We start from the raw sequence: 230,686 nt of genomic DNA, 5'->3' as shown, positions 1-230,686 counted from the left end.
TAAATCATAAGGTTAAAAAATATTAACAGCTACCGCTTTGGTGGTATTTGATCTAATACCCCCCCTCAGAGTCCCCCTTCGTCTTGATCGTTATCAATTCTCACCATCTTTCATAGCGTTACCTTCGCTGCAAATCAGCAATGTCGATTTAGAGAGCCACAGGCTCCACACAGGAGATACCCGATGAGCAAATTTTTGGACCGGTTTCGCTACTTCAAACAGAAGGGTGAAACTTTTGCCGATGGGCACGGCCAGGTTCTGGATACCAACCGGGACTGGGAAGACGGTTACCGTCAACGCTGGCAGCATGACAAAGTTGTCCGTTCTACCCACGGCGTAAACTGCACTGGCTCATGTAGCTGGAAGATTTTCGTTAAAAACGGTCTGGTGACCTGGGAAATGCAGCAGACCGATTATCCGCGTACCCGTCCGGATATGCCGAACCACGAGCCGCGTGGCTGCCCGCGTGGGGCCAGCTACTCCTGGTATCTCTACAGCGCCAACCGACTGAAATACCCGCTGATGCGTAAACGCCTGATGAAAATGTGGCGTGAAGCGAAAGTGCAGCACAGCGATCCGGTTGATGCCTGGGCCTCCATCATTGAAGATGCCGACAAAGCGAAAAGCTTCAAGCAGGCGCGTGGTCGCGGTGGTTTCGTTCGTTCTTCCTGGAAAGAGGTGAACGAGCTGATTGCGGCTTCCAACGTCTACACCGTGAAAACTTTCGGTCCTGACCGTGTGGCAGGCTTCTCGCCAATCCCGGCGATGTCGATGGTCTCTTACGCCTCCGGCGCGCGCTACCTGTCACTCATCGGCGGAACCTGCCTGAGCTTCTACGACTGGTACTGCGACCTGCCGCCAGCGTCGCCACAGACCTGGGGCGAGCAGACCGACGTGCCGGAGTCCGCTGACTGGTACAACTCCAGCTACATCATCGCCTGGGGCTCTAACGTTCCGCAGACCCGTACCCCGGATGCGCACTTCTTTACCGAAGTACGTTACAAAGGGACCAAAACCGTTGCCGTGACCCCGGACTACGCCGAAATCGCCAAGCTGTGCGACCTGTGGCTGGCGCCGAAACAGGGTACCGATGCCGCCATGGCGCTGGCGATGGGCCACGTAATGTTGCGTGAATTCCACCTCGACAAGCCAAGCCAGTATTTCACCGATTACGTGCGTCGCTACACCGACATGCCAATGCTGGTGATGCTCGAAGAGCGTGACGGCTATTACGCCGCAGGCCGTATGCTGCGTGCCGCGGATCTGGTGGACGCGCTGGGTCAGGAAAACAACCCGGAGTGGAAAACGGTCGCCTGCAACAGCAACGGCGAGCTGGTGGCGCCAAACGGCTCTATCGGCTTCCGCTGGGGCGAAAAAGGCAAATGGAACCTGGAGCAGCGTAACGGCACCACGGGTGAAGAGACGGAACTTCGTCTCAGCATGCTGGGCAGCCAGGATGAGATCGCCGATGTCGGCTTCCCGTACTTTGGTGGTGAAGGTTCCGAGCACTTCAACAAGGTTGAGCTGCAAAACGTTCTGATGCACAAACTGCCGGTTAAGCGCCTGCAACTGGCGGACGGTTCTACTGCTCTGGTCACTACCGTCTACGATCTGACCATGGCGAACTACGGCCTGGAGCGCGGCCTGAACGATGAAAACTGCGCGACCAGCTATGATGACGTGAAGGCTTATACCCCGGCCTGGGCGGAGCAGATCACCGGCGTGCCACGCGCGCAGATCACCCGTATCGCGCGTGAATTTGCGGAAAACGCCAACAAAACCCACGGTCGCTCCATGATCATCGTCGGTGCCGGTCTGAACCACTGGTATCACCTCGATATGAACTATCGCGGCCTGATCAACATGCTGATCTTCTGCGGCTGCGTCGGGCAGAGCGGCGGCGGCTGGGCGCACTACGTGGGCCAGGAAAAACTGCGTCCGCAGACCGGCTGGCAGCCGCTGGCGTTTGCCCTTGACTGGCAGCGTCCGGCCCGTCACATGAACAGCACCTCCTACTTCTATAACCACTCCAGCCAGTGGCGCTACGAGACGGTTACCGCCCAGGAACTGCTGTCGCCGATGGCGGATAAATCCCGCTACAGCGGCCACCTGATTGACTTCAACGTGCGCGCTGAGCGTATGGGCTGGCTGCCGTCTGCGCCGCAGCTGGGCACGAACCCGCTGCGCATTGCGGAAGCGGCGAAGAAAGCGGGCATGTCACCGGTTGACTACACCGTTAAATCCCTCAAAGACGGCTCAATCCGCTTCGCGGCAGAACAGCCGGAGAACGGTAAAAACCATCCGCGTAACCTGTTCATCTGGCGCTCTAACCTGCTGGGTTCGTCCGGTAAAGGCCATGAATACATGCTGAAATACCTGCTCGGTACCGAAAACGGTATTCAGGGTAAAGATCTCGGCAAGCAGGGCGGCGTGAAGCCAGAAGAAGTTGAATGGAAAGACAACGGTCTGGACGGCAAGCTGGATCTGGTGGTAACGCTGGACTTCCGTCTGTCCAGTACCTGCCTGTACTCCGATATCGTGCTGCCTACCGCCACCTGGTACGAAAAAGACGACATGAATACGTCGGATATGCATCCGTTTATTCATCCGCTGTCTGCGGCCGTTGACCCGGCATGGGAATCAAAAAGCGACTGGGAAATCTACAAAGACATCGCGAAGAAATTCTCCGAAGTCTGTGTAGGGCACCTGGGCAAAGAGACCGACGTGGTGACGCTGCCAATCCAGCACGACTCCGCTGCCGAACTGGCGCAACCGCTGGACGTGAAGGACTGGAAAAAAGGCGAGTGCGACCTGATCCCAGGCGTAACCGCGCCGCACATTATTCCGGTTGAACGTGATTACCCGGCAACGTACGAGCGCTTTACCTCTATCGGCCCGCTGATGGAAAAAATCGGTAACGGCGGGAAAGGGATCGCCTGGAACACCCAGAGTGAAATGGACCTGCTGCGCAAGCTCAATTACACCAAAGCGGACGGCCCGGCGAAAGGCCAGCCGATGCTGAACACGGCGATTGATGCGGCGGAAATGATCCTGACCCTGGCCCCGGAAACCAACGGCCACGTGGCGGTGAAAGCCTGGGCGGCCCTGAGCGAGTTTACCGGTCGTGACCATACGCACCTGGCGAAGAATAAAGAGGAAGAGAAAATCCGCTTCCGCGATATTCAGGCCCAGCCGCGCAAGATTATCTCCAGCCCGACCTGGTCTGGCCTCGAAGATGAACATGTGTCCTATAACGCCGGATACACCAACGTTCACGAGCTGATCCCATGGCGCACGCTTTCTGGCCGTCAGTCTCTGTATCAGGACCACCAGTGGATGCGTGACTTCGGTGAAAGCCTGCTTGTGTACCGTCCGCCAATCGACACCCGCTCCGTGAAAGCGGTGATGGGTGCGAAATCAAACGGTAACCCTGAGAAGGCGCTGAACTTCCTGACGCCGCACCAGAAGTGGGGTATCCACTCCACCTATAGCGACAACCTGCTGATGCTGACCCTGTCGCGCGGGGGGCCAATCGTCTGGATGAGCGAAGCGGACGCCAAAGATCTGGGTATCGAAGATAACGACTGGATTGAAGTGTTCAACAGCAACGGTGCCCTGACGGCACGTGCGGTGGTGAGCCAGCGTGTACCGGCCGGGATGACCATGATGTACCACGCGCAGGAACGTATCGTTAACCTGCCGGGGTCTGAGATCACCGAACAGCGCGGCGGTATTCACAACTCCGTGACCCGTATTACGCCGAAGCCGACCCACATGATCGGTGGTTATGCCCAGCTGGCCTACGGCTTTAACTACTACGGCACCGTAGGATCGAACCGCGATGAGTTCGTGGTGGTACGTAAGATGAAGAATATTAACTGGTTAGATGGCGAAGGTAATGACCAGGTACAGGAGAGCGTAAAATGAAAATTCGTTCACAAGTCGGCATGGTGCTGAATCTGGATAAATGCATCGGCTGTCATACCTGCTCAGTCACCTGTAAAAACGTCTGGACCAGCCGTGAAGGTATGGAGTACGCCTGGTTCAACAACGTGGAAAGTAAGCCGGGCACCGGCTTCCCGACCGACTGGGAAAACCAGGAGAAATGGAAGGGGGGCTGGATCCGTAAAATCAACGGCAAACTGCAACCGCGCATGGGTAACCGTGCCATGCTGCTGGGTAAAATCTTCGCTAACCCGCATCTGCCGGGCATCGATGATTACTACGAGCCATTTGATTACGACTACCAGAACCTGCACAACGCGCCGGAAAGCAAACACCAGCCGATCGCCCGTCCTCGCTCGCTGATCACCGGCCAGCGCATGGACAAAATTACCAGCGGTCCAAACTGGGAAGAGATTCTGGGCGGCGAGTTCGAAAAACGCGCCAAAGACCAGAACTTCGAGAACATGCAGAAGGCGATGTACGGCCAGTTCGAAAACACCTTCATGATGTACCTGCCGCGCCTGTGCGAACACTGCCTTAACCCGGCGTGCGTGGCGACCTGCCCAAGCGGCGCCATCTACAAGCGTGAAGAAGATGGCATTGTGCTGATCGACCAGGACAAGTGCCGCGGCTGGCGTATGTGCATCACCGGCTGCCCGTACAAAAAAATCTACTTCAACTGGAAGAGCGGTAAGTCTGAGAAGTGCATCTTCTGCTACCCGCGTATCGAAGCCGGTATGCCGACCGTCTGCTCAGAGAGCTGCGTAGGTCGTATCCGCTACCTCGGCGTGCTGCTGTACGACGCGGACGCGATTGAAAATGCCGCAAGCACCGAGAACGAGAAAGATCTGTATCAGCGTCAACTGGATGTCTTCCTCGATCCAAACGATCCGAAGGTTATTGAGCAGGCGCTGAAAGACGGTATTCCGCAGAGCGTGATTGACGCCGCACAGCAGTCTCCGGTGTACAAAATGGCGATGGACTGGAAGCTGGCCCTGCCGCTGCACCCGGAATACCGCACGCTGCCGATGGTCTGGTACGTGCCGCCGCTGTCTCCGATTCAGTCTGCGGCGGATGCGGGTGAACTGGGCAGCAACGGCATTCTGCCGGACGTGGAAAGCCTGCGTATCCCGGTTCAGTATCTGGCCAACCTGCTCACCGCCGGGGATACCCAGCCGGTACTGCTGGCGCTGAAACGTATGCTGGCGATGCGTCACTTCAAACGTGCGGAAACTGTTGACGGCGTGAACGATACCCGCGCGCTGGAAGAGGTTGGTCTGACCGAAGCGCAGGCGCAGGAGATGTACCGCTATCTGGCAATCGCTAACTACGAAGATCGTTTCGTGGTGCCGAGCAGCCACCGTGAACTGGCTCGCGAGGCCTTCCCGGAGAAAAGTGGGTGTGGCTTTACCTTTGGCGACGGTTGCCACGGGTCAGACAGCAAATTCAACCTGTTCAACAGCCGCCGCATCGACGCGATGGATGTGACCAGCAAAACGGAGCCGCACCAATGATTGAACTCGTCATTGTTTCGCGTCTGCTCGAGTACCCTGATGCTGCGCTTGTGCAGCATCAACAGGAACTCTTTGATGCACTCGCGTCATCTGAAAACCTGGATAAAGAGGATGCCCAGAAGCTGGGCGTTTTCCTCCGCGATCTGCTGGCGCGCGATCTTCTTGATGCGCAGGCGGACTACAGCCAGCTGTTTGACCGGGGTCGTGCCACGTCTCTGCTGCTGTTCGAACACGTTCACGGTGAATCCCGCGACCGTGGTCAGGCGATGGTGGATCTGATGGCCCAGTACGAGCAGCACGGTTTGCAACTCGACAGCCGCGAGCTGCCGGATCACCTGCCGCTGTATCTGGAATATCTGGCGCAGTTGCCGAAAGAGGAAGCGCTGGGCGGGTTGCAGGACATTGCTCCCATTCTGGCGTTGCTCGGCGCGCGTCTCCAGCAACGTGAGAGCAGCTATGCAGTCCTGTTTGATCTGCTGGTGAAACTGGCTAACGCCTCGGTTGACAGTCAAAAAGTGGCGGAAAAAATCGCGGATGAAGCCCGGGACGATACCCCACAAGCACTGGATGCCGTCTGGGAAGAAGAGCAGGTGAAATTCTTTGCTGACCAGAGCTGTGGCGAATCTGAAATCTCCGCGCATCAGCGTCGTTTTGCCGGAGCGGTGGCTCCGCAATATTTATATATCTCTAACGGAGGACAGCACTAATGCACTTCCTGAATATGTTCTTCTTTGACATTTACCCGTATATCGCGGGCACCGTGTTCCTGGTGGGAAGCTGGCTGCGTTATGACTATGGCCAGTACACCTGGCGTGCTGCCTCCAGCCAGATGCTGGATCGTAAAGGGATGAACCTGGCGTCAAACCTGTTCCACATCGGGATTTTGGGGATTTTCGCCGGTCACTTCCTGGGGATGCTGACCCCGCACTGGATGTACGAAGCGTGGCTGCCGATTGACGTGAAGCAGAAGATGGCGATGCTCGCCGGTGGCGCCTGCGGCGTGATGACCTTGGTGGGTGGTCTGTTGCTGCTGAAACGCCGTCTGTTCAGCCCACGCGTGCGGGCTACCACGACCGGAGCGGACATCCTGATCCTCTCCCTGCTGATGGTGCAGTGTGCGCTTGGTCTGCTGACCATTCCATTCTCTGCGCAGCATATGGACGGCAGCGAGATGATGAAGCTGGTGGGATGGGCGCAGTCTGTCGTGACCTTCCGCGGGGGCGCCTCTGAGCATCTGGACGGCGTGGCGTTCATCTTCCGCGTTCACCTGGTGTTGGGTATGACCCTGTTTGTGCTGTTCCCGTTCTCTCGCCTGGTGCACATCTGGAGTGCGCCGGTGGAGTACCTGACGCGCAAATATCAGGTTGTGCGTGCTCGTCGCTGATTCGCTGTATTAATACAACCCCGCATATGCGGGGTTTTTTTTGTCCCCGATCCAGGGTTTCGTGCGGATGCCGGGTGGCGGTTGCGCCTTACCCGGCCTACAGAATTCACTATGCTCGAATCGAACCTTGGTCGAAGCTTCTTATCCTTCCCCGCATGGGAGAACCATGGGGCATTGTGCTTTTGGATAGTGCTAAAGAATCTGGAAGTGATGGTGGTGGGGGAAGGATTCGAACCTTCGAAGTCGATGACGGCAGATTTACAGTCTGCTCCCTTTGGCCGCTCGGGAACCCCACCAGGGGTAATTCATATTTTGAGGTAAAGCTGGAGATGGTGGTGGGGGAAGGATTCGAACCTTCGAAGTCGATGACGGCAGATTTACAGTCTGCTCCCTTTGGCCGCTCGGGAACCCCACCACGGGGTAATGCTTTTAACTGGCCTGCTTCCTGTTGGAAGCGGGGCGCATCATATCAAATGAGACGCCCCTGTAAAGCATTCCTTTAGGAAAATGAAGCTGTTTGCCTGCTTTTTATCCGCAAAGGCGTAAAGCTAATCAATTCATTTTCCGAGGGATTAAAGAATAATCGTTCTGTTGCCGTACACAAAGACGCGCTGGGCAAGTACCTGATACAGCGCACGGCTTAGTACGTTCTTCTCAACGTCACGGCCAGCACGCATCATATCTTCTGCCGTGTAGGTGTGATCCACGTGAATCACGTCCTGCATGATGATTGGGCCTTCATCCAGATTATCATTCACGTAGTGCGCGGTTGCGCCAATAATCTTCACCCCACGCTCGTATGCCTGGTGATACGGACGCGCGCCAATAAAGGCTGGCAGGAAGGAGTGGTGGATGTTGATAATCTTGTTCGGGAAGCGCGCCACGAAGGATGGCGTCAGCACGCGCATATATTTCGCCAGCACCACGTAGTCCGGGTTATGCGCTTCAATCGCAGCAGCCATAAGGTTGTCGTGCTCTTCACGGGTATGGCCTTCGTGACTGACCAGCTCAAACGGAATGTCGAAACGTTCTACCAGTGTACGCAGCGTCTCGTGGTTGCCAATGACGGCGGCAATTTCGACGTCCAGGCCACCGTAGTTGGCTTTCATCAGCAGATCGCCCAGGCAGTGCGCCTCTTTGGTGACCAGAATGACAATACGGCGACGGCCCGCTGGGTTCAGCTCGCGCACCGAGCCTTCCGGCAGGGCGCTGTCCAGATCGGCAAGCAGGGTTGTGTCGTTGAAAATGCCTTCCAGTTCGGTACGCATAAAGAAGCGACCGGTACGGTGGTCAACGAACTCGTTGTTCTGCACGATATTCAGTTCATGCTTGTAGCAAATGTTGGTAATTCGTGCGATCAGCCCTTTTTGATCGGGACAGATAGTGCGCAGAACTTTACGTTGTAATGATTGCATCGCCGGGAAATCCTGTTTATGTATTTGCGAAGTCTGAGTTGTCAGGCATTACTGCCGCAACACTTTTTAAATTTTTTTCCTGAACCACAGGGGCAGGGATCGTTACGACCGAATTGCGGACGTGTGCCGTCAATATAATACCATTGCCCGCTGTCCTTTAAGAACCGTGACCGTTCTATGATGGCGCCGGGTTTGTTTTGTTCGCTAAAGCGGGCGACAAAACTGACATAGCCCTCGTTCGCATCGCGGCCGGGAGCGGCTTCAAAGACGGTGAGGCCCAGCCAGACGGTGTTAGCAAATCCGGCTTCAATCTCTTGGCGAAAATCGGCAGCATGGCAGGACGGATGCCAGGTTTTAATCAGGTAGTCTGCGTTTTTGATCACAAAAGCAGTATACCGCGAGCGCATAAGGTGTGACGGGTCTGGTGCAACCTGCTTGCCAGAAAGATATCGCTGGCAACATAGGCTATACTCCAGAGCGCTACCACAGGGGCAGAGTTGAGACACGATTCTCTTCCTGGAACAAAAAATAAGGCGTTAAACGCTTAAGGTAGCAATATGTTAACTGAGCAGGTGCGTTGACGCTATGTCGGGAATCCAGGGGAAGTAAAACAGGGCTAATGAGAAAGGTAAAAATTGGACTGGCGTTGGGCTCAGGTGCTGCCCGGGGTTGGTCACATATTGGCGTTATCAATACCTTAAACCAGATGGGGATTGACGTTGATATTGTTGCAGGATGTTCTATCGGGTCGCTGGTCGGATCTGCGTACGCCTGCGGTAAGCTCCAGGAGCTTGAAAGCTGGGTGCGCTCCTTCAGTTACTGGGATGTGCTGCGCCTGATGGATCTCTCCTGGCAGCGTGGCGGCCTGCTGCGCGGCGAACGCGTGTTCAATCAGTTTCGCAAGATAATGCCCCTCGCTGACTTCAGCCACTGCCAAATGCCTTTCGGGGCCGTTGCAACCAACCTCAGTACGGGCAGGGAGTTATGGCTCACCGAAGGGGATATTCATCTCGCCGTTCGTGCATCCTGTAGTATGCCTGGGTTAATGGCGCCTGTGCCTCACAACGGCTACTGGCTCGTTGACGGTGGTGTAGTGAATCCTGTCCCTGTCTCTCTGACGCGCGCCATGGGGGCGGATATCGTTATTGCCGTGGATTTACAGCACGATGCTCACCTCATGCAGCAAGATTTGATGCCGGTTAATCTTCAGAGCGATGATGCGGAAGAAGAGAAACTTGCCTGGCATGCTCGATTACGCGGCAGAATAGGGCGCCTGGCTGCCCGTCGCGCGGTGACCGCACCGAACGCCATTGAAATCATGACGACCTCTATTCAAATTCTTGAGAATCGCCTGAAGCGAAACCGTATGGCTGGCGATCCTCCGGATATTCTTATTCAACCCTATTGTCCACAAATCTCTACCCTTGATTTCCACCGGGCTGAGGCCGCCATAGCAGCGGGCTCGTTAGCCGTCGAAAAGAAAATAGATGAACTGTTGCCTTTTGTGCGTACAGCACGTTGAGCACTTTTTTGATTACTTCAGCAAAATCTGACAGGCGATAGTACCAATAGCATGCCACTATTGAGTAACTGTCAGCCAGGGGAGGAACCATGACACAGCCATTGGCCGGAAAACATATTTTGATAGTAGAAGACGAGCCCGTTTTCCGATCGCTACTGGATTCGTGGTTATCCTCACTGGGTGCAACCACGTCCCTTGCCGAAGATGGCGTCGAGGCACTGGAAAAAATGGCCAGCATGGCGCCGGATCTGATGATCTGCGATCTTGAGATGCCGCGCATGGACGGATTAATGCTGGTAGAAAACCTGCGTAATGAAGGTTATCAGACACCGATACTGGTGATCTCGGCCACCGAAAATATGGCGGATATTGCTAAGGCGTTGCGTTTAGGAGTGCAGGATATCCTGCTCAAACCGGTTAAAGATTTAAACCGTCTGCGCGAAACGGTGTTGGCCTGCCTGTATCCCAATATGTTCAATTCCCGGGTGGAAGAAGAAGAACGTCTTTTCCAGGACTGGGATGCTTTAGTCAGTAATCCGCTCGCGGCCGCGAAGCTGCTTCAGGAACTTCAGCCGCCGGTGCAGCAAAATATCTCTCATTGCAGAGTAAATTATCGCCAGCTGGTAGCGGCTGACCAGCCTGGACTGGTGCTGGATATTGCGCCGCTCTCGGATTCCGACCTCGCTTTTTATTGCCTGGATGTTACCCGAGCGGGAGATAACGGCGTTCTGGCGGCCTTATTACTCCGGGCGCTGTTTAATGGATTGCTACAGGAACAATTATCCCATCAGGGGCAACGACTTCCTGAGTTAGGCAGTTTACTAAAACAGGTCAACCAACTTTTTCGCCAGGCCAATTTACCGGGGCAGTTCCCGCTTCTGGTTGGTTATTATCACAGCGGGTTGAATAACCTTATTCTGGTGTCTGCGGGATTAAATGCCACACTGAATACTGGCGAACACCATATTCAGGTGAGTAACGGCGTGCCGTTGGGTACGCTGGGAAATACTTACCTTAATCAAATTAGCCATCGCTGCACCTCCTGGCAGTGCCAAATTTGGGGTGCCGGAGGGCGGTTACGCTTAATGTTGTCCACGGAGTAAGCAGTCAGATTTTATTTTTCAGATTGCTTTACCTGTGTTTTTGCTGGCAGTGCTACTATCGCTGCAAGTTTCATGCGTATTTGTCTTAATTGATCGGCAACGCGTTCTTTTCAGACCCGTATTAGTGGCTGAGACTGTATACTCAAAGCGTTATTCAATGCATAAAAGTTCAAAACTTGAACAGTTCAGGAGAATTTCAATGGCTGCCCTAAATTCGAAAGTCAGAAAGGCCGTTATCCCGGTGGCGGGATTGGGTACCAGGATGTTGCCAGCGACGAAGGCAATCCCAAAAGAGATGCTGCCTCTGGTTGATAAGCCATTAATCCAGTATGTCGTGAATGAATGTATTGCAGCAGGTATCACCGAAATTGTGCTGGTGACGCATTCATCTAAAAACTCTATCGAAAACCATTTCGATACCAGTTTCGAACTCGAAGCAATGCTGGAAAAACGTGTTAAGCGCCAGCTGCTGGAGGAAGTGCAGTCTATTTGTCCTCCACACGTTACCATTATGCAGGTTCGTCAGGGCCTGGCGAAAGGCCTGGGACACGCAGTATTATGTGCACACCCGGTAGTGGGTGATGAGCCGGTCGCGGTTATTCTGCCTGATGTGATCCTTGATGAGTACGAGTCCGATCTTTCCCAGGAAAACCTGGCGGAAATGATTAAACGCTTCGACGAAACCGGCAGCAGCCAGATTATGGTTGAGCCAGTCGACGACGTGACCGCTTACGGCGTGGTTGACTGCAAAGGCGTTGACCTGCAACCTGGCGAAAGCGTACCGATGGTTGGCGTTGTTGAAAAACCTAAAGCGGACGTCGCGCCGTCTAACCTTGCTGTCGTTGGTCGTTACGTACTGAGCGCTGAAATTTGGGCGCTGCTGGCGAAAACGCCTCCGGGTGCGGGCGATGAAATCCAGCTGACGGATGCTATCGATATGCTGATCGAGAAAGAGACCGTGGAAGCCTACCATATGAAAGGTAAGAGCCATGACTGCGGGAATAAGCTCGGTTATATGCAGGCATTCGTCGAATATGGTATTCGCCATAACAGCCTGGGTGAAGAATTTAAAGCCTGGCTCAAAGGTAGCGTGGGTATTAAGTAATAAACTCACCAGCCTGTGAGCAAGACCGGTGTGGCGTCGCCCACCGGTTTTTTTATGCCTGTCACTCTGTAATTGACGGGGGATTGTCAAGGACGTTAAATACGGAGCCTCACAATATGACAGAATGTAAGGAGATGTTCGGACGGATATTACAGGCATAAAAAATCCCGCATTAAGCGGGATTTTTCAGAATCTTTCCAGATTAATCCTTGATCAGGAAGTCATCCAGTTGTTTACCTTGTTCGTCCATTGCTTTCTTGATTACAGCAGGAGTACGGCCCTGGCCGGTCCAGGTTTTCTCTTCGCCGTTCTCATCGATGTAGCTATATTTAGCAGGACGTGCCGCGCGTTTTGCTTTGGTACCGGTTTTAGCCGCAGCCATGCTGTTCAGCAATTCGTTTGGATCGATACCATCGGCAATCAGCATTTCGCGATACTGTTGCAGTTTACGTGTACGTTCTTCGATTTCAGCCGCAGCTGCGCTTTCTTCTTCACGACGTTCGTTAACTACAACTTCTAATTTTTCGAGCATTTCTTCAAGCGTCTCAAGGGTACATTCTCTTGCCTGCGCACGAAGAGTACGGATGTTGTTCAGAATTTTAAGTGCTTCGCTCATTGTAGTAATCTCAAACTTATAATGGGGGTGGGTTTGTTGTCCTAATAATAGAGCCTTAATTTCACTTGTGCAATAGGTGGGAATGTAAGGAATTCAAAAAATACAAAATAAACGACGCTATTATTAATTACGCTAACTTAAATTTCATTGTTTGTTGGGGCTGCGAGATATCGTTTCAAACGGCAAAAGCGCGTCATTTGCATGTTTGTTTTGTGACTTTTACCTCAGGAATTATAGTTGCGGTTGATAAATATCAGCCTTTTGTATTACCCCGTGTAAACGCAGCGAAGCCAGGAATAGTTAATAAATAGTGAATTTTAATGAACGAAGAAGACACTATAAAAAGAAGTGTTATCTCTGGTTGCGGTCTCACCTTATTGTCAGTGTTTAATGCCTTTACTGCCTGTTTTAACGCATTATTTTGCGCTACTCGCGAAGGATTTACGGGTGCATGGCAGGCTGGAGTGTGCTGCTCGCCGCTGATGACGGTACAAAATATGGTACAATGATCCATCGGGAATATTTCACATTGATTAGGGTTCTTCGGCCAATGGCACAACTTTATTTCTACTATTCGGCAATGAATGCAGGGAAATCGACGGCGTTACTGCAATCCTCATACAATTATCAGGAGCGGGGGATGCGTACCGTTGTTTATACCGCCGAAATCGACGATCGCTTTGGGGCAGGGAAGGTAAGCTCAAGAATAGGGCTTTCATCGCCTGCAAGGCTGTTTAACCCTGAAACGGACCTGCTGGAGGACATTCGTGCCGAGCATGCCTCTAAGCCTGTCCATTGCGTGCTGGTAGATGAAAGCCAGTTCCTGACCCGTGAGCAGGTCCATGCGCTTTCAGAGGTCGTTGATGAGCTGGATATTCCCGTTCTTTGCTATGGATTACGTACCGATTTTCGTGGGGAGTTATTTGCCGGCAGCCAGTATTTGCTCGCCTGGTCGGATAAGCTGGTTGAGCTGAAAACAATCTGCTTTTGTGGCCGCAAGGCAAGTATGGTTCTTCGCCTGGACCAGTCGGGTAAACCCTATGCTGATGGCGAGCAGGTGGTGATAGGAGGCAATGAACGTTATGTCTCGGTCTGCCGCAAGCATTATAAAGAGGCGCTGGCTGTAGGCTCGCTGACGGCGTTACAGGGCGACAATCGAAAATAACAAGAATGTTTTACCGATCCTCAGATATAAAAAAACCCGCCGCTGGCGGGTTTTTTATCACACTGTCAACTAAGCGTTTTTCTTCGCTTTCTTGTCAGCCTTTACAACTGCGGGGATTTCAACTTTTACGGCTGCGACATCGCTTTCAGTGAAGTTACGACCGTAATAAGTATCCAGCAGGATCTGTTTCAGTTCGGAAATCAGTGGGTAGCGCGGGTTAGCACCAGTACACTGGTCATCGAATGCATCTTCAGACAGCTTATCTACGTGAGCGAGGAAGTCAGCTTCCTGAACGCCTGCTTCGCGGATAGATTTAGGAATACCCAGTTCCGCCTTCAGACTTTCCAGCCATGCCAGCAGTTTTTCGATCTTCGCGGCAGTACGGTCGCCCGGTGCGCTCAGACCCAGGTGATCGGCGATTTCAGCATAACGACGGCGCGCCTGTGGACGGTCGTACTGGCTGAATGCAGTTTGCTTGGTTGGGTTGTCGTTGGCGTTATAGCGGATAACGTTGCTGATCAACAGGGCGTTCGCCAGACCGTGAGGAATGTGGAACTGTGAACCCAGCTTGTGCGCCATAGAGTGACAGACACCCAGGAAGGCGTTAGCAAACGCGATGCCCGCGATTGTTGCCGCACTGTGTACACGTTCACGCGCAACAGGGTTTTTCGAACCTTCGTTGTAAGAAGCTGGCAGGTTTTCTTTCAGAAGTTTCAGCGCCTGCAAAGCCTGACCGTCAGAGAACTCAGAAGCCAGTACGGAAACGTAAGCTTCCAGAGCGTGAGTTACCGCATCCAGACCACCGAACGCACACAGTGATTTCGGCATTTCCATGACCAGGTTGGCGTCAACGATAGCCATATCTGGCGTCAGTGCGTAGTCAGCCAGCGGGTATTTCTGACCGGTTGCGTCATCAGTCACAACGGCAAATGGCGTCACTTCTGAACCAGTACCGGATGTGGTGGTGACGGCGATCATTTTCGCTTTCACGCCCATTTTCGGGAACTTGTAGATACGTTTACGGATATCCATAAAGCGCAGCGCCAGTTCTTCGAAGTGAGTTTCCGGATGCTCGTACATCACCCACATAATTTTCGCGGCGTCCATTGGGGAACCGCCACCCAGTGCGATGATCACATCAGGTTTGAAGGAGTTCGCCAGCTCAGCACCTTTACGGACAACGCTCAGGGTTGGGTCAGCTTCAACTTCAAAGAAGACTTCAGTTTCGACGCCAGCCGCTTTCAGAACAGAGGTGATCTGGTCTGCATAGCCATTGTTGAACAGGAAACGGTCAGTCACGATGAGCGCACGTTTGTGGCCATCAGTAATCACTTCATCCAGCGCGATTGGCAGAGAGCCGCGGCGGAAGTAGATAGATTTCGGAAGTTTGTGCCACAACATGTTTTCAGCTCGCTTAGCAACGGTTTTCTTGTTGATCAGGTGTTTTGGACCAACGTTTTCAGAGATGGAGTTACCACCCCAGGAACCACAACCCAGAGTCAGGGAAGGTGCGAGTTTGAAGTTGTACAGATCACCGATACCACCCTGAGAAGCAGGGGTGTTGATCAGGATACGTGCCGTCTTCATCTTCTGACCGAAGTAAGCAACACGCTCAGGCTGGTTATCCTGATCGGTGTACAGGCAAGAGGTGTGGCCGATACCGCCCATTGCCACCAGTTTCTCTGCTTTTTCTACCGCGTCATCAAAATCTTTCGCACGGTACATTGCCAGCGTTGGGGAGAGTTTCTCGTGAGCAAACGGCTCACTTTCATCAACGACTTTCACTTCACCAATCAGAATCTTGGTGGTAGCAGGGACGCTAAAGCCAGCGAGTTCAGCAATTTTATACGCTGGCTGACCTACGATAGCTGCGTTCAGCGCGCCATTTTTCAGGATCACGTCCTGAACGGCTTTCAGTTCTTTACCTTGCAACAGGTAGCCGCCGTGGCTGGCGAAACGTTCACGAACGGCGTCGTATACCGAATCAACCACGACAACAGACTGTTCAGATGCACAGATAACGCCGTTATCGAAGGTTTTAGACATCAGCACAGAAGCAACAGCACGCTTGATATCTGCCGTTTCGTCGATCACAACAGGGGTATTACCTGCGCCTACGCCGATGGCTGGTTTACCGGAGCTGTATGCTGCTTTAACCATACCAGGACCACCGGTCGCCAGAATCAGGTTAATGTCCGGGTGATGCATCAGAGCGTTGGACAGTTCAACAGAAGGTTGGTCGATCCAGCCGATGAGATCTTTTGGCGCACCCGCAGCAATGGCTGCCTGAAGCACGATATCTGCTGCTTTGTTGGTGGCGTCCTTCGCACGTGGATGCGGAGAGAAAATGATTGCGTTACGAGTCTTCAGACTGATGAGAGATTTGAAGATGGCGGTAGAGGTTGGGTTAGTGGTTGGAACGATACCGCAAATGATGCCGATCGGTTCTGCGATGGTGATGGTGCCGAAAGTATCGTCTTCTGACAGCACACCGCAGGTTTTCTCATCTTTATAGGCGTTGTAGATATACTCTGAAGCAAAGTGGTTTTTGATCACTTTATCTTCAACGATACCCATGCCGGATTCGGCAACGGCCATTTTAGCGAGAGGGATTCGAGCATCAGCAGCAGCCAGAGCGGCCGCGCGGAAGATTTTATCAACCTGTTCTTGGGTGAAATTGGCATATTCACGCTGGGCTTTTTTTACGCGCTCGACGAGGGCGTTCAGTTCAGCGATATTGGTAACAGCCATAATGCTCTCCTGATAATGTTTAAACTCTTTTAGTAAACCAGCGCTCGATACGTCTGACAGTATAGTCAGAGCCGATCCCACTTGCGTAACACACAGTAAAACAAAGGATTACTCACTGCTCCAGCTCACTAATTTACTAAAAGAGCCTTACCTTAGCATCATACCTTTTTGATAGGTGATCTCCCTGGCGGCGTAACCAAGATTACTCACTTCTGAGTACGAAAATTATGATCAAGATCAATTTTGTCCTAAGCTGATACCTTTCAGCAGGGTTATTTTGTGCTAATTATTCTACTGTTAAATAATTAAGTAACTATTGGAAGCGGCAATATCATTGATTACACAAATGTTTAACATCATGAATTGATAACGTTTAAGAACAGATTTCTGGTGAAGTGTGCGGCTAAAAAGCGTATCTTCAGCGCGGATTTATCATGACACGCAGTTTCTCCCTGGACATGCTCAATTGCGGAGCTTAATGTGATTCAAACGCTCTTTGATTTCCCTACATATTTCAAGTTTTTTATCGGCTTGTTTGCTCTGGTTAACCCGGTAGGGATCATCCCTGTCTTCATCAGTATGACCAGCTATCAGACGGCTGCGGCACGAAATAAAACCAACCTGACGGCAAACCTGTCGGTGGCGATCATCCTACTTACGTCTCTTTATCTCGGGGACGCCATTCTTCAGGTCTTCGGCATCTCGATTGATTCGTTCCGTATAGCAGGCGGGATCCTGGTGGTGACGATTGCCATGTCGATGATCAGCGGCAAGCTGGGGGAGGATAAACAGAACAAACAGGAAAAATCAGAGACAGCTATCCGCGAGAGCATTGGGGTTGTGCCACTGGCACTGCCGCTGATGGCGGGCCCGGGGGCGATCAGTTCCACCATTGTCTGGGGTACGCGCTACCACAGCCTGATGCACCTGATTGGCTTTTCCGTCGCCATTGCGCTGTTCGCGCTGTGCTGCTGGGGCGTATTTCGTATGGCGCCATGGCTGGTTCGCTTGCTGGGACAAACGGGCATCAACGTGATTACCCGTATCATGGGTCTGTTGTTAATGGCGTTGGGCATCGAATTTATCGTTACCGGTATAAAAAGTATTTTCCCCGGGTTAGTACACTGACTTTCATTTGAAAGAGCGGAGCCAGCGGCTCCGTTTTTTTACGTGATTATCTGCAAATCATATAAATAAAGTTGAAATAGGCGCCAGCCATAATAAGTTCTACTAATAACTCTCTTTTGTTGTTTTTCAAGAGGTTGTTTATTTTCATTTCCCCTTGCCGCGCATAAATCCCTCAAACCCTCTGTTATTTTACTCACATGATACTCTGGGGCTTGCTGACAGATAACCGAAATGATATTAGTAATTTCGATGCTGACTCAGACGAATGTGCTAAATAATAATCAATTGTTAAATTATCGTGAAAAGTCGTTCAACTAATCCATGTCGTCGCGTTTGTAGCAACAAAATTTCTTATCTGTATGAATTATATCTCTTTTTGTTGATTTCGGCGTAAGTCAGGGTTAGCGCCTTAGTTATGCCAGCCATCGTAAAAGAGAAATGCTTAACAAATTTGCAAAATGTATTGGCGAGAGTTGGCACCATTTGGTACTTTCCGGCCTTATATTTTGCAGCATTAAACAAGTTAATGAGAACTATTTTCATATAGCCCTCACGTAAGATATCCAACGCATCTCTCTGACAGGGGAAAGGTGTAAAGAATCGACGCAAGACCGCCGTTCGAGCGGTCAGTAATAATGAAGTCGGTGATAGCAAGAAGTAAAAAAGAACCTGACAGTAGCAAAAAAAACTCCTGCGCTGTACAGGCCCCAACAGGGGATTACACAACTGGCGAAGGCCAGTCATTATAATGAGTGGAGTATCAACACAATGTCCATCATCACAAAAAAAAGTCTGGTAGCGGCGGGGATTTTAACTGCGCTAATCGCGGGCAACGCTGCAATGGCTGCGGACGTTCCTGCTGGTGTTCAGCTGGCTGAGAAGCAAACGCTGGTACGTAATAACGGTGCGGAAGTGCAGTCTCTTGATCCGCACAAAATTGAAGGTGTTCCAGAGTCTAACGTTAACCGCGATCTGTTTGAAGGTCTGCTGGTGACTGACGTAGACGGCCACCCGGCTCCGGGCGTGGCGGAAAAATGGGACAACAAAGATTTTAAAGTCTGGACCTTCCATCTGCGTAAAGATGCCAAATGGTCCGACGGTACGCCGGTTACCGCCGAAGATTTCGTCTATAGCTGGCAGCGTCTGGCGGATCCAAATACCGCCTCCCCGTATGCGAGTTACCTCCAGTATGGCCATATTGCCAATATCGATGACATCATCACGGGTAAAAAGCCAGTAACCGACCTGGGCGTAAAAGCCATCGATGCCAATACCTTTGAAGTGACGTTGAGCGAACCTGTTCCGTACTTCTATAAGCTGCTGGTTCACCCGTCCGTCTCCCCGGTACCAAAATCCGCGGTAGAAAAATTTGGTGAAAAATGGACGCAGCCTGCGAATATCGTGACCAACGGTGCATATAAGCTGAAGGACTGGGTCGTTAACGAACGTATGGTGCTGGAGCGCAACCCGCAGTATTGGGATAATGCGAAGACCGTTATCAATCAGGTCACCTACCTGCCAATCTCTTCTGAAGTGACGGACGTAAACCGCTACCGCAGTGGTGAAATCGACATGACCTATAACAACATGCCGATTGAACTGTTCCAGAAGCTGAAAAAAGAGATCCCGAAAGAAGTTCACGTCGATCCGTATCTGTGCACCTACTATTACGAAATTAACAACCAGAAAGCACCGTTCACCGACGTACGTGTTCGTACCGCACTGAAGCTGGCTCTGGATCGCGACATTATCGTGAATAAAGTGAAGAATCAGGGCGACCTGCCGGCTTACAGCTACACCCCGCCTTACACCGACGGTATGAAGCTGGTTGAACCTGAATGGTTCAAATGGTCCCAGGAAAAACGTAACGAAGAAGCGAAAAAACTGCTGGCTGAAGCTGGCTATACCGCCGACAAGCCGCTGACCTTTAGCCTGCTGTACAACACCTCTGATCTGCATAAAAAACTGGCTATTGCCGTCGCGTCTATCTGGAAGAAAAACCTCGGCGTGAACGTGAAGCTGGAAAACCAGGAATGGAAGACCTTCCTCGATACGCGCCACCAGGGAACCTTTGACGTGGCACGTGCAGGATGGTGTGCGGACTATAACGAACCGACCTCATTCCTGAACACCATGCTGAGCGACAGTTCGAACAACACCGCACACTATAAGAGCCCGGCGTTTGATAAGCTTATTGGCGAAACCCTGAAGGTGGCAGATGACGCCCAGCGCGCCGATCTGTACGCCAAATCAGAACAACAGCTCGATAAAGACTCTGCGATCGTTCCGGTTTACTACTACGTTAACGCCCGCCTGGTGAAACCATGGGTAGGGGGTTATACCGGTAAAGACCCGTTGGATAATATTTCCGTTAAGAATCTTTATATTATCAAGCATTAATGGCAATACGTGGGGCGAGCGAGCTTGCCCCACTGTGTCTATTTTGTAACATTCATCAGGCACACGCCAGAAGGTACGGGCAATGTTGAAATTTATCCTGCGTCGCTGTCTTGAAGCGATTCCAACGTTATTTATTCTAATTACAATTTCCTTCTTCATGATGCGTCTTGCACCGGGCAGTCCTTTTACCGGTGAACGCACGCTTCCGCCAGAAGTTATGGCCAACATCGAAGCGAAATACCATTTAAACGATCCTATCACCACGCAGTACTTCAACTATCTGAAGCAGCTTGCACACGGTGATTTTGGTCCGTCATTTAAATATAAAGACTATTCCGTTAACGACCTGGTGGCGTCCAGCTTCCCGGTATCGGCTAAATTAGGAGCTGCTGCATTTATCCTGGCCGTTGTTCTCGGTGTCACTGCGGGCGTTATCGCCGCGCTTAAACAAAATACCCGATGGGATTACGCCGTAATGGGGGTCGCAATGACCGGGGTGGTTATCCCCAGCTTCGTTGTTGCGCCGTTGCTGGTCATGATATTCGCCATAACCCTGAAATGGCTTCCCGGAGGCGGCTGGAACGGCGGGGCGCTGAAGTTCATGATATTGCCGATGGTGGCATTATCTCTGGCCTACATCGCCAGTATCGCCCGTATTACCCGCGGTTCAATGATTGAAGTCCTGCATTCGAACTTCATCCGTACCGCCCGTGCGAAAGGGCTGCCGATGCGCCGGATTATTTTCCGTCATGCCCTCAAGCCTGCACTGTTACCGGTACTCTCCTATATGGGGCCTGCTTTCGTCGGCATTATCACCGGTTCAATGGTGATTGAAACCATTTATGGCCTGCCGGGTATCGGGCAGCTGTTTGTTAACGGGGCGCTTAACCGTGACTATTCGCTGGTGCTGAGCCTGACGATCCTCGTGGGCGCGCTGACCATTCTGTTTAATGCCGTTGTCGATGTGCTGTATGCCGTTATCGACCCTAAAATCCGTTACTAACTGGAGCACGCCATGATGTTGAGTAAGAAAAACAGCGAGGCGCTGGAAAACTTCAGTGAAAAGCTGGAGGTTGAAGGTCGTAGCCTTTGGCAGGACGCCCGCCGTCGTTTTATGCATAACCGTGCCGCCGTTGCCAGCCTGGTCGTGCTGGTGCTTATTGCGCTGTTTGTCACCCTGGCGCCAATGCTCTCTCAGTTCACCTATTTCGATACGGACTGGGGCATGATGTCCAGCGCGCCGGATATGGAATCCGGGCACTATTTCGGCACTGACTCCTCCGGGCGTGATTTGCTGGTGCGTGTGGCGATTGGCGGCCGTATCTCCCTGATGGTTGGCATCGCGGCGGCGCTGGTGGCGGTGATCGTCGGCACGCTTTACGGTTCGCTTTCCGGATACCTCGGCGGGAAAGTGGACTCCGTGATGATGCGTATGCTTGAAATCCTGAACTCCTTCCCGTTCATGTTCTTCGTCATTCTGCTGGTGACCTTCTTTGGTCAAAATATCCTGCTGATCTTCGTGGCGATCGGGATGGTGTCCTGGCTGGATATGGCGCGTATTGTGCGCGGCCAGACGCTGAGCCTCAAACGTAAGGAGTTTATCGAAGCCGCACAGGTTGGTGGCGTTTCTACCGCCAATATTGTGGTGCGTCATATCGTTCCTAACGTGCTGGGCGTGGTGGTGGTATACGCCTCCCTGTTGGTGCCAAGTATGATCCTGTTTGAATCTTTCCTGAGCTTCCTGGGATTAGGTACGCAAGAGCCGCTGAGTAGCTGGGGCGCTCTGTTAAGTGATGGCGCAAACTCCATGGAAGTGTCACCGTGGTTACTGCTGTATCCGGCGGGCTTCCTGGTCGTCACCCTGTTCTGTTTCAACTTTATCGGCGATGGCCTGCGTGATGCCCTCGACCCGAAAGACCGTTAAGGAGCGCCGTCATGACTATTATTGAAACGGCAACCGCGCCACAGGCGCAACAGCGGACCAGCGCACTGCTGGACGTTAAAGACCTCCGCGTGACGTTTAAAACCCCCGACGGTGATGTTACTGCCGTTAACGATCTCAACTTCGACCTGCGTGCCGGTGAAACGCTGGGCATTGTGGGCGAATCCGGTTCCGGTAAATCCCAGACCGCATTCGCGCTGATGGGCCTGCTGGCATCAAACGGCGTGATCGGTGGTTCGGCGACGTTTAACGGAAAAGAGATCCTGAATTTGCCGGAACATGAGCTGAATAAGCTGCGCGCCGAGCAGATTTCAATGATTTTCCAGGACCCGATGACGTCCCTGAACCCCTATATGCGTGTGGGCGAACAGCTGATGGAAGTGCTGATGCTCCACAAGGGGCTGGGTAAAGCCGAAGCGTTTGAAGAGTCCGTCAAAATGCTGGATGCGGTGAAAATGCCTGAGGCACGTAAGCGCATGCGCATGTATCCGCACGAATTCTCCGGCGGTATGCGCCAGCGCGTCATGATCGCGATGGCATTGCTTTGTCGGCCAAAACTGCTGATCGCTGATGAACCGACCACCGCTCTGGACGTGACCGTCCAGGCGCAGATCATGACGTTGCTGAACGAGCTGAAGCGCGAGTTCAACACCGCCATCATCATGATCACCCACGATTTAGGCGTCGTTGCCGGGATCTGCGACAAAGTGTTAGTCATGTATGCAGGTCGCACGATGGAATACGGTAATGCCCGCGATGTGTTCTACCAGCCAGCCCATCCGTACTCTATCGGGTTGCTGAATGCCGTACCGCGCCTTGATGCGGAAGGGGAGTCGCTGCTGACTATCCCGGGTAACCCGCCAAACCTGCTGCGTCTGCCAAAAGGCTGTCCGTTCCAGCCGCGTTGTCCGCATGCGATGGAAATCTGTAACAGCGCACCGCCGCTGGAAGCGTTTGTCCCTGGCCGTCTGCGCGCCTGCTTTAAGCCGCTGGAGGAGCTGGTATGAACGCAATCGACGAAAAAAGAAATGTGCTGCTCGAAATCGCTGACCTGAAGGTCCATTTCGATATCAAAGACGGTAAACAGTGGTTCTGGCAGCCTGCCAAAACCCTGAAAGCGGTGGATGGCGTCACGCTACGCCTGTACGAAGGGGAGACCCTGGGCGTGGTGGGTGAATCTGGCTGCGGCAAATCGACATTTGCGCGTGCGATCATCGGCCTGGTGAAAGCCACCGACGGGAAAGTGGCCTGGCTTGGCAAAGATCTGCTGGGGATGAAGCCGGATGAATGGCGCGACGTGCGCAGCGACATCCAGATGATTTTCCAGGATCCGCTGGCGTCCCTGAACCCGCGTATGACCATTGGCGAAATCATTGCCGAGCCGCTGCGCACCTATCATCCGAAGATGCCGCGCCAGGAAGTTCGCGATCGGGTGAAAGCGATGATGCTCAAGGTGGGTCTGTTACCTAACCTCATAAACCGCTACCCACATGAGTTTTCCGGCGGTCAGTGCCAGCGTATCGGTATCGCACGCGCGTTGATCCTTGAACCAAAACTGATTATCTGTGATGAACCGGTTTCGGCGCTGGACGTCTCCATCCAGGCCCAGGTGGTTAACCTGCTACAGAAACTGCAACGGGAAATGGGGCTGTCGCTGATCTTCATCGCCCACGATCTGGCGGTGGTAAAACACATTTCGGACCGTGTGCTGGTCATGTATCTGGGCCACGCCGTTGAGCTGGGTACGTATGATGAGGTGTACCACAATCCGCTGCACCCTTATACCAAAGCGCTGATGTCTGCGGTTCCCGTTCCGGATCCCGATCTGGAAAAAAATAAAACCATTCAGCTTCTGGAAGGTGAACTGCCTTCGCCAATCAACCCGCCTTCAGGCTGCGTATTCCGTACGCGATGCCCAATAGCCGGGCCGGAATGTGCAAAAACACGGCCGGTTCTGGAGGGCAGTTTCCGACATGCGGTTTCCTGCCTGAAAGTAGACCCGTTATAATCGCAAGGGCTGACATGATGTCAGCCCTTATTTTTCGAGGTTAATGTGTCGCGATTATTCACGTCGGCCCGTCAGCGGCTGTATCACCTTTTATTTGATCCTGAGACGGTTTCCGGTCGCCGTTTCGAAGGCCTGTGTGGTTTATTTGCCCTGATTAGCGTCATTATTATCTTTATCGAATCCGGCGCCGGAACGCAGTACCATATGACGTATGAGGAGTGGCACGTTTTCGTCTGGCTGGAATTGATTGTCACGCTGGTGTTTACCGCGGAATATGTGCTGAGGGTCATTAGCTGGCCAAATCCGGCGAAATACGTTTTCAGCTTCTGGGGATTTATTGATTTAGCCACCATCCTGCCGCTGTATGTCATGTGGCTGTGGCCTGAGATCAGCCTGAATTATGTGTTTGCCTGGCGCGCAATGCGCGCGATTCGCGTGTTACGAATTCTCAAACTGCTGCGCTTTATGCCGTCGCTGCGGGTTTTTTGGGTCGCCATTGTCAGCGCTCGCCACCAGCTGATTCTCTTCTATTCGTTTATTGCTATCGTGATGATCGTTTTTGGCTCCCTGATGTATTTAATCGAAGGGCCAAAATACGGGTTTACCACGCTTAATGCGTCTGTTTACTGGGCTATCGTCACGGTGACCACCGTGGGCTATGGCGATATTACCCCGCATACGCCGCTCGGACGTATTGTGGCATCGGTTCTTATCCTGATCGGCTATTCAGTTATAGCGATACCAACGGGGCTAATTACCACCCATATGAGCAGCGCCTTCCAGAACAGCAAGCAGCAACGCAAATGTCCGAATTGTCAGCAGGGGAATCATAAACCCGGCGCGCGGTTTTGTCACCGCTGTGGAAATGCCTTACCGGATTAAATAAAAAAGGCTGCGCGGGCAGCCTTTTTTATTATTCGCGCCAGAGAATATGGCACAGTTTGTGATCTTTCTCGCGGCACAGCAGGACGCGGGCAAAGATGTCGTTAATTTCTCCGCCGTCTTCATCTGCCAGGCCAATCACCACCTCTGCGAAGAAGTCCGGGTTGAGGTCAAAATCGACGTGTTCGGCCCAGTCTTCAGACGGATCGAACAGCTCAGCACCGCCACGCTCTTCAAATTGCAGGTTGAAAAGAATGACGTCAGCAGGGTCGAGATTATCGACCGCCAGCTCGAGAAAAATATCGTAGGCCTGTTCGAGCGTTTCGTCTTCGGTCAGGCGATTGTTCAGATCCATTTCCATGATGACTACCTGTTAAACATCGTTGGGCACGTTTTACAGCAACGGGCTAAAGAAGTAAAACAGTCGTTCGGCAATTCGCTGCCACAGCGGACGTTTCGCCCACAGTCTGGCGTCCAGCAGGCGTGAGCGGGAGATATAATCGTCCTGAACCGCTGCCAGATCGCCACCGAACCCGGCGTCATCAATGACCAGCGTAATTTCAAAATTCAGCCATAGACTGCGCATATCGAGGTTAACGGTGCCCACCAGGCTCAGCTCTCCGTCCACCAGCACGCTCTTGGTATGTAACAGCCCGCCTTCGAACTGATAAATTTTAACGCCTGCGGCCAGCAGCTCACTAAAGAACGCGCGGCTTGCCCATCCCACCAGCAGCGAATCGTTCTTGCGCGGCATAATAATGCTCACATCCACTCCGCGCTGTGCCGCTGTACAGATGGCATGCAGAAGGTCGTCGCTGGGAACGAAATAGGGCGTGGTCATGATCAGATATTCCCGCGCGGAGTAGGCGGCGGTCAGCAGTGCCTGATGGATCAGATCTTCCGGGAAGCCAGGACCGGATGCGATAGTGTGGATAGTGTGCCCGCTGGCTTCCTCAAACGGCATGATATTGCCATCCGGCGGCGGGGGAAGAATGCGTTTCCCGGTTTCAATTTCCCAGTCGCAGGAGTAGACGATGCCCATTGAGGTCGCGATCGGTCCCTCCATCCGCGCCATCAGATCGATCCATTGCCCCACGCCGGAATCCTGCTTGAAGAAGCGGGGGTCAACCATGTTCATGCTGCCGGTGTAGGCGATATAGTTATCGATCAGAACCATTTTCCGGTGCTGGCGGAGATCCATGCGGCGCAGAAAGACGCGGAAAAGATTCACTTTCAGCGCCTCGACCACCTCGATACCGGCGTTGCGCATCATGCCTGCCCACGGGCTACGGAAAAAGGCCACGCTGCCGGCGGAGTCCAGCATCAGGCGGCAGTGGATACCGCGACGTGCAGCGGCCATTAGCGATTCGGCGACCTGGTCCGCCATGCCGCCCGGCTGCCAGATATAAAACACCATTTCGATATTATGCCGGGCGAGCTGGATATCACGGATCAGCGCCTGCATCACATCATCAGAAGAGGTCATCAGTTGCAGCTGATTGCCTTTTACCCCAGCAATCCCCTGGCGGCGTTCGCACAGCTTGAACAGAGATGCGGCCACGCTGCTGTTCTCTTCAGCGAAGATATGCTTGCAGGCTTTAAGGTCGGCAAGCCATTTCGCAGTGGAGGGCCACATGGCGCGGGCGCGTTCGGCGCGGCGTTTACCCAGATGAAGTTCACCGAAAGAGAGATAGGCGATGATGCCCACCAGCGGCAGAATATAGATAATCAGAAGCCAGGCCATGGCGGAAGGTACCGCTCTGCGTTTCATCAGAATGCGCAACGTCACCCCGGCAATTAACAGCCAGTATCCTAAAATGACCAGCCAACTCACCACGGTGTAGAAGGTTGTCATAAATAAAAAATCCTTTTGAAAGCGTATTGTTATGAGTTTACGCATCAAGATTCATCTGGCAAATAAAAACGGCAGATAAAAGCGCTGGTTTGCCGTCTGCTTAGGCATATAATGGCATCTCTGTTAGAGAAAGAGTTGTAGACATGAAGCGCAGTAGAACTGAAGTTGGGCGCTGGCGCATGTTGCGACAGGTGAGTCGTCGTAAGGCTCGTTGGCTGGAAGCACAATCCCGCCGCAATATGCGTATCCACGCCATCAGAAAATGTGGCCTGAACAGACACCGTAACGCGCTGTTGTTCGCGGTCCAGGACATCTGAAAAGCATGAAGGGCACCGTAAAGGTGCCCATTAAACATCCAGACTATCAATTTTTGCAGTCTCTTCCCATCTGCTTTCCGCGATATACTGAGTCCCCTTAACGTCATGATATTAAAAGATGAATCCTTATCTCTGGATTTTTATTGTACTTTTGGCGCTGGATGCGCTCAGGGAAGATTTAGGACTTTCGTCATTTTCCTCATTGGCAGATTATGTTTTCGCATGCGGAATACATTGGCTTTATTAAAGGAACAAAGGATGAACGGAAAAGTAATGGCAGCACTCTTTGGGATTGCGATATTAAGCGGTTGTGCCAGCAGCAAAACCTCACCCGAACGGCACGCGTTTTATTTCGTGTCGCATCAGTCCAGCTTTACTGGCGGCAATTACACCTCCAGCGTGCAGAAAAATTATCAGCTGAACGTGGCGCAGTTCCGCGAGCTTTATGCCCGCGGCAAAGCTGACCGCGCGGAAGGGCGGACTCAGGTTGAAGCCAGTGAATACGCACAAAGCATTCGCGATCAGCTAAAAGAAAATGCGAAGTCGCAGGAATTGTTCGCAGGCAACACGAAGGATAAATGGTCATCGGACATGGACAGTAAAGACGCCATATTATTTGGCAACGAACTGGCCGCGACTTATCTTGATGGCTATAACGGCGTACAATAGCGCAACTGATTCAGGGGATACCGTAATTACCGGTATCCCCGCTGTTTTTGAGCGAAAGGAGTGAGACGTGTTTGCGGAGTTTGGTGTACTGAATTTCTGGACCTATGTTGTCGGCGCATTTTTTATCGTGCTGGTTCCAGGACCGAACACCTTGTTTGTGCTGAAAACAGGGATTGGCCACGGCGTTAAGAAAGGCTATCTGGCAGCCACCGGTGTGTTTATTGGTGATGCCGTGCTGATGTTTCTGGCCTGGGCGGGCGTCGCCGCGTTGATTCAGACCACTCCGGTATTATTTAATATTGTCCGCTATCTGGGCGCGTTTTATCTGCTGTGGCTGGGCGGGAAAATGCTCTGGTCCGTTATGACGCGTCAAAAAAATGCGCACGAAAGTAGCGCCGAACCGGCAAGCGCAATCCTTAAGCGTTCGCTGGTGCTGAGCCTGACGAACCCGAAAGCGATTCTCTTTTACGTGTCGTTCTTCGTGCAGTTCATTGATGTCAATGCGAAGAATACCGGCACGTCGTTCCTGATCCTCGCCACAACGCTTGAGCTGATCAGCTTCATGTACATGAGCTTCCTGATTTTCTCAGGCGCGTTTGTCACGCGTTACCTGAAAACCAAAAAGAAACTGGCGAAGCTGGGGAACGGGCTGATAGGCCTGCTGTTTGTCGGATTTGCGGCGAGGCTGGCGTCGCTGCACTGAATAAAGAAAAGGCTCCTGAGGGAGCCTTTTTAATGTCTGGCGTAGCTGGAAAGCCGCGCCAGATAAGGCTTCACGTTTTACTACTAGCAGTCAAAAGCCATAAAAAGCGGCTAGGGTGTGGACACATTGTGGACACTCTGACCACCATTAGCACCCTTCAGCGGGTTAAGCGAAATCGCGTCCTGCAGGTACTGAGGAGCGAAGTGCGCATAGACCATTGTCTGCGCAATTTTCGTATGACCTAAGATCCTCTGCAGTGTGATGATATTGCCCCCGTTAATCATAAAGTGCGTGGCGAAAGAGTGTCGTAGCGCATGTGTTGCTTGCCCCGCCGGTAAGTCGGGCTTAACTTCTTTGAGGATTCGCCTGAATTCAGCATAACTGGCCTCAGGAAACAGAAAGCCTCGTGCTTTGCCGACTACGTAAGCCGCAACGTCATCAGAGATCGGGACCGTGCGCGGTGTGTTGGTTTTCGTCTTAACGAAAGACACCCGGTTATGAATCACGTTCTCCGCTTTCAGCCTTGCAGCCTCACCCCATCTTGCCCCGGTACTCAGACACAAGATGGCAATTTTACGATTATCTCCTGATAGCGCTGCCAGTAAGGCGTCAATTTCCTCAAGAGTGAGATAGCCCGTTTCGGCAGTCTGCTCTTTCAGTTTTTTGAACCCCCTAAACGGATGCTCGCCGTTATACATTTCTGACTCAATCAGGGTAGTAAACATCCCACCTAATGTAATCAGGTCGCGGTTGATGGTAGTTGGCTTAATACCTTCAGCCCGGCGTTGAGCACAATATTGCGTTATCAGGCTCTTGGTGATCTGGAAAGCGCATGGGTTACCGGTCATCGTTTCGAAACGCTCAATTTTCCTGAGATACGATTGACCGTGCTCCTCATGTTTACCTTTCAGCTTCCACCACAACTCTTTCAGTTCTGACAATTGGCGTTTGTCCGTTGGTTTTGAGAGCCATTCCTTTGAGTGATGGTTATATTGAGTGTGCTTTTCAAAAGCCATCGCCTCGCTTTTCTTGTCGAACTTCCGACGGATGCGTTTTCCGTTACGCCCGCTCGGTCTAATGTCCACTTCATATCGACCATCATCGAGCTTTTTAACAGACATAAAGCCTCCCGATGATGTTACAGCGTACTTCAATTTCCTGATTTAAATAGCAAAAACTCACTGTGCATTTGCTGCACAAAAAATCGCCGTAAATGGTTAGCCAGTTTTCTGGTCTGAGTGGGGTGACGTTGTTGTCTGCTGCCCAAAGTGCGCGAGAGCCGGTGCAATCTGCCCAGCTTCGGGTGTTATTTGATCAGTCATAAACCACATGGTGTATTTCGTGAAGCGCGGATGCTGGAGGATTTTCATGATTTGTTCGACTCCCGGCTTTTTGTCACCGGCTTCATAACTACAAAAAGAACCGTAAACGATTCCAGTTAACTCACTGAATTGTCGCCTATTTAACCTTTCTGACTCTCTTATCAGCTTGATTTTTTCATGGATCTGTATTGACATAAAATCACCTATAGTTGAACATTATCACCTATCGTAGATTTAACTGGTCGATAGATGAATCACCTTTTAGAGCAACTAAACCCTATTTAGAGCAATTAATCACACTAAAGGAGAATCGTAGCAGATGACTAACCAGCTTGTAAGCAGAACAGATGCGGTTCCATATCAGGAATTTGCCCGGCTTATTGGTAAAACACCCGCAGCAGTTAAAGGCATGATTGAGAAGGGCAAGCTGCCTGTAGTCGAGATGACTGATCCGCAGTCAACGAGTGGGCGCGCAGGGGAATATTGGGTTTACCTGCCAGCATGGAACAAGGGCATGAAGATGGCCTATGACAGCCGCCCGAAGGAAATTAGAGACGGTTGGCTGATGTGGCTCGGATTAGGGGAGCCAGTATGAAGAATGAACCTCGCTGTATTGCACAGTTGCTTCGAAGAGAAAGTCCTAAACCTACCAACTTCACTATCACTCACGGTCGTGGACGCAAGGGCATAATCATCCGTACCCGTAAGCCGGGCGTTATCGAGAAGATTCGCCGTCTGGTCAAAAAGAGAGGACTGTGGTTATGACGGTAATGACACTGGACGTGATCCAGAAACAACCAACAGCGCTTCGCGGTCTGGTCTGCAAGTATCTGGCTCAGCCTCGCTGGCAGGACACTTGCGATTTTTACAATCAGATGATGGAGCGGGAGCGTCTTACGGTTTGTTTCCACGCTCAATTAAAACAGCGTCACTCTGTCATGCGCTTAGAGGAAATGACCGAAGCCGATCGTGAGCGTCTTGTTTGCGCGCTTGATGAATTGAGAAATGCATTCGCCCGGCACCGCCAACTTGGCGTGTCGAAAGCAACTTTCATCAGCCGCCTGACCGTTAGCCAAAGGCGATCACTGTTTCTTCATGCGGGACTGACAGAGCAGGAATTTATGATGCCGCACTGGCGTTTGAATGAAGAGGGCTGTTATTGGCGCGACAAACTTTTCCGCGCGCTGCGAGAGCTGTTTAGCCTTTTTGAGTACGCACCTACCATTTTAACCTCGGTAAAACCTGAGCAGTATTTACATTAATTAATCTGGATTCGTTTTATTACGCGCCTTACAGCGTGGGGACTCCTTTTGTCTGGAGATAGGCAAATGCAAACACAAAACACAGTACCAGATGGCATATTTTCCGCTCTCCTGGAGCAGGCAGTAAACGAAGCACAGCGCGACCTCGCGACACGTTTCTCTTCTCGATTTGACGGGCTTATCGCGCATATCAGCAAGTCTGAGCTCAATCGTACCCAGATTATCGAGTTATTAGGTCAGGAGTCGGCAAATTTGCACAACTCAATTTTCGATTGAGCAGGCTAACCACTTTTAAAAGGAAGCCAGAATGAGCATACGCATCGAGATTAATAACCAGTACATCATCACCAGTGACCGCTATCAATTCATTTTGCAGGAGAAGAAGACCGCAACATCCGGGAAGAACAAAGGCAAGGATTGGCTGGACGTTGTCGGTTACTACCCGACTATCCCTAAGCTTATCTCAGGCCTGGTATTGCATGACCTGTTGACCAGCGATCTTATTGGCTTCTCAGCTTTGGAAGCTCGAATTGAACGTCTGGGGAAGCAATGTCTGGACGCCTTTAAATAGTATGTCCATCGAATCTCGGGGGCGTATTGCCCCCTCGCCACCACCACCATTTTTGAAGGGCACCAGTGATTCATTCGTTGGTGCTTATCCCTGGAATAACGTCACTAAAGAGGCCATTGGCCGCGACAGACCCCTTACACGTGCCGAACTCCGTCAGGTGCAAGGTGTTTTAAACCGGATTGACCGTCTGCCGTTTTTCCTGCAAACGCTGTTTACATCGCGTTATAACTTCATCCGCCGTAAAAAGAGCCCGTTAGGTGGGCTGTATTTCCTTAAAAACACGTTTGAGCGCAAGCTGCTGCCACGTCTTGAGCGTGTTAATGAGCTGTGCGGGATGAATGAATCCGCCTCGATTGGTTTTCTGTCAGCTCGGGATGAATATGCTCGCCTGCCAGATATGAACGACAAAGAGCTCAGGAAATTTGCCTCCAGAATAGCCTCTCAGCTCTGGAGCAGGTATGAAGAGTTAAGTGACGCATGGGCGCACGCTCACGGCGGCAAAGAAACCCTTTTCACTGATGAGGCGCAGGCGCATTTATACGGGAAGGTTGCCGGTGTAGCGCGCGCTTTCAACCTCACCCCGATGTACTGGAAAAAATACCGTAAGGGTCAGATAACGATCCGACAGGCATTTTCCGCTATTTCACGACTGATTAAAGATGAATGGTGGGTTAATCAGCTTAAGGCACAGCGGATGCGCTGGCGCGAGGCGCTGCTCATCGCTGCTGGTGAGGTAAACAAAGACCGTTCACCTTACGCAAGCAAAATGGCGATCCGCGATGTTCACGCGCGCCGCCTTGCTAATCTCGAATACCTTAAATCCTGCGAACTGGAAAACAAAGTCACTGGCGAACGTATCGACCTCATCAGTAAGGTCATGGGGAGTATTTCTAACCCTGAAATACGCCGCATGGAGCTGATGAACACTATCGCCGGGATTGAACGTTACGCGACCAGCGTTGGTGACGTGGGGATGTTTATCACGCTGACCACGCCATCGAAGTATCACCCGACCCGTCAGGTTGGCAAAGGTGAAAGCAAAACGGTGCAGCTCAATCATGGCTGGAACGAAACAGCATTCACACCAAAAGACGGCCAGCGCTATCTATGCCGAATCTGGAGCCTGATGCGTACAGCTTTCAAAGATAACGATTTAGAGGTTTACGGGATGCGCGTTGTCGAACCGCACCACGACGGCACGCCACACTGGCACATGATGCTTTTTTGCAAACCCGGTCAACGTAAAGCCATTAACGAAATTATGCGTCGTTATGCCCTCAAAGAGGACGGGCACGAAAAGGGCGCGGCAAAACAGCGCTTTGAGTCCCGTCATCTTAATCAGGGCGGTGCGGCGGGTTACATCGCTAAATACATTGCCAAAAACATCGACGGCTACGCGCTCGACGGCCAGCTCGACCACGACACCGGCAAGCCACTGAAAGACACGGCTGCAGCCGTAACCGCATGGGCGTCTACATGGCGCATCCCTCAGTTTAAACCGATTGGCCTCCCGACAATGGGCGCTTACCGCGAACTGCGCAAGCTGCCGCGTGGGGTGAGTATTGCCTGCGAGTTTGACGATAGGGTCGAGGCCGCGCGAGCTGCTGCAGATGAGGGGGACTTTGAACGGTACATCATCGCGCAGGGTGGGGCAAACATGCCGCGTGATGCTCAGGCCGTCAGGGTCGCCCGTAAGGTGACTGATGAGGTCAACGAATACGAGGAAGATATCGAGAGGGTTGTCGGGATTTATGCCCCTCATCTCGGGGCTCATCGTGTCCATGTAACCCGTACAGCCGAATGGCGCATCGTTCCAAAGGTTTTGGCCGTTGAGCCTTTGACCTTAAAAAGCGGCTCTGCCGCGCCTCGGAGTCCTGTCAATAACTGTGGAAAGCTCACCGACGGTGGTGATCCAGTTATGACACCCTCACCGTCTGAGCAAGCCGCAGCGGTGTTAAATCTGATTGAATGCGGTGTTATCAGCTGGAATGAGCCGGACGCTATGAAGGTACTTAATGCCGCGTTAAAAGCTGGTGCATCTCGCAAAAATCGTCAGCAAAGAAACGCAACGCCCCTTAAAGCTGCAGAACAAGCGCCATCAGCCCGGATGACCAAAGCAGAACGCGAGCGCATACCAAAAATTCGTTTAGATTTGGCTCAGGAGGGTATTACCCCGGAACGTTGGGAGCTGGATGTGCTGGCGCGCGAGGGGACGGTGTTTTATGGCAACAAAAAAATTAGATATGTGGCCACTGAAGAGTGGCCGGGTTTCACATCCTTAGATGTGTGACGCAGCGTAATGTCAGATAGCCATACAAATTGCCCCTGAATTGATAAACTAAATCACTTTTCGAAACTGTCTTTGGCGAACTGCAGGGGTGTTATGAGAATTTACCTTGATCACAATATACTGGATGCTCTCAGCAAGAATCGTATGACATTGCAGGTTCCAAACGATACGGTTTGGGTTTATTCGAATGAAAATTTTAATGAAATCAAACGTTCGAAAAACATGCGATTTTTAGATGTGTTGGCAAATCTTAAGGCAAGAATGTTAGAGCTCGAATTTGATAAGAATTTTATGCTTACCGAGAGAGCATTCCTCTATGAATTTCGTGATCCTCATGAGCTTTACAGCCAATGGCTTGATCATATCAATGAAGTGCCCATCGACGATGTTGTCCAGTTACAAATGCAGTTCTTAGCTCGATTAGCGGGGGCTAATAATCAGGATGAAATGCTATTGCATCCTGTGAGATTAAGGGAATTCCTTTATTCTCTGTTATCACCACATGACCTAATGACGAGTGATATCGAATCTCGTATAGATCAAGTGGTTAAAGATATTGAGGTGCTCACTACAGGGCAATTGCTTGAAATACAGCATTTAGATCACTCAAGAACCAGCATTGGTATTGGTAGGGGCAGGGTTGGTAACCTATCAGTTGATGATAATCCTTTAAAGTTAATATGGGGGGTTGTGCGAAATAAATATCCCGGAATGACAATTGAACAGTTTTATGGCTTTGAACCTATCGATAAACAAGGCTATGAAAAATGGCCTCGATATTTAGGGGTTGTCGGGTGTCATACCGTACTTAATTTCTTAGGGTTTCATCCTGATAAGGGTCTTAACAGTATTAAAAAATTACCGGGGATAATGAGCGATGCCAATCATACGGCAATGGCTACCTATTGCGATGCAGTTATGAGTCAAGATCAACGGTTTTGTGCAAAAGCTCGAGCAATTTATCAGTATTTAGAACTCGATATAGAAGTCATAGAGGCAATACCGAATGTTAATCGATATCGTATCAGCAATAAGTAATTAGTAAAAATCACTGATGCATGCAACATATGCATGAGTTTGCATTCGTTTTTAAATTAAGATTTTGCCAGCGAGCGCCAGTGCTGGCGCGGCTCGGGGCTCCTGATGCACCTGCATTAAAAGCGACTCGTTAAGCGGGCAGGCGAGGCGGGGATAGCACTGCGCGCCAGACGTGTTGACAGGATTTATTTTGCGCGTCTGTGCGCGTCGTGGTGTGGCGCTGTGATGTGAAGTCGATCAAGGTGATGTCGGGGCGCTTGCGTCGTATGTGCAGCGTCTGGCTTGCTCTGAAGATGTGCCGCCCGGAGGCGGCATTTGGGGCGGGTTTAGTCGGTCTCGATGCTGTAATCCTTAAAGCGGATCACTTCCATTCCTAACCAATCGTTAATCTCTTTAAACCGCTCCTGCAGCGGCGTCAGCTCGTTGCGCACAAACACACGCGCAACCTTCTCGATATCCCCCATTGAGCCGATGTTCTCAGGTTTACCGCCCATCAACTGAAACGGTACGCGGTGCGCATCGAGCAGGTCGGCGGCGCTCACCTTTTTGATGTTGAAGAAATCATCCTTCGTGGCGACTTCACTCAGCGGCACAATCTTGATGCCATCAGGTTTCCCGTTCGGGGCATAGAAAAACAGGTTTTTGAAATTCCCGAGCCCTTTAGAGTCACGCATCGCGGAGCGCAGCGCCTCGACATCGGTGCTGCTCTGCGCCGCGTCGGTGACGTACATGATGTAACCTGCGTGCGCGCCGTTCTGGTAATACTTGCGACGAAACAGCGTGGCGGATTCATTCAGCCAGGCGGAATTAAGCGCGCTCAGGTATTCCGGCATCCCGTAAAGCTCCTGATTGATGTCGGGCTCCAGCAAATGGCACACCGAGCCGGGGGCGAACTGGTGCGGGTGGGTAAAGCTCGACACGTACCAGTAAACGCCATCTTCCACGCCACGGCGGGTGTATTTGGCTGGTGAGGTTTCCAGCTTCATGAGCTGGCCGGTTACGCTCATGCGTTTTTCAAGGTAGCCGTTTGCAAACACAAGATAATCAAGCACAAGGCGGCTGAAATCCTGACGTGACAGCAACGGGTGAGGGATGTAGGTGCTCGTCAGAATGTTGCGCTTTACGTAAATCGGGGAGCTGTGGTGTACGGCGGCGCGCAGGCTTTGCCAGTCCCGAGAAGTTGACCGGCGGCTCGTACCATTTGCCGTTATTGATGCACTCGACATAGTCGAGGATGTCGCGGCGATCCAGAACGGGTGACGGCTCACCAAAGGTGAACGCCTCCATTTTCTGCTGTGCGCTGGCGGTCATGTTGGTCTGTTTTGGCTGTTTCTTTTGGCGTTTTTTCATCTTAGTTAATATCCAGAATCGAGGTTGAATGCATACCGCTACCGGCGGAAAGTGGCTCGTTTAACAGCGCGTGCATGGTCGCCCACGCGATATCCGCGTGGCTGGCCTCTTCACTACGGCTGGCTTCATAGGTGGCGCTGCGGCCACTGCTGGTCATGGTTTTGCGGATAGCCATAAATGACTGTGTAATGTCGTTTGCCCCAGCGTCATATTCCAGACACCCGCGGCGAATGGTGTCTTTGGCTTTCAGCACCATCGCGGTTTTCATTTCCGGTGTGTAGCGGATGGCGCGTGCTGCCGGGAAGAATGAGCGTACGAGCTGGTAAACACCCTGCCCGATGCCGGTCGCATCGATGCCAATATAGTCGACGGTGTATTTCTCGGTCAGTGCCCGGATAGCCTCGGCCTGTGCGGCAAAGTCCATGCCTTTCCATTGGTGACGCTCAAGGATGCGGAACTTCCCACCGGCAACCAGCGGCGGAGCCAGCACTGCACAGCCTGCGCTGTCGCCGGTGTGTGACGGGTCATAGCCAATCCAGACAGGACGCCAGTTAAACGGACGGTCGGCAAACGGTTCGAAGTCCTCCCATTCCTCCATCGCATCGACCATGCAGCGTTGCAGCTCCTCGAACGGGAATACCGACGCTTTATCGTCGACGAACTCGCACATAAACAGGTTACGGAAGTCATCCGCGCTGTTTTCCTGTCTGAGTTGGTCGAGGTTAAACAGGGTGCAGCCACCGGCGAGCGCGTCCTCAATGGTGACAATCTGCCGCCACTGGCCGTCCCCGCATAACATGCCCCCGGCAAGCGCCTGATGACTGATATCGATGTCGACACGTTCGTCGCGGTTACTGCGTCCCCGGTTAAACAGCTCGCCTGACCAGAACGGGTAAGCGCCGTGCGCCAGCGTCGACGGCGTCGAAAAATAGGTGGTGCGCAGGTGTGACTGCGAGGCCATGCCCGAGGCGACTTTGCGCAGCTTCTGGAAATTGGGTATCCAGAAAATTTCATCGACGTACAGGTCGCCGTTGTGGCTCTGCGCAGTGTTGGAATTTGTCCCGAGAAAAATCAGTTCAGCACCGTTGTTGCCGATGACAATCGGGTCACCTGACAGGTCAACGTCGACCAGACGTGCAAAGGCGATAATGTATTTACGGAAAACGTAAGCCTGCGTTTTACTGGCTGATAAAAATATCTGGTTTTGTCCGGTCTTAAGGGCGCGCAGTAGTGACTCGCGAGCAAAGTAGAACGTTGCGCCAATCTGGCGCGATTTCAGGATGTGGCGGATTCGGTGCTCTAAACCGGCTTTGTGCCACCTGAGCTGATAATCAAACGACTGGTCGAAGAAAATCTCTTCCAGCTTTTCGATGGCCTCCTCGCTGAAATAATTACGTTTCGGCTTTTTGCGATCCCCTTTGTTGCGGCTGGCGATATTGGGGTTTAAATCCACCTCGTTTCCAGTCTGGCCGTAGCGGTTAACGCGCGCGAGCCGCTCCATCTGGCGCGACAGAAAATCAGCGACTTTAAAGTCGTGCGGCGTCAGATCGGGCTTGGCGTAAAGCTGGATGAGGCGCGCCTCTAACGTCGACTCAACGCGGTTAATCGGCGCGGTTTCCTCCCATCCATCACGCTGTTTCCAGCTCTGCACCGTGGGGCGCTTGAGTTGCAGCATGTCGCAGATTTGCGGCACGGCGAACCCCTGCCAGTACAACAGCCGCGCCTGTCGTCGCGGGTCATTGTGTAATGAAAGGTCAGTTGAAATGGTCATGCTTACCTCGTTTTGATGTTACGAGGCAAGGCTAAGGAAATGACCGCGCTTAATCGCTAAGCCCTTGTTGTGTAGGATCTAATCGGATCGTAAGCGGTGGCTGATACGGGTCAGAGTCGGGAAACTAACCCCGACCCGAAAACCCAACATCAGGACACCTGAAGAATGGCAAAGAAAGTTTCTAAATGGTTTCGCATCGGCGTCGAGGGTGACACCTGCGATGGCCGCGTCATCAGCGGCGATGATATTCAGGAAATGGCCGACACGTTCGACCCGCGCGTCTACGGTTGCCGCATTAACCTCGAACATATCCGGGGTCTGATGCCTGACAGCCCGTTTAAGCGCTACGGCGATGTGACCGAGTTGAAAGCGGAGATTATCAGCGATGACTCTGTGCTCAACGGCAAAAAGGCGTTGTTTGCCAAAATTGCCCCGCTCGATGAGCTGGTCAGCATGGTGCGTGCCGGGCAGAAAGTTTACACCTCCATGGAAATCCGCCCGAATTTCTCGAACAGCGGTAAATGCTATCTCATCGGGCTGGCCGTCACCGATGACCCGGCAAGCCTCGGCACCGAATACCTCGAATTCTGCAGCCGCGCTACGCAGAACCCGCTCGCCGGTAAAAAAGACCAGCCGGACGACGTTTTTTCTGTCGCCTCACTGGCTGAGCTGGAATTTGAGGACGTTCCCGACACCATGCTCAACAGCCTGACCGACAAGGTTAAGGCCATCTTCAGCCGCAAACAGGCCAGCGATGATGCACGTCTCGCTGATGTGCATGAGGCTGTCACCACCATCACCGAGCTGGTGCAAACCAACCTCACCGCCACCGACCAGCGCGTCACCGAGCTGGAAACCGAACTGGCGAAGCTTAAGCAGGACGTGACCAGCAAGTCCGAAGAAAACGCGCAGGCGTTTAACGACCTTAAAAACTCCCTCGATAACACCGAAAGCCAGCGCCAGCCGCGCCGCGAGCTTTCAAAAGGTGGTACGGGCGACGAGCTGCTGACCAACTGCTGATAACCCGCCGGGTGTGCTGCCCGGCCTGATACCTATTACCTGAACAGGAATAACCATGCGTAAAGATACCCGCTTCAAATTCAATGCCTACCTGTCCCGCGTTGCGGAGCTGAACGGCGTTTCCACCGATGATGTGGCGAAGAAATTCACCGTCGAGCCGTCGGTCACGCAAACCCTGATGACCACGCTGCAGATGTCATCCGCGTTTCTGACCAAAGTCAACATCGTGCCGGTCGACGAGCTGAAAGGCGAAAAAGTCGGGGTCGGCGTTAACGGTACGATTGCCAGCACTGCCGACACCGCCGGTGACGATGAGCGTAAAACCGCTGATTTCACCGCGCTGGAGTCCAACAAATACGAGTGTGCGCAGATTAACTTTGACTTCCATATCCGCTACAAACAGCTCGACCTGTGGGCGCGATTCCAGGACTTCCAGACCCGCATTCGTGACGCGATTATCAAGCGCCAGTCGCTCGATTTCATCATGGCCGGATTCAACGGCATCGAGCGCGCGGCGACGTCCGACCGCAAAAAGAATCCGATGCTGCAGGACGTGGCGACCGGCTGGCTGCAGAAGTACCGCAATGAAGCGCCAGCGCGCGTGATGTCAAAAATTACCGACGAGGAAGGGACGGTGATTTCTGAATTGATCCGCGTGGGTAAAAACGGCGACTATGCGAACCTCGACGCGCTGGTCATGGATGCCACCGGCAACCTGATTGACGAGATTTATCAGGACGACCCGGAGCTGGTTGTCATCACCGGGCGTAAGCTGATGGCGGATAAATATTTCCCTATCGTTAATCAGGAGCAGGCAAACACCGAGTCGCTGGCCGCTGACATCATCATCAGTCAGAAGCGAATCGGCAACCTGCCAGCCGTGCGCGTGCCGTACTTCCCGGCTAATGCCCTGATGGTGACGCGCCTCGACAACCTGTCGATTTACTTCATGGATGACGCACACCGCCGCGCCATCATCGAAGAACCTAAGAAAGACCGCGTCGAAAACTACGAGTCAATGAATGTTGACTACGTGGTCGAGGCTTACGCCGCCGGGTGCCTGATTGAAAACATCAAGCTCGGTGACTTCACCGCACCTGCAGCACCGGAAAGCGGGGAGTAAGCCATGACGAGTCCCGCAGCGCGTCACATGATGCGGGTCTCGGCCTCTGAAACAGCGCAGCGGGCTGCCGTCCCGCTGCGCAATGCAACTGCCTATGAGCAGATGCTCGTTAAGCTGGCCGCAGACAACCGCACGCTAAAACAAATCAGCTCTAAAGAGCGCAAAGCCGCGAAAAAGCGCGAGCTGCTGCCGTTCTACCTGCCGTGGGTCGCTGGCGTCCTCGAAAACGGCAAAGGCGCACAGGATGACATTGTCATGACGGTGATGCTCTGGCGTCTCGATGCTGATGATATCGCCGGGGCGCTGGAAATCGGCCGTTACGCCATGACCTACGGCCTCACCATGCCGGTCGGTCGCCGTCCGACGCCGTGCCTGCTGGCCGAAGAAGTGGCACTGGCCGCGCAACGCCTGCTGACGGCAAAACAGCCGGTCAATCTGGCGAACCTGCTCGACACTATCGCGCTGACTGAACGCGCGGATATGCCCGATATCGTGCGTGCGAAGCTGCACAAAATCACCGGCTACGTGCTGCGTTATGCGGAGCAACTGCCGGAGGCGCTGGCGCACCTGCAGCGTGCGATCCAGTTAGAAAGCACTATCGGGGTGAAAAAGGATATCGAGCAGTTAGAGCGACAGCTCAGGCCAAAAACCGAACCGGCACCGAAAACGAAAACGACTCAACCGCGCACGCGCAAGCCTGCCGCCAAACCGGCGGCACGGCGCGGGCGTCCACCAAAGGCGGCAAAAGCCGCAGGTTAAACGAGCGCTCCCCCGAGCCGGGCGGCACGCCGGTAAATGCGGGTATCTATTGCCCTGACTGCGACCGGCGTCCACCGCCCACCCATTACCCGAGGTTGTCATGACGACGCTGATTATTGAGCCAAAAAAAGAGCCGCAGGATGTGCCGGGCGTGGTGATACCGCCACCGGGCGTGAGCGAGCCGGTAATCAAAAACACCCCGTTTTTTCCTGACGTTGATCCGAAGCGCGTGCGCGAGGAAATGCGTTTAGAGCAGACCGTTTCCCCCGTTCGCCTGCGCCGGGCGATTAAGACCGCGATCGCGGAGACTAACGCGGAGCTGAGCGACTGGCGCGAAAGCCAGCTCGATGCCGGTTACGCCACGCTGGCGGATGTCCCGACGGACAAGCTCGACGGCGAGAGCGTGCGCGTTTTCCACTACTTCAACGCCGTATGTTCGATGACGACGGCCACGCTTTATGAACGTTTTCGCGGCGTGGATGCGTCCGCCAAAGGGGATAAAAAAGCCGACAGCATCGACAGCACTATCGATGAAATGTGGCGGGATATGCGCTGGTCTGTGGCGCGTATCCAGGACAAAGCGCGGTGCATTGTGGGGCAAATCTGATGAAAGCGTATGCGCTGCAGGGCGACACCCTCGACGCGATTTGCGCCCGGTACTACGGGCGCACTGAGGGCGTGGTCGAAACCGTCTTAGAGGCTAATCCCGGCCTGTCTGAGCTCGGTGTGATCCTGCCGCACGGCACGGCAATAGAGCTGCCCGAGACCGAGAGCGCGGCCAGAACCGAAACGGTGAATCTATGGGACTGAGTATGGAAAAAATCACCACGTTTATCGCCTACTGGCTGGCCGTGGGGCTGGCGTATGTCGGGGCAATGTCCCCCGAAAAGATGGCGCTTTACGTGGGCGGCGGATGCGCCATTTTTACCGCGCTGACGAACTACTGGTTTAAGCGCAAGACGTACCTCTATCTGACATCGCTCGGACTCGATAAAGGGGCTATTCGTGAAATCAATCGTTAAAAAATGCAGTGTGGCCGCCGTGCTGGCGCTGGCAGCACTGATGCCTGACTTTCGTCTGCTTAACACCTCGCCCGGGGGGCTGGCGCTGATTGCCGACCTCGAAGGTTGTCGCCTGACGCCTTACCAGTGCAGCGCGGGAGTGTGGACGTCGGGCATCGGCCACACTGCAGGCGTCGTGCCAAAGGGGGAAATCACCGAGCGGCAGGTGGCGGCGAATCTCGTCGCGGATGTGCTGAACGTCGAGAAACGTCTGGCCGTATGCGCGCCGGTGAAAATGCCGCCGCAGGTTTACGACGCGCTTGTCAGTTTCTCATTCAACGTGGGAACCGGCGCGGCTTGCCGGTCGACTCTGGTCTCGTTTATCAAACGCCAGCAATGGCCGCAGGCGTGTGACCAGCTCACCCGCTGGGTTTACGTGAACGGCGAAATTAACAAAGGGCTGGAAAATCGCCGCGCGCGTGAGCGTGCTTACTGCCTCAAGGGGATTCAATGAAAGTAATGTTGTTTTTACTGGCCGCGCTGATGGCGGTTGTGCTCTGGTAGCGTCATGAAAACGGCAACCTGACGCGCTCATTTGAACGGGCGAACAGGGTCGCCACGGAACAAAAAACTGCGATCGGAATGCTGAAAAATCAGCTTTCCGTTTCGCAGGGAATTGCCAGGCGAAATGAAACCGCGCAGGTCAGTCTACGCGGCGAACTGCTGGCCGCCGGTGCAATGGCCGTGCGACGTGAAGAAACCATTACAAGGCTGATAAATGAGAATGAAACCCTACGCCGCTGGTACAGCGCTGAGCTGCCTGATGTTGTGCGTCGGCTGCACACCCGCGCCGCCTGCGCCTCCGCCGGTCATTGTTTACAGCACCTGCCCGAAGGTGAGCTATTGCCCGATGCCGGGAAGCGACCCAGCCACTAATGGCGACCTGAGCGCCGATATTCGCAGGCTTGAGCACGCGCTCGCCGCCTGCGCGCTGCAGGTTGAAACCGTCAAAGACTGTCAGGATAAACTCGATGAAGAAAGCACGCAGCCTGCGCGAAGCGCTGATTAAAGCCGTCCCGCAGCTTGAAACAAACCCCGAAATGATGCGCATCTTTGCCGATGAGGGAAATATCGATGCGCGGCTCGCGGCCTCGCTCTCACATGAGAAAATTTACACCCTGAATGTGATCGTGTGTGATTTTGTGGGCGACCCTGATTTGATTTTCGTGCCGGTGGCCGCATGGCTCAGGGAAAACCAGCCGGATATCTGCACGCTCGATGACGGCCGCAAAAAGGGCTACCGTTTCCAAATGGATTTGAACGACGGGGACAGCGTCGATATTAGCATCAGCCTGCAGCTCACCGAGCGCACCATCATCAGGGAGGAAAACGGCGCGCTGCACGTAAGCTATGTCCCTGAGCCGCCGCTGCCGGAGCCCGTCACGCGTCCAAAAGAGCTCTACATCAACGGCGAACTGGTGAGCAAATGGGATGAGTGAATTTAAGCCCTTTGACGAAAAGCTCAACGGTCTGATTGCTGCCCTGTCACCGGCTGCACGCCGACGGCTTGCCGGAGAGATAGCAAAGGAGCTGCGCAAGTCGCAACAGCAACGCATCAAACAGCAAAAAGCCCCGGACGGCTCGCCCTATGAGGCGCGAAAGCGTCAGCCTCTCAGGGCTAAGACCGGGCGGATTAAGCGGGCTATGTTCCAGAAACTCCGCACGAGCCGGTACATGAAAGCCACTGGCCGTGAAAACAGCGCGGTGGTGGAGTTTACCGGCAAAGTGCAGCGCATCGCCCAGATTCATCATTACGGCCTTAAAGACCGGCCAAATCGATATGTTTCAGATTTAAAGTACCCAGAGCGAAAATTGTTGGGTGTTAATCCTAGCGATAAAGAGCTTATAGAAGAGATAATATACAAAGTATGTTTTTTGAGGTGACATACAGGGGGCTTTAATTTCTTATGATTGTTGGAGGTTTAATCAAGTTTGATCAATATGATTACCTAGCATAACGCTCACTAATCACTTAAGATTATGTGTCTGGGTCTTTTAATGGTCAAATAGAGGTCTTTTGGGTATGTTTGAGTTGTCTGCGGAAAAATTTAATCAGATGCGTCGAGCGATTGATTATCCTCCTTTATTCGAATTATTCAAAAAGGAGTTGCCTCGTTTTGAAAAATGGATGAAGCAACAAGGGATTACCAAAGAGATCATGTTTGAACATGGTTTATCAAGATTTTTAATAAGTGATGTTATTCTTTATCTATGCAAGCAACACGGTAAGGTATATTTATGGGATGACGGGGTTATGGATTTCGAGGAAAAGAAAAAAAGTGCATGGATAGAAGATTTTATTGTGTTAACCCCTTACTTCCTCTGGTTAAGAAGTGAAGTCGGTGATGACGAGTGCAATGTGGCGAGAAGTAAATTTTCTATTAATGCATTTATGAAGGGGCACCATTATTTTATGGGTAAAGTTCCTTTGAGAAATTTAGGTGGTGGAATTTTAAAAGGTACAAATCTTTCAAACAAGTTATTAGATTTTGTATCGCTAGATAACCTAAACCTTATACAGCCAATGAATAATAGTCACCTCTACATATATTGTTCCTCTGCTGTTAATCTCGTGATAGATGGTAGTGTCGCATTTCTTAAGTTTAAAGAATGTAAGTTATCGGAAATTCAAATAAAGCATAATGGGATAATTTTACAAAATGGAAGTTTTCAAGAATTTTCTTTTAATAGATGTCATATTGATTTGAAACTCTGTTCGGCAAATATCATGCACATGAAAGTTAATGGTTGTAATTTTAATGCGGTTTGTGATTTTGCTCGTTTTGATAGCCAATGTGAGTTCACCTATGATCGAAAAAGGAAATTTTCATATCAATCAGAAAGTGATTTCTTCGATGTTGTCACAAAGTTGTTTAGTAATGCAAATGATTATTCAAAAGCAGGTGAGTATTACTATAAGAAAAGAAAGGCATTAATGTTAGAGTCGCTTTGTTCATGGCGAAATTTTAGAGATCATACATTTAGAATGACCAAGAGGCAAAGGTTCAGGTTTAAGGTGAAAATGTTTTTGAAAAGTTTTCCTGATGCATTTAACTATTTTGTTTGGGGTTTTGGGGAGAGGCCATTAAGAGCTCTTGGTACATCTTTATTGATCGTTTGTCTCTCTACTATTGTTTATTACTTTAGTGCGAAGTCCAACACTCAAACATTTGTTGAGGCACTTTATTTTAGTATTGTTACATTTACCACGCTAGGCTTTGGTGATATTACTCAAGAAAGCGATTTTTTGCGCTTGTTTTCAGCGGTTGAATCATTTTCCGGGTTGGTTCTTATGGGGTTATTTCTTGCGGGTTATGCCTCTAAGGCCAAACGATATTAGCTTTTATATAATAATTTGTTGAGCAGAAACAGTCTCTGTCATCATTGAACACCCTGCAGCATTAGTTGTTCTATTCATCATACAGCTCCATTGAATTGCCGTCGTCATCCACTGGCGGCATCCTTTCCCCATGAATAATCTAAATTCTCTGCAGGAAATCGCACGCGCGATCCGCAACCTTATCCGCACCGGCATTGTGACCGACGTAGACCTCGACGAGGGGGTGTGTCGTGTCCAGACCGGCGGTATGCAAACCACCTGGCTTAACTGGCTCACCTGTCGCGCCGGTCGCTCTCGCGTGTGGTGGGCTCCCTCGGTAGGTGAGCAGGTGTTATTGCTGGCCATCGGCGGAGAGCTCGATACTGCCTTTGTGTTGCCGGGCATTTTCTCTGATGACCATCCCGCGCCGTCTGCCTCGCCCGATGCGATTCATGTCGCCTTTCCTGATGGTGCTGTCATCGAGTACGAACCCCAAAACAGCGCGCTCACCGTATCAGGCATCAAAACCGCCGACGTCACCGCGTCAGATTCCATTACGGCGACCGTGCCGGTGGTACTTGTGAAAGCCTCGACCCGCATCACGCTCGATACACCCGAGGTGGTGTGCACCAACAAGCTGACCACCGGCACGCTGGAAGTGCAGAAAGGCGGGAAGATGACCGGGAACATCGAGCACACCGGCGGGAAATTTATCAGCAACGGCGTGCAGGTGGATGACCACGCGCACGGCAACGTACAGAGCGGCGGGAGCTGGACTAAGGGGACACAATGACGGTGCGTTATCTCGGTATGAACAGCCAGACCGGGCTCAGTGTTTCTGAGGCCGAACATATCAGGCAGAGTGTGCGCGACATTCTGGTCACGCCGGTTGGCTCGCGTGTCATGCGTCGTGAATACGGATCCCTTCTGTCAGCGCTGATTGACCAGCCTCAGAGCCCGGCGCTACGGCTGCAGATTATGGCCGCGTGTTATTCCGCGATCCAGAAGTGGGAACCGCGCATCAGCCTGACGACCATCACCTTTGAGCGGTCGGAGACCGACGGCGGGCTGTATGTCGATATCACCGGCACGCGCTTGACCGGCGGACAGTCCTTTTCCCTCACCATCCCACTGAGTTAAACGCTATGGCAATTGTTGACCTGAACCAGCTCGCCGCGCCTGATGTCGTGGAAGTGCTGGACTATGAAACCATCCTGAGCGAACGAAAGGCGACGCTCGTCTCGTTATACCCCGAGGAACAGCAGGAGGCCGTCGCGCGCACGCTGATGCTTGAATCAGAGCCGCTTGTTAAGCTGCTGGAAGAAAACGCATACCGGGAAGTTATCTGGCGACAGCGCGTAAACGAGGCCGCGCGTGCGGTCATGCTGGCTTACGCTGCCGACAGCGACCTCGACCAGATAGGCGGAAATTACAACGTTGAGCGCCTCGTCATCACGCCTGCAGACGACACCACGTTTCCGCCGACACCAGCCGTAATGGAGTCGGACACCGACTACCGTCTGCGCATTCAACAGGCTTTTGAGGGGCTGAGTACCGCAGGCTCGACCGGCTCATATCAGTTTCATGGTCGCAGCGCTGACGGGCGTGTCGCAGATATTTCCGTCATCAGTCCTGAGCCAGCGTGTGTGACGGTCTCGGTGCTGTCCCGCGAAAATAATGGTGTTGCCTCTGACGAGCTTCTCGCCATCGTGCGCACTGCGCTGAATGACGAGGACGTCCGACCGGTCGCTGACCGCGTGACCGTGCAGTCAGCGAAAATCGTCGATTATAAAATCATCGCATCGCTTTACCTGTACCCCGGCCCTGAAAGTGAGCCGGTGCTCAGTGCGGCAAAAGCAAAGCTGCAGGCATATATCAGCGCGCAGCACCGGCTCGGGCGTGATATCCGCAAATCAGCCATTTATGCTGCCCTCCACGTCGAGGGCGTGCAGCGCGTCGAGCTGGCCGCGCCGGTGGCCGACATCGTGCTCGATGAGACGCAGGCGTCATGGTGCAGCGAGTACAGCGTGACTATCGGAGGCAACGATGAATGATACCCGCCTGTTGCCGGTGGGCTCGTCACCGCTTGAGGTGACGGCGGCGCGCGCCTGCGCTGAGATTGAAAATACCCCCGTCGCGCTACGCCGTCTCTGGAGCCCTGACGACTGCCCGGCAAACCTGCTGCCGTGGCTGGCGTGGGCGTTTTCCGTTGACCGCTGGGATGAGAACTGGCCAGAGGCCACAAAGCGGGATGTGATACGCGCGGCGTGGTTTATCCATGCGCACAAGGGAACGATTGGCGCAGTGCGTCGCGTGGTGGAGCCGCTCGGCTACCTGATTAACGTTACTGAGTGGTGGGAAACCAGCGACCCACCCGGCACGTTTCGCCTCGATATCGGCGTGTTAGAGACCGGCATCACCGAGGAAATGTATTACGAAATGGAGCGTCTTATCGCAGATGCAAAGCCAGCCAGCCGCCATCTAATCGGCCTCAATATTATTCAGGACATCCCCGGCCATATGTACACCGGCGCCCTGACCTATGACGGCGACATCATAACGGTTTACCCCGGATAAGTGAGAGCACAATGACAGTGAAATATAAAACGGTCATCACCAAAGCCGGTGCAATCAAGCTGGCCGCAGCGACCGTCCCGAACGGCAAGAAAGTGAATTTTACGGTGATGGCCGTCGGAGACGGCGGCGGCACGCTGCCGGTGCCAGATCCAAACCAGACAAAACTCGTCAAAGAGGTCTGGCGTCACGCGCTGAACAAAATCAGCCAGGACAAAAGGAATAAAAATTATATCGTAGCGGAGCTGCTTATCCCGCCTGAGACCGGCGGTTTCTGGATGCGTGAGCTCGGACTCTATGATGACACCGGCACGCTGATAGCGGTCGGTAATATGGCCGAAAGCTACAAGCCAGCGCTGGCAGAGGGGTCAGGGCGCGCGCAGACCGTGCGTATGGTTATCATGGTGAGCGACATCGAGTCAGTCGAGCTGACCATCGACACCTCAACGGTGATGGCAACGCAGGACTACGTCGACGACAAGCTCGCGGAGCATGAGCAATCCCGCCGCCATCCTGACGCCACGCTCACCGCAAAGGGTTTCACTCAGCTAAGCAGTGCGACCGACAGCGCGTCTGAGAGCGTCTCAGCGACGCCGAAAGCCGTTAAGGCGGCATATGACCTTGCCAGCGGGAAATACACCGCTCAGGACGCCACCACGGCGCGAAAGGGTATTGTCCAGCTAAGCAGTGCGACCGACAGCGCGTCTGAGAGCGTCTCAGCGACGCCGAAAGCCGTTAAGGCGGTATATGACCTTGCCAGCGGGAAATACACCGCTCAGGACGCCACCACGGCGCGAAAGGGTATTGTCCAGCTAAGCAGTGCGACCGACAGCACGTCTGAGACGCTCGCAGCGACGCCAAAAGCGGTTAAGTCGGCGTATGACCTTGCCAGTGGGAAATACACGGCGCAGGACGCCACCACGGCGCGAAAGGGTATCGTTCAGCTCAGCAGCGCGATCGACAGCGCGTCGGAGACGCTGGCGGCGACGGCAAAGGCAGTGAGCACAGCGTCTAAAGCGATTAAAGACACTCTCGGAACGTCTGCATCTAAAGATATTGTCACCTCAAAGACCGATACGACAACAGGCCGTGTGCTGACTACTGGCTGGATGAGTCTTGGGGGGTATGGTACGGATAATCTGATTCCGGGAGTGGATGCATTAAAACCGCTGCGCAACGGATTTTACGCCGTACAGAGTGAAGCATCATATGGCAATGCCTCTTTGATTAGCTTTGGTTACGACTCTGGTTCGCAGGTGCATATTATTGCCAAACAGGGTGGGCAGGCTCCAATGTTGGGTGTGTGCGGATCTACGCCGCAAGGGGTGTTTGGTGGCTGGGGGAAAATTTACACCGAATTTTACAAACCCACTGCAGGAGAAGTTGGAGCAGTTGCCAAAACTGGCGACACGATGTCGGGAAAACTCATCGTGAACTTTGATGGTGAGGCTATCAGGTTACAGCCAAAAACAGCGGGTTATGCCAGTTACTTAATTTCTGTTGATTCGGCTAATGTCAATCACTGGTATGTAGGAGCTGGTTCAACAAATAATGCTGATGTCGTTTTCAATAATTACAAGGGCGGAAATAACAGTATTAATCTGAAGAGCGACGGCTCAATAAATATCACCGCAACAAATGGAAAAAACGTCAATATATATGGTCAGGCTGTTCCAAGCAATTATGCCAATTTTGATAACCGTTATTTGCTGCGCGATAGTGCATCGAATGCCGGTTTTGCAAGTGGTGATGCAACACGACCCTATATGCGCCACTCGGCGACGGCCGCGGTCGTTTATCTGGCGAAGACGGGTGATTCATACACCAAAGCAGAATCAGACAATGGGTATATGGCAAAAACTAGCGCATATACCAAAGCTGAGAGCGATGCCCGGTACTACACCAAAGCGCAAGCCGATGCGGGGTACAATGCCAAAAACACCGCTTCACTTTCTGCTGCCGGAGGGTGGCAGCAGGACAGTACGACCGGTCTGATTATACAGATGGGAACAGTAACCCGAACGGGCTACAACACAGTCGTCAATTTTCCTAAGGCGTTCCCTAATTTCTGCATGGGCGTACTGCTTACGCTCAGCGATGCGGGCACAGGTAACCTTTCCGAGTCATCAAGCAACATCAGATCGTTAAGCCACAGTAAAACTGGTTTCAATTATGGTGCAAACGGCAATCCTGAAAAAACGGCGTTCTGGGTGGCCTTTGGTAAATAGGATGCAAACATGAAAGACAGATATTTCTGGAGTAAGAAAGAAAACGGCTTTTATCCTGAATCAATGAAAGAGCTTTATGAGAACAGCCCTGATGGCTGGCCGGGGGATGCTGTAGAAATCAGCGAAGAACTTTATAATTCACTTCTGGAGGGGCAAGGCAGGGGAAAAGTGATTACTTCTGACAGCGATGGCAAGCCACTACTTTCTGATCCGGTTATTGATTACGCTGCAATAGCAGAAGATGAAAAAAGCCGTCTTGCAAGCAAAGCTGAAGAAATGATTTTGCCCCTTCAGAGGGCGGTCAAGTATGGCATTGCATCAGAAGAAGAACTGCAGTGGCTTAAAGAATGGGAAATTTTCAGTGTGGAACTCAGCCGTGTTGATACTTCTCTGGCACCAGAAATAGAATGGCCTGAGCCACCATCGAACGATTAACAAAAAACCCGCATTATGCGGGTTAATTTTTAGGGTCTTATTCTTGATTAAGCGCTAAAAACGCTCAATCACCTTTCCGGCACGCTTCACCCGCTCACTGCGCGTTGTACTATCCCCCCTCCAACGGTATTACGTTTCTTGCATCTCACACACAACAGAAAATAGTCGCACCCCTTAAACACGGAGTTAAACAGATGGGCGACTATCACCACGGCGTCGAGGTCATCGAGATTAACGATGGCACGCGCACCATTTCCACCGTCTCGACGGCCATCATCGGCATGGTCTGCACGGCCAGCGATGCTGATGACGTAACATTCCCGCTTAATGAGCCGGTGCTGATTACCAGCGTGCAAAACGCTATCGGTAAAGCCGGTACAAAAGGCACATTATCAAAATCCCTGCAGGCCATTGCCGACCAGTGCAAGCCGGTCGTTGTGGTTGTCCGCGTGGCCGAAGGTATCGACGACCCGGAAGACCCCGAAGCGGCACAGAAAGAGACCATTTCCAACATCATCGGCACGACCGACGAGAACGGTAAATACACCGGCCTGAAAGCGCTGCTGACTGCAAAGACCGTCACCGGCGTCAAGCCGCGCATTCTCGGCGTACCGGGTCTGGATTCTCTGGAAGTGGCGACCGCACTTGCCTCGACCTGCCAGAGCCTGCGCGCCTTTGGTTACATCAGCGCGTGGGGCTGCAAGACCATTTCCGAAGCCATCAAATATCGTGAGAACTTCAGCCAGCGCGAGCTGATGGTCATTCACCCTGATTTTCTGGCATGGGACACCACGGCTAACGAAACCGATATTGCATGGGCGACCGCCCGCGCGCTCGGCCTGCGTGCCAAAATCGACCAGGAGACCGGCTGGCACAAAACGCTCTCTAACGTCGGCGTGAATGGCGTCACCGGCGTCAACGCTTCGGTCTCGTGGGATTTGCAGGAGAAAGCCACCGACGCAAACCTGCTTAATCAGGCCGGTGTCACCACGCTGATTCGTAACGACGGCTTTAAGTTCTGGGGCAACCGCACCTGCTCTGACGACCCGTTATTCCTGTTTGAAAACTACACCCGCACGGCGCAGGTACTTGCTGACACGATGGCGGAGGCGCACGCCTGGGCGATTGATAAACCCGTCACCGCAACGCTTATCCGCGACATCGTCGCCGGTATCAATGCCAAATTCCGCGAGCTGAAAAACAACGGCTATATCGTTGACGGCTCCTGCTGGTACGACCCGGAGTCTAACAGCGTCGAAACGCTGAAGGTGGGGAAACTGTATATCGATTACGACTACACCCCCGTCCCACCGCTGGAAAACCTGACCCTGCGCCAGCGCATCACCGATACCTATCTGGCGAACCTGTCAGAGTCGGTCAACAGCTAAGGAGTTGAGAGCATGGCGTTACCACGCAAACTGAAATACCTGAATATGTTTAACGACGGCCTCAGCTATATGGGCGTTGTTGAATCCGTCACCCTGCCAAAGCTGACCCGTAAGCTTGAGAAATACCGTGGCGGCGGGATGCCGGGCTCGGTCTCGATTGACCTCGGTCTCGATGACGACGCGCTGTCGCTTGAGTGGACGCTTGGCGGCCTGCCTGACGTCGAGCTGTGGGCGCAGTACGCGTCACCGGGTGCGGACAGCGTGCCGCTGCGCTTCACCGGCTCATTCCAGCGCGACGACACCGGCGCAATTTCCGCCGTTGAGGTGGTCATGCGTGGCCGTCACAAGGAGTACGACGGCGGCGAAAACAAACAGGGCGAAAGCGGCACGACCAAAATCTCGACCGAGTGCTCGTACTACCAGCTCACGATTGACGGCAAGGAGGTCATCGAGATTGACGTCGTCAACATGGTGATGAAAGTCGACGGCGTCGACCGTCTGGCAGAACACCGTAAGGCGATTGGCCTGTAACCCCTTAACCGGTCGGCAATGCTGACCGGTCATTTAACTTTGACGAGAGAAACATCATGGAAAACATCAACGAAATCGCCACTGCCGAAACTGAAAACCCGAACATTGTGATCCTCGACAACCCTGTCATGCGCGGTGAGCAGAAAATCGAACAGGTGATCGTCACAAAACCCAACGCGGGAACCCTGCGCGGTGTGAGTCTGGCCTCGCTGGCAAACTCTGACGTCGATGCGCTGATTAAGGTGCTGCCGCGTATGACGTACCCGGCGCTCACCGAGCATGAGGTCATGCGTCTGGAAGCGTCAGACCTGATTTTGTTCGCCGGTAAGGTGGTTGGTTTTTTGTCGCCATCTTCGGTTCGCTGACGTTCCCCGATAACCTGTCGGTCGATGACCTGATGGCGGATATCGCGGTGATTTTTCACTGGCCGCCATCAGAGCTGAATTCCCTGAGCGTGACCGATCTCATCACATGGCGCGATAAGGCGCTGCAGCGAAGCGGAAACCACCATGAGCAATAACGTCAGACTTGAGGTGCTGCTTAACGCAGTAGACCGGGCAAGCCGACCGCTTAAAGCTATCCAGAACGCCAGCAAATCCCTTGCTGGCGATATCCGCACTTCTCAAAACACCCTGCGAGATCTGAATGCGCAGGCGTCCCGAATTGACGGATTCAGGAAAGCGAGCGCACAGCTTGCCGTGACCGGTCAGTCGCTTAACAAAGCGAAACAGGAGGCCGCAGCGCTGGCCGTCCAGTTTAAAAACACCGAAAACCCCACTAGCGCGCAGGCGCGCGCGATGGAGGCTGCAAAGAAATCCGCCGTTGACCTGCAGCTCAAATATAACGGGCTCAGGCAGTCGGTACAGCGCCAGCGCACCGAGCTCGCGCAGGCTGGCATAAACACCCGCACGCTGTCGGCGGATGAGCGCCGTCTGAAATCCAGCATCAGCGAAACAACCGCGCAGCTTAACCGGCAACGTGATGCACTGGCGCGCGTCAGTCAGCAACAGGCCAGACTCAGCGCGGTAAAAAGCCGATATGAATCCGGGCAACAGCTCGCCGCCGGTGCGCGTAATGCCGGGATGGTGGGCGTCGGGGTGGCGACCGCCGGGCTTTATGGTGCGTCACGCTTTATTGCGCCGGGTATCGGTTTTGATAAGCAGATGTCAGGCACGCAGGCGATCCTCGGGCTCGATAAGGGCGACGATAAGCTCGCGGCCATTCGTCAACAGGCGCGTGATATCGGTGCGACAACCGCCTTTTCGCCGGGTGATGTAGCGCGCACGCAGACCACGCTCGCACGCTCGGGCTATAACGCCGATGACGTACTGGCTGCGACCGGTTCGACCGTAAACCTGAGCCTCGCGGCCGACGTGGATATCGCAGAAGCCGCCGACATTATCACTAACATGCAGTCGGCATTTAACCTGCCGACCACCGAGATTGAGCGTGTCGCGGATGTGATGACGAAAGGCTTTACGTCATCAAACACCGGCCTCGTCGAGCTGGGCGAGGCGATGAAATATGTCGCGCCAATTGCTGAGGCTGCAGGGGCGAGCATCGAAGACACGACCGCCATGCTCGGCATTCTTGCGGATAACGGGATTAAAGGCTCGATGGCCGGTACGGGCGCGAGTGCCATTTTCAACCGTCTGCAGGCTCCTATGGGTAAGGCCGTTGAGGCCATTTCAGAATTAGGCGTGAAAACCCGAGACTCAAAAGGGAACATGCTGCCGGTCGAGAAAATCCTCAAAGCGATTCACAAATCCTTTGAGAAAAACAAGCTCGGCACCGCAGAGCAGGGCGAATATCTGAAAGTAATTTTCGGTGAGGAAGCCATGAAGGGGGCGATCAAGCTGGTCGCCGCCGCCGGTGATGGCTCACTCGATAAGAAACGCCAGACAATCCGTGATTCTAAAGGCACGACCGAGCGCATTGCGAAAATACAGACGGACAACCTCGACGGCGATCTGAAAAACCTGCAGTCAGCATGGGAAGACCTGCAGATTGAGGTATTCGACAAAGAAAACTCAGCACTGCGCCGCCTGACGGTTTCCGCGACTGAGTGGCTTGGTAAGGTTTCAGCCTGGGCGAAAGCTAACCCTGAACTGACGCAAACCCTGTTTAATCTTGTCGCCGGTGGGCTGGCGCTGGTCGGCGTGCTGGGAGGGATTGGCCTGATTGCATGGCCTGTTATTACAGGCATAAACGCGATTATCGCAGCTGCTGGTTTTCTCGGTACAACGATGGCCGCAATGGGGAGTGCCATTGTCTCTGTGCTCGTTGCAGTTACCTGGCCGGTTGTGGCTGTGGTTGCTGCATTTCTGGCCGGGGCGCTGCTTATCCGTAGATACTGGGAGCCAATAAGCGCATTCTTTTCGGGTGTGGTGGAGGGGCTTAAAGCGGCCTTTGCACCGGTGGCTGAAATCTTCTCGCCGCTCGCGCCGGTGTTTGATTCCATCATCGAAAAACTGCGCGGGGTCTGGCAGTGGTTCACTGACCTGATAGCGCCGGTGAAGGCAACGCAGGAGACACTCGACAGATGCAAAAATGCGGGGGTGATGTTCGGTAAATTGCTGGCCGACGCGCTGATGTTACCGCTCAATAGTTTTAACAAACTGCGCGGCGGCGTTAACTGGTTACTGGAGAAGCTCGGGGTAATCAATAATGAGTCGAGCGATCTTGACCAGAAAGCCGCAAAAGCCAATGCTGCAACGGGATTGGGTAAAGAGTCCACTATCAGACCAACGCCGTTATTTGGCGATTCTCAGTGGTATCACCCGGTGCCGGTTCCTGCCGGGAAGACCTACGTAGACCAGAGCAAGCCAGAATATAACATCACCCTACATGGTGGCATCGCACCGGGTACAGACCTTGACCGGCAGCTCCGCGAAGCCGTCGAAAGACTTGACCAGCAAAACCGTGCGCGTCAGCGCTCAAGTATGCGTCACGATGGATGAGGGCTAAAGCATGTTAATGGTTTTAGGTTTATTTGTATTTGAGCGCCGAACGCTGCCGCATCAGTCGATGCAGTATTCGAAGGACTACCGCTGGGCGTCTAACGACCGCATCGGCAAACCCCCGGCTTACCAGTTTCTTGGGGAGGGGGAAACCTCGCGCACGCTTTCGGGCGTGCTGTACCCCGAAATCACCGGCGGCCGCCTCTCACTGACCGCCATCGAGCTGATGGCCGACGAAGGCAGGGCGTGGCCGCTGATTGACGGAACGGGCATGATCCACGGCATGTATGTCATCGATAAAGTGACCCACACGCACAGCGAATTATTCAGCGACGGCGCGGCCAGAAAAATCGAGTTTAGCCTCTCGCTGAAACGGGTCGATGAGTCGCTCGCGGCGATTTACGGCGACCTGAAAACGCAGGCCGACAATCTGGTGACATCTGCCGGTAACTGGCTGGGAGGGCTGGCTGGATGATTACGGGTATGAATATTCAGGCCGGTGCAAAGATTGCCCCGGCGTTTATGCTCAAGCAGGATAACGAAGATATTACGCAGGATTTCAGCGACAGGCTAATCAGCCTGACCATGACGGACAATCGCGGATTCGAGGCCGACCAGCTCGATATCGAGCTCGATGATACCGACGGGCAAATAGCTATGCCTCCGCGCGGCGCAACGTTAGCGCTGTGGCTGGGCTGGCAGAATAGCGCCCTGATAAAAAAAGGCACCTTTACGGTAGATGAAATCGAGCACCGTGGCGCGCCAGATACGTTGACCATCCGGGGGCGCAGCGCTGATTTTCGCGGGTCGCTGAACTCACGCCGGGAACAGTCATGGCACGACACCACACTCGGGGTAATTGTTGAGACTATCGCAGCGCGCAATAAGCTTGAGGCCAGCGTGGCCGATACGCTGAAAGCGATCCCCGTCCATCATATTGACCAGACCCAGGAATCCGACGCGGTGTTTCTGTCCCGTCTGGCTGACCTTAACGGTGCGGCGGTTTCGGTAAAAGAGGGAAAACTTCTGCTACTGAAAGCCGGGAGCGGCAGGACGGCCAGCGGCAAGCCCATCCCGCAGTTGACGATCGAACGCGGCGACGGCGACCGTCATCAATTTGCGATAGCTGACCGGGAAGCCTACACCGGCGTGACGGCAAAATGGCTGCATACCAAAGACCCGAAACCGCAAAAGCAAAAGGTGAAGCTCAAACGCAAGCCAAAGGTACAGCACCTGCGCGCGCTGCAGCATCCGAAAGCGACCAAAACCACTGCAAAGGTAAAAGCCAAAAAAGAGCATGAAGCCCGCGAGGGTGAGTATATGGCTGGTGAGTCTGACAACGTGCTGGAGCTGTCTACCATCTACGCGACAAAGGTGCAGGCCATGCGCGCTGCTCAGGCAAAGTGGGACAAGCTGCAGCGTGGCGTCGCGGAGTTTTCAATCTCGCTGGCTATTGGCCGCGCTGATTTATTTCCTGAAACGCCGGTGGCGGTGAAAGGCTTTAAGCGCGTTATAGACGAGCAGGCGTGGATAATCAGCCGGGTGGTGCATAACCTTAACGGGAACGGCTACACGACGGGCTTAGAGCTTGAGGTTAAGGTTTCGGATGTGGAGTATGAAAGCGAAGAGATAACACAATAAAATTTGTTTATGTGTTTGATATATAAGGTTTTAATGGTTAAAATTGATGCGTCAATAACGCTCTGAGGTGCTCACTATGTTCCACTGTCCAAAATGTCATTACGCCGCCCACGCTCGCACAAGTCGCTATTTTACTGACACGACCAAAGAGCGTTATCACCAGTGCACTAACATCAACTGCAGCGCAACGTTTGTCACCACTGAAACGATAGAGCGCTTTATCGTTTCGCCGGGTGAAGTAGTGCCAGCGCCGCCGCATCCTACCACGTCAGGTCAACATCAGATCCAATGGATGTGATCAACTAGAGGGCTCCGCAAATGCGGGGCTCTCTATTATTTAATACTATTGTAGTCTAATACGCTTGGCTCTAATGAATTTTTAGGTCTGCTTGTATATTTTATTAGCTAATGTCATCTTTTTCTCGTGTAATTGTAACAGTAATTTTACTGTCATCACGTTTCTCAAAGTCCTTAATGATGCCTGCATCACGGGAATATTCAAGGATGAGATATACGAGATCATCATTATTGGCTGTGATAGTTGCTTGAGTACGTTTGATGAATACATTAGATAAATCAGCCTCATTAATCTTATGGCATATATCGGCAATGATAGGTTTATTACGGTAGCCGCGGGAAATCATTCTGGCGAGAAGTATTGCATTAAGATTTAAATTATTACTTAATTTGATTGACAGTAATGATACAGAATTAGGTAAGTTAATTTTATAAATATCCAAGTCAAGGTAATATTCAGAATATTGAAGGACTAATTGCGACTTAATATCATCATTAAATAAGTCACTAAGCATTAAAGAATCAAGGATTTTATCGAAGGAAGATTTGTTTTTCCCTAGGTAAAAATCGCTATTGGATAGAAAAATATCTTTATGTTGGCTGAACAATAGGACTAAATACTCAGTCAGTTTTTCGTCAGGCTCGATGTATGTTGACTCTATAATTCGATATGATTCATTAGAAAGTATAATCTTGCCAAGTTTAACAAGCCTACCGAAGTTACGAACACTCAGTTGATCGTCAATCTGTTCAATATTGATTTCAATGGAGGATAGGAGAGTTTCATAAGTATTATCATCGAATAAATCACTGCAGATTATTTTTTTATATAATGGAACATAGTCTTCGACATCAATTGATGGTTTGCTAAGTTTTGCTAAATCCAAAGCATGATTTGTCAACCAATCATGCAAAATAGCCGCGTTACAGTCAATAGATATGTAATCCATTAGTGCTGACCAGCTTGGAATGACGCGGTCATACTGATAGAAAAGGTCCTCAATAGAAATTAACTCATTACCATCATTAAATGTTGATTCGGATGTCAGTCCAGTGAGTTCGGAAAGAGTGAAATCCATGATTTTAACAATTTTTTCTTTTGATTCATCACTTAATTCATTTCTCGCGAGCATTTCTTTAATGTAATGACTGGGTTCATCGGCATAGACGAATACATTTTGGACAAAAGCATTGATGTTAGCTGTATAATATTTAAATGGGGCGCTTAATTTATACTGCGTTATAATACTCCATGGTCTTTTCTGAGCGTATTCAGGATTAATGGTTTCGTCAGAATGTACATAAGAGTATAGAACTATACCTACGTTTTCTTTAGTTATTTGATAGAGGTTATTTTCAGCAATGAAACTTATAGCTGAAAATTCATTAGGTGTTTTTGGAGTGAATAATTCATTGTAACATACGTTAACTTTTAGGATGTTGGTAAGAAATGCAGGTAAATTATCATCTTTGATGTGGTGAATGATTTTACTACCTATGAAATGAAGATAGTTTCTGAATTCTTCCTTTTCTTCATATTTCTCTGGTGACGTGCAGGAAAGCACGGTGATTGATATGTTAGTATTATAAGGTGATTCTCTATTCGTTTTTAATGCTATTAGCATACGTTCCAGATAACCACTGATCTTTAATGCTCTGATAACAAAAGCTTCGAAAGTTGAGTAGCTAACAAACTTAATGCTAAGTATTTCAAAAGCATTGTAAATGTACTGATCTGATTTTCTAAAAAGCGATGCTACCATTCCCGTAAGATATCTGCTGTTTATATCAATGATGTGGGTTAATAATTGGTAGTGCAGCGCGCCATCGGAGTAAATTCTTTTTTGTTCTGCCAGTTCTAAAATAACCTTTTCAGCATCATCTATGTAAAAATCTTGATTGGATTTTTCAAATTCTAAACCCTGACCTATGGCTTTGATGAAGTCATTGTCGTTCACTGTCATCGATCCTTCATGAAAAATGGAGCGATATGACATAAAATCTTGCATTAATAATCCACCAGAGAGCAGAACATACAAGGCATCTAATCCACCATATTGCATATCAGTCCGCAATATATGAAGTTGCTGCTTTGACACATAATCATGCATTTCCATCTCATCAAGATATTGCTTTGCAGTAACTTCAAACTTATCACGACCACTGGACTTAATTAATTCATCAAGAGGTATGGCATTTCTGGATCTTATTGTGTTTTCTAAATCACGTATTTCGCGATTTACAAGCTGGAATGTTTTTGTTTTATCTTGACCAACTAATTTGACCCTATCATAGTAACTCGATAACAGAATGTTTGTGGCCTCTGCTGTTAGAGAGGAAAACTGATCATTACCATAATGATTTGTATATCCAACATAAAGTGTTTTATTTCCAGAGAATGTTTCTAGGAAGTATTCTTCATTTTTAACCAGTTCAGCACTGTCGCAAAGCGTAAATCGATTATTGTTGTTTTTATATGCAATGAAAACTTTTCCCCAGAGTAATTCTGGGATGAATTTTATAAGAATATCTTTTCGAATATCATAAGGCGTATTGGCAATATCCTCTTCAAGCTTGTTGGATGTTTCAAAAAGTTCTTCAAGTCTCTCATCAAGAGATTCAAAATATTCAGCATGCAGCCTTTGAGTGCGATAATTATGGATGAACAGATAAAGCAATCCAGTTTTTTTATCAGCAAGATGATAATCTAAGGTGTAAATGTTTTTATAAAAGACAAGTGCAAAAAGTTTTATGGTGTTTTTAGAGTTGTCAACTATTTTACTGAATGTGTTGAATTCATTTATTATATTAAGTAAGCTTCGCATATCGTTGATGTAGGGGGCAATGCTTTTCAGATGCTTATCGCTTGATTTATCAAGAGACGGAGTTTTGTTTTTGAGTAGCGTAAAAGCATTTCTGCTATCCATAAATGGCACGATAGGTAGGATAAAATCAAAGAATTTTGTTCTACCATCGGCATTCATGAACATATCGTCTCTAACAGCATAGATGAACCTAACTGGTTTTTTATTTGAAAGATTATTGTTGATAATCTTATTTATTTCACGGAGTTTAACGAAGATCTCTGGTGTTCCAAGTCGGTCAAGATCTTCAAATACAACGATTTTATATGGGCGGCGTGAAAAAAAATAAACAATTTCATCTAGGCAGTTGTTTAACAAAGATGAAGATTCTTTATCGTTAAATTCCATACCTCCGCTAAGAAAGGCAATTTTACCTAGTCTGATTTTCTTATCAAATATACCAACTCGTGATGCAGTTTGTGTGAGGAAAAAAAGTGAAATGAATGCGAGTATAGTCAACGCTAGAACTCTTGCGATTGCATTTTCATGCAATATAGTGGTCCATTCTTGAGGGAGTTTAAACCATTCTGAAACCCTCTCAAAAAATAGAACCCCCAGAAAAGCGGTTGTGGGTATAGCAATTTTTATCAATGAAAAATATGTTTTCAGGGTATGAAATAAACTCCTATTTAATATTCTATCTATCTTTGAGTCAGGGAGTTTATCTCTATTTTCTTTGTATAGAATTTGCTGCAAGATACTGAGTTCGACTTCCTGATTAGTAAGGGAAGTGTTTTTGTCATTTTCCATCATATCGAACCCTGCCAAAGATACATTCATGTACTTTTCACTGCAGTGATATTTCATAAATGAGGATATAACCGTACTTTTTCCTGCGCCATAGTTACCCGTGATGGCAATATTTCTAACTTCTTTTTTGGACAATGCAAACTTTAATGCTCTGAAATACTCCTGCATATTCTCATTATTGATGCATTTAGGTGCCAAGGTATCGTAGGTGCTAGATGCATCTAATGATGGATTTCGGGATTGTGCCTTTATCAGCAGTGTTTCAATACTTTTACAAAGTTCTATTGCTTTACCTAACACGTCCATTCAATTACTCCGTAATACTGTAAGAGGAGGTGAGCTGTACCAATGTGGCCAGCCAATAGGGGTTATCCGTTTGGTACATCGTACCGCTTCTTTTGGGATTGTGCATGATTTCTGTCAGAGTATGGCTGTGAGTACCTACCGATTTTATCTGTAGATGAAAGACAGAGATTTGAGTGCAGATCGCTTATTGGTTTGACTTCATCGCGATGGGTTAAGGAACAAAGCAGAACTGACACAATGTTCAAACAATTCACCAAAGTGTAAACCGGCGTTGGCCGTTGTTTAAAGCTCTCCAGCCCTTTAAAAGTACAATAAACTAAAGCCCCAGAGTATGGGGCTTTTGTGATGATGTGGCCAATCTGTGGACATGAACTGAAATAAATCCTTTTTTTTCAGTGTGTTGATGTGGTTATAAAAGCTCCTGAGGGAGCCTTTCGTTTCAGAATACTTTTTTATACGGACGAACCGTGACTTTCTCGTACACGCCGGCTGCGACGTACGGGTCTGCTTCTGCCCAGGCCTGCGCGGCTTCAAGAGATTCAAACTCGGCAATCACCGTGGAGCCGGTAAAACCCGCCGCGCCCGGATCGTTGCTGTCAACGGCAGGCATCGGGCCTGCGGTCAGCAACCGACCTTCATCCTGTAGCAACTGTAAACGCGCCAGATGGGCAGGGCGAACGGAAAGACGTTTTTCCAGAGAATCAGGTACATCTTCAGCGTAAATCACGTAAAGCACGGCAAAGCTCCTTAACCGGTAAAAGTGACAATTACGTTATGTGAAAGCACAAATGACTGCAATGTAAAGATAATAACAATGTTAAAACCCTGATCTGGATGCCCCTTTTTTGCCCTCATGTACGCTTAAATTGCGCCAGGACAAAGTGTCTTATTGAATATGATTGCTATTTGCATTTAAAATCGAGGTTCGGTTTTTTAACGTTGATGATTATGACTTCGATGACCCTTGATTTACCTCGCCGCTTTCCATGGCCGACGCTGCTTTCCGTCGTTATTCACGGTGCTGTCGTGGCGGGTCTGCTCTATACCTCGGTTCATCAGGTTATTGAAATGCCGGCGCCAGCGCAGCCAATTTCTGTGACCATGGTATCGCCTGCGGATCTTGAGCCGCCGCAGGTTGCGCCGCCGCCGCCACAGCCCGTTGTTGAACCCGAGCCGGAGCCAGAGCCCGAGCCGGTTCCTGAACCGCCGAAAGAAGCGCCGGTGGTGATCCATAAGCCGGAGCCGAAACCTAAGCCGAAGCCAAAACCCAAGCCGGTCAAAAAGGTTGAAGAACGTCCGAAACGCGAAGTGCGTCCGGTTGAGCCACGCGCCACGCAGCCGGTTGAAAATGCCGCCCCGTCACGTCCGCTGATGAATAACACCACGACCGCGACAAAACCGACGGTAACGGCGCCAGCAGGCCCGCGCGCGCTGAGCCGTAACCAGCCGCAGTACCCGGCACGTGCTCAGGCGTTACGTATTGAAGGGCGTGTACGGGTGAAATTCGACGTTACGGCCGATGGACGTGTGGATAACGTGGAAATCCTGTCCGCACAGCCGGCGAATATGTTTGAACGTGAAGTTAAATCGGCCATGCGCAGGTGGCGCTATGAAGCCGGTAAACCCGGCAATGGGTTGATTGTGAACATTGTCTTCCGCCTGAACGGCGGGGCACAGATGGAATAAAAGAAGCCTCCGCAAGGAGGCTTTTTTTTACCTGAGGATCAGCTCCGTGGAAGCTGGCGGGGCTTACCGTCGCTATCCACCGCCACATAGATGAACAATGCCTCCGTCGCCTTATAGCGCTGACCAATCGGTTCAGAAGAGACTTTTTTCACCCATACTTCAATGTTGATGGAGACAGACGTATTGCCGCGTTTTACGCAGCGTGCATAACAGCACACCACGTCCCCCACCGCGACAGGGCGCAGGAAGGTCATGCCATCGACCCGGACTGTCACCACGCGTCCGTGTGCAATCTCTTTTGCCAGGATTGCACCGCCCATATCCATCTGCGACATCAACCAGCCGCCAAAAATATCGCCATTGGCATTCGTATCCGCAGGCATTGCCAGTGTGCGTAAAACCAGTTCGCCCTGTGGGGCGTCATTTGTTGTCATTGTTTTTAAACTCGTAACTGAAGACTTCAGGCGGGATGCTACTATGATTTCTGGCTGGAGAGAATAGGGTTAGCGCCCGCAGAGCAGGCGCCTTAGGGTCAGAAGGACAGGGTCACGCCTGCGTAATACGCACGGCCTGGTTCGTTATAGGTCGATGCACCATCATTTTCTCGGTAAATCTGCTTATCAAAGAGGTTGCTGATCCCGGCATTCAGGCGGAGATCTTTTGTCAGCTGATAATTGCTGCCGATCCCAACGATGGAATAGGCGCCAATCTCTTTATCAGACATCGCATTCTGCTCTTTGCGGATTTCAGCATTTTCTCTTGGCTTCTGGCGGCCATACATCGTCCAGCTAAGGTTCGCTGAAAGTGTGCTGCTAACCTGCCAGTCGAGCATCGTGTTGACGGTATATTTTGGAATAATCGACAGAGGGTTGCCGGTGTCTTTACTTTCAGACTGAATCATATACGTCGCATTGGTACGCCAGGTTAGCGTGTCGCGGATAACCGGGACGGTGAGGTTGCCTTCCAGTCCCTCAACAACAGCCTTTCCTCCGTTCTGCCACTGAAGGATATTTGCGCCGCTGCTTGTCTGGCCCAGCACATCCGTTCCTGAAACGATCTTGTTTTTGTAATCGTTGCGGAACCAGGTTATGCCAGCCTCGTAGCCTTCCAGCGCAAAGGCCAGGCCAATCTCTTTGTTCACGCTGATTTCAGGGTCCAGATCCGGGTTACCTAACAGGTAACAGCTTCCTTCGGAAACGTTGTTCGGGCAACCATTACCCCGGGTGGAAAGCAGATAGCCTTCGCTGGATTGATACAGGTTTGGCGCTTTAAATACCCGAGCGATACCCGCTTTAACCTTGAACATGTCACCCAAATCCTGAGAGACGTTCAGGCTCGGGCTCCAGTTGCTGCCAAACTGATTGTGATAATCAAAGCGGAGCCCCGGGATCAGGTTGGTGCCCTGACGCGCTTCAATATTGTCCTCAAGATAGATGCCGGTGAGGTCAGCGCTGTTTTTGCTGTTGCGCTCAGAAGCCGTGCCGGGAACGCCGTTAATCACTTCTCCCGACACATTTGTCGCCTGCATTGAGGCCGGATCGTTCAGTTCATCACGATTCCATTCTGCACCCACGGTTAGCGTCTGTTCGACCAGCCAGAAGAAAGGAATGTTCAGTTCACCCGTTGAACGGTATGACTCCAGCCGGCTGGTATCGTATTTATCGCTATTGATCATCCCCTCAACTTTGCCCGTAGAGCCTTCTTCCAGGCGGGTGTTGTTGGTCTTTTCATAATAGACACCGAACTTTGACTGACCCCAGTCCCAGATGCCGTTGTGCGTAATGCCATAAGACTGGCGGTACATTCGGTTGGTTTCGTGTCCATACAGGGACGACACCAGACCGTCAGGGCTGACGTTGCTGTTGCTGTATTGAGTATCACCCGCGTAGATATTGCCCTGGCGGCTGTAGCTGTAGTCGAAATCGATAATCTGCTGTGGCGTGAGTTTCCAGGAGAGCAGGGCATTGATGTCCTTGTTGCGCACGCCTTCACGTCCGGCGGCGTAAGAGCCGTTTTGCGCGGTGTTGATGTCCTGAGCATCTGCGTCGGTTTTGTTGATATTCCCGTACAGGCGCATCGTTAACGCATCGCCCGCAAGAGGGCCGCTCAGATCAAAATTAGCGCGTTTTGTCGCCCCCTCTTTATCATTTTCAGGCTGGTTAGTGTACAGGGAGAGTGAGCCGTGCCAGTCGTTGGTCGGGCGTTTGGTAATGATGTTGACGACGCCGCCGGCCGCCCCCGAACCATAGCGGGCGGCAGCAGGTCCCCGGAGCACTTCAATGCGCTCAACCATCTCTGGCGGAACCCAGTTAGTATCCCCGCGGGTGTCGCGCTCCCCGCGCCAGCTGTAGCGCACCGAGTTACGTGACGTCACCGGCACACCGTCAATCAGAATCAGCGTGTTCTCCGGCCCCATACCGCGGATGTCGATCTGGCGGTTGTTACCGCGGCTGCCTGTCGCGCTGTTTCCGGTGAGGTTAACCCCGGGCATTTTGCGAATAATTTCTGAAAGATCGTTAACCGGTGGATCCTTTTCTATGTCCTTTGCCGTGATGATGGAAACCCCCGGCTGTTGCTTCAGCGCCTCTTCAGCGGTGGCCTGAACAACCATTGTTTCACCATCGGTGAGAGTCTCTTCCGCTGCGTGTGCGCTCTGGTATAGCGTTGAAAAAATGGCGAGCGTAAGTGTAGCCGGGGCAAATCTTATTATGTTATTCATCAACTCATTTCCATTTGTTAAAAATGCGATGACGAATATTAATGATAGTCATTCTCATTACAATAAAGTGACAGCGATCTCCATAAAATCTTCATAATTCAGACATTTTCGCAGGAAGGATGTAGAGAAAAGAGAAGGCGGGAAAAGAGGCCAGACCGCGTGACGATCTGGCCAGAAGGATCAGTGCTTGTCATCCTGCGGCATGTGGCGATAAATATAAACGCCGCTGAGCAGGGTGAAGATAAGAGTCAGCGCCGTCAGGCCAAACACCTTGAAGTTGACCCAGATATTCTGCGGCAGCCAGAATGCGATATAGATATTCGCCAGACCACACAGAATAAAAAATAGCGCCCAGGCGATGTTCAGACGTCCCCACACAGCCTGCGGCAGGGTCAGTTCTTTCCCCAGCATGCGCTGGATCAGTGGCTTCTTCATCACCCACTGGCTGATGAGGAGTGCGCCCGCAAACAGGCCGTAAATCACCGTGACCTTCCATTTGATAAATTCATCATTGTGGAAGAACAATGTCAGACCACCAAACACCGCCACCATCAGGAAGGTGATGAGCGCCATCTTTTCAACTTTGCGATAGCGAACCCAGCTGTAAATCAGTACCACAGCCGTTGCCACAATCAGCGCCAGCGTGCCGGCATAAATGTCGTACAGCTTATAAAAAGCGAAAAATACGATCAGCGGTAAAAAATCAAGAAACTGCTTCATTCTGCGATCCCAGTTACTGACGAATTAACATGTACAGGCGGAACAAATAGACCAGCAGCACGGCTGAAATCAGATTGCTCAGCGTATTGGCGACAACCGCTCCGACATTTGGCGTTAACACCGCAAAATTCGGCGCAAACAGCAACAGCAGAGTCTTGGCCAGCAGCCAGCTGATAACGGCCGGGGCGACCAGTCGCATATTGGCCCATGCGAGCCTGATGCTGCTGCGCATGGCGGTGAAAATGCCCAGTTTGTCCTGCACAACCATTACTGGCGCGAATGAAAGCACGATAGCCAGCAGCACGCCCGGCACGACCACCAACATGATCCCCATCTGGACCAGCAGCGTGGTCAGGAAGATGAGGATAAACAGCTTTGGCAGCACCGGAGCACTGGCCCCGATTGCACGTAACGCGCTGACGCGTTGGCCGGCAGATACCAGTTGGATCATCAGCAACACGCCACCCGCCAGAATGGCGTTGCCAATCAGACCCGAGAAGGTAGATGCCGCAGATGCGCGCAGCAAGATTTGCTGTTGCTCTGGCGTCATATTCTGCACAAGGTCAAACAACCCTGCGCTGCCTGTAAGATGATCCCCCTGGCTCAGCGTGGCAATCTGTTCATCACTGGGTGAGAACGCATGACCCAGCACCACCGTAATAAAGGCGCACAACAACGCGATCAGTAAAAAGGTAATGAACTGATTGCGGAAAAAATTTCCCGTGTCACGGTAGACAGACTTCGCCGTGATAGACATGCACTCTCCTTGAGTATTGCAGGTGTTAATTAGCCGGCAATTGTACACCGGATAACACGCTGGTGGCAGCATCAAGGCTTGTATGGAAAAGCATATCTTTGTAAAGCGGCGGTAATCCATAGCGGGCGCGGGCGCGATTGCATGCCTCATTGACCTGCCCATCCTCTCCCGACATCGCGAAAGTGCGACACGGGCTGGGGCGATCCGCGTAAATGGAGCAGCGGGTGGATACCCCAGGTTCACCTTCCAGTGCCACACAGCGGCTCTGTTTTTGATTGGTGCCGCGCATACAGCGCAGAAAAGGGGTTAAGGGTTCAGTGAGATCGACCGGAACGGTGCCGCCGCCATCGCTGGCTTCAGCCCAATAGAAAGAGACTCGAAAATACGCACAACAGGCTCCGCACGTCATGCACGGGTTATGATCACTCATGGCACACCTGCAAAAGTAGAACGCATCAAATCACATTGTGAGAGCGATAAATTATCCAGCCGCTACAGGAAGCGCAAGAGAGGGAAAACAGAAAATTTTGTAACCATGAAATGCCAAAAATTGACGCGGTAACAACTTATTGCTTTATGAGACGTCACCAAAAATTAACCTAGATCAATGAATGTTAACTTACTGGTTTTATTGTGATCTGTGTTAGATCACTTATTACTCATTTGTGAGTATATTCTCCTCCGCAATTAAAACCACAACGATGGAGCGGATATGAAAAAATTAGCGGTGGCAGCCCTTATCTTAAGCAGTCTCTCTGGCGGCGCTTACGCGCATGAAGCAGGTGAATTCTTTATTCGTGCCGGTTCGGCAACGGTACGTCCAACGGAAGGGTCCGACAATGTGCTGGGTATGGGCGGGTTTAACGTCAGCAATAACACCCAGTTAGGCCTGACGTTTACGTATATGGCAACGGATAACATTGGCGTCGAGCTTTTAGCCGCCACGCCATTCCGTCACCGCGTCGGTTTAGGACCGACCGGGGACATTGCCACGGTGCACCATTTGCCACCAACGCTGATGGCGCAGTGGTACTTCGGCGATTCCAGCAGCAAGGTGCGCCCTTATATTGGTGCAGGCGTTAACTACACCACCTTCTTTGATGAGAAATTTAACGATACCGGTAAAGAGGCCGGGCTCTCCGATCTCAGCCTGAAAGACTCGTGGGGCATGGCGGGACAGGTTGGTCTGGATTATCTGATTAATCGTGACTGGCTGATCAACGCCTCTGTCTGGTATATGGACATTGATACGGACGTGCGCTTTAAAGCTGGCGGGCAGCAGCAAAGTATCAATACCCGTCTGGATCCGTGGGTATTTATGTTCTCAGCAGGCTATCGTTTCTGACAGAAGATATATCCCCTGTCAGCCGGTGATTGCTGTATGGTGGTTGTTCCACACACCTGTCTGGAGGGGATATCCCCAACATCAAATTTGAGTGTCCGGTTTGTGCAGGTAAACAGTTTCAGTTCACGACGTTCAGCCCAGCACATAGCCTACCTCACGGTGCTATCTGTTCCGTTTGCGGAACACGTCTCACCATTCATTCATGCCTGCCGAAGCTCAGACGACGACGGTGGCCAAAGCCAGTAAACTAGAAAAGGCCTCTGAGAGGCCTTTTTCGATCGTGAAATCACTTCTGAATTAAATAACGAATGGTTGGTCCGTCCTGCTGGATATCCAGCACGGTATAGCCGTGATTTTTGGCATCAAGCGGAATGTTATTGATCGACTGGGGGCAATCGCTCACCACTTCCAGAATTTCACCTTTCTTTAGCTGCGGTAGCGCTTCAAGCGTGGCGACGGCCGGGTAAGGGCAAGGTTCACCCACCATATCGAGACGATAATCAGGCACGATCTCTTTCATGCGGCATTCTCCTGAGTTTCAGTTTTGGCGGTGGCGCGTCGGAAGAAGCGCTTCTCTTGTGCAACAACCAGTAAGAAGGCGATGAGCAGCAGGGCATAGGTCACCAGGAGCCCCCCGAGTGGACCAAAGGTTTTCAGCAGGTTGACCTTGTCCCAGTTTGTTACCAGCACCGGAGAGACGTCATCCCAGTAGCAGGCCAGAAGGGTAGAGCCAATCACGTTACCCAGACCCACCCACCAGTAATGCACCTGGCCTTCCACAGCGCGATACATCCAGCCGGTTTCACACCCGCCCGCCAGCACGATGCCAAAGCCAAACAGCAGCCCGCCAATCACGGCATTTGGGCCCGCCCACATAATTTTTGGCTCCACGCCGAGCTGAACATAGCTGAAGATGCCAATTGCGCTCACGGCCATGCCGGCAATGATCGCCTTCGCCATCATGGTGCGTCCGGTGATCCACATATCGCGAAACGCGGAGGTAAAGCAGATCTGCGCGCGTTCAATCAGCAGACCAAAGCCGACGCCGAACAGCATGGCCAGACCGAGTTTGGGCTGATTCATTGCCGTGCAAATCGCCCAGGCAACCATAGCAAAAAAGACCAGCATACCGAGGCGGAAACGACGACGCGCCTGATCGGGTTTTTGCGTTAACGGAGAGGCAGCGCTAACTTTCGTCATTTTCACCGGAATGCGGAACAGCGGCAGCAGGGTGAATTTAGCACCGAAGTAGGAGCCGATGGCGGTGGCGACGGCAAAGAACCAGGCATGCAGCGAGAACTGCGGAATGCCGGTAAAGAACGCGGCCAGATTACAGCCCATCGCCAGACGAGCGCCAAATCCGGCAATGATGCCGCCGACCACGGCCTGCATAATGCGGATGCGGCTTTTCGGCATGCGCAACTTAACGTTGTTGGCCCACAGCGCGGCCGCAAAACAGCCGCCGAACATGCCAATGATCATCATTCCGTCGATGCGGGTCAGCGGTGTGCCCTCAAGATGGATCAGTTTGAAGTAGCCCCACTCTTCGGCATGGACGCCTGCCAGCTGTAATAGCTGCCCACCCCAGCGGGTAAACTCGCCCGTAACAGCCCAGAAGGTGCCGGTAATACCGAAATAATAGGTAGAGAGAATGCCTGCCGCGATAACGGCCGGAACAGGTGACCAGAACTTAACCAGGTAAGTCTGTTTGAAGGAATACCATGACATGAATAACCTCTGAACTCAGAAGGGTAACGCTAAAAAGAGCCCAGATCATACGCTTACGCGAAAGTTTGGAAAGTCATTCACACCGAAAATATCGACAGGATCAATTTTGACCTGCTTCTTTCAGGAAGAGAGGAGGGAAAACCGCCTGACGCCGGGGCCAGACGGTGTTAACGGTTACGCCTTGCGCGTGGCCGCTTTCATGGATGTGACGAATGCGTGTAATTCAGCCAGCATCTGCTGTGGCTTATCCACGTTCTTCTCGATAATTTTCACGATAGCCGAACCCGAAATGGCCCCGGCGGCTTTCGCGTCAATCGCCGCAGTAACCTGATCCGGTGAGGAAATGCCAAAGCCCTGAAGCGGCGGTGCAGCATGGTATTCTGCAAGCTTCTCCACCAGATGATGCAGCGGCAGCGCGGCTTTGTTTTCCGCACCGGTGACGCCCGCACGGGAGAGCAGGTAGGTGTAACCTCGTCCGTAAGAGGCAATCTGGCGCAACAGATCGTCATCGGCATTCGGTGGACAGATGAAAATCGGCGCGACGTTGTGGCGCATTGCCGCCTGACGGAATGGCGCAGACTCTTCAACGGGCACGTCAGCCACCAGCACGGAGTCAACGCCCACGCGGGCGCACTCTGCGTAAAACGCATCAATGCCGCGGCTGAACACCAGGTTGGCGTACATCAGCAGGCCGATCGGAATGGTCGGGTGCTTCTGACGGATCGCCGCCAGCATTTCAAAGCACTGGCTCGGCGTCACGCCCGCGGCAAACGCGCGTAGCGTTGCGTTCTGAATGGTCGGGCCATCCGCCAGCGGATCGGAGAACGGAATACCGAGCTCCAGCGCGTCGGCACCGGCATCAATCAGGGTGTCGATAATCTTCAGCGACTGCTCCGGGCCGGGGTCGCCCAGCGTCACGAAGGGAACGAACGCGCCTTCCTGGCGGGCTTTCAGTTGTGCAAATGCGTTGTCGTAGCGTTCCATCAGATTTCCCCTCGTGCTTTCAGAATATCGTGAACGGTGAAGATATCTTTGTCACCGCGACCGGAAAGGTTTACCACCAGCAGCTGCTCTTTTTCCGGGTTTTCCTTCATCATTTTCAGCGCGTGCGCCAGCGCGTGGGAAGACTCCAGCGCCGGGATGATCCCTTCATTGCGGCACAGCGTTTTGAAGGCCTCCAGCGCTTCGTCATCGGTGATGGAGACATAATCCGCGCGGCCGGTGCTGTTCAGGAACGCGTGCTGCGGCCCTACGGACGGGAAATCCAGCCCGGCAGAGATCGAGTAAGACTCCTCAATCTGCCCTTCATCGGTCTGCATCATCGGGGCCTTCATGCCGAAGTAGATCCCCACGCGGCCATGCTTCAGCGGCGCACCATGCTCGCCCGTTTCAATGCCGTGGCCGGCAGGCTCAACGCCAATCAGCCCAACGCTGGTTTCGTCGATAAAATCGGCAAACATGCCGATGGCGTTAGATCCGCCGCCAACGCAGGCGATCACCGCATCCGGCAGGCGACCCTCTTTTTCGAGGATCTGCGCTTTAGTCTCTTCGCCGATCATGCGCTGGAATTCACGCACGATGGTCGGGAACGGGTGCGGGCCCGCGGCGGTACCGAGCATGTAGTGGGCGGTTTCGTAGCTGCCAGACCAGTCGCGCAGCGCTTCATTACAGGCATCTTTCAGCGTGGCAGAACCGCTGTGCACCGGGATCACTTCCGCCCCCATCAGACGCATACGGAACACGTTTGGCGACTGGCGCTCAACGTCCTTCGCCCCCATGTAAATGCGGCATTTCAGGCCGAGCAGGGCGCTGGCGAGCGCTGAGGCCACACCGTGCTGCCCCGCGCCGGTTTCGGCGATGATTTCGGTTTTACCCATCCGCTTCGCGAGCAGCGCCTGGCCCAGCACCTGGTTAGTTTTATGCGCGCCACCGTGCAGCAAATCTTCACGCTTAAGATACAGCGTAGTTTTAGTGCCTTCGGTCAGGTTGCGGCACTTTGTCAGCGCCGTCGGACGACCGGCGTAGTTTTTCAGCAGGTCAGTAAACTCCGCCTGAAACGCCGGATCTTTCTGTGCGCTCACGAACGCTTCTTCCAGCTGGCGCAGCGCGGGCATCAGGATTTGTGGGACATACATCCCACCGAACTCACCAAAATACGGGTTAAGTAATGTCGTCATCTTCTCTTCCTTAATATGCACGCAGAGTTTTAAATACCGATGCCAGCTTGCTGGCGTCTTTAATGCCCGGTTGGGACTCTACGCCTGAATTGAAATCGAGGCCGGCGCAGCCGGTTTTGGCCGCTTCCACACAGTTATCGGGGCTTAATCCCCCCGCCAGCAGGACATTGTCCAGCACTTCGCCACGCAGTAGTGACCAGTCGAAACGCTGCCCCGTGCCGCCCTGGCCGTTGTCGAGCACGTATTTATCAACATGCTTCAGGTTACGCGCGGGCAGGGTGGCGCCAACGCTTTGCGCTTTCCAGATCTGAACCTGAGGCGCCAGAGCATGTCGCAGAGCATCAATGTACGCCTGATCTTCATCGCCATGCAGCTGAACCGCGCTCAGGGATAACGCGTCCGCTTTAGCCGCAACGTCGTTAATATCCGCATCGCGGAACACGCCCACGTAGTTCAGTGGCGCAGCCGCCATCACCTTGCGCGCCTGTTCCTCATTAACGGCGCGAGGAGAGGACTCAACAAAGATCAGACCACCATAGATTGCGCCCGCTTCATATGCGGCCTGCGCATCCTGTTCACGGGTCAGGCCGCAGACTTTGTTCTCACCCAACAGCACGCGGCGCACGGCCGCATTAAGATCGTCGTGTTCCATCATCGCGGAGCCGATCAGGAAACCGTTGGCAAAGTGGCTGAGTTCGCGCACCTGAGCGTAGCTGTTTATCCCGGATTCGCTGATCACCGTGACGCCCGCGCCCAGACGCGGCGCAAGCTGGCGCGTACGGTTGAGGTCAATCGACAGGTCGCGCAGGTCGCGGTTGTTAATGCCGACCACTTTGGCTTCCAGCGCGATGGCGCGCTCCAGCTCCTCTTCGTTGCTCACTTCGGTCAGTACGCCCATATTCAGGCTGTGCGCGACGGCGGAGAGCTGGCGATACTGCTCGTCATCCAGCACGGAGAGCATCAGCAGGCAGGCATCGGCCTGGTAAAAGCGCGCCAGCCAGATCTGATACGGGTCGATAATAAAGTCTTTGCACAGAATCGGCTGCGGCGCGATGCCGCTGACTACGGGCAGAAAATCGAAGCTGCCCTGGAAATATTTCTCATCCGTCAGCACAGAAATGGCAGACGCATGATGCTTGTAAATACCGGCAATACGCGCCGGGTCGAAATCGTCGCGGATCACGCCTTTGGACGGAGACGCTTTTTTACACTCCAGAATAAACGCGGTACGCGCGCCCTGGAGCGCATCATAAAAACGACGGCTGCTCGGAACGACGTCATTCTGAAAACTGGCGAGCGGCTGCTGTTGCTTGCGGGCTTCCACCCAGATGGCCTTATCGGCGACGATTTTCGCTAAAACGGTCTGCATTATTTACCCTCTTGCCGCAAGTGCGGTAACGCGATCGTAAGCTGCACCGGAGCGCAGTACGTCCAGAACTTTTTGGGCGCTGGCTTTCAGATCTTCCTCGCCATGTAAACGCATCAGCATGGCTACGTTGGCCGCCACGGCGGCCTCATGGGCGGCCTCACCTTTACCTTGTAATAAGCGCGTGAGAATGTCACGGTTTTCTTCCGGCGTGCCGCCCGCCAGGGCGTCCTGATGGTACGGGGTCAACCCGAAGTCAGCGGCCTCAAGCTGATAGTTCAGCACTTCGCCGTTATTCAGTTCCGCCACCAGCGTGGGCGCATGCAGGGAAACTTCATCCATCCCGCCGCTGTGTACCACGGCGGCGCGTTGGTAACCGAGGACGCGCAGCGTCTCCGCAATCGGCAGGACCAGTTCCGGGCTGTAAACGCCAATCAGCGCCAGCGGCGGGTGCGCCGGGTTAATGAGTGGACCGAGCACGTTAAACAGCGTGCGGGTTTTAAGCTGCTGGCGAACCGGCATCGCGTGGCGGAAACCGGTGTGATACTTCGGCGCAAACAGGAAACAGACGCCCAGGTCATCCAGCGCTTCACGGGAACGCTCGGCGTTCATGTCCAGGTTGATACCGAAAGCCGCCAGCAGGTCGGACGATCCTGAACGGCTGGACACGCTGCGGTTGCCGTGTTTCGCCACTTTCAGACCGCATGCCGCGGCCACAAAGGCGCTGGCGGTGGAAATATTGATACTGTTACTGCCGTCGCCACCGGTCCCGACAATATCGGCAAACGGGTAGTCCGGGCGCGGGAACGGGGCGGCATTTTCCAGCAGCGCGGTTGCGGCACCGGCGATCTCCTGCGGGCTTTCGCCGCGTACCTTCATGCTCACCAGCGCAGCGGCGAGCTGCTCAGGCTTCAGCTCGCCGCGCACGACGGCGGAGAACAGCTGGTGGCTCTCCTGCTGGCTCAGGGTCTGAGCCTGATACAGTTTTTCCAGAATCGGTTGCAGGGTGTTGGTCTGCTCCAGCTTTTGCAGCGCCCAGTCGAGCGTTTGCTCCAGCAGGCGCGCGCCGTTGGACGTCAGGATAGATTCCGGGTGGAACTGCATCCCGCAGACGCGATCCGCATCATGACGCACCGCCATCACCATCCCTTCAAACGAGGCGTTAATGGTCAGCCCGGCCGGAATGTTGCTGCCAACCAGCGAGTGGTAACGCGCTACCGGAAGCGGGTTCGGCAGCCCGGCAAACATCGCCTGACCGTCATGTTCAATACTTGACGCTTTGCCATGCAGGATCTCCCCCGCCTGACCCACGTAACCGCCGTAGGCTTCGACAATCGCCTGATGGCCAAGGCAGATGCCGATAATCGGCAGCTTGCCGCGCATACGGGTCAACAGCTCAGGCATACAGCCTGCTTCGCTCGGTGCGCCTGGGCCCGGGGAGAGCATCAGCACTGGGTTTTGCATGGTCGCCAGACGGTCAATCAGCGTCTGGGCCGGAACGTGGTTGCGATAGATAACGACATTGTGACCATTCGCACGCAGCTGATCTGCCAGGTTGTAGGTAAAGGAGTCGATATTATCGAGCAGCAGAATGTCAGCCATCAGAAAATCTCCTGTGCATGGTGTGCGGTAGCAATGGCGCGCAGTACCGCGCGCGCTTTACTGCGGGTTTCGTCGGCTTCCGACTGCGGAACAGAATCCAGCACAATTCCGGCCCCGGCCTGGACGGTGGCAATGCCGTCCTCAACGTAGGCGGAGCGGATCACGATGCAGGTATCGAGGTCACCGTGAGCGGTGAAATAGCCCACGGCACCACCGTAGCTGCCGCGACGGCGTCCTTCCGCTTCGGCGATCAGCTGCATAGCGCGGACTTTCGGCGCGCCGCTCAACGTGCCCATGTTCATGCAGGCGCGGTAGGCGTGCAGGACGTCGAGGTCGTGGCGCAGCTCACCCACCACGCGGGAGACCAGGTGCATGACGAAGGAGTAGCGGTCGACTTTGGTCAGGTCCGCCACGTAGCGGCTGCCAGGCGTGCAAATGCGTGCCAGATCGTTACGCGCCAGGTCAACCAGCATCAGGTGTTCGGAGAGCTCCTTATGGTCGGTACGCATTTCCAGTTCAATGCGGCTGTCGAGATCGCGGTCCAGGGAGCCATCGGCACGACGGCCGCGTGGGCGGGTTCCCGCTATCGGGTAGATCTCAATCTGGCGGCTGGTGGCGTCGTACTTGAGGGAGCTTTCCGGCGACGCGCCAAACAGGGTGAAATCATTGTCCTGCATAAAGAACATGTAAGGGCTTGGGTTGCTCTTTTTAAGCACATCGTAAGCCGCCAGCGGCGACGGGCAGGGCAGTGAGAAGCGACGGGACGGCACCACCTGGAATATCTCCCCGGCACGAATCGCTTTTTGCATCTGACGCACCACCGCGCCGTACTGATCGTCGGTCTGACTCACCTCGCAGGTCATCTTTTCAACACGCTGCACCGGGAGTGCGGGCGGTGCTTCCGACATCTGCTGTTGCAGTTGGGCGATGCGCTGCGCGAGGCGATTTTTCTCAGACGCAGACGGCGTGTACAGGCTGGCCTGGATGCGGGTGTATTTTCTCTGATGGTCGATCACCAGCAGGGTTTCGGCCAGGTAGAAGCAGTAGTCCGGGCAGCGGTTACCCTGCTCGGTTTGGGGTAAATCTTCAAAGCCAGCAACCAGGTCGTAAGCAAACAGCCCGCCAAAGAACATTGCTTCGCGCTCATCTTCCGGTACGGCCACCAAATTTTGCAGCAGACGGAAGGCGTCAAAAACGGAGAGCGAGCAGAGGCGGGCATCCTCATCCAGCAGCTGGCTTACCGGTGGGAAATGCAGAATTCTCAGGTCCGGATGACGCTCATTTTCAATACCTGAAGGCAGAGCCGCATCCAGCAGCGGCAGCAGCGACGCGCCATTCTCAGATAACGCCTTAATAGTGACAGTATCACCCGCTGCGGTAATGCGCAGCGCGCTGTCAACCAGCAGCAGGCTTTTGAGATCGTCCTTGCTGTCGATATCAGCAGATTCCAGCAGCAGCGTCGCAGGACGTGCACCGCACACCTGATGAAACAGCGCGGTAGGGTTATGGCGATAGGCCGCCTCGCAGGTCAGCAGTTCGAGGTGGGGTTTGGCTGTTTGCATGTTGTTGTTCTCATATTCTGTTCAAAAAAAAGCCCGCTGGGTAGCGGGCTGGGTATCTGTTTGCTTATCGCAGACGCGTGACACTGCCCGAAGATCAGGAAGTACGCCACCAACCGTGCAGAGCGAAATGTGCTGTCATTTTCAGATACCTTTCTCGTGTGAACTTGCGTACTAGTTAACTAGTTCGATGGCGTGTTGTCAACCCCTGATTTCAGTATTTCACGGTTAGTCGGTATCATAGGGGCTTCGGATGTCTCCAACCTGTTATGGGAAGTGCTTTGAGCGATACCACCTACGCCGTAATTTATGATTTACACAGCCATACGCAGGCTTCAGATGGCCTGCTGACACCCGAAGCCCTGGTCCATCGCGCCGTTGAAATGCGTGTCGGCACGCTGGCAATAACCGATCACGATACCACTGACGGCATTCCCGCCGCGCGCGCCGAGATTGTCCGCAGCGGACTGGCGCTGGATCTGGTGGCCGGGGTTGAGATCTCGACGGTCTGGGAAAACCACGAAATTCATATCGTTGGCCTGAACATCGATACAGAACATCCGGCCATGCGTGCTTTTTTGCAAGAACAAAAAACACGCCGCAATCAACGCGCGGAGATGATTGGCGAACGTCTGGAAAAAGCGCATATTCCCGGTGCGCTGGAAGGCGCGCGAAAGCTGGCGAACGGTGGGGCGGTGACGCGCGGCCATTTCGCCCGTTTTCTGGTGGACGCTGGTAAGGCGACGACCATGGCGAATGTCTTTAAAAAGTATCTGGCGCGCGGGAAAACCGGATACGTTCCCCCACAGTGGTGTACAATAAAACAAGCTATTGATGTGATTCATCATTCTGGCGGTAAGGCCGTGCTGGCCCATCCGGGGCGGTATAATCTTTCTGCTAAATGGCTGAAAAGACTGCTGGCACACTTTGCCGAATGCGGCGGTGAGGCGATGGAAGTTGCCCAGTGTCAGCAGGCACCCAATGAACGTTCGCAGCTCGCGACCTACGCCCGTCAGTTTGGCCTGCTTGGCTCACAGGGTTCAGATTTCCATCAGCCCTGCGCGTGGATTGAACTGGGGCGCAAGCTCTGGTTACCCGCGGGCGTTGAGCCTGTCTGGCAGCTCTGGGAACAGCCACAGCAAATTGAAGAGAGGGAAGTATGAGTCAGTTTTTCTATATCCATCCGGATAACCCCCAGCCACGTCTGATTAATCAGGCCGTGGAGATCGTCCGCAAAGGCGGCGTTATTGTCTACCCAACCGATTCTGGCTATGCGCTGGGCTGTAAAATCGAGGACAAAGGGGCGATGGAGCGCATCTGTCGCATCCGCCAGCTGCCGGACGGCCACAACTTCACCCTGATGTGTCGCGATCTCTCTGAGCTGTCGACCTATGCTTATGTTGATAACGTGGCGTTTCGCCTGATTAAGAACAACACGCCCGGTAACTACACCTTCATTCTGAAAGGGACAAAAGAGGTACCGCGTCGTCTGTTGCAGGAAAAACGTAAAACCATCGGCATGCGCGTGCCGTCGAACCCGATTGCCCAGGCGCTGCTGGAAACCCTCGGCGAGCCGATGCTCTCCACATCGCTGATGCTGCCGGGCAGTGAGTTTACCGAGTCCGACCCGGAAGAGATCAAAGATCGTCTGGAGAAGGTGGTGGAGCTGATTATTCATGGCGGCTATCTTGGCCAGCAGCCGACCACCGTGGTGGATCTCACCGAAGATGCGCCAGAAGTGATTCGTGAAGGCGTGGGCGATGTTAAGCCTTTCTTGTAAGGGTGTAAGCAGATATACTACGCGGCCATCAAAGCAGGGCGCCGCCCTGTTTTTGACCTGATTCGACGCCTGTGAAGGCGACACCTGAGGAAGCTCAATGAGCGAGAAGTTACAGAAAGTGCTGGCGCGTGCCGGCCACGGTTCGCGCCGTGAAATCGAAGCCATTATTGAAGCAGGCCGCGTGAGTGTGGACGGTAAAATCGCCACGCTCGGTGACCGCGTTGAAATCGTACCGGGGCTGAAGATCCGCATTGACGGCCATCTTATCTCCGTGAAAGAGTCTGCTGAACAGATCTGCCGCGTACTGGCTTACTACAAGCCGGAAGGCGAACTGTGTACCCGCAACGATCCGGAAGGCCGCCCGACGGTGTTTGACCGTCTGCCAAAACTGCGTGGCGCCCGCTGGATTGCCGTAGGGCGTCTGGACGTGAATACCTGCGGCCTGCTGCTGTTCACCACCGATGGTGAACTGGCAAACCGTCTGATGCACCCGAGTCGTGAAGTGGAACGTGAATACGCCGTTCGTGTTTTCGGCCAGGTTGATGAGAATAAACTGCGCGACCTGTCGCGTGGCGTTCAGCTGGAGGACGGCCCTGCGGCGTTCAAAACCATCAAGTTTACCGGTGGTGAAGGCATTAACCAGTGGTACAACGTTACCCTGACAGAGGGACGTAACCGCGAGGTGCGTCGTCTGTGGGAAGCGGTCGGTGTCCAGGTGAGCCGTTTGATTCGCGTCCGCTATGGCGACATTCTGCTGCCGAAAGGCCTGCCACGTGGCGGCTATACCGAACTGGATCTGACGCAAACCAACTACCTGCGCGATCTGGTTGGCCTGACGCCAGAAACCACGTCGAAAGTAGCGGTAGAGAAAGATCGTCGTCGCATGAAGGCGAATCAGATCCGCCGTGCGGTGAAGCGTCACAGCCAGGTTAGCAGCAATCGCCGCTCTGGCAGCCGTAATAACAACGGTTAATCGAAAAGCCCGGTGAATATACCGGGCTTTTTTTCTTCAGTAATCTATCCCCATTTGCGCTTTGATACCCGCATCGAACGCATGCTTAACCGGACGCAGCTCGCTGACGGTATCGGCCAGCTCCAGAATATCCCGATGACACCCGCGCCCCGTGACGATAACCGTCTGATGCGCTGGGCGGTTTTTCAGGGCAGCCAGCACGGCCTCCAGAGGCAGATAGTCGTAGGCGACCATATAGGTGATCTCATCCAGCAACACCATGTTAAACGACGGGTCAGAGAGCATCCTTTTGGCATGCTCCCAGACGGCGAGGCAGGCTGCGGTATCGGTTTCCCGGTTCTGGGTATCCCAGGTAAAACCGGTCGCCATCACCTGAAACTCAACGCCATGCGGCTCGAGCAGATTACGCTCGCCGTTGGGCCATTCACCCTTGATAAACTGGATCACGCCCACTTTCTGCCCGTGCCCGACTGCGCGGGTGGCGGTACCAAATGCGGCGGTGGTTTTGCCTTTACCGTTGCCGGTAAACACAATGAGGATCCCGCGCTCGTCCTGAGCGGCCGCCACGCGTGCATCAACCTGTTCTTTCAGACGCTGCTGGCGCTGCTGATGACGATCTTCACTCATTGCGATATCCCCGGTTTGCGGCCTGGCTGGGCATCGAAGGTCATTCCGGTTTTACGACGGCTGTCGTCACCCATCAGCCACAGGTAAAGAGGCATAATATCGGCCGGGGTTTTAAGCTTTTGCGGATCTTCTGTCGGGAAGGCGCTGGCACGCATTTTGGTGCGTGTACCGCCCGGGTTAATACAGTTAACCCGCAGGTGGCGGCTTTGGTACTCTTCGGCCAGCACCTGCATCATTCCTTCGGTGGCAAATTTTGAGACGGCGTAAGCCCCCCAGTTCGCACGCCCCTGACGCCCCACGCTGGAGGAGGTAAAGACCAGCGAGCCGGAATCGGAGTTGAGTAATAAAGGAAGCAAGGCCTGGGTCAGGAAGAACGTCCCGTTGACGTTAACCTGCATCACCTGCTGCCAAATCTCCGGATCCTGTTCATCCATCGGGCGCACTTCGCCCAGTAACCCCGCGTTGTGCAGTACGCCATCCAGACGCGGATAATGCGTGCTGATACGCTGGGCAAGGGCCTGACATGACGCTGGCGTACAGGTCAGCAGATCGAGCGTATACCAGGGCGTGGGGGTACCGCCGGCGTTTTCGATTTCACGGGCGACGGCCTTGAGCTTTTCTTCATTACGTCCCAGCAGAATAAGGCTCGCACCGTATTCAGAATAGGTCAGCGCCGCTTCGCGACCAATCCCGTTGCTGGCACCGGTAACCAGAATGATGCGGTTCTGTAGAAGGTTTTTTTGTGGCTGATAATGCACGGTGGCTCCTCAGGCGCATTGGGCGTGACTTGCACCTTTATTTATGACTTTTCGGCTTTATGCCCGAAACAGCGTCAGAATTCAATCAGTCTACAGGACAGATCGCTGGGAAATTAACAATTTGCAAAGATTTAAACCAGAAACGGGGGATTCCTGAAGCCGCCTCGCAGAGGTAATGTCCAGAGCGAGACGCCTGCGCAGGGCTGTTGTACACTGGCGTGAAAGATTCGTGGTTAAATCAAGGTGGAACGCGTGGAATTACTTTCTCAGTATGGGTTGTTTTTGGCCAAAATCGCGACGGTGGTTATAGCTGTCGCGGTGATTGCCGTCCTGATTGTTAACCTGACGCAGCGTAAGCGTCAGCGTGGTGAGTTACGCATTACCCGCCTGAGCGAACAGTATAAAGAGATGCAGGAGGAGATGTCTCTGGCGCTGCTTGACGATCATCAACAGAAGCTGTGGCTAAAAGCCCAGAAGAAAAAACATAAGCAGGACGCCAAAGCTGCGAAGGCGAAAGCTAAACTCGCCACGCCACAGGCTGACGCAAAACCGCGCGTCTATGTGCTCGATTTTAAAGGTAGCATGGATGCGCATGAAGTCTCCTCACTGCGTGAAGAAGTGACGGCGGTGCTGGCCGTGGCGACAGCCCAGGATCAGGTGGTGGTACGCCTTGAAAGCCCGGGTGGCGTAGTGCATGGGTATGGACTGGCGGCTTCGCAGTTACAACGTCTGCGGGATAAACAGATCCCGCTCACCGTGGCGGTAGATAAGGTCGCGGCGAGTGGCGGCTATATGATGGCGTGCGTGGCGGATAAAATCGTCGCGGCACCGTTCTCCATTATCGGCTCGATTGGGGTAGTCGCGCAGATCCCTAACTTCAATCGTTTCCTGAAAAACAAAGAGATCGACATTGAACTGCATACGGCGGGCCAGTACAAACGTACGCTGACGCTGCTCGGCGAAAATACCGAAGAGGGACGGCAGAAATTCCGGGAAGATCTGAACGAAACCCACCATCTGTTCAAAGATTTCGTGCACCGCATGCGCCCAACGCTGGACATTGAGCAGGTGGCTACGGGCGAGCACTGGTACGGCACGCAGGCGCAGGAGAAAGGGCTGGTGGATGAAGTGGGTACCAGCGACGACCTCCTGCTCAACCTGATGGACGGCCGTGAGCTGGTGGGGGTGCGCTTCACCCGACGTAAGCGCCTGCTCGACCGTTTTACCAATAGCGCGGCAGAAAGCGCGGATCGCCTGCTGCTACGCTGGTTGCAGCGCGGACAAAAGCCGCTGCTGTAAAGAAAAACGCGAGGCAGATGCCTCGCGTTTTCGTTTTAATCGACCAGGTGGTACTTCTCTGAGAGGGTATGCGCCAGGTATTTAAACATGTTAAATACGGCGGTGCTTTTTGGGGTGGGTAATCCTTGTTCATCAAGGAAGTATTCACCGCTGAACACCAGCACGCCATTACGTTGTTCCACGCCAGTCGCTTCAATCCCCGCCAGGGTGTCTTCATGGTCGCGAATGAGTTTGTTTGCTTCGATAAGCAGTGAAGCTCGGTCAATGGGTTGGGTCGTATTCTGCATATTCCACTCCTTAAACAGTGACAATAGTCTACGCCTGGGTCGCTTCGGGGGCAAATTTTCCCTGTTATCAGAGGGGATAAGGAACAGGGGCTGGCTGGCGGGATTTGCTTTTGCATGCTAATAAAGTTGCGTAACGAATTTTATCAGGTACAGTGTGCGCTTTCGTCATTCTGGCAACAGAATTGCTTGACATTCGACCGGGAATTCGTCACGAATGAACTTTGATGTGAGAAAAATACCCGAAAACTCAATGACCTGGATGTCGCCATTCTGACGTTCGGTAACACATAGGGGTTGATATCCCCTGACGACGTCGCAATATCAATGGCTCGTCGTCAGCGGAAGGGAAATCAACGTGCGGCGTATTCCTGGAAGAATTAAATTAGGTAAAGGTGAATATGGGTAAAGCTCTCGTCATCGTTGAGTCCCCGGCAAAAGCCAAAACGATCAATAAATATCTGGGCAATGACTACGTGGTTAAGTCCAGCGTTGGTCACATTCGCGACTTGCCGACCAGTGGCTCAGCCAGCAAAAAGAGCGCAGACTCTACCTCCACCAAAGGGGCTAAAAAGCCTAAAAAGGATGAACGTAGCGCGCTTGTCAACCGCATGGGTGTTAACCCATGGCACAACTGGGATGCACATTACGAAGTGCTGCCAGGCAAAGAAAAAGTCGTTAACGAGCTGAAACAGCTTGCTGAAAAAGCAGACCACATTTATCTCGCAACCGACCTTGACCGCGAAGGGGAGGCCATCGCATGGCACCTGCGGGAAGTGATCGGGGGTGATGACAAACGCTACAGCCGTGTAGTGTTCAACGAAATTACAAAGAATGCGATTCGTCAGGCGTTTGAAAAGCCGGGTGAACTGAATATCGACCGTGTAAACGCTCAGCAGGCGCGTCGCTTTATGGACCGCGTTGTTGGCTACATGGTCTCGCCGTTGCTGTGGAAAAAGGTCGCTCGCGGCCTGTCTGCGGGGCGTGTGCAGTCTGTTGCTGTTCGTCTTGTTGTTGAGCGTGAACGCGAGATCAAAGCGTTCGTCCCGGAAGAGTTCTGGGAAGTTGATGCGAATGTCACCACGCCGGGCGGCGATGCGCTGCCGTTGCAGGTGAGCCACCACAACGACAAACCGTTCCGACCTGAAAATCGCGATCAGACCATGGCCGCCGTGGCGCTGCTGGAAAAAGCGCGTTATCAGGTTCTGGATCGTGAAGACAAACCGACCAGCAGCAAGCCTGGCGCACCGTTTATCACGTCAACGCTTCAGCAGGCGGCGAGTACGCGTCTGGGTTACGGCGTGAAGAAAACCATGATGATGGCCCAGCGTTTGTATGAAGCGGGTTACATCACCTACATGCGTACTGACTCCACCAACCTGAGCCAGGACGCTGTCAACATGGTGCGCGGCTATATCGAGGACAACTTCGGTAAGAAATACCTGCCGGACAGTCCTAATCAGTACGCCAGCAAAGAGAATTCTCAGGAAGCGCACGAAGCGATTCGACCTTCTGACGTTTCCGTTCTGGCAGAATCGCTGAAAGATATGGAAGCGGACGCCCAGAAGCTGTATCAGCTGATCTGGCGCCAGTTCGTAGCCTGCCAGATGACGCCAGCGAAATACGACTCCACCACGCTGACCGTCGGCGCGGGTGATTTCCGCCTGAAAGCGCGCGGCCGTATTCTGCGCTTCGACGGCTGGACAAAAGTGATGCCTGCGCTGCGTAAAGGTGATGAAGACAGAACGCTGCCTTCAGTCAACAAAGGTGACGAGCTGTCGCTGGTTGATCTGGTCCCGGCTCAGCACTTCACCAAGCCACCTGCGCGCTTTAGCGAAGCATCGCTGGTGAAAGAGCTGGAAAAACGCGGAATCGGTCGCCCGTCCACCTATGCGTCAATCATTTCGACCATTCAGGATCGTGGATACGTTCGCGTTGAGAACCGTCGTTTCTATGCTGAAAAAATGGGGGAGATTGTCACCGACCGTCTGGAAGCGAACTTCCGCGAGTTGATGAACTATGACTTCACCGCGCAGATGGAAGACAGCCTCGATGAGGTTGCCAGCCATAAGGCAGAGTGGAAGAAAGTTCTCGACAGCTTCTTCAGCGATTTTACCAATCAGCTTGAGAAAGCCGAGAAAGATCCTGAAGAAGGCGGCATGCTGCCTAACCAGATGGTACTGACCAGCATCGACTGCCCAACCTGTGGCCGTAAAATGGGGATCCGTACCGCGACCACGGGCGTGTTCCTCGGTTGCTCTGGTTATGCGCTGTCACCGAAAGAGCGTTGCAAAACCACCATCAACCTCGTGCCGGAGAACGAAGTTCTCAACGTGCTGGAAGGTGACGATGCGGAGACCAACGCACTGCGCGCCAAACGCCGCTGTAAGAAATGCGGCACGGCGATGGACAGCTACCTGATCGATCCAAAACGCAAACTGCACGTTTGTGGCAATAACCCGACCTGCGATGGTTATGAGATCGAAGAAGGTGAGTTCCGCATTAAGGGCTATGACGGTCCGATCGTTGAGTGTGAGAAATGTGGTTCCGAAATGCACCTGAAAATGGGACGCTTCGGTAAGTACATGGCATGCACCAACGACGACTGTAAAAACACGCGTAAGATCCTGCGTAACGGTGAAGTTGCGCCGCCGAAGGAAGATCCGGTTCCGCTTCCTGAGCTGCCGTGTGAGAAGTCAGACGCGTATTTCGTGCTACGTGACGGCGCTGCCGGGGTATTCCTGGCGGCCAACACCTTCCCGAAATCGCGCGAAACCCGTGCGCCGCTGGTAGAAGAGTTGTACCGCTTCCGTGACCGTCTGCCGGAAAAACTGCGTTACCTGGCCGATGCGCCACAGCAGGATCCGGAAGGCAACAAAACCGTGGTGCGCTTCAGCCGTAAAACGAAGCAGCAGTATGTGGCGGCAGAGAAAGAGGGCAAAGCGACCGGATGGTCAGCCTTCTTCGTCGACGGGAAATGGGTTGAAGGCAAGAAATAATCTTCCCTTACCGTAACTTACCTGTGAAAGGGCCGGACTTCCGGCCCTTTTTTATTACGTAGTTATTATTTTTTGTTCCGTACTATACAGCCTGGCTATAAATGATATAGTGGTTATAGTTAACCCGTTTCTTATTATCAAATCGTCTTAAGCGATTGACGCATGCGCTAAATCGGATGGTCTGGCATGAAATTACAGCAGCTTCGCTATATCGTTGAGGTCGTCAATCATAACCTCAATGTCTCTTCCACCGCAGAGGGTCTTTATACCTCGCAGCCCGGCATCAGCAAGCAGGTGCGTATGCTGGAGGATGAGTTAGGTATTCAGATCTTTGCCCGCAGCGGTAAGCACCTGACTCAGGTCACGCCGGCTGGACAGGAAATCATACGCATCGCACGGGAAGTACTCTCCAAAGTCGACGCCATTAAATCCGTCGCCGGGGAACATACCTGGCCGGATAAAGGCTCTCTGTATATTGCCACCACGCACACCCAGGCGCGTTATGCGCTTCCCGGGGTGATCAAAGGTTTCATCGAACGCTATCCCCGCGTTTCCCTGCATATGCATCAGGGCTCACCGACGCAAATCGCAGAGGCCGTGTCTAAAGGCAATGCAGACTTCGCTATCGCGACGGAAGCCCTCCATCTGTACGATGATCTGGTCATGCTCCCGTGCTACCACTGGAACCGCTCTATTGTCGTGACCCCGGATCATCCGCTGGCGGGGAAGGGCGAAGTGACAATCGAAGAACTGGCGCAATACCCGCTGGTGACCTATACGTTCGGCTTTACGGGCCGTTCTGAACTGGACACCGCGTTTAACCGCGCCGGATTAATGCCACGGATTGTCTTTACGGCGACGGATGCGGACGTCATAAAAACATATGTGCGTCTGGGCCTGGGCGTTGGGGTTATTGCCAGCATGGCGGTAGATCCTGTCTCAGACCCGGATCTGGTGCGTCTGGATGCGCATGATATTTTCAGCCACAGCACCACCAAGATAGGTTTTCGTCGCAGCACGTTCCTGCGCAGCTATATGTATGATTTTATTCAACGCTTCGCGCCACATTTAACGCGCGACGTGGTGGATACAGCTGTAGCGTTACGCTCCAATGAAGACATCGAAGAGATGTTTAAAGACATTAAACTTCCCGCCAAATAATCACACCCGGTATCTTTCTGGTACGGAAAGATACCGTCATTCCCCTTTAAACCTGAATTAGAATTATCATCATCTACGTCCACTGTCATATATCGTCATAACCCATTAAATGACTATGGTTTTACTGTCGCAAATTTGCGACAAAAGTAGAAACTAATTTACAGGTGTGCAAATTATTCTTTTCAATTATTTATTTCGGGTCAAAAGATTGAATTTTCCCAGGCCCAGATACGTAAATTCACTGGCTTTTCGGCTAAAGTTTCTTTAGGATTTATCTCATCAGATGATTACTTGTGCCAATTGTTTGGTCTCTAAATGATAAGCGATGTCGATTGTATGAGGTTAGCAATGCCGTCAGGAAGTGAAGAACCGCAAAGGGATCCCGCGCTTAAGCGTAAAGCCTGGCTGGCGGTCTTTCTTGGCTCTGCCCTGTTCTGGGTGGTGGTTGCTCTTCTTGTCTGGAATTACTGGGGTTGATTATGGTCATGACGGTGCGTACAGAAGCGAGAAAAGAGATGTGTCAGCTTCGTGACAATGCTCACAAAGCCCGTAAGGCGCCAGCAACCAGCGTGCCAGCTTCCTGGAAACTGACGCCACAGCAGCAGGCCTTTATTGATGTGTTCGCGGAAGACGAACCCAAAAAACAATAATTTTGAATTTTGCGTAATGATGCAAATAGTCTGAATAAAGACTGTGCGCTTTTGTACTCCTTAATAAATACACATCAGCAATATAGAACGAGGGCAGACCTCGCAACCTTAAATAATTAAAGTCTGGTGTCCCTATGATGAATAACATGACAACCGTAAAATACTGGTCATGGCTCGGCGTATTCTCAGCGTCGATCCTCTTCTGGTGTCAGCTCCTCTGGCTGGCCTTGCACTAAATCGTAAAACCTCGCCACGGCGGGGTTTTTTGTTTTATCCCTCGTGTTGGACCATTCCTAAATTTATCAATTTGGGTTGTTATCAAAACGTTACGACATCTTTGTGTTATCTTTAATTACAGCCCTGATGATTGTCAGGACATCCCTGTTTTTAAGGAGGAGCTTATGTCGTTAACCCTACGCGAAGCCAGTAAGGACACATTACAGGCGGAAAATAAAACCTGGCGCTACTATAGCTTACCGCTGGCTGCCAGAACGCTTGGGGACATTTCGCGGTTACCCAAGTCGTTGAAAGTCTTACTGGAAAACCTCTTGCGCTGGCAGGATGGCGACTCGGTTACCGAGGAGGATATCCAGGCTCTGGCAGGGTGGCTGAAGAATGCACATGCAGACAGAGAAATTGCCTATCGCCCGGCCAGGGTGCTGATGCAGGATTTCACCGGCGTACCAGCGGTTGTGGATTTGGCTGCCATGCGTGAAGCCGTTAAGCGTCTCGGGGGCGATACTGCTAAGGTTAACCCCCTGTCCCCGGTAGACCTCGTCATTGACCACTCCGTCACCGTCGATCACTTTGGTGACGACGATGCTTTCGGCGAAAACGTCCGTCTGGAGATGGAACGTAACCATGAACGCTACGTATTTCTGAAATGGGGTCAGCAGGCGTTCAGCCGCTTCAGCGTTGTTCCACCGGGCACCGGCATTTGTCACCAGGTCAACCTGGAATATCTCGGCAAAGCCGTCTGGAGTGAATTGCAGGATAAAGAGTGGGTGGCTTACCCGGATACGCTGGTGGGCACCGATTCACACACAACCATGATTAACGGCCTTGGCGTTCTGGGTTGGGGCGTCGGTGGTATTGAAGCGGAAGCGGCCATGCTCGGCCAGCCGGTATCAATGCTCATTCCCGATGTGGTGGGCTTTAAGCTGACCGGTAAATTGTCCGAAGGCATCACCGCCACGGATCTGGTTCTGACGGTCACCCAGATGCTGCGTAAGCATGGTGTGGTGGGTAAATTCGTTGAATTTTATGGCGATGGTCTGGATTCCTTGCCGCTGGCGGACCGGGCCACCATCGCCAACATGGCGCCGGAATATGGCGCGACCTGCGGCTTTTTCCCGATTGATAGCGTTACGCTGGAGTATATGCGCCTCAGTGGTCGCAGCGAGGAGCAGGTGGCTCTCGTTGAGGCCTACACCAAAGCGCAGGGCATGTGGCGTAACCCGGGTGACGAGCCGGTATTTACCAGTACGCTGGAACTGGATATGGGCACCGTTGAGGCAAGCCTCGCAGGGCCAAAACGTCCGCAGGACCGCGTCGCCCTGAGCAACGTTCCCAAAGCCTTTGCCGCCAGCAATGAGCTGGAGGTTAACGCCGCGCAAAAAGATCACCGTCCGGTGGACTATGTTCTGAACGGGCATCAGTATCAGCTTCCTGACGGCGCCGTGGTGATCGCCGCTATCACTTCCTGTACCAACACGTCCAACCCGAGTGTGTTAATGGCTGCCGGGCTGCTGGCAAAAAAAGCGGTAGAACTGGGGCTCAAGCCACAGCCATGGGTTAAAGCCTCTCTGGCGCCTGGTTCGAAAGTGGTTTCCGATTATCTGGCGCAGGCCAGACTCACGCCTTACCTCGACGAGCTGGGCTTCAACCTGGTGGGCTACGGCTGTACGACCTGTATCGGTAACTCTGGTCCACTGCCTGAGCCTATTGAAGTGGCGATCAGGCAGGGTGATTTGACCGTTGGCGCGGTACTTTCTGGTAACCGAAACTTTGAAGGGCGTATTCATCCGCTGGTGAAAACCAACTGGCTGGCCTCGCCGCCGCTGGTTGTAGCCTATGCGCTGGCCGGAAACATGAACATTAACCTGGCGACCGATCCGATTGGTCACGATCGCAAAAATGAACCGGTCTATCTGAAAGACATCTGGCCATCATCGCGTGAAATTGCGCGCGCGGTAGAGAAAGTTTCCACCGAGATGTTCCGCAAAGAGTATGCGGAAGTGTTCGAAGGCACAGCGGAATGGAAAGCGATCGACGTGGTGGGTTCCGATACCTATGACTGGCAGGATGATTCCACCTATATTCGCCTGTCGCCATTCTTCGACGAAATGCTGGCGGAGCCTGCACCGCTGAAAGATATTCACGGCGCGCGGATCCTGGCGATGCTGGGCGATTCCGTCACCACCGACCATATCTCTCCGGCGGGGAGCATCAAGGCGGACAGTCCGGCAGGTCGGTATCTGCAAAGCCGTGGCGTGGAACGTCGCGATTTCAACTCCTACGGTTCGCGCCGTGGTAACCACGAAGTGATGATGCGCGGGACCTTTGCCAACATCCGCATTCGCAATGAAATGGTTCCGGGCGTGGAAGGGGGCATGACGCGCCACCTGCCGGATACAGAGGTCATTTCAATTTATGACGCAGCCATGAAGTATCAGCAGGAGGGGACGCCGCTGGCCGTTATTGCCGGTAAAGAGTACGGCTCCGGTTCCAGTCGCGACTGGGCGGCAAAAGGTCCGCGTCTGCTCGGGGTTCGCGTGGTGATTGCCGAATCCTTTGAACGTATCCACCGCTCAAACCTGATCGGCATGGGGATCTTGCCGCTGGAGTTCCCGCAGGGCGTGACGCGTAAAACGCTGGGTCTGACCGGGGAAGAGCAGATTGATATCAGCGGTCTGCAAAATCTGCAACCGGGTAAAACCGTTCCGGTGAAATTAACGCGCGCAGATGGTACGACAGAAGTGCTGGATTGCCGGTGTCGTATTGATACGGCAACAGAGCTGACCTATTACCAGAACGACGGCATTTTACATTATGTAATTCGTAAGATGCTGGACTGATAAAATCGCCCGGCACATGTGCCGGGCGTTTTGCGTTTACTCGCTCAGCAGATGCCCCATTTTGGCGGCTTTAGTATCGAGGTAGTGCGCGTTTTTCGGGTTGCGGCCGACAATCAGCGGCACGCGTTCCACGATATTGATGCCCGCTTCAGTGAGGATTTCCACTTTCTTCGGGTTATTGGTCAACAGACGCACTTCGTCCACACCCAGCAGCTTGAACATATCTGCGCACAGGGTGAAATCGCGCTCGTCAGCAGCAAAGCCGAGCTGATGGTTCGCTTCGACGGTATCGTAGCCCTGATCCTGCAACGCGTAGGCGCGGATTTTATTCAGCAGGCCAATATTGCGTCCTTCCTGACGGTGATACAGCAGAACGCCACGTCCTTCCTCTGCGATATGAGAAAGGGCGGCTTCAAGCTGGAAACCGCAGTCGCACCGCAGGCTGAACAGCGCGTCACCGGTCAGACACTCTGAATGAACGCGGGACAGCACCGGCGTTTGCCCCGAAATGTCGCCGAATACCAGGGCGACGTGATCTTGCCCGGTTGCCAGTTCTTCAAAACCCACCATCAGGAAATCGCCCCATGGGGTTGGCAGTTTGGCTTCTGCCACACGTTTAAGCTGCATGTGATTCTCCAGACCAGGCTGACACGTTTCGTGCCTTTGCCCCATTATGCTTTCTGTATTGGACTATTTTGCCACAAGCCCGGCAACTTCACCTAATCACCACCACGCTTTACAAACGTTAAACGCACAATCCGACATATCCACCAGAATGAAGAAATTCAGTTATGATTGTGGTGCTTAGTGAAAAAGGAGAGGACATGCTTTCGATTGCCAGACGAACGGCCGCAGGTGCCGCCGTATTGCTCGTTATACCCTTGGTCGTTTGGTTCTCCGGCTGGATGTGGCAGCCCGGACAAAACGAGACGTGGCTGAAAGCCCTATACTGGATAACCGAGACGGTCACCCAGCCGTGGGGGATTATTACACACGTGCTGCTCTGTGGCTGGTTCCTGTGGTGCCTGCGCTTTCGCCTTCGTGCGGCGCTGGTACTGTTTGCCATTCTCGGCGGGGCCATACTCATCGGGCAGGGGGTGAAGTCGTGGGTGAAAGATCGCGTGCAGGAACCCCGTCCTTTCGTCGTCTGGCTGGAAAAAACGCACCATGTTCCGGTGGATGAGTTCTACAATTTAAAGCGTAAAGATCGCGGTGCGCTGGTAAAGGAGCAACTTGCGGAACAGCAGGATATCCCGACCTTTTTACGCAAACACTGGCAAAAAGAGACCGGCTTTGCGTTTCCTTCCGGGCATACGATGTTTGCTGCCAGCTGGGCGCTACTTGGCGTAGGACTGCTGTGGCCGCGTCGGCGTACCCTCACGATTGCGATTTTGCTGGTCTGGGCGACAGGCGTAATGGGCAGCCGGATGCTGCTGGGGATGCACTGGCCGCGTGATTTGGTGGTGGCAACGCTGATCTCGTGGGTACTGGTGACGCTGGCGACCTGGCTTGCACAACGTTTTTGTGGACCCCTGACGCCGCCGCCGGAAGAGAAGGAAGAAATAGCCGAAAGGGAGTCTGGCGGAACCTGAAGGTTGATATTCCGCATTTTGACCATAAATCCATGTAGGGCGCATTACTTTTTCCATTTCGCGCCCGCCACTAAAATGGTAGCTTATAAGGCTGATTGCAGTGAGTTGAACACGCTTTATACGCTCGAACCACATAACGGGAAGTCATGTGAAATATTTACTCATTTTCTTACTGGTGTTGGCGATTTTTGTCATTTCAGTCACATTGGGCGCGCAAAACGATCAACAGGTAAGTTTCAACTATCTGCTGGCGCAGGGCGAGTACCGGGTGTCGAGCCTGCTGGCTGTGTTATTCGCGGCGGGGTTTGTCATCGGCTGGCTTGTATGCGGCCTGTTCTGGCTTAAGGTTCGTGTTTCTCTTGTTCGCGCTGAACGTAAAATTAAACGACTTGAACATCAACTTACGCCTGCGTCTGACATTCCGGCGAGCTCTGGTGTGCCGGTAGTCAAGGAATAATCGAATATGCTGGAGTTGTTGTTTCTGCTTTTGCCTGTCGCCGCAGCCTATGGCTGGTATATGGGCCGCAGAAGCGCGCAACAAACAAAACAGGATGAAGCAAACCGACTCTCCCGTGACTACGTAGCGGGGGTGAACTTCCTGCTGAGCAATCAGCAGGATAAAGCGGTGGATCTGTTCCTCGATATGCTTAAAGAGGATACCGGCACCGTTGAGGCGCATCTCACCCTGGGAAACCTGTTCCGCTCGCGCGGAGAGGTTGACCGTGCCATTCGTATCCACCAGACCTTGATGGAAAGCGCTTCGTTGACCTATGAGCAACGGTTGCTGGCCGTGCAGCAGCTGGGGCGAGATTATATGGCCGCGGGGCTTTACGATCGCGCCGAGGATATGTTCTCTCAGCTGGTGGATGAGACGGACTTCCGTATCGGTGCGCTTCAGCAGCTTCTGCAAATCTATCAGGCCACCAGCGACTGGCAAAAAGCGATTGATACCGCTGAACGGCTGGTCAAACTCGGCAAAGACAAACAGCGCGTCGAAATTGCCCACTTCTATTGCGAGCTGGCTCTCCAGCAGATGGGTAGCGATGACATGGATAAAGCCATGGCACTGTTAAAGAAAGGCGCAGCGGCCGATCGCAACAGCGCGCGCATCTCGATCATGATGGGGCGGGTCTTTATGGCTAACGGTGATTACGCCAAAGCCGTGGAGAGCCTGCTTCGCGTTATCGATCAGGACAAAGAGCTGGTCAGCGAAACGTTGGAAATGCTGCAAACCTGCTATCAGCAGCTCGGTAAGCAGGACGAGTGGGTTGCGTTTCTGCGTCGCTGTGTTGAAGAGAATACAGGTGCCACAGCCGAGCTGATGCTGTCAGATGTCGTCGAAGAGCATGAAGGAAGCGATACCGCCCAGGTATACATTACCCGTCAGTTGCAGCGTCATCCTACCATGCGTGTCTTCCATAAGCTGATGGATTACCACCTTAATGACGCAGAAGAAGGGCGCGCTAAAGAGAGCCTGATGGTGCTGCGAGACATGGTGGGTGAACAGGTGCGCAGCAAACCGCGCTATCGCTGCCAGAAATGCGGCTTCACCGCCTATTCGCTCTACTGGCATTGCCCTTCCTGCCGGGCGTGGTCCACCATTAAGCCAATCCGAGGTCTAGACGGACAGTAATTTTTTAAAACGCTGCACTTTAGTTACAACATACTAATGGTTACAGTAATTCCATCAGCACCGTGCGGTCTGGGGTTCAGCAGGAAAAGCATTCGATTCTGTTCATTTACCCCGAGGGCAGGTAGAATGCACGCCGTTTATCTGTTCCGCGCCGCTGCGCGCCCATAGACGAAAAGGGCTGGTCATGACGTCTGTTACATCCTCCACTTCCCGCGTAGTTACCGATTCTCCCGTAGTTGTTGCTCTGGATTACAATAACCGTGACGCCGCACTGGCCTTTGTTGATGGCATTGATCCCCGCGATTGCCGTCTGAAAGTAGGCAAAGAGATGTTTACGCTGTTCGGCCCACAAATCGTCCGCGATCTGCATCAACGTGGTTTCGACGTTTTCCTCGACCTGAAATTCCACGACATTCCAAATACCACTGCGCACGCCGTTGCTGCGGCAGCTGAACTCGGCGTGTGGATGGTTAACGTACATGCATCGGGCGGGGCACGCATGATGACGGCTGCGCGCGAAGCGCTGGTGCCGTTTGGTAATGACGCTCCGCTTCTGATCGCCGTCACCGTGCTGACCAGTATGGATGAATCCGACCTGCGCGACCTGGGTGTGACGTTGTCACCTGCCGAACATGCAGAGCGTCTGGCGCGCCTCACGCAACAGTGTGGTCTCGATGGCGTGGTCTGTTCGGCTCAGGAGGCGGTTCGCTTCAAATCTGAGTTAGGCCGCGATTTTAAACTGGTGACGCCAGGTATTCGTCCAGCAGGCAGCGAGTCAGGGGATCAGCGACGTATCATGACGCCAGAGCAGGCGCTGAGCGCGGGTGTAGACTATATGGTGATTGGTCGCCCGGTGACGCAATCCGCTCATCCGGCAGAGACCCTGAAAGCGATTAATGCATCACTGAAAAAGGGGGCATAATGCGTGACGCCAACAGTCGTCTGGTCTATTCAACGGATACCGGGCGCATTGAAGAGCCAAAAGAGAAAGCTGAACGTCCAAAAGGCGATGGTATCGTGCGAATTCAGCGCCAGACCAGCGGCAGAAAAGGGAAAGGCGTTTGCCTTGTCACCGGCATTGACCTGGATGATGCAGACCTGGTAAAGCTCGCCGCTGAGCTTAAAAAGAAGTGCGGATGCGGTGGGGCAGTAAAAGACGGCATTATTGAGATTCAGGGCGATAAACGAGATTTAATTAAAACGCTGCTGGAAGCCAAAGGAATGAAAGTCAAACTGGCGGGCGGCTAAAATAAATGAGCCACGGACATTGCCGTGGCTCTTTTTTTTACGTGCGTAAGTCAGACCTGAAAATACTTAATATATTATTATGCCGGTGAGAGCCGTTATGGTGATTATTTGCCCACCTGGTGACCGATAATACCACCTACGGCAGCACCACCTAATGTACCCAGCGTACTACCATCCGTTAATACTGCACCACCAAGCGCACCAGCACCGGCACCAATCGCGGTGTTACGGTCACGTTTAGACCAGTTAGAGCAAGCGCTCAGGGACATTGCTACAGTGATTGCCAGAACAGCGGCGGCTAATTTTTTGCTGGTAAAGGTCATAATACTTTCTCCTGAATTATCGATTCACGGAAAGGAATGCACTTTAAGTATAGACAATATCCATACTTAAATTCTGTTCCCGTGAAAGCTGGTCGCGCAGGCGTTTCATCATCACGCAGGTGATAGTCACTTCCTGTTATATCGCTAATACTAATTTTACGTGTTTAGAACGGTTTCAACAGGTAAAAACTCTTAAAGGAAGGGTCGGAATACTCTCAGAGAAAGGTTTAAGTGCGCCCATTATTCGGGCGCAGCAGGATAATCAGGCCGTTTTTTTTACAATATCGACAGTCAGACCGTCTTGTTCTAATTGCTGGCGATATTCATCACGCAAACGCTCATCCGTGATTACACGGCTGAAGCGCGAGGCCGGCCCCATCGTATAAGGGTGTACGGCGCCAAACTTAGAGCTGTCGGTCAGCACAATCGCTTCACACTCTTTGGCGAGTACGGCGTTAACCACGTCTGAACGCATCATGTCGCGGCCGGTAAAGCCGGTGTCGGGCTGCCAGCCATCAATACCTATGAATGCCTTACTGAAGTGAACCTGCTGAACATATTGGCGCGTTAATGGCCCCACCATGCTTTCGCTTTTCTTCTGGTAAATGCCGCCCAGCAGAATCACCTCGCAGCGAGTTTCCTTCAACAGATGGGCAATATAGCTGCTTACGGTGATGATGGTAACGTCTTTTTGATCGGCAAGCGTGCGCGCCAGAAGGGCGTTACTGCTGCCATTTTCAATAAAGACGGTCTCACCGTTATTCACCAGGGATGCAGCAAACTCCGCCAGCTCCCGCTTGAGCGCATAATTGTTCATCATGCGGGTTTCAACGTCGTCGCTGTCCAGTGGAACGGCATATCCGTGCGCACGCCGCAGGTAGCTCTGTTTTTCCAGAAGATTCAGATCCTGACGAATGGTGACTTCAGAAACGCCGGTGGCTTTAGCGAGATCGACCACGCTTACGCGTCCCTGATCGATCACCATCTGCAAAATGATTTGTTGTCGGGAGTTCATAGCATCCATTTAAAAGGCAAGGTCGGAAACGACGTGGTTACACTTCCCACGGGGCTTTAGGTTGAGTGGATTCTGGAGCGTTATCAGCGCCGTTCTCAGCCAGCAGTTCAGACTTGAGGATCTCAAGATTACGGATAGCAGAGTGATAATCGCCTGCGACAAGAATATCCAGCACAGTATCAATACGCTGCGCCACGGCTGTTGCATCAATGTTAGACATAAGCTCACCCTGAAGCGAAAAGTTAATATTATCAATGATGCAGAAAATTGATTCAAAAGAGAAGGTAAAAAATGCAATAACCAAAGCCCATAAATGAAAGTGATAAATTTAACCCCCGTCTGCTGCGGGTTGTAGGGGTGGATTAGTCTAAAACTGCGCGCAACGCGCTTTTTTATAAGAGGAATTCGACTATGACAGTTATCAACCAGACAACCTGCACATTGTTTACTGATGCTGAACGATTCACTCAACTGGCGGCTTATTATGAGGCCGAACGGCGTACGGTGTGGATGATGTTACGCGCCACGCCACGGCCTTGCTTCAACCATGCGCTGATCGAGGAGATCATGAATCTCTCCTGGCTGGTTCGACAGTCCGGATTTGTCGTTGATTTTTGGGTCACCGGATCGCTGGTCCCCGACATCTACAATACCGGCGGTGATTTACAGTTCTTCGTTGAGTGCATCAAAAACAACCGACGCGAAGCGTTACGCGCCTATGCCCGGGCCTGTGTGGACTGCGTTCATGCCGCCTCGCGAGGGTTTGATACCGGCGCTGTCACGCTGGCTATGGTGGAAGGAAGCGCTTTAGGGGGCGGGTTTGAAGCCGCGCTGGCGCATCATTTCATTCTGGCCCAGCGCGATGCCCGATTAGGCTTTCCGGAAATCGCGTTCAATCTGTTCCCGGGCATGGGCGGCTATTCACTGGTGGCGCGTCGTGCCGGCATGAAAATGGCGGAGGCGCTGATCTACAAAGGTGAGACGCATACGGCGGAATGGTATGAGCAGCATGGTCTTGTGGATCTCTTATTTGAGCCGTTACAGAGCTATGTTTCGGTGCGGACGTTTATCGACACGCTACAGCCGAAGCTGAACGGCGTAAGGGCCATGCTGCGTGCACGTACGCGCGTGCTGCCACTTCCGCGAAGCGAGTTGATGGACATTACTGAGGATTGGGTTGATGCCGCCTTCTGCCTTGAACCGAAGGACATCGCCTACATGGAGCGGCTGGTTATGCTGCAAAATCGCCATCAGGCGACGGGCTTACGCAAAGCCAGCTAACGGACATTCCTGGCCTGATAACGTTTTAGCCATCGCTCGAATGCGGCAGCGGGCATGGGCTTAGCAAAAAGATAACCCTGCCGTTCGTTGACGCCATTCTTCGTCAGAAAGGCGTCTTCTTTTGCACTTTCCACCCCTTCAGCAATGACCTGCAAATTTAACGCCTGGGCCACGGCGACTATCGCACGCACCAGCGACTGTGAAATGGACTGCTTATGGATATCCCGCACGAAAGACTGGTCAAGCTTAATGGCATCGATAGGGAAGCGCGCCAGTTGCGACAGGGAAGAGTACCCCGTACCAAAGTCATCCAGATGAATTTGCGCTCCCAGGCGGCTAAATTGCTGGATCACTGACAGGGCCAGTTCTTCATTTTCAATGAGACAGCTTTCGGTTAATTCCACGTCAATCGGGCAGTATTCAAAATTCAGGTCTTTCAGCGCCTGCTTCAGGTCACTGAAGATGGTCTGGTCCGCCAGCTGACGGGCGGAGACGTTGACCGCGACGCGCATGTTGATCCCCTTGTCGCGCCATTTTGCTACCTGGCGCACCACATCAAGCATAACCCAGCGGCCCAGAGGCACAATCAGCCCTGATTCCTCGGCATAGGAGATAAACTCCATCGGCGGGATCAGGCCACGCTCTGGCGACTGCCAGCGCACCAGCGCCTCCAGACTTCTGACTTCGCCGCGCCAGGTCATTTTGGGCTGGTAGTGGATTAACAGCTGATCGTTATCCAGCGCTTTACGCAGGTTGGTATCCAGCCACAGGTATTCAAATACGCGCTGGTTCATCTCTGGCGAGAAGACGCAGAATTTGCCCCGGCCATTTTCTTTGGCGGTGTACATGGCGGTGTCGGCATTGCGAATGACGCTTTCGCGATCGTTACCGTGCTGGGGCGCAAGCGCGATGCCCAGCGAGCAGCCGGTGTAAACCTCAATCAGCCCGATGCGGAAAGGTTGACGCAGTCGGGTCAGTATTCGCGACGCCATCGCTTCCAGCGCGCCCTGCGAGGTATCGGTGGCCATCACGATAAACTCATCCCCACCCAGGCGCGCCAGGGTTTGTCCTTCGTCCAGGCAGCTCAGGATCGCCAGCGCAACGGCCTGTAGCAGCTGGTCGCCAAACATATGCCCATAGGCATCGTTCACTTTTTTAAAATTATCCAGATCGAGATAAACTACGCCAACCTGCGTGTCACCCCGAGCGATGATGGCATCAGAGATCAGCTCATGGATGGCATTTCGGTTAGGCAAACCGGTAATCGTATCCGTATTGGCGAGAACGCGCAGGCGCTCCTGGGCCCGACGCTCCTCGGTTATGTCGGTACCTGAACAGATGAGGAAAATTTCATTTTTTCCGCTGCCGCTGTGAACAAATTTATTTCTGAAGAGAAACAGGCGCTGCCCCTTGCGGGTCTTGATCCAGCGTTCAACTTCGTACGAGCTGCCGTTACGAAAAAAACCGGTGATGTTGCGTTTGGAGGCCGCGGCTTCGCTGCGGCTCATAAACAGTTTGAACACGTTTTGCCCGATAACTTCCTGTTCCTTCAGGCCCGTATATTCTTCACTTAAACGGTTGAAGCGCTGAATATTCCCGTTCTGGTCGAGGATCACAATCACGGAGTTAGCCTCGGAAACTACCTGTTCGGCGAAGGAGAGCCCCTGCGCCAGGTCGCGCGCAACGGAAGGGGTATCGTTCCAGGCTGATGCCGTTCCTGCCCACTCATTTTTGTTAATTTTACGGCCGACAAGATGAACGGGAACGTCCACACCGTACAAAGGCAGGGTCATGGCAATGCTGGAGGTGATTACGGTGAGCTGGCGGATCAGCGCGGCCTGTTCATCATCCAGCGCAACCACCTGAATGATGTCAGCGCTTTCACTGGCAGCAAGATGCAGAGCATTGCTGTCTGCTGTCAGTCGCCACCAGGGGCTATGCGTACCCATGTAACGAAACAGCAAATTCTGCTCCAGATCGTCCATCACGTTTTCTCCAGCGGCTGCTGAGTAGCGCACAAATTATTCATTTGCAGTCGACAATGACGGCTCTCTTTTACTGTAGATAATTCTGGAGAAATGTGGCGATGGGAAACAGAAAAGTGTGAGAAAAAACGATGATTTTGCGGGAGATAATTCAGGAGAGAACTCCCGGCCATCCCTTAACGGAACGGCCGGAAGTTTACGCGGTTATCAGGCGACAGGGCGCGCGATAATACTGCGGGTTTCCATGCGCACTTCAGCGATGGTGACATCAATCACGTCAGTGACCTTGTAAACCGTTTCGCCTTTAATTTGCACGGTCCCGTTTTCCTGGCTACAAACCAGTTCGTCGCGGACGGCATGCAGGAACGGGGCAGGAATAAAGGCAACGGCGCCATTATCCACCAGGCGAACGCGCATACCGCCGCGGCTGATGTCAATGATTTCAGCCGGGAAACGGGTATCAGTCCCTGCCTTATCATTCAGGAAGCGCGCGTACAACCAGTCGCCGACATCACGCTCCGCCATACGGTTGAGACGGCGACGTTCTGCCATCTGCAATGTCGTACCATCCTGTGGGCGGGCAACAGATTCCCCTTTGATGATCGCTTTCAGCAGACGATGGTTAACCATGTCGCCGTACTTACGGATCGGGGAGGTCCAGGTCGCATAAGCCTCAAGGCCAAGGCCGAAGTGCGGGCCAGGCTCGGTGCTGATTTCCGCAAAGGACTGGAAGCGGCGAATACGGCTGTCGAGGAACCCTGACGGCTGTGCGTCCAGCTCGCGGCGCAGTTTGCAGAAACCTTGCAGGGTCAGCACTTCCTCAGGATCGACGTGTACGTCATGGGTTTTCAGCAGGGCAGCCAGCGCTTCGGTGTTCGCCGGATCAAACCCGGTGTGCACGTTGTAAATGCCAAAGCCTAATTTGTCGCGCAGCACGCGTGCAGCACAAATGTTGGCGGAAATCATCGCTTCTTCAACGATGCGGTTGGCAATACGGCGCGGCTCAGCGACGATATTCAGCACTTCACCTTTTTCACCCAGCACAAAACGGTAGTCCGGACGATCTTTGAAGACCAGCGCGTGAGTTTGACGCCATTCGCTGCGGCTCAGGCAGACGCGGTGCAACAGACGAATTTGTGCGGCAATGTTGTCCGACTCGGGTTTCCAGTTGCCCGTGTTCTCCAGCCAGTCGGACACGTCGTCATAGGCCAGCTTGGCTTTGGATTCGATGGTGGCGGCGAAGAATTCAATATCTTCTTCAATGGTACCGTCAGCCGCAATGGTCATCCGACATGCCAGCACCGGACGTACTTCATGCGCACGCAGCGAACAAAGATCGTCGGAAAGTTCACGCGGCAACATCGGAATGTTAAAGCCCGGCAGGTAGTTGGTGAACGAGCGCACTTTGGCCATCTCGTCCAGCCTGCTGCCTTCGACAATCCATGCGGTAGGGTCGGCGATGGCGACGGTCAGATGCAGTTTGCCATCGACTGTCTCTTCGGCATACAGCGCATCGTCCATATCCTCGGTGCTGGCGCTGTCAATGGTGACAAAGTCCAGCGCCGTCAGATCGCGACGTTCCAGACCTTCGTCCTGCATTTCAGTCGCCACGCCATCAGGCGCTTCTTTTTCGAGATTGTGGCGCGCCAGCGTCACCCACCATGGGACGAAATGGTCGTCGCCGAAGGTAATGTATTGGGTAAGCTCGGCGTAGAAACCGCGATCGCCTTTTAAAGGATGACGGCGCATCTCAGCAACCGCCCAGTCACCCTCAACAAAATCATGCTCAACGCCACGCGCGGCGCGGCACGGAATAGCATCTTTCAGGAGAGGATGGTCCGGCACGACGGAAAGACGATCGTCTTTTTTATGCACTTTCCCGACAAAGCGGGTCAGGAAAGGTTCGATCAGTGCTTCCGGCTCGGCAGACTCTCGTTCCTTTTCGGTATGAATAACGGCCGAAATACGGTCGCCATGCATCACTTTCTTCATCTGAGGAGGCGGAATGAAGTAGCTCTTCTGCCCATCAACTTCAAGAAAGCCAAAGCCCTTTTCCGTGGCTTTTACGACCCCTTCTGCACGCGGCGTCTGGGAATGCAGTTGCTGTTTAAGCTGCGCTAGCAGCGGGTTGTCCTGAAACATAATGTTCTATTTTCGTAGCCATTGAGCGGCTGACAGTTTTACGCGAATCTCACTGCTACAGCAAGCGCTCTTTAGGTAAAGAGTATGGTTATTCCTCTTTGCCGAGCGCCACGCGCAGACGGTCCAGCCAGCCATAAAATGCATCTCGGGTTAGCAGATTGATGGCCTTCTCTGGCGAGAGACCTGACCCGGTCAGGGGCGTTAACTGGGCGGCGCTAAAGCGATCCGGAGAGGCGACGAGCAGCGCACGAGCGGCTGAGATCATCGAAGACGCGGGGCCTTCACTTAGCGGATGGTTAAGCAGAATTTCGCCCGTCAGATTAAGCAGCATCGGCTCATGACACAGCACAGGGGAGAGCGCTTCAAGCGCCGGTTCCGCCTGCCAGCGTGAGAGCGCCTCAAGCTGAAGCGCACTGGCATATTTTAGCTCTACCGCAGGTAGCGTGGCGGTCCATCTGCTGAAGCTAACCGGCAGCGTATGGGGCTGAATGTGGTGCCCGGGCAACCAGCGTACCGGATGGCCAAGCAATGCCTGAAATACCGCGACCACTCGCGCCTGAAAACCGACAAAGCCGATGATCTGGTTGATAAGCACAATGTCATACGTTGTGAGTCCAACCTCATCAAGCTGGTTTTGGGCTTTGTCATCGATCACATCGGGTGAGCTTGCTAACTGGCGGGCATACTGGGTAATTTCTGCAAGGCGTCGATTGCTTTCCCGGGAGGAGTCCGGCCCCGGAAGAGGGGCGAGCAGGGCAGCGTAGTGGTTACAGAGCCGCTGAACACCACACGCCTGGGCAACCGTTAATGCCGTGCTCAGCCTGTCGTAGGCGCTGAGCGTATGCAGACGGCTCACGGGAGTATCAAGCGGGAACAAAAGATGACACAGGGTTCGGGCAGGCGCAAGCCAACCAGCACAGCTTGCGAGAATGTCATCGGGCAGGGCTAAATCGAGCAAAAAACGGTCGTCGACGTTAGCGGCTTCGGGCACCAGCGGCAGAACGTCCGTCTGCGAATGATTCGACTGGGTTTCATGATACCAGTGGCCTTTGCCGGAAAAACGGCGTTGTTCCATGGGCGTTCCTTGATCTCAAAATGGCGATCAATATCCTGGCGTAAGGCGGATGAGGGGAAAAATATTGTTAGGTGATAACAAATAGCAGAACGGAATAACGAGGAGCGGGGCGGTGAGAAACTCTCTTCCCTGGCGGGAAGAGAGTGACAAGCTTATTTGATTTCCAGCTCGTTCATTGCAGCGATGTTGAAGCCGCCGTCAACGTGAACCACTTCGCCGGAGATACCTGCGGAAAGGTCAGAGCACAGGAATGCCGCAGAGTTACCCACATCTTCGATGGTAACGGTACGACGAATCGGGGTAACCGCTTCGCAGTGTGCCAGCATTTTACGGAAATCTTTGATACCGGAAGCGGCCAGGGTACGGATTGGACCCGCAGAAATAGCGTTAACACGCACGCCTTCAGGACCCATTGCGTTCGCCATGTAGCGCACGTTGGCTTCCAGAGACGCTTTCGCCAGACCCATAACGTTGTAGTTAGGGATAGCACGTTCTGCGCCGAGGTAGGACAGGGTCAGCAGGGCTGCGCCCGGGTTCAGCATCGCGCGGCAGGATTTTGCCATTGCAACGAAGCTGTAGGAGCTGATGTCGTGGGCGATTTTGAAGCCATCACGGGTAACCGCGTTCACATAGTCGCCGTCCAGCTGGTCGCCAGGAGCGAAGCCGATGGAGTGAACAAAACCGTCGAATTTCGGCCATGCTTTTGCCAGTTCAGCAAACATGCCATCAATGCTTTCGTCTTGTGCAACGTCACATTCCAGAACAATGCTGGAACCCAGCTGCGCGGCAAATTCTTCAACACGGCCTTTCAGCTTGTCGTTCTGGTAGGTGAACGCCAGCTCAGCGCCTTCGCGATGCATTGCCTGTGCGATGCCGTATGCGATGGACAGTTTGCTGGCAACGCCAGTCACCAGAATGCGCTTACCGGAAAGAAAACCCATAGCTTTAATCCTTATATTCATTGCTTATTTTGCCTTGTAATTCATAGCGTTACAGGCAGTATTTCAAAATCATTCGAAATTAGCTCGAAATTATAGCCCACTCACAGCCCCATGTGTCACGATATTTCTCGCTCCTGCGCCGTGAATGGGCTCACGGAAGAGGTTGAACTGACTCTTCATCAGGCCGTTTCGTGTGTATCCCAGCAGTATATCACCGCACGCGGGGTTCGCCTCATCCAACCAGCGGGCACCGTGACGCCGCCCTCATGCTGATGTGTCCAGCGCCTTTTGCGCAAAATGATCCGTTTAGCCCTTTAAACGCTTTAAAATTGCGCGAGGGTCGATAACGGCTATGCCATTTTGAGTCTTTATCTGTGTGCGGTAAGAAGGAAGATGAAAAATATAACGTTGGCCGAAAAACTGATCATGCTGTCAGGTGCGGCGCTTTTTGCGCTTATGATCGCGGTGAACTCCTTTTGCGTGAATGATAATCCTGGTTTCAGGGTGCCTATGACCACCTATTTGATCGTCATGATTGCGCTGTTCTTTCTGGATACCATTATCTTTATTTTTATCCAGATGCTGTATGCCTCCGACCGATCGCGTTTTTCCTTATTCATTCTGAGCCTGGCATTTCTTAGTGGGCTGGTTTATTTCATTGAGACGATCATTGTCATTCAGCTTCCGGAGCATGCTGGTTTTACCCAGGCGGCAAAAACCAACGATACGGCGGTATTCTATTTTTTTCGGCAGCTGAGCTTTATCGTATTACTGGCGCTGGCGGTCCGTGTGGAAAAAATCACGAGAGGATCCACGCTCAGATTCCGAAATAAGATCAGCATGACGTTAGCATTAATGATGACACTGGTTATGTTTCCGATGCTGGCCCATTATCTCAGCAGCTACCATCCGGCCTGGACATTAACGATTGCAGCATACGAAGATGAACATCATTATCCTGTCTGGGATATCAGGTACGTAAACGTTCTGATCCTGCTCTGGTCGGCTTTACTTTGTTATATGATCTCTGTGACACGCCTGGCGTCCGGGATCTGGAACAGTATTATTGTGGTTTGCCTTTCCGCCATCGTTTACAATTTTTTCCTCTTACTGCTTGATACTTACAATCTGTCGCTCTGGTATATCAGCCGGGCAGTAGAGGTCCTCAGCAAATTATTTGTGATTTGTACCTTAATATTCCATGTCTTTAACCTGTTGAAAATTTTCGGCGATCGGGTTGATCGCGATCCGCTTACTCAGATCTACAACCGTAAATATTTTTATGAGGCACTTCCGCGGGTCCGCTCGCTCAGGACAGAAAAGGGGACCAGCATTATGATGCTGGACATCGACAACTTTAAGTCGATTAACGATAACTGGGGGCATCTTGTGGGGGATCGCGTGATTCTGGCGGTCGTGGATATTATCAAAGACAGCATTCGCGATAACGACATCTTTGCCCGACTGGGAGGCGAGGAATTTGGTCTGCTGCTGCCGGATACCGACGGTAAGCAGGCTATGGCCGTCGCGGAGCGTATTCGCCAGAACGTTCAACAGCGCACCGGGCCGGGCTATCATTATGCTCTCCCTGTAAAGGTCACATTAAGTATCGGCGTGTGCTCAGCCATTCAGAATAACGTCAACGGCAATGATATTATGCGTGACGTGGACGAGGCGTTGTATGAGGCTAAGCACAACGGTAAAAACAGAATTGTTACCAGACAGGCTGAATGAAGCTGAGGTTACAGGATGGGGATGAAAACATCAAAATCGACAGACTCGTCGCTGTACCCATTAATTTTCATCAGGTAAATACCGTCGCGCAACGTCAGGCGTTGATTTACCATCGCCTTAACGAAGGCAATCTTGTTAAACGCGCTGTAGATTTCCCAGCTACCGCTAAAGGGCATTCTTGCGTATCTCCCACGCACAATGCAGGATTTTTTATTTGTCACCGTGTCGCTTTGTAACGCGTACGATATTAATACCTCGACCAGATACGATCGGCTTTTGCCTAACTCGGGGCGGCGGGGCATCAGAATAATTTTATCGATATCATGGCGGTTTTCTGTCAGGAGCTTTTTGATTTTTTTAGTAATATCATGCACTGAGGTATCAAAAAGATGATCGTGTTCGATAATTTCATGCGTATAGATAAACGTTTCATCCAGATAGCAGACCTCGAGCTCAGGCGTTTCATGTTCGCTTAATAAAAAAGAGGGCTGTAAGATGTCAAAATTCCACCCTCTGGCACATCTGTACTCAGAGGGTGTCAGCCCCATCATTTTTTTAAAGGCTCTGGAAAATCCTTGACTGCTCTGGTAATGGAATAAATACGCAATATCCGTCACCGGAATCGACGTCATTCTCAGCATAATGGCGGCACGGCTTAACCTCCGTCGGAGAATATATTCACCTAAAGAGAGCCGATACTTCTCTTTAAACCATGTTTCGATGGTTCTTCTGCTGTATCCAATATCTGCAACCAAATCACCAATGTGTAAAATAGTAAAGTTATTTTCTTCTACCCAGGAGAGAATATAGTTGCTGATGCTGTCTTTCATTTGTGCGTCAGTGATAGCTTAACGGTAAATCAGTTTGCTGCCAGATGTTAATTCGCGGGCGTAGGGATCCTGGCGATAACCTTAATTTCGAAATCAAAACCCGCAAGCCAGTTAACGCCTATTGCTGTCCAGTTTGGGTAAGGGGGGTGCGGAAACGCCAGTTTTTTTGCCTCCATGATGGCGGGGAACTGGTTTTCAGGATCGGTATGAAATGTCGTGACATCAATCAGATCGTCAAAAGTACACCCTGCGGCTGCCAGAGTCGCCCGTAAATTATCGAACGCCAGCTGCACCTGAGCGGGGAAGTCGGGTTCAGGTGTGCCATCGCTGCGGCTGCCAACCTGACCGGAAACAAATAACAGATCGCCAGAGCGGATTGCTGCTGAATAGCCATGCTCTTCATAGAGGGCATGTCGATTAGCCGGAAAGACGGGGTCACGTGGATGCATGGCTTTTCCTTTTCTGTCAGAGGTATTGTTGTGCTTACGCAGTAGAAGTAACATACGCGATGTATGTCAAAAATGTAATCCACATACGCCGCGTATGTCAAATTATAATTACCGCTTAATGAAGGAAGTCCCATGGCTACAAAACGTCGTGCTGAAACGGCCCAGGAAAATCGCGAGAAAATGATTCAGGCGGCGCGGAAGGCATTTGCTGAAAAAGGCTATGCCGCAGCGTCAATGGATGAACTCACGGCAAGCGTGGGGTTAACACGCGGCGCGCTATATCATAATTTCAACGACAAGAAGGGATTACTGGCGGCGGTGGTCGCGCAGATAGACAGCGAAATGGCAGCAAACGCGAAAGCGATTGCCGCCGCCGCCGATGATGACTGGGAGCGACTGCTGGCGGAGGGCATCGCCTATATCAAAATGGCGCTCGTTCCGGAAGTTCAGCGTATCGTCCTTCTTGACGGCCCGGCTGTTCTGGGTGACCCGGCGCAATGGCCCAGCCAGAACAACTGCCTTGAGTCGACCCGTCAGACCATCGAAAAAATGATGGAGTGCAACGTAATCAAAAAGATGGATGCCAGAGTCGCAGCCCATCTGCTGAACGGCGCTGCGCTGAATGCGGCTCTGCTGATTGCCGCGAGTGATGAACCGCAGAAGACCCTTCCGCATGCCATAGAGGTGTTTACTCTGCTGGCAAGCGGGTTACGCAACGGCTAACGATCTTTACGCCACGCGTCCGCCGTCAATGCTTCACCAAAGTGTCCGGCAATCAGGCGTTTTGTCAGGTCATGGAGCGGGGAGGCCAGTACGTCAGCGGTACTGCCGCGCTCGACCACTTCTCCCTGGTGCATCACCAGCACCTGGTCGCTGATGTGTTTCATCATGCCCAGGTGCTGAGTCACGTAAATATACGAGATCCCCTGCTTTTCCTGTAACTCCAGCATCAGGTTAATGAGCTGCGAACGCATCGACATATCCAGCGACGCCAGCGCTTCGTCGGCGATAATAACTTTCGGGCGCAGGATCAGCGCGCGGGCCAGACCGAGACGCTGTTTTTGGCCCGGGGCCAGCATGTGCGGGTAATAGCTGACATGGTCGGGCAGGAGGCCTACCAGACGCAGGGTTTCGACAATCCGTTTGCGACGCGCTTCCGGCTCCAGGTCGGTATTCAACCGCAGCGGGAAATCCAGGATCTGGGAAATACGCTGGCGCGGGTTCAGGGACGTCGACGGATCCTGAAAAATCATCCGGATGCGCTGACTGCGAAAAGAATAGTCCCCAAATTCCAGAGGATGATCGTCAATCAGTATTTCACCGCCGCTTGGCTCGACCATGCCCGCGAGCATTTTTGCCAGGGTCGATTTGCCCGAGCCGTTTTCACCGATAATCGCCAGCGTCTGCTTTTCGCGCAGCGTAAAGCTCAGCGGTTTAACCGCCTCGACGGTCTGACGGTGAAACAGGCCGGTGCGATAGCGAAAGGTCTTACTCAGGTTACGTACTTCCAGTAAGGTTTCGACCATTTCACTCTCTCTCCATGTTCAGCGGGAAATGACAGGCAAACAGATGGTTTTTCGGCCCTGTCAGGCGCGGTGTTTCAATGCATTTACGCTGAGCATACGGGCAACGTGGTCCCAGACGGCAGCCAATGGGCAGCGATTCCAGCAGCGGTATCGCGCCAGGCAGCGTATTCAGACGGCTTTTGTGCGGCATCGCGCTGCCAAAGTCCGGGATCGCCCTGATCAGCGCCTGCGTGTAGGGATGATGTGGCGTCGTCACCAGGTCTTCACTTGGCGCGGTTTCTACCGTCTGGCCGCAATACATTACATCAATTTTATCCGCCCACTTGCTCAGCATTTGCAGGTCGTGACTGATCAGCAAAATGGTGGTGTTGTTATTCTGGTTCAGACGCGTGAGCAGGCGGAAAATCTGGGCCTGGGTGGTTGGCTCCATCGCGTTCGTTGGTTCGTCCGCAATCAGCAGACGCGGCTGATTCGCCAGGGCGATGGCAATCATCACTTTCTGGCATTCACCGTCGGTCAGTTCGTAGGGGAAACTGCGCATCGCGTCTTTATGGTCTTTGATCCCGACACGGTGCAACAGCTCAATGGCACGACGTTTACGCCAGCCGAAACGCTGCCACCAGCGGCCTTTATAGGTCCAGCCGGGGATGTTCTGCATCAGCTGTTTCCCGACGCGCTCGGACGGATCGAGACAGGATTGCGGCTCCTGGAAAATCATCGAGACGTTATGGCCCACCAGTTTGCGGCGTTCGCGCGGGGAGAGACGCAACAGATCGATGTCGTCGAAGCGCATACGATCGGCGGTCACCCGCCAGTTGTCTTTCGCCACGCCGCAAATGGCCTTGGCGATCAGACTTTTCCCCGAACCCGATTCGCCCACCAGCCCGCGGATTTCGCCCTCTGCGAGCGTAATACTGATGCGATCCACGGCCTTGACCCAGCCTTCGCCCGTTTTAATTTCTATTGTGAGGTTGCGGATATCGAGTAACGGCATTATTGCACCCCCGCATTGATTGCGCGGCGGATCCCGTCGCCCAGCAGGTTAACGAGCAGCACGCTCACCATGATGGCCGCGCCCGGCAGCATGACCGTCCACGGCGCAACGTAAATCAGCTCCAGCGCATCGCCGAGCATGGCGCCCCATTCCGGGGAGGGAAGCTGCGCGCCAAGGTCCAGGAAGCCCAGCGCTGCGATATCCAGAATCGCCATCGAAAGGGCGCGGGTGATCTCCGTCACCAGCCCGGCGGCAATGTTAGGCAGCACGGCAAACCACAAAATATTAAACGTGGTGGCGCCATCCAGACGGGCGGCGACGACATACTCTTTTTCCAGCTCGTCGTGAACCAGGCTGTAAACCGAACGCACCATGCGCGGCAGAATGGCCAGCCAGACGGCGAACATCGCATGGGTGAGGTGCGGCCCCGCGAAGGCCACGACGATAATCGCCAGCAGTAGCGAAGGAATAGAGAGCAGGGTATCAAGAATATGGTTAAGCACGGCCGACCGCAGCCCGTGGGTTGAGCCGGCAAAAATGCCCAGCGCCAGGCCGCAGATCGCGGCAGCCAGGGTGACCACGAACGCGCCGCCTACCGTAGGTGCGGCGCCGCTCAGTAAACGACTTAGCACGTCGCGTCCGAGATCGTCAGTCCCCAGGAAGAACGAAACCTCCCCGTAACGCGACCACGACGGCGGTAAAAGCTGATAACCAAGGAACTGCTGATCGATGCCATACGGTGCAAACCACGAACCCAAAACGCACAGCAACACGAGGCCAATGCAGCCGTAAAAGCCGATCATCGCCGTGGTGTCGCCGTAAAAATTACGCCACACGGTACGTAGCGCACCGGGCGTGCGCTTTTCGCTGTAGACGTTATCGTAAGGCATACCATTCCTTATGCTTCAATGGGTTGGCCATGGCACCCAAAATATCGGAAACAACGTTAACAATAATGACCAGGGAGCCAATCACCATCACGCCGGCAGAGATCGCCGCGTAATCCTGCTGGCGAATGGCGTTGATCATCCAGCGTCCAAGGCCCGGCCAGCTGAAAACCATCTCGGTGATCATCGCCAGCGTCAGCATGGTTGAAAATTGCAGCCCAAGACGTGGGATTACGGGTGGCAGCGCATTGTGCAGCACATGGCGACGGAGAATCGTCAGGCGAGACAGTCCGCGCGTGGCGGCGGCCTTCACATAGTTTTGATCGAAGACGTCGATAGTGCTGATACGCATCAGGCGAATTACTTCGGTCGTCGGCGCGACGGCCAGCGTGAGCACCGGCAGCACCATGTGGCGCAGCGCGCTCACGATCATTTCGTCGCGCCAGACTGAATCAGAAAGCCAGGCGTCAACGATGGCGAAGCCGCTCACCGTTTGCACGTTATACAGCAGATCAAAACGGCCAGATACCGGCAGCCAGCCTAACGTCAGTGAGAAGAAGAGGGTAAGCAGCAGCGCCAGCCAGAAAACAGGGATGGAAAAGCCAATTAAGGCAAGCGCGCTGATGAATTTATCCTGCCACTTATTACGATAAATGCCCGCCAGCATCCCCACCGGGATCCCCACCATGAGGGCAAAGCCAAAGGCGAGTACACACAGCTCCATGGTGGCCGGGAAAACCACTTTCAGCTGCTCGGAGATGAGCTGTCCGTTAATGCTGGACACGCCAAAATCCCAGTGTAGCAGGCCATTAAACCAGAACAGCCAGGCGTCCCAGAGGGATGAGCCCTGAAGCGGGGCGTGCGGCGTAAAGTAGCTCAGGCTAAAGCCGACAAAGGTCAGGAAGAACAGGGTGACCAGCAGTAACAGCAGCCGACGCAAGGTAAATATAATCATGGTTTCTTCACCTCTTGTTCTTTCTCACGGGTGACGCCCGCGAAGGAGGCGTTACCAAACGGGCTGAGTACCAGCCCTTTAATATCGTAACGGTAGGCCTGGAGGCGCAGGGAAGAGGCAAGCGGCAACACGGGAAGTTCTCTGGCCAGAATATTTTGCGCTTCATCATAGGCCTCAATGCGTGAGGCAAGCTGTTGAGACGCCAACGCTTTTTGCAGCACGGCATCAAATTCCCGGTTACACCAGTGGGCGTAGTTGGTCTGGGAGTTGATTGCCGCACAGCTCAGCAGAGGACGGAAGAAGCTGTCCGGGTCGTTACTGTCGGTGGACCAGCCAGCCAGCGTTAAGTCGTGATTCATGTCCATCAGACGCGCCTCCTGGAAACGGCCTTCGACAGGCACGATGATCACCTTAACGCCCACCTGCGCCATATCAGCCTGCAACAGCTCAGCCGTTTTAAGCGGACTGGGGTTCCACGCCTGAGAGCTGGTGGGCACCCACAGCTGTAGCGTCAGGTTTTCTGCCCCCAGCGCTTTAAGCTGTTCGCGCGCTTTCGCCGGATTATATTCGGTAATCTTCGCCTCGCCGTCATAGGCCCAGGAGGCGCGCGGAAGAATAGAGGCGGCGGTTTCCGCGGTCCCGTAGTAAATCGACTGCATCAGACGCTGATTGTTGATTGCTAACGCCAGCGCATGGCGCACGGCCGGATTATTCAGCGGCGGCTTATCGGTGTTAAACGCCAGATAAGCGATGTTCATTCCCGGGCGCAGTGTCAGGCGCAGGCGTGGGTCGTCGCGCAAAATGGTCAACTGGCTGGCCGCAGGCCAGGCAAGCACGTCGCACTCGCCGGTCAGCAGTTTGGAGAGTCGGCCTGTTCCACCTGAACCCAGATCGACAATGACCTGCGGCATCAGCGGTTTGCCGCGCCAGAAACGATCGTGGCGTTGCAGGCGAATGTATTGTCCGGCGCGGTACTCTGCTAACTGGAACGGACCTGTGCCCACAGGCTCACGATCGAGACGTTCCTGACGATCCTTTTTCGTCAGCTGATCTGCGTATTCGGCTGACATGACCGAGGCGTAGTGCGTCGCCAGATGCCAGAGGAAGGAGGCGTCCGGGCGAGTCAGGCGAAACTCAACCGTGCGGTTATCCAGCTTACGAACGCTTTTGACCGAGTCCGCGAATTGCAGACTGTCGAAATAGGGGAAGTTCCCGCCATTAACGTTATGCCACGGATGATTTCGGTTGAATATGCGCTGGAAGGTGAAAACCACGTCATCCGCGTTGAGTTTACGGGTTGGCGTAAACCACGGGGTGTGCTGAAAGGCGACATCATCGCGTAGACGAAAGCGGTATGTAGCACCGTTATCAAGCACTTCCCAACTTTCAGCAAGCTCCGGAACCAGCCGATAGGTATAAGGATCGACGTCGAGCAGGCGATCGTAGAGCTGTGCGGCCAGCGTATCAACAATCAGGCCGCTCCCCGCTTTTTGTGGGTTAAAGGTATCAACTTGCCCGCTGACGCAATAGACGAAACCACTCTCTCGGATATCAGGGGGCACAGCGCGATCGGGCGCAGCAAAGGCCAGATTGCTGAACAGACCGAGTGCAAACAGGGACGATAAAACCAGGCGCATAGTTTTTAAGGTTTTTAGATTCGATCTGCAAAGTGTATCGCACTTACGCCTGCTTCGTAAAAATGTCTGGGGGTAAGTGCTGATAATGTCAGCGCATTTGATGTTTTTTGAGCAATGCCCTTAACTGATGGTAGGTCAGGCCCAGCAGTTCAGCCGCCCGTTTCTGATTATATTTCGCCTCTTTCAGGCTCTGCTCGAGCAAGTTTTGTTCCTGCTGATGCTGGAACTGGCGTAAATCGAGCGGCAACGCCGGATCCTGCTGGCGCGTCGCCGGAACCGGGGGCTGTTTATCCTCGCGACGAAACGGATCGAGAATAATGTTGTCCAGTTCGGTTTCGCTGCTGCCATGCCGGTAAACGGACCGTTCCACCACGTTTTTCAGTTCACGAATATTGCCCGGCCAGTGGTAACCGAGCAGGGTCTCAGTGGCCTGTTCGCTAAAGCCCGGAAAGAGCGGCAGGCCCAGTTCCCGACACATCTGAATGGCAAACTGATCGGCCAGCAGCATGATATCGCTGCGCCGCTCCCGCAGCGGCGGCAGCTGAACGACATCGAAAGCCAGCCTGTCCAGCAGGTCGGCGCGGAATTTGTCTTCTGCCACCATCGCGGGCAGGTCGGCGTTAGTAGCGCACACCAGGCGAACGTTAACCTGGAGCGGCTGACTGCCGCCAACGCGTTCCAGTTCGCCATACTCAATGACGCGCAGCAGCTTTTCCTGCACCAGCATCGGCGCGGTCGCCAGCTCGTCGAGAAAGAGCGTTCCGCCATCGGCGCGCTCAAAGCGTCCGGGATGGCGTTTTTGTGCGCCGGTAAAGGCGCCAGCTTCATGACCAAACAGCTCGGTGTCGAGCAGATTTTCATTCAACGCCGCGCAGTTAAGGGAAATAAAAGGGCCGTCCCAGCGGCCAGACAGAAAGTGCAGGCGGTTAGCGATAAGTTCTTTACCCGTTCCGCGCTCACCGATAATCAGCACCGGTTTATTCAGCGGCGCGAGGCGCGAAACCTGTTCAAGCACTTCCAGGAAGCTGTTGGCTTCGCCAAGCAAATTATCTTTATATTCAGCCATGATGAAATTAACCACTCCTTAGTGATATTCACCAGGTGAGAATAGCCGCTGGATGGATAAATATCAATCACATTGAGTAAAATCAATAAGATAAAAAGTTGGCATGGGATTTGTATTATCTGTTCAGCAGGGCATCGCCCGATAACAGAACTATGAGGATTGAATTATGGGTATTTTTTCTCGTTTTGCCGACATCGTGAACGCCAACATCAACTCGCTGCTGGAGAAAGCGGAAGATCCGCAGAAGCTGGTGCGCCTGATGATTCAGGAGATGGAAGACACGCTGGTTGAAGTACGCTCCACCTCCGCCCGCGCGCTGGCAGAGAAAAAGCAGTTAACACGTCGTATCGAGCAGGCGACTGCCCAGCTTAACGAGTGGCAGGAAAAAGCGGAACTGGCGCTGCGTAAAGATAAAGAAGATCTGGCCCGCGCTGCGCTGATTGAGAAGCAGAAGCTGACCGACATGGTTGCCACGCTGGAACATGAAGTGACGCTGGTGGATGATACTCTGACGCGTATGAAGAAAGAGATTGGTGAGCTTGAAAACAAACTCAGCGAAACCCGTGCACGTCAACAGGCGCTGGCGCTGCGCCACCAGGCTGCAAGCTCGTCCCGCGACGTGCGTCGCCAGCTGGACAGCGGCAAACTGGATGAAGCAATGGCGCGTTTCGAATCGTTTGAACGTCGTATCGACCACATGGAAGCGGAAGCCGAAAGCCACAGCATCGGTAAGCAGAAAACCCTGGATCAGCAGTTTGCTGACCTGAAGGCCGATGATGAAATTAGCGAGCAACTGGCTGCGCTGAAAGCCAAAATGAAACAAGACAACCAATAATAATTCCTGCGGCACCTGAGCGTGCCGCATCGTTAGACAAGGAGTACACATGAGCGCGCTTTTTCTGGCTATACCCCTGACCATTTTCGTGCTGTTTGTTCTGCCCATATGGTTATGGCTGCACTACAGCAACCGCTCTTCACGCGGTGAGCTGTCGCAGAGTGAACAACAGCGGCTGGCGCAGCTCTCTGCCGAGGCAAATAAAATGCGCGAACGTATTCAGGCGCTGGAAGCGATCCTGGACGCGGAACACCCAAACTGGAGGGAACGGTAATGGCTGGACTGAATCTGAATAAAAAACTGTGGCGGATCCCACAGCAGGGCATGGTTCGGGGCGTTTGCGCCGGGCTGGCGCACTATCTGGATGTCCCGGTAAAACTGGTGCGTGTGGTCACGGTATTGTCGATTTTCTTCGGCCTGGCCTTTATTACGCTGGTGGCCTACATCATTCTGTCGTTTGTACTCGATCCTATGCCGGAAGGTGAGCTGAATGCTGAGAACACGCCAACCAGCAGCGATCTCCTTAACGCGGTGGATGAACAGCTGAGCGCAGGGGAGAAGCGATTGCGCGAGATGGAACGTTATGTCACCTCCGATACCTTTACGCTGAGAAGTCGTTTTCGTCAGCTTTAAGAGAGAACTTACATGAAACAAAACTGGCAACAGGCCGGTCAGAAGGTAAAACCCGGCCTGAAAATCGCAGGTAAACTGGTTCTGATGACGGCGTTACGTTATGGCCCGGCCGGTGTGGCGGGTTGGGCGATCAAGTCTGTTGCCCGCAAGCCGGTCAGAATGATGCTGGCGGTCGCTCTGGAGCCGCTGTTACAGAAACTGGCAAAACGCGTTTCCCGGCGCTACCTGTCACGCTAGTTCCTCCCGCATAAGCCCTTTCTCCCCCAGAGAAGGGGCATGACTTTCCTTTCTGCGTTTCTTCTGCTTTTCTGCTTTCTTTGCGGCAGCTCACAATAATGCGTTGCGCTGCGCTGAGAATGCTGCTTTCTGCCCCCGGGTCCGTTGACAGATATTTTTCATGGGAGTAGATTGCCACTCCGTGGGACCGCTACCATGGAAAATAATGTGAACGCAAAAATTAAAAAACTTATCAATCATATCTACGGTGAATCATTTTCAGATGCACACCTTAACGTGTTATTAACTAAGCTTGAAAAGGCGGCGGCTAATATTACGGAAAAGCGTAAGTCAGGCTGGGATGAAAAAGACGTTGTGCTGATTACCTATGCCGATCAGTTCTCCACAAAAGGGGAGCAAGCGTTGCCGGTATTTACCCGGTTCTATAATGAATGGCTTTCTCGTACGTTTTCCCATGTCCATCTGTTACCTTTTTATCCGTGGTCTTCGGATGATGGGTTTTCCGTTATTGATTATCACGAGGTTGCTCCTGAAACAGGAACCTGGCGAGATGTCGCGGAATTAAAACAGTCAGCCAGCTTAATGTTTGACTTCGTTTGCAATCATATGTCAGCGAAAAGCGAATGGTTTGCTAATTATCTTGCGCAGAAGCCGGGCTACGAAGATTTCTTTATTTCTGTCGACCCCGAAACCGATTTATCCGCGGTGACGCGTCCACGCGCATTACCGCTGCTGACGCCGTTCACGCTTCATGATGGCAGCGTTCGTCATCTGTGGACCACATTCAGCGATGACCAGATCGATCTCAATTTCGCCTCACCGCAGGTGCTGATTGCCATGGTTGACGTTCTGCTCCATTACCTCATGGAAGGGGCGCGTTATATCCGTCTGGATGCGGTCGGGTTTATGTGGAAGATCCCGGGAACCACCTGTATCCATCTGGAACAAACCCATTGCCTTATCCAGCTGTTCCGCGCCATTACGGACGCTGTGGCGCCTGGAACGGTGATCATCACTGAGACAAATGTTCCCCACAAAGACAATGTCTCTTACTTCGGTGATGGTGAAAATGAAGCCCAGATGGTCTATCAGTTTTCCTTACCTCCGCTGGTGCTGCATGCTGTTCATCGTCAGGATGTTAAAGCCCTATGCCAGTGGGCGGGGTCACTGGCGCTGCCTTCAACTCATACCACCTGGTTTAATTTCCTGGCCTCGCATGATGGTATCGGTTTGAACCCGTTACGCGGCATCCTTCCGGAATCAGAGATCCTCTCGCTGGTTGAAAAGCTTCAGCAGGAAGGCGCGCTGGTCAACTGGAAAAATAATCCTGACGGTACGCGAAGCCCCTATGAAATTAATGTCACCTATCTTGATGCGTTGAGTTTGCGAGACAGCTCAGATGATGAGCGCATTGCACGGTTCATCCTGGCGCATGCTGTGTTGTTAAGTTTTCCTGGCGTACCGGCTGTATATATTCAAAGCATTCTCGGTTCGCGTAACGATTATGAAGGTGTCGAACGTCTTGGATATAACCGCGCAATAAACAGGAAGAAATACACCGCAGGTCAGGTTGATCTGGAACTCAATAATAAGAAGAGTATACGTTATCAAATTTATTCTCGTTTGAGTGAGTTTATTGCTATTCGTCGCGGCGAGAGTGCGTTCCATCCGGATAGCCAGGCTATTTTTGACGCAATCGGCGAACATATTCTTAAAATTGTTCGTGTTGCTGAAAATGGCGAGCGAATGACAGCATTATTTAATTTTAGCAATAAAATGCAGACCATTTATGGACAAACGCTCTTTGGTAGGGAATTACTATCAGGACACGATATTAGCGGTACGGAACTGAACCTCAATCCATGGCAGGTAATGTGGATTAAAGAAAACTAAAAAGGACCCTAAAATGAAAATGCCCAAAATTGTGCTGTTATCAGCACTGGTTTCGTGCGCCCTGTTATCAGGCTGTAAGGACGATAAAGCATCTCAGGTCACCATTGAGTTTATGCACTCGTCGGTAGAACAGGAGCGTCAGGCAGTTATTACGAAACTGATCGAAAAATTCGAGAAAGAGAACCCGACTATTACGGTGAAACAGGTACCCGTTGAGGAAGATGCCTATAACACCAAGGTCATTACGTTGGCCCGTACCGGCGCGCTGCCGGAAGTGATTGAAGTCAGCCATGACTACGCCAAAGTCATGGATAAAGAGCAACTGCTGGACCGTGACGCGATCGGCAACGCGATTAAAGCCGTCGGTGAAGATACCTTTTATGACGGCATTTTACGCGTTGTTCGCACTGAAGACGGCAAGGCATGGACGGGGGTGCCGGTTAGCGCCTGGCTGTCCGGCGTCTGGTATCACAAAGATGCGCTCGCGGCAGCAGGAATCGAAGAACCGCACAACTGGGAGCAACTGCTGAAGGCCAGTCAGGCGCTCAACGATCCGGCGAAAAAACATTACGGTATCGCGCTGCCAACCGCAGAAAGCGTTATGACCGAGCAGGCTTTCTCGCAGTTTGCGTTGTCAGGCGGAGCCAACGTCTTTGATGCAAACGGCAACGTGAAAATCGATACCCCTGAAATGTCGAAAGCGCTGGCGTTTTATCGGGCACTGGCCGCAAACACCATGCCGGGCTCGAATGATGTCATGGAGATCAAAGACGCCTTCATGAACGGCTCTGCGCCGATGGCCGTTTACTCCACCTATATCCTGCCCGCGGTCTACAAAGATGGCAATCCGGCCAACCTGGGGTTCGTGGTCCCGACGGAAAAATCATCAGCCGTGTACGGCATGATCACCTCGTTGACTATCACGACCGGCCAGACCGAAGAGGAAACGCAGGCGGCAGAAAAATTTGTGACCTGGATGGAGCAGGCTCAAAACGCGTCTGACTGGGTGATGATGTCCCCTGGTGCGGCGCTGCCGGTGAACAAACTCGTGGTGGGCACTGAGAGCTGGAAAAACAACGACGTGATCAAAGCCTTTGGTCAACTGCCTTACGAGCTGATTGCGCAGTTCCCGAACGTCCAGGTATTTGGCGCCGTAGGCGACAAAAATTTTACCCGCATGGGAGATGTTACCGGGTCCGGCATTATCAGTTCCATGGTGCATAACGTAACGGTGGGACAAAAAGATCTCAATGCGACGTTAAGCAACAGCCAGAAGAAACTGACTGACCTGATCTCACAACGATAGGAGCGCTTTGCGAAGGGAATTATGAAGACGTTGTTTTCTGGTCGTTCAGATATGCCTTTCGCCATGCTGCTGTTGGCCCCCAGCCTGATTTTGCTGGGGGGCCTGGTGGCCTGGCCAATGATTTCCAACATTGAAATCAGTTTTTTACGTTTACCGCTGAACCCGCGTATTGATGCGGTGTTCGTCGGCCTGGATAACTACATTCGCATTCTGGGCGATGCTGCGTTCTGGCACTCCCTGTGGATGACGTTCTGGTATACGGCGCTGGTCGTGCTCGGCAGCACCGGGTTGGGACTGGCCGTAGCGATCTTCTTTAACCGTGAATTCCGCATGCGGAAAACGGCACGTTCACTGGTGATTCTGTCCTACGTGACGCCGTCTATTTCACTAGTATTTGCCTGGAAATACATGTTCAACAACGGCTACGGGATTGTGAACTACCTGGGCGTTGATCTGCTGCATCTCTACGATCAGGCGCCGCTGTGGTTCGATAATCCTGGCAGTAGTTTTGTCCTGGTTGTGCTGTTCGCCATCTGGCGTTACTTCCCGTACGCCTTTATCTCGTTCCTCGCAATTTTGCAGACCATTGATAAATCATTGTACGAAGCGGCAGAGATGGACGGAGCGAATGCCTGGCAGCGTTTTCGTATCGTGACGTTGCCCGCCATCATGCCGGTGCTGGCCACGGTGGTCACGCTGCGAACCATATGGATGTTCTACATGTTTGCGGATGTGTATCTGCTCACCACCAAGGTCGACATTCTGGGCGTATATCTCTACAAAACCGCCTTTGCATTCAATGACCTGGGTAAAGCAGCCGCCATTTCCGTTGTGCTGTTTGTGATCATCTTCGCGGTCATTCTGCTGACCAGAAAAAGGGTAAACCTCAATGGCAACAAATAAACGCGTTCTGGGCCGTATCGGTTTTTATCTGGGACTGGCGCTATTTCTGATTATCACGCTGTTTCCGTTTTTTGTGATGTTGATGACGTCATTCAAAAGCGCGAAAGAGGCGATCTCGCTGCACCCGACCATTCTGCCGCAGGAGTGGACGCTACAGCACTACATCGACATCTTTAACCCGCTGATTTTCCCGTTTGTGGATTACTTCCGTAACAGCATGGTGGTGTCGCTGACCTCCTCGGTCATTGCGGTGTTTCTCGGCACGCTGGGCGCGTATGCGTTATCCAAACTGCGCTTTAAAGGGCGTACGACGATCAATGCGAGCTTCTACACCGTCTATATGTTCTCCGGGATCCTGCTGGTGGTGCCGCTGTTCAAAATCATCACCGCGCTCGGCATTTATGACACCGAACTGGCGCTGATCATCACCATGGTGACGCAGACGTTGCCTACCGCGGTCTTTATGCTGCGCAGCTATTTCGACACCATCCCGGACGAAATCGAAGAAGCCGCGATGATGGACGGCCTGAACCGCCTGCAAATCATCTTCCGCATCACCGTCCCGCTGGCGATCTCGGGTCTGGTGTCGGTCTTTGTCTACTGCTTCATGGTGGCGTGGAATGACTATCTGTTCGCCTCCATTTTCCTGTCCAGCGCCAGCAACTTCACGTTGCCGGTGGGGCTGAACACGCTCTTCAGTACGCCAGATTACATCTGGGGTCGCATGATGGCGGCATCGCTGGTAACGGCACTTCCGGTCGTCATTATGTATGCCCTGTCTGAACGTTTCATTAAAAGTGGTTTGACCGCCGGCGGCGTGAAGGGCTGAGGCGGCCGATATTAACAAGGAGTCAGTCATGAAAAAATTAGTTGCGACAGCGCCTCGTGTAGCGGCGCTGGTGGAATACGAAGATCGTCCTGTTGCAGCACATGAGGTGAAGATTCGTGCCCGTTATGGTGCCCCGAAACACGGCACCGAAGTCGTGGATTTCCGCGCGGCAAGCCCGTTCATCGATGAAGAGTTCAACGCTGAGTGGCAGATGTTTACCCCGCGTGAAAAAGGTGCAGCGCGCGGCATCGAATTTGGTAAATTCCAGCTGGGGAACATGATCGTCGGCGACATTATCGAATGTGGTGCGGACGTGACGGAATACCAGATCGGCGACAGCGTCTGCTGCTACGGCCCGTTGCAGGAAACGGTCATCGTAAACGCGGTGAACAACTATAAGCTGCGCAAAATGCCGCAGGGCGCATCCTGGAAAAACGCCGTTTGCTACGATCCGGCGCAGTTCGCCATGAGCGGCGTGCGTGATGCTAACGTCCGCGTAGGGGATTTCGTCGTGGTTGTGGGGCTGGGCGCGATTGGCCAGATTGCGATTCAGCTGGCGAAAAAAGCCGGCGCGTCAGTGGTTATTGGTGTCGATCCTATCGAACATCGCTGTGAGATCGCCCGCCGTCACGGTGCGGACCACTGCCTGAACCCAATCGGTACCGATGTCGGTCTGGAAATTAAGAAACTGACCGGCAAGCAGGGCGCCGATATGATCATCGAAACCAGCGGATTTGCAGATGCGCTGCAATCTGCGCTGCGCGGTCTCGCCTACGGTGGAACGATCTCCTACGTGGCTTTCGCCAAGCCGTTTGCGGCAGGCTTCAACCTTGGTCGCGAAGCACACTTCAATAACGCCAAAATTGTCTTCTCCCGCGCATGCAGTGAACCCAACCCGGATTATCCGCGCTGGAGCCGCAAGCGTATTGAAGAGACCTGCTGGGAATTGCTGATGAACGGTTATCTCAATTGCGAAGATCTGATCGACCCGGTCGTCACCTTCACCACCAGCCCGGAAAGCTATATGAAGTATGTCGATCAGCACCCGGAACTCAGTATCAAAATGGGCGTCACTTTTTAAGCTAAGGACAGCAATCATGAAAATCGCAACACAAAACCAGGCCTTTTTCCCGACCGCTATCATGGAAAAATTCGAATACATCAAAGCGATGGGATTTGATGGCTACGAAATTGATGGCCGACTGCTGGTGGAAAACCTCGACGAAGTAAAAGCGGCTATCAAAGCCACCGGCCTGCCGGTCACGACGGCCTGTGGCGGATACGATGGCTGGATCGGGGATTTCATTGAAGAACGCCGCCTGAACGGTCTACAGCAGATTGAACGCATTCTGGAAGCGCTGGCAGAAGTGGGCGGAAAGGGGATTATCGTTCCGGCTGCCTGGGGGATGTTTACCTTCCGTCTGCCGCCAATGACTTCGCCACGTAGTCTGGACGGCGATCGCAAAGCGGTCAGCGCTTCCCTGCGCTGGCTGGATGAGGTGGCAGCGCGCACCGGTACTACCGTCTACCTGGAGCCGCTGAACCGCTATCAGGATCATATGATCAACACTCTGGCCGACGCGCGTCGTTATATCGAAGAGAACGGCCTGAAGCACGTGCAGATCATCGGTGATTTCTACCACATGAATATTGAAGAAGACTCCCTGACGGAAGCGCTGCATCAGAACCGCGACCTGCTGGGTCATGTGCACATTGCTGATAACCACCGCTATCAGCCGGGCAGCGGCAGCCTCGATTTCGCCAGCCTGTTCGATCAGCTGCGTGCCGATAATTATCAGGGTTACGTCGTGTACGAGTGCCGGGTGCGTGCCGACGATCCGGCTCAGGCCTATAAGGACTCTCTCACTTACTTGCGTGAATGCTAAGGATGACGAGCGTGATGAGTGCTTCTACACCTTTGCCTCTGCGCGTCGCCATCATTGGCGCCGGGCAGGTTGCAGACAAAGTGCATGCCTCGTATTACGCCACGCGCAGTGATGTTCAAATGGTGGCTGTCATGGACAGCCGCCTTGAGCAGGCACAGGCGTTCGCGGAACGTTATGCTATTCCATCGGCATGGCAGGACGCTCACGAGATGTTGCAGGAAGTAAAACCGGATGTGGTGAGCGTCTGTTCGCCTAACCGGTTCCATTTTGAACATGTGATGGCGGCTCTCGAAGCAGGTTGTCATGTGATGTGTGAAAAGCCGCCGGCGATGACGCCGCACCAGGCGGATGAGATGCGTCTCGCGGCGCGCAAGGCCGGAAAAGTCCTCGCGTACGATTTTCACCATCGCTTTGCGCTGGATACCCAGCACCTGCGCGATGCGGTAATGAACGGAACGCTCGGTGAAATTTACTTCACCTCCGCGCAGGCGCTGCGTCGTTGCGGTGTGCCGGGGTGGGGCGTTTTCACCAATAAATCGCTCCAGGGCGGCGGGCCGCTGATCGATATCGGCATTCATATGCTGGACGCCGCGATGTACGTGCTGGGTTTCCCGCCCGTGAAGCGGGTAACCGCGCACAGCTTCCAGAGACTGGGGAACCGGAAACACACCGGCCAGTTTGGCGAATGGGATCCTGCGCAGTTTACCGTGGAAGATGCCCTGTTTGGCACGATTGAGTTCTGCAACGGTGGCATTCTGCGTCTGGACACCTCTTTTGCGCTTAATATCCGCGAGCAGTCGATCATGAACGTCTCTTTCTGCGGTGAGAAGGCGGGTGCAACGCTGTTCCCGGCACACATTTATAACGACGAAGCCGGTGTTTTACAGACGCTGACCCAGCGGGAAGAAGCTGACGATCGCCGACATCTGCGCAGTATGGACGCGTTTGTTCGCCACGTATTGGGCGAGCCGGTCATGATTGCCGATGCGGAGCAGGGGCTGGTGATCCAGCAATTAGTCGCGGCGTTATATGAAGCCGCGGAAACAGGGGAAAGCGTGACGTTATGCTGAACCAGTCTGTATTAACCGATCCGGGCTTTTGCCCGCATAGCCTGAATAAGTACGCGTCCATTATGGCCTGCGGCAATGGCTACATGGGCATTCGCGCCACGCATGAAGAAGATTACACCCAGCAGACCAGAGGCATGTATCTCGCGGGGCTGTATCATCGCGCGGGACGCAACGAAACCACAGAGCTGATCAATCTGCCGGATGTCACCGGGGTTGAAGTTGAGCTGGACGGCGTCAATTTCACGCTCCTTTCAGGCGAAATTCTTGAGTGGCAACGCGAGCTGGCCTTTGCTAACGGCGAACTGCATCGTAACGTTGTCTGGCGTTCGCCGGACGGAAAACGCTATCGCCTCGAGAGCCGTCGTTTTGTTTCGCTGGACCAGTTGCCCTTAGTGGCAATGCAGCTCTCGATTACACCGCTTGATGGCGCCGCTCAGGCCGTGCTGAAAACCGGCATAGATGCGACACAGACGAACAGCGGCAGGCAGCATCTGGATGAAATCTCGGTCAGGGTTTTTGACCAGCACTACATGCAGGGTGTGTATGAAACGCAGGACCGGGCGTCTGAAGTTGTTGTTTCGGCGTTTTGTCAGCTCTCCGCTCAGAGCGACAGCTGTTTCACCGCCAAAAATCGTCGCCTCAGCGTTCATCATTCTCTGACTATCTCGCAAGGTGACACCGTCACGCTTGAGAAGATCGTCTGGCTGACCCATCGCAGCGATAAAGCGCTCTCACAGGAGTCTTTCGCCCGCAACGCGCTGGCCGATCTCAAAGTCTGCGCGGCAAGAGGCTACGATGCGTTGCTTGAAAGCTCAGCGTACGCCTGGGAAGCGGTCTGGCGTGACGCTCGGGTGGAAGTGACTTGTGCAGAACAGCAGGATCAGCTTGCGCTGGATTATGCCGTCTGGCACCTGACGACAATGACGCCAGCCCATAGCGAAAGAAGCAGCATTGCCGCGAAAGGGCTGACGGGGGAAGGGTACAAAGGGCACGTCTTCTGGGATACCGAAATTTTCCTGTTGCCGTTCCATCTGTTTACCCGTCCACAGATTGCCCGCAGCCTGCTGCGCTATCGCTGGCTGAATCTTTCTGGCGCGCGTGAAAAAGCACGCCGTAACGGTTGGCCGGGCGCGTTGTTCCCGTGGGAAAGCGCCGCCAGCGGAGAGGAAGAGACGCCAGAATTCGCAGCCATTAACATCCGCACCGGGGTTCGCCAGAAGGTCGCCTCCGCACTCGCTGAACACCACATCGTGGCTGATATTGCCTGGGCCGTTGTCGCTTACTGGCAGGCAACACACGACGATGCCTTTATGCGCAATGAGGGTCTGACGCTGCTGATGGAAACCGCTTCGTTCTGGATGGGACGCGCGACGGAAATTAATGGTCGTCTTGAGATCCATGACGTGATCGGACCGGATGAATACACCGAGCATGTCAACAACAACGCTTACACCAACTATCTGGCCTGGCACAACGTGGCCTGCGCGCGTCAGTTTATGGCGAAATTTGGGCGTGAAGATGCGCGTTTTACGGAGAATGCCGGTAAGTTCCTGGCGCGCCTGTGGCTGCCAGAGGCCGACGCAGAGGGTGTGATCCCGCAGGATGATACCTTCATGGCAAAACCTGCCATCGATCTGAGCCGCTATAAAGCCAAAGCGGGTAAGCAAACCATTCTGCTTGATTACTCTCGCGCGGAAGTGAACGAGATGCAGATCCTGAAGCAGGCCGACGTGGTGATGCTTAACTACCTGCTGCCGGAACGGTTTACGCCGCAGCAATGTGTCGCCAATCTGGCGTTCTACGAGCCACGCACGATCCATGATTCATCCCTGAGTAAAGCCATTCACGGCATTGTGCTCGCACGTTGCGGTGACACCGAGGGGGCGTATGCCTTCTGGCGCGATGGGATTGCCATCGACCTGGGGGACGACCCGCACAGCAGTGATGACGGTATTCATGCCGCCGCCACCGGTGCGATCTGGTTGGGCGCCATCCAGGGATTTGCTGGCCTGCACATTAGCGAAGGGGAGCTGCATCTTGCGCCGAAGCTGCCTGCTCACTGGCAGAAACTCGCCTTCCCGCTGCGGTGGCGGGGCGCAACAATGCACATTACCTGTGAAGATGACCAGTTAACCATTGAAACCACCGCACCTGTCACGTTGACGCTGTGGGGTGAAACGCTGCATGTATCAGGGCGAAAGGTCTGTGAGCGTAAGGACTTTCTTGTACCTGTTAATGGGACCGCTACCACGGAGGGGCGCCATGACGCTTAACGCTGTTGTATTCGATCTGGACGGGGTGATCACCGATACCGCGCATCTTCACTTTCTGGCCTGGCGCGCCGTGGCGGAGGAGATTGGTATCACCTTCGATGAAGTATTTAACGAACAGCTGAAGGGAATAAGCCGTATGGACTCCCTCCAGCGCATTCTGAAACATGGCGGGAAAGAGGGGATGTTCAGTGACGAGCAGCGCCTGGCGCTGGCGACGAAAAAAAACGCGCTTTACTTCCAGTCGCTGGCATCACTGACGCAGGATTCGCTGCTGCCGGGTATTCGCGACGTGCTGGCGGATATTCGCGCCGCGAAGGTCAAAATTGGCCTGGCATCCGTATCGCTTAATGCTCCTGGGATTTTGCACGCGTTGGGTATTCATCAGGCTTTCGATTTTTGCGCCGATGCTTCGCGTATTAGCCGCTCAAAGCCGGACCCGGAAATCTTCCTTGCGGCCTGTAAAGGACTGAACGTGCGTCCTGAAGAGGCCATTGGTATCGAAGATGCCGCCGCAGGGGTAGATGCGATCAACGCCGCAGGAATGCTGTCGGTCGGGATTGGGCCTGGCCTGAACCATGCGGGATTACAACTTCATTCAACGCAGGAACTGACCTGGGAACGCCTGACGGCTTTCTGGGCATCCCGGGCGTATTGATAAGGAATTAATAATGGCTCAACTGTCTCTGAAACACATTCAGAAAATTTATGATAACCAGGTCCACGTGGTGAAGGATTTCAACCTCGAAATTGAAGACAAAGAATTTATCGTCTTCGTCGGTCCATCGGGTTGTGGGAAATCCACGACGCTGCGAATGATTGCCGGCCTCGAGGAGATCAGCGCGGGTGAACTGATTATTGACGGGGTTTGCATGAATGATGTTCCCGCAAAGTCCCGTGATATCGCGATGGTCTTCCAGAACTATGCGCTCTATCCGCATATGACGGTCTACGACAACATGGCGTTTGGCCTGAAAATGCAAAAAATTGCGCCCTCCGTCATTGAAGAACGCGTTACCTGGGCGGCACAGATCCTGGGCTTGCGCGATTACCTCCAGCGTAAACCTGGCGCGTTGTCCGGCGGTCAGCGTCAGCGCGTGGCGTTAGGCAGGGCGATAGTGCGCGAAGCGGGGGTGTTCCTGATGGATGAGCCCTTATCCAACCTTGATGCCAAACTTCGTGTGCAGATGCGCGCTGAAATCAGCAAGCTGCATCAGAAGCTTAATACCACCATGATTTACGTGACGCACGATCAGACGGAAGCCATGACGATGGCGACCCGCATCGTGATTTTAAAGGACGGCATCATTCAGCAGGTGGGCGCGCCGAAGCAGGTCTACAACGAGCCGGCGAATATGTTCGTTGCAGGATTTATTGGCTCACCGGCGATGAACTTCATTCGTGGCGCAATCGACGACCGCTATTTTGTGACGGAAACGCTGCGTCTGGAGATCCCGGAGGACAAGCTGGCCGTACTGAATGCGCAAGGTTACCAGCGTAAAGCGGTTGTCTTTGGGATCCGTCCGGAAGATATTCTCACCGTACAGCGAAGCGGCGAAAACATCACGGCGAAGATCAGCGTTGCTGAGCTGACCGGGGCTGAATTTATGCTTTATGCCACCGTGGGTGGGCATGAACTGGTTGTCCGTGCGGGAGCGGCGGATGATTACGTTGCCGGAGATAATATCGGCATCCAGTTCGATATGAATAAGTGCCATTTCTTCGATGCTGATACTGAAACAGCTATTAGATAAGAAAGGTGTTCGCCGGAAATGAAAGTTTCCGGTTTTTTGTATGTTAATTATAAAGGAATATTTTAATGAGTACTCTACTAAGAAGTGCTGCGCTCGTCCTGTGCGCAGGGGTGAGCTGCGCGCAAGCAACTGAATCAGCCAAACAGTGGGAATTTAATATTGGCGCCATGTATGAAATTGAAAACGTCGAAGGTCAGGCCGACGATAAAGATGGATTATATGAACCCTCCGTGTGGTTTAATGCCACTTGGGATGCATGGACCATTTCGCTGGCTATGTATCAGGAAGGGCCGGTTGATTACAGTAGCATGACGCGCGGCACCTATTTCGATCGTCCCGAAGTAGAATTACGCTATCGTATTATTGGTACCGATGATTTCACGCTGGGACTGACGGGTGGTTTCCGTAATTACAGCTATCATTTCAAAGATGAGGATGGCGCGAAAGCGGGCAGCGCAAATATGCAGCGCTATAAAATTCAACCGGACTGGGATGTAAAATTAACCGATGACTGGCGTTTTGGCGGATGGTTTGCCATGTACCAGTTTGCGAATGACCTGGCAAAAACCGGTTATTCTGACAGCCGTGTTGAAACGGAAACCGGTTTTACCTGGACAATTAACGAAACCGTCTCTGCAAAAGTTAATTACTATTTAGAGCGGGGTTTCAATATGGACAGTTCACGTAATAACGGTGAATTCTCCACTCAGGAAATTCGCGCCTATCTGCCGATTTCATTGGGTCAGACGACACTAACGCCTTATACCCGTCTGGGACTCGATCGCTGGTCAAACTGGGACTGGCAAGACGATCCTGAGCGTGAAGGACATGATTTCAACCGTTTGGGTATGCTGTACGCCTATGATTTTAACAATGGTTTATCCATGACGCTGGAATATGCCTACGAATGGGAAAACCATGACGAAGGGGAAAGTGACCGCTTCCACTATGCCGGTATCGGCGTGAATTACGCGTTTTGATAACACTTCACCAGGGGCGTTTGCCCCTGGTTTTTAGCGTAATGAAGCCGCATCTGAAAAATGCGTTTCAACCAATACCTTATGCGGGGCAGGTTTACCCGCAATGCACCTGAACAACAAATCGCAGCTCTCTTCGCCCAGCTTTCTCGTGGGGATATCAAAACCGCCTGGTGCAGGGGTTAAAATGAGAGATAGCATCGGGTCGCTGTATCCTGCCATTGCGACCTGTTCCGGGATCGTCAGATTTAGCTCATCCGCGGCACGATAAAGACTTAGCAATTTCATGCTGTCCGTCGCAAAAACTGCATCAGGCGGGTTGTCTGATGAGAGTAGCTGACAGGCCGCCTGAAGCGCGCTTTCATGGGTATATCCGCCATCAATAACCCAGTCCGGATTAATCGCAATACCGTGCTTCTCAAGGCTCGATTTATAGCCCGCCAGGCGATCGATAGAAACGTGATAATCGAGCGGGGCATGCAGGCAGGCAATTTTAGTGCGACCATGTTTGATAAATGAGTCGGTTAATATGGCGCTGTCGTGGAAATTATCCGTGTCGACAGAATAGATATTCTGGTAATTGCCTTCCACTTTACCAATAACGACCACGGGCACACCGTATTCGTCCAGCGTCGCGAAAAAAGACTCGTTCGCCGGCGAGCTTAGCATGATGATCCCTTTGATCATCTTCTGCTTTATTTTACCCACGCATTTTTGCAGATCATCTTCGCTGCTTTTGGACGTTTGTAAAATAACATCAAAACCTTCTTCTTCTGCTTTTGCCGTTATGGCATGCAGTACATCAGAGAAAAACGGATTCCCTGCGGTGGTTTTGGTTGAACGGGTCGAAATAACCATAATGGCGTCGAAGCCAGAAGAGGTGAGTGCGCGGGCAAGTTTATTCGGTTGATAATTTAATTCTTCTATCGCCTTCAACACCTTTTCGCGCGCTTCAGGAGAAATATTCGTTTGTTTATTCAGAACGCGCGACACGGTTGATTTCGAAACGCCAGCAACGCGGGCAATATCATAGATGGTGGGTGACATACACCTTACTCACTCCAGACGGACAGCAATTGCGCCCATCTTACTGGAGAGAAAACGGCAATAGCAATAATTAAGAATTGATAATCAACGATCTGCCCCAATTTACTGTATTCTGAAGTGACTTTTTTCAGGGTTCCAGGCAATGAAGGACGGCGATGAAGCGACTTAAAAACGAATTCAATTCTCTGGTGAACCGTGGCGTTGATCGCCATCTGCGTCTTGCCGTGACGGGGCTGAGCCGCAGCGGTAAGACAGCATTCATTACGGCGATGGTCAATCAGCTGTTGAACCTGCATGCAGGGGCGCGCCTGCCACTGCTTAGCGCAGTGCGCGAGGAGCGGTTGCTGGGGGCGAAACGCGTACCGCAACGTGATTTTGGCATCCCCCGTTTCACCTATGATGAAGGTCTGGCGCAGTTATACGGGGAACCTCCCGCCTGGCCCACCCCGACGCGTGGCGTGAGCGAAATCCGTCTTGCGCTTCGTTTCCGCTCGAATGAATCCCTGATGCGTCACTTCAAAGAAACGTCCACGCTCTATCTCGAAATTGTGGATTATCCGGGAGAATGGCTGCTCGATTTACCGATGCTGGCGCAGGATTACCTGAACTGGTCCCGACAGATGACCGGTTTGTTGCAGGGGCAGCGGGAAGAGTGGTCGACCCAATGGCGCCAGCTTTGCGAAGGGCTGGACCCGCTGGCGCCGGCGGATGAAAACCGTCTGGCCGTCATAGCCGAAGCCTGGACGGATTACCTGCATCAGTGCAAGCAGGAGGGGTTGCATTTTATTCAGCCGGGCCGCTTCGTTCTGCCGGGTGATTTAGCCGGTGCTCCCGCGCTACAGTTTTTCCCGTGGCCGGACGTTGACAGCATCGGCGAATCGAAACTGGCGCAGGCGGACAAGACCACCAACGCCGGTATGCTCCGCGAGCGATACAATTATTACTGTGAGAAGGTGGTTAAGGGCTTTTATAAAAATCACTTTTTACGCTTTGACCGCCAGATCGTGCTGGTGGACTGCCTGCAACCGCTCAACAGCGGGCCGCAGGCGTTCAATGATATGCGGCTGGCGCTGACGCAGCTGATGCAAAGCTTTCATTATGGCCAGCGTACGCTGTTTCGCCGTTTGTTCTCGCCGGTCATCGACAAGCTGCTGTTTGTCGCCACAAAAGCTGACCATGTGACGGTCGATCAGCACGCCAACATGGTATCCCTGCTGCAACAGCTGGTGCAGGATGCCTGGCAGAATGCGGCCTTCGAAGGGATCAGCATGGACTGTCTGGGGCTGGCGTCCGTACAGGCTACGCAGAGTGGGTTGATTGACCTGAATGGCGAGAAAATTCCGGCCCTGCGGGGCAACCGTCTCAGCGACGGTGAGCCGCTCACGGTCTATCCGGGGGAAGTTCCGGCGCGTCTGCCGGGCCAGGCATTCTGGCAAAGCCAGGGTTTTCAGTTCGAAGCCTTCCGTCCGCAGAGCATGAACGTTGACCAGCCATTGCCGCATATCCGTCTGGATGCTGCGCTGGAGTTTTTAATTGGAGATAAATTGCGATGACGGAACCGTTAAAACCACGCATTGATTTTACCGGCCAGCTTGAGCAGACGCCCCATGAGGCGTTCAAAACGGCGCAAACCTTCAGCGGCCCGCAGGCTGACAACTTTGCTCCCGTGCTGGCAGACGAGCCGATGGTTGAAGAGGGGCAGGCGGAAGCGGTGGTTGATGCGGCACTGCGCCCGAAACGCAGCCTGTGGCGTAAGATGGTGACCGCCGGGTTAGCCCTTTTTGGTGTGAGCGTAATCGGCCAGGGCGTGCAGTGGGGCGTCAATGCCTGGCAAACGCAGGACTGGGTGGCGCTGGGGGGATGCGCCGCCGGGGCGTTGATTGTTGGTGCGGGCGTTGGCTCAGTCGTCAGCGAGTGGCGTCGCCTCTGGCGTTTGCGTCAGCGTGCCCACGAACGCGATGAAGCGCGGGATCTGCTGCACAGTCACGGCACAGGAAAAGGGCGTGCTTTTTGTGAAAAGCTTGCGGCTCAGGCCGGGATAGATCACTCTCACCCGGCGCTTCAGCGCTGGTATGCGGCGATCCACGAAACCCAGAATGACCAGGAAGTGGTCACGCTCTATGCGCACATTGTTCAGCCGGTACTGGATGCGCAGGCTCGTGGTGAGATCAGCCGTTCGGCGGCGGAATCTACCCTGATGATCGCCGTCAGTCCGCTGGCAATGGTGGACATGGCCTTTATCGCCTGGCGCAACCTGCGTCTGATCAACCGCATCGCCAGGCTGTACGGCATTGAGCTTGGCTATTACAGCCGACTGCGCCTGTTCAAACTGGTGTTGCTGAATATCGCCTTCGCCGGGGCAAGCGAACTGGTACGGGAGGTCGGGATGGACTGGATGTCGCAGGATCTTGCGGCGCGTCTCTCTGCCCGGGCGGCGCAGGGGATTGGTGCCGGTCTGCTGACGGCACGCCTGGGTATCAAAGCGATGGAGGTTTGTCGTCCACTCCCCTGGATCGATGGCGATAAGCCGCGGCTGGGGGATTTCCGTCGCGAATTGATTGGCCAGCTTAAAGAGACGCTCAATAAAAAACCTGCTCAGTGAGGTTTTGTTTACTAATCGTGCGGGCTGTCAATATTTGTTGACAGCCACCTTCCCGAACACCGTGATCTGACATATCATTTTACTGTTATTGGCTTAAACGGTGAATTTCCCATGCGTCTGGAAGTCTTTTGTGAGGACCGTCTCGGTCTGACCCGCGAGTTACTCGATCTTCTTGTTTTACGTAGCATTGATTTACGTGGCATAGAGATCGACCCTGTCGGGCGAATTTACCTCAATTTTGCCGAAATTGAATTTAATACCTTCAGTAGCCTGATGGCGGAAATCCGCCGTATCGCTGGCGTTACGGATGTACGCACCATCCCCTGGATGCCGTCCGAGCGGGAACATCTTGCGCTGAGCGCGCTGCTGGAAGCAATGCCGGAGCCGTTTCTCTCTCTCGATCTGAAAAATAAAGTCGAGCGCGTTAACCAGGCCAGCTGCCAGCTGTTTGCGCAGACTCAGGAAAAACTTATCGGGCACCACGCCACGCAACTGATCACCGGTTTTAATTTCCAGCGCTGGCTGGACAGCAACCCGCAAAATACCCATAGCGAGCATGTCGTCATCAACGGACAGAATTTCCTGATGGAGATCACGCCGGTCTACCTGAAAGGGGAAAATGCCGCGCGGGTGCTGACCGGCGCAGTGATCATGCTGCGCTCCACGGTGCGAATGGGGCGTCAGTTACAGAACCTTTCCAGCCAGGACGTCGGCGCATTCAGCCAGATTATTGCGGTGAGCCCGAAGATGCGTCATGTGATCGACCAGGCGCGCAAGCTGGCAAATCTTACGGCGCCGCTGCTGATTACCGGGGATACCGGTACGGGGAAAGATCTGCTGGCGCATGCTGTGCACATGGCCAGCCCGCGTGCGGCAAAACCGTATCTGGCGCTGAACTGCGCCTCTATTCCTGAAGATGCCGTTGAAAGTGAGCTGTTCGGGCATGCGCCGGAAGGTAAAAAAGGCTTCTTTGAACAGGCGAATGGCGGCTCGGTGCTGCTGGACGAGATTGGCGAAATGTCGCCACGCATGCAGGCGAAACTGCTGCGTTTCCTCAATGACGGCACGTTCCGCCGCGTGGGGGAAGATCATGAAGTTCACGTGGACGTGCGCGTCATCTGCGCCACCCAGAAAAATCTGGTGGAGCTGGTGCAGAAAGGGGTATTCCGCGAAGATCTCTACTATCGTCTCAACGTTCTGACGCTCAATATTCCGCCGCTGCGCGATTGCCCACAGGACATCATGCCGTTGACAGAACTGTTCGTGGCCCGTTTTGCCGATGAGCAGGGCGTGCCGCGTCCGAAGCTCTCTGCCGACCTGGGCACCGTGCTGACGCGTTACGGCTGGCCGGGCAATATTCGTCAGCTTAAAAATGCGGTCTATCGCGCATTAACTCAGCTTGAAGGGTATGAACTGCGCCCTCAGGATATTCTGTTGCCGGATTACGATGCCGGGACGGTCTCGGTAGGCGAAGAGGCAATGGAAGGCTCGCTGGATGACATCACCAGCCGTTTCGAGCGTTCGGTGTTAACGCAGCTATATCGCAGCTATCCGAGCACGCGCAAGCTGGCTAAACGTCTTGGGGTGTCACATACCGCGATTGCGAATAAGTTGCGCGAGTATGGGTTAAATCAGAAGAAGGGTGACGAATAAATAAAAAAGCCTCTTTGCAGAGGCTTTTTTACGTTTAGGCTTTAAGCGCCTCAAGTGCAGCGGTGTAATCCGGTTCGGTAGTGATTTCGTTCACCAGCTCACTGAAAACAACGTTGTCGTTTTCGTCGATCACCAGCACCGCACGAGCAGCCAGACCTTTCAGCGCGCCTTCGGAAATGGCAACACCGTATTTTTCCAGGAAATCCGGGCTGCGCAGAGTGGATAGGGTGATGACGTTGCTCAGGCCTTCAGCGCCGCAGAAGCGGGACTGGGCAAACGGCAGATCAGCAGAAATGCACAGCACTACGGTGTTGTCCATTTCGGTCGCCAGCTGGTTGAATTTACGCACTGATGCAGCGCAAACGCCAGTATCGATGCTTGGGAAAATGTTCAGGACTTTACGCTTGCCAGCAAACTGGCTCAGCGTGACGTCAGACAGATCTTTAGCCACCAGAGTAAAAGGCTGTGCTTTGCTGCCAGACTGTGGGATGGAACCTGCAACAGCAACCGGGTTGCCCTGGAAATGAACGAGTTGTGACATAGATATCTTCCTGTTTACAAATAGTTAACGTCGTGGCTAGTGTATGTCATCCGCAGTTAGCACGGCAAACCAATTTTCTGCCTTTCCGGCCTGCAAGGAGTCAGTGATGAGAAGCGTTAAGGTCTATGAAGAAGCCTGGCCATTGCACACCCCGTTTGTGATCTCGCGCGGCAGCCGTAATGAGGCCTGCGTGGTCGTGGTTGAATGTGAAGAGGACGGCGTAAAAGGCGTCGGAGAATGTACCCCTTATCCTCGCTACGGAGAAAGCCTGGCGTCAGTCATGGCGCAAATTATGACGGTGGTGCCCGAGTTGCAGGCGGGCCTGACGCGTGAGGCTCTTCAGCTTCGGTTGCCGGCCGGCGCGGCACGCAACGCGATTGACTGCGCACTCTGGAGTCTGGAAGCGGCGAAACGACAAAAACCGCTGCCTGCGCTGCTGGACGTTACGCTGCCGCAATCGATCGTCACCGCGCAAACGGTGGTCATCGGTGAACCAGAGCAAATGGCCGCCAGCGCTCAGGCGTTGTATGCCACCGGTGCAACATTATTAAAGGTGAAGCTCGACGATCGTCTGATTAGCGAACGCATGGTCGCCATTCGTGCGGCGGTGCCTGATGCCACTCTTATCGTCGATGCGAACGAATCATGGCACAGCGAAGGGCTGGCAGCCCGTTGTCAGCTGCTTGCCGATCTGGGCGTTACCATGCTGGAGCAACCCCTCCCGGCAGAAGACGATGCCGCGCTGGCGAATTTTATTCATCCGCTTCCCGTCTGTGCAGACGAAAGCTGTCATACCCGTGAGAGCCTGTCAGCCCTCAAGGGACGTTACGAAATGGTGAACATTAAGCTGGATAAAACAGGTGGATTAACCGAGGCTCTGGCTCTGGCACAAGATGCGCAGGCGCAAGGCTTTGCTCTGATGCTGGGCTGTATGTTGTGTACGTCCAGAGCGATCGGCGCTGCACTCCCGCTGGTGAACAGCGTGCGCTTTGCCGATCTGGACGGCCCAACTTGGCTGGCGGTTGACGTCTCACCCGCGCTGAATTTTACCTCCGGCGTACTTCATCTTTGAGGCTGCCAGCGCAGGAGATCTGTCATCGCCCGCAGGTATTTTTCGCTCGCTTCATCCGAGGAGATGGGCGGAAACTCTGCGGTGATACAGTGAAGGCTGAGGTCTGCGCACCAGCTGCCAAACGACCCGGGTGTTTCATAGCCAACGCTGCTCACCAGAGGTAGAGCAAACGCATCCGCCAGCCACTGCCCGAGCGCCGTATGACGAGGATCTTCAATACAGGCGAGGGGATCGTGGAAAGAGACAACCCAGGCCGGGTGGATCTTATGAATAAGCTGGCACAGCGCCTGAGTCTCCGGTTCGGAACCGGGTTTGTCTCCTGTGAGCAGGACCACATCTCGCTCCTGCGCCGAACTGTTCCAGCGATACACCGTTTCACCGGCGCGCCAGTTTGCCGCCGGGAAGTTCCTGTTCAGGTCAACGCCGCGTGCATTCGCCCGTAATCCAAGCTGACAACCGTCCGGGTTGACGGACAAAATCACATGATGACGTCGTAAATCGGGGGCCAGCGTACGTAGCGCGCACGAGAGCGTCACGACAGACGAGTTTTCATCGCCATGCGTGCCTGCAATGATTAAGCCGCTATTGCGATCGGCCTTGGGGGCCGGAAACCAGATCAGCGGCGCGCCTAAAAATGAGCGTCCATAATGTTCAGTTCCTGGCGGGAAGGCACCGCGTTCCGTTCTTGGTCGGGTAGTTGCCATAGTAAACCCTGATGATAAAGTCACTTCTGGCAGTGTTGTGCAAAAGCCGCGCTTAATCAAATAGTTTCCGTGTGTGTGGAAAATTGCCTGACATCAACTTTCCGGAGGAAGCATTTGCATTTCTCCGTTTCGAAACAAATAATTACGCATCTGCCTGTTACCTGACATCATTAAGGGGATCATATGAAGCATCCTGTTTCGCTTCTTTGTACTGCGCTGTGGCTGTGCGGGCTTTCTTCACTTTCATATGCCGCGGAGGTTCCCGAAGGAACGGTTCTGGCGCAAAAGCAGGAGCTGGTTCGACATATCAAAGATGAGCCCGCTTCGCTCGATCCGGCAAAAGCGGTGGGGTTGCCTGAGATACAGGTGATCCGCGACCTCTATGAAGGGCTGGTGAATCAGAACGAAAAAGGGGAGTTAGTTCCCGGCGTGGCGACGCGCTGGCAGAGCAATGACAATCGCATCTGGACGTTCACGTTGCGGGATAACGCTAAGTGGTCTGACGGTACCCCGGTGACGGCACACGATTTTGTCTATAGCTGGCGTCGTCTGGTTGATCCTAAAACAACGTCACCTTTCGCCTGGTTTGCGGCGCTGGCGGGCATTAACAATGCCCAGGCCATTATCGACGGCAAAGCTGCTCCGGATACGCTCGGCGTGACGGCGGTGGATGCTAAAACGCTGCGCGTGCAGCTTGACAAACCGCTGCCCTGGTTCAGCAATCTGACGGCTAACTTCGCGTTTTATCCTGTTCAAAAGGCCAATGTGGAAAGCGGTAAGGAATGGACGCGCCCTGGCGCGCTCATTGGCAACGGTGCGTATGTGCTGAAAGATCGCGTGGTGAATGAAAAACTGGTGGTTGAGCCAAATTCTCATTACTGGGATAACGGCAGGACGGTGCTTAAAAAAGTCACCTTTGTGCCGATCAACCAGGAGTCCTCAGCGACCAAACGCTATCTTGCGGGCGATATCGATATTACAGAATCGTTTCCGAAAAACATGTACCAGAAGCTGCTTAAAGATATTCCGGGACAGGTATATACACCGCCACAGCTTGGGACCTATTACTACGCGTTTAACACGCAAAAAGGCCCAACCGCGGATGCCCGCGTACGTCTCGCGCTCAGCATGACTATAGACAGACGTATTATGGCGGAAAAAGTCCTGGGGACCGGTGAGAAACCGGCCTGGCATTTTACTCCCGATGTCACTGCGGGCTTTACGCCGGAAACCTCGCCATTTGAGCAGATGTCGCAGCAAGAGCTGAATGCGCAGGCGAAAACGTTGTTGCAGGCGGCAGGCTATGGCCCTCAGCGTCCGCTAAAATTAACGCTGCTGTATAACACGTCTGAAAACCACCAGAAAATCGCGATTGCCGTTGCATCCATGTGGAAGAAAAATCTGGGTGTTGACGTTAAGTTGCAGAATCAGGAGTGGAAAACCTACATCGACAGCCGCAATACCGGGAATTTTGACGTCATCCGTGCATCATGGGTAGGGGACTACAACGAGTCGTCGACATTCCTGTCGCTGCTGACCTCCTCCCATAGCGGGAATATCTCACGATTCAACGACCCTGCTTACGATAAGATTATTCATCAGGCGACGCTCGAAACCACTGAAAAAGCGCGTAATGCCGACTACAACATGGCCGAGAAGATCCTCACCGAGAAAGCACCGATTGCCCCTATTTATCAGTACACCAATGGACGTCTCATCAAGCCATGGGTTAAAGGTTATCCGATAAATAACCCAGAGGATGTTGCGTACAGCCGTACAATGTATATTGAAAAGCATTAAAAAGAGGTCAGGGCGCTACGTGATTATGGTAAATATCCATTAACCGCATAAGCGCCCGCTCTCAGGGTTGATAGTTTTACAGCCTGATTATTACCAAATATCCCCTTCATATCAGCCCATCACTTATTGTCATGATGAATATCTTCAGAGAGATTCTTTCTACCGTTTATCGAAAAACGCGTAGTCATTTATTCGCCATTCCTGTAGCAGTATAGTCATTACTGTTTTCAAGATTAAATTTGTCCGATACAGGATTTTTTCATATTCAGGCCATTTATTGAATTAAAACCTTATTTCTCTGCGCTGTTACGGGGCGTGTTAATAAATGCATTGATGTAAATCAATTATTCAACCTCATGGAACAATAAGTTCAATATTTCCAAACAAAGCAGTCATTCCTGCCAAATTAATGTGAATAAATGGTTAATTTTTACTGTATGTCATGTATCTATGGCATTTATGAGTACAATAATTTAGTGGAATATTCTTAAGAAAAGTCCAATGGTGGATCTTTGATCTGAGAAGTTGATTTTAAATGGGGTTTTGCTCTAATATGGTTTTGTAAAGAAACGTCACTCACTTAACATTTATTTCTTTTAAAGAAAGGGACTGCTATGGCCGATTCATTCCAGAATGAGGTGCCCAAGGCACGCATAAATTTAAAGCTGGCTCTGCATACAGGTGGCGCGCAAAAGAAAATCGAACTGCCACTTAAACTCCTCACCGTCGGTGATTTCAGTAATGGAAAAGAGAATCGCCCATTATCGGAAAGGGAGAAAATCAACGTCAATAAAAATAACTTCAACAGCGTACTTTCGGAATTTAACCCGGAAGTGAATCTGATGGTTCCTAACACAATGGCCGGGGATGGCTCGGAAGAAAGCATAAAACTGAATTTCTCCGATATTAAGGATTTCGAACCTGAACAGGTTGCCCGCCAGATCCCCCAGCTCCGCGCCATGCTGGCTATGCGTAATTTATTACGCGACCTCAAATCCAATCTTCTTGATAACGCCACTTTCAGAAAAGAACTCGAGAAAATTCTCAAAGACCCGGCGCTGTCTCAGGAATTACGCGACGAAATGAGTGCACTGGCCCCGAAATAAGCGGCATGTGTAATTTAATGGATTAACCGGGAATATGCTGATGTCTGTGAATACTGAAACCGCCTCCGCGCAGGGGCAGACCACCGTACTGGAAAAAGAGGGCGTTTACGCCTCCCTGTTTGAAAAAATCAACCTGACCCCGGCCTCCAGCCTGGGTGATATCAATGCGTTTCTGGATGACGCCGCGCTTTCTGACGCTCCGGCGGGTGAACGCCTGACGGCGGCGATGCAGGTGTTTATGGACTGCATCCGCAAATCCGGTCAGCCGGTGGAGAAGCTCGACAAAACGCTGATTGACCACCATATCGCTGAGCTGGATTTCCAGATCAGCCGTCAGCTGGATGCCGTAATGCATCACCAGGAGTTCCAGAAGGTGGAGTCCCTGTGGCGCGGCCTGAAGCAGCTGGTGGACAGCACCGACTACCGCCAGAATGTGAAAACCGAAATTCTGGATGTGTCGAAAGAAGATCTGCGTCAGGACTTTGAAGACGCGCCGGAACTTATTCAGAGCGGCCTCTACTGGCACACCTATACCGCCGAATACGACACCCCGGGCGGCGAGCCGATTGGTTCCGTGATTTCATCCTATGAATTTGACGCCAGCCCGCAGGATGTGGCGCTGCTGCGCAACATCTCTAAAGTATCAGCTGCCGCACATATGCCGTTTATTGGCTCTGTCGGTCCGAAATTCTTCCTGAAAGACTCGATGGAAGAGGTCGCTGCAATTAAGGATATCGGCAACTACTTCGACCGCGCCGAGTACATCAAGTGGAAATCTTTCCGCGACACCGACGACGCCCGCTACATCGGCCTCGTGATGCCGCGCGTGCTGGGGCGTCTGCCGTATGGCCCGGACACCGTACCGGTACGCAGCTTTAACTACGTTGAGCAGGTGAAAGGCCCGGATCACGAGAAATACCTGTGGACCAGCGCGTCGTTCTCCTTCGCGTCAAACATGGTGAAGAGCTTCATCAATAACGGCTGGTGCGTGCAGATCCGTGGCCCGCAGGCGGGCGGGGCGGTGAAAGATCTGCCTATTCATCTGTACGATCTGGGCACCGGCAACCAGGTGAAAATTCCGTCTGAGGTGATGATCCCGGAGACCCGCGAGTTTGAGTTTGCCAACCTCGGCTTTATCCCGCTCTCGTATTACAAAAACCGCGACTATGCCTGCTTCTTCTCGGCGAACTCCGCGCAGAAACCGGCGTTGTACGACACCGCAGATGCCACGGCCAACAGCCGCATCAACGCCCGTCTGCCGTACATCTTCCTGCTGTCGCGTATTGCGCACTACCTGAAGCTCATCCAGCGCGAGAACATCGGCACCACCAAGGACCGCCGTCTGCTGGAACTGGAGCTGAATACCTGGGTGCGTAGTCTGGTGACGGAAATGACCGATCCGGGCGATGAGTTGCAGGCTTCTCATCCGCTGCGTGACGCGAAAGTGGTGGTGGAAGATATCGAAGACAACCCGGGTTTCTTCCGCGTGAAGCTGTTTGCGGTGCCGCACTTCCAGGTGGAAGGCATGGATGTGAACCTGTCTCTGGTGAGCCAGATGCCGAAAGCGAAAGCGTAAGGCGGTAGCAGGGATGAAAATTTATCGTCCGCTGTGGAACGAGGAGGCGTTGCTGTCCCCTCAACAATTCCAGCAACAGTCCGACTGGGAAACTTTTCGCAGCACAGGCGTTGCGGCACTTGCCTCGCCGTTTGCATGGGGCGTTGAGCGAGTTGAAATTGATGAAAGACTGCTGGAAACAGGTCTGATACAGATTTCACAGCTGCGGCTCTGGCTGCCCGATGGCACGCTGGTGGATACGGTAGTCAGCGACCTGCCGCCGGAACCGCGTGAACTGGATTTATCACCTCATTCAGACGCGGTTACGGTGGTGATTGCCCTGCCGTTGATGCAGTCCGGGTTAAATAACGTGCTCCAGGAAGCGGCAGTGGCTGATCGGCCGCTCCGCTATCGTGAGGAGTGGGTCAATGTTCAGGATGCGTTTGGCAGCGAAGAGGAGTCCGTCGCTGTTGCCCGCTTTAATCTGGCGATCCGTTTTGAGCATGAGGATAACGCGTCGTGGCAGTGCTGTCCGGTTGCACGGCTGATCCGGGACGGACAGGGGAGCTGGCGTCATGATCCGGCATTCATTCCGCCTATGGCCCTGTTTTCTGCCAGCCCGGCGATGCGGGAAAGGCTGGTGTTACTGAACCGCCAGCTTCGCTCCCGCCGCCAACGGTTGATGGCTATGCGTCGGGAAAGTAATGAGCGACTGGCGGATTTTGCTGTGGCGGATGTTTCTCTTTTTTGGCTTCTCAATGCGCTTAACTCTCATGCCAGGGTACTGGTCGAGTTTGAACGTTTTCCGGCTCGCCATCCGGAACAGGTGTGGGCAGAGCTTGCGCGGCTTGCGGGCAGTATGCTGACGTTTTCTCTGGACAGCGATCTGGACGCAATCCCTGGCTATGACCACGCCCGGCCTGAAATGACGTTTCCACCGCTGTTTGAACTGATCGCCGGTTTACTGGAAGCCAGCCTGCCGTCCCGTGTGATAGCGCTGGAGATGTCCCGACCTGACGCCCAGACCTGGAAAGCCTCGCTGCACGACATTCGGCTGCGTGAAGAAGCCGATCTCTGGCTCTCTGTCCGGTCTGACGTTCCGGCCTGGCAAGTGGCGGAGAAATTCCCGGCATTATGCAAGGCGGGTTCCCCGGATGATGTGAATGCGATTTCCACCGTTGCGCTGCAGGGGATCCCACTCATTGCCGTGAATCGCGTGCCTGCTGCGTTACCGGTGCGAATGGAGAACCAGTACTTCGCGCTGGACATGGAAAGTGCTGCGGCACGGGACATGCTGGAGCAGGGGATCTGTATGTTCTATGTGCCTGCTTTGCTGGGACAGCTTGAACTTGAACTGTTTGCGGTACTGCGATCATGAGAAAAGAAACCGATATCGATGCTCTGATGGCGGAGACCTGGCTCACCGTCACCCTGCTTAAGCAGGGGGCAACAACGCCTGACGGGAATGTGCTGTACGACACCTGCTGCAAACATGTGGAAAGCGTGCGCGAGGCGCTGGATCGAGCAGGATATGATGAAGCCAGTGTCGATCATATCTCTTATGCGCAATGTGCGCTGCTTGACGAAGTGGTCATGAGCAGAAAACTGCCTGACGGGGCAGATGCTGATGCGGGCCAGGTAGCCTGGCGAAAAGCGCCGCTACAGGCGCGCTATTTTGGGTCGCTGCATGCAGGTGAAGCCCTGTGGGATCGTATTGCGGAAGTATTGCGCCAGCCAGCGCCAAACATGGCCGTTCTGACCTGCTATCACCGGGTGCTCGCGCTGGGATTCCAGGGGTTGTACAGCATGGGCTCTGTCAGCCAGACCCAGCGTGAAGAGGCAATGAAAGCGCTTGCTGAGCGGGTTCCGCCTCTTGATGCCGGCCTTTCTCTGGTGGTTCGCAGGACCGGAAAACACCGTTACAGCCTGCTGCGCTCTGTCTGGTTCTGGATCGCGGCGGCGGCGGTAATCACCGGTGCCGTATGGTGGGGCGGTCATCTCTGGCTCCAGGCTCTGCTGTCCGCGCAGTTACCGGAGTTGCCCCATTAATGCGTAAATCGGTCATGGTTTCTCTGATATTCCACGTACTGGCGGGTGCCGCGGCGCTTTTATGGCTTCTGTGGGGCTTCATTCCGGCAGGCACGCTGTTTAAAGGCGTGATGACGCTGTGCATTGTTGCGCTGGCCGTCTGGCAGATCCGGCGAAAAAGCCGTTTCAGCCAGGCTCAGGGCAATGGCGGGACTAGTTTTGATCTGCCCGTACTTGCTGATGCGGGTCCGGTTGTTCTTGTTTGCGGAGACAGGCTGGATGCCCTGTTCGGGGAGCATACTCTGCGTAAAACAGCGCATGGCTGGTGGCTGCGGGTGAATGACGTCAGCAGGCTCAGTGATTTCGTGCGCGATATTCAGGAGCGGCAGCCGCGCCAGGCCGGACAGATCGCCGTTATGTATGCCTCCCATCCCGACGGGTACCAGGATGAAGCGGTGTTGCGCGCGACCCTGAAAGCGTTGCGCCAGCAGATGAAACAGCTGAGCCTGATCGCCGGATTCACTCCGCCGGTGATCCTGAGCGCTGAGTTTTCCGGCCCTGAAACCCCGTGGGTTATTGTCCATGGCGACAAACCGGTTGTTTACCCTGTTGATGAGACGCCACAGGCTACGGACGACTGGCAACAGGCAAATCGTCTGGCGCTGATGCCTGTACTGCGGGAAGGCTTTGCTTTTATGCGCACCCTTCTTATGGATGAACTGGCGAAAGAAGATCGGTTATTTCCGCCGGTCCACCCGTTTGCGGTGGCTCTGAAAAGCGGCGGCGCTTCAGCCAGCAATACGTCTTTATGGGCACTCTGGCTTTGTCGCCTGACACACCTGCTTCTGCCGCAGACAGACGAAATGGCGGAGGCATCCGGTCGTTTTCCTGATGCGGTACTACCGTTGCTCACGCCTTACTGCGCACCTGTTCAGGGCGGGAAGCGCACCCGCCGTCTCATTGTGTGGGTCCTGGCCTGCGTTCTTGCTGCCCTTGGTTTTTCTGCCATGAATAACGCGGCGCTGATCCGCCAGGTGGGAATGAATCTACAGCGCTGGTATGCCATCCCCATGAACCATTATGAGCCGAAGGCGCAGTCACTTGCCGCACTGAAACAGGACGCCCTTCTGCTGGAGCGCTGGCAGCGGCAGGGGGAACCGCTCAGGTATGCGCTGGGCTATTACCCCGGTCAGCGTCTGTGGCTGGCGTTACAGAAGGCGATTGACACGTATGTGCCGCCACCAGCTCCCGCCATGGAACCGGTACCGAAAATCATCCGCCTCGACAGCATGTCACTGTTCGATACCGGAAAGTGGGCGCTTAAACCCGCCTCAACAAAGCTGCTGGTGAACTCACTGGTGGGGATCAAGGCGAAGCCCGGCTGGCTGATTGTGGTGGCGGGCCATACCGACAGCACCGGGGATGACCAGTCCAACCAGGTGCTGTCGCTTAAGCGCGCGGAGTCGGTGCGCGACTGGATGCGGGATACCGGCGACGTGCCGGAAAGCTGTTTTGCGGTGCAGGGCTATGGTGAAAGCCGTCCTGTCGCCACCAACGACACGGCTGAAGGCCGGGCGCTGAACCGCCGTGTCGAAATCAGTCTGGTGCCGCAGGCGAATGCCTGTCAGGCACCGGGCACGACCCATGCGTCATCGCAGGATGATGGCGCTGATAACAATGTAACGGAGTAATTAACATGGCAATTCCAGTCTATCTGTGGCTGAAGGACGACGGCGGCGCGGACATCAAAGGGTCCGTGGACGTGAAAGATCGTGAAGGCAGTATCGAAGTGGTGGCCCAGGAGCACAACCTGTACATCCCGACCGATAACAATACCGGCAAGCTGACCGGCACCCGTATCCACACCCCGTTCCTGTTCACCAAGGAAATAGACTCCTCCAGCCCGTACCTGTACAAGGCGGTGACGACCGGCCAGACCCTGAAATCGGCCGAGTTCAAATGGTACAGAATCAATGACGCAGGCCAGGAAGTGGAGTACTTCAACACCAAGCTTGAGAACGTGAAGCTGGTGAAAGTGAATCCGAAGATGCATGACATCAAGGATCCTGCTTTCGAGAAGCACAACCACCTCGAGCAGATTGAACTGCGCTACGAAAAAATCACCTGGACCTACAAGGACGGCAACATCATTCATTCCGATTCCTGGAACGAACGTACCACAGCGTAAGAGCCCCGAGCAGACGGTCAGCCGTCTGCTTTTTTTGCTGAGCGCCTGCACTGACGGGTGGTCAGCAAAGAAAAACACAATCTGCCTGCCCGACCTGATGCGCTTTGGGTTCCTGAATAACAGGGAACAGCGACGGGCGGTAGCGTGTCCGGAACTGATAAAGAGAGAGTCTCATGGAAAATCCAGCCATCCTGTTACGCCGTCTTAACCCTTACTGTGCCCGCGCGATGGAAGGGGCCGCTTCCCTGTGCCAGACCCGCGCCCATGCGGAAATCCTGCCTGAGCACTGGCTGCTGAAACTGCTGGAGCAGGGTGAGGGCGACCTGACGGTGCTGGCGCGGCGCTACGAATGGGATATGGATACGATATGGCAGGATATGCTGGGTTTTCTGGACAGCCTGCCACGGTCGGTGCGCAGCCGTCCGCAGCTTTCGGATGGCGTGCAGTCACTGATGCAGGACGCCTGGCTGCACGCCTCGCTGGCGGGGGAAGAGCATATCCGCAGCATTCACCTCCTGATGGCTCTGGTGGAAAAACCGAAACTGCTGCGCTGCGACAGCCTGTGGCCGCTGCTGACGCTGGCGCAGAGCCAGCTTGAGCGCCTGCGTGGACTTCTGGATACACAGTCGGATGAACGCCCGGAGGTGCAGCAGGAAGCGGAGCTTACGCAGGGGGATGAGGTGGAGTTTGTCGGCCGTCCGGTGAACGCGGATATAAAAGGAGAGCTGAACCCGGCGTTGCAGAATGCGCTGGACAGGTTCACCCTAGACGTCACCGCCCGCGCCCGTGAGGGCAGAATCGACCCGGTCTATGGCCGCGACAATGAAATCCGCCAGATGGTGGACATTCTTTCCCGGCGCCGCAAGAACAACCCGATTCTGGTCGGCGAACCGGGAGTCGGCAAGACCGCGCTCGTGGAAGGACTGGCGCTGCGCATTCATGAGGGCAATGTGCCGGACGCGCTGAAGCCGGTCTCGGTACGCACCCTTGACCTCGGCCTGTTACAGGCCGGGGCGGGTGTGAAGGGGGAATTCGAGCAGCGCCTGAAAAACATCATCGACGCGGTGCAGCAGTCACCCCTGCCGGTTCTGCTCTTCATTGACGAGGCGCACACCATTATCGGCGCGGGCAACCAGGCGGGCGGCGCCGATGCGGCCAACCTGCTGAAACCGGCACTGGCCCGCGGTGAACTGCGTACCATTGCCGCGACAACCTGGAGCGAGTACAAACAGTACTTTGAGCGCGACGCCGCGCTGGAGCGTCGTTTCCAGATGGTTAAAGTTGATGAACCGGACGACGACACCGCCTGCCTGATGCTGCGCGGACTCAAGTCACGCTACGCGGAGCACCACGGCGTGCATATTACCGATGAAGCGGTTAAAGCCGCCGTTACGCTCTCCAGACGCTATCTGACCGGACGCCAGCTTCCGGACAAGGCGGTGGATTTGCTGGATACCGCCTCTGCCCGTGTCCGTATGAGCCTCGACACTATTCCGGAGCCGCTGACCCGCATGAAGGCGCAGCTCACGGCCCTGGCTATGGAGAAACAGGCGCTGCTGGAGGATATCGCGGTGGGTAATACCGCCCACGGCGAACGTCTGGCCGCCATCGGAGAGGAAGAAGTCGCCATCATTTTGCAGCTCGACGAACGGGAAACCCGGTACGGTCAGGAGCTGAAAATCACGGAAGAACTGCTTGCCTGCCGCACGGATATCTCCCGTCAGGGGGAGATTGCTGACCTTCAGATGCAGCTTACTGCCGTGCAGCAGAATACCCCGCTGCTGGGGCTGGATGTGGACGCGCGTACGGTTGCCACCGTTATCGCCGACTGGACCGGCGTACCGCTCTCCTCATTAATGAAGGACGAACAGACCGAACTGCTGAGTCTGGAGCAAAACCTCGGCGTACGGGTGGTCGGCCAGGACAGTGCACTGAATGCCATTGCGCAGCGCCTGCGCGCCAGCAAAACCGGTCTGGCGCCGGAGAACGGCCCGCAGGGCGTGTTCCTGCTTGTGGGGCCGAGCGGCACCGGCAAGACCGAAACCGCGCTGGCGCTGGCGGACGAACTGTTCGGCGGCGAGAAGTCCCTTATCACCATCAACCTTTCGGAATACCAGGAGCCACACACCGTCTCGCAGCTTAAGGGCTCACCGCCGGGCTACGTGGGTTACGGCCAGGGCGGCATTCTGACCGAGGCCGCCCGTAAGCGCCCGTACAGCGTGGTGCTGCTGGATGAAGTGGAAAAGGCGCACCGGGATGTGATGAACCTGTTCTACCAGGTGTTTGACCGGGGCTTCATGCGCGACGGCGAGGGGCGGGAAATTGACTTCCGCAACACGGTGATTCTGATGACCTCCAACCTCGGCAGCGACCTCATCATGCAGATGCTGGAGGAACAGCCGGAGGCGACAGAGCCGGACCTGCATGAACTGCTGCGTCCTGTCCTGCGGGACCACTTCCAGCCCGCGCTGCTGGCGCGCTTCCAGACGGTGATTTACCGTCCGCTGGCGCAGGCAGCGATGCGCACCATCGTGGAAATGAAGCTGGCGCAGGTCAGTAAACGCCTCAACCGTCACTACGGTATGAAGACCGATATCCACGAAAGCCTGTACGACGCGCTGACCGCCGCCTGCCTGCTGCCGGACACCGGGGCGCGCAATGTTGACAGTCTGCTGAACCAGCAGATCCTGCCGGTGCTGAGCCAGCAGCTGCTGATGCATATGGCAGCGGGGCAGAAGCCGCAGCATCTTACGCTGGGCTGGAATGAGGAGGAGGGGATTGTGCTGGCATTTGATGGCGAGAATAGAGGAATACAGCCATGAGTGATTCACTGTTAAACGATGCGACTGGTCTGGTCAGGCAGTTGCTCGGTCAGTCACGTTATCGGCTGGATGTGCATGGCTGCACTGAATTTCTTGATGTACTGAAATTCAGTTCGGTGGAGACTCTGAGCCAACCCTGGCGATTTGATATCTCCGTGACCTCTTCCTCGCCGGATATTGCCGGTGACGCTGTGCTGTTAAAACCCGCATCTTTTACGTTTCAGACCCCGGTGTTTGACGGGACGCCGGCTATGCCGGTACGTACCGTTTATGGCATGGTGGAATCGTTTAAACGTGTATCCACCTCAAAAGAAGATACCGTATATACCCTGGCGCTGGTGCCACGTATCGCCCTGTTAGCGAAAACGAAAAGGTGTGAGATTTTTCTCAATCATTCCGTTACTGACGTCGTGGAAAAAGTACTCCGCAGGCACGGTCTGGAAGGGGCGGACTTTGAGTTTCGTCTGTCCCGTGAATACCCAGCCCGAGAGCTGATTACTCAGTGGCGGGAAACCGATCTTGAATTTATTCAGCGACTGCTGGCCGAAGTGGGAATTTTCTGGCGGTTCGAAATGGACAGCCGTCTTGAACAGGATGTCATTATTTTCCAGGATAGCCCGGAGCAGTATCAGTTTGGCGTGACCCTGCCGCTGCGAAACCCGTCCGGCATGAGCGACAGCGGGCAGGAAAGTGTCTGGGATATCCATACCGCGTACCATGTTGTCAGCGGCGGGGTGACTACCCGGGATTACAACTACCGGGATGCGCTGACGCCACAGGACAGTACGGTCAGCGTCAGCGGGCGGAAAGGGATCACCACAGGTGAGATCTATCATTATGCAGAGCCGTTTCTGACAGCAGGCGATACGGAAAGTCCTGAAACCGGTGCGTTCTTTGCTCGTCTGCGCCATGAACGCATCCTGAACGAACAGTATACCGTCAGTGGGCACAGCTCCTGCCCGCATCTGACACCGGGCCAGGTGCTGGAAACGGATGCAGGTCTGCCGGAGGTGTTGAAGGACGGGATAGTTATCACTACTGTGGAAGCCAGCGGCTCGCGTCAGGACAGTTTCCGGGTGAAGTTCGCGGGGATCCCATACAGTGAAACGGTCTGTTACCGCCCGAAATCGCTCAACCGCCCGGTGATCTCCGGTTCGCTGCCGGCAAGGGTGGAAAGCATGCAAAAAGGCGACACTTACGCCTGGCTTGATTCACAGGGACGCTACCGGGTCAGGCTTGACTTTGACCGCAACAGCACTGAACAGGGATATGCGTATCTATGGCTGCGGCTGGCAAAACCGTATGCCGGTGATACCTACGGCTGGCATGCGCCGTTGCTTGACGGCACGGAAGTGTCGGTGATGTTTGACAGCGGGGACCCCGATCGTCCGTATATTGCATATGCCCTGCATGACTCCGGACATCCGGATCATGTCACTCGTGATAACCATACGCGCAACGTGCTGCGCACGCCTGCAAATAACAAGCTGCGGCTTGAAGACAAACGCGGTGAGGAGCATATCAAACTCGCCACGGAGTACGGCAAAACCCAGCTCAATATGGGCCATCTGGTTGATACGCAGCGCTCACAGCGCGGTAGCGGTTTTGAACTGCGCACGGATGAATATGGCGCGGTCCGTGCGGCGAAAGGACTTTATCTGTCCGCGCATGAACAGCCGAAGGCGCACGGGCCGGTACTGGAGATGAGTCCGGCGGTGAATCAGATTAACAAGGCTAACAGCCAGATGCAGGCGCTGAATGGCGCGGCTGAAGCAGCCGGTGCGCTGGTGTCGGATATCAGCACGCAGGTTAACCTGGTCTCGGAACGGTTAAGAGAACTTCAGTCGGCGGTGCTGCTGGCCAGCGCCCCGCAGGGAGTGGCTGTTACCTCCGGTGAACATCTTCAACTGACCAGTACGAAGAACACCATGATAAACGCAGGTGAACACCTTGATATCGGTGCAATGAAAAACCTGTCGGTTTCGGTGGAGAAGGCGCTGGGGTTGTTTGTGCATAAGGAAGGAGCAAAGCTGGTTGCAAACCAGGGGGATGTGGAAATACAGGCTCAGCACAACACCCTGGCGTTGTTTGCTGAAAAGCAACTGACCGTGACGAGCAGCGAAGATGAAATCATCATCAGCACCCCGAAAACGCTGACGCTGAATGGCGGCGGGTCATACCTGAAGCTGAACCAGAATGGGATAGAGCATGGCTCCGAAGGGATGATGATAATGAAAGTGGCGACCTATCTGGTTCCTGGTACAGGGGCGTCACTGAAGAATGTCGCGCAGGTATTCGAAAGAACCAGCCTCAGCCAGATCCCGGTTTCCCCGGCAGAGCAACAGCAGGATGGACCTTCAGTAATACCTGCGCAGCGGCGCGGACGTTTCTCACGCTAAGGAGTGCCTGTGAAAATCTGTTACCCCATCAGAAACACCAGCGGCCAGGAGTTCCGCTCGCCGGATGAAGTCATGCGTCTTGTTGACGGGGAGGCGCACGGAACGTGGCTGCTGGGCACGAACGGACTGTGGCATGGTGGTATCCACATCAGTGATGTCTCCAGTCCCTTCTCGGCGCTTAACCCGGATGCCCTTAATACCGGCGAGCCCGAGCCCATCCGGTTCATGGCAGACGGTACTGTCGTTGCGTACCGGTTGAATAAGGAGCACCTGACAGCCCCGTACTGCGGACAGCAGCTGCGTTACAGCAGCAGTTTTGTGCTGGTGAAGTCACTGTGCCGGCCCGATCCGCAAAAGGAAAAAAGCTGGCTGGAGTTTTACAGCCTGTATATGCATCTGGCTCCGGTGTCAGACTATCCTGCCTCTCCCTGCTACAAAGTGAGGGACGGGCACAGCGGCATACTGTTACGTCAGTATAAAAACGGGCAGAACGGGCTGCCGGAGGGGGCGCCGGATAACGGCGAAGCCGGGACATATCCTGCCCCGGCGAAAGCGAACAAAAGCCTGAAGGCAGGCGATCGTTTTGTGTCTTCCCGTACGGGGCGTTTTTATGTCACGAGGAACGGACAGACCACCCTGACGACCTTTGGCCTGGTCCGTTTACTGAAAGACAATGTTCCGGGAAAAGAACAGTACTGGGTGACGCTGGATCCGGCGCTGATGGAGCCGGCCGGAGAAATACAGGGACTGATGCCGGCGTGGATGCAGAGAGCAAAACAGAAAGGGGCTTTTGACTCTGTGGAACTGACGGGCGAAACGGAAGAATGGCAGGTCAGCGCGGGCGCGCCTGTCGGGTTTATGGGATGTACGGAATCCCCGGCAGAGGGGAATAAACCTGTGGACAAGGAATGGTTTGTCCATCTGGAAGTGCTGAGTACCGATACCCGTATGCCCGGGTTTTTAGCCAACCCGGAAGGTGTGACGGGGGATAAAAAGTCAGTTCTGGTGTCAAAGGGAAAAAACCTGTTTATCCGGCAGGATGCGGCGGGACAGCCGGCATTTACCCCGACCTCCGCCAGGCTGGGCGCGCAGTGCCTGCTCACGCGGGACGCGGCAACACCGGTTGCGGATGGCTCCCGGAACTGGTGGTACAAAGTCACCGGGAGTGGCTGGTTACCGCAAAGCGATGTTGAAGATGTGAATCAGTATGATCTACTGAAGCTCGGGTTTCAGGCGCTGGAGGAAGAGAGCGGCGGTGATGTGATGGACAGCCCGTATGAGGGCTGGGTACCCCAGGCGTTTAATGCGGTAAGCCGGTCAGCGGAGCAGGGGGCTGATTATCAGTACAGCCAGGTGCCGCCGTTTTATCGCGGACTGATGGCAGAGATGGACAGCAACCATGACGGGAAACTGACGGCAGAGGAAATCAGGCAGGCGCTGGCGGTACGTGATCCGCTGGTGAAAAATGTGGTGAACCGTCTGGTGGTGAAACATCACAGCGAATGGAGTAAAGGCCGTTCGACGGGGCGCTGGGAAGGGTTTTATCAGGATCTGGATCCACTGGCAGTAAAGTACTGCGAGAAATGGCAGGCAGATCTGGAGTGGATGAGCAGGGTGCCGCCGTTTGATAAGGATGAGGCGGTGTGGCATTTTCATCCGGTGGTGTTCTTGGATGCGATCGGTCAAAAGAGAAACAAAGAAATTATTTTCCCCTTTAAAGTAAAACCTAAAAATGATATCGAAGGGGTGTGGAAACGATATTATTGGGCTGCATCTTTGACTGATAGTAATGCATCGCAGGCTATATTTGGGCGTAATAGATCTCGAGGGAATAGAAAGCATGCTGCTCGCGATTTATATTCTGAACCACTAACTGAAATTGTTGCAGTGAGCAATGGAATTGTTAGGAGTATTTCTCACTATTACTTTGGGACTTGGCAAATCACTATCGAGCATACTACTAATGATGGGCGGCATTTTTATATTAGATATGGTGAAGTTGATCCTCAAAGCATTGTTTTCGGGAACGGAGAGAAGGTCCAGCAGGGGACTGTTATTGCAAAAACAGGGTTGATGATTGATCCATCAACACGGCGACATCCTAACATCATTCCTGGTCAGGTTGTCTATATGCTTCATTTTGAGTATTACCCCGGTAATGAAACTCTGCCGCCTCCAAATAATACACCCACTCCACCATTTCAACGACGTAATGATTTACAAGATCCTATTGATATATTGAGAGAAGGTTATAACAACACATTTTGCAACGAAAATAATGATACTGAAAGTAGGAGTGCTATCAGTGAACTGACCGTTTCTGATATGGGTAAGGCATTTATCAAGGAATGGGAAAGTTTTAGGTCGACAGCTTACAATGATTCAGAAGGTTTTTGTTCTATTGGTTACGGACATTTAATTGCAAGAGCTAGGTGTGAAGATATATCTCTTCCAGAAGAATTCAGAAATGGAATAACTAATTCTAAGGCTGATGAATTATTTGAATCTAGACTCTCGAATTATATTAAAGAATTAAAGGCATCTGTCAGTACAGATTTATATCAATATGAATTCGATGCTTTGATTAGTTTGCTGTTTAATATGGGACGAATGAGTAAAGCACCACAATTGACTTTAAAACTCAACCAGGCAAATTATGAAGGTGCGGCGAATGAGTTTTTGGATATTACAAATGGTGGGGTATCCGGGCTTGTTACTCGACGTCAAAAGGAACGTAATTTATTTTTAACTGGAGCGTATGATTTCTCTCGTTAATTTTAATCTGGAGTTGTGTCATGAGTAAAATTTATTTTTCAATTATTTTGATGTTTTTTTGTTTTTTTCCAAAGATAGCCATTTCTGATAATGGGGTAGATCATAAACTGTGGGTGTATGAAAAAGTTTCTGGTGTTGATGTTTTTGGTAAGCATGATTTAAATACGATTAACAATTTGAATGAAATATACAGTAAAGTAAAATTTACATTTAGTGGTAAAACGCTAACAATAAAAAATGATTCCTTGAAGATAACAATGTGTGTTCGATTGATTATGTTAAAATTAAAAAAACACCCATATCATATTATTTGTCTGAAAAAACAATGGCACTATATGAACGGCTTTTTAAGTATGAAGGTGTGTCTCTACCTAAATATATTTATCTTCTGACAGCTCTTTTACCAGGGGATGAATGCCCACCTCCTTATAGTGAGATTCTCGAAGTTAATGATTATCTTATTCTTTTGGATCAAAACTATGCTTTATTCTTTAAAGAGGCGGAAACAAAGAATAATAATCAAAAAAAAGATAGCTGGGCAACTTATTGTAAGGAGAGGCGTCCCAGCCGAGAATATGATGGTGTAAGTAAATATACGTGTTTTTTTCCTGATTTGAAATTAAGGGATGCTTATGAGGAATTCAGAAGGATTCAATATGATAATACGCTATTCAAAAAGCAACTACCCAGTACAAATAAAGTCGATAAATTCAATGATGCAAAGGTTAGTTATGCATGGCAGGAGAGTAATTCGTTAAAAATATCAGTGGTCAGAGATAATGAGAGTGTGACTTTTTCTTTTAATGAAAATTCAATGGGAACCAGCCTTGAAGTCACAGAAGAAACTCAATATTAAATTTGAATAAATATGGTTTTCCTGATCAAGGAACATTGTGCAGATATTGAATTGGCAGGCAGGAGGACAAATGCAATTAACGGGTCACTGATGGATAAAGGACTCGGTCTGGTAGAAAAGCTGATCGGCCAGTCATATTATCGCGTTGACGTGTATGAATGTACCGAATTTCTGAATGTGTTGTGTCACAGAGCGGTGGAATCCCTCTCAGCCATGGCGATATAATGTGACAGTCATCTGTTCTTCTTCGGATATTGTCCGCGACACGTTACTGCTGAAACCGACGTCATTTACCTGTAGGGTTTATGGGGTGTACGAAAACCCCGGGTGCGGGGAATAAACTTGTGGACAAAGAATGGTTTATCCATCTGGAAGTGCTGAGTACCGATACCCGTATGCCCGGGTTTTTAGCCAACCTGGAAGGTGTGAGGGGCGAAAAAAGGTCAGTTCTGGTCCCAAAGGGAAAAAACCTGTTTATCCGGCAGGATGCTGCGGGACAACCGGTATTTACGCCGACCTCCGCCAGGCTGGGCGCGCAGTGCCTGCTCACGCGGGACGCGGCAACACCGGTTGCGGATGGCTCCCGGAACTGGTGGTACAAAGTCACCGGGAGTGGCTGGTTACCGCAAAGCGATGTTGAAGATGTGAATCAGTATGATCTACTGAAGCTCGGGTTTCAGGCGCTGGAGGAAGAGAGCGGCGGTGATGTGATGGACAGTCCGTATGAGGGCTGGGTGTCCCAGGCGTTTGATGCGGTAAGCCGGTCAGCGGAGCAGGGGGCTGATTATCAGTACAGCCAGGTGCCGCCGTTTTATCGCGAACTGATGGCAGAGATGGAGAGCAACCGTGACGGTAAAGTGACGGCAGAGGAAATCAGGCAGGCGCTGGCGGTGCGTGATCCGCTGGTGAAAAATGTGGTGAACCGTCTGGTGGTAAAACATCACAGCGAATGGAGTAAAGGCCGTTCGACGGGGCGCTCGGAAGGGTTTTATCAGGATCTGGATCCACTGGAAGTAAAGCACTGCGAGAAATGGCAGTCAGATCTGGAGTGGATGAGCAGGGTGCCGCCGTTTGATAAGGATGAGTCGGTGTGGCATTTTCATCCGGTGGTGTTTTTATATTCACTAAACACTGAATAGGACTGCGCACAATTAATCTGGGGTGATGTGGTAAACCAGAGATTAGGTGCTGCTAAGGCTTGTGAATTCAGGAAAAAAGTTGTCAAGATATGTTCTGAAATTTGGGGAGAGAAAGATAAAATAAGATATGCTGATGTTTTAATGGGATGTATGTCTGTTGAAACAAATCGAATGTTCACATCTTCTGTTGCAGCTTACAGAAAAGCGCGCCATAAAAATGGTGATATTATATTTATTTCCAGTAAGTCGGGGACTAGACCTAAAATTGAACTTCATGTATTTACTAAAAATGAAATAATTGAAGATAAAAGTATAGTTGAGAAAAATGCAGTGGGGTTGATTCAGTTTACTTCTATAGCAGTGCAACAAATAAATATAACTCACAATTTATCTTTGACTAAAATGCAGCTTGCAGATATGGACGAGGTTGAACAACTAGATTATGTGAAGTTATATTTTACTTCAGATAAAGAAAAGTTTTGGCAAATAAAGAGTCCGGAAGATGTTTATACCTTTATATTCTGTCCTGAAGGTGTAGGGAAACCGAATGATGCAGTTCTGTATTCAAAAATGGACAATGAGAAAGCATATGGCAGAAATGCCAGTTTAGACACTACAGAACATGGAAATAAAGGAAATAATGATGGTTTTATAGAAAAAAGTGAATTGCTTGCAAGGTTGTATGTTTTGATTGGCGAAGGGGAAAGATATAAGAATCAGTGTTCATGTGTGGCTCAGAAAAATAATAACCCAGACTGGATGCCAATTGCATTATCAGAATATAATAAATATAAAGATTTAATTGAGACCGATTCTGTATTAAATGATAAAATTAAGATATATCATGACACAACTAACGCTAAGGGCAAAGATGGTGAAAGCTCATGGTGCTCTTCATTTGTAAACTGGTGCTTTACACAGACTAAGTATGCTCCATTAGCTACGAAGAGTGCTTTGGCGTATTCTTGGGGCCTGGGTTCCTGGCAAAATGGTGAGGTTGTAGATAAGCCCTTCTATGGAGCTATTGCTGTGATGAAATATAGCCACGTTGGATTCGTTTGCGGCATTAACGCTCAGGGTCGACTACTTATACTGGGAGGAAACCAGGGGGGTGGGCGAGAAGGAACTGCAAATTGCATTTCTATCCGAGCCAACTCGATAACAGCTGTTAAGTATTTTATGAAGCCAAAGGGTTATAACGTCAGGCCAGAAGTTTATGATTTAGAAATTATGAATGTTTCTGGACCTGATTCAAGTTATTCTGATACACATTAAGGGTAATGAATGAAAAGAATATCGTTTTTTTTGCTATTCGTGTCTATACCTTCAATTGCTGATGAGTTGATATATTCTAATTATTTTAGGGATTTTACAGAGGCGTTTACGCCCCCGATTATTTCAGTGAATGATTATTCAAAATTATCTTCTTATAAACTTCATCCTGAGCTATTTGTTGATTTCGGGAAATCCCCTCCAGAATCATTTGATAACAACGATTTGCATAATTCAAATGTTATATTTAATGGTGCGGCATCTAAAAAGTTCTTTATCAATTTTGTCAACTCCACTTTTTTGAATGGTGACGTTTTGAATGGAAATAAAAAAACTTTACTGACAAAAATGGGAGTTATTCTTTTCGGGTGAAAATAAAAAATGGGCGGGTTGTTATTTTTGAAAACATGCTCATTTCTGCGCCGGAGAGTATGACTGCTGAGTTTAGTTGTTCATATACGTTTGATACTATAAATAAAGATCCATTAAAGTTAACTGACGTGTTTTGTGCCGGTTAAAGAGGGGGGGGCGATGGTCAACCTGATATCAAGTATTGTATTCTTTATAACGTTTTTATTTAACTACGCTTCAAGTGCCTCAGAACTTACTCGCTCTGATGAGAAATATTTCTTTGAAATGAATGGTGAAACGTTATCTGATGGTTCACAAGTTTATATGCGATATGATGTGGATATGTTTTACGAACAAAAAAAGCACATATCAGGATAACTACATGGCATGCACCCGTCTCATGTGATGGTGATTATAATATGCAAAACAATAATAAAGAATATGTTTTAGTCTATACAGGCGGAGATGATGGATGTGCGTATCCGTCACCTCAATTCCACATTAAGAAAAAAGGAAACCATATGTATATAAAAGGAGAGCCTCTCGTTTATGGACAGGGGGGGGGTTGAGAATGACAGGAAGAAATAAATAATGTTTAGAGAATATTAACAGGTGATATGAAAATTAAATCCCAGCAGAGGAATAAATATGTTGCAAATTATTCGAAAAGGCGACAAAACCACCCACGGTGGTTCCGTAATGACCTGTTCCGAAACCATGATTTTTGGTGGAATTGGCGTGGCACGTAAAGGTGACAGGGTTTCCTGCCCGATACCTGGACATGGTCCGACAACGATTATCGAAGGTAATCCCAACTATTTGGATAATGGTATCCCTGTTGCTTTTCACGGCCACAGGTGCGGTTGCGGCTGCACTTTGATCAGTTCTTTTGTTCCTGCAAAGGTTGGTTGAACATGCCCGTCTGGCTGGACGCCATTCCCGAAAAAGCGCCGAAAGTTATGCGCCCCAATCCCCGGCGCTGGTTGCTGTTTCTGGCACTTATGCTGGTGACTGGTATGGTATCACGTTAACGTTCTGGCAATGGACCTCCGGTAGAAACGGATTCATTTTCTGGTTTACCGCGCTGGGGCTGCCATTTTGTTTATGGGGATTGCTCTTTTCCCTGCGGCGGTTTGCGTACAAAGCGGAACAGGTCGGGGCTGAATCCCGTAATGCTGAGCGGGAAGCGCTGATTCAGCAGGAAATCCGCCGTGGTCAGCGTTGCGGCTGGGTGCTGGGTTATCACATTCAGCACCCTGCAGGAAATAAGCCCGGAGCATTACTGCAGACGGCGAGCCATACTATGCCCATAGTGCAGTTCTCAACGCCGCGAGGCAGTAAAGTCGCTGTCAGATATGCAGCCCTGACAGGATTTCAGGTTGACCTGGAGGCAGAAATCATTGCCACCACCTCAACACTTGCCGCCCGGGTGCAGGATATTACCGCAACACTCCCGACGGATATTCCCTGCTGCCTGATGCTGGACTGTGATGACGATATCAGGCAATGCGTTGAGTCACATCTCAAAAATGAACTTGCTGCCAAAACAGGGAGAAGTTTCAGGCTCCTGTCTGGCAAAGGTCTGTCGGCGTTTGATACCTGGCTGGACCAGCGCTGGGAAAACCCGGGCATTCTTGCCGCTGTGACATTCTCGGTACCAGCGTACCCCAGTCAGGGTGACGCCGATGCCATTACACTGGTGGTGCTCTGCAACCGAAAGGCTGCTGATTATCCTCACGCAGTGTGCCTGCACCGCCCGGAAAAAGGCAAAGAGCCCGCGCTGGTAAAAACGCTGAACCGGGCACTGCTTTGGTCCGACACAGACCCTGAATCACTGAAGGCTGCATGGCATACAGGACCAGCTCTTGCCAGCGGGAGCGGGTGGAACAAAGCTTGTGAAGATAACGGAGTGACATTCAGCCTGTCAGATGACAATCGCAGTATTGATTACGCTATGGGATATACCGGGCGAGCCGCTCCCTGGCTTGTCATTATTCTTGCTTCTGCCGCATGTCACGATAATGGCCCACAGGTCATCGCAGCCCAATCAGCAGCAGACGAAGAAGATGTCTGGGTAGCCGTCGTTAATAAAAAAGACGTTCGTAAGGAAAATCAAGGGAATGGCTAAGGTAAAAGTCAAAACGCTCATTGGCGCAACGGCTGGAGTTCTGTTTTTTTTGACAGCGACCGTCGCATTTCTGTTTTATGCGTTCCCGCAATGGCTGGCATCTGCCACCGGGCTGGGACCGTATGATGGACAGCGCATCCTGACATTTTGCGCATTGTTGAATGCAGCCATATTCCTGTTGGGATGGATGACAGAAAAAGCGTTCAGCTATGCGGGGAAAGCGGGTCTTTATCTTCACTGGGGAAATAGCCAACGGCAGGCCATGGCGCATTCAGCAGAGATCCCGTCTGCTGATGGTGATGGGCAGGTAGCCACTTACAGTGATGAACAGATGTCAGAACATCTGGAGATGCGCTATGGACGTCGCTGGCGGTCTAAGGTCCGGATCCTGCTTGTGCAGGGTAATACTGACGAGACGGAAAAAGCTGCGCCCGGACTTTGTCACGACCTCTGGCAGGAAGGTGACGGTAATGTTCTGGTATATGGCGGCGATGCGCAGTCTCTTCCCGACGAGCACTTCCTGTCCCGGTTAAAACGCCTGCGTCCTGGCAAACCTGTGGATGGCATCATCCACGTAATGGATACCGCAGCGTTGCCAACCGATACAGAGCGCGATGCGTTTTTACGGTGCCGCCAGAAAGCCGATTATCTTCTGGGCTGGCAGGCTCCGGTCTGGCTATGGCTGATCGACAGGACAGCTACTTCCGGCGATCAGGCTGACCCTGTAGCGACCGGCGCGTTATTTGGCCCTGGCGTGACCTCGCAGGATGCGCTCAGCACGCTGGATACGCTGGTTCCGCATTTACGCCAGGTCGGGATGTCAGAGGTGCTGAACAACCCGCATCATAACTGGCTGCTGCAACTCTCGTCCCGCCTGCAGGGGGACCTGAAGGTAGGCCTGCACGCCCTGTTTGACGGGTTGATGCAGGGCTCTGCTGCTTATCGGCTCCGGGGAGCGATGTTCAGCCCTGAACTGGCCGTTGCCGGTTCAGTACCCAATACCCGGCTTGATACGCCCGGCTGGAAAGCCGTTATTGATGACTGCTCTACCATCCGCGCCAGAAAATTAACCTTCGACTGGCTTAAAGGGCTGTGTTTACTTGTGCTTGCCCTGATTGTCCTCTGGGGAGCCGGTACACTGCTGTCGCTTGCCGTCAACCGGGCGCAGATATACCAGGCTCAGAGTACCGCCCGTCTTGCCGCGGATACTGAAAGCCCGCTGACAGAGCGTCTGCGTAACCAGCTTGTGCTCCAGCAGGCGATTGCCCGACTGCAGAACCGGGAAGCAACCGGTGCGCCCTGGTACACCTGCTTTGGACTCAATCAGGACCACGACACGCTCGTGGCCCTGTGGCCGCTGTATGCCCGTAATAATGCGCTGTTGGTACGGGATGCCACAGCTGCGCACCTGAAACAGCAGCTTCAGGCTTTTGTTAATCTCCCTCCGGCCAGTGATGCCCGTACGCAGGGAACACAACGGGCTTACGATGTGCTGAAAAGTTATCTGATGCTGGCCCGACCGGACAAAGCCGAAGCAGGATGGCTGGCGAAGAATATGCTGAAGGCCTGGCCGAAACGGCAGGGTATGTCAGATGGCGCCTGGCAGGAAATGGCACCCAAACTGCTGGGCTTTTACGCTCAGAATCTTCCTTCACATCCGGAATGGAAAATTAAGCCTGATGCCGGACTTGTCACGACCGTGCGCCAGATCCTCCTTAAACAGATTGGCCAGCGTAATGCTGAATCCGGGCTGTACCAGGACATGCTGAAGCGCGTTGCCAGCAACTGGCCTGATTTAACGCTTGCCGATATGACCGGCGACACGGATGCCTCCACCGTCTTCAGTACAGAAGAAGTGGTGCCGGGCATGTTTACCCGCCAGGCCTGGGAAGAACAGGTGCAGGATGCAATTGATGAGGTGGTTAAAACCCGCCGCGATGAAATCGACTGGGTGCTGACGGATAAAACTCACCAGCCCGGAAGCGATATTTCGCCGGAAGCGCTGAAGTCCAGACTGACCGAACGTTACTTTACCGATTTCGGCAATGCCTGGCTGAATATGGTCAACAGCATCCAGTGGCACGAAGCGGCCTCGCTCTCTGACGCGATCGCCCAGCTCAATCTGATCGGTGACGTGCGCCAGTCACCACTGGTGGCGCTGATGAATACCCTGGCATGGCAGGGAAAAACCGGCGAGAAGGGGGAAGCGCTGGCGGATTCGATAGTGGATTCGGCGAAAAAGCTGGTTGGCCGGAAAAAGAACGTGAAGCAGTTTATCGAACAGGCGCAGGGACCGCGCGGTCCGCTGGACGATGTGTTTGGTCCGCTGACGGGATTCATGGAGGGAAAAGAGGGAACCGGACGTAACGGTAACCTGAGTTTTCAGTCCTGGCTTGCCCGTGTTACCCAGGTACGCCTGAAACTCCAGCAGGTCACCAGCGCGCCGGATCCACAGGCAATGTCTCAAATGCTGGCTCAGACCGTGTTCCAGGGCAAGGCTATTGATCTGACCGACACGCGTGACTACAGCAGTCTGGTGGCGGCGAGTCTGGGCCAGGAGTGGAGCGGGTTCGGCCAGTCACTGTTTGTTCAGCCGCTGGATCTGGCCTGGCGGCAGGTGCTGACCCCAGCAGCAGAAAGCCTCAATACCCGCTGGCAGACGACCATTGTCGATCAGTGGAATAAAGCGTTTGCCGGCCGCTATCCGTTTAAAGCTACCGGCAGTGATGCCTCCTTACCGCTGCTGGCTCAGTTCCTGCGCGGCGATTCAGGTCGCATCGCCACGTTCCTGAAAACCAGCCTTGGCGGCATTCTCCACCAGGAGGGGAACCGTTGGGTGGTGGATCCTTCTGCAAGCCAGGGAATGGAAGTGAGCCCGGATTTCCTGCGGGCAATTAACCAGCTGGCCGAACTGTCGGATATCGTTTTTGCCCAGGGCGATGCGGGCGTTCACTTCGAATTAATGGCGCGTCCTTCCCGTGATGTGGCCCGTATGCAACTGACGCTTGATGAGCAGAACCTGGACTTCTTTAACCAGATGGAAAGCTGGCAGAGCTTTACCTGGCCGGGAAACACGTATTACCCGGGTGTCAGCCTTCGCTGGCGCAGCGTGAACAGCGGGATGCAGCTCTACACCAGCAACCAGGGGAACTGGGGATTCATCCGGCTGCTGGATAAGGCATTAATTACACCTCTTGATGCAAGCCGCACACAGCTGGTCTGGATCACCCCCGACGGTAATCCGCTGAAGTTTGTTATGCGCAGTGAGCTGGGTGACGGTCCGCTTGCCCTGCTGAAGCTCCAGGGATTTATGCTGCCTGAAACCATCTTTACGGTTGTGGCCAGCGCTGAAGATGTCGAATAAAGACAAGACAAGGAAAAACATGAGTTCACCGGAAGCCCTGTTATCGGCATGCACCACTAACCACGAAGCGCAGTTGCGCCTTACTGAAAGCGCCTCCGGCACCCTGTCCCTCTGGGAGAACTGGTTAAAACCGATCCGCCCTGGGGAGGAAACGGGTGACGATCCGGCCTGTGACGATGATTTCCAACTGATGCGTGAAGAAATCAACAAACTTTCGGGCACCGATCCGGAGTTGCTCTGCACGCTGGCGGAAAAAATACTGTGTGAATGCGCCAAAGATATCCGTGTTGTTACCTGGTATACCCAGGCCCGGCTGAGCCGTGACGGCGAGAAAGGCCTGGCGGAAGGGATACTGCTGCTGGTCGCGATGTTGTCCCGCTATGGCAGACACTGTCATCCGCTGCGCCCGAATGCCCGGAAAGCCGCGCTGGAGTGGCTCAACAGTACAAAAGTACTTGATACGCTCTCGCGCTGGCCGGAAGTCGAACGGGATGATGCCGGCCTGACGGCCGGAGCGGTCACTCTGCTGAGTAAGGTGGTCTCAGACTGGCCTGAAAATGAAAAACCCGCATTCGCTGGCCTTTGTAGCGCGCTGGAAAACCGTCTGGCGCGTTCTGGCGGGGTGACAGCGCTAATCCCCCAGAACAGCAGCACTCAGGATACCGGGCATGACGCTGTCTTTTCTCCGTCGCCACTGCTGACGGACGTGAAGTCGGGGCGCGATTTGCTGGATCAGGCAAAGGTACTCTCCCGCTGGCTCGGAGAACAACCCCAGGGGTGGCTGGCCTCTCACCGGCTGATGAAAACCGTTCGCTGGGATACCGTCGATCAAATTCCACCGTTGGACAGCAGTGGTCGTACCCGGCTGATTCCGCCTAAACCAGAGTACCGGGCGCAGCTGAAGCGTCTGTACCTGCAAAAAAGCTGGGCTGAGCTGGTGGAGCAGGCCGGCCAGATGTACTGCGAAGGGGTGAATCATTTCTGGCTCGATCTCCAGTGGTACCTCTGGCAGGGACTCAGCCATGCGGGACAGCCCTGGGAGAACCTGGCGGAGTCAGTCTTGCTGGATCTTCGGTTCCTCCTCAGGCGTCTGCCCGGGCTTGAAAGCCTGGCCTGGAATGACGGTACCCCGTTTGCCGATGAGGTGACAACGGGATGGATTGCGGAAAAGGTGAATGAGGAAGGGCTGTCATTCGGTAGCGAGCCGGTCACGACGGCAACCGGATACGGGGACGAGGTGCTGTCACTTGAGGCCGAGGCGATGGAGAAGGGTGACAGTGAGGGGCCCGAAGCGGCTCTGACGTGGCTCCAGACCCGCCCCGGACTGGACTCTCCGCGAAATCGCTGGCTGATACGCCTGCTGATGGCCCGTGTTGCGGAACAATACGGGCGTAACGACATGGCGCTTCATCTGTTGGCCGAGCTGACATCCGGTGCGGCGCAGTTGACGATGGGGGACTGGGAGCCGGGCCTGATGTTCGAAGTTCAGGCCCGCCGTCTGAAACTGTTGCGCATGAAAGCCGGTCGCAGCGAGTCCGATAAAATCCGGCTGATGCCTGAGATGGATGCCCTGCTGGCGGGGCTGATTACCATCGATCCTGCCCGTGCCATGGTGCTGTGTGGCTGAATTTTGTCTGTTAACTATCAGGAATACCGAGCATGGATGATTTAACCCTGCGCTATTTTGAAGCCGAAATGCGCTATCTGCGCGAGGCAGGAAAAGAATTTGCCCGGGCACATCCGGACCGGGCGGCAATGCTCAATCTCGATAAGCCCGGAGCCCGGGACCCGTATGTGGAACGCCTGTTTGAAGGCTTTGCCTTCCTGATGGGCCGTCTGCGAGAAAAGCTGGATGATGATCTGCCGGAACTGACTGAAGGACTGGTGAGTCTGCTGTGGCCGCACTATATGCGGACTATCCCGTCGCTGGCCATCGTTGAGTTTTCGCCTGACTGGCGTGGTCTGCGTCAGGCCGAAATGCTGGTTGAAGGCTTCTCCGTTCTGTCACGTCCTGTCGGGCCGCATAAAACCGCCTGTCAGTACCGGACGACCCGCGATGTGCCGCTACAACCGCTGCACCTTGCAGATGCCCGCCTGCATACTGAAAACGATGGACGCTCTGCTATCCGTCTGCGTTTCGAATGCCCTGAAAAAGTGGACTGGAGTAAAGCCGGGATCGACAAGGTCGCCATATTCCTTAACGCAGAGAGTCCTGTGAGTTCTGCGCTGCATCTGGCAATGACCCGGCGTGTACATGCCATGTATGCGCGTCATGCCGGGACGCATACTGAACGTCATCAGTTTGATGGCTGGTGCAAACCCATGGGCTTCGATGACAATGACGGCCTGTGGAAAAAAGCCGATACGGCCTTCAGTGGTTACCAGCTGCTGCTGGAGTATTTCAGCTTCCGTCCAAAGTTTATGTTTGTGGAGCTGCGCGGTCTCGACACTATCGGGCTCAATGCGGCCAGCACCTGGTTTGAAATCGACATTGTACTCAGTGAAGCCTGGTCATCCGATCTGCCCTTTGAGACGGAAGACTTCCGGCTGCACTGTGCGCCGGTTATCAACCTTTTTACCCTGGAAGCCGACCCGCTGACGCTAAATCCTCTGGAGAACGAATACCTGCTCAGGCCATTGCGTCTTCAGGATGGTCACACCGAGATTTACAGCGTCGATAATATTCACGGCGCGGTCAAGAATGGCAAACATCCTTATGTACCGTTCACCAGCTTCCGACACCGGGGCGGTATGATGCGCCACGATGCCCCTGAACGTTATTACCACACCCGCGTGAAACGCGGTCCCTCTGGCCTGTATGACACCTGGTTAATTCTCGGTGGCCGCTCGTTTGAACTGGAGCAGTTGTCCGAAAAACCGGAGTCACTCTCGATGCGAATAACCGGGACCAACGGTCAGCTTCCGCGTAAGGCACTGGAAAGTACTTTGCTGGACAGGGTGGTCAAATCCGGCAAGGTGCCCGTCAGGGTCCTCAACCTCACAGCACCGACGATGCCGCTGTACCCCCCTGCAAACGACCGCTTTCACTGGCGAGTGATGAGCCACCTCGGCTCAAACTTCCTCAGCATGATGGACAATCCTGAGGTCCTGCGGGGCACGCTGGCGCTGTACGACTGGACCGACGATGAAATGAACCGCCGTCGGCTTGAAGCAATCGTCGCCGTGAAGCACACTCTGATCCGCCGTTTTGAGAAGGGCTTTATGCTGCGGGGAGTGGACATTGAGGTCACGCTGAATATGGACAATTTTGCAGGCGAGGGCGATGTGAATCTCTTCGGCGAGATGCTGCACCGGTTCTTCGCGCTCTATGCCGATATTCACCTCTTTAACCAGCTCACGCTGGTACTGCAACCGACAGGGAAACGACTGAGATGGCGCGAGAATCACAGCCAGCACGTACCGGGCTGACGTTAGCTCTTGATAAAGACATCTGGCGGGTCAATTTCTATCGTTTCTGCCAGTTGCTGGAGCAGGAAAATCCGGACGCGCCAAAACTGGGCACCACCAGCCATCCGGGCAACGACCCGGTACGTTTCAGACCCTGGCCGGGAATGGGTTTCCCGGTCAGCACCCTGAAAGCGGTGGAGACCGACGAAGACCATCCGACATTGCCTCCAACGGTCCGCACGACATTTCTGGGGATGTATGGCGTGGACTCCCCTCTGCCGACGTCTTATCTGGATGACATTGCACAGCGCCGGGAAGGCTATGAGGCGGTCACCTCGTTTCTGGATATCTTCAGCCACCGCATCACCACGCAGTATTACCGGATCTGGCGAAAATACGCGTATCCGGCCACCTTTGAGGCGGGGGGGCGCGATGCCACATCGCAATGTCTGCTGGGTCTGGTGGGACTCGGTATACCGGGCACGGCTGATCAGGTGGCAACACCGGTTTCCCGTTTCCTGGCCTTGCTGGGTACCATGCGATTGCCCACCCGCAATGCTGAAGGCATCCAGGCTCTGGTGAGCCTGCTGGCACCGAATACCCGGGTATTTATCACCGAACCGGATCCGGTAAAGGTCCATATCGATAATCGCAGTGGGTTGGGTACCGGAAACCGCGTTCATCTTTCACAGCGGGCCACGCTGGGTAAAACGGGCAGGGAAGCCTGTAGCAGAGTGCTGGTGACACTGGCCACGGAAGATCCCGGCGAAGCCGAAGGCTGGTTACCCGGTGGCATCCTCCATACCGATTTGCTGGTCCTGATGCGCGTCTATCTTGGTTACCGCAGCAATGCCCGACTGCGCCTCACTGTACCCGTGTGGTTGTTGCCTGAGCCGCGCCTTGGCAAAGGCAGGCGTATTCAGCTCGGGCGTACCGGCCTGCTCGGACTGAAGGACGGCAGACTCAGCGATAACCGGGAAACACTGACCGTCAGTCTGGGCTGCTATGAAGGACTCCGGTGTTCAGTGTTCCCTCCCGCTGAAGACGGGCATTACCGCTTCGACTAAATACGTATTCACATTCTCAATAAAGGAACTTTTGAATGGCAACAGTAACCCGCTGGTGGGCGCTGACGCTTATTGCCTGTGGTCTGCTCACAGGCTGCGGTCTGACACAGACCGTCACGGACGGTACGGTTAGCATCACGAAATCCATCTTCTACAAGAAAATTAAAACGCTGCATTTGGATTTTACCCCGCGCACGGCCATAAATGCCGATGGCGCACAGACGCCGCTGGCGACGATGGTGCGGGTCTACCAGCTTAAAGACCGTAAGAATATTGATGCAGCAGACTACCAGACGCTACTGCGTAAGGCCGATACGGTCCTGAAAGAGGACGAGCTGGCGTCAAAAGAGCTGCTGGTGATGCCCGGGGGCAGCGTGACGCTTAATATGCCCATGGATGAAGACGCTGAGTTCGTGGCGGTGGTGGGGCTGTTTAACCGTCCCGACATGCAGGACAACCGCTGGCGGCTGGTACTGACCCGTGACGACCTCGACCCGGACAAACCCCGTAAGATTGAACTGGGTGATGGCTGGCTCAGCCTCGTTCCGGTAAAGGAGTGATGTAATGGATAACTGGCTGGCGCTTTTTGACGGACAGACGCGTTATTTTCTGGATATTAATGACAGTACCGTGACGGCGGATGTTTTGCGCTTTCGCGGCAGGGAAGCCCTGAGCGAGCCCTTCCGGTGGGACATCGAGTTCACCTCCGGGCAGGCGAATATTCCCCCGGAACAGGTGCTGATGAAATATGCCTCCTTCCGGATGCTGAGCGGTAAAAATGTGCACGGCATAGTGACCCGTCTTGAATGGCTGTCCACATCAAAAGACCAGTCTCACTACCGGCTCACGCTCAGTTCCCGGCTGGCGCTGCTGGGATACACCCGGCAGTGCGCCGTATTTCAGAACCAGTCCGTGCCGGAGGTGGTGGAGCAGGTTCTGCGCAGACACGGGCTGGAGGGGCCTGATTTTGAATTCCGGCTGGAGCGCAGCTACCCGCCGCGTGAAATTATTACCCAGTGGCGGGAGACGGATTTGCAGTTCATTCAGCGCATTCTGTCTGAGGTGGGGATTTACTGGCGTACGGAGATGGATGATGTGTGCGGTCTGGATACGTACATTTTTGCCGACAGCCAGCTTAACTACCGGTTTGACGTGCGCCTGCCGTACCGCGAACCATCGGGTCTGTTTGACGGTGCGGCAGAATCGGTCTGGGATGTGCGGACCTGGCACAGGGTTGTCACCGGCACCGTCGCCACGCGGGATTACAACTACCGGACAGCCACCACGCCGATGGATGCGACGGTCAGCGTACGCAGTGATGCGGTGACGACGGGCGAGCACTACCGCTACGCCGCGCCGTACCGGGAAGCAGGCGACGACAGCGACCCGGAGCCGGAAACCGAATCCGGCGCATTTTATGCCCGGCTTCATCACGAGCGGGAACTCAATAAATCAGTCCGTATCCACCTGTTCAGCAACGCCTCTGTACTGTCACCTGGTCAGGTGCTGGAGCCGCAGGGCGATGTCATTGCTGCCCTGAAAGAGGGGGTCATCCTCACGCTGGTGACCTTCCGGGGCGCCCGTGATTCCCGCCTGCACGTGTCGGTCTGGGGCATGCCCTACACCGAACGGTACTGTTTCCGCCCGAGGGAAGTTTCGCGCCCGGAAATCCACGGTACCCTGCCCGCCCGCATTGAGAGCCGGGAAAAGAACGATATCTACGCCCACCTGGACGACCAGGGCCGCTACCGCGTCAGGCTGGACTTTGACCGGAACGATGCGGAACAGGGATTCGCATACCTGTGGCTGCGGATGGCGAAGCCGTATGCCGGAGAGACGTACGGCTGGCATACGCCGCTCACCGACGGGACCGAAGTGTCGATAGCGTACAGCAACGGCGACATCGACCTGCCGTATATCTCTCACGCCCTGCACGACTCCAGACACCCCGACCCCGTGACCCGCAACAACCACACCCGCAACGTGCTGCGCACTCCGGCGAACAACAAGCTGCGGATGGAGGATAAGCGCGGGGAGGAGCATGTCAAACTCGCCACGGAATACGGCAAAACGCAGCTGAACAGCGGGCATCTGGTGGACGCGCAGGAGCAGCCCCGGGGCAAAGGATTTGAACTCCGGACCGATGAACACGGCGTTATTCGCGTCGCAAAGGGGCTGTTTGTCACTGCGGACGGGCAGCAGAAGGCCGCAGGCGGGGTGCTGGACATGAGCACGGCACTCAGGGAAATCGACGTCTGCCTGCGACAGCTTCAGCAGCTGGAGATGGCGGCAGAGCAGGCGCAGGCGCTGAAGGCGGATATCGACAGCCAGATACAGATGTTTGAGCAGCGCCTGAAGCCGCTGAACGAAACCCTGCTGTTCTCTGCCCCGGAAGGGGTTGCCGTGACCAGCGGGGAGCACATGCAGATGACAGCGGCAAAAAACGTCGCCGTTAACGCCGGAGGGGATATCAGTGCCGGTGTCATGGGCAACATGACGGCGCTGTCGGGGGAAAAGCTCGGGCTGTTTGCCAGAACGGGCCAGCTGAGCCTGAAAGCCAGTGAAGGCCCGGTTGAGATGCAGGCGCAGAACGGGAGAATGCAGCTGTTCGCGGAAAAGAAGCTCACCCTGTCGTCCGCGAGCGACATCACGTTTGCGGGGAAAAAGCGCATCACGCTCATCGGGGGCGGGAGTTATCTGCGGCTGGAGGCGGGGAAAATCGAGTACGGCACGACGGCGACCTACCTGCGCCGGGTTAAAAGGACGATGGTGGCGGGAAGTAATGCTCAGTCTCCAGAACTCCCATTCTTACCTGGGCCAGGAGATGTTTTCCGTAGGAGTTTTATTCTTGTAGATAATAGAACCCAAGAGCCAATATCAAATATTGGATATGAATTGACCTCACCTACAGGCTCGGTCGTTAAAGGGACTACATGCAAGAAGGGCTTCACAAGTTTCGTTAGTCATCCCGATGAGGCTGAAGTGGAATTAAATGTTCTAGAACAAGATTCATTATTTATAGGGTGATTTTGTGGCGAATGTAAAAATTAAATCAAAGTTAACAAATGAAAGTGAAAGTAAACAAACAGTCCCGGTCAAAATCTTCAAAATAACTGACATCCCGGATGTGATGGAGAAAAAAGGTTGGTCAGTGTCAGCACGTTTCATGCGAAAATGGTTCAATGATCCATATTACGAAATGTCACGTGAAGAGAAGCTAAATAAAGTTGATGTGAATACTGTGGACAAAAGTCACATCATTGAAGATTTGGACTTTGACTGGTTACTAACGTCTTCGTTACGAATCAAGCCAATTTACGATGCTTTTGTGGAGCAAGTATCGAATGTCATTGAGTATAATGACTATTTGGGGCGAAAAAAACAAATCTCACAACAGTTGTCTAATGGCCTTTGTTATATCATTAACAGATTGGATGAATTAGGTCTTTTTATTGATAATGAAATAAAGGACTGTTATTTAAATAATGGCAATCTGTCAGCAATAGAGCTTGATAAAACAAGTCAATTTAACTTTATAAAAATTGGTAGTACATTGTGGGAAAAAGCAACAGATACCCTGGATGATGTGTATGGTGCTCTTGGTTCTTTCATAATCAAAATTGCGTTTACAGAACTTAATGTCACGAAAGATACTGATGGTTTTATGAGGTTAGAAATTAAAGAGCTTGGATTGTACGTTAGGGATACCTACGAGTTTATGAATGATGGTGATGATCAACCGTTAGGCTATTGGGGAGAGAATGGTGTCATCAAACCAGGGATTATAAGTGAACTATTGAAAAAAGAATATATTGATGAAGGTGACTGTAGATACTTTAGAGTTACTAACTCATCTTTTGTGAGATACCGGGAAAAATATAAGGGCGAAAATAAAACTGGAGATTTTTTCGTATACTCGACGGTGAAAAAAATCCCTACGAACATTATCATTCATTTGAATAAGGTAGATATGGAGGAATATATTTACTGGAAAGAGGTGAATATAAATGCATAGCTTTATAAAAAAAACGTGCTGCTTCATGTTGATATCAGTTTTCTTCTTTTGCGTTTTGCTAATGGTGATTAAGACCATGGCTTATCAAAACGCAATCAAGAATGATACTATATGGAGTCGAGATAATAAATGCGAACTGACTACTTATATTCCTGACTATCGACCATATGGTGGTATCGGGAGAGTGTTACGGTTGTTTTCCAACCAATCTTTTTTTGTTGTATATGATTCCAATGGGAATAAAATAAAAAGCTCTGCATGGCACTTTTGGCAAGCTCAGTTCTCTGATTCGGTTGCACCAGAATGGCACGGGCAATATGCAATGTATCCAACAAGTGAAGGGTGGGCTGGATGGAAAATTCCAGAGTGTGCTTAACGTTTAAAATGCCAATCCCCTCCGCCCCCTTGGTCAGAATTGACCTGGAAACGCGATTAAGGCAATGAAATAGGATGGGCTATAGCGACTTATTACCATAAGTACGGTAAGGATCATATCAGTATCCGGTCATACTAATCGCTGATACGGATGAATATAAACTCTTAACAAATGGGTGAATACTGAAAGGTTGCTCTGGCGGCCAGTGTAATGACAAAAACAGGTAAGACCAGGACTCACTACACCTGAATCAGTCACTGGGCTTAAAGCCGCAAAGGAAATAAGGGGGGAGTCAGCGAATTACATTAGGGCTGGCAGCGTTATAGCTGCAAATAAGCCAGGAATGATGCTGAACCCTACCCGTCAATGTCTAAACAATGGATGCTTTGCAAACGGAATGTGTTCATATAATGACTGATGCCACAGGGACACAACACGCCATCGCTTTATGAAATGCTGAGCGGTAATTTCTCAGGAGGCCTGAGCCTCAACCAGGTCAGCGAACAGAATCAGGTGATTTTATCGGTACTCGATAATATGCAGCGGGTACTCAACTGCCGCGCCGGTACGCTGGCTCACCTGCCGGACTACGGCCTGCCGGATATGACAAAAATCCTCCAGGGAATGCCCGGGACCGCCCACCAGCTGATCACCACACTGTCGGCTGTGTTGCTGAAATACGAGCCGCGCCTGAGCCGGATTAATGTGGTGATGCAGGAACAGATTCAGCCCGGTGAACTCCGCTACGCCATTGATGCGGAGCTGAAGGGGGTCGGGCTGGTGCGCTACGGCACGGAATTTATGCCCGAGGGCAGGGTATTAATCCGTCATCTGAAACAACAGCAATACCTCGATGCACGAGCCGCCATCTAGTTATTACTCAGGTTAAAACAGTTATGACAATAAATTCTGAACGCCAACTTAAAACCGGCGGGGATCCGCGCACGCTTGCGGATTACGCTGCCTTGCGCGACGAAATGAACAAGCTCACCCATCCGGCACGCCCGGATGTTAACTGGCAACATGCGGAAACGCTCTGTCTGTCACTGTTCGAGCACAACGGTGTGGAGCTACAAACGGCTGCCTGGTATACGCTCGCCCGCACGCATCTTGCCGGACTCTACGGCATGAATGAAGGGCTGGCGCTACTGGCTGCCCTGGTCGTCCGTCAGTGGGGTAGCCTCTGGCCACAGCCTGTTCATGCGCGAGTTGAAATCCTCAGCGCACTGAGCAAACGCCTGCAACAGGTGATGAGAACGCTGACGTTGACGTATGCCGATTTAGGGCAGCTTTATCAGGCTGAGGAGAATCTGAACGCTCTGAGTGACATGTTGCAGCGCCTCGAACTTAAGCATGCTGCTCAGCTTGATGCCCTGCGCTCGATGATGCAGAACGCAGCAGTGCGTCTGGAAAACAGCGAAAATACGGGCGTAAGTCTGCCGGGGAACGCGGTGGGGGCCGCGGAACTCCACCTCACAGAACCGACAGAGCGTTGTAAAAGGGTTTATGTGGTTCAGCCCGAGCCGTTGCTGAATAAAGAGCCTCCTGTATCCGTGAAGCAGTGGAAGCCATTTGCTGCGGGTATGTTGTCCATGCTGGTGGCTGCCAGTGTTGTCGCAGTGGGATGGCAGATGATGCATGCGCCAGATTCGGCGCAAATGCAGCTGGCCGCGTCCCTGGCTCCTATACCTGAAGGACTCTCTACAGCACAGTTGCAGGCGCTGCAACAAACGTCACCGCCACCTGAACCGGGGATCAGTAAGACACAGCAGATGTTAGCGCAGCTTTTACACCTGAAACCAGACTGGGCAGTAAGCTACGGCGACCGTCTGGTGCAGCAGGCGCTGACGCTGTGGCCTGAAGAGGCCAAATCCCTGGCGCAACAGTGGCACACGCAGATTAGCGTTGCCGGGCTTGCAGAGTCAGATCTGAATGGCTGGCATCAGGGGATGACGCAGTTACAGCAGTTGACGAACAGGCTGAACGCGCTGGATGAACAGAAGGGGAAGTACATGACGGTGAGTGAACTAAAATCAGCCGTGTTTGCCATGTCGCAGTCCTTCAGCCATACCGTTCCGCTTGAGGAGCAGCTTCGTCTGCTTTCCATTTTACCTGCCGGGCAACCCCTGTCAGCAGCGCAGCTAAACCAGACCGAACAGCATCTTCAGCAGTTGATTGCCAGCTATGCTCTGCTGAAGCACCAAAAAGAATAATGAGACTGGCGAAAAACACGGAGTTGACATGTCAGCAAGAGAGCGTTTTTTTAAGAAAGTGCAACAGAGTATCGGGGACAAACCGATCTATGTTAATACGGCTGAGGCCGAAGTCAGGGCGTTTTGTGAGCGGATGGAGGATCTTGCGCAGCAAATCATTACATGGTTTGAAGGTTCTGGTATTGAAATATTTTTATCTAAAAAGCATATCACCGATTTAAGTACGGTTGGCTACAGCCTTAGTAGCGGTATATGTCGTTATGCTATTACGACGATCATTTTGCAAAATGGGGATCGCAGCGTCACCATTATGCCAGAACAGGTGATCAGGGGGGCGGAGAAGGGGTGTGTGACGATGAGTATTACTGTCCCCGATAGTCTGTCGGGGGCGAGGATATTCCATTTAAGCATGGCGCCTGAAGCAGGCTGGTATATTCGTCGCGGGCATCAAAGTGCAAAAGAGAATATCCTCATGACTGAGGACTGTTTTTTCCAGGCTATCGACTGTCTGGCCTGAACGTCAGCCACCCTAACGGAAGGGGCGTGCAATAACGTAGTTAATATATATTAACTACGTTAACTTATTAAGCACCACTAAACATCGGCACTCTACAGTATCTCTCCTTAAATATATAATTACCGTTATTGAAGGAGTATCAGTAACCAAACGACAAGCCAGATATTTACCGTAACACATGCTTTTTATCCGCCTTAAGTAAAACTGCACAAATCAAACTGCAAAACAACAAACCAGCGACGAACGTGAGGACAAATTCGTATGGCAATGCTATAACCCTTAATGCCAACCAAAATATAATGCCCCAGGAAAACGTATGCTAAGAAATATTAGTGTCAGAACGTTCATTGTCTATTTCCTTTTATGTGTATTTTTGGTAAGTGATGGAGTTATAGCGCTATTTTCACGGAATTCTTCGCTTTTTATTGCAGTCATAATTGTACAATTCATCGCATTATTTTTACTCTGGGCGTACATGACAAAATATCTTGTGACGCCGATCAATACTGTGAAAAAAAGTATTGAAGAAGTGACGTCAGGCAAACTTGGCGTGTCGATACCTGAATTTGGCAACAACTGTGCGGGACGTCTGATCCCGGGGATTAATAGTCTCTCCAGCAACATTGCAACGCTGGTCCGTGAGATCCGCGCCTCCTCGCAAACCGCGATGACCCTGTCAGATCAACTCTCTTCACGCAGCGCGCAGCTTTCCGTCAAAACAGAACAGCAGTCAGCTTCGCTGGTGCAAACGGCAGCCAGCATGGAAGAGATGGCTGCAAGTACAAAAAATAATGCCGACAATACCCGTTTAGCCAGCGAACAGGCGAATCTCGCGACGTTGCAGGCGCGTAAAGGCGGAGAGTTAATGGGGCAGGTCGCGAACAATATGCAGTCGATTACCGACTGCGCCCAGCAAATGACAGAGATTATCTCGCTGATTGACGGTATCGCTTTTCAGACCAATATTCTGGCGCTTAACGCCGCCGTTGAAGCGGCAAGAGCGGGCGACCATGGTAAAGGGTTTTCTGTGGTCGCGGGCGAAGTGAGAAGCCTTGCGCATCGTAGCGCCGAAGCGGCAAAAAATATTAAGTCATTGATTGAAGTTACCAGCCATAACGTGACACAGGGCGTTAACGTGGTCTCTGAAGCCGAAAAAAATATGCATGATATTGTTACCGGTTCGGGCAATGTGAGCAGACTGATGGATGAAATATCCGCCTCAACATCAGAACAGGAAAAAGGTATTTCACAAATTACGCAGGCATTGTCTGAGCTTGAACGCGTAACGCAGAGCAACGTGTCGATGGTTGAAGAACTCAATGGATCGTCAGATGTGCTGCGCAATCAGGTGATTGAGCTCCAGACACGAACACGTAATTTCCGTCTGGAAAATGAGCTCCAGGCTGACAATGCGTTAAGAAGCCGCGAATGGGCGGTGAATTCCTGAGCGTATTCAGGACGATGCCTCACATAATTATTGCTTAACCCTCGGCGAAAGCTAGACTGACACCGAAAGAGATAAAACGGTGGAGGCGCTGTGGAGAGCATCGAAGGGTCTGAGGTTAACGTACCTGACGCAGTTTTTGCATGGGTGTTTGATGGACGTGGCGGCGCAAGGCCGCTTGAAGATCAGGATCATATCGACAACGAACATCCATGCTGGCTGCACCTCAACTACACGCACCCGGACAGCGCCGAGTGGCTCGCGTCCACGCCGCTATTGCCCAACAACGTTCGGGATGCGCTGGCGGGAGAAAGTCTCAGACCCCGCGTCAGCCGGATGGGTGAGGGGACGTTAATTACGCTGCGTTGTATAAACGGCAGTACGGATGAGCGTCCGGATCAGCTGGTGGCCATGCGTGTTTATATGGATGAACGGCTGATTGTTTCCACCCGCCAGCGAAAAGTGCTGGCGCTGGATGACGTCATTAACGATCTGAAAGAGGGCACGGGACCAACGGATTGCGGCAGCTGGCTGGTGGATGTGTGTGATGCGTTGACCGATCATGCCAGCGAGTTTATAGAAGAACTTCACGATAAAATCATCGATCTGGAAGATAACTTGCTCGATCAGCAAATCCCCCCACGTGGTTTTCTGGCGTTGCTGCGTAAACAGCTCATCGTGATGCGCCGCTATATGACCCCCCAGCGCGACGTTTATGCGCGACTGGCCAGCGAACGCATGAGCTGGATGAACGACGATCAGCGCCGCAGAATGCAGGATATCGCTGACCGGCTCGGACGTGGTCTGGACGAGATTGACTCATGTATTGCCAGAACGGCAGTCATGGCGGATGAGATAGCCCAGGTAATGCAGGAGTCGTTAGCCAGGAGAACGTACACCATGTCGCTGATGGCGATGGTCTTTTTACCGAGTACCTTCCTGACGGGGTTGTTTGGCGTAAACCTAGGAGGGATCCCCGGCGGTGAATATCACTATGGCTTCACGACATTTTGCGTCATGTTAGTGGTTTTGATTGGCGGTGTTGCGTGGTGGTTGCATCGTAGTAAATGGCTGTAAATTTACGCTTTTCTGTGGCAGAGTCGGCTTCAAAACGACATTTTAATTGAGCGAAGTCAATAAACTCCGACCATGTTAGGTGCAATATTACTACCGCAGGTGAATGCAACGTCAAGCGATGGGCGTTGCGCTCCATATTGTCTTACTTCCTTTTTTTGAATTACTGCATAGCACAATTGATTCGTACGACGCCGACTTCATAGTCGGCTTTTTTTTGCCTCCTGTTTATCTGCGTCTACCCTTTAGGGGTCAGCACCCTAATCTGGAGGAAAAGATGAGTATGCTACTTGCCCTGCAACGCCTGAACACCTGGCAGTCCGATCCGGTGCCCACCGATCCGACGCCGATACCTGACCCTGTCCCACGTCCGCAGCCGATGCCGGATCCACCACCGGATGAAGAGCCGATTAAATTGTCGCATCGTTAGCGCAGATCTGCGAGGATACGCGCCATCTGACTGCAATCATTACCACGAGAGTATATTGTGACCGCTTTTTCCACGCTGAACGTTCTGCCTGAAGCCCAACTGGCTAACCTGAATGAGTTGGGCTACCTCACTATGACCCCTGTCCAGGCCGCCGCGCTGCCGGCTATCCTTGAAGGCCGTGACGTGCGCGTGCAGGCGAAAACCGGCAGTGGAAAAACGGCTGCATTCGGGCTAGGCCTGTTACAACACATTGATGCAACCCTGTTTCAGACTCAGTCCCTGATACTCTGCCCGACGCGCGAGCTGGCCGACCAGGTCGCGGGTGAGCTGCGTCGTCTGGCGCGTTTTTTGCCTAACACTAAAATTTTAACGCTCTGCGGCGGGCAACCGTTTGGTGCGCAGCGCGATTCCCTTCAGCACGCGCCGCATATCATTGTGGCAACGCCGGGCCGTCTGCTCGATCACCTGCAAAAAGGCACCGTTTCACTCGATGCACTGCAAACGCTGGTGATGGATGAAGCTGACCGCATGCTGGATATGGGCTTCAGCGATGCGATTGACGAAGTGATCCGCTTTGCGCCAGCCACGCGTCAGACGCTGCTCTTTTCTGCCACCTGGCCTGAGGCGATTGCGGCGATCAGCGGGCGCGTGCAGAAGAACCCGCTGACCATTGAAATCGATACTGTCGATGCGTTGCCGGCGATTGAGCAGCAGTTCTTCGAGACATCGCAGCAGGGCAAAATTCCACTGCTACAAAAATTGCTGAGCCAACACCAGCCAGCGTCCTGCGTGGTGTTCTGTAATACCAAAAAAGACTGTCAGGCGGTGTGCGATGCCCTGAATGATGCCGGGCAGAGCGCATTATCGCTGCATGGTGATCTGGAACAGCGCGATCGCGATCAGACGCTGGTGCGTTTCGCTAACGGCAGCGCTCGCGTGCTGGTTGCAACGGATGTGGCGGCCCGTGGCCTGGATATTAAATCGCTTGAGCTGGTGGTGAATTTCGAACTGGCATGGGATCCGGAAGTGCATGTCCACCGCATCGGGCGTACTGCGCGTGCGGGTAACAGTGGTCTCGCCATCAGCTTCTGCGCACCTGAAGAGGCGCAGCGCGCTAATATTCTTGCGGAAATGCTGCAACTGAAACTCAACTGGGTGAATGCCCCAGGTAATATCAGCATCGCTCCGCTGGCGGCGGAAATGACCACCCTGTGCATCGACGGCGGTAAAAAGGCCAAAATGCGTCCCGGTGACGTTCTGGGGGCGTTAACAGGGGATATCGGTCTCGACGGGGCAGATATTGGCAAGATCACGGTCCATCCTGCGCATGTCTACGTAGCGGTTCGCCAGTCGGTTGCGCATAAGGCCTGGAAACAATTGCAGGGCGGGAAGATTAAAGGGAAGACCTGCCGCGTTCGACTGCTGAAGTAAGCTTAAAACGCGTCTCAGAAACGATATCTGAGACGCTGCCAGGTTACTTGACTTCTACCACGTTCAGGCGCAGTTCATCGAACTGCGCATCCTCTTCCTCTGGCTGCCAGCCAGCAGGCTGCATCGGGATCTCTTCGCGATCAAACGCCAGATCCCCGCCATTCACCACCTCTGAACCGTGGTTAATCCCTTTGAAATCGAACAGCTCAACGTCGGCGAGGTGCGAAGGCACCACGTTCTGCATGGCGCTGAACATGGTTTCGATGCGGCCCGGATAGCGTTTATCCCAGTCACGCAGCATGTCGCCAATGACCTGACGTTGCAGGTTCGGCTGTGAGCCGCACAGATTGCACGGAATGATAGGGAAAGCTTTTGCCTGAGAGAAACGCTCAATGTCTTTCTCGCGGCAGTAGGCGAGTGGGCGGATCACGATGTGTTTGCCGTCGTCGCTCATCAGCTTCGGTGGCATTCCCTTCATTTTGCCGCCGTAGAACATATTCAGAAACAGCGTTTGCAAAATGTCGTCCCGGTGATGACCAAGCGCAATCTTGGTGGCGCCCAGTTCGGTTGCGGTGCGGTACAGAATGCCGCGACGCAAACGTGAGCAGAGCGAGCAGGTCGTTTTGCCCTCTGGGATCTTCTCTTTAACAATGCCGTAGGTATTCTCTTCTACGATTTTGTACTCAACGCCCAGGTTATCAAGGTACTCCGGCAGGATATGCTCCGGGAAGCCAGGTTGTTTCTGATCGAGGTTAACCGCGACCAGGGAAAAGTTCACCGGTGCGCTTTGCTGTAGATTACGCAGGATCTCCAGCATGGTGTAGCTGTCTTTACCGCCCGACAGGCAGACCATGATGCGATCGCCTTCTTCAATCATGTTGAAGTCTGCAATGGCTTCGCCCACGTTACGGCGCAGTCGCTTTTGCAGTTTATTCAGGTTGTATTGTTCTTTCTTTGTATTTGATTGATTTTCTTGCATTTATTACTACCTTCGGAGCCAGTAGGGGCATAATAGGGGCAAAAATTTTTCAGCGTGCGAGCTTATCATTAAGCATCAGCACCTGTTCGCCATTCATTTCTTCAATCCACGCACCGTAGACTTCATAAACCATTTGCGCGTTTTCATGCCCCATCTGGCTGGCTATGAAAGACGGGTTAGCGCCGGCAGATAACAGCCAGCAAGCAAAAGTATGCCGCGTATGGTACGGATTCCGGCGGCGAATACCAGCACGTTTTACAGCTGCGTTGAATCTCGCACCTATGCTCGATAAAGAGTAGTAGGCTTTCTGTTCTCCCTTGCGCATTCGGGGTATGAAAACGAATCGCAGACTTTGATGTTCCACTGCGCCATACTCGCGATGATTAAAGACAATTTCGGTTTTAGGCTGCAGCGCCGTCAGCTTGCGCTGTGCTTTCAAGGCTTCAAGTGCCGGCTCTAAAAGGGTGATAACCCGGTTACCTGCTTCGGTTTTTGGTGGGCCGAACATTCCCAAGGCATTAAGATTGCGCTGAATATGAGCCGTACCTTTTTCCCAGTCAATATCTTCCCAGGCAAGGGCTGCGAGCTCTCCATGACGGACACCTGTATAAACTGCGAACGTCCACATATTGAGGCTTTGGCCACGCTCGGATTCCGCAAGCAAACTAAACTCCTGCTTCGTTAAAGGATCCGGTTTTACTTTCCCTTTGTGTAATTTCTTGATCCCTTCGAAGGGCTTACCACTGATAAAGCCTGATTTGTGTGCAAACCGAAGAAGGGAGCACAGTAGCGATATATAGTTGTTCACGGTACGCACAGTGCGTCCCTGTTTGTTGCTTCTGGGATTTGCCAGGTAAAGTGTCTCACCGTTCAACAGCTCCTTTCTGTATTTCAGAATGTCGCTGTGGCGTATAGTTGAAACAGGCGTATCTCCGTTAATGATGTGCATTAACGTACCGAGTTGTGAGCGCGTCTTACGCATGGTATTCGCGCTAATTTCGGTTTCTTTAATGCTCGTCCACAGTTCACACAGCTCTGAAAAGGTTTGAACTGAAACAGTGGTTACTGTTTTTTTTGCTCTGGACGATGAAGGAAAGCGCTGGTGGTAATCAAACTCTCCAAGGTTGATCTCACTAACGATCACAGCCCGAAGATTCCCGGCTTTTTTGATGTTCGCCGGGGTGTTAATCCAACCTTTGAGAATTTCGCGGCAACGCTTTCCCCGGTACATAAACCAGATACATATCTTATTGTTTCTGATTTCGACACCTGTAGGCAAAGCTGCCATCTTACGCATCCCTTATTAACTGATTAATTCTCGGATAGTTGTACCAGGTTGTGCCACGCAAGGTTTTTTCTCCGGAAGGAGAAACTCGTTTAAAATGGACACCTTCCACCCAACAGCCTTGGCGATACTTCTCAATCTGTCGTTCGGTCAGACCTGTTTTTTCTGTGAGCCTTGCGCCAACAACCCATTCTTCGTTAAAAATTACCTGCGACATGGTTCACCTCAGGTAACCGGCATGAGTATAGATATGCCGGTCTGTAGTCGTTGATATTTCAGTTTCAGTTTGCCTGGCCGGGCAGGGAACGGAGTCGGCGCATGCCGGTCATTGCTGTGGCCACGTAGCTTGCCTTGCAGTTGATCACTTCAACCCAGACCTTCACGCCTTCCACTCTCACCGTATAAGTCTCTTTCATCTTGCTGCGCCCATAGTCACCGTATCTTTGCTGGTGGGCTGCGAGTGCGATTTCACATGCCTGGCGAGCCAAAGGGGATTGCTTACTGCCTCGATTAATCAGCCGCATTTCTTCTCCTTAAGGGAGGGGTTCCCCTCCCGATCTCGTTAGTCCACGTATTCCGGTTTCATATCCGCCAGGGTGATGCTGAACTGACCATGCAATTCGTCGCCAAGATGGCGTTTAGACGATGCAAGAACGCGCTCTACCTCTGCGAACCGCGCAGCTGCATCGGGTTCATCTGATGGCGGCAAGGAATTGATGGCTGCTTCGACTTTGTTCCGTGCATCAACCAGGTAATAACGTTTCACGGCCTTGTTTTTCAGCTCAGTGAACAGGGCAGAACCCAGCGTTGCTTTCACGGTTTCAATATCTGCGCGCAGAGCTTTAGCGCTATCCACATCCTGAGCCGCCTCGATGCGGTCACGAAAATCATCAGCAAGTGCATCGATGTTTTGAGCTGATTCCTGAGCCGTTTGAGTGGTAGTGACGTTGTCACCTGAAATGTCTGCAAGGCTAACGTGCTGCGCCGTTGCAGGGTTTACCTCTCGTTCTACTCGTCGATCATCGAGCTCATCAGGGGTGTAAACGCCCAGAATCACATCCGGGCAGAACAGTCTCGCCCAGCGTTTGACGGCTAGGTATGCCAGCTGCTGGCGGGGGTCGTCAGCCCAAAGGGTAGAGTTTCGGGTTCGGGCCTGAGCCAGCAGCAAATCGAGTTCCCTTGGCTGATCTTCACCTTTCAGGGTTGCGCGGATAATAATGCCGATCCCGGCTTCGTCAGCCAGGGCCCAGCCCGGGACGCGGTACTCGCCTTTGTCGCCTTTACGGATATGGAATTTCCCAACAACCTTTTCCCATGGTCCGTACCATTCATATTCAAAGCGGCTGGCCAGCACGCCGCTGCGTGAAATTACGGCATTAACCAGCTGCGCTTCATACCCGAGCACACCGTTAATCAGGTGCGTCTTCTGCGCCACGGCAAAGGGATTCATCTGCCACTGTGCCGCTTGCATCGCTACAGCCATGCAGTCGGCCTGGTTGCCCTGCAGGTGTTTAGGAACGGTAGCAGTGCCCTGCGCCATGATCTGCGCGAACGTGCTGATGGCGTTCAGATACTGGGAATCAAACAAAGCCACGTTCGAGTTAATAACGGTGTTCTGGTCAGTAACGGTAACGTTAGTGTTATGCATAAATCCCCCTTAAGCCTGAGCGCGCAGCGCTTCGAGGCGGCGCAGGTCGAAGTCGTTCAGTTCATCGGTGTAATCGGTAGTGATCGGCGCTGGCCATTCGCCCGTGTCGAATCCGGTTGCGATGGCGCGCATCGTTTTGCGGTACTCGAGCATGCCCAGTTCCAGCAGTTCGGTGGACGCCTCAATGATGGCGATCCAGTGGTAGTTCTCGTCTTTGTTGACGAAAATCCAGAAGAACTGGTCCAGCGCCGCGGTCTCGCAATACATAGCCGCACTGAGGTGGTAGTCCCGGTCAATGATTTCCCGATGCAGCCTGGCGCGCAGGCTTTCTTGCTTCACATTCCACATGCTGATGGTTTTCAGGTCAGCACCGATGCGCACGCAGTCCAGTTCAATCTCGAGATCGGGGCGTACACGCACTTCTAATCCGGTTTCGTCGTCAAAACCGAAGTAGCTCACTTCAACGGCGCGGCTTGGATGTGTCAGCAGCATGCCGGCGGTCGGGTGCCCCAGGAGTGCAGACTGAATTGCCCGCGCTGTGGCCAACTGCTGGCGGGTAACCAGAATCTTTTCGCCAGGGTTGTTGCGCCAGGCATCCAACAGTTCGTCGGCGAAGATGGCATCGGGCTTAACTGATTTAACTGCCTGGATCATGTCTGCTTTGGTACCGGACACTTTCAGCGGTGTCGGTTTCTGCGCTTCCTGTGCGACCAGATCAGGATTGATGATCGCTAATTGCTCGAGTAGCGCATCACGGCTGCAGCTGGTTTTAACCGGCGTCTGCAGAGTGGCGTTGTATTCTTTGATGCACGCTTTCATTGCCGTTGCCGATTGCTTCTGGCCTTCTTCAATACGCTGGTACTCAGCAGGGAGAGCCATATAGCTTTGAGCCGTTTCTTCCAGGCTCGCGCCAAGCGGCACTGGAGAGGGAAGGGCTGTGTTGTGTTCTTCAAGCAACGCTTTAATCTCGTCAGCGCTCAGCAGTGCCGGCAGGCTGGCGTTGTACGCGTCGATGAACTCACGCAGAGTTGCGGTGGTCGTAAACGCACCTTCAGGGATCTCCGGTTCTACGCTGAACTCTACTTCGAGGTTTTCCGGCTGCAGTGCAAGGGCGTGCACCAGATTTCCCATATCCAGCACTTTGGATGCTGTGCGCGGGATAGTTTTAGCCACATTGCGTGCGTTGAAATACATCAGGCTGACACGGGCATCTTTCACCTGGGTTGAGCTGATGCCGTTCGCTGCATGATAAACGTCATTGGGTAGGCCTTCGTATCGGCCAGGTTCGAAGTATGCAGGGAACTCCACTTCTGGGTTCGATTCCTGAACGTCAATTGTTGTTTCCTGCAACTGGTCTGCTTCTACGGAATCTGTCTGCGAATTAGCTGCATCAGTGCCTTCGCCCGGTGGTACCGAACCAACATCTTCGTCTTTCTCTGGCTTAGCCGTTTCCATCTGCACATCGCTGGTGGTCTCCGCTGTGTTTTCCGTTTTTTCGACTTCATTTGAGGTGGTATTGATGACTGGATCGGTATTTCCACCCATCAGGCCTTCGATGGAGAACATGCCGCTGCCGAGATTTGCAACCTTCGGTTGTTCAACTTGGGCTTCGGTCTCAACAGCAGGAGCTGGTAACGGCAGTAACTCCACAGCAGAGTTAAACTCAGCCGTCATGGTTTTATTCACAAACTCAAGATGAGCCGCTGGCGTGTGGTGGATGTTCTCTGGTGCGATACGGATCAGATTGAAGATTGCCGCACGGTTCACCGCCAGTACGCCGGGCTGATTACGCAGGATGGCGCTCCATGATTTCCATGGTTCTTCTTTCTTAGCCACGATTTCTTTGGCACGTCGTAACACGATCGAAGGAATTTCGAAGTGGTGGAAGTCCATAGGCAGTAGGGCACATGCGATTTCAAGATCGAGAGTGTCCAGAGTGTGGTGCGCGCCTTCGCCGCGAACCGTTACATAGCCACCGTCGGCATTGGTACCAGAATCGGTGCGATGAACATTACTAATGCGGTTAATGGCTGCCCATTCGCGAACGAGAATGCCGCGGTTAATATAATCAGTCGCCGCCCAGATTCGGGTAAAACGGAGAACCAAAGCGAGTTCGTGGCGCTTCTCCTGGCTGAACACCTTGCGAATGGCGTCGGTATAGCGCCACAGGTCTTTGGTATCGTAACCCTTCACCTCTTCGCAGTTTTCTGCCGCCAGCAGCAGGTTCTGGACATAACTGTTGTCAGTGTCCATCTCCAGCGCGCTGATACCTTCGTATTCTTCGCGGGTTAAGTGGTGGCGCAGTTCGTCGGCGGTGAACTGGGCGAGTAGCTGCTTGCGCAAGGGCATACGAACGACTGGATAACGTGTGGTTTCGTCATCATTCTCGTCAATCTGGATACCGTTATCAGGTTTGAGATCATGACCAGTTGTAACGTCGGCGTCGCTGGTGCTTTCTGATTTGAGAAGAGCAAGCTTTCCGCTTCTCCACTCTTCAACTAACTGATTGCGATCGCCGGCATCTGCTCTCGCCCAGTCAGCCATGAATGTAGCGATAAATTCAGCTTCGTGCGTTTCATCCGGCGCGAAGACCTGCTTTATCGCCTGAACCAGTTTCCACTCAGCGTTCAGGCTGAGTTCGGCAACTTCTGGAATGCCGTTTTTCGCCAGCAGTAGGTTCTGGAGATAGGTGTTGCCTTCATCAAGTGACATTTCGCTGGCAGCCAGCTGCTGCTCTTTAGTGATATGTGACTGGTATTTGTCGCTGGTCAGGTGGACGGCAAAACGGACCGCTGGAGTGCGGTTTTCAAGCGGGACATTGTCAACGGTAGTTTCGACTTTAACGGTCGTTTCCGGTGCGGCAGTGTTGTCCACGGCTCCAGTAGATTCAGCTCCAGCCTTTGGCAGCCAGGTGCGTCCATCATCCTGGAGTTCGTAGCGTTTGCACCAGGTGTAATCCACGGTGTTTTCTTCCGGGAGGTCGTTGTAGACCGGGAAATCGGTGCGAACAGGTTTGGCGTAATCCTTGCCGCGACCGGTTTCAATACCGGCATCTTCCAGCTCAACATCGAGCTGCAGGTTGGCACGGGCTTCTGATTTCGCAGTGAACCAAATCACTGCATCATCTTTGCCTGATTTCTGCGTAGCCTTAACTACATAGAAAAATTCCATGTGAGATCCTCTTTTTTGGATGTAAGATCCCCGGGCCAGAGATAGCGCCCATTGGGTGAACTTTGGTTTTTTAAGTAGTTTTCCGGTGTAACTTTGGTCGGGAGCACCGGACGTACGGGCCGCCTTGCGCGGCTTTTACGTTATGCCTCGTGGGCCATCTGGTCGTACGAAGCACAACGTTCAGAACAGTATTCTTTTTCTTTGCGCGCCAGCTGTGCGCCGTTGCGATAGAGAAGGGTACTTTTGACTACTTCCTCCGGGTTAACCGGCTTGCCGCAGTACCCGCATTTCGTTGAGTTACACATCTGGATTCCCCTTTTGCGCCAGCAGGTAGCACAGGCGGCGAAGAATCACTTTGAAGAAGTTCAGCTTTACGGCCTGCTGCCGTCCTGGTTTGCGTGCGAAATCAATCATTCTCACCCTCGTTTGCCTTATCGCCGGCCAGCGGAACGTTTACACCTGATGCGCGTTAATCTTTCCACCTCATCCGACTATTCGTATGCCGTCGGCGGCTACTTCGTAGGCGTCCTGCCTTGGTGGTTCGTAGTGCGTCTTGGTGATATAGATTAAATCACTGGTTTATATATGTGTCAACCTTTGGTTTTTGGTGGTGTAAATCAAGGCTTTATATTGCTGGATTTGTGAGTCATTTAGCGGAAAGGCGAAGAGGAAACAGAGTGTCAAGGCGGGACGTTAAACGGAGTTAAGGCATAAAACATGCGTCTCTATACAAAGCATTACTTTTTGAGCGTCCAACGTAGCAGACTATCAAGACCAAAGGAGAGATGTAGATGATTGCTCACTTAAAGATCGTATCTGCCGAGTTAACTCGATCTTAGCTATGATCCCTATACCGCAAAATTGAGTTGCGTGAACTGGAAGTTGGAGGAGTATGGATGAAGGTAGTGTCAGGAGGCAGGGAATATGAAATCTTTAGGGCTGATAAGCAGAACAGAAAAAACCCGGCTACAACGCCGGGTTTTTACATAATCAAACACTAAGATAAGATAGAAAAGAAGTAGTTTTTGATGTCTTTTCAGCTGTTTGATTTGTATTGTTAGGTTTGTTTTGCTTTAAAACAACAGATTCTGTCTCAGTAGAGCTGGTCTGATTGAACATTTTCTGCCACTCTCGAAGTTCTAATTTTTTTTCGAAAGTATTATCTTTCATTTCAGTACCTTATGCCGTTTTAGTGAAATAATGATGATTCAGGTTTTTATCAAAATAATGTTTACGCTTAACCCAAATGAATCCATCGCCTTTGGATATTATAGCAACATCTATTGCACCGCCAACAGTTTCATTGTCGTTTGAAACTTTTCTTTTGAACGCAGTAAGATTAACTAAAGACTCTGCCATGTAGGCCAAGTCCTGTTTTGGTAAAAACTCAATCATTTCAGTAACTTTGCTGGTGTAATTTTCAATTATATGTTGGTCAACAACAGCCTGATACCCATTGCATCTATCGTTTAGCAATTCATCTAGTTCATTGCATAATGTTTCTTTATCTGATTCACCTAGAGCAAGTGCATTGATTTTGTCTTTTATTTTTTTTGAAATAGTGTTGTTTTCAACTTCAAACCCAGCATACATAAAGCCTTTAATGTTATTACTTATTCCATTTAAAAAGGTTTCAACTTCTTCTTCTTGGGCATATGCCTTTACGCCACAAAGTCCCCCTGAAGAACTTTTATCTAGGTTTGGCGAAAATCTAAGCTTGCTCTTGAAGAAACCTAAAACATTAAAGGCTAAAACTGCAGGCATAAATTCTTTATTACCATAACCAGCAAACACTAGGCCAGTATTTCTGCCAAATGGTGATTGTTGACAAGTTACCCTCGAGAAAAGATCTGCGATAACCTGAACTAAACTTTCAGGTATCTCTTGGCCTTCTTCTTGGAATAATCGCTCTTCACAAGTCTTTTTGGCTATTGGCAAAGAAAATGCGACTGCGTCAGTAATATCAGCCTCAGAAAAGCCTTCGTAAAAAGGTTGTTGTTTTAATCCATTTAAAATAACATTTGCCTCTTCCTCTAATATTCTGTAAGTCTCTGTTATAGAAGGCTTTTCATTGTTTTCATCTATTATTGGTTTTATTCTTTTTTCTTCGATGTGATTGATTAATGAAGGGAAAAATCTGTTGCTATAGGTGTCAACTAAATAATTCTCTCTTATATCTTGTGGGATGATATATTCGCCTAAGCATAGATATTCCCAGAACTTTTCAGAATATTCCTCAACTGTGTCGAAGCTGTTACTTCCTAATTGTTTTCTGAATTCTTTAATTATCATCTCCCACGGTATGCCACATAAATCTGCAGAGCCAAAAATCATTATACCTATAGGATGATGTTTGCTTAATGCAAACAGTTTGTCAGCGCCGGTGTAAATTTTATTAACGCCATCCCCACCTGAGATTGTAACTGCAGAATCTGCAGCAAGTGATACAGCTGATTTATTAAAAACCGCAATTTCTGCTGTCATAATCTCTCCTAAGGTTTGATTGTTAGATGTATCGTAATGTCTCTGTAAACTCTATTTCCCATGTAAAGTCTTAAATCAAAATACGTCTGCAACTCATATTACAAAAAGTCATTTATATTATATTGCTAACGTTATAAGTCTGAATCATAAATTAAAAGTGAGTCGTGTGCGTAAAATTGCACATACTTAATTATTCAACTGGTTATTTTATTCTTCCGACCTAACCCGGCCTTTCATATATTTTGCATAAAGCTCGTCTAACTCTTTTAATCTAATGGCTATTATGCGGACCATGTTCTGTTGCTCATCTTCTGGAAGCTGGCGGTAAAGCTCTAGCAGACGCTGTTCGTCGGGCTTAAGGCCATTTCTTTCTCCAACATCTTCACCGAGCAACCATGCGACAGAAACGCCTAAGGCGTCGGCGATAGCCAGGGCTGATTTCTTACTAATCACGCCTTTTTTAAACCAGCCGTTTACGGCCTGAGGAGTGACTCCGGCAATTCGTGCCATATCTGCTTTGGTAATGCCGCGGTCGGAAATCTCAGTAAGGCGTTCTACCAAAACGTGGTTGGGTTCTTCTTTTCTCATAACTTCATTGTAAATATTTGGTTTATATTCGCAATACACCCTTGGTTTGCAATTGATATAAATCTATGGTTTACTTCGTCTGTTAACTAGTAGGAGAACTATATGTCCGCACTCGATAAAGCAATTAAAGCCGCTGGCTCGGCCAGAAAGCTTAGCATCGCGCTTGGCGTCACGAGTATGTCCGTAAGTCATTGGAAGAACCGAGATCATGGCATCGTCCCACCAAACCATATCTTTCCCATTTTTAAAATCACTGGTGTTACGCCCCACGAACTGCGCCCAGATCTCTACCCAAACCCAACTGACGGTTTACCTAAACAGGAGCCTTAACAATGCAAAATGTTTCATTTCAACAGAGTAGCAGAGCTTCCTCTAATCCACTGATATTCCCGTGTCATCAACGCGAGCCTGCATATGGGGAGATTGCGCATCGCGATATTTGCTCTGCGGTCCGGGCGTGGGCTGCAGCAGAAGGGCGCGTAGCTGTAGCGCTTCAAATCCAGGAAGCGGCGGAAGAAATCCAACTTGATGGCGTGGATTATTCAGGCCAAGCCGATGTCTGGAACGTGAAGCTGTTCCGATGGCTGGACAACAAAGAAGACTCCGCATCTTACCGAAAGAACGTCGAACAGCTGGTGCCCGCGATCATGTCTGTATTACCGCTTCGATACCGCGACCGTGTCGTAAAGAACGACTCGTTTGCTTACCGAATGGCCAGGTTGGAAAAAGAGGTGAGTGAGGCGAAGCAAGCTCTGATGCTCGATGCACCGAAGAAGGAAAAACTGAAGGAGTTAGGCGAGGGGATTTTCGAAATGTTCAGAGTCGATCCGGACCTTACGGCACCTCTGCTGGCGATGGTCACCACCATGCTGGGGGCAATGTGAAGACTTCAGAAAAGGCGAAAGCCGCGGTGCTCGAACACCAACGGCTTTCAGGTGCAAAAACGGAGTGTAATTGCGGAGCTAAGTATGTCAAACACAGCTGAAATTATCAATTTCCCCCACAGAACCGAACAACCGGGAGGTCGTATGGCCGACCTGTCGAACGGGTATACCAAGGTCGCTAACGAGATCCAACAGCTTAAGCCTCGTCTGAGAATGTCAGGCCGGGAGTGGCAGTGTTTTGAAGCGGTGATCTGGCTTACCTACGGCTGGAACAAGAAACAGGACCGCGTTACGAACACGGTGATTGCCGAGCTTACAGGGCTGAGTGATTCCCACGTTTCGGATACGCTCAAATCACTCGCCGAACGCAAAATTATTTTCAGTCAGAAGCAGGGTGTGATGAAAACGGTCGGTATAAATACTGACCTTTCCGCCTGGATTTTAGACAAACCGAAAACGAGAAAAGTCTTCCCGAAATCGGGAAAAATGTTACCGAAAACGGGAAAAACCTTCCCGGAAACGGTAGACACCCAAGACTATAACAAGAACAATATTAAAATATCCTCGTCTCGGAATTCTGACGAATCCCGAAACCAGAAGACTCAAAAGTTTCTCTCACGCCATCCTGAAGCTGCCGCCGGGATATACACCCCGGCGGGTAAATCATGGGGATCCGCTGACGACCTCAAGGCCGCTCGCTGGATTTACGACAGGCTTCTCACCGTCAACGCATCGCTATCCGAACCAAACTGGGCTGAATGGGCAAACACCATCAGGCTGATGCGCGTCCAGGACAAGCGTACTCACTACGAAATCTGTGACCTGTTCCAGTGGGCCAACCGGGACGAGTTCTGGAAAGACAACATCCTGAGCCCTTCAAGTCTGCGCAAGCAATGGGATCAGCTCACTACGAAGCGGCTGCGTGCAACCGGAACGGCAAAGCCATCCCGGGGCGGCATTGACCTGCATAACACCGACTGGATTGATGGAGTGCTGGAATGAAAAACCTAGCCGAGAGCATTCGCGATTTTGACCGGGAACAGGCTTGCCGGGTAGCGCACAACATGCCTGAGCAGTACACCGAACGCGAACAAACGCAGCAGGTGGCTCAGATTATCAACGGGCTGTTCGTACAGCTGGCGGCCGCGTTCCCGGCAAGCCTGGTTAATCGCAGCCAGGAAGACGTGAACGAGATCCGCCGGCAATGGGTGCTGGCCTTTAAAGAAAACGGGATCACAACCATGGAGCAGGTCGAAGCCGGCATGCGCATGGTACGCCGACAGGAGCGTCCATTTCTGCCTTCGCCAGGCCAGTTCATCAAGTGGTGCAGGGAAGGGCGCTGCGTGCTGGGGATCACCACTGCTGACGTCATGGCTGAATACTGGAAGTGGAGGAAGCTGGTTTATCGGTACCCGAGCAGCGAGCTATATCCGTGGCCAAAGGCGGTTTATTACCACATTTGCCTTGAACTGCGGCGCCGTGGAACAAATGGTCAGTTGAGTCTTAAAGAACTCGAGCGTGAAGCCAGTGACATTCTGGATGTGTGGGAAAAGCGGGTGCTGGCCGGGAAGCCGATTCCGCCTATTCGTCGGGCGTTGGCTGCGCCAGTTGATCCGAAAGGGCCGACACCGGCGGAGCTTTTGAAAGCTAAATATCAGCGGATGAAAGCAGATGGCAGGGCATAGTGAGGAAATGGTCTGTTATGAGCGAGAAGCGGACTCTACCGTGGATTTTATCAACACTCAGGGATTGCTTTTAAAAATTGTTATCCAGTTTTACTGCATGAGGTATCCCATAATTGTCCTACCGTTTTACTCATTTTTTGTCTCTTTTATCTATGACATCAATGGTTAAGATTACAACGTCTGAGCAGACGTACTAATTTAAATTCTGTCATTCAGTCGTAGCGATTCTGTGAGGCATCTTTTTATTTTAAACAACTCAAAAAGGTGGAAATAACGATGAAGCGTCCAAACTGGTTTCAAGTTTCCGATAAAGGTGGCAAGGCTATAGCAGCGCTCCATCATTACGCCACTACTGGTACAGGTTTACCTGCCGAGCTGATCCATTTAATTTTTTTAAGAGTTTCCCAGATCAATGGTTGTGCACACTGCATAGATATACATACTCGCGATCTTATCAAGAGTGGCATGTCCGTCGAAAAGATTGTATTGGTGCCTGTCTGGCGAGAAGCTACCTATTTATTCTCGGATATAGAGCAAGCTGCCCTCTCATGGGCGGAAGAAGTTACCCGTGTTAGTGAAACACATGCTTCCGATGAAGCATATTCCGCAGCGCTTTCTGTATTCGGTGAAAAAGATTTGGTTGAACTTACCATTGTTATTGCCACCATGAATGCCATTAATCGTATGGGTATTAGTTTTCGAATGAAGCCGCTTGCTAAAGCTTGACAGATGTAAATAGCTCCCATAAGGGACTCTGGAGCTATATTAAAGTCTGCTTCTGGCACACAAATGACATCCCAGCCTGTGCATGACCGTAAAAACTACCTTCACTTGATAAGCCGCTTCGGGTTATGACGAGGCGCTTGTGTGACATGCTGGAAAACCAATTTAGGCGTTTACTGAAAGCCTGGTTGTCCTCAAGTGAAACGACCCTTAGAAATTTCTATGGCGAAATAATCACATAAGTCTTCTCCACGTGTGTTATAAGCGAGTTTGAAATCGCCACCACTGGCGGTTAAGAGGCATCTCATGAAACTACGCATCACAAGAGCAATCGGCCTCAGCAAGTTCTCGCCACGTTGGGTTAAGGTTATCTGTTTACGGTTGACTAAAAACGATATTGAGCGCTCCCTCAACGCTCTTCTGGCCACAATCGATGAATCTGAACTTACCCCTGAGCAAGTCAAAGCATTAAGGGAATGCATTGACAGAATTAACATCGCAAGGGGGAAGGGTATGCAGGCGTGAGCACGTTTGATTAAAGGTAAGCCAATACTGTATAGGCGCGGCAGCGTTTGCTGCCCAAGTATCGCTTACCGGTCGGTACCAGCTGAGCTATAAAAGCCAAATATGACTGGATGAAAACTGGTAGGAGGGTATAGGGATGAACTGGTTCTTCGTAAACGAAATTGAGGCCAAATATCTAAGCCTGCTCCGTTTACCGCATTTTAGCTGAGTACTGAAGCATTGCTTTGCACCCGCCAGGCCCGCTGACTTTTCACTATATATTAGTTTATCCGCTTCCAGCTTGACACCCATCGATTATGACTGCGTTAAGCCTATGAAAAAGTAATAAGTCTACAAGTTTTTTTTAACATTCTATGAATTCATTAGATTCTGGCCAGAAGATCTTCAAATATCCATTTTTATCATATTTTGAAAAAAGATTGCCCTGGAAGCAAAATATACCAGCGGATTCTAGCCACATCCATTCTTCTGGTTGTTCGACACCTGTTGCACAAATCCTTATCTCTAAAAGTTCGCCGCAACGTATTAAACTTTGTAGTATCGCCTGCTTAGAGCCGTCCTTATGTATATTATGGATTAGTTGAGGGTGTATTTTGAGCTTCTCAGGCTGAAATTTCGAAAGAAACAATAAACCTGCATTTCCCACACCAAAGTCATTAATAGCAACACTTAAACCGCAGCTTTTGAGAATCTGCACGGAATGCGCGAACTCATCAATTTCAGGGATTATTTCGCTCTCAGAAAACTCAACTAAAACTTGTTCTGGGTGTAAGTTACTTTCTCTGATGTAATCGAGCAAAATCTCAATCGCATTCGGCACCCTCAGTAAGGTTAAAGGCAGGAGTGTTATTGATACTCGTTGTGAAGAGGTAATGAAACCCCCTGCAATTTTTAACAAATCTTTCTTCGATTCCAAATCAAAAAGTAAATTATTGGCTTTTATAACGTCATTATCTGATTTAGCATTCAAGACAAAAGAATGAATCTGGGCAGCCAGAGGGTCTATAACTGCATGCATGTCTTCGATAATATCGGGATCAACCGATGATACATTTATTTGATCGGATGAAAAAAACCAACTGTATCTATCAGGAAGTTCATAATAGCTGTCTGTCTCAGCAGAATCTATAAATGTGCGGAAAAACCTTAAGGCTCTGTCGTTGTAAAGCATTTTATGTTGGGTTGTTCCACGTTGAAGAACCCTGTCCAGACACTCTTCTTTACTGAATAGTCTTATATCAATTAATTCCATGCCTGAGCGGCCAAATCGTCGATAGGGGGCATAATCGGATAAGAGTTCTACAATGTTAAAGTGAAGTGTATCTAGGCAAATCTTTTCATAGATTTGCATTACAGCTGCTTCATCACCTTCCAGAAGCTGTAAGAAATGAATCCCATTGAAAAGTAAAACACCAGTTACCCCCGCACATTCATTTCGGGAATTTGCTTCACTGACCATGTCAATAATGGATTGAATTGGTGTATCAGCTCGCAGGTGGCTTCGGTAGATGAGAGTAGTAAGCATAGTTGCACACTTTAAAGGATTTTCTTCTAAAGTAGCATACGAAAGGTCAGTTAGGGCTATTTAACTGAAAAATTTACAAAAACGAGTACGGTAAAGTTAAAATTGTGCATGAAGAGTACAATGCTTCACAAAAAACCATTAAATTAACGTGGTTTAATCCTGCGAGAAATTCACGATTCTGCAACGTAAATTTGCTTGGTATGCACACGTGACAAAGTAAAAATTGATTCTAAGATTGCGGTAGTAAAAATTATCACATGGAGGTTCCAATGGTTTTCATTGTGGCTTTAACTTTATCTCTTCTTCTTTGCGTAGCGGGCCTTATCTTCATTTTGCTGGAGCTAGTTAGCATAGGCTGCAACCCTCAACGACATTGAACGATACGTGCAAGAAATCCAGCAAAAGCATTGATTGAAAGGCACTTGACCTCAAGTTAGCTTGAGCTTTTAAGATGGCGATTCTCGATATAGTTAAAGGATTAGCCTAATGAAAGAGATTGATGTCGGTTTTACGCACGTTGCGTTTGTTGTTAGAGATTTGGAAAAAAGTATTGATTTCTACAGCCGTTATGCTGGTATGGAAGTCGTACATAGTCGAGAGCCTGATCTTCCGGAGGCACGTAAAGTCGCGTGGTTAAGTGACCGAATTCGCCCTTTTGCGCTTGTCCTTGTCCAGGTTGATGCTGTGACTGACACCCCTTTAGGAAATTTTGGTCACTTGGGATTAGCTTGTTCAAGCATTGAAGAAATCGACAATAAGGTAGCGATGGCTAGAATGGAAGGCATCTTGCGAAAAGAACCGGCTCAGGCAGGCGAACCGGTAGGTTATTATGTCTTCTTCGCTGATCCTGATGGCAATACACTTGAACTTTCTTATGGTCAGAAAGTCGGGATCGAGGCTTTCCGTCAGGATGATAGAGTGCCTGCATCTTAGTGAATTTCGATAACCGGTTGGATTACATTACGCTTTGGTAATGCTTCATGTCGTTTTAGAGCTTGCTGACTTATTTTTTCTCAATAATAGCAAGCTCCATAATAGCCTTTCCGAATTTTCATTTTATTAATTTCACCTCAAAACCAAAACCTTGTAGCAAAACTGCACAAAACTCCACTTAAAGCTGTTCAACATAACTATTGATTTTTGACCACCAAATCCGAGATTCCTCCCATATCGTCCATAAAGCAGATATCTACAAGTCTGCAAGCGCTCCGTCGTGCTAACACTCATTAATCGTTGCAAAATCCGTGAGATACGTTTATAAGTGTACTGTATATGCATACAGTTTTTCGTTGCGGAGGGAAAAATGAAAATCGAGTTATCCATTGATCGCATGAAGAAAATTCCTGATAGGGCTATACCTGCACTTGAGTCAAAACTGCTCGAAAGACTCAGTAAGCAGTTCGATGATTACCAGCTTACGATTAAGCGTGCCGGCAATGATGGGTTGGCTGTTTTCGGTGGCGACAAGAAAGAGGTCGAACATAACGTGCAGGAGAACTGGGAAAGCGCGGACGAGAGGTTTTATTAATCGCGTGAATTTCACTGGAGCAGTTTCTAAGAGTATCGCTGTTTGCGTTCCCCTGGCTGTTCCCGATTACTGTTTATTGCGTCAATACGTCGCTCTGGGGGAAATAGTGTGTAGTGCAGAAGCCTTTAAAGCAGATGATCAATGGTACGACGTGGTCAGAAGGGCCGATAAAGCAGTTATCTATAGCTTCCCGGCGGAAGGGAGATATCTGGTTTATCGAGTAAATGGAATAGTTTCATTACGACCGTTACTCGACGAGGAAGAGATATTCACTCTTAACGGGTTTATGCAATTTGCAAAACGGCTGGGGTTCCGAGTTACACCACCGTCTGATATTATTCTTTCATAGGCCTGAACACCCTATACCTGATGCGCCACGGAGAGAACCATGGCGCTAGAATTACAACTTATAAAACACCACTCAGGAATCCTGATCCCGGCTACGCCGGAGACCAGCGATTTGCTGCAATCAAAAATCAAGCTCGGCGCCGTGCTGGTGGCCGATTTCAAACAGGTACGCAATCCTGCATTTCATCGCCGCTTCTTCGCTCTGCTGAATCTGGGCTTCGAATACTGGGAGCCTACCGGCGGCGCAATCTCCTCCAACGAGCGCAAGGTGGTTACCGGCTACGCTAAATTCCTGGCTTCCTATGGCGGAAACGAAGCCGCACTGCTCGATGCCGCTGAGCACTATCTTGAGCAGGTTGCGAGCCGCCGCGTAACAAACGGGATCAGCCTCTGTAAATCCTTCGATGCATACCGCGCCTGGGTGACTATTCAGGCCGGGCATTACGACGCTATCAAACTTCCGGATGGCACACTTCAGAAGCACCCACGCAGTATTTCATTCGCCAACATGGACGAAATTGAGTTCCAGCAGCTGTACAAGGCCGCGCTTGATGTCCTCTGGCGTTGGATATTGGCAAAATCGTTCAGGGACCAAGGCGAGGCGGAGAACGCCGCTGCTCAACTCATGAGCTTCGCGGGGTGATGGGGATGAAGCATACCTGGTTCCATCATACCGATTGCACAACCCAGCAGGCCGAAGAACTCATGGCGGAATACCAGCGCCGCGGCGTGAAGGTAGAGCGCAACCTGAACTCAGATTATCTCACCTGGACCGTCAGCGCCCGGCTGCCTGAAGGCAAGAAACCACCGCGTATAAATCGCCGGTGGCAAAACCGGATATGGGGGTGAGCGTGGCTATTTATCGCAGCAAAAAATGGCTCGCCGCCGTCGGGCAGATCGAGCTTTGTGTTCTTTGTGGAGCATGGGGGACGCAGGTGGCACACCGGAACGAAGGGAAAGGCATGGGATTAAAAACCGATGACTGTGCGACGGCTGCGCTCTGCGTTTGCTGTCATGACAGCATTGATAACGGGAATAAGCTGAACAGAGAGGAGCGTCGGCAGCTTATGGACCGCGCGATTGTTCTGACAGTGATTGAAGTTGCCCGCCGCGCGCTGGTGGTGCCCGCATGAAAATTTACGAAATTACGCCGATTGGCAAACCCCGAATGACTCAGCGCGACCTATGGCATAAACGGCCAGCAACAGCAGCGTACTGGGCATACAAAGAACATGTCAGGCTGCTGGGCATCTGCCTGCCAGGATCTGGATATCACATCACCTTCATCATTCCCATGCCAAAAAGCTGGAGCCAGAAGAAGCGCGCGCAACTGAACGGCCAGGCTCATCAACAGAAACCGGATAAAGACAACCTGGAAAAGGCGCTACTTGATGCCATTTTCGACGACGACAGCCGCGTCTGGGATGGTCGGGTGACAAAGCTATGGGGAGAGAAGGGGCAGATCATTATTGGGGAGTGCGCGCCGTGACCAGAGACGAGATAACCCGATACCAGGCAGAGAGCATTAAGCGCGCCAGCCTGCCGCCAGTAGCAAAGCAAAGCCAGACCAAAACCAATCAGCCACATAAGGAAGCCGAATGAACAGTCAGCAACTGGAATACGTACGTCAGCAGCTCATTGTGGCGACCGCAGATCTGAGCGGGGCGACGAAAGGGCAGCTGGTAGCTTTCGTCGAAAACGCGCAATTCACCGCGACGGCGCGCAGCCGGGGCCGGAAGAAAATCGCGGACCCGGTCACCGGCCGTAAAGTTAATCCGGACGGCCCGGCGATGAGCGGCAGCCAGTCGCGCGCCAAGGGCTCATCCATCGCGCTGGTGGGCCCGGTGGAGTTCGTGACTGCATCGTGGCGCCGCGCTGTGCTGTCGCTGGAAGACCATCAGAAAGCATGGCTGCTATGGAACTACAGTGAGAATACCCGTTTCGAGTATCAGGTAGCGATCAACCAATGGGCGTGGGCAGAGTTCCTGGAACAGATAGGAACGAAGAAGGTGGCGGGCAAAACGATGGAGCGCCTGAAGAAACTTATCTGGCTGGCGGCACAGGATGTGAAGGCTGAACTGGCAGGGCGGGAGACGCACGAATACCAGAAACTGGCGGAGCTGGTGGGCGTGACCGCAAAGAACTGGTCAGAGACCTTTACAGACCGCTGGGTTGAGATGCGCCGCATTTTTCTGCGCTTGGACAGCGGAGCTTTATTGCAGGTAACGCGATCACGTTCACAACAAAAGGCGACAAATTTAGATAGAAGTCTTGCAAAACTGGATTGAAACACATATATTTCATGTAAATCTGATATTGTGCCAGCATTACATTAACCCGCCGATGAGCGGGTTTTTGCTTTAAATATCCCGGCAGAAATTATCGCCAATTTTGATTGTATGATCTTCGATGTTCTTATCGAATACCACAGCGCTGGATTTATATTCCGGAAAATTAAGAATGTATTTTGGCCCAAAGAAGCCAGAAATTTCTGAATATGCTTCAACCGCTGCGATCTGACCATTCCAACTATATCGCGCATCGTTTCCCATAATGCAGTCTCCCTGGCGATACTTTCCTTCTTCCGCGGAAGCTAAGCAATAAGATGATGAGAAAAGGACGGCTGTCGCTAAAAGTACCTTGATCATTTCATTTTCATTCCATTTTTAAATGCCGTTGAATTTTAAGGTAAAAAACACCTTAAAGCCACCGCGCCTTTACCTTTGGTTCAAATAACAAGCAGACGCTTCTTAAGTGGCTGAACACTGATTAGTAATCAGTTCGGCAGGCCAAGCCTAGCCATGGTATTCACGGACTTCGAGCCGCCATTGCCTTAGCCTCACATTGCAAGCCTGCCGCTGGCTTTTTAGTTTCTAGACAATGGAAATCGCTTTGAGTATGTGACGACATCCCGGTGAGACCAGCACACTTCCCTGGCGCGGCAAAGCGATCCCCATTGTGATGAAGCTCAGCGGCGATTGATTGAGGATTGTCGAAGTGATTTTTTCCCGCGATGCTATAGTTAATACGGCATTAGGTAATGCTCTCGATACTCAAAACACTGGGTGGGGATACACCTACATCGCAGAGAAAACTGCATGACCCATGACCAGCAACTCATTGCTGGTCTTTTTTCCGCCATTAGCTCAACTGGAAAGAGCCCGGAGCTTCTACCTCTGTGGTTCGGGGTTCGAATCCTCGATGGCGGACCAGAGAATTACTTAATTAACAATTTAGTATTTCTAACACCATCACACACACTGCCGCCATATAATCAAATCCTCACACTGAGGAGATGGCAATGAAAGAAGGTTTCTACTGGATACAGCATAACGGCGTAGTTCAGGTAGCTTACTACACCGACGGCGTCACCGAGGATCTTGAAACGGGCCAGACAATAAACGGTGTCTGGCATCTGACGCGAGGTGATGATATTTGCCACAACGGAGAGGCTGAAGTGATTGAAGGCCCACTGTCTGCGCCATTGAAATGAATATATTGATCTGATTACTTGGCAGATTCTTTGTACTGCACATATGCTTTTTAAGCATCCTGCGGAATGTATGGGTTCTGAAAGCATTTTGGTGGTGAATCCCCCTATGCGGAGGGGCGTTCCAGCAATTACCAGAAAAGGAAACCTCTCAGACGCGAGAATGTTTGCTGGAGTAATTCTCACCGGGAGGCACCCGGCACCACTCTCTCAGCTATTGCCAACTTAGCAACTATGCCTGCTGTCCGAGCAGGCTTTTTTTTTGCCCACACAGATAAACTATTGACCGCATGAATATAGCCTGAGTAGGTTATGCATGTGGTGAATCCCATCTAAGCGATGGGGCGTCTGGTTAACTGCTATGTGCAGGTATGCGCGCGACTTTGACGACCAGAGATAAGTCACCGGGAGGCACCCGGCGCCACATCCTCAAAAAAACGTTTTGTCGACCACCAAGTTCTGAATCGTCATATACACTTCTAAATGAAACAATTTAAGAGGTGAATTATGAAAGAGGGATATTATTGGATTAGACACAATGACTGTGTCCAGATCGCCTACTTTTCGCACGGTAAAACTGAAGATATGGTTACAGGAAAAATAATCAGAGGCGTCTGGCATCTAACTCGTGGCTACGATCTATGCCATAACGGTGAAGCGGTCGTTCTGGAAGGCCCAATATCCCCACCTTTATGAACATAATTCGAAGAACACAGGCTGCCTCAGGGTGGCCTTTTTTATTTCCCCTCAAATTTACTGAGAGGATTCACAGCAATATGAGGGGGGCCGATGTCCGATCCATTTTCCGGCACGGGGCTGGCCGGTTTAGCTTTGACTGGAGCCAGTGTCTACGGTCTATTGACCGGAACTGACTACGGTGTTGTTTTTGGTGCATTTGCTGGCGCCGTATTTTACATAGCGACAGCAGCTGACCTGAGTGTGTTACGTCGCCTGGCATACTTCTTCGTGTCGTATATCGTCGGCATTCTTTGTTCGGGGCTGTTGGGTTCAAAACTCACATCCTGGACGGGGTACACCGAGAAGCCTCTGGATGCTATCGGTGCCGTAATAGCTTCTGCGTTAGCCGTTCAAATCCTTACGTTCCTGAATAAGCAGGACATCGGCTCGCTGGTGGCGCTAATAACGCGCCGGGGAGGTTCAGGTGGTACTAAATGATCCAACAGCAACTATCAACGCGCTGCTCTGCGCCGGAGTTGTAATTACTCTGATGTTTTATCGCCGTGGAGATTCGCGGCATCGGCCATGGATTTCGCGTTTAGCCTGGCTGATTACCGTCACCTACAGCGCTGTACCGCTGGCGTACCTGTGTGGGATTTACCCGCATTCATCATGGGCCACCATTGCGGCAAACATCATATTCCTTTCCGTGCTGGTGGCCGTCAAAGGCAACGTTGCACGTCTGGTTGATCATCTGAGGCACTAATGAACCAAACACAATTTCAGAAGGCGGCTGGCATCAGCGCCGGGTTAGCTGCGCGCTGGTTTCCGCATATCGACGCCGCTATGAAGGAATACGGCATAACCACACCGCTTGATCAGGCGATGTTTATTGGCCAGATGGGGCATGAAAGCACCAGATTTACCCGGCTGGTGGAGAGCCTGAATTACGCGGTTGAAAACCTGGTACCGACGTTTGGTAGCCACCGCATCACACAACAGCAGGCCGCCGCACTTGGCAGAACGGCAACGCAACCGGCAAACCAGAAAGCGATCGCCAATCTGGTATACGGTGGTGAGTGGGGAAAAGAACACCTTGGCAATCAAGTTGCCGGTGATGGCTGGAAATATCGTGGTCGCGGGTTGAAACAGGTTACCGGCCTGAGTAACTATCGCAGTTGTGGCTACGCGTTGAAACTGGACCTTGTTACCCACCCGGAGCTGCTTGAACAGGATGAATACGCCGCGCGCTCAGCCGCATGGTTCTATGCCTCCCGTGGTTGCCTGCTTCATTCCGGCGACGTTGAGCGCGTGACACTGTTAATCAATGGCGGCCGCAACGGGCTGGATAAGCGCCGCGAGCTGTTTAACCTGGCGAAATCAGTTCTGGTATGAGGTGAGTGTGGGTATCGAGACAATAATCGGGCTGGCCGCACTGGTCATTTCCGCTATCGCCGGCGCTTTTGGCCTAGGCCATATTCGCGGCACCAGCAAAGCAGAAGCCAAAGCCGACCAGCAGCGAACCGAAGATAACGCAGCGGCAATGGTCGCAGCAGCCGAACGCAGGGTAGAAACAACGAAAGAGGCCAGCAATGTACAGCAGACTGTTAATCATATGCCTGGCGACGATGTTGATCGCGAGCTGCGTGACGAATGGAAGCGTCCCGGCGGTGGTTGATACCGGTTGTGATTGGGTGAAGCCAATCTTCCTGACGGATCAAGACATCGACGTTCTGGACCGCCAGACGAAGAAAGACATCCTGGCGCATAACAAAGCATGGAAAGCAAATTGCGGGAAAAATTGAGCCTCATCCCTGAGGTTCGGACACAGTCTCTCCTCTGGACTTTAACCGTAGCAAATATTGAGAATTTTGTTATACAAATGGACAATTCTTGGGGCGCAGATGATTAATTAGCAGGGAAAAGCTTGAAGAAATCAGGGTGGCTCATCCTTGAGCACACGGGTAGTCCTAAACGACGACTTCACCTGACATAGCAAAGTCTATGTAAGAGTCTAGAAAATAATGAATATTTAGCAAGCCGGGAAAGGAAAAAAGTCCCTTCCGAAATGAAATCCTGCAATTCGGAAGGGAGACCAAAGGGGTCATCATTACAAGGAGAATGTAAATGTAATCCATTTCTCAAAAGTAAAAAGGTGTATTAAATAAATAATGCAAAGGAACAAAAAACTGCTTTCTTCTAATGCCTGATGGGTATACGGGATGAGTGATTAGCGAAGAATTTCAACAATGCTCACAACTTTATTTTGTCTGTCAGCTACATTTTAATGGCACGAGTGATTCGATATCTCTGCCATACAGATGAATCCCCCTGAGCGGAGGGGCAACCAGTCACTGCTGGACGTAGTGTTGCGGGTTTGCGGAGTGATGCAAGTCCACCGGGAGGCACCCGGCGTCTGAATGCTTGACTAAAGGAATAGGGTACACGTCGAAATGAGTGCGAAGTAATACCTACTTACTGCTAGACCCAGCCAGTTCTGTCCGAGCTGGCTTTTTTTTGAAAAAAAAAGCCCTCTCAGCGAGGGCTACAGGAGTCTCAGTTTCGTTGCTCTTTTTATTGATGTTCCCCGGAGTTGGCATTCTCCGCATCAGAGTCATGTATAGCCTGGCAGCCAGGCAGATAACAACAAGCGTAAGCGTGGGATATTAAGAAACTCCTCAGATTGTTTTCGCTGATGGATGGGCTAAAGACCTTGAAACAGTAAGCGGGTTGACCGCAGCCATAAGCCCATGCAGCAGCCATGATGCTGCCCCGAGTCGCGTAATGGCGAGCAGGTATAGCAGACCGTTGTGAGGGTAAATAAGGGGGCATGCTCCGATAAAGCAGCGCGAACGCCAGACGCGCACCGGTTATAAGCGGCGATGAAGCGACAGCAACTCAAGGGCATGAGCGTGGCCACTCCGGGTAGTGGCAGCCATTACAACGCCCACCTGCTGGTGGGTTTGATAATAGTTATAAGATTAAGCGGATGAATCAATCAGCTGATTATCTTGCGCAACTGGATTTCTTCCTGCTCGTTAAGCCTGGCGTACTCGCTTATTTGTTTAATAAGTGACTCTTTGTTATTAGACATCATGGACGAAACATAGCAGCCAGTTCGCCATTCGAAAAAGCTCACCAAAAATAAGGTTGATGCTGTAGAATGCTGATAATGTATTGAGAGGTGATTGCAAATTTTTTTCGTTACCATGGAGTTAGCTTTTACTTAATGCAAATTACAGGGATTTATAATGCTTTACTGATATGAGATATATGGATACTTAACGGTTGCTAAAAGAGAATTTAGCACCACTAAAAATAGTAGGAATAATCTTACGTCGTTGTTGCTGTTGGCACAATATGGATAATAACTTTGCCTAAACAAAACAATAGCAACCGATGAAAATTCACTTTATTACTATCGCCTTGCTGGCGACGATTTCTTCGCCATCCTACGCAGCGTTTCAGGAAAGAGAATACAATACCTGGTATCAAAAAGATGCTGTACTCTATGACATTACCCAGACCTCAGAGGGATTGCCTGTCATGATAAGCATCTCTCAACCGGGGAGGGAGTCAGCTAATATGCTCGTATCCTATATGTCCGATGGTGGCTGTGGAGATGAGAAGGTGCGGCTTAATGCTAACGGGAAGGATGTGCCTGCAACTTATACTTGTGTATCAGTCGGAGCAGACAGGATTGAACACTTTGCAGTGAATGATGCAAGCAAGGTCAATGAGATGGTTAACCACCTCAAGTCAGATTTCACTTTGTTGCTTCAGAACGATATCAAAGTCTGGGCTGCTAACATAAAGACGCCTAAGTATGGCTTAGCACCAAAATTTTAAATCTCAAAATTTAACCGCCTAAGGGCGGTTTTTTATTGGAGTTTATATGGCAAAACCGGACTGGGGCGAGCTTCAGCAACGGTTCCTGTCCGAACATGCCGCAACCGGCGTATCACCAAAGGAATGGTGTGAAGCGCAGGGACTGAACTATGCTACCGCACGTCGATATATCAAAAAACCTTCTGCGCAATCTGTGCAAAAATCTGCGCAGAAAAAAGTGCGTACTGCGCAAAAAGAACAAAGCGCAGGAGAGCTGGTGGATGATGATGGACTTACCGCTCAGCAGCGCATATTTGTCGCGGAGTACCTGAAGGACAACAACGCCACCGCTGCCGCTGCACGTGCTGGTTATAGTGACCCAAATTACGGTCGCCAGCTCATAACGAATCCTAACGTTGCTCTGGCCATTGCGCAGCAGCAAAAAGCCTCCATTGCGCGCACGCTTGGCAGTGCCGATGAAGTCCTCGCGCAGATGTGGCAACTTGCCACCTTCGATGCTAACCAACTCTCACAGTATCGTCGCGGCGCGTGTCGTTACTGCTGGGGCTTCGGTCACCACTACCAATGGCGCGATGCAGTTGAGTTTGAAGAGAAAAGACTCGAGGCTGTTGAGCGTGACAGGCGTGAACCCGAAGATTCCGGCGGCTATGGCTACGACCACAACCGAGAACCAAACCCAGAATGCCCGCGCTGTAATGGGGACGGCATCGGCCAGCCTTATTTCCCAGACACTCGCAAGCTCCCGGCTGTTTCCAGGCTTGCCTATTCAGGCGTGAAGGTTGGCAAGAATGGTGTCGAAATCACAGCCATCAGCCGTGAGCGAATGTTTGAAGCGGTAATGAAGCGGCTCGGCCTGGCGGATAGCGAGTTCGCTCAGCGTCTCCAGCAGATCGAAATCGACCGCCGGCTGCTGGAGGTGGAAAAACTCCGCAAAGAGCTGGCCGGTGATGGTGATGATGACGAACCGACCCAAGTTCAGATCAATATCAATGTAGTGGACGCGAGGGCGGAAGATGGGGATCAGCCCGACACTTAACATTCCTCAGGCGCGCTTCCTCGCGATGCAGCACAAATTCAAAGCCTATGTTGCCGGGTTCGGTTCCGGTAAGACGTGGGTGGGTTGTGGCGGCATCTGTAAGGGGATGTGGGAGCACCCAAAAATCAACCAGGGTTATTTCGCACCGACGTACCCGCAGATTCGTGACATCTTCTACCCGACGATTGAAGAGGTGGCCTTTGACTGGGGCTTGAACGTCAAAATCAACGAGGGGAACAAAGAGGTTCACTTCTACGAGGGGAGACGATACCGCGGGACAACCATCTGCCGTTCGATGGAAAAACCCGGCTCGATAGTCGGCTTCAAAATCGGTAACGCGATGGTGGATGAGCTGGATGTCATGGCGGCTGCTAAAGCGCAGCAGGCCTGGCGAAAAATCATCGCCCGTATGCGTTACAAGATCGACGGGTTGCGTAACGGCATCGATGTAACGACTACGCCGGAGGGCTTCAAATTCGTCTACCAGCAGTTTGTGAAGGCGGTGCGTGAAAAGCCTGAGCTTTCTGCTCTGTACGGGCTGATACAGGCCAGCACGTTCGACAACGCGAAGAACCTGCCGCCTGACTACATTCCATCGCTTCTGAGCTCATACCCTGACGAACTGATTCAGGCCTATCTGCGCGGCAAATTCACCAACCTCAACAGCGGGACCATTTACCACACGTTCAACCGTAAGCTCAATAACTGTTCTGATGAGGTTCAGGATGGGGACTCGTGCCAGCATGGATGGACAGGTACCGGGGAAAACATCATATCTGGAATGGCTCGCGCGGCAGCCGGCACAACGCCAGGATCAGGTTCTGGGTGCCGAACGTGGCCGTCTGTTCCGCGCGGGTGAAATCGACCTGCCTGATATGTTCACTGACAAAGGCGAATGGATCAGCCTGGAACGTCTGAAGCAGCTCTCAGGCACAGACAACTAGCAATCACAACTTACTCCACGCCCTGGCATCCGCCGGGGCTTTTTTATGGGCGAGGCCCGGCAAAATCCCGAGGGGAAATTATGTTAATTCGAAACATGCTTCTGAAATTTTACGCACCTGAAAGCGGCGGTGATGGCAGCGGTGGCGGTGGTATCGAAATCACTCCTGAAATCCAGAAGCTGATTGATGAGCGCGTGACCAGCGAAGTTACAGGCCTGAAATCGAAAAACTCTGAGCTGCTGGGCACCATCAAGCAGCAAAAAGAAACCCTGTCGCGCTTCGATGGTATCGATCCTGATGCTGTACGTGGGATCCTCCAGCGTTTTTCCGACGACGAAGAGGCAAAGCTGATTGCCGCCGGGAAAATTGATGAGGTGCTGGATAAGCGCACCGAGCGTCTGCGTGCTGACGTCGATAAGCAAATCAAAGCCGCAAACGAGCGCGCGGACAAAGCCGAAGCGTTCTCCAACAAATTCCGGGACCGGGTTCTGGGCGATGCAATCCGTGCAGCAGCTTCAAAAGCAGGCGCGCTGCCGGAAGCATCCGACGATCTGATCCTACGTGCCAAAGGCACATTCCAGCTCAACGACGAAGGCGAGGCCGTAGCAGTTGATGCAAATGGCGATGTTCTGTTCGGTAAAGACGGCAAAACTCCACTAAGCCCGCTTGAGTGGGCGGAGTCTCTTAAGGAGACGGCTCCGCATCTGTTCCCACGCGCAGAAGGCACCGGCGCGGGCGGACACAAACCAAACGGCGGTGGCAGCCTGAAACGTTCCGAAATGAGCGCCAGCGACAAAGCGGACTACATCCGCAAGCATGGCCAGCAGGCCTTCCTCAAACTTCCGAAATAAGGCGTTTCCCGAATGACGACTGTTAATACCGACCTGATTATTTATGACGACTTGGCTCAGACCGCTTTCCTTGAGCGCCGACAGGATAACCTGGCAATCTTTAATGCCTCTTCCAACGGGGCGATCGTCTTACAACGGCCAACATAGATAAATGGACGCTCTACCAGGTTGCGCAGTATTGCGATCAAATGGTACCGGATGGCAAAGGCGGAAGTGGTACCGAACCACGTTATACCTGCAACGTCTACATTCAGGAACGCAACGACGCTTATACGGTCCTGCGTGATTTTGCTGCAATCTTCCGTGGGATGACCTACTGGGGCGACGACCAGATTGTGGCGCTGGCGGACATGCCGAGAGATGTCGATTTTACTTACACGCATGCGAACGTTATTGATGGGCGCTTTACCTATTCCAGCAGCACCACAAAGAACCGTTACACCAATGCGCTGGTGTCCTGGTCTGATCCTGATAACGCTTTTTCTGATGCGATGGAGCCTGTTTTTGAGCAGGCGCTGGTTGCGCGTTATGGGTTTAATCAACTTGAGATAACTGCGATCGGTTGTACCCGTCAGTCAGAAGCGAACCGGAAAGGGCGATGGGGGATCCTCACCAACAACAAAGATCGCGTTGTTACTTTCAATGTAGGGGAAGATGGCAACATTCCGCAGCCTGGCTATGTAATCGCTGTAGCGGACCGAAATCTCTCCGGGCGCGACCTGGGCGGCCGTGTTTCAGCGGTGAATGGTCGTATTTTGACGCTGGACAGGGCGCCAGATGCATATTCGGGCGACAGGATGATTATCAATCTGCCATCAGGGGTTGCGCAGTCACGCACCATCCAGTCGATAACGGGCAATAAAGTAACCGTTACGACTGCTTACAGCGAAACACCTGTGACTCAGGCCGTGTGGGTCATAGAGTCTGATGAACTCTATGCACAGCAGTATCGCGTTATTACGGTAACTGATAATAATGACGGCACGTTCACAATCGTCGGTGCAAATCATGATCCGGATAAATATGCCCGAATCGATACCGGAGCCATCATTGACCAGCGGCCGGTGAGCGTGATCCCGCCTGGCAATCAGTCACCACCAGACAACATCGTAATCAGTTCGTTTTCAGTAGTGCAGCAGAATATCAGCGTCGAAACAATGCGCGTGAGCTGGGACCAGGCGCAGAACGCTATCGCCTATGAAGCGCAATGGCGCCGCAACGACGGGAACTGGGTTAACGTGCCGCGCAGTTCCACCACGTCATTCGACGTTCCTAGAATTTATGCCGGGCGTTATCTGGTACGGGTGCGCGCCATCAATGCCGCAGAAATTTCTTCCGGGTGGGGCTATTCAGAAGAGAAAACGCTGACGGGTAAAGTGGGCAATCCGCCGAAACCGGTCGGCTTCATCGCTTCTGATAATGTGATTTTCGGTATTGAGCTGAGCTGGGGATTCCCGGCGAACACCGACGACACGCTGAAGACGGAAATTCAGTACAGCCTGACCGGGACGGAAGACGATGCGATGCTTCTGGCAGACGTACCCTATCCGCAGCGCAAGTATCAGCAGATGGGCCTTAAGGCAGGGCAAATTTTCTGGTACCGCGCGCAGCTGGTTGACCGCAGCGGAAACGAATCAGGGTACACTGACTTTGTGCGCGGACAGGCCAGCATTGATGTATCCGATATCACCGATGCCATTCTGGAGGACATGAAAGGCTCCGATACATTCAAGGACCTGATCGAGAACGCGGTAGACAGCAATGAAAAAATTGCTGGCATGGCTAACGACATCAAACAGGCCAACGACGAACTGGAGCAACAGGCGCAGAAAATTGCCCAAAATGCCCAGGATATCGGGAAGGTTCAGACCAGCGTTACAAACCTGTCGAGCAAGGTCGGAAATGTGTCTTCTTCTCTGAGCGAGCTTGAGCAGACAGTGGCGACGGCCGATACCGCGCTGGGCCAGCGCATCGATAACATCAGCGTGTCTGTGGACGGCATGGCGGGGGGAGTGAAGACCTCCGCCATCGCGATTATTCAGGGTAACCTGGCGCAGGTGGCGGCGCGAAAAACGCTGTCTGCATCGGTCGCCGGTAACAGCGCGCAGCTGGACCGCATTGATGAGGTGATCGTCAACGAGAAGGAGGCAACGGCGCGTTCGCTGCTGAGTTTGCAGACTGACGTGAACGGCAACAAGGCATCCATAAACAGCCTGAACCAGACCTTCTCCGATTACCAGCAGGCCACGGCCACGCAGATAAACGGCATCACGGCGACCATCAACGGACATACCTCAGCCATTACCACTAACGCTCAGGCCATCGCGAACGTTAACGGGGATCTGAAGGCGATGTACAGCATCAAGGTCGGGTTATCCAGCAACGGTCAGTACTACGCGGCTGGGATGGGGATCGGCGTTGAGAATACGCCTTCTGGTATGCAGTCGCAGGTTATCTTCCTGGCTGACCGCTTCGCCGTAACGCACCAGGCCGGAGCTACGGTGACCCTTCCGTTCGTTATCCAGAATGGGCAGGTGTTCATCAGAGACGCGCTGATAGGTGATGGCACCATCAGCAACGCCAAGATCGGCAACTACATCCAGTCCAATAACTATGTCGCTGGCTCAGTCGGGTGGAGGCTGGATAAGGGCGGTACGTTTGAGAACTACGGTTCGACAGCTGGTGAGGGGGCAATGAAACAGACAAACCAGACAATCAGCGTGCGGGACTCCAGGAATGTTTTGAGGGTGCAGATCGGGAGAATCACGGGAACATGGTAACGGGAGGCCTCTTACGGGCCTCTTTTTTCAGGAGGACTGGATGGCGGAATATGGTGTCCAGACATGGGACGCCTCAGGCAAGGTAAACAACTATGGCGTTAAGCCTGTCAGCGTTTGTGGCTATCTTCAGCTGGCCCAGAACCAGAAAACAGGCTCTTACTCCGTAGCGCTTCCACCGGGTTGCAGGCTTACCTATTTTCAGAGCATGAACGGTGATCAGTTTGGTACGAGTCGGAGGAAGATCACCATTTCAGGGGGAACCGCAACAGTGTCAGCAGCAGGCGATACCGACTACTCAGCAGGGACTGAGCCTGCGGCAGCGGCTTATCTCATTTTCCAGATCGAGAGGGCATAAATGGCGGAGTATGGCGTTTTACTGACGACAACGGGCGGGGAAGTATGGGTGACCGCGAACAGCTCGCCAATCGCTCTACAGGCGCGAAAGACAGCGGCACTTCAGGGAACATCGGGGTTCAATACCAAAGTGACGCACACATTCCCCGCAGGTCAGCCTGTTGTCGCCTTCGTTCATTGCACGGTTGAGGTCGAAATAACTCAGACGATAAGCGGGAACACCATCACGATTGATTTTCTCAGACCGAATGCAACCGGCACAGCGTACGTTTATTTTTTCTCTATTTTCCCGCAGACAAAGCCAGACTACGGGCTGGCTGTGTGGGATGCATCAGGGACGCTGATTTTAACAAACGAAACGCGCACGCTGAGCGATGTTGTCACCCTCGGTACCGCCGGGGTGGATGCCAGCTCAGGATACAACATCAATACAACTCTGGCGGGAAAGTGGGCCTGCATGCCTGCCATGCTGGGACTAATTACCGGGGTTGTATCGGCTGGCGGTCAACCGCAGCCCTACTCGGCCATATACAAGAGCATGGCAAAACTTGAGGGAAGCAATACGCGGATATTCGCCAGGCCGCAGACAACCCCCGGCGGTAACCTTCAGAACGTTACGTATTCGAATCTGAGGAACGTGATTATGGCCATCAACTGCGCCAACTATGATTGATCGTTTTGAACGATCAATTTCGAATAATTGATCTACCAAATCAATTATATCCCATTGATTCATATTGTTATTGTCTAGCTTCATGAATGCCCTGGGATATAACCACTATGAAAAATATGATTCTTTGCCTGGCGGTAGCGGTATTGCTCTCCGGATGCGCTGGCGTTATTGAGAAGCAGCAACCCGTATGCACCGGAACAGCCCTGGTCGGCGGACAGGAAAGCAGCGTCCAGATCTACGGAGTCCGTAAACAAAACAATCAGACACAGTACCGCGCCGGTTATCCCTTTAACTGGACCTGGGTGAGCGCCAACACATTCACCAGCACCACCTGCCAATAACTCATTCTGTCTCAAAACAAACCCCGCTCCGGCGGGGTTTTTTATTGCCTGGAGAAAATATGCTTTATAACACTGGCACCATCGCCATTAACAGAAACACCGCAACCGGCACCGGCACGAACTGGACGGCACTGGGCAGCCAGATTCGGATTGGCCAGACGTTGTTTGTTCTTTCTAACCCGGTACAGATGTTTCAGATCACGGCCATCAACAGTGCGACGTCACTGACGATTACACCCGCCGCGTCTCCGGCCCTCAGCGGCCAGAAGTACGGCATTCTTGTTACTGATAGTCTCTCGGTCGACGGCCTGGCGCAGAGCATGTCTCAGCTCATCAACGAGTATGACGAAAATATCGGCGCCTGGGAGACGTTCGCCACCACCTCAGCAAACCAGAGCATCACCGTGACCATCAACGGCGCTCGTGTAACTATTCCGGCGATCGGTAAACTGGTCCAGAAAGGGAGCAATGGGGCGGTTGGAGTTTCGGACGGCGGGACCGGGGCAACGAATGCCGCTGACGCACGCACAAACCTCGGTTTGGTAGACAGCAATGGTGTCATCCCATTAGAACTGGGAGGAACAGGTGCAAAGACTGCCAGTTCTGCACTCTCAAACCTTGGCGCGCTGGGCTTGAGCGGAGGTACATTAACGAATGCTCTGAATATCGCAGGTATCGCTGGCAACCCTTACGCTTTTACCGTTGAAGGACTTTCAACGGTGGGTAGTGTATGGGCTCATACGGTGATGGTTAACGGTACTCCTCGCTTCAGGGCAGGTGTTGCAGGCATTGGTGGTGCCGTCTCTTACCAAATCGCAGGAAGAAATAATGGCACCGATGCATTCTCAACAATGCTGTCTGTGAAGCCAGGCTCAGTTGTTTACACTTCTGAAAATACCACTAAATCCTCCGATGGCACGCTGAAAGCAGCTTCGCCGGTGGCCAGAATCGTGAAATCTCAGAACGAGAATCAGCGCACCGATATTGATGAAAATGATTTTATCTGGTGCGGCTGCGGTACTGCGAACACCGAAGCTGAAGGAATCAAAATTTCCCGGGTCGATGTTGGTGTTTATGTGCTGACAGGTTCGGCAGGCCTGGCGTCAGAGGGATGGCAGTTACTGCCGCCAATGGACCCTGTCGGCATGGGGGAACTGGGTGTAGTTGAGGCAGAGCAAACCGAAAACGGAGGACTGACTATCCGCCTGTTTAAGCGAAAATACCTGCTAGGCGATGACGGGGAGATCGTCAAAACGAAAGGGGAACCGATGGACGTGCCAGCGAACAGCTGGATCGATGTTCGCCTGGATATGCCTGATGATTCTGCCTTTAATCAGCGGATGAGTCAGGGACTTGAGCCATAGCCGCACGTTGATTCCAGATACTGTTTTGCGGCATCTCTACACGGACACTGACAAACTGATCGGCCGGAATGTCGGCCGCTTCGCCATCTGCGAGACCTTCCCGGGAGTTCCTCGCAAATATCGGTGCCGTCGAGTATTCCCGGTGGAATGTTTTCACGAGCACTGACCCGTCGGCATTTACCTCATAGTCAAGCCAGATCAGGGCCTGCCCGTTGCGATCTTTAGGAATATCAAAACCGCCATCAATCCCACCCCACGCCGCATCAGAGTTCATACCCATGCAGCCCTCGATCAGATACTCTCCGGCTTTCATACGAGTTACAGAACAGCCTTCTGATTCGTCATTAGTTTCAAACGAACCGTCTGCAAAAAGCTTAACTACTGGGGATGCAGCCTTGAGCGTTCCGTCACTGGCTTTCGTGGTGTTCTGCGTCGAATAAATGGTGTGCGTCGTGGAGAACCCTACGTTAGCATTGCCCTGAATTGTTCCATTACCCTGACGATATTTGAGGCCCTGAGAGGTGGACGCTAACTGCCACGACACATAGCCACCACCCGACGAATCATGCCAGCCACGGAGTGTTAACATGCCCGTGTAAGTATCAACTCCGCTGCCTCCACCCCATCCATTTCCTCCAAGCTGTATGCCAAAAGACATGCCGAGCGGATATTGTGAAATACCATCATAAGAGGCAAGGTTCCTGTAATCGCGATGAACCTGGGCCATAACAGCGGCTCCGTTGATGTACGACGACACCGGGGCAAACTGATTATCAACGTCTCTTGTAGCGCTATTTCCCAAACCGACGTTTTATAGATTACCCTGCGGCATCCATGCCGATAACTTCACCTGATTTTTTTGCAGAAAATATTGGGTGAAAAATATGCATATTGGCTACGTTAGGGTGTCAACAAATGACCAAAACACAGATCTCCAGCGACAAGCTCTCGAACGAGCAGGATGTGAACAGGTTTTTGAGGAAAAAATGAGCGGGGCGGTAGCGAACCGGCCAGCGCTTAAAAAGCTTCTGCGAACGCTGAACGAGGGCGATACGCTGGTAGTGTGGAAGCTGGATCGCCTCGGGCGAAGCATGCGGAACCTGGTACTGCTGGTCGACGAACTCCGGCAGCGCGGCATCCACTTCAAAAGCCTTACGGACAGCATCGACACTTCCAGCCCAATGGGGCGTTTCATATTCCACATCATGTCGGCCCTGGCCGAAATGGAGAGGGAGTTAATCGTGGAACGCACCCGGGCAGGATTGGCGGCAGCCCGGGAGAAGGGACGCATAGGTGGCAGGCGTCCGAAGTTAACCCCAGAGCAATGGGCGCAGGCTGGCAGGTTGATTTCAAACGGCGTGGACAGAAAGCAGGTGGCGATTATTTACGACGTAGCGGTGTGCACGCTGTATAAAAAATTCCCTGCATCCAAACCGGCTTAAATTTGTGCATCTAGGATTCAAGTCGGAAAATTTACAAAAATAATAATTCGAAGCCTGATAGAAACTTAGAAACGAAGCGGTGAAGCTTTAAACAGTCGCTACGACTAAGGTGTATTGCGCGCTGACAGAAACGAAACTACTGTATATATAAACAGTATTTGAGGTATGCGTAATGGAGTTTATCAGGCCTACTGAACTGCGAGAAATTATCGCAATCCCACTATACAGCGATTTGGTGCAATGTGGTTTTCCCAGCCCCGCAGCTGATTATGTAGAGCAGCGTATTGATCTTAATGAGTTGCTTGTTTCCCATCCCAGCTCAACGTATTTCGTTAAAGCCGCAGGGGATTCGATGATAGAAGCGGGGATCAGCGACGGTGATCTGCTGGTGGTTGATAGCTCACGGACTGCTGAACACGGAGACATTGTCATTGCGGCTGTGGATGGGGAATTTACTGTTAAACGTCTTCAACTGCGTCCAACTGTTCAGCTCAATCCGATGAACAGCGCATACTCACCGATCATCGTCGGTAGCGAAGATACGCTGGACGTTTTCGGCGTCGTGACTTTCATCGTTAAATCTGCGAGCTGAATATGTTTGCGCTCTGTGATGTGAATTCGTTCTACGCATCATGCGAGACTGTATTCAGGCCGGACCTGAGAGGGCGGCCTGTTGTTGTTCTCTCAAATAACGATGGCTGTGTAATCGCACGCAGCGCAGAAGCAAAAGCGGCAGGAATCACCATGGGGGAGCCATTTTTCAAGCAAAAAGAGCTTTTCCGGCGCGCGGGCGTTGTTTGCTTCAGCAGCAACTATGAGCTGTATGCTGATATGTCGAACCGGGTAATGACAACACTGGAGGAAATGAGCCCTCGCGTCGAAATTTACAGCATCGACGAAGCTTTTTGCGACCTGACTGGTGTTCGCAACTGCCGGGACCTGACGGAGTTCGGCAAAGAGATCCGTGCTACGGTTCAGAAGCGTACTCACCTCACCGTTGGCGTTGGCATTGCTCAGACAAAAACTCTCGCTAAACTCGCCAACCACGCCGCAAAGAAATGGCAGCGGCAGACGGGCGGTGTAGTGGACCTGTCAAATATCGATCGCCAGCGCCGACTCCTTGCCCTGGTACCCATTGAGGACGTATGGGGCGTCGGCAGGCGTATTAGTAAGAAGCTGAACGCCATGGGTATCAAAACTGCGCTGGACCTTTCGGAGCAGAGCACGTGGATAATCAGAAAGCACTTTAACGTTGTACTCGAGCGGACTGTCCGGGAGCTGCGCGGCGAGCCTTGTCTCGATCTTGAAGAGTTTGCACCGGCAAAGCAGGAAATCGTCTGTAGTCGGTCATTCGGCGAACGCGTTACTGAGTATGAACAGATGCGCCAGGCTATCTGTAGCTATGCCGCCCGTGGTGCTGAAAAACTTCGGGGGGAACATCAGTACTGCCGCTTTATCTCTACGTTCGTGAAGACTTCACCCTTTGCCCTGAATGAGACATATTACGGCAACAGTGCGTCAATGAAGCTTCTCACCCCTACTCAGGACTCACGCGACATTATCAACGCCGCGGTAAAGTGCCTGGACAAAATCTGGAAGGATGGTCACCGGTACCAGAAAGCAGGCATTATGCTGGGTGACTTTTTCAGCCAGGGCGTGGCGCAGTTAAACCTTTTTGATGAGAACGCGCCGCGGGCTGGTAGCGAAAGTTTGATGGAAGTGCTCGATCACCTGAACGCGAAAGACGGAAAGGGAACCCTCTTCTTTGCCGGGCAGGGTATGCAGCAGCAGTGGCAGATGAAACGTCAAATGTTGTCGCCTCGGTATACTACCAGATTCGATGATTTGCTTAGGGTGAAATAATTCCATAATATGCTGGAATGTATACAGATAAGTTTAGCTTTTGTTAGTGAGCTTAACATCTAGAAATACCATGAATAGGTTTAGTTGACTTAATTTTTTTGGGTGGGTGCTGAATGCAGTTTCATGTGGATTTTTGATAAATTAATGGGGGGGGGTATGAGTGGTCGAGTTAATGGTAAAAGCATTAGCAATAGTTTTACCAAAAGGTTCTTTGTGTGCTTAATTAAAATTGCATTATTTTTATCAGGGGTTTTTACAGTTTTACTAATTCCATTTGGTGCTTTTTTTATTTTTGTTGTGTTGTTTTTGAAGATGCGGTTATCTCAAAAGGCAACTCACTTATACCACTTCTCGAATGGAGAGGATAATTTTAGCAATATACTAAAGTCTAGATGTCTTATGTCATTAACAGGCGGTAGATGTTATGCTACATCTCGGTTCAATCCTAATCTGGGTGTTAGTACCGTAGGGGATAAAAATCAAAAATTCTTTATAGTTTTTAGAGGCGAGGCAGTCTCTTTTTTCAAACCCATTGTCAGCAATTGCAGAGATTACTTCCATATATGGAAGTGGTGGAAAAGCTTTCGTTGCGAATGGGTGAGTCGTAATTTAATAGATATAGGGCTCCCAAACTCACTTACAATTCATACAAGAATAAAAGTATCTAAAGGATTTTTCACCAGAAAGAAAAGAATTGTTTACTACAATTTTGTGGTTGTCGATTCTTTGGAATGGTTAACTGAGAAGAATTACATTCTGTCTCTACAGAAAAGAGTTTTTTGGTTTTTTGAGTGGGTGCTTTCCTTTTTTATTTGGTTTGCTGCGGCAACGTTAAATTATATTTTCTATTGCTTGGTAAATAAAAAAGAACTAAGTGCGCCAATGAATGACTTGATTCTTACTATAAAAAACAATTGTTGCATAAGTGTGACTGTGGTCTTCTTTATTGCAATAATAGGTTGTATTTCTCACAGCAAACTCAAGGCATTGGCAATAAATACAAGGAAAAATATTCAGCATGAAAAGTATAAAATCAAAGATTAGTTTATCGCTCTGATTGCATTTGAATTGTTGTATCGTACATTACCCACAGCATGCGACACTGCATGCCAGATAAACATGTCGGCGGACACTGTCCCGTCGGCAACTATTCCTTCAGCTTCGTTCCCTCCTACACCAGGACGCATCCATTCTCGTGCTGCTTCCGGTGACAGAACCAGTGGCCGTCGGTCGTGAATATCGACCAGTCCTTTGTCAGCTGCAGACGTCACAATCAGAAAACCTTCTGCTTCATCACCACGCTCAAATGGCGTACTGCCGATCGCTGCCATGAAAATGGGCTGACCATCTGCCCGGTGAATAAAGTAGGGCTGTTTCTTGTCGCCTTCCTTCTTCCATTCGAACCATCCGTCGGCGAAGCATATCGCCCGGCCATGCTGCCAGAGAGGTTTAAACATTCTGCTGGTGGCCGCCGTCTCGATGCGAGCGTTAATCAGTGGCGGCTTATCCCACCACCCGGGCGCATATGACCACAGGACAGGATCGAGGTGCAACTGTTCGTCTCGTTCGCTCAGCAACAGAACTTTGGTACCGGGCGCGACGTTGTATCGGCCAATGGGTTCCGGGTCGTATGCGATGTCGCGAACGGCTTCATGAGCCAGGTAAGCCAGATATTCTTCACGGGTTTGTGCTTGTGCAAAACGTCCACACATAGAAACCTCCAGTCAGTCAGACTGAAAGTATATGGCAGGGAGAAAAAGGAGGGCACACTGGCTAAAGTTAGGGGCAAATTTAGGGGCAAAACTGAGGAATAGGGGCAAAAAAAGGGCATTAAAAATGTATTACTGGGTAGCTTTAGGGAGAAACTGCTATGCTTTAACTAATTGAATAAATTGACAAAACGAAAGCAATCAATGAGTTAATAAAATCAGCGTAGCTTATTCAGGTTGTACTGTTCTTTCTTGTTAATCTCTTGATTTTCTTGCATCTATTCGTTACTCAGATCTCAAATGGGGCACAGGGTGAGGAAAACGATTTCAAAGCGTCAGCTTCGTGTTCATCTCTTCTATCCATGTAGCATAGATTTCATACACCATCTGCGCATTTACGTGCCCCATCTGGTTAGCGATAAAAGACGGGTTTGCGGCTACCGGTAAAAACCAGCATGCGAAAGTGTGTCGTGTATGGTACGGATTGCAGCGCCGAATGCCAGCACGATTTACAAATGAGCCCCACAGGAGAAGTTTGGTTAAGACTGAAGGGTTGTCTACACTTACAGCTTACGCAGTAAAAACGGAGGTGAAAATGACTGACCGTCCCGTTCATGGTGACCATCCTGATTATAATCCCAGCCCGGATAACCCGGAAAAGGATGGAAGAAAACCGAAAGATGATCCTGGCTCAGCGCCTGAATCAGGCGATAAAGATCCAGAGTAATGACCAACCGCCTTTACGAAGGCGGTTTTAACACCCATTACGGCCTCTCTACGCGCACCGCTATTCACGTTATCCTCATCAACGTCGTCTGATAACCGCTCAGAATCCATCCCTTTTTTGCCGGATGAACGGGTGAGATAAAGCACGGATCTCATTCCCGCGTACCAGCGCGTTTTACAGTTATCCTGCTACGCTTTTGAGGGGGACAAGGGAGCGCTTCTATGAAAAATAAAGACGAGCAGACAGGATTAGTTGGGCTGGCGATTGGTGCCGCCGTTATCGGGCTGGTTTCATCCCAGAAGATCATCAACCGTGAAAGTATTGTCGATGAACTGGTAAGGCTCGGCAGGCAGAAGGGGGATGGTGTCGAAGATGAGGTCTTTTTATAAGCGGCTGAGTTAGTGAGAAAAGGGGTATAAGCGATGGCTGACATTCGTCATGCACAGTGTCATTGTGGGGCGGTGAAATTTACGGTTGAGCTGACGGACGGCCTGAATACCGCACGTCGATGTAGCTGCTCGTTTTGCAGGATGCGTGGGGCGGTCGTGGTTTCAGCGCCTTTGACGGGCATTAAGGTGACGCAGGGCGCGGACACGCTCACAGAGTACCGTTTCAACACCGGCACGGCGCGCCATTTCTTCTGTTCGATTTGCGGTATTTACACGTTCCACCAACGACGTTCCAATCCCAATGAATATGGTGTGAATGTCGCCTGTCTGGAAAATGTCACGCCATTCGACTTCCCGGAAGTGGCGGTAATGGATGGAGTAAATCACCCTATGGATGGCGACAGCGGGGTATTTGGCTATCTCTCTTTCCGTAAAGAACAGACGAAACAGCGATGAAAACTAGCCCGCAGATCGCTGCGGGCTAACGGGATTAGAACTGGTAAACCAGACCTAACGCTACAATGTCATCCGTACCGATGCCATTGTTTTTGTAGAATGAATCATCTTCATCCAGCAGGTTGATTTTGTAATCAACATAGGTGGACATGTTTTTGTTGAAATAATAGGTAGCACCGACGTCAGCATATTTTACCAGGTCTTTATCGTCCTGGCCATTGCCCAGGTCTTTACCTTTAGACTGTAAATAGGAAATGGCCGGACGCAGACCGAAATCGAACTGATATTGTGCGGTGACTTCGAAGTTCTGGGTTTTGTTTGCAATACCGCCGCCATCTTGGCTATCGGTTGAACCATAAGGGGTCATATTGCGGGTTTCGGAATACATTGCCGCCAGGTAAATATTGTTAGCGTCATATTTCAGGCCGGCAGTCCATGCATCCGCCTTATCGCCTCCTGCATACTGAGATGCTGCGCCAGTGCCAGCACTAACCTGATCGTTGGTACGGTCAGATGACGCATATGCCGCGCCCGCGCTGAAGCCCATGCCAAAGTCATAGGTGGTGGAGATACCGAAGCCATCACCGTTTTGATTACGAATGTTGTTATCTGAACGGTTATTAGTGCCTTCCTGAGAGCAGCCATACTCGTCACAGTTGCTGCCTTCATTATTACCCTGATACTGCACCGCGAAGTTCAGACCCTGCACCAGACCAAAGAAGTCGGTGTTACGGTAGGTCGCCACGCCGTTTGCACGACCGGTCATAAAGTTATCGGCATAAGTATAAGAGTCGCCACCAAATTCTGGCAGCATATCGGTCCAGCCTTCAACGTCGTACAGGACGCCATAGTTGCGGCCGTAATCGAAGGAGCCGTAATCGCCCACTTTCACGCCCGCGAAGGCCAGACGCGTCCAGGACTGATTGTCAGAACCTTCGGTGTTGTTTGCCTGAATGTTATATTCCCATTGGGCGAAGCCGGTCATCATGTCGTTGATTTGGGTTTCACCTTTAAAACCCAGACGCATATAGGTTTGATCGCCATCTTTAGACGCGTCGTCAGAGAAATAATGCAGACCATCTACTTTGCCATACAGATCCAGTTTATTGCCGTCTTTATTATAAATTTCAGCTGCGTGAGCGGCTCCAGCCATTAACAAAGCGGGGATCATCAGTGCCAGTACTTTTCTTTGCATTTTGATTATTCCTTTGCAGTTATTTTTTTATTGCTTAGTGAACTTTCCGGGCAGGAAAGGTGTCCCATGCTAAATCACTCTGGCGGCGGATGAATAAAATATAATTGTTACGGGTTAAGTAAAATCTAAACTAAATGATGCGGTTGAAATAATGATAAACGTCATGAATGAATTATTATAATCAATACAAAATAAAAATTATTAATTACGCGAAAAACAAGATAATCTCCACGCCGTTATATGCCTTTAAGATTATTTCATCCATAATTCACGTGAATATTGTTCAGAACATTGAGGCAATTTTCACCGATCTTCTGGATTCGCCCGGTGCACGTGCATCGGGCTTTTTTATAGCAAAAAAATGCCCGGACAAGCCGGGCATACAGGTTATTCACTAGTCGATTTTTCGGCTTTTCCTGCCAGTTGCGCCAGAAAGTCATAACGCTTCTGAAGATCCGCTGCCGCATCCTTCCATAGCTGCTCTGCTACTTCAGGCTGCTGGGCGTTCAGCCTGCGGAAACGCTGCTCCTGAAGTAAGGTTTCGGCAAGGGCGTCTGACGGCGGACGCGAATCCAGCGCCAGCGGCAATTTCCCTTCATCGGCACGGCGCGGATCAAAGCGGTACAGTGGCCAGAAGCCGGTTGCGGTGAGCTGACGCATCTGGTCGTGGCTGAGTGCCAGATCGTAGCCATGCTCCTCACACGGACTGTAGGCGATGATCAGCGACGGGCCTGGATACGCTTCCGCCTCCTGAATGGCTTTCACCGTCTGGTTGAGCTGCGCCCCAAGCGAAATTTGCGCGACGTAGACGTGCCCATACATCATCATGCTGACGCCCAAATCTTTACGCGCCTTGCGCTTGCCGTGCTCACCAAATTTCGTGACCGCCCCCAATGGCGTTGCTTTCGAGGCCTGTCCGCCGGTGTTGGAATAACACTGAGTATCGAGCACCAGAATATTGACGTTTTCGGTCAGGCTCAGGACATGATCAAGACCACCGAAACCAATATCGTAGGCCCACCCGTCGCCGCCGATCAGCCAGATAGATTTTTCAACCAACGCGTCAGCATCAGTCAGGAGTTGTTCAGCCCCTTCAACACCCTGAAGCGCGTGGCGCAGTTCAGCAACCTGCGCGCGACGAACGTCAGGTGTGGCCTCCGCATGCAGGGCATCATTCAGTTCTGCCGGGATCTTATCGGCAAACTGTGCCAGCAGACGCATTATGCGGGCGCGGTGCTGATCGACCGTCAGACGGAATCCCAGACCAAATTCTGCGTTGTCCTCGAAAAGCGAGTTTGCCCACGCCGGGCCGCGACCGTTTGCGTCGGTAGTGTACGGCGTGGACGGCAGGTTACCTCCGTAGATCGACGAGCAGCCCGTCGCGTTGGCAATCAGCATCCGGTCGCCGTAAAGCTGGGTAAGCAGTTTGATATACGGTGTTTCGCCGCAGCCGGAGCACGCCCCGGAGTACTCGAAGAGCGGGGTGATGAGCTGCGAGGTACGAATGTCAATGCGTTCCAGCTTGTTGCGATCGATTTCGGGCAGGTCGAGGAAGAAATCATAATTCACTTTCTCTTCTTCAACATGTTCAAGACGCGACATCATATTGATGGCTTTGATTGACGGGTCCTGACGATCTTTCGCCGGGCACACCTCGACGCACAGGTTACAGCCGGTACAGTCTTCCGGCGCCACCTGAAGAACATATTTCTGACCACGCATATCGCGGGATTTTACATCCAGCGAGTGCAAACTTTCCGGTGCGCCATCTAACGCTTCTGGTGACACCACTTTGGCGCGAATAGCCGAGTGCGGGCAGGCCGCCACGCAGTGGTTGCACTGGGTGCACAGCTCTTCTTTCCAGATAGGGATCGCTTCGGCAATGTTGCGTTTTTCCCAGCGGGTCGTGCCCATCGGCCAGGTGCCGTCAGGCGGAAGCGCAGAGACGGGAAGGGTGTCTCCCAGTCCGGCAAGCATCGCCGCCGTGACGGTTTTGACGAAATCCGGGGCGGCGTCAGACACCACTGGCGGCCGGTTCGGACTGCTGGCATTGACCGGCTGCAACGGCACCGCGAACAGCGATTCGCGGGCCAGCGCCAGCGCCTGCCAGTTGCGCTCAACCAGTTCCTGACCTTTGCTGCTGTAGCTTTTGGCGATCGCCCCCTGGAGTTCCATCAGCGCGCTGTCGCCCGGCAGAATATTGGTCAGGTGGAAGAACGCCATCTGCATAACCGTATTGATGCGCGCCGCCAGGCCGCATTCGCGGGCGATCTTCGCGGCGTTAATGACATACAGGCGCGCCTGTTTCTGGTTAAGCACTGCCTGCACTTCCTGGGGCAGGCGTGCCCAGACCTCGTCGGCGCTGTAAGGGGTGTTGATCAGGAAAATACCGCCAGGCTTCAGGCGCTCGGCCATCTGATATTTATCAATGAACTGGAGCTGGTGACAGCCAACAAAATCCGCCTGAGAAATCAGGTATGCCGAGCGGATCGGGTGTTCGCTGACGCGCAGGTGGGAGACGGTCAGTCCGCCCGCTTTTTTGGAGTCGTAAACGAAATATCCTTGCGCATACCACGGCGTAGAGTTGCCGATAATTTTGATGTTGTTCTTGGTCGCCGAGACGCTGCCGTCGCTGCCCAGACCGTAGAACAGCGCTTCCAGTTTCGCATTCGAGGGCAGGGTGTTTTCCGGCAAAGGGAGAGAAAGGTTAGTCACGTCATCATAAATGCCGACCGTAAAGCGCGGCTTCGGTTTTGCCTCGCGCAGTTCAGCAAATACCGCAAGGACGCACTCCGGCCCGAACTCTTTTGAAGACAATCCATAACGCCCGCCAATGACGCGCGGCAGCGTTTCGCGCTCACCGCGGTTAAACGCCTCAGCCAGTGCGGTCATCACATCCAGATAAAGTGGCTCAGCCTGTGCGCCAGGTTCTTTGGTGCGGTCCAGTACTGCCACGGCACGCGCGCTGTCCGGCAGGGCTGCGAGCAGGTGTTTCGCTGAGAAGGGACGGTAGAGGCGAACTTTGAGCACGCCAACTTTTTCACCACGCGTCAGCAGCTCATCGACCACCTCTTCGCAGGTGCCGATGGCAGAGCCCATCAGGACGATCACGCGCTCGGCCTGCGGATGACCATAATATTCAAACGGCTTATATTCGCGGCCCGTCGCAGCGGCAAAATCGTCCATCGCCTGTTCAACGTGCTCATACACCGCGTTGTACCATGGGTTTGTCGCCTCGCGGGACTGGAAATAGGTATCCGGGTTCGCAGAGGTACCCCGGATCACCGGATGTTCCGGATTGAGGGCGCGAGCGCGATGCGCATCGATGTCAGCCTGCGGCAGCAGATTCAGAATGGTGTCGTCCGGCAGTGGAACGATTTTATTGATCTCGTGGGACGTGCGAAAACCATCGAAGAAATGAATAAATGGCACTCGGCTTTTCAGCGTAGCGATATGCGATATCAGCGCGAAGTCCTGTGCTTCCTGTACGCTGCTGGCGCAGAGCATAGCGCAGCCGGTCTGACGCACGGCCATCACGTCTGAGTGGTCGCCAAAAATAGAGAGAGCGTGAGTGGCTACGGTGCGTGCGGCAACGTGCAACACAAACGGCGTTAATTGCCCTGCCAGCTTGTAAAGCGTGGGGATCATCAACAGCAGCCCCTGAGACGACGTAAACGAGGTCGACAGGGCACCGGTCTGCAACGCACCATGTACGGTGGCAATGGCCCCGGCTTCGGACTGCATCTCAACAACCCGCGGGACATCGCCCCAGACGTTTTTTATCCCATTACCAGCCCAGGCGTCAGCCTGTTCAGCCATCGTGGAGCTGGGAGTGATGGGGTAGATGGCGATCACTTCGCTGGTACGAAACGCAACAGACGCGACTGCACCATTGCCGTCAATAGTTTGCATAGGACAACACCCTTACATTGCGCAAAAAGAGGGGTCTGTAAAACGACGACAGACCCTGAATATTATCTGTGTATTTTAGCAAAGCTCAGGTTTTACGATTTTCGCTTTTGTGTCCTTGGTATGCGCTGTATCAATGACTCGAAGGCTATTCGCGTTAAAAAATTGCGAGAAATTGTTACCAGGGCGCATAAATACGCACATCCGCTCTCGACGATGCGGCGCGTGATGCCTATTATGCATAGGTTTCGCGTTAATTATGGGGAGGAAGGTATGCGTTCAGCATTTTGGGTCGGATGTGCCGCGTTACTGTTGTCGGCATGCAGCAATGAACCTGTACAGCAGGCGACAGCGGCACACGTTACGCAGGGTATGCGAGCGGCTATGTCCAGTTCAGGTCAGGCCAACTGCGCAATGATCGGCGGTTCACTCTCCGTTGCCCGTCAGCTCGACGGCTCAGCCATCGGCATGTGCGCGTTGCCAAATGGCAAACGCTGTAGTGAGCAGTCGCTTGCCGTTGGTTCGTGCGGAAGCTACTGAGTTATTCAACTCGCTTAAACATCAATGTCTTATTGGCTGTCGCCAGCGTTAACTGGTCTTCGGTCAGGTCTACCTGTGCGCCTGTGCGTAGCATATCGGCGATGGTCTGATCCAGTTCATTTAGCTGCGGCTCGGTGCAGAGTTTCCGCGTCATTGCCAGCGTTTTGACCGTCAACTCTCCTTCGGACAGTTTACCCTGGCCGTTGAAGCCGTTGCACATTGTGCCGGAGACGACAATGTTGTTGATCAGGCTGATATTGGGTTGCGCACTGAAGCGAATTTCAGGCTGCGTTTTCCCGCCTTTGACTGCTTTGCCATCCACATTTTCAAGAACGAAACGGTGATTCTCTAACTGATCGGTCTGAACGGAGGCTTTACCAGGATTAACGCATCCAGCCAGTACAAGGCTGATTAAACTTACTGCCGCGAGCTTTTTCATTTTCTACTCAAACTATCAATGCTGTAAATATTTTTTCAGTGTAACCATACCCTCCTGAGTGTTAATGGGGTTTATCTGAAAGTGCGGGAAGGGACCGGGCGGCGGCGCGCCCGGTCAGCGAGTTAGTGCGATTTAAATCCAGCTGCGGCCATCAGCATTTTAAAAAGCATACTTACGCAGGCCAGCGCCAGGACGCTGCCGCCCCAGATGATGGCAAGCCACATCAAACGTTTCCATACAGGTTGTTGCATCAGTGATAACCCTCCCCATGCTGTACTTTTCCGCGAAAAACGTAATAACTCCAGAAGGTGTAGACCAGAATCACGGGAATGATCAACAGTGCACCCACTAACATAAAGCCCTGGCTTTGGGCCGGCGCAGCGGCCTGCCAGAGGGTAATGTCCGGCGGGATGATATGCGGCCAGATGCTGATCCCAAGCCCGCTAAAGCCAAGAAAAACCAGCCCTAACGTCATGATAAACGGCAGGGTATGGCTCGCAGGATCGTGCAGGCAGCGCCACTGGCACAGACTCAGGATCGCAACCAGCGCAGGAACAGGCAGCAGATAAAACAGATTCGGCAGAGTAAACCAGCGCGCAGCAATGGCTGGTTGGGCGAGAGGGGTCCAGATACTGATTATCGCAATGAATACCAGAAGCAGGGGCAGAAGCACTTTCGATAGCTGACGCATCCGCTTTTGCAGGGCATTTTCGCTTTTCATTACCAGCCACGTTGATCCTAACAGCGCGTAAGCCACCACAAGACCCGCTCCGCAGAAAAAATTGAACGCGGTAAACCAGTCAAACGGACCACCGCTGTAAGCTCGACCGGTGACGCTGAACCCCTGGATGACCGCACCGACGGTGATGCCCTGGCTGAAGGTCGCCACAATTGACCCGCCAATAAAGGCCTTATCCCAGAACGGGCGGTGCGCCGGAGTGGCCTTGAAGCGAAATTCGAAGGCGACCCCACGAAATATAAGCCCGATCAGCATGATTGTCAGTGGAATGGTTAGCGCGTCGATGATAACCGCATAGGCGAGAGGAAAGGCGCCAAACAGGGCCGCACCGCCAAGCACCAGCCAGGTTTCGTTGCCATCCCAGACGGGAGCCACGCTGTTGACCATCACGTCGCGGTCGTCCGCATTCGGCGTTGCCGGAAACAGGATGCCTATCCCCAGATCAAAACCGTCCATCACGATATACATCAACGTGGCGAAAACGATAATCACGAACCAGATAATGGAAAGATCAATACCCATTACGGTTACTCCTTAAATTCAGTGGTGACGGCAGAAAGCGGACGAGCAGGGCGGCCATCGGATTCAGTCGCGAAGGATTCATGGGGCTGCGGCCCTTTTTTAATCAGACGCACCATATAGCTGTAACCCACGCCGAATACCGCGGTATAAACTACGAAGAAGGCCAGCAAACTGACGCTCATGTGCAGATCGCCATGCGCGGAAACCGCATCCTTCGTACGCTGTAGTCCATAGACGACCCACGGCTGGCGGCCGACCTCCGTTGTTACCCATCCGGCGAGGATCGCGATCAGCCCGGACGGTCCCATCAGCAGGGCAAACCACAGGAAGGAACGTGATGTATAAAGGCGCTGTTTGTAACGCAGCCAGATTGCCGTCACGCCCAGGAGCAGCATCAACATCCCCAGGCCGGCCATGATGCGGAAAGACCAGAAGACAATGGTGGCGTTCGGGCGATCTTCTTTTGGGAACTCCTTCAATGCCGGAACCTGTTTATCGAGACTGTGGGTCAGGATCAGGCTGCCGAGAGCGGGAATTTCCAGGCCAAAACGGGTCCGTTCCTGCTCCATATCCGGCCAGCCAAACAGCAGCAGTGGAGTAGGCTCACCCGGCGGATTCTCCCAGTGACCTTCGATGGCGGCTATTTTCGCTGGCTGGTGTTTTAAGGTATTAAGCCCGTGCATATCCCCCACCAGCGCCTGGACTGGGGCCACGATTAACGTCATCCACAACGCCATGGAGAACATAGTGCGAATAGCGGGGGTATTGTTTCCGCGCAGCAAATGCCAGGCCGCGGAGGCACCAACAAACAGTGCGCTGCTGAGAAATGCCGCTATCGACATGTGCAGCAGGCGGTAAGGGAAGGAGGGGTTAAACACCACGGCAAACCAGTCCACCGGAACGACCTGACCGTTGATGATTTCATACCCTTGCGGTGTCTGCATCCAGCTGTTTGACGAGAGGATCCAGAACGTAGACATGAGGGTCCCCAGTGCGACCATGCAGGTCGAAAAGAAGTGCAGCCCCGGCCCGACCTTATTCCAGCCAAACAACATCACCCCGAGGAACCCCGCCTCAAGGAAGAACGCGGTAAGCACTTCATAGGTCAGCAGGGGGCCGGTAATACTGCCCGCGAACTGCGAAAACCCGCTCCAGTTGGTGCCAAACTGATAAGCCATCACCAGGCCGGAGACCACGCCCATCCCAAAGTTGACGGCGAAGATCTTTGACCAGAAATGGTACAGCGATCGCCAGACGGGATTTTTTGTTCTCAGCCACAGCCCTTCCAGCACGGCGAGATAGCTCGCCAGGCCAATGGTTATCGCCGGAAAAATAATATGAAAGGATACGGTAAAGGCGAACTGTATTCGCGCAAGATGAAACGCATCTGGACCAAACATGCATTGCCTCAATGTTAAACGGTGTACTGTTATAATAAAGAGGGGGGGAATGAGATATCAGAAGCAGAAATTGATAATTTACCTATAACAGTTGTGTGAAAAGGTGAACTTTATCTGGCTGATATAGCTAACAAGTAAGAATAAAAAATTTCTTTTTATGATTATTACGCATTAAACAGCTTGCTTTGTCGCCAGCAACATGCGTTAATGGATTTCTGGTTTTGAATCCAAATAAATATCTGACGTAGTTTTATAAAGCAGTTCTCATCACGTTGTGCCTCTCCGCAGCCTCTCTTGGGTCTTTATCTACATTCCGATTAGTTTTGTATCGAACCATTTTTTGCCTGATCGGCTCATGAGTAATTTACGTTTTTACGTTTACAGGAGAATCCTATGACTTCTTATATCCATTTCCGCTGCCCATGCTGTTATGGCTCGCAGTACCGCACCTCAGCTTTTGATGTGTCTGACAAAAATCCGTTCGGCGCGAAATGCATTTTCTGCAAATCGCCAATGATCACGCTCGACCACCTGGCCGCAGCGCGTTCGGCTCAGAATCACATTACTGAGTACCGCAAGTAATCTGCCGCGTTTCCCATAACAGTTAGCAAAATCTTCTCTTTTTCTCCTGCTGATATACACTGTCAGCAATAAGGAGAATCTGATGAAAAAATACCAGCGTCTGGCGCAACAAATTATCTCGCAGATTGAGCTTGGCGTATGGTTGCCGGGCGATAAGCTGCCTTCTCTGCGAGAGCAGGTGGCAAGCAGCGGCATGAGTTTTATGACCGTGGGCCACGCGTATCAGATGCTGGAAAGTCAGGGGCGCATTGTTGCCAGACCGCAGTCAGGCTATTACGTTGCCGCCCGCCCGACCACACACCAGCCTGCACCGCCCGCGCAGGTGATGCGCGATGAAGTGGTCGACATCAACACCTATATCTTCGACGTGCTACAGGCCAGCCGCGACCCCTCCGTTGTCCCTTTTGCCTCGGCGTTTCCCGATCCGCGCCTTTTCCCGCTTCAGCAACTCAACCGATCGCTGGCTAACGTCAGCAAAACGGCTACCGCCATGAGCGTGATTGAAAACCTGCCGCCGGGTAACGTCGACTTACGTCATGCCATTGCCCGTCGCTACGCTCAGCAGGGAATGAATATCTCCCCGGATGAAATTGTGATCACCGCGGGTGCGCTTGAGGCGCTCAACCTCAGTTTGCAGGCTGTGACTGAACCAGGGGACTGGGTTATCGTTGAAAATCCCTGTTTTTATGGCGCACTCCAGGCGCTTGAACGTCTGAAACTGAAAGCGCTGTCGGTTGCCACTGACGTGCGTGAGGGCATCGATCTCAGTGCCCTTGAGCAGGCATTAAATGATTATCCGGTGAAAGCCTGCTGGCTGATGACCAACAGTCAGAACCCGCTCGGCTTCACGCTGAGTGCAGAGAAGAAAGCTCAGCTGGTGGCGTTATTAACCCGGCATAACGTCACGCTGATTGAAGACGATGTTTACAGCGAACTCTACTTTGGCCGCGAAAAGCCGCTTCCGGCAAAGGCCTGGGATAAGCAGGATATGACGTTGCACTGCTCCTCATTCTCCAAGTGTCTGGTGGCTGGTTTTCGTATTGGCTGGGTGGCGGCGGGAAAACATGCGCGCCGTATTCAGCAGTTGCAGCTGATGAGTACGTTATCCACCAGTTCTCCCATGCAGCTGGCGCTGGTGGATTACCTGGCGACCAAACGTTACGACGCCCACCTTCGCCGCCTGCGACGCACGCTTGCTGAACGCAAACAGCAGGCCTGGCAATCGCTTTTGCGCCATATGCCTGCCGGCGTCAAAATCCATCATAACGACAGCGGCTACTTTTTATGGCTGGAACTGCCTGAACAGCTGGATGCGGGGCGGTTGAGTGAGAAGGCGTTAACCCATCAAATCAGCATTGCGCCCGGCAAGATGTTTTCCACCTCCAATATCTGGACACCGTTTTTCCGTTTCAATACCTCATGGGGATGGGGCGAGCGGGAGGAGCAGGCGGTCGTCCAGCTGGCGGGGCTAATCCGCGAAATGATGCTGCACCCAGTCACACCTTGATGAAAATTCCTGAAGCGATATGACGCGCGGTCTACCTTTAGTAAAGGAGTGCGGATTGGTGACGTGACGTTGTCACGTACATGTCCGCCAGAACGTGTGCTGACAGCGAAAACAATGTCGATTTCAACAGGACGATGCTATGCAAAATCAATTGCTGATTAATGGTGAACTGGTGGCCGGCGAAGGTGAGAAGCAGGCGGTTTATAATCCTGCCACGGGTGATGTGCTGCTGGAGATTGCTGAAGCGTCGGAAGCACAGGTGGACGCTGCCGTCCAGGCTGCCGATCGCGCGTTTACAGAGTGGGGACAAACGACGCCGAAAACGCGCGCCGAATGTCTGTTGAAACTGGCTGATGTGATAGAAGCCAACGCTGACGCGTTCGCAAATCTGGAATCCCTTAACTGCGGGAAACCGCTGCACTGTGTCCAGGGGGACGAGATCCCGGCCGTGGTCGATGTGTTTCGCTTCTTTGCCGGGGCCGCCCGCTGCCTGAACGGGCTGGCTGCCGGAGAATACCTCGAAGGACATACTTCGATGATCCGCCGCGACCCGGTTGGCGTTGTCGCCTCTATTGCGCCCTGGAACTATCCTCTGATGATGGCGGCGTGGAAGCTGGCGCCCGCGCTGGCGGCGGGAAACTGTGTCGTCATCAAGCCGTCTGAAATCACCCCGTTGACGGCGCTGAAGCTGGCGGAACTGGCGAAAGATATCTTCCCTCCAGGCGTGCTGAACGTGCTGTTTGGTCGCGGAAAAACCGTAGGAGATCCGCTGACCGGCCACGAAAAAGTCCGTATGGTTTCTCTCACCGGCTCTATTGCTACCGGAGAACATATTATCGGGCATACCGCATCTTCAGTTAAACGTACCCATATGGAATTGGGCGGAAAAGCGCCGGTCATTGTCTTTGACGATGCAGATTTGGATGCCGTGGTTGAAGGCGTGCGTACGTTTGGTTTCTACAATGCTGGTCAGGATTGTACCGCAGCCTGTCGTATCTATGCCCAGAAGGGGATTTACCCCGCGCTGGTCGAAAAGCTGGGCGCAGCCGTTGCCAGCCTGAAAATGGGCGCGCCGGACGATGCTTCAACCGAGCTGGGCCCGCTCAGCTCCGCAGCGCATCTTTCCCGCGTTTGTGCTGCCGTGGACGAGGCCAAAACCCTTGGACATATCCGCGTCGTCACCGGTGACAGTAAAAAAGAGGGGGCAGGATATTACTTCCAGCCAACGCTGCTGGCCGGGGCGAAGCAGGAAGATGCGATCGTCCAGCGAGAAGTGTTTGGCCCGGTGGTCAGCGTGACAGAATTTGAGGATGAAGCGCAGGTGCTGAACTGGGCTAACGATTCGCAATACGGCCTGGCCTCGTCCGTCTGGACAAAAGACGTCGGACGCGCCCATCGCCTCAGCGCACGGTTGCAGTATGGCTGCACCTGGGTCAATACCCATTTTATGCTGGTGAGCGAAATGCCGCACGGCGGGATGAAGTTATCCGGTTACGGAAAAGATATGTCGGTCTACGGACTTGAGGATTACACGGTAGTCCGACATGTCATGTTTAAACACTAAACCCTCATGCCCGGCGCAGTGCCGGGCGATTCAGCTTACCAGCCACATACCTCGTGTTCATTTTCCGTATCGTAGGCGCGAACGGTGTTCACCAGATCCTTCACGACATCTGCCGCGACGTCCGGGATCAACAGCT

The 230,686-nt window shown here is 52.4% G+C and carries 225 protein-coding genes, 3 tRNA genes, 7 pseudogenes and 1 other annotated feature (1 of these 236 running past the window's edge); of the genes and pseudogenes, 163 read left to right on the top strand and 72 right to left on the bottom strand.

Annotation, left to right across the window (positions count from 1 at the left end; translation table 11 throughout):
- The first annotated feature begins 183 nt into the window (after positions 1-183).
- The 4 genes from RY075_RS13330 to narI are packed head-to-tail and all read left to right on the top strand — an operon-like array spanning position 184 to position 6,843.
- Positions 184-3,927 (top strand): nitrate reductase subunit alpha, encoded by a 3,744-nt coding sequence (locus RY075_RS13330; protein ID WP_302378490.1) that lies wholly within the window; start codon positions 184-186, stop codon positions 3,925-3,927.
- The gene (narH, locus tag RY075_RS13325) at positions 3,924-5,459 is read left to right on the top strand and encodes a nitrate reductase subunit beta (protein ID WP_017384243.1); all 1,536 of its coding nucleotides are present in this window, start codon (positions 3,924-3,926) and stop codon (positions 5,457-5,459) included. The genes RY075_RS13330 and narH overlap by 4 nt, the downstream gene beginning before the upstream one ends.
- Positions 5,456-6,166, top strand: a complete 711-nt coding sequence (gene narJ, locus RY075_RS13320; protein WP_338627794.1) for a nitrate reductase molybdenum cofactor assembly chaperone — start codon at positions 5,456-5,458, stop codon at positions 6,164-6,166. Before narH ends, narJ begins: the two co-directional genes overlap by 4 nt.
- Positions 6,166-6,843: a respiratory nitrate reductase subunit gamma gene (narI, locus tag RY075_RS13315; RefSeq protein WP_003856712.1), complete on the top strand. Its 678-nt coding sequence runs from the start codon at positions 6,166-6,168 to the stop codon at positions 6,841-6,843. Before narJ ends, narI begins: the two co-directional genes overlap by 1 nt.
- Before the next feature lie 211 nt (positions 6,844-7,054).
- Here the strand turns inward: narI and RY075_RS13310 are convergent.
- The 4 genes from RY075_RS13310 to RY075_RS13295 all read right to left on the bottom strand — a co-directional run bounded on the left by RY075_RS13310 (position 7,055) and on the right by RY075_RS13295 (position 8,764).
- A tRNA-Tyr gene (locus RY075_RS13310) sits at positions 7,055-7,139 on the bottom strand.
- Between the two features lie 34 nt (positions 7,140-7,173).
- Positions 7,174-7,258, bottom strand: a tRNA-Tyr gene (locus RY075_RS13305).
- A 157-nt stretch (positions 7,259-7,415) separates the two neighbouring features.
- On the bottom strand, positions 7,416-8,258 hold the full coding sequence (gene purU, locus RY075_RS13300; RefSeq protein WP_003856715.1) for a formyltetrahydrofolate deformylase: 843 nt from the start codon (positions 8,256-8,258) through the stop codon (positions 7,416-7,418).
- A 41-nt stretch (positions 8,259-8,299) separates the two neighbouring features.
- Positions 8,300-8,764, bottom strand: a complete 465-nt coding sequence (locus RY075_RS13295) for a YchJ family protein (RefSeq protein WP_003856717.1) — start codon at positions 8,762-8,764, stop codon at positions 8,300-8,302.
- 113 nt (positions 8,765-8,877) lie between these two features.
- Here RY075_RS13295 and rssA point away from each other — a divergent pair, with 113 nt between their 5' ends.
- The 3 genes from rssA (at position 8,878) to galU (ending at position 11,988) form a co-directional block, all read left to right on the top strand.
- Positions 8,878-9,780 carry a patatin-like phospholipase RssA gene (rssA, locus tag RY075_RS13290; protein WP_047054851.1) on the top strand — a complete coding sequence of 301 codons (903 nt, stop codon included), beginning with the start codon at positions 8,878-8,880 and terminating at the stop codon, positions 9,778-9,780.
- 89 nt (positions 9,781-9,869) lie between these two features.
- A complete protein-coding gene (gene rssB / locus RY075_RS13285; RefSeq protein WP_003856721.1) occupies positions 9,870-10,883 on the top strand; it encodes a two-component system response regulator RssB in 1,014 nt (337 codons plus the stop codon).
- Positions 10,884-11,082: 199 nt separating this feature from the next.
- Positions 11,083-11,988 (top strand): UTP--glucose-1-phosphate uridylyltransferase GalU, encoded by a 906-nt coding sequence (galU, locus tag RY075_RS13280; RefSeq protein WP_003856723.1) that lies wholly within the window; start codon positions 11,083-11,085, stop codon positions 11,986-11,988.
- Positions 11,989-12,190: 202 nt separating this feature from the next.
- Here the strand turns inward: galU and hns are convergent, their stop codons facing one another.
- Positions 12,191-12,604 carry a histone-like nucleoid-structuring protein H-NS gene (hns, locus tag RY075_RS13275; protein ID WP_003856724.1) on the bottom strand — a complete coding sequence of 138 codons (414 nt, stop codon included), beginning with the start codon at positions 12,602-12,604 and terminating at the stop codon, positions 12,191-12,193.
- A 550-nt stretch (positions 12,605-13,154) separates the two neighbouring features.
- On the opposite strand from hns, the gene tdk reads away from it, so the two are divergent.
- Positions 13,155-13,769, top strand: coding sequence for a thymidine kinase (gene tdk / locus RY075_RS13270; protein ID WP_003856726.1), 615 nt, complete (start codon positions 13,155-13,157; stop codon positions 13,767-13,769).
- A 69-nt stretch (positions 13,770-13,838) separates the two neighbouring features.
- Here the strand turns inward: tdk and adhE are convergent, their stop codons facing one another.
- The gene (gene adhE, locus RY075_RS13265; RefSeq protein WP_003856730.1) at positions 13,839-16,520 is read right to left on the bottom strand and encodes a bifunctional acetaldehyde-CoA/alcohol dehydrogenase; all 2,682 of its coding nucleotides are present in this window, start codon (positions 16,518-16,520) and stop codon (positions 13,839-13,841) included.
- 480 nt (positions 16,521-17,000) lie between these two features.
- Here adhE and RY075_RS13260 point away from each other — a divergent pair, with 480 nt between their 5' ends.
- From RY075_RS13260 to RY075_RS13230, 7 genes are all read left to right on the top strand, one after another.
- Positions 17,001-17,648, top strand: a complete 648-nt coding sequence (locus RY075_RS13260; protein ID WP_017384236.1) for a YchE family NAAT transporter — start codon at positions 17,001-17,003, stop codon at positions 17,646-17,648.
- Between the two features lie 768 nt (positions 17,649-18,416).
- Entirely contained in the window at positions 18,417-20,048 is a 1,632-nt protein-coding gene (gene oppA / locus RY075_RS13255; RefSeq protein ID WP_003856736.1) for an oligopeptide ABC transporter substrate-binding protein OppA, read from the top strand.
- An 82-nt stretch (positions 20,049-20,130) separates the two neighbouring features.
- A complete protein-coding gene (gene oppB / locus RY075_RS13250; RefSeq protein ID WP_003856738.1) occupies positions 20,131-21,051 on the top strand; it encodes an oligopeptide ABC transporter permease OppB in 921 nt (306 codons plus the stop codon).
- A 12-nt stretch (positions 21,052-21,063) separates the two neighbouring features.
- Complete coding sequence (oppC, locus tag RY075_RS13245; protein WP_015570372.1) at positions 21,064-21,972, top strand: oligopeptide ABC transporter permease OppC; 909 nt, start codon at positions 21,064-21,066, stop codon at positions 21,970-21,972.
- Positions 21,973-21,983: 11 nt separating this feature from the next.
- Complete coding sequence (locus RY075_RS13240; RefSeq protein WP_003856742.1) at positions 21,984-22,997, top strand: ABC transporter ATP-binding protein; 1,014 nt, start codon at positions 21,984-21,986, stop codon at positions 22,995-22,997.
- Positions 22,994-23,998, top strand: a complete 1,005-nt coding sequence (gene oppF / locus RY075_RS13235) for a murein tripeptide/oligopeptide ABC transporter ATP-binding protein OppF (RefSeq protein ID WP_003856743.1) — start codon at positions 22,994-22,996, stop codon at positions 23,996-23,998. Before RY075_RS13240 ends, oppF begins: the two co-directional genes overlap by 4 nt.
- 45 nt (positions 23,999-24,043) lie before the next feature.
- Positions 24,044-24,880 carry an ion transporter gene (locus tag RY075_RS13230; protein ID WP_109948571.1) on the top strand — a complete coding sequence of 279 codons (837 nt, stop codon included), beginning with the start codon at positions 24,044-24,046 and terminating at the stop codon, positions 24,878-24,880.
- Between the two features lie 31 nt (positions 24,881-24,911).
- Here RY075_RS13230 and RY075_RS13225 read toward each other — a convergent pair whose 3' ends face one another.
- On the bottom strand, positions 24,912-25,241 hold the full coding sequence (locus RY075_RS13225) for an HI1450 family dsDNA-mimic protein (protein ID WP_006810881.1): 330 nt from the start codon (positions 25,239-25,241) through the stop codon (positions 24,912-24,914).
- 33 nt (positions 25,242-25,274) lie between these two features.
- Positions 25,275-26,735: a cardiolipin synthase gene (gene cls, locus RY075_RS13220; protein WP_003856750.1), complete on the bottom strand. Its 1,461-nt coding sequence runs from the start codon at positions 26,733-26,735 to the stop codon at positions 25,275-25,277.
- Positions 26,736-26,878: 143 nt separating this feature from the next.
- Here cls and RY075_RS13215 point away from each other — a divergent pair, with 143 nt between their 5' ends.
- The 3 genes from RY075_RS13215 (at position 26,879) to leuE (ending at position 28,424) form a co-directional block, all read left to right on the top strand.
- Positions 26,879-27,052 carry a YciY family protein gene (locus RY075_RS13215; RefSeq protein ID WP_017384232.1) on the top strand — a complete coding sequence of 58 codons (174 nt, stop codon included), beginning with the start codon at positions 26,879-26,881 and terminating at the stop codon, positions 27,050-27,052.
- Between the two features lie 258 nt (positions 27,053-27,310).
- Entirely contained in the window at positions 27,311-27,721 is a 411-nt protein-coding gene (locus tag RY075_RS13210) for an Exc2 family lipoprotein (RefSeq protein WP_045336469.1), read from the top strand.
- A gap of 67 nt (positions 27,722-27,788) precedes the next feature.
- Entirely contained in the window at positions 27,789-28,424 is a 636-nt protein-coding gene (gene leuE, locus RY075_RS13205; protein WP_006810877.1) for a leucine efflux protein LeuE, read from the top strand.
- Between the two features lie 110 nt (positions 28,425-28,534).
- Here the strand turns inward: leuE and RY075_RS13200 are convergent, their stop codons facing one another.
- Both RY075_RS13200 and RY075_RS13195 read right to left on the bottom strand, forming a co-directional pair.
- A complete protein-coding gene (locus RY075_RS13200; protein WP_338627792.1) occupies positions 28,535-29,545 on the bottom strand; it encodes a tyrosine-type recombinase/integrase in 1,011 nt (336 codons plus the stop codon).
- A 96-nt stretch (positions 29,546-29,641) separates the two neighbouring features.
- Positions 29,642-29,941, bottom strand: coding sequence for a helix-turn-helix transcriptional regulator (locus RY075_RS13195; RefSeq protein ID WP_063444014.1), 300 nt, complete (start codon positions 29,939-29,941; stop codon positions 29,642-29,644).
- A 124-nt stretch (positions 29,942-30,065) separates the two neighbouring features.
- On the opposite strand from RY075_RS13195, the gene RY075_RS13190 reads away from it, so the two are divergent.
- The 6 genes from RY075_RS13190 to RY075_RS13165 all read left to right on the top strand — a co-directional run bounded on the left by RY075_RS13190 (position 30,066) and on the right by RY075_RS13165 (position 34,907).
- Positions 30,066-30,341: a regulatory phage cox family protein gene (locus tag RY075_RS13190; RefSeq protein WP_059354248.1), complete on the top strand. Its 276-nt coding sequence runs from the start codon at positions 30,066-30,068 to the stop codon at positions 30,339-30,341.
- A gap of 166 nt (positions 30,342-30,507) precedes the next feature.
- A complete protein-coding gene (locus RY075_RS13185; protein ID WP_029883441.1) occupies positions 30,508-31,008 on the top strand; it encodes a hypothetical protein in 501 nt (166 codons plus the stop codon).
- A 66-nt stretch (positions 31,009-31,074) separates the two neighbouring features.
- Complete coding sequence (locus RY075_RS13180; protein WP_338627791.1) at positions 31,075-31,284, top strand: DUF2732 family protein; 210 nt, start codon at positions 31,075-31,077, stop codon at positions 31,282-31,284.
- Positions 31,285-31,315: 31 nt separating this feature from the next.
- Complete coding sequence (locus tag RY075_RS13175) at positions 31,316-31,579, top strand: DUF5405 family protein (RefSeq protein ID WP_338627790.1); 264 nt, start codon at positions 31,316-31,318, stop codon at positions 31,577-31,579.
- 1 nt (position 31,580) lies between these two features.
- Positions 31,581-33,869, top strand: a complete 2,289-nt coding sequence (locus tag RY075_RS13170; RefSeq protein WP_338627789.1) for a replication endonuclease — start codon at positions 31,581-31,583, stop codon at positions 33,867-33,869.
- A gap of 93 nt (positions 33,870-33,962) precedes the next feature.
- The gene (locus tag RY075_RS13165; RefSeq protein WP_062676511.1) at positions 33,963-34,907 is read left to right on the top strand and encodes a hypothetical protein; all 945 of its coding nucleotides are present in this window, start codon (positions 33,963-33,965) and stop codon (positions 34,905-34,907) included.
- A 326-nt stretch (positions 34,908-35,233) separates the two neighbouring features.
- Here the strand turns inward: RY075_RS13165 and RY075_RS13160 are convergent.
- Both RY075_RS13160 and RY075_RS13155 read right to left on the bottom strand, forming a co-directional pair.
- Positions 35,234-36,257 (bottom strand): annotated as a pseudogene (locus RY075_RS13160) (phage portal protein).
- Between the two features lies 1 nt (position 36,258).
- The gene (locus tag RY075_RS13155; protein ID WP_338627788.1) at positions 36,259-38,028 is read right to left on the bottom strand and encodes a terminase ATPase subunit family protein; all 1,770 of its coding nucleotides are present in this window, start codon (positions 38,026-38,028) and stop codon (positions 36,259-36,261) included.
- 165 nt (positions 38,029-38,193) lie between these two features.
- On the opposite strand from RY075_RS13155, the gene RY075_RS13150 reads away from it, so the two are divergent.
- From RY075_RS13150 to RY075_RS13025, 26 genes are all read left to right on the top strand, one after another.
- On the top strand, positions 38,194-39,048 hold the full coding sequence (locus RY075_RS13150) for a GPO family capsid scaffolding protein (protein WP_338627787.1): 855 nt from the start codon (positions 38,194-38,196) through the stop codon (positions 39,046-39,048).
- Positions 39,049-39,103: 55 nt separating this feature from the next.
- Positions 39,104-40,171, top strand: a complete 1,068-nt coding sequence (locus tag RY075_RS13145; protein WP_338627786.1) for a phage major capsid protein, P2 family — start codon at positions 39,104-39,106, stop codon at positions 40,169-40,171.
- A gap of 3 nt (positions 40,172-40,174) precedes the next feature.
- Positions 40,175-40,930: a terminase endonuclease subunit gene (locus RY075_RS13140; protein ID WP_338627785.1), complete on the top strand. Its 756-nt coding sequence runs from the start codon at positions 40,175-40,177 to the stop codon at positions 40,928-40,930.
- 100 nt (positions 40,931-41,030) lie between these two features.
- Positions 41,031-41,537, top strand: a complete 507-nt coding sequence (locus tag RY075_RS13135) for a head completion/stabilization protein (RefSeq protein ID WP_338627784.1) — start codon at positions 41,031-41,033, stop codon at positions 41,535-41,537.
- The gene (locus RY075_RS13130; RefSeq protein ID WP_023209074.1) at positions 41,537-41,740 is read left to right on the top strand and encodes a tail protein X; all 204 of its coding nucleotides are present in this window, start codon (positions 41,537-41,539) and stop codon (positions 41,738-41,740) included. Before RY075_RS13135 ends, RY075_RS13130 begins: the two co-directional genes overlap by 1 nt.
- Positions 41,731-41,952, top strand: coding sequence for a hypothetical protein (locus RY075_RS13125; RefSeq protein WP_001354073.1), 222 nt, complete (start codon positions 41,731-41,733; stop codon positions 41,950-41,952). Before RY075_RS13130 ends, RY075_RS13125 begins: the two co-directional genes overlap by 10 nt.
- Positions 41,936-42,445, top strand: a complete 510-nt coding sequence (locus RY075_RS13120) for a lysozyme (protein ID WP_338627783.1) — start codon at positions 41,936-41,938, stop codon at positions 42,443-42,445. Before RY075_RS13125 ends, RY075_RS13120 begins: the two co-directional genes overlap by 17 nt.
- A gap of 68 nt (positions 42,446-42,513) precedes the next feature.
- Positions 42,514-42,867: an Rz-like lysis system protein LysB gene (gene lysB / locus RY075_RS13115; protein ID WP_338628654.1), complete on the top strand. Its 354-nt coding sequence runs from the start codon at positions 42,514-42,516 to the stop codon at positions 42,865-42,867.
- Positions 42,755-43,000 (top strand): Rz1-like lysis system protein LysC, encoded by a 246-nt coding sequence (lysC, locus tag RY075_RS13110; protein WP_338628652.1) that lies wholly within the window; start codon positions 42,755-42,757, stop codon positions 42,998-43,000. The genes lysB and lysC overlap by 113 nt, the downstream gene beginning before the upstream one ends.
- Positions 42,963-43,430, top strand: coding sequence for a phage tail protein (locus RY075_RS13105; RefSeq protein WP_050870921.1), 468 nt, complete (start codon positions 42,963-42,965; stop codon positions 43,428-43,430). The genes lysC and RY075_RS13105 overlap by 38 nt, the downstream gene beginning before the upstream one ends.
- Positions 43,423-43,875 carry a phage virion morphogenesis protein gene (locus tag RY075_RS13100; protein ID WP_050870920.1) on the top strand — a complete coding sequence of 151 codons (453 nt, stop codon included), beginning with the start codon at positions 43,423-43,425 and terminating at the stop codon, positions 43,873-43,875. Before RY075_RS13105 ends, RY075_RS13100 begins: the two co-directional genes overlap by 8 nt.
- Before the next feature lie 139 nt (positions 43,876-44,014).
- Complete coding sequence (locus tag RY075_RS13095) at positions 44,015-45,331, top strand: potassium channel family protein (protein WP_338627781.1); 1,317 nt, start codon at positions 44,015-44,017, stop codon at positions 45,329-45,331.
- A 130-nt stretch (positions 45,332-45,461) separates the two neighbouring features.
- Complete coding sequence (locus RY075_RS13090; protein WP_338627780.1) at positions 45,462-46,103, top strand: phage baseplate assembly protein V; 642 nt, start codon at positions 45,462-45,464, stop codon at positions 46,101-46,103.
- Positions 46,100-46,450, top strand: coding sequence for a GPW/gp25 family protein (locus tag RY075_RS13085; RefSeq protein ID WP_338627779.1), 351 nt, complete (start codon positions 46,100-46,102; stop codon positions 46,448-46,450). Before RY075_RS13090 ends, RY075_RS13085 begins: the two co-directional genes overlap by 4 nt.
- Positions 46,451-46,455: 5 nt before the next feature.
- On the top strand, positions 46,456-47,364 hold the full coding sequence (locus RY075_RS13080; protein WP_338627778.1) for a baseplate assembly protein: 909 nt from the start codon (positions 46,456-46,458) through the stop codon (positions 47,362-47,364).
- A complete protein-coding gene (locus tag RY075_RS13075; RefSeq protein ID WP_338627777.1) occupies positions 47,357-47,887 on the top strand; it encodes a phage tail protein I in 531 nt (176 codons plus the stop codon). Before RY075_RS13080 ends, RY075_RS13075 begins: the two co-directional genes overlap by 8 nt.
- An 11-nt stretch (positions 47,888-47,898) precedes the next feature.
- Positions 47,899-50,112 carry a tail fiber protein gene (locus RY075_RS13070; protein WP_338627776.1) on the top strand — a complete coding sequence of 738 codons (2,214 nt, stop codon included), beginning with the start codon at positions 47,899-47,901 and terminating at the stop codon, positions 50,110-50,112.
- 9 nt (positions 50,113-50,121) lie between these two features.
- Positions 50,122-50,547, top strand: a complete 426-nt coding sequence (locus RY075_RS13065) for a tail fiber assembly protein (protein ID WP_338627775.1) — start codon at positions 50,122-50,124, stop codon at positions 50,545-50,547.
- A 194-nt stretch (positions 50,548-50,741) separates the two neighbouring features.
- On the top strand, positions 50,742-51,935 hold the full coding sequence (locus RY075_RS13060) for a phage tail sheath protein (RefSeq protein ID WP_338627774.1): 1,194 nt from the start codon (positions 50,742-50,744) through the stop codon (positions 51,933-51,935).
- 12 nt (positions 51,936-51,947) lie between these two features.
- Positions 51,948-52,466: a phage major tail tube protein gene (locus RY075_RS13055; protein ID WP_338627773.1), complete on the top strand. Its 519-nt coding sequence runs from the start codon at positions 51,948-51,950 to the stop codon at positions 52,464-52,466.
- 56 nt (positions 52,467-52,522) lie between these two features.
- Positions 52,523-52,831: a phage tail assembly protein gene (locus RY075_RS13050; RefSeq protein ID WP_338627772.1), complete on the top strand. Its 309-nt coding sequence runs from the start codon at positions 52,523-52,525 to the stop codon at positions 52,829-52,831.
- Positions 52,832-52,863: 32 nt separating this feature from the next.
- On the top strand, positions 52,864-52,986 hold the full coding sequence (locus RY075_RS13045; RefSeq protein WP_338627771.1) for a GpE family phage tail protein: 123 nt from the start codon (positions 52,864-52,866) through the stop codon (positions 52,984-52,986).
- Positions 52,976-55,426, top strand: coding sequence for a phage tail tape measure protein (locus RY075_RS13040; RefSeq protein ID WP_338627770.1), 2,451 nt, complete (start codon positions 52,976-52,978; stop codon positions 55,424-55,426). Before RY075_RS13045 ends, RY075_RS13040 begins: the two co-directional genes overlap by 11 nt.
- Before the next feature lie 10 nt (positions 55,427-55,436).
- Positions 55,437-55,901, top strand: coding sequence for a phage tail protein (locus RY075_RS13035; protein ID WP_032658712.1), 465 nt, complete (start codon positions 55,437-55,439; stop codon positions 55,899-55,901).
- Positions 55,898-57,067 carry a phage late control D family protein gene (locus RY075_RS13030; protein ID WP_338627769.1) on the top strand — a complete coding sequence of 390 codons (1,170 nt, stop codon included), beginning with the start codon at positions 55,898-55,900 and terminating at the stop codon, positions 57,065-57,067. The genes RY075_RS13035 and RY075_RS13030 overlap by 4 nt, the downstream gene beginning before the upstream one ends.
- Before the next feature lie 76 nt (positions 57,068-57,143).
- Complete coding sequence (locus RY075_RS13025) at positions 57,144-57,365, top strand: DNA-binding transcriptional regulator (protein WP_072202539.1); 222 nt, start codon at positions 57,144-57,146, stop codon at positions 57,363-57,365.
- Between the two features lie 103 nt (positions 57,366-57,468).
- Here RY075_RS13025 and RY075_RS13020 read toward each other — a convergent pair whose 3' ends face one another.
- A complete protein-coding gene (locus tag RY075_RS13020) occupies positions 57,469-61,284 on the bottom strand; it encodes a DNA-binding protein (RefSeq protein WP_338627768.1) in 3,816 nt (1,271 codons plus the stop codon).
- A gap of 439 nt (positions 61,285-61,723) precedes the next feature.
- A complete protein-coding gene (locus RY075_RS13015) occupies positions 61,724-62,020 on the bottom strand; it encodes a YciI family protein (protein WP_003856755.1) in 297 nt (98 codons plus the stop codon).
- 221 nt (positions 62,021-62,241) lie between these two features.
- Between RY075_RS13015 and tonB the strand changes: the two genes are divergently transcribed.
- A complete protein-coding gene (gene tonB, locus RY075_RS13010; RefSeq protein ID WP_017384230.1) occupies positions 62,242-62,970 on the top strand; it encodes a TonB system transport protein TonB in 729 nt (242 codons plus the stop codon).
- 38 nt (positions 62,971-63,008) lie between these two features.
- On the opposite strand, the gene yciA is transcribed toward tonB, so the two are convergent.
- From yciA to RY075_RS12985, 5 genes are all read right to left on the bottom strand, one after another.
- Entirely contained in the window at positions 63,009-63,404 is a 396-nt protein-coding gene (gene yciA / locus RY075_RS13005; protein ID WP_003856759.1) for an acyl-CoA thioester hydrolase YciA, read from the bottom strand.
- Positions 63,405-63,502: 98 nt separating this feature from the next.
- Positions 63,503-65,689: a TonB-dependent siderophore receptor gene (locus tag RY075_RS13000; protein WP_109948570.1), complete on the bottom strand. Its 2,187-nt coding sequence runs from the start codon at positions 65,687-65,689 to the stop codon at positions 63,503-63,505.
- A gap of 180 nt (positions 65,690-65,869) precedes the next feature.
- Positions 65,870-66,409 (bottom strand): septation protein A, encoded by a 540-nt coding sequence (locus RY075_RS12995; RefSeq protein ID WP_003856762.1) that lies wholly within the window; start codon positions 66,407-66,409, stop codon positions 65,870-65,872.
- A 13-nt stretch (positions 66,410-66,422) separates the two neighbouring features.
- Complete coding sequence (locus tag RY075_RS12990) at positions 66,423-67,166, bottom strand: YciC family protein (RefSeq protein ID WP_109948569.1); 744 nt, start codon at positions 67,164-67,166, stop codon at positions 66,423-66,425.
- Between the two features lie 25 nt (positions 67,167-67,191).
- The gene (locus RY075_RS12985; RefSeq protein ID WP_003856766.1) at positions 67,192-67,596 is read right to left on the bottom strand and encodes a YkgJ family cysteine cluster protein; all 405 of its coding nucleotides are present in this window, start codon (positions 67,594-67,596) and stop codon (positions 67,192-67,194) included.
- Between the two features lie 282 nt (positions 67,597-67,878).
- On the opposite strand from RY075_RS12985, the gene ompW reads away from it, so the two are divergent.
- Entirely contained in the window at positions 67,879-68,511 is a 633-nt protein-coding gene (gene ompW / locus RY075_RS12980; protein ID WP_003856769.1) for an outer membrane protein OmpW, read from the top strand.
- A 286-nt stretch (positions 68,512-68,797) separates the two neighbouring features.
- Here ompW and yedF read toward each other — a convergent pair whose 3' ends face one another.
- The 8 genes from yedF to trpL form a co-directional block, all read right to left on the bottom strand.
- Positions 68,798-69,031 carry a sulfurtransferase-like selenium metabolism protein YedF gene (gene yedF / locus RY075_RS12975; protein ID WP_003856774.1) on the bottom strand — a complete coding sequence of 78 codons (234 nt, stop codon included), beginning with the start codon at positions 69,029-69,031 and terminating at the stop codon, positions 68,798-68,800.
- Entirely contained in the window at positions 69,028-70,239 is a 1,212-nt protein-coding gene (yedE, locus tag RY075_RS12970) for a selenium metabolism membrane protein YedE/FdhT (protein WP_045346342.1), read from the bottom strand. The genes yedF and yedE overlap by 4 nt, the downstream gene beginning before the upstream one ends.
- A gap of 174 nt (positions 70,240-70,413) precedes the next feature.
- Positions 70,414-71,223 (bottom strand): tryptophan synthase subunit alpha, encoded by an 810-nt coding sequence (gene trpA / locus RY075_RS12965; protein WP_032609356.1) that lies wholly within the window; start codon positions 71,221-71,223, stop codon positions 70,414-70,416.
- Positions 71,223-72,416: a tryptophan synthase subunit beta gene (trpB, locus tag RY075_RS12960; protein ID WP_003856780.1), complete on the bottom strand. Its 1,194-nt coding sequence runs from the start codon at positions 72,414-72,416 to the stop codon at positions 71,223-71,225. The genes trpA and trpB overlap by 1 nt, the downstream gene beginning before the upstream one ends.
- 10 nt (positions 72,417-72,426) lie before the next feature.
- Positions 72,427-73,785: a bifunctional indole-3-glycerol-phosphate synthase TrpC/phosphoribosylanthranilate isomerase TrpF gene (trpCF, locus tag RY075_RS12955; protein WP_003856781.1), complete on the bottom strand. Its 1,359-nt coding sequence runs from the start codon at positions 73,783-73,785 to the stop codon at positions 72,427-72,429.
- Positions 73,786-73,788: 3 nt separating this feature from the next.
- Entirely contained in the window at positions 73,789-75,384 is a 1,596-nt protein-coding gene (gene trpD, locus RY075_RS12950) for a bifunctional anthranilate synthase glutamate amidotransferase component TrpG/anthranilate phosphoribosyltransferase TrpD (protein ID WP_232967207.1), read from the bottom strand.
- A complete protein-coding gene (locus RY075_RS12945; RefSeq protein ID WP_045346340.1) occupies positions 75,384-76,946 on the bottom strand; it encodes an anthranilate synthase component 1 in 1,563 nt (520 codons plus the stop codon). The genes trpD and RY075_RS12945 overlap by 1 nt, the downstream gene beginning before the upstream one ends.
- A 23-nt stretch (positions 76,947-76,969) precedes the next feature.
- Positions 76,970-77,064: a sequence feature (Trp leader region), on the bottom strand.
- Positions 77,041-77,085 carry a trp operon leader peptide gene (gene trpL, locus RY075_RS12940; protein WP_071524153.1) on the bottom strand — a complete coding sequence of 15 codons (45 nt, stop codon included), beginning with the start codon at positions 77,083-77,085 and terminating at the stop codon, positions 77,041-77,043. Its footprint overlaps the feature before it by 24 nt.
- Positions 77,086-77,212: 127 nt before the next feature.
- On the opposite strand from trpL, the gene rnm reads away from it, so the two are divergent.
- The 3 genes from rnm to rluB all read left to right on the top strand — a co-directional run bounded on the left by rnm (position 77,213) and on the right by rluB (position 79,696).
- Positions 77,213-78,106, top strand: a complete 894-nt coding sequence (rnm, locus tag RY075_RS12935) for an RNase AM (protein ID WP_023314252.1) — start codon at positions 77,213-77,215, stop codon at positions 78,104-78,106.
- Positions 78,103-78,723, top strand: coding sequence for an L-threonylcarbamoyladenylate synthase (locus RY075_RS12930; protein WP_003856793.1), 621 nt, complete (start codon positions 78,103-78,105; stop codon positions 78,721-78,723). The genes rnm and RY075_RS12930 overlap by 4 nt, the downstream gene beginning before the upstream one ends.
- Before the next feature lie 97 nt (positions 78,724-78,820).
- On the top strand, positions 78,821-79,696 hold the full coding sequence (rluB, locus tag RY075_RS12925) for a 23S rRNA pseudouridine(2605) synthase RluB (protein ID WP_003856794.1): 876 nt from the start codon (positions 78,821-78,823) through the stop codon (positions 79,694-79,696).
- 36 nt (positions 79,697-79,732) lie between these two features.
- Here rluB and cobO read toward each other — a convergent pair whose 3' ends face one another.
- Positions 79,733-80,323 carry a cob(I)yrinic acid a,c-diamide adenosyltransferase gene (gene cobO / locus RY075_RS12920; protein ID WP_048240656.1) on the bottom strand — a complete coding sequence of 197 codons (591 nt, stop codon included), beginning with the start codon at positions 80,321-80,323 and terminating at the stop codon, positions 79,733-79,735.
- Positions 80,320-81,081, bottom strand: a complete 762-nt coding sequence (locus RY075_RS12915; protein WP_232967205.1) for a YciK family oxidoreductase — start codon at positions 81,079-81,081, stop codon at positions 80,320-80,322. The genes cobO and RY075_RS12915 overlap by 4 nt, the downstream gene beginning before the upstream one ends.
- A gap of 252 nt (positions 81,082-81,333) precedes the next feature.
- Here RY075_RS12915 and sohB point away from each other — a divergent pair, with 252 nt between their 5' ends.
- Positions 81,334-82,380, top strand: a complete 1,047-nt coding sequence (sohB, locus tag RY075_RS12910; protein WP_022651351.1) for a protease SohB — start codon at positions 81,334-81,336, stop codon at positions 82,378-82,380.
- A gap of 35 nt (positions 82,381-82,415) precedes the next feature.
- Here sohB and RY075_RS12905 read toward each other — a convergent pair whose 3' ends face one another.
- Positions 82,416-82,667 carry a YciN family protein gene (locus RY075_RS12905; protein ID WP_003856804.1) on the bottom strand — a complete coding sequence of 84 codons (252 nt, stop codon included), beginning with the start codon at positions 82,665-82,667 and terminating at the stop codon, positions 82,416-82,418.
- Positions 82,668-83,065: 398 nt separating this feature from the next.
- On the opposite strand from RY075_RS12905, the gene topA reads away from it, so the two are divergent.
- The 6 genes from topA to acnA all read left to right on the top strand — a co-directional run bounded on the left by topA (position 83,066) and on the right by acnA (position 90,551).
- On the top strand, positions 83,066-85,663 hold the full coding sequence (gene topA, locus RY075_RS12900; protein ID WP_003856806.1) for a type I DNA topoisomerase: 2,598 nt from the start codon (positions 83,066-83,068) through the stop codon (positions 85,661-85,663).
- A gap of 186 nt (positions 85,664-85,849) precedes the next feature.
- Positions 85,850-86,824 carry an HTH-type transcriptional regulator CysB gene (cysB, locus tag RY075_RS12895; protein WP_232967204.1) on the top strand — a complete coding sequence of 325 codons (975 nt, stop codon included), beginning with the start codon at positions 85,850-85,852 and terminating at the stop codon, positions 86,822-86,824.
- 336 nt (positions 86,825-87,160) lie between these two features.
- Complete coding sequence (locus RY075_RS12890) at positions 87,161-87,301, top strand: YmiA family putative membrane protein (RefSeq protein ID WP_213083754.1); 141 nt, start codon at positions 87,161-87,163, stop codon at positions 87,299-87,301.
- Positions 87,302-87,303: 2 nt separating this feature from the next.
- Entirely contained in the window at positions 87,304-87,474 is a 171-nt protein-coding gene (locus RY075_RS12885; RefSeq protein WP_006810843.1) for a hypothetical protein, read from the top strand.
- A gap of 137 nt (positions 87,475-87,611) precedes the next feature.
- Complete coding sequence (ymiC, locus tag RY075_RS12880; protein WP_032103392.1) at positions 87,612-87,710, top strand: small membrane protein YmiC; 99 nt, start codon at positions 87,612-87,614, stop codon at positions 87,708-87,710.
- A gap of 165 nt (positions 87,711-87,875) precedes the next feature.
- Positions 87,876-90,551 carry an aconitate hydratase AcnA gene (acnA, locus tag RY075_RS12875; RefSeq protein ID WP_022651350.1) on the top strand — a complete coding sequence of 892 codons (2,676 nt, stop codon included), beginning with the start codon at positions 87,876-87,878 and terminating at the stop codon, positions 90,549-90,551.
- A 36-nt stretch (positions 90,552-90,587) separates the two neighbouring features.
- On the opposite strand, the gene ribA is transcribed toward acnA, so the two are convergent.
- Entirely contained in the window at positions 90,588-91,178 is a 591-nt protein-coding gene (ribA, locus tag RY075_RS12870; protein WP_003856813.1) for a GTP cyclohydrolase II, read from the bottom strand.
- Positions 91,179-91,375: 197 nt separating this feature from the next.
- On the opposite strand from ribA, the gene pgpB reads away from it, so the two are divergent.
- From pgpB to yciH, 5 genes are all read left to right on the top strand, one after another.
- Entirely contained in the window at positions 91,376-92,143 is a 768-nt protein-coding gene (pgpB, locus tag RY075_RS12865) for a phosphatidylglycerophosphatase B (protein ID WP_003856815.1), read from the top strand.
- A 148-nt stretch (positions 92,144-92,291) separates the two neighbouring features.
- A complete protein-coding gene (locus RY075_RS12860) occupies positions 92,292-92,600 on the top strand; it encodes a LapA family protein (protein ID WP_003856817.1) in 309 nt (102 codons plus the stop codon).
- 6 nt (positions 92,601-92,606) lie between these two features.
- Positions 92,607-93,776, top strand: coding sequence for a lipopolysaccharide assembly protein LapB (gene lapB, locus RY075_RS12855; protein WP_003856819.1), 1,170 nt, complete (start codon positions 92,607-92,609; stop codon positions 93,774-93,776).
- Between the two features lie 184 nt (positions 93,777-93,960).
- Positions 93,961-94,698, top strand: a complete 738-nt coding sequence (pyrF, locus tag RY075_RS12850; protein ID WP_003856820.1) for an orotidine-5'-phosphate decarboxylase — start codon at positions 93,961-93,963, stop codon at positions 94,696-94,698.
- Complete coding sequence (gene yciH, locus RY075_RS12845; RefSeq protein WP_003856822.1) at positions 94,698-95,024, top strand: stress response translation initiation inhibitor YciH; 327 nt, start codon at positions 94,698-94,700, stop codon at positions 95,022-95,024. The genes pyrF and yciH overlap by 1 nt, the downstream gene beginning before the upstream one ends.
- 104 nt (positions 95,025-95,128) lie before the next feature.
- Here yciH and osmB read toward each other — a convergent pair whose 3' ends face one another.
- The 3 genes from osmB to RY075_RS12830 all read right to left on the bottom strand — a co-directional run bounded on the left by osmB (position 95,129) and on the right by RY075_RS12830 (position 96,582).
- Positions 95,129-95,347, bottom strand: coding sequence for an osmotically-inducible lipoprotein OsmB (gene osmB, locus RY075_RS12840; protein ID WP_003856823.1), 219 nt, complete (start codon positions 95,345-95,347; stop codon positions 95,129-95,131).
- A 262-nt stretch (positions 95,348-95,609) separates the two neighbouring features.
- Positions 95,610-96,362 (bottom strand): DNA-binding transcriptional regulator YciT, encoded by a 753-nt coding sequence (locus RY075_RS12835; protein ID WP_003856824.1) that lies wholly within the window; start codon positions 96,360-96,362, stop codon positions 95,610-95,612.
- Positions 96,363-96,399: 37 nt separating this feature from the next.
- Positions 96,400-96,582: a hypothetical protein gene (locus RY075_RS12830; RefSeq protein ID WP_003856825.1), complete on the bottom strand. Its 183-nt coding sequence runs from the start codon at positions 96,580-96,582 to the stop codon at positions 96,400-96,402.
- A 191-nt stretch (positions 96,583-96,773) separates the two neighbouring features.
- Here RY075_RS12830 and RY075_RS12825 point away from each other — a divergent pair, with 191 nt between their 5' ends.
- The gene (locus tag RY075_RS12825; RefSeq protein WP_003856826.1) at positions 96,774-97,643 is read left to right on the top strand and encodes a crotonase/enoyl-CoA hydratase family protein; all 870 of its coding nucleotides are present in this window, start codon (positions 96,774-96,776) and stop codon (positions 97,641-97,643) included.
- On the opposite strand, the gene pdeR is transcribed toward RY075_RS12825, so the two are convergent.
- From pdeR to fabI, 4 genes are all read right to left on the bottom strand, one after another.
- On the bottom strand, positions 97,640-99,631 hold the full coding sequence (gene pdeR, locus RY075_RS12820) for a cyclic di-GMP phosphodiesterase (RefSeq protein WP_338628650.1): 1,992 nt from the start codon (positions 99,629-99,631) through the stop codon (positions 97,640-97,642). The genes RY075_RS12825 and pdeR overlap by 4 nt on opposite strands.
- 204 nt (positions 99,632-99,835) lie before the next feature.
- A complete protein-coding gene (locus RY075_RS12815; protein ID WP_023324795.1) occupies positions 99,836-101,770 on the bottom strand; it encodes an exoribonuclease II in 1,935 nt (644 codons plus the stop codon).
- An 88-nt stretch (positions 101,771-101,858) separates the two neighbouring features.
- On the bottom strand, positions 101,859-102,845 hold the full coding sequence (locus RY075_RS12810) for a CMD domain-containing protein (protein WP_302378570.1): 987 nt from the start codon (positions 102,843-102,845) through the stop codon (positions 101,859-101,861).
- A 152-nt stretch (positions 102,846-102,997) separates the two neighbouring features.
- Complete coding sequence (gene fabI / locus RY075_RS12805; RefSeq protein WP_003856831.1) at positions 102,998-103,786, bottom strand: enoyl-ACP reductase FabI; 789 nt, start codon at positions 103,784-103,786, stop codon at positions 102,998-103,000.
- A 393-nt stretch (positions 103,787-104,179) separates the two neighbouring features.
- On the opposite strand from fabI, the gene RY075_RS12800 reads away from it, so the two are divergent.
- The gene (locus tag RY075_RS12800; RefSeq protein WP_063158866.1) at positions 104,180-105,520 is read left to right on the top strand and encodes a GGDEF domain-containing protein; all 1,341 of its coding nucleotides are present in this window, start codon (positions 104,180-104,182) and stop codon (positions 105,518-105,520) included.
- An 8-nt stretch (positions 105,521-105,528) separates the two neighbouring features.
- On the opposite strand, the gene RY075_RS12795 is transcribed toward RY075_RS12800, so the two are convergent.
- Together RY075_RS12795 and RY075_RS12790 are read right to left on the bottom strand one after the other, a co-directional pair.
- A complete protein-coding gene (locus tag RY075_RS12795; protein WP_045894822.1) occupies positions 105,529-106,350 on the bottom strand; it encodes a helix-turn-helix transcriptional regulator in 822 nt (273 codons plus the stop codon).
- 47 nt (positions 106,351-106,397) lie between these two features.
- Complete coding sequence (locus RY075_RS12790; RefSeq protein WP_003856835.1) at positions 106,398-106,799, bottom strand: RidA family protein; 402 nt, start codon at positions 106,797-106,799, stop codon at positions 106,398-106,400.
- 132 nt (positions 106,800-106,931) lie between these two features.
- Here RY075_RS12790 and RY075_RS12785 point away from each other — a divergent pair, with 132 nt between their 5' ends.
- Positions 106,932-107,522, top strand: a complete 591-nt coding sequence (locus RY075_RS12785; protein ID WP_003856836.1) for a TetR/AcrR family transcriptional regulator — start codon at positions 106,932-106,934, stop codon at positions 107,520-107,522.
- On the opposite strand, the gene sapF is transcribed toward RY075_RS12785, so the two are convergent.
- From sapF to pspF, 6 genes are all read right to left on the bottom strand, one after another.
- Positions 107,519-108,325 carry a putrescine export ABC transporter ATP-binding protein SapF gene (gene sapF / locus RY075_RS12780; RefSeq protein ID WP_003856838.1) on the bottom strand — a complete coding sequence of 269 codons (807 nt, stop codon included), beginning with the start codon at positions 108,323-108,325 and terminating at the stop codon, positions 107,519-107,521. The genes RY075_RS12785 and sapF overlap by 4 nt on opposite strands.
- Before the next feature lies 1 nt (position 108,326).
- Positions 108,327-109,319 (bottom strand): putrescine export ABC transporter ATP-binding protein SapD, encoded by a 993-nt coding sequence (gene sapD / locus RY075_RS12775; RefSeq protein WP_003856840.1) that lies wholly within the window; start codon positions 109,317-109,319, stop codon positions 108,327-108,329.
- Entirely contained in the window at positions 109,319-110,209 is an 891-nt protein-coding gene (sapC, locus tag RY075_RS12770; RefSeq protein WP_003856843.1) for a putrescine export ABC transporter permease SapC, read from the bottom strand. The genes sapD and sapC overlap by 1 nt, the downstream gene beginning before the upstream one ends.
- Positions 110,196-111,161, bottom strand: coding sequence for a putrescine export ABC transporter permease SapB (sapB, locus tag RY075_RS12765; RefSeq protein WP_003856845.1), 966 nt, complete (start codon positions 111,159-111,161; stop codon positions 110,196-110,198). The genes sapC and sapB overlap by 14 nt, the downstream gene beginning before the upstream one ends.
- Positions 111,158-112,798: an ABC transporter substrate-binding protein SapA gene (sapA, locus tag RY075_RS12760; RefSeq protein WP_003856847.1), complete on the bottom strand. Its 1,641-nt coding sequence runs from the start codon at positions 112,796-112,798 to the stop codon at positions 111,158-111,160. Before sapA ends, sapB begins: the two co-directional genes overlap by 4 nt.
- 88 nt (positions 112,799-112,886) lie before the next feature.
- Complete coding sequence (pspF, locus tag RY075_RS12755; protein WP_160863291.1) at positions 112,887-113,879, bottom strand: phage shock protein operon transcriptional activator; 993 nt, start codon at positions 113,877-113,879, stop codon at positions 112,887-112,889.
- Between the two features lie 151 nt (positions 113,880-114,030).
- Here pspF and pspA point away from each other — a divergent pair, with 151 nt between their 5' ends.
- From pspA to RY075_RS12680, 15 genes are all read left to right on the top strand, one after another.
- Positions 114,031-114,699 (top strand): phage shock protein PspA, encoded by a 669-nt coding sequence (gene pspA / locus RY075_RS12750; RefSeq protein WP_022651342.1) that lies wholly within the window; start codon positions 114,031-114,033, stop codon positions 114,697-114,699.
- Between the two features lie 49 nt (positions 114,700-114,748).
- Positions 114,749-114,973 (top strand): envelope stress response membrane protein PspB, encoded by a 225-nt coding sequence (gene pspB, locus RY075_RS12745; protein WP_003856853.1) that lies wholly within the window; start codon positions 114,749-114,751, stop codon positions 114,971-114,973.
- Positions 114,973-115,332 (top strand): envelope stress response membrane protein PspC, encoded by a 360-nt coding sequence (pspC, locus tag RY075_RS12740; RefSeq protein WP_003856855.1) that lies wholly within the window; start codon positions 114,973-114,975, stop codon positions 115,330-115,332. The genes pspB and pspC overlap by 1 nt, the downstream gene beginning before the upstream one ends.
- A 12-nt stretch (positions 115,333-115,344) precedes the next feature.
- Entirely contained in the window at positions 115,345-115,569 is a 225-nt protein-coding gene (gene pspD / locus RY075_RS12735; protein WP_003856857.1) for a phage shock protein PspD, read from the top strand.
- A gap of 195 nt (positions 115,570-115,764) precedes the next feature.
- Positions 115,765-117,462 (top strand): sugar phosphorylase, encoded by a 1,698-nt coding sequence (locus tag RY075_RS12730; protein WP_058662618.1) that lies wholly within the window; start codon positions 115,765-115,767, stop codon positions 117,460-117,462.
- Positions 117,463-117,475: 13 nt separating this feature from the next.
- Positions 117,476-118,768 carry an ABC transporter substrate-binding protein gene (locus tag RY075_RS12725; RefSeq protein WP_017693335.1) on the top strand — a complete coding sequence of 431 codons (1,293 nt, stop codon included), beginning with the start codon at positions 117,476-117,478 and terminating at the stop codon, positions 118,766-118,768.
- Positions 118,769-118,789: 21 nt separating this feature from the next.
- Positions 118,790-119,671, top strand: coding sequence for a sugar ABC transporter permease (locus tag RY075_RS12720; protein ID WP_003856862.1), 882 nt, complete (start codon positions 118,790-118,792; stop codon positions 119,669-119,671).
- Positions 119,658-120,500, top strand: a complete 843-nt coding sequence (locus RY075_RS12715) for a carbohydrate ABC transporter permease (protein WP_015570402.1) — start codon at positions 119,658-119,660, stop codon at positions 120,498-120,500. Before RY075_RS12720 ends, RY075_RS12715 begins: the two co-directional genes overlap by 14 nt.
- 28 nt (positions 120,501-120,528) lie before the next feature.
- Entirely contained in the window at positions 120,529-121,581 is a 1,053-nt protein-coding gene (locus RY075_RS12710; protein ID WP_302378606.1) for a zinc-binding alcohol dehydrogenase, read from the top strand.
- Between the two features lie 16 nt (positions 121,582-121,597).
- On the top strand, positions 121,598-122,386 hold the full coding sequence (locus tag RY075_RS12705) for a sugar phosphate isomerase/epimerase family protein (protein WP_003856868.1): 789 nt from the start codon (positions 121,598-121,600) through the stop codon (positions 122,384-122,386).
- Positions 122,387-122,397: 11 nt separating this feature from the next.
- Complete coding sequence (locus tag RY075_RS12700) at positions 122,398-123,456, top strand: Gfo/Idh/MocA family oxidoreductase (RefSeq protein ID WP_104469341.1); 1,059 nt, start codon at positions 122,398-122,400, stop codon at positions 123,454-123,456.
- Positions 123,450-125,729: a glycoside hydrolase family 65 protein gene (locus RY075_RS12695; RefSeq protein ID WP_338627767.1), complete on the top strand. Its 2,280-nt coding sequence runs from the start codon at positions 123,450-123,452 to the stop codon at positions 125,727-125,729. Before RY075_RS12700 ends, RY075_RS12695 begins: the two co-directional genes overlap by 7 nt.
- A complete protein-coding gene (pgmB, locus tag RY075_RS12690; protein ID WP_023324784.1) occupies positions 125,719-126,384 on the top strand; it encodes a beta-phosphoglucomutase in 666 nt (221 codons plus the stop codon). The genes RY075_RS12695 and pgmB overlap by 11 nt, the downstream gene beginning before the upstream one ends.
- A 13-nt stretch (positions 126,385-126,397) precedes the next feature.
- Positions 126,398-127,480, top strand: coding sequence for an ABC transporter ATP-binding protein (locus RY075_RS12685; RefSeq protein ID WP_003856876.1), 1,083 nt, complete (start codon positions 126,398-126,400; stop codon positions 127,478-127,480).
- Positions 127,481-127,545: 65 nt separating this feature from the next.
- The gene (locus RY075_RS12680; protein ID WP_023314240.1) at positions 127,546-128,460 is read left to right on the top strand and encodes an OmpG family monomeric porin; all 915 of its coding nucleotides are present in this window, start codon (positions 127,546-127,548) and stop codon (positions 128,458-128,460) included.
- Between the two features lie 33 nt (positions 128,461-128,493).
- On the opposite strand, the gene RY075_RS12675 is transcribed toward RY075_RS12680, so the two are convergent.
- Positions 128,494-129,504, bottom strand: coding sequence for a LacI family DNA-binding transcriptional regulator (locus RY075_RS12675; protein WP_003856881.1), 1,011 nt, complete (start codon positions 129,502-129,504; stop codon positions 128,494-128,496).
- Positions 129,505-129,659: 155 nt separating this feature from the next.
- Here RY075_RS12675 and RY075_RS12670 point away from each other — a divergent pair, with 155 nt between their 5' ends.
- From RY075_RS12670 to tyrR, 3 genes are all read left to right on the top strand, one after another.
- Complete coding sequence (locus RY075_RS12670; protein ID WP_126542496.1) at positions 129,660-131,057, top strand: YcjX family protein; 1,398 nt, start codon at positions 129,660-129,662, stop codon at positions 131,055-131,057.
- Positions 131,054-132,106, top strand: coding sequence for a YcjF family protein (locus RY075_RS12665; protein WP_022651340.1), 1,053 nt, complete (start codon positions 131,054-131,056; stop codon positions 132,104-132,106). Before RY075_RS12670 ends, RY075_RS12665 begins: the two co-directional genes overlap by 4 nt.
- Positions 132,107-132,217: 111 nt before the next feature.
- Positions 132,218-133,759 (top strand): transcriptional regulator TyrR, encoded by a 1,542-nt coding sequence (gene tyrR, locus RY075_RS12660; protein WP_003856887.1) that lies wholly within the window; start codon positions 132,218-132,220, stop codon positions 133,757-133,759.
- Positions 133,760-133,793: 34 nt separating this feature from the next.
- Here tyrR and tpx read toward each other — a convergent pair whose 3' ends face one another.
- Complete coding sequence (tpx, locus tag RY075_RS12655; RefSeq protein WP_003856889.1) at positions 133,794-134,300, bottom strand: thiol peroxidase; 507 nt, start codon at positions 134,298-134,300, stop codon at positions 133,794-133,796.
- A 106-nt stretch (positions 134,301-134,406) separates the two neighbouring features.
- On the opposite strand from tpx, the gene ycjG reads away from it, so the two are divergent.
- Positions 134,407-135,372, top strand: a complete 966-nt coding sequence (gene ycjG, locus RY075_RS12650) for an L-Ala-D/L-Glu epimerase (RefSeq protein ID WP_338627766.1) — start codon at positions 134,407-134,409, stop codon at positions 135,370-135,372.
- Here the strand turns inward: ycjG and mpaA are convergent.
- Positions 135,363-136,076 (bottom strand): murein tripeptide amidase MpaA, encoded by a 714-nt coding sequence (mpaA, locus tag RY075_RS12645; protein ID WP_022651338.1) that lies wholly within the window; start codon positions 136,074-136,076, stop codon positions 135,363-135,365. The genes ycjG and mpaA overlap by 10 nt on opposite strands.
- Positions 136,077-136,259: 183 nt before the next feature.
- Here mpaA and RY075_RS12640 point away from each other — a divergent pair, with 183 nt between their 5' ends.
- From RY075_RS12640 to dbpA, 32 genes and pseudogenes are all read left to right on the top strand, one after another.
- Positions 136,260-137,876: a peptide ABC transporter substrate-binding protein gene (locus RY075_RS12640; RefSeq protein WP_302378612.1), complete on the top strand. Its 1,617-nt coding sequence runs from the start codon at positions 136,260-136,262 to the stop codon at positions 137,874-137,876.
- 614 nt (positions 137,877-138,490) lie between these two features.
- Entirely contained in the window at positions 138,491-138,982 is a 492-nt protein-coding gene (gene tssB / locus RY075_RS12635; RefSeq protein ID WP_338627764.1) for a type VI secretion system contractile sheath small subunit, read from the top strand.
- Between the two features lie 40 nt (positions 138,983-139,022).
- Positions 139,023-140,558, top strand: a complete 1,536-nt coding sequence (tssC, locus tag RY075_RS12630; RefSeq protein ID WP_023324775.1) for a type VI secretion system contractile sheath large subunit — start codon at positions 139,023-139,025, stop codon at positions 140,556-140,558.
- A gap of 13 nt (positions 140,559-140,571) precedes the next feature.
- Positions 140,572-141,915 carry a type VI secretion system baseplate subunit TssK gene (gene tssK, locus RY075_RS12625; RefSeq protein WP_338627763.1) on the top strand — a complete coding sequence of 448 codons (1,344 nt, stop codon included), beginning with the start codon at positions 140,572-140,574 and terminating at the stop codon, positions 141,913-141,915.
- Positions 141,912-142,586, top strand: a complete 675-nt coding sequence (gene tssL / locus RY075_RS12620) for a type VI secretion system protein TssL, short form (RefSeq protein WP_045895871.1) — start codon at positions 141,912-141,914, stop codon at positions 142,584-142,586. The genes tssK and tssL overlap by 4 nt, the downstream gene beginning before the upstream one ends.
- Positions 142,586-144,256, top strand: a complete 1,671-nt coding sequence (locus RY075_RS12615; protein ID WP_190269413.1) for an OmpA family protein — start codon at positions 142,586-142,588, stop codon at positions 144,254-144,256. The genes tssL and RY075_RS12615 overlap by 1 nt, the downstream gene beginning before the upstream one ends.
- A 5-nt stretch (positions 144,257-144,261) precedes the next feature.
- On the top strand, positions 144,262-144,753 hold the full coding sequence (hcp, locus tag RY075_RS12610) for a type VI secretion system effector Hcp (protein WP_032611100.1): 492 nt from the start codon (positions 144,262-144,264) through the stop codon (positions 144,751-144,753).
- 173 nt (positions 144,754-144,926) lie between these two features.
- Positions 144,927-147,575 carry a type VI secretion system ATPase TssH gene (gene tssH / locus RY075_RS12605; RefSeq protein WP_325773824.1) on the top strand — a complete coding sequence of 883 codons (2,649 nt, stop codon included), beginning with the start codon at positions 144,927-144,929 and terminating at the stop codon, positions 147,573-147,575.
- Positions 147,572-149,974, top strand: a complete 2,403-nt coding sequence (gene vgrG, locus RY075_RS12600) for a type VI secretion system Vgr family protein (protein WP_236316198.1) — start codon at positions 147,572-147,574, stop codon at positions 149,972-149,974. Before tssH ends, vgrG (RY075_RS12600) begins: the two co-directional genes overlap by 4 nt.
- Before the next feature lie 9 nt (positions 149,975-149,983).
- Positions 149,984-152,749 carry a glycoside hydrolase family protein gene (locus RY075_RS12595; protein ID WP_338627762.1) on the top strand — a complete coding sequence of 922 codons (2,766 nt, stop codon included), beginning with the start codon at positions 149,984-149,986 and terminating at the stop codon, positions 152,747-152,749.
- Positions 152,750-153,074: 325 nt separating this feature from the next.
- On the top strand, positions 153,075-153,605 hold the full coding sequence (locus RY075_RS12590; RefSeq protein WP_338627761.1) for a hypothetical protein: 531 nt from the start codon (positions 153,075-153,077) through the stop codon (positions 153,603-153,605).
- 90 nt (positions 153,606-153,695) lie between these two features.
- Entirely contained in the window at positions 153,696-153,830 is a 135-nt protein-coding gene (locus RY075_RS12585) for a hypothetical protein (RefSeq protein WP_257394126.1), read from the top strand.
- 119 nt (positions 153,831-153,949) lie between these two features.
- A complete protein-coding gene (locus RY075_RS12580; protein ID WP_223307881.1) occupies positions 153,950-154,744 on the top strand; it encodes a hypothetical protein in 795 nt (264 codons plus the stop codon).
- A 27-nt stretch (positions 154,745-154,771) separates the two neighbouring features.
- Positions 154,772-156,019 (top strand): CHAP domain-containing protein, encoded by a 1,248-nt coding sequence (locus tag RY075_RS12575; RefSeq protein WP_155023694.1) that lies wholly within the window; start codon positions 154,772-154,774, stop codon positions 156,017-156,019.
- A 9-nt stretch (positions 156,020-156,028) separates the two neighbouring features.
- Entirely contained in the window at positions 156,029-156,388 is a 360-nt protein-coding gene (locus RY075_RS12570; protein ID WP_126297468.1) for a hypothetical protein, read from the top strand.
- A gap of 627 nt (positions 156,389-157,015) precedes the next feature.
- The gene (locus RY075_RS12565; RefSeq protein WP_071887075.1) at positions 157,016-157,279 is read left to right on the top strand and encodes a PAAR domain-containing protein; all 264 of its coding nucleotides are present in this window, start codon (positions 157,016-157,018) and stop codon (positions 157,277-157,279) included.
- 2 nt (positions 157,280-157,281) lie between these two features.
- A pseudogene (locus RY075_RS12560) lies at positions 157,282-158,495 on the top strand (hypothetical protein).
- Complete coding sequence (locus tag RY075_RS12555) at positions 158,488-161,859, top strand: ImcF-related family protein (RefSeq protein ID WP_126297467.1); 3,372 nt, start codon at positions 158,488-158,490, stop codon at positions 161,857-161,859. The pseudogene RY075_RS12560 and the gene RY075_RS12555 overlap by 8 nt, the downstream one beginning before the upstream one ends.
- Positions 161,860-161,878: 19 nt before the next feature.
- Positions 161,879-163,486: a type VI secretion system protein TssA gene (gene tssA, locus RY075_RS12550; protein WP_045895801.1), complete on the top strand. Its 1,608-nt coding sequence runs from the start codon at positions 161,879-161,881 to the stop codon at positions 163,484-163,486.
- A gap of 32 nt (positions 163,487-163,518) precedes the next feature.
- Positions 163,519-165,288, top strand: coding sequence for a type VI secretion system baseplate subunit TssF (gene tssF / locus RY075_RS12545; protein ID WP_045895803.1), 1,770 nt, complete (start codon positions 163,519-163,521; stop codon positions 165,286-165,288).
- Complete coding sequence (gene tssG, locus RY075_RS12540) at positions 165,252-166,334, top strand: type VI secretion system baseplate subunit TssG (RefSeq protein WP_045895805.1); 1,083 nt, start codon at positions 165,252-165,254, stop codon at positions 166,332-166,334. The genes tssF and tssG overlap by 37 nt, the downstream gene beginning before the upstream one ends.
- A gap of 35 nt (positions 166,335-166,369) precedes the next feature.
- Entirely contained in the window at positions 166,370-166,894 is a 525-nt protein-coding gene (tssJ, locus tag RY075_RS12535) for a type VI secretion system lipoprotein TssJ (protein ID WP_045895806.1), read from the top strand.
- Positions 166,895-166,898: 4 nt separating this feature from the next.
- Positions 166,899-169,361, top strand: coding sequence for a type VI secretion system Vgr family protein (gene vgrG, locus RY075_RS12530; RefSeq protein WP_232967776.1), 2,463 nt, complete (start codon positions 166,899-166,901; stop codon positions 169,359-169,361).
- A gap of 4 nt (positions 169,362-169,365) precedes the next feature.
- Positions 169,366-170,349: a DUF6402 family protein gene (locus RY075_RS12525; RefSeq protein WP_063444238.1), complete on the top strand. Its 984-nt coding sequence runs from the start codon at positions 169,366-169,368 to the stop codon at positions 170,347-170,349.
- Positions 170,350-170,425: 76 nt separating this feature from the next.
- A complete protein-coding gene (locus tag RY075_RS12520) occupies positions 170,426-170,725 on the top strand; it encodes a hypothetical protein (RefSeq protein WP_223307880.1) in 300 nt (99 codons plus the stop codon).
- A gap of 417 nt (positions 170,726-171,142) precedes the next feature.
- Positions 171,143-171,598 carry a type VI secretion system baseplate subunit TssE gene (gene tssE / locus RY075_RS12515; RefSeq protein WP_045895854.1) on the top strand — a complete coding sequence of 152 codons (456 nt, stop codon included), beginning with the start codon at positions 171,143-171,145 and terminating at the stop codon, positions 171,596-171,598.
- Positions 171,599-171,621: 23 nt separating this feature from the next.
- Entirely contained in the window at positions 171,622-172,938 is a 1,317-nt protein-coding gene (locus RY075_RS12510) for a VasL domain-containing protein (protein WP_048244257.1), read from the top strand.
- Positions 172,939-172,966: 28 nt separating this feature from the next.
- Positions 172,967-173,455, top strand: coding sequence for a hypothetical protein (locus RY075_RS12505; protein ID WP_048240679.1), 489 nt, complete (start codon positions 172,967-172,969; stop codon positions 173,453-173,455).
- A 316-nt stretch (positions 173,456-173,771) separates the two neighbouring features.
- Positions 173,772-174,902, top strand: a complete 1,131-nt coding sequence (locus RY075_RS12500; RefSeq protein ID WP_022651306.1) for a methyl-accepting chemotaxis protein — start codon at positions 173,772-173,774, stop codon at positions 174,900-174,902.
- A 90-nt stretch (positions 174,903-174,992) separates the two neighbouring features.
- On the top strand, positions 174,993-175,976 hold the full coding sequence (gene zntB, locus RY075_RS12495; protein ID WP_032609311.1) for a zinc transporter ZntB: 984 nt from the start codon (positions 174,993-174,995) through the stop codon (positions 175,974-175,976).
- Positions 175,977-176,250: 274 nt separating this feature from the next.
- Entirely contained in the window at positions 176,251-176,403 is a 153-nt protein-coding gene (locus tag RY075_RS12490) for a hypothetical protein (protein WP_015570430.1), read from the top strand.
- Positions 176,404-176,460: 57 nt separating this feature from the next.
- Entirely contained in the window at positions 176,461-177,834 is a 1,374-nt protein-coding gene (dbpA, locus tag RY075_RS12485; protein ID WP_048208623.1) for an ATP-dependent RNA helicase DbpA, read from the top strand.
- Positions 177,835-177,877: 43 nt separating this feature from the next.
- Here the strand turns inward: dbpA and ttcA are convergent, their stop codons facing one another.
- The 11 genes and pseudogenes from ttcA to RY075_RS12430 form a co-directional block, all read right to left on the bottom strand.
- Positions 177,878-178,813, bottom strand: coding sequence for a tRNA 2-thiocytidine(32) synthetase TtcA (gene ttcA, locus RY075_RS12480; RefSeq protein ID WP_003856923.1), 936 nt, complete (start codon positions 178,811-178,813; stop codon positions 177,878-177,880).
- Positions 178,814-178,862: 49 nt separating this feature from the next.
- Positions 178,863-180,101 carry a site-specific integrase gene (locus RY075_RS12475; RefSeq protein WP_196344575.1) on the bottom strand — a complete coding sequence of 413 codons (1,239 nt, stop codon included), beginning with the start codon at positions 180,099-180,101 and terminating at the stop codon, positions 178,863-178,865.
- Between the two features lies 1 nt (position 180,102).
- Positions 180,103-180,315 carry an excisionase family protein gene (gene xisR / locus RY075_RS12470; protein ID WP_014884030.1) on the bottom strand — a complete coding sequence of 71 codons (213 nt, stop codon included), beginning with the start codon at positions 180,313-180,315 and terminating at the stop codon, positions 180,103-180,105.
- Positions 180,316-180,379: 64 nt separating this feature from the next.
- Positions 180,380-180,622, bottom strand: a complete 243-nt coding sequence (locus RY075_RS12465) for a DUF4060 family protein (RefSeq protein ID WP_262780483.1) — start codon at positions 180,620-180,622, stop codon at positions 180,380-180,382.
- 38 nt (positions 180,623-180,660) lie between these two features.
- Positions 180,661-181,746, bottom strand: coding sequence for a RecT family recombinase (locus tag RY075_RS12460; protein ID WP_086598556.1), 1,086 nt, complete (start codon positions 181,744-181,746; stop codon positions 180,661-180,663).
- 9 nt (positions 181,747-181,755) lie between these two features.
- Positions 181,756-184,917 carry a RecE family exodeoxyribonuclease gene (locus RY075_RS12455; RefSeq protein ID WP_338627760.1) on the bottom strand — a complete coding sequence of 1,054 codons (3,162 nt, stop codon included), beginning with the start codon at positions 184,915-184,917 and terminating at the stop codon, positions 181,756-181,758.
- A gap of 140 nt (positions 184,918-185,057) precedes the next feature.
- Complete coding sequence (locus RY075_RS12450) at positions 185,058-185,222, bottom strand: YdaE family protein (protein ID WP_338627759.1); 165 nt, start codon at positions 185,220-185,222, stop codon at positions 185,058-185,060.
- Positions 185,215-185,370, bottom strand: a pseudogene (locus RY075_RS12445) (hypothetical protein); the annotation flags it as partial. The pseudogene RY075_RS12445 and the gene RY075_RS12450, both read right to left, overlap by 8 nt.
- 537 nt (positions 185,371-185,907) lie before the next feature.
- Entirely contained in the window at positions 185,908-186,087 is a 180-nt protein-coding gene (locus RY075_RS12440) for a hypothetical protein (protein WP_155273614.1), read from the bottom strand.
- Between the two features lie 9 nt (positions 186,088-186,096).
- Positions 186,097-187,401, bottom strand: a complete 1,305-nt coding sequence (locus RY075_RS12435) for a hypothetical protein (RefSeq protein WP_338627758.1) — start codon at positions 187,399-187,401, stop codon at positions 186,097-186,099.
- A 207-nt stretch (positions 187,402-187,608) separates the two neighbouring features.
- Entirely contained in the window at positions 187,609-187,989 is a 381-nt protein-coding gene (locus RY075_RS12430; protein WP_248248866.1) for a helix-turn-helix domain-containing protein, read from the bottom strand.
- A gap of 102 nt (positions 187,990-188,091) precedes the next feature.
- Here RY075_RS12430 and RY075_RS12425 point away from each other — a divergent pair, with 102 nt between their 5' ends.
- The 6 genes from RY075_RS12425 to RY075_RS12400 all read left to right on the top strand — a co-directional run bounded on the left by RY075_RS12425 (position 188,092) and on the right by RY075_RS12400 (position 191,806).
- Complete coding sequence (locus RY075_RS12425) at positions 188,092-188,319, top strand: YdaS family helix-turn-helix protein (protein WP_248248865.1); 228 nt, start codon at positions 188,092-188,094, stop codon at positions 188,317-188,319.
- Between the two features lie 2 nt (positions 188,320-188,321).
- The gene (locus RY075_RS12420) at positions 188,322-188,873 is read left to right on the top strand and encodes a toxin YdaT family protein (protein WP_325833643.1); all 552 of its coding nucleotides are present in this window, start codon (positions 188,322-188,324) and stop codon (positions 188,871-188,873) included.
- An 84-nt stretch (positions 188,874-188,957) separates the two neighbouring features.
- A complete protein-coding gene (locus tag RY075_RS12415) occupies positions 188,958-189,875 on the top strand; it encodes a replication protein (RefSeq protein WP_338627757.1) in 918 nt (305 codons plus the stop codon).
- Positions 189,872-190,558 (top strand): replication protein P, encoded by a 687-nt coding sequence (locus tag RY075_RS12410; RefSeq protein ID WP_338627756.1) that lies wholly within the window; start codon positions 189,872-189,874, stop codon positions 190,556-190,558. Before RY075_RS12415 ends, RY075_RS12410 begins: the two co-directional genes overlap by 4 nt.
- Before the next feature lie 276 nt (positions 190,559-190,834).
- The gene (locus tag RY075_RS12405; protein WP_014832179.1) at positions 190,835-191,284 is read left to right on the top strand and encodes a carboxymuconolactone decarboxylase family protein; all 450 of its coding nucleotides are present in this window, start codon (positions 190,835-190,837) and stop codon (positions 191,282-191,284) included.
- A 303-nt stretch (positions 191,285-191,587) separates the two neighbouring features.
- Positions 191,588-191,806 (top strand): hypothetical protein, encoded by a 219-nt coding sequence (locus RY075_RS12400; protein WP_014832178.1) that lies wholly within the window; start codon positions 191,588-191,590, stop codon positions 191,804-191,806.
- Between the two features lie 343 nt (positions 191,807-192,149).
- Here RY075_RS12400 and RY075_RS12395 read toward each other — a convergent pair whose 3' ends face one another.
- A complete protein-coding gene (locus RY075_RS12395; RefSeq protein WP_063159013.1) occupies positions 192,150-193,331 on the bottom strand; it encodes a diguanylate phosphodiesterase in 1,182 nt (393 codons plus the stop codon).
- Between the two features lie 486 nt (positions 193,332-193,817).
- On the opposite strand from RY075_RS12395, the gene RY075_RS12390 reads away from it, so the two are divergent.
- The 8 genes from RY075_RS12390 to RY075_RS12355 all read left to right on the top strand — a co-directional run bounded on the left by RY075_RS12390 (position 193,818) and on the right by RY075_RS12355 (position 197,495).
- The gene (locus RY075_RS12390) at positions 193,818-194,264 is read left to right on the top strand and encodes a VOC family protein (protein WP_338627755.1); all 447 of its coding nucleotides are present in this window, start codon (positions 193,818-193,820) and stop codon (positions 194,262-194,264) included.
- Positions 194,265-194,634: 370 nt separating this feature from the next.
- On the top strand, positions 194,635-194,859 hold the full coding sequence (locus tag RY075_RS12385; protein ID WP_058691815.1) for a DinI-like family protein: 225 nt from the start codon (positions 194,635-194,637) through the stop codon (positions 194,857-194,859).
- A gap of 388 nt (positions 194,860-195,247) precedes the next feature.
- Complete coding sequence (locus tag RY075_RS12380; protein ID WP_063159015.1) at positions 195,248-195,850, top strand: DUF1367 family protein; 603 nt, start codon at positions 195,248-195,250, stop codon at positions 195,848-195,850.
- Complete coding sequence (locus RY075_RS12375; RefSeq protein ID WP_063159016.1) at positions 195,850-196,056, top strand: hypothetical protein; 207 nt, start codon at positions 195,850-195,852, stop codon at positions 196,054-196,056. The genes RY075_RS12380 and RY075_RS12375 overlap by 1 nt, the downstream gene beginning before the upstream one ends.
- Positions 196,047-196,340 carry a DUF1364 domain-containing protein gene (locus RY075_RS12370; RefSeq protein ID WP_252062630.1) on the top strand — a complete coding sequence of 98 codons (294 nt, stop codon included), beginning with the start codon at positions 196,047-196,049 and terminating at the stop codon, positions 196,338-196,340. The genes RY075_RS12375 and RY075_RS12370 overlap by 10 nt, the downstream gene beginning before the upstream one ends.
- The gene (locus RY075_RS12365) at positions 196,337-196,696 is read left to right on the top strand and encodes a RusA family crossover junction endodeoxyribonuclease (RefSeq protein WP_338627754.1); all 360 of its coding nucleotides are present in this window, start codon (positions 196,337-196,339) and stop codon (positions 196,694-196,696) included. Before RY075_RS12370 ends, RY075_RS12365 begins: the two co-directional genes overlap by 4 nt.
- Complete coding sequence (locus RY075_RS12360) at positions 196,693-196,809, top strand: hypothetical protein (RefSeq protein WP_260176172.1); 117 nt, start codon at positions 196,693-196,695, stop codon at positions 196,807-196,809. The genes RY075_RS12365 and RY075_RS12360 overlap by 4 nt, the downstream gene beginning before the upstream one ends.
- Entirely contained in the window at positions 196,806-197,495 is a 690-nt protein-coding gene (locus RY075_RS12355) for a bacteriophage antitermination protein Q (RefSeq protein WP_252062567.1), read from the top strand. Before RY075_RS12360 ends, RY075_RS12355 begins: the two co-directional genes overlap by 4 nt.
- 72 nt (positions 197,496-197,567) lie before the next feature.
- Here RY075_RS12355 and RY075_RS12350 read toward each other — a convergent pair whose 3' ends face one another.
- Positions 197,568-197,855 carry a hypothetical protein gene (locus tag RY075_RS12350; protein WP_180253006.1) on the bottom strand — a complete coding sequence of 96 codons (288 nt, stop codon included), beginning with the start codon at positions 197,853-197,855 and terminating at the stop codon, positions 197,568-197,570.
- A gap of 487 nt (positions 197,856-198,342) precedes the next feature.
- Between RY075_RS12350 and RY075_RS12345 the strand changes: the two genes are divergently transcribed.
- The 17 genes and pseudogenes from RY075_RS12345 to RY075_RS12265 all read left to right on the top strand — a co-directional run bounded on the left by RY075_RS12345 (position 198,343) and on the right by RY075_RS12265 (position 211,567).
- A tRNA-Arg gene (locus tag RY075_RS12345) sits at positions 198,343-198,419 on the top strand.
- 89 nt (positions 198,420-198,508) lie between these two features.
- Positions 198,509-198,700 (top strand): hypothetical protein, encoded by a 192-nt coding sequence (locus tag RY075_RS12340; RefSeq protein ID WP_251993744.1) that lies wholly within the window; start codon positions 198,509-198,511, stop codon positions 198,698-198,700.
- Between the two features lie 504 nt (positions 198,701-199,204).
- On the top strand, positions 199,205-199,393 hold the full coding sequence (locus RY075_RS12335; RefSeq protein ID WP_022651287.1) for a hypothetical protein: 189 nt from the start codon (positions 199,205-199,207) through the stop codon (positions 199,391-199,393).
- 93 nt (positions 199,394-199,486) lie between these two features.
- A complete protein-coding gene (locus RY075_RS12330) occupies positions 199,487-199,873 on the top strand; it encodes a phage holin family protein (RefSeq protein ID WP_015570936.1) in 387 nt (128 codons plus the stop codon).
- Positions 199,860-200,141, top strand: a complete 282-nt coding sequence (locus tag RY075_RS12325; RefSeq protein WP_022651286.1) for a phage holin family protein — start codon at positions 199,860-199,862, stop codon at positions 200,139-200,141. The genes RY075_RS12330 and RY075_RS12325 overlap by 14 nt, the downstream gene beginning before the upstream one ends.
- Positions 200,141-200,770, top strand: coding sequence for a glycoside hydrolase family 19 protein (locus tag RY075_RS12320; protein WP_183274393.1), 630 nt, complete (start codon positions 200,141-200,143; stop codon positions 200,768-200,770). The genes RY075_RS12325 and RY075_RS12320 overlap by 1 nt, the downstream gene beginning before the upstream one ends.
- A 7-nt stretch (positions 200,771-200,777) precedes the next feature.
- The gene (locus tag RY075_RS12315; protein WP_032645710.1) at positions 200,778-201,053 is read left to right on the top strand and encodes a hypothetical protein; all 276 of its coding nucleotides are present in this window, start codon (positions 200,778-200,780) and stop codon (positions 201,051-201,053) included.
- A 1,721-nt stretch (positions 201,054-202,774) separates the two neighbouring features.
- Complete coding sequence (locus RY075_RS12310; protein ID WP_057059589.1) at positions 202,775-203,224, top strand: hypothetical protein; 450 nt, start codon at positions 202,775-202,777, stop codon at positions 203,222-203,224.
- 46 nt (positions 203,225-203,270) lie between these two features.
- Positions 203,271-204,260, top strand: a complete 990-nt coding sequence (locus RY075_RS12305; RefSeq protein WP_338627753.1) for a terminase small subunit — start codon at positions 203,271-203,273, stop codon at positions 204,258-204,260.
- A pseudogene (locus RY075_RS12300) lies at positions 204,238-204,993 on the top strand (terminase family protein); the annotation flags it as partial. The gene RY075_RS12305 and the pseudogene RY075_RS12300, both read left to right, overlap by 23 nt.
- Before the next feature lie 291 nt (positions 204,994-205,284).
- Positions 205,285-206,055 carry a hypothetical protein gene (locus tag RY075_RS12295; RefSeq protein WP_338627752.1) on the top strand — a complete coding sequence of 257 codons (771 nt, stop codon included), beginning with the start codon at positions 205,285-205,287 and terminating at the stop codon, positions 206,053-206,055.
- Positions 206,056-206,067: 12 nt separating this feature from the next.
- Positions 206,068-206,187: pseudogene (locus RY075_RS12290) on the top strand (major capsid protein); the annotation flags it as partial.
- Positions 206,181-208,835: pseudogene (locus RY075_RS12285) on the top strand (DUF1983 domain-containing protein); the annotation flags it as partial. The pseudogenes RY075_RS12290 and RY075_RS12285, both read left to right, overlap by 7 nt.
- A 40-nt stretch (positions 208,836-208,875) precedes the next feature.
- Positions 208,876-209,190: a hypothetical protein gene (locus RY075_RS12280; protein ID WP_022651263.1), complete on the top strand. Its 315-nt coding sequence runs from the start codon at positions 208,876-208,878 to the stop codon at positions 209,188-209,190.
- On the top strand, positions 209,191-209,862 hold the full coding sequence (locus RY075_RS12275; RefSeq protein WP_045629663.1) for a hypothetical protein: 672 nt from the start codon (positions 209,191-209,193) through the stop codon (positions 209,860-209,862). It abuts the gene before it with no gap.
- Positions 209,863-209,969: 107 nt separating this feature from the next.
- Positions 209,970-210,203 carry a hypothetical protein gene (locus tag RY075_RS12270; protein ID WP_017694300.1) on the top strand — a complete coding sequence of 78 codons (234 nt, stop codon included), beginning with the start codon at positions 209,970-209,972 and terminating at the stop codon, positions 210,201-210,203.
- A gap of 59 nt (positions 210,204-210,262) precedes the next feature.
- Positions 210,263-211,567 (top strand): phage tail protein, encoded by a 1,305-nt coding sequence (locus RY075_RS12265; RefSeq protein ID WP_338627751.1) that lies wholly within the window; start codon positions 210,263-210,265, stop codon positions 211,565-211,567.
- On the opposite strand, the gene RY075_RS12260 is transcribed toward RY075_RS12265, so the two are convergent.
- The gene (locus RY075_RS12260; protein ID WP_234047567.1) at positions 211,533-212,294 is read right to left on the bottom strand and encodes a hypothetical protein; all 762 of its coding nucleotides are present in this window, start codon (positions 212,292-212,294) and stop codon (positions 211,533-211,535) included. The genes RY075_RS12265 and RY075_RS12260 overlap by 35 nt on opposite strands.
- A 157-nt stretch (positions 212,295-212,451) precedes the next feature.
- Between RY075_RS12260 and RY075_RS12255 the strand changes: the two genes are divergently transcribed.
- The 4 genes from RY075_RS12255 (at position 212,452) to RY075_RS12240 (ending at position 215,916) form a co-directional block, all read left to right on the top strand.
- A complete protein-coding gene (locus RY075_RS12255) occupies positions 212,452-213,009 on the top strand; it encodes a recombinase family protein (RefSeq protein WP_032628390.1) in 558 nt (185 codons plus the stop codon).
- A 172-nt stretch (positions 213,010-213,181) separates the two neighbouring features.
- Positions 213,182-213,601, top strand: a complete 420-nt coding sequence (locus RY075_RS12250; RefSeq protein WP_023324708.1) for a translesion error-prone DNA polymerase V autoproteolytic subunit — start codon at positions 213,182-213,184, stop codon at positions 213,599-213,601.
- A gap of 2 nt (positions 213,602-213,603) precedes the next feature.
- Complete coding sequence (locus RY075_RS12245) at positions 213,604-214,872, top strand: Y-family DNA polymerase (RefSeq protein WP_032628257.1); 1,269 nt, start codon at positions 213,604-213,606, stop codon at positions 214,870-214,872.
- 123 nt (positions 214,873-214,995) lie between these two features.
- Positions 214,996-215,916: a hypothetical protein gene (locus tag RY075_RS12240; RefSeq protein ID WP_185792863.1), complete on the top strand. Its 921-nt coding sequence runs from the start codon at positions 214,996-214,998 to the stop codon at positions 215,914-215,916.
- Here the strand turns inward: RY075_RS12240 and RY075_RS12235 are convergent.
- Entirely contained in the window at positions 215,913-216,584 is a 672-nt protein-coding gene (locus RY075_RS12235; protein WP_023324705.1) for an SOS response-associated peptidase, read from the bottom strand. The two genes, RY075_RS12240 and RY075_RS12235, sit on opposite strands and share 4 nt — an antisense overlap.
- 324 nt (positions 216,585-216,908) lie before the next feature.
- Positions 216,909-217,106, bottom strand: a pseudogene (locus RY075_RS12230) (tyrosine-type recombinase/integrase); the annotation flags it as partial.
- A gap of 70 nt (positions 217,107-217,176) precedes the next feature.
- Between RY075_RS12230 and RY075_RS12225 the strand changes: the two are divergent.
- The 3 genes from RY075_RS12225 to RY075_RS12215 all read left to right on the top strand — a co-directional run bounded on the left by RY075_RS12225 (position 217,177) and on the right by RY075_RS12215 (position 218,153).
- A complete protein-coding gene (locus RY075_RS12225; protein WP_255301129.1) occupies positions 217,177-217,308 on the top strand; it encodes a hypothetical protein in 132 nt (43 codons plus the stop codon).
- Positions 217,309-217,529: 221 nt separating this feature from the next.
- Positions 217,530-217,697, top strand: coding sequence for a hypothetical protein (locus tag RY075_RS12220; protein WP_338627750.1), 168 nt, complete (start codon positions 217,530-217,532; stop codon positions 217,695-217,697).
- 33 nt (positions 217,698-217,730) lie between these two features.
- Positions 217,731-218,153 (top strand): GFA family protein, encoded by a 423-nt coding sequence (locus RY075_RS12215; protein ID WP_022651250.1) that lies wholly within the window; start codon positions 217,731-217,733, stop codon positions 218,151-218,153.
- A 34-nt stretch (positions 218,154-218,187) separates the two neighbouring features.
- Here the strand turns inward: RY075_RS12215 and RY075_RS12210 are convergent, their stop codons facing one another.
- Both RY075_RS12210 and nifJ read right to left on the bottom strand, forming a co-directional pair.
- Positions 218,188-219,348: a porin OmpS2 gene (locus RY075_RS12210; protein WP_003856933.1), complete on the bottom strand. Its 1,161-nt coding sequence runs from the start codon at positions 219,346-219,348 to the stop codon at positions 218,188-218,190.
- 387 nt (positions 219,349-219,735) lie between these two features.
- On the bottom strand, positions 219,736-223,260 hold the full coding sequence (gene nifJ, locus RY075_RS12205; RefSeq protein WP_058674700.1) for a pyruvate:ferredoxin (flavodoxin) oxidoreductase: 3,525 nt from the start codon (positions 223,258-223,260) through the stop codon (positions 219,736-219,738).
- 270 nt (positions 223,261-223,530) lie between these two features.
- Between nifJ and RY075_RS12200 the strand changes: the two genes are divergently transcribed.
- Entirely contained in the window at positions 223,531-223,797 is a 267-nt protein-coding gene (locus RY075_RS12200) for a DUF333 domain-containing protein (protein WP_338627749.1), read from the top strand.
- Position 223,798: 1 nt separating this feature from the next.
- Here RY075_RS12200 and hslJ read toward each other — a convergent pair whose 3' ends face one another.
- The 4 genes from hslJ to RY075_RS12180 all read right to left on the bottom strand — a co-directional run bounded on the left by hslJ (position 223,799) and on the right by RY075_RS12180 (position 226,897).
- On the bottom strand, positions 223,799-224,236 hold the full coding sequence (gene hslJ / locus RY075_RS12195; protein ID WP_023314216.1) for a heat shock protein HslJ: 438 nt from the start codon (positions 224,234-224,236) through the stop codon (positions 223,799-223,801).
- A gap of 122 nt (positions 224,237-224,358) precedes the next feature.
- Positions 224,359-224,487, bottom strand: a complete 129-nt coding sequence (locus tag RY075_RS12190; protein WP_017693358.1) for a DUF2474 domain-containing protein — start codon at positions 224,485-224,487, stop codon at positions 224,359-224,361.
- Entirely contained in the window at positions 224,487-225,497 is a 1,011-nt protein-coding gene (gene cydB, locus RY075_RS12185; RefSeq protein ID WP_023314215.1) for a cytochrome d ubiquinol oxidase subunit II, read from the bottom strand. Before cydB ends, RY075_RS12190 begins: the two co-directional genes overlap by 1 nt.
- 5 nt (positions 225,498-225,502) lie before the next feature.
- The gene (locus tag RY075_RS12180; protein ID WP_045333086.1) at positions 225,503-226,897 is read right to left on the bottom strand and encodes a cytochrome ubiquinol oxidase subunit I; all 1,395 of its coding nucleotides are present in this window, start codon (positions 226,895-226,897) and stop codon (positions 225,503-225,505) included.
- 393 nt (positions 226,898-227,290) lie between these two features.
- Between RY075_RS12180 and RY075_RS12175 the strand changes: the two genes are divergently transcribed.
- The 3 genes from RY075_RS12175 (at position 227,291) to patD (ending at position 230,550) form a co-directional block, all read left to right on the top strand.
- Positions 227,291-227,479: a cold-shock protein gene (locus RY075_RS12175; RefSeq protein ID WP_100397297.1), complete on the top strand. Its 189-nt coding sequence runs from the start codon at positions 227,291-227,293 to the stop codon at positions 227,477-227,479.
- Positions 227,480-227,561: 82 nt separating this feature from the next.
- Positions 227,562-228,986, top strand: a complete 1,425-nt coding sequence (locus RY075_RS12170; RefSeq protein WP_017693361.1) for a PLP-dependent aminotransferase family protein — start codon at positions 227,562-227,564, stop codon at positions 228,984-228,986.
- A gap of 139 nt (positions 228,987-229,125) precedes the next feature.
- Positions 229,126-230,550, top strand: coding sequence for an aminobutyraldehyde dehydrogenase (gene patD / locus RY075_RS12165; protein WP_302378507.1), 1,425 nt, complete (start codon positions 229,126-229,128; stop codon positions 230,548-230,550).
- Positions 230,551-230,585: 35 nt separating this feature from the next.
- Here the strand turns inward: patD and RY075_RS12160 are convergent, their stop codons facing one another.
- Positions 230,586-230,686, bottom strand: the 3' portion of a protein-coding gene (locus RY075_RS12160; protein WP_003856955.1) for a DUF1869 domain-containing protein. The gene runs 82 nt beyond the window's last position; 101 of the gene's 183 nt are visible here — the last part of the coding sequence; the start codon falls outside the window, past its right edge; its stop codon occupies positions 230,586-230,588.

Origin of the sequence: Enterobacter sp. JJBC (assembly GCF_036936505.1) — a bacterium.
GTDB lineage: Bacteria > Pseudomonadota > Gammaproteobacteria > Enterobacterales > Enterobacteriaceae > Enterobacter > Enterobacter hormaechei_C.
Note: the sequence above shows the minus strand (reverse complement) of the source record. Positions and strands in the feature narration are given on the sequence as shown.

What these genes read in the sequence shown, in the direction of transcription:
- RY075_RS13330 (WP_302378490.1), top strand. Translation starts at nt 184, where the DNA reads ATGAGCAAATTTTTGGACCGGTTTCGCTACTTCAAACAGAAGGGTGAA.
- narH (WP_017384243.1), top strand. Translation starts at nt 3,924, where the DNA reads ATGAAAATTCGTTCACAAGTCGGCATGGTGCTGAATCTGGATAAATGC.
- narJ (WP_338627794.1), top strand. Translation starts at nt 5,456, where the DNA reads ATGATTGAACTCGTCATTGTTTCGCGTCTGCTCGAGTACCCTGATGCT.
- narI (WP_003856712.1), top strand. Translation starts at nt 6,166, where the DNA reads ATGCACTTCCTGAATATGTTCTTCTTTGACATTTACCCGTATATCGCG.
- purU (WP_003856715.1), bottom strand. Translation starts at nt 8,258, where the DNA reads ATGCAATCATTACAACGTAAAGTTCTGCGCACTATCTGTCCCGATCAA.
- rssA (WP_047054851.1), top strand. Translation starts at nt 8,878, where the DNA reads ATGAGAAAGGTAAAAATTGGACTGGCGTTGGGCTCAGGTGCTGCCCGG.
- rssB (WP_003856721.1), top strand. Translation starts at nt 9,870, where the DNA reads ATGACACAGCCATTGGCCGGAAAACATATTTTGATAGTAGAAGACGAG.
- galU (WP_003856723.1), top strand. Translation starts at nt 11,083, where the DNA reads ATGGCTGCCCTAAATTCGAAAGTCAGAAAGGCCGTTATCCCGGTGGCG.
- hns (WP_003856724.1), bottom strand. Translation starts at nt 12,604, where the DNA reads ATGAGCGAAGCACTTAAAATTCTGAACAACATCCGTACTCTTCGTGCG.
- tdk (WP_003856726.1), top strand. Translation starts at nt 13,155, where the DNA reads ATGGCACAACTTTATTTCTACTATTCGGCAATGAATGCAGGGAAATCG.
- adhE (WP_003856730.1), bottom strand. Translation starts at nt 16,520, where the DNA reads ATGGCTGTTACCAATATCGCTGAACTGAACGCCCTCGTCGAGCGCGTA.
- oppA (WP_003856736.1), top strand. Translation starts at nt 18,417, where the DNA reads ATGTCCATCATCACAAAAAAAAGTCTGGTAGCGGCGGGGATTTTAACT.
- oppB (WP_003856738.1), top strand. Translation starts at nt 20,131, where the DNA reads ATGTTGAAATTTATCCTGCGTCGCTGTCTTGAAGCGATTCCAACGTTA.
- oppC (WP_015570372.1), top strand. Translation starts at nt 21,064, where the DNA reads ATGATGTTGAGTAAGAAAAACAGCGAGGCGCTGGAAAACTTCAGTGAA.
- RY075_RS13240 (WP_003856742.1), top strand. Translation starts at nt 21,984, where the DNA reads ATGACTATTATTGAAACGGCAACCGCGCCACAGGCGCAACAGCGGACC.
- oppF (WP_003856743.1), top strand. Translation starts at nt 22,994, where the DNA reads ATGAACGCAATCGACGAAAAAAGAAATGTGCTGCTCGAAATCGCTGAC.
- RY075_RS13225 (WP_006810881.1), bottom strand. Translation starts at nt 25,241, where the DNA reads ATGGAAATGGATCTGAACAATCGCCTGACCGAAGACGAAACGCTCGAA.
- cls (WP_003856750.1), bottom strand. Translation starts at nt 26,735, where the DNA reads ATGACAACCTTCTACACCGTGGTGAGTTGGCTGGTCATTTTAGGATAC.
- RY075_RS13215 (WP_017384232.1), top strand. Translation starts at nt 26,879, where the DNA reads ATGAAGCGCAGTAGAACTGAAGTTGGGCGCTGGCGCATGTTGCGACAG.
- RY075_RS13210 (WP_045336469.1), top strand. Translation starts at nt 27,311, where the DNA reads ATGAACGGAAAAGTAATGGCAGCACTCTTTGGGATTGCGATATTAAGC.
- RY075_RS13200 (WP_338627792.1), bottom strand. Translation starts at nt 29,545, where the DNA reads ATGTCTGTTAAAAAGCTCGATGATGGTCGATATGAAGTGGACATTAGA.
- RY075_RS13195 (WP_063444014.1), bottom strand. Translation starts at nt 29,941, where the DNA reads ATGTCAATACAGATCCATGAAAAAATCAAGCTGATAAGAGAGTCAGAA.
- RY075_RS13190 (WP_059354248.1), top strand. Translation starts at nt 30,066, where the DNA reads ATGACTAACCAGCTTGTAAGCAGAACAGATGCGGTTCCATATCAGGAA.
- RY075_RS13185 (WP_029883441.1), top strand. Translation starts at nt 30,508, where the DNA reads ATGACGGTAATGACACTGGACGTGATCCAGAAACAACCAACAGCGCTT.
- RY075_RS13180 (WP_338627791.1), top strand. Translation starts at nt 31,075, where the DNA reads ATGCAAACACAAAACACAGTACCAGATGGCATATTTTCCGCTCTCCTG.
- RY075_RS13175 (WP_338627790.1), top strand. Translation starts at nt 31,316, where the DNA reads ATGAGCATACGCATCGAGATTAATAACCAGTACATCATCACCAGTGAC.
- RY075_RS13170 (WP_338627789.1), top strand. Translation starts at nt 31,581, where the DNA reads ATGTCCATCGAATCTCGGGGGCGTATTGCCCCCTCGCCACCACCACCA.
- RY075_RS13165 (WP_062676511.1), top strand. Translation starts at nt 33,963, where the DNA reads ATGAGAATTTACCTTGATCACAATATACTGGATGCTCTCAGCAAGAAT.
- RY075_RS13155 (WP_338627788.1), bottom strand. Translation starts at nt 38,028, where the DNA reads ATGACCATTTCAACTGACCTTTCATTACACAATGACCCGCGACGACAG.
- RY075_RS13150 (WP_338627787.1), top strand. Translation starts at nt 38,194, where the DNA reads ATGGCAAAGAAAGTTTCTAAATGGTTTCGCATCGGCGTCGAGGGTGAC.
- RY075_RS13145 (WP_338627786.1), top strand. Translation starts at nt 39,104, where the DNA reads ATGCGTAAAGATACCCGCTTCAAATTCAATGCCTACCTGTCCCGCGTT.
- RY075_RS13140 (WP_338627785.1), top strand. Translation starts at nt 40,175, where the DNA reads ATGACGAGTCCCGCAGCGCGTCACATGATGCGGGTCTCGGCCTCTGAA.
- RY075_RS13135 (WP_338627784.1), top strand. Translation starts at nt 41,031, where the DNA reads ATGACGACGCTGATTATTGAGCCAAAAAAAGAGCCGCAGGATGTGCCG.
- RY075_RS13130 (WP_023209074.1), top strand. Translation starts at nt 41,537, where the DNA reads ATGAAAGCGTATGCGCTGCAGGGCGACACCCTCGACGCGATTTGCGCC.
- RY075_RS13125 (WP_001354073.1), top strand. Translation starts at nt 41,731, where the DNA reads ATGGGACTGAGTATGGAAAAAATCACCACGTTTATCGCCTACTGGCTG.
- lysC (WP_338628652.1), top strand. Translation starts at nt 42,755, where the DNA reads ATGTTGTGCGTCGGCTGCACACCCGCGCCGCCTGCGCCTCCGCCGGTC.
- RY075_RS13105 (WP_050870921.1), top strand. Translation starts at nt 42,963, where the DNA reads ATGAAGAAAGCACGCAGCCTGCGCGAAGCGCTGATTAAAGCCGTCCCG.
- RY075_RS13100 (WP_050870920.1), top strand. Translation starts at nt 43,423, where the DNA reads ATGAGTGAATTTAAGCCCTTTGACGAAAAGCTCAACGGTCTGATTGCT.
- RY075_RS13095 (WP_338627781.1), top strand. Translation starts at nt 44,015, where the DNA reads ATGTTTGAGTTGTCTGCGGAAAAATTTAATCAGATGCGTCGAGCGATT.
- RY075_RS13090 (WP_338627780.1), top strand. Translation starts at nt 45,462, where the DNA reads ATGAATAATCTAAATTCTCTGCAGGAAATCGCACGCGCGATCCGCAAC.
- RY075_RS13085 (WP_338627779.1), top strand. Translation starts at nt 46,100, where the DNA reads ATGACGGTGCGTTATCTCGGTATGAACAGCCAGACCGGGCTCAGTGTT.
- RY075_RS13080 (WP_338627778.1), top strand. Translation starts at nt 46,456, where the DNA reads ATGGCAATTGTTGACCTGAACCAGCTCGCCGCGCCTGATGTCGTGGAA.
- RY075_RS13075 (WP_338627777.1), top strand. Translation starts at nt 47,357, where the DNA reads ATGAATGATACCCGCCTGTTGCCGGTGGGCTCGTCACCGCTTGAGGTG.
- RY075_RS13070 (WP_338627776.1), top strand. Translation starts at nt 47,899, where the DNA reads ATGACAGTGAAATATAAAACGGTCATCACCAAAGCCGGTGCAATCAAG.
- RY075_RS13065 (WP_338627775.1), top strand. Translation starts at nt 50,122, where the DNA reads ATGAAAGACAGATATTTCTGGAGTAAGAAAGAAAACGGCTTTTATCCT.
- RY075_RS13060 (WP_338627774.1), top strand. Translation starts at nt 50,742, where the DNA reads ATGGGCGACTATCACCACGGCGTCGAGGTCATCGAGATTAACGATGGC.
- RY075_RS13055 (WP_338627773.1), top strand. Translation starts at nt 51,948, where the DNA reads ATGGCGTTACCACGCAAACTGAAATACCTGAATATGTTTAACGACGGC.
- RY075_RS13050 (WP_338627772.1), top strand. Translation starts at nt 52,523, where the DNA reads ATGGAAAACATCAACGAAATCGCCACTGCCGAAACTGAAAACCCGAAC.
- RY075_RS13045 (WP_338627771.1), top strand. Translation starts at nt 52,864, where the DNA reads ATGGCGGATATCGCGGTGATTTTTCACTGGCCGCCATCAGAGCTGAAT.
- RY075_RS13040 (WP_338627770.1), top strand. Translation starts at nt 52,976, where the DNA reads ATGAGCAATAACGTCAGACTTGAGGTGCTGCTTAACGCAGTAGACCGG.
- RY075_RS13035 (WP_032658712.1), top strand. Translation starts at nt 55,437, where the DNA reads ATGTTAATGGTTTTAGGTTTATTTGTATTTGAGCGCCGAACGCTGCCG.
- RY075_RS13030 (WP_338627769.1), top strand. Translation starts at nt 55,898, where the DNA reads ATGATTACGGGTATGAATATTCAGGCCGGTGCAAAGATTGCCCCGGCG.
- RY075_RS13025 (WP_072202539.1), top strand. Translation starts at nt 57,144, where the DNA reads ATGTTCCACTGTCCAAAATGTCATTACGCCGCCCACGCTCGCACAAGT.
- RY075_RS13020 (WP_338627768.1), bottom strand. Translation starts at nt 61,284, where the DNA reads ATGGACGTGTTAGGTAAAGCAATAGAACTTTGTAAAAGTATTGAAACA.
- tonB (WP_017384230.1), top strand. Translation starts at nt 62,242, where the DNA reads ATGACCCTTGATTTACCTCGCCGCTTTCCATGGCCGACGCTGCTTTCC.
- yciA (WP_003856759.1), bottom strand. Translation starts at nt 63,404, where the DNA reads ATGACAACAAATGACGCCCCACAGGGCGAACTGGTTTTACGCACACTG.
- RY075_RS13000 (WP_109948570.1), bottom strand. Translation starts at nt 65,689, where the DNA reads ATGAATAACATAATAAGATTTGCCCCGGCTACACTTACGCTCGCCATT.
- RY075_RS12995 (WP_003856762.1), bottom strand. Translation starts at nt 66,409, where the DNA reads ATGAAGCAGTTTCTTGATTTTTTACCGCTGATCGTATTTTTCGCTTTT.
- RY075_RS12990 (WP_109948569.1), bottom strand. Translation starts at nt 67,166, where the DNA reads ATGTCTATCACGGCGAAGTCTGTCTACCGTGACACGGGAAATTTTTTC.
- RY075_RS12985 (WP_003856766.1), bottom strand. Translation starts at nt 67,596, where the DNA reads ATGAGTGATCATAACCCGTGCATGACGTGCGGAGCCTGTTGTGCGTAT.
- ompW (WP_003856769.1), top strand. Translation starts at nt 67,879, where the DNA reads ATGAAAAAATTAGCGGTGGCAGCCCTTATCTTAAGCAGTCTCTCTGGC.
- yedF (WP_003856774.1), bottom strand. Translation starts at nt 69,031, where the DNA reads ATGAAAGAGATCGTGCCTGATTATCGTCTCGATATGGTGGGTGAACCT.
- yedE (WP_045346342.1), bottom strand. Translation starts at nt 70,239, where the DNA reads ATGTCATGGTATTCCTTCAAACAGACTTACCTGGTTAAGTTCTGGTCA.
- trpA (WP_032609356.1), bottom strand. Translation starts at nt 71,223, where the DNA reads ATGGAACGCTACGACAACGCATTTGCACAACTGAAAGCCCGCCAGGAA.
- trpB (WP_003856780.1), bottom strand. Translation starts at nt 72,416, where the DNA reads ATGACGACATTACTTAACCCGTATTTTGGTGAGTTCGGTGGGATGTAT.
- trpCF (WP_003856781.1), bottom strand. Translation starts at nt 73,785, where the DNA reads ATGCAGACCGTTTTAGCGAAAATCGTCGCCGATAAGGCCATCTGGGTG.
- trpD (WP_232967207.1), bottom strand. Translation starts at nt 75,384, where the DNA reads ATGGCTGACATTCTGCTGCTCGATAATATCGACTCCTTTACCTACAAC.
- RY075_RS12945 (WP_045346340.1), bottom strand. Translation starts at nt 76,946, where the DNA reads ATGCAAACAGCCAAACCCCACCTCGAACTGCTGACCTGCGAGGCGGCC.
- rnm (WP_023314252.1), top strand. Translation starts at nt 77,213, where the DNA reads ATGGGAAGTGCTTTGAGCGATACCACCTACGCCGTAATTTATGATTTA.
- RY075_RS12930 (WP_003856793.1), top strand. Translation starts at nt 78,103, where the DNA reads ATGAGTCAGTTTTTCTATATCCATCCGGATAACCCCCAGCCACGTCTG.
- rluB (WP_003856794.1), top strand. Translation starts at nt 78,821, where the DNA reads ATGAGCGAGAAGTTACAGAAAGTGCTGGCGCGTGCCGGCCACGGTTCG.
- cobO (WP_048240656.1), bottom strand. Translation starts at nt 80,323, where the DNA reads ATGAGTGAAGATCGTCATCAGCAGCGCCAGCAGCGTCTGAAAGAACAG.
- RY075_RS12905 (WP_003856804.1), bottom strand. Translation starts at nt 82,667, where the DNA reads ATGCAGAATACGACCCAACCCATTGACCGAGCTTCACTGCTTATCGAA.
- topA (WP_003856806.1), top strand. Translation starts at nt 83,066, where the DNA reads ATGGGTAAAGCTCTCGTCATCGTTGAGTCCCCGGCAAAAGCCAAAACG.
- cysB (WP_232967204.1), top strand. Translation starts at nt 85,850, where the DNA reads ATGAAATTACAGCAGCTTCGCTATATCGTTGAGGTCGTCAATCATAAC.
- RY075_RS12890 (WP_213083754.1), top strand. Translation starts at nt 87,161, where the DNA reads ATGAGGTTAGCAATGCCGTCAGGAAGTGAAGAACCGCAAAGGGATCCC.
- RY075_RS12885 (WP_006810843.1), top strand. Translation starts at nt 87,304, where the DNA reads ATGGTCATGACGGTGCGTACAGAAGCGAGAAAAGAGATGTGTCAGCTT.
- ymiC (WP_032103392.1), top strand. Translation starts at nt 87,612, where the DNA reads ATGAATAACATGACAACCGTAAAATACTGGTCATGGCTCGGCGTATTC.
- acnA (WP_022651350.1), top strand. Translation starts at nt 87,876, where the DNA reads ATGTCGTTAACCCTACGCGAAGCCAGTAAGGACACATTACAGGCGGAA.
- ribA (WP_003856813.1), bottom strand. Translation starts at nt 91,178, where the DNA reads ATGCAGCTTAAACGTGTGGCAGAAGCCAAACTGCCAACCCCATGGGGC.
- pgpB (WP_003856815.1), top strand. Translation starts at nt 91,376, where the DNA reads ATGCTTTCGATTGCCAGACGAACGGCCGCAGGTGCCGCCGTATTGCTC.
- lapB (WP_003856819.1), top strand. Translation starts at nt 92,607, where the DNA reads ATGCTGGAGTTGTTGTTTCTGCTTTTGCCTGTCGCCGCAGCCTATGGC.
- pyrF (WP_003856820.1), top strand. Translation starts at nt 93,961, where the DNA reads ATGACGTCTGTTACATCCTCCACTTCCCGCGTAGTTACCGATTCTCCC.
- yciH (WP_003856822.1), top strand. Translation starts at nt 94,698, where the DNA reads ATGCGTGACGCCAACAGTCGTCTGGTCTATTCAACGGATACCGGGCGC.
- osmB (WP_003856823.1), bottom strand. Translation starts at nt 95,347, where the DNA reads ATGACCTTTACCAGCAAAAAATTAGCCGCCGCTGTTCTGGCAATCACT.
- RY075_RS12835 (WP_003856824.1), bottom strand. Translation starts at nt 96,362, where the DNA reads ATGAACTCCCGACAACAAATCATTTTGCAGATGGTGATCGATCAGGGA.
- RY075_RS12830 (WP_003856825.1), bottom strand. Translation starts at nt 96,582, where the DNA reads ATGTCTAACATTGATGCAACAGCCGTGGCGCAGCGTATTGATACTGTG.
- RY075_RS12825 (WP_003856826.1), top strand. Translation starts at nt 96,774, where the DNA reads ATGACAGTTATCAACCAGACAACCTGCACATTGTTTACTGATGCTGAA.
- RY075_RS12815 (WP_023324795.1), bottom strand. Translation starts at nt 101,770, where the DNA reads ATGTTTCAGGACAACCCGCTGCTAGCGCAGCTTAAACAGCAACTGCAT.
- RY075_RS12810 (WP_302378570.1), bottom strand. Translation starts at nt 102,845, where the DNA reads ATGGAACAACGCCGTTTTTCCGGCAAAGGCCACTGGTATCATGAAACC.
- fabI (WP_003856831.1), bottom strand. Translation starts at nt 103,786, where the DNA reads ATGGGTTTTCTTTCCGGTAAGCGCATTCTGGTGACTGGCGTTGCCAGC.
- RY075_RS12800 (WP_063158866.1), top strand. Translation starts at nt 104,180, where the DNA reads ATGAAAAATATAACGTTGGCCGAAAAACTGATCATGCTGTCAGGTGCG.
- RY075_RS12795 (WP_045894822.1), bottom strand. Translation starts at nt 106,350, where the DNA reads ATGAAAGACAGCATCAGCAACTATATTCTCTCCTGGGTAGAAGAAAAT.
- RY075_RS12790 (WP_003856835.1), bottom strand. Translation starts at nt 106,799, where the DNA reads ATGCATCCACGTGACCCCGTCTTTCCGGCTAATCGACATGCCCTCTAT.
- RY075_RS12785 (WP_003856836.1), top strand. Translation starts at nt 106,932, where the DNA reads ATGGCTACAAAACGTCGTGCTGAAACGGCCCAGGAAAATCGCGAGAAA.
- sapF (WP_003856838.1), bottom strand. Translation starts at nt 108,325, where the DNA reads ATGGTCGAAACCTTACTGGAAGTACGTAACCTGAGTAAGACCTTTCGC.
- sapD (WP_003856840.1), bottom strand. Translation starts at nt 109,319, where the DNA reads ATGCCGTTACTCGATATCCGCAACCTCACAATAGAAATTAAAACGGGC.
- sapC (WP_003856843.1), bottom strand. Translation starts at nt 110,209, where the DNA reads ATGCCTTACGATAACGTCTACAGCGAAAAGCGCACGCCCGGTGCGCTA.
- sapB (WP_003856845.1), bottom strand. Translation starts at nt 111,161, where the DNA reads ATGATTATATTTACCTTGCGTCGGCTGCTGTTACTGCTGGTCACCCTG.
- sapA (WP_003856847.1), bottom strand. Translation starts at nt 112,798, where the DNA reads ATGCGCCTGGTTTTATCGTCCCTGTTTGCACTCGGTCTGTTCAGCAAT.
- pspA (WP_022651342.1), top strand. Translation starts at nt 114,031, where the DNA reads ATGGGTATTTTTTCTCGTTTTGCCGACATCGTGAACGCCAACATCAAC.
- pspB (WP_003856853.1), top strand. Translation starts at nt 114,749, where the DNA reads ATGAGCGCGCTTTTTCTGGCTATACCCCTGACCATTTTCGTGCTGTTT.
- pspC (WP_003856855.1), top strand. Translation starts at nt 114,973, where the DNA reads ATGGCTGGACTGAATCTGAATAAAAAACTGTGGCGGATCCCACAGCAG.
- pspD (WP_003856857.1), top strand. Translation starts at nt 115,345, where the DNA reads ATGAAACAAAACTGGCAACAGGCCGGTCAGAAGGTAAAACCCGGCCTG.
- RY075_RS12730 (WP_058662618.1), top strand. Translation starts at nt 115,765, where the DNA reads ATGGAAAATAATGTGAACGCAAAAATTAAAAAACTTATCAATCATATC.
- RY075_RS12725 (WP_017693335.1), top strand. Translation starts at nt 117,476, where the DNA reads ATGAAAATGCCCAAAATTGTGCTGTTATCAGCACTGGTTTCGTGCGCC.
- RY075_RS12720 (WP_003856862.1), top strand. Translation starts at nt 118,790, where the DNA reads ATGAAGACGTTGTTTTCTGGTCGTTCAGATATGCCTTTCGCCATGCTG.
- RY075_RS12715 (WP_015570402.1), top strand. Translation starts at nt 119,658, where the DNA reads ATGGCAACAAATAAACGCGTTCTGGGCCGTATCGGTTTTTATCTGGGA.
- RY075_RS12710 (WP_302378606.1), top strand. Translation starts at nt 120,529, where the DNA reads ATGAAAAAATTAGTTGCGACAGCGCCTCGTGTAGCGGCGCTGGTGGAA.
- RY075_RS12705 (WP_003856868.1), top strand. Translation starts at nt 121,598, where the DNA reads ATGAAAATCGCAACACAAAACCAGGCCTTTTTCCCGACCGCTATCATG.
- RY075_RS12695 (WP_338627767.1), top strand. Translation starts at nt 123,450, where the DNA reads ATGCTGAACCAGTCTGTATTAACCGATCCGGGCTTTTGCCCGCATAGC.
- pgmB (WP_023324784.1), top strand. Translation starts at nt 125,719, where the DNA reads ATGACGCTTAACGCTGTTGTATTCGATCTGGACGGGGTGATCACCGAT.
- RY075_RS12685 (WP_003856876.1), top strand. Translation starts at nt 126,398, where the DNA reads ATGGCTCAACTGTCTCTGAAACACATTCAGAAAATTTATGATAACCAG.
- RY075_RS12680 (WP_023314240.1), top strand. Translation starts at nt 127,546, where the DNA reads ATGAGTACTCTACTAAGAAGTGCTGCGCTCGTCCTGTGCGCAGGGGTG.
- RY075_RS12675 (WP_003856881.1), bottom strand. Translation starts at nt 129,504, where the DNA reads ATGTCACCCACCATCTATGATATTGCCCGCGTTGCTGGCGTTTCGAAA.
- RY075_RS12670 (WP_126542496.1), top strand. Translation starts at nt 129,660, where the DNA reads ATGAAGCGACTTAAAAACGAATTCAATTCTCTGGTGAACCGTGGCGTT.
- RY075_RS12665 (WP_022651340.1), top strand. Translation starts at nt 131,054, where the DNA reads ATGACGGAACCGTTAAAACCACGCATTGATTTTACCGGCCAGCTTGAG.
- tyrR (WP_003856887.1), top strand. Translation starts at nt 132,218, where the DNA reads ATGCGTCTGGAAGTCTTTTGTGAGGACCGTCTCGGTCTGACCCGCGAG.
- tpx (WP_003856889.1), bottom strand. Translation starts at nt 134,300, where the DNA reads ATGTCACAACTCGTTCATTTCCAGGGCAACCCGGTTGCTGTTGCAGGT.
- ycjG (WP_338627766.1), top strand. Translation starts at nt 134,407, where the DNA reads ATGAGAAGCGTTAAGGTCTATGAAGAAGCCTGGCCATTGCACACCCCG.
- mpaA (WP_022651338.1), bottom strand. Translation starts at nt 136,076, where the DNA reads ATGGCAACTACCCGACCAAGAACGGAACGCGGTGCCTTCCCGCCAGGA.
- RY075_RS12640 (WP_302378612.1), top strand. Translation starts at nt 136,260, where the DNA reads ATGAAGCATCCTGTTTCGCTTCTTTGTACTGCGCTGTGGCTGTGCGGG.
- tssB (WP_338627764.1), top strand. Translation starts at nt 138,491, where the DNA reads ATGGCCGATTCATTCCAGAATGAGGTGCCCAAGGCACGCATAAATTTA.
- tssC (WP_023324775.1), top strand. Translation starts at nt 139,023, where the DNA reads ATGTCTGTGAATACTGAAACCGCCTCCGCGCAGGGGCAGACCACCGTA.
- tssK (WP_338627763.1), top strand. Translation starts at nt 140,572, where the DNA reads ATGAAAATTTATCGTCCGCTGTGGAACGAGGAGGCGTTGCTGTCCCCT.
- tssL (WP_045895871.1), top strand. Translation starts at nt 141,912, where the DNA reads ATGAGAAAAGAAACCGATATCGATGCTCTGATGGCGGAGACCTGGCTC.
- RY075_RS12615 (WP_190269413.1), top strand. Translation starts at nt 142,586, where the DNA reads ATGCGTAAATCGGTCATGGTTTCTCTGATATTCCACGTACTGGCGGGT.
- hcp (WP_032611100.1), top strand. Translation starts at nt 144,262, where the DNA reads ATGGCAATTCCAGTCTATCTGTGGCTGAAGGACGACGGCGGCGCGGAC.
- tssH (WP_325773824.1), top strand. Translation starts at nt 144,927, where the DNA reads ATGGAAAATCCAGCCATCCTGTTACGCCGTCTTAACCCTTACTGTGCC.
- vgrG (WP_236316198.1), top strand. Translation starts at nt 147,572, where the DNA reads ATGAGTGATTCACTGTTAAACGATGCGACTGGTCTGGTCAGGCAGTTG.
- RY075_RS12590 (WP_338627761.1), top strand. Translation starts at nt 153,075, where the DNA reads ATGGCACTATATGAACGGCTTTTTAAGTATGAAGGTGTGTCTCTACCT.
- RY075_RS12585 (WP_257394126.1), top strand. Translation starts at nt 153,696, where the DNA reads ATGGATAAAGGACTCGGTCTGGTAGAAAAGCTGATCGGCCAGTCATAT.
- RY075_RS12570 (WP_126297468.1), top strand. Translation starts at nt 156,029, where the DNA reads ATGAAAAGAATATCGTTTTTTTTGCTATTCGTGTCTATACCTTCAATT.
- RY075_RS12565 (WP_071887075.1), top strand. Translation starts at nt 157,016, where the DNA reads ATGTTGCAAATTATTCGAAAAGGCGACAAAACCACCCACGGTGGTTCC.
- RY075_RS12555 (WP_126297467.1), top strand. Translation starts at nt 158,488, where the DNA reads ATGGCTAAGGTAAAAGTCAAAACGCTCATTGGCGCAACGGCTGGAGTT.
- tssA (WP_045895801.1), top strand. Translation starts at nt 161,879, where the DNA reads ATGAGTTCACCGGAAGCCCTGTTATCGGCATGCACCACTAACCACGAA.
- tssF (WP_045895803.1), top strand. Translation starts at nt 163,519, where the DNA reads ATGGATGATTTAACCCTGCGCTATTTTGAAGCCGAAATGCGCTATCTG.
- tssG (WP_045895805.1), top strand. Translation starts at nt 165,252, where the DNA reads ATGGCGCGAGAATCACAGCCAGCACGTACCGGGCTGACGTTAGCTCTT.
- tssJ (WP_045895806.1), top strand. Translation starts at nt 166,370, where the DNA reads ATGGCAACAGTAACCCGCTGGTGGGCGCTGACGCTTATTGCCTGTGGT.
- vgrG (WP_232967776.1), top strand. Translation starts at nt 166,899, where the DNA reads ATGGATAACTGGCTGGCGCTTTTTGACGGACAGACGCGTTATTTTCTG.
- RY075_RS12520 (WP_223307880.1), top strand. Translation starts at nt 170,426, where the DNA reads ATGGCTTATCAAAACGCAATCAAGAATGATACTATATGGAGTCGAGAT.
- tssE (WP_045895854.1), top strand. Translation starts at nt 171,143, where the DNA reads ATGCCACAGGGACACAACACGCCATCGCTTTATGAAATGCTGAGCGGT.
- RY075_RS12510 (WP_048244257.1), top strand. Translation starts at nt 171,622, where the DNA reads ATGACAATAAATTCTGAACGCCAACTTAAAACCGGCGGGGATCCGCGC.
- RY075_RS12505 (WP_048240679.1), top strand. Translation starts at nt 172,967, where the DNA reads ATGTCAGCAAGAGAGCGTTTTTTTAAGAAAGTGCAACAGAGTATCGGG.
- RY075_RS12500 (WP_022651306.1), top strand. Translation starts at nt 173,772, where the DNA reads ATGCTAAGAAATATTAGTGTCAGAACGTTCATTGTCTATTTCCTTTTA.
- RY075_RS12490 (WP_015570430.1), top strand. Translation starts at nt 176,251, where the DNA reads ATGAGTATGCTACTTGCCCTGCAACGCCTGAACACCTGGCAGTCCGAT.
- ttcA (WP_003856923.1), bottom strand. Translation starts at nt 178,813, where the DNA reads ATGCAAGAAAATCAATCAAATACAAAGAAAGAACAATACAACCTGAAT.
- RY075_RS12475 (WP_196344575.1), bottom strand. Translation starts at nt 180,101, where the DNA reads ATGGCAGCTTTGCCTACAGGTGTCGAAATCAGAAACAATAAGATATGT.
- xisR (WP_014884030.1), bottom strand. Translation starts at nt 180,315, where the DNA reads ATGTCGCAGGTAATTTTTAACGAAGAATGGGTTGTTGGCGCAAGGCTC.
- RY075_RS12465 (WP_262780483.1), bottom strand. Translation starts at nt 180,622, where the DNA reads ATGCGGCTGATTAATCGAGGCAGTAAGCAATCCCCTTTGGCTCGCCAG.
- RY075_RS12460 (WP_086598556.1), bottom strand. Translation starts at nt 181,746, where the DNA reads ATGCATAACACTAACGTTACCGTTACTGACCAGAACACCGTTATTAAC.
- RY075_RS12455 (WP_338627760.1), bottom strand. Translation starts at nt 184,917, where the DNA reads ATGGAATTTTTCTATGTAGTTAAGGCTACGCAGAAATCAGGCAAAGAT.
- RY075_RS12450 (WP_338627759.1), bottom strand. Translation starts at nt 185,222, where the DNA reads ATGTGTAACTCAACGAAATGCGGGTACTGCGGCAAGCCGGTTAACCCG.
- RY075_RS12440 (WP_155273614.1), bottom strand. Translation starts at nt 186,087, where the DNA reads ATGAAAGATAATACTTTCGAAAAAAAATTAGAACTTCGAGAGTGGCAG.
- RY075_RS12435 (WP_338627758.1), bottom strand. Translation starts at nt 187,401, where the DNA reads ATGACAGCAGAAATTGCGGTTTTTAATAAATCAGCTGTATCACTTGCT.
- RY075_RS12430 (WP_248248866.1), bottom strand. Translation starts at nt 187,989, where the DNA reads ATGAGAAAAGAAGAACCCAACCACGTTTTGGTAGAACGCCTTACTGAG.
- RY075_RS12425 (WP_248248865.1), top strand. Translation starts at nt 188,092, where the DNA reads ATGTCCGCACTCGATAAAGCAATTAAAGCCGCTGGCTCGGCCAGAAAG.
- RY075_RS12420 (WP_325833643.1), top strand. Translation starts at nt 188,322, where the DNA reads ATGCAAAATGTTTCATTTCAACAGAGTAGCAGAGCTTCCTCTAATCCA.
- RY075_RS12415 (WP_338627757.1), top strand. Translation starts at nt 188,958, where the DNA reads ATGTCAAACACAGCTGAAATTATCAATTTCCCCCACAGAACCGAACAA.
- RY075_RS12410 (WP_338627756.1), top strand. Translation starts at nt 189,872, where the DNA reads ATGAAAAACCTAGCCGAGAGCATTCGCGATTTTGACCGGGAACAGGCT.
- RY075_RS12405 (WP_014832179.1), top strand. Translation starts at nt 190,835, where the DNA reads ATGAAGCGTCCAAACTGGTTTCAAGTTTCCGATAAAGGTGGCAAGGCT.
- RY075_RS12400 (WP_014832178.1), top strand. Translation starts at nt 191,588, where the DNA reads ATGAAACTACGCATCACAAGAGCAATCGGCCTCAGCAAGTTCTCGCCA.
- RY075_RS12395 (WP_063159013.1), bottom strand. Translation starts at nt 193,331, where the DNA reads ATGCTTACTACTCTCATCTACCGAAGCCACCTGCGAGCTGATACACCA.
- RY075_RS12390 (WP_338627755.1), top strand. Translation starts at nt 193,818, where the DNA reads ATGAAAGAGATTGATGTCGGTTTTACGCACGTTGCGTTTGTTGTTAGA.
- RY075_RS12385 (WP_058691815.1), top strand. Translation starts at nt 194,635, where the DNA reads ATGAAAATCGAGTTATCCATTGATCGCATGAAGAAAATTCCTGATAGG.
- RY075_RS12380 (WP_063159015.1), top strand. Translation starts at nt 195,248, where the DNA reads ATGGCGCTAGAATTACAACTTATAAAACACCACTCAGGAATCCTGATC.
- RY075_RS12375 (WP_063159016.1), top strand. Translation starts at nt 195,850, where the DNA reads ATGGGGATGAAGCATACCTGGTTCCATCATACCGATTGCACAACCCAG.
- RY075_RS12370 (WP_252062630.1), top strand. Translation starts at nt 196,047, where the DNA reads ATGGGGGTGAGCGTGGCTATTTATCGCAGCAAAAAATGGCTCGCCGCC.
- RY075_RS12365 (WP_338627754.1), top strand. Translation starts at nt 196,337, where the DNA reads ATGAAAATTTACGAAATTACGCCGATTGGCAAACCCCGAATGACTCAG.
- RY075_RS12355 (WP_252062567.1), top strand. Translation starts at nt 196,806, where the DNA reads ATGAACAGTCAGCAACTGGAATACGTACGTCAGCAGCTCATTGTGGCG.
- RY075_RS12350 (WP_180253006.1), bottom strand. Translation starts at nt 197,855, where the DNA reads ATGATCAAGGTACTTTTAGCGACAGCCGTCCTTTTCTCATCATCTTAT.
- RY075_RS12340 (WP_251993744.1), top strand. Translation starts at nt 198,509, where the DNA reads ATGAAAGAAGGTTTCTACTGGATACAGCATAACGGCGTAGTTCAGGTA.
- RY075_RS12335 (WP_022651287.1), top strand. Translation starts at nt 199,205, where the DNA reads ATGAAAGAGGGATATTATTGGATTAGACACAATGACTGTGTCCAGATC.
- RY075_RS12330 (WP_015570936.1), top strand. Translation starts at nt 199,487, where the DNA reads ATGTCCGATCCATTTTCCGGCACGGGGCTGGCCGGTTTAGCTTTGACT.
- RY075_RS12320 (WP_183274393.1), top strand. Translation starts at nt 200,141, where the DNA reads ATGAACCAAACACAATTTCAGAAGGCGGCTGGCATCAGCGCCGGGTTA.
- RY075_RS12310 (WP_057059589.1), top strand. Translation starts at nt 202,775, where the DNA reads ATGAAAATTCACTTTATTACTATCGCCTTGCTGGCGACGATTTCTTCG.
- RY075_RS12305 (WP_338627753.1), top strand. Translation starts at nt 203,271, where the DNA reads ATGGCAAAACCGGACTGGGGCGAGCTTCAGCAACGGTTCCTGTCCGAA.
- RY075_RS12295 (WP_338627752.1), top strand. Translation starts at nt 205,285, where the DNA reads ATGTTAATTCGAAACATGCTTCTGAAATTTTACGCACCTGAAAGCGGC.
- RY075_RS12280 (WP_022651263.1), top strand. Translation starts at nt 208,876, where the DNA reads ATGGCGGAATATGGTGTCCAGACATGGGACGCCTCAGGCAAGGTAAAC.
- RY075_RS12275 (WP_045629663.1), top strand. Translation starts at nt 209,191, where the DNA reads ATGGCGGAGTATGGCGTTTTACTGACGACAACGGGCGGGGAAGTATGG.
- RY075_RS12270 (WP_017694300.1), top strand. Translation starts at nt 209,970, where the DNA reads ATGAAAAATATGATTCTTTGCCTGGCGGTAGCGGTATTGCTCTCCGGA.
- RY075_RS12265 (WP_338627751.1), top strand. Translation starts at nt 210,263, where the DNA reads ATGCTTTATAACACTGGCACCATCGCCATTAACAGAAACACCGCAACC.
- RY075_RS12260 (WP_234047567.1), bottom strand. Translation starts at nt 212,294, where the DNA reads ATGGCCCAGGTTCATCGCGATTACAGGAACCTTGCCTCTTATGATGGT.
- RY075_RS12255 (WP_032628390.1), top strand. Translation starts at nt 212,452, where the DNA reads ATGCATATTGGCTACGTTAGGGTGTCAACAAATGACCAAAACACAGAT.
- RY075_RS12250 (WP_023324708.1), top strand. Translation starts at nt 213,182, where the DNA reads ATGGAGTTTATCAGGCCTACTGAACTGCGAGAAATTATCGCAATCCCA.
- RY075_RS12245 (WP_032628257.1), top strand. Translation starts at nt 213,604, where the DNA reads ATGTTTGCGCTCTGTGATGTGAATTCGTTCTACGCATCATGCGAGACT.
- RY075_RS12240 (WP_185792863.1), top strand. Translation starts at nt 214,996, where the DNA reads ATGTGGATTTTTGATAAATTAATGGGGGGGGGTATGAGTGGTCGAGTT.
- RY075_RS12235 (WP_023324705.1), bottom strand. Translation starts at nt 216,584, where the DNA reads ATGTGTGGACGTTTTGCACAAGCACAAACCCGTGAAGAATATCTGGCT.
- RY075_RS12225 (WP_255301129.1), top strand. Translation starts at nt 217,177, where the DNA reads ATGACTGACCGTCCCGTTCATGGTGACCATCCTGATTATAATCCCAGC.
- RY075_RS12220 (WP_338627750.1), top strand. Translation starts at nt 217,530, where the DNA reads ATGAAAAATAAAGACGAGCAGACAGGATTAGTTGGGCTGGCGATTGGT.
- RY075_RS12215 (WP_022651250.1), top strand. Translation starts at nt 217,731, where the DNA reads ATGGCTGACATTCGTCATGCACAGTGTCATTGTGGGGCGGTGAAATTT.
- RY075_RS12210 (WP_003856933.1), bottom strand. Translation starts at nt 219,348, where the DNA reads ATGCAAAGAAAAGTACTGGCACTGATGATCCCCGCTTTGTTAATGGCT.
- nifJ (WP_058674700.1), bottom strand. Translation starts at nt 223,260, where the DNA reads ATGCAAACTATTGACGGCAATGGTGCAGTCGCGTCTGTTGCGTTTCGT.
- RY075_RS12200 (WP_338627749.1), top strand. Translation starts at nt 223,531, where the DNA reads ATGCGTTCAGCATTTTGGGTCGGATGTGCCGCGTTACTGTTGTCGGCA.
- hslJ (WP_023314216.1), bottom strand. Translation starts at nt 224,236, where the DNA reads ATGAAAAAGCTCGCGGCAGTAAGTTTAATCAGCCTTGTACTGGCTGGA.
- RY075_RS12190 (WP_017693358.1), bottom strand. Translation starts at nt 224,487, where the DNA reads ATGCAACAACCTGTATGGAAACGTTTGATGTGGCTTGCCATCATCTGG.
- cydB (WP_023314215.1), bottom strand. Translation starts at nt 225,497, where the DNA reads ATGGGTATTGATCTTTCCATTATCTGGTTCGTGATTATCGTTTTCGCC.
- RY075_RS12180 (WP_045333086.1), bottom strand. Translation starts at nt 226,897, where the DNA reads ATGTTTGGTCCAGATGCGTTTCATCTTGCGCGAATACAGTTCGCCTTT.
- RY075_RS12175 (WP_100397297.1), top strand. Translation starts at nt 227,291, where the DNA reads ATGACTTCTTATATCCATTTCCGCTGCCCATGCTGTTATGGCTCGCAG.
- RY075_RS12170 (WP_017693361.1), top strand. Translation starts at nt 227,562, where the DNA reads ATGAAAAAATACCAGCGTCTGGCGCAACAAATTATCTCGCAGATTGAG.
- patD (WP_302378507.1), top strand. Translation starts at nt 229,126, where the DNA reads ATGCAAAATCAATTGCTGATTAATGGTGAACTGGTGGCCGGCGAAGGT.